This window comes from Kitasatospora sp. NPDC023385 (assembly GCF_055664045.1).
The window spans coordinates 1-230686 of the sequence record NZ_JBVOOL010000007.1 but is presented as its reverse complement, the minus strand read 5'-3'; the positions used below and the strand labels follow the sequence as shown (position 1 = coordinate 230686).

Genomic DNA, 230686 nt, shown 5'->3' with positions numbered 1-230686 from the left:
TCGGCGCCGACGGCCCGGGCCCGATCTGGCGGGACGCCATGAACGACGCCCTGAAGGGCACGCCCAAGCAGTCCCTGCCGATGGCCGACATCCCCGACCCGGCCCCCAAGCCCGACCCGAGCAGCACCGCGACCGGCAGCGGCAGCGGCACGGGCGCACCGGCCACCACCCCGGCCGGCCAGTAACCACGACCGCGCTACTTCGCCCCGCCGAGCCGTTGCTCGACGGGGCGAAGTGCTGCTCAGGTCAGGGCCGTTGCTCAGTGCACGACCTCGTCCACCACCTCGACGCCTCGGATGTTCCGCTCGATCTCCTCCGCCGGCAGGGCGGTCGCCATCGCCCAGTAGTAGACGACCAGCGAGAACACCACCACGACCCCGATGTCCCACCACAGCGGCAGGTTCCCCCGCGCGCCCTTGCCGAAGGTGCCCTGCCAGGAGATCAGGCCGATGCCGACCAGGTAGACCGGCAGCCACTGCCCCGCCCTGAAGTCCATCCTCGGCGCGTTCGGCACCCCCTTCGACGCGGCGTACGCCGAGTACCCGCCGAGCAGCGCGTACCCGATCAGGATCGCCAGGCCGAGCCGCCACAGGGTGTCCCAGCCGGACCAGTAGATGACCAGGCTCGCCACCGCGAAGGCCATCGGCGAGATCACCGAGCCGCCCGGCAGGTGGTACGAGCGCTCCATCCCCGGCAACCGCTTGCGCAGCACCCCGAAGGCCAGCGGCGCGCCCGCGTACATCAGCACCACGGCCGAGGTGATGAACCCGACCAGCCGCTGCCAGCTCGGGAACGGCAGGAAGCAGAGCACCCCGGCGACCCAGGCGATCAGCAGACCGAGCCACGGCACCGCGCGCTTGTCGGTGTACTGGAGAGCCTGCGGGGCGTAGCCGTTGCGGCTCAGGCCGTACGTCACCCGGGAGCTGGAGGTGATGTAGACCAGCCCGGTGCCGGCCGGCGAGATCACCGCGTCGATGAACAGGACGGTGGCCAGCCAGCCCAGCCCGATCAGCGTCGCGAGGCCGGCGAACGGCCCGCTGATCCCGGGGTAGTCGAGCGTGCCCCAGCCCCCGGCGAAGGTGTTCGGCGGCAGGGCTCCGATGAACACCACCTGGAGCATGAGGTAGACGATCGTGCCGATGACGACCGAGCCGAGGACCGCCCGGGGAATGTCCCGCCGGGGGTTGCGGCTCTCGCCCGCCCACTGGATGGCCTGCTCGAAGCCGAGCAGGGCGAAGATCACCCCGCTGGTGCTGATCGCGGCGAGCACGCCCTTGGCGCCGTCCGGCGCGAAGCCGTGCACGTCGAAGTTGGAGCCGTGGAACTCGGTGATGCCGAGGGCGAAGATGGTCAGGATCGGGACGGCGACCTTCCAGACGGTGGCCGCGCTGTTGGTGTGGGCGAGCAGCCGGACGCCGAGGAAGTTGATCGCGACGAAGACGCCGAGCAGGGCGGCCGCGACGACGAACCCGGCGCCGGTGAGCGTCAGGTCCTTGTTCAGCAGGCCGTCCGCCCAGGACCAGTGCTGGGCGTAGTTGATCATCGCCTGCACCTCGATCGGCGCGATCGTCGCCGCCTGCAGCCAGGTGAACCAGCCGAACGACATCCCGGCGAACCCGCCGAACGCGTAGTGCGGGTAGCGCGCCGTCCCGCCCGCCACCGGGAACAGCCCGCCCAACTCGGCGTGGATCAGCGCCAGCAGGATGATCGCCACCGCGCCGATGCCCCACGACAGCAGTGCCGCCGGGCCCGCCGCCACCGCCGCCTTCTGCGCCCCGAACAGCCAGCCGGAACCGATGATCGCCCCGACCGAGGCCCAGAGCAGCCCGGCGACGCCGACCTCCCGTCTGAGCCCGGTGTGCCCGGAGGCGGGCGGGTTGGAGGAGGAGTGGGCCATGGCCGATCGCCTCTCGGTCGGGGGGAAGGGGGGAAGCGCTCCGACACTGCCGCAGCCCCGCCGCCTCCCCGCCCCGAAACGCGCCGCGCCCCACTGCCCCTCACCCCAACGGCTGATCCTGGGACACGCCCGTCGGCTACTCGGCCGAACCGGCCGCCGAGGCCGCCCGCTCGCGGTCGGCCGAAGGCAGGGGCGGCGCGGGCTGCCCGCCGGGCGTGGCGCTACCGCGGGGTAGCCGCAGGGGTTCCCGCCGAGGAGGGACCAGACATGACCGAGCTGCCGCCGTACTGGCTGCGCGACAACTGCCCGTGCGCCGAGTGCCGGGATCCGCGCAACGGGCAGAAGCTGTTCCAGGTCGACGACCTGCCGGAGGACCTCGCGATCGCGGCGAGCACGGAGACCGACGGGCACCTGGAGGTGCTGTGGTCGGACGGGCACCGGTCGCGGTACGAGCCGGAGTGGCTCGGCACGGAGAGCGACGACGACGGGCGCACCGAGCAGGGCAAGCGGCTCTGGACGGCGGGGGACTTCGCCCGCGGCATCCCGGAGGCGCAGTGGGAGGCGTACCTCACCGACCCCGCCGAGCAGGCGGCGGTCCTGGCCGCCGTCCGCCGCAGCGGCTTCGCCGTGCTGCGCGGGGTGCCGGTCGTGGAGCGGCAGGTGCTCCGGGTCGCGGAGAGCTTCGGGTACGTCCGGGTCACCAACTACGGGGAGCTGTTCGACGTCCGGATCGAGCCGGACCCGAACAACCTCGCGTTCACGGACAAGGACATCGCGCCGCACACCGACAACCCGTACCGCGACCCGGTGCCGACGCTCCAGCTGCTGCACTGCCTGGAGAACTCGGCGACGGGCGGGGACTCCGGGCTGGTGGACGGGTTCAAGGCGGCCGCGCAGTTGCGCGAGGAGTCACCGGAGGACTTCGCGACGCTCACCCGCACGCCCGTCCCCTTCGTCTTCCGCGACCGCCGCACCGAGCTGCGCGCCGACCGCCCGATGATCGACGTCGACCCGCTGGGCCGGATCCGCGAGGTCCGCTTCAACAACCGCTCGATCGGCACCCTGCGCGGGAACGGCCTGGAGGCCTTCTACGCCGCCTACCGCCGGTTCGCCGCGATCACCCTGCGCCCGGAGCTCCAGCTCACCTTCCGCCTGGACCCGGGCGACTGCCTGATCTTCGACAACACCCGCCTCCTGCACGCCCGTACGGCGTTCCGGCAGGACGGCCGCCGGCACCTCCAGGGCTGCTACGCCGACCTGGACTCCCTGTCGTCCACCCTGGCCGTGCTGCACCGCCGGGCCGCCGCCCTGGACGCGATCGCCGGGCTGTTCGCGGGTGAGGGCGCCGGCGAGTACCTGGGCGAGGAGGTCACGATGGCCGAGCACATGCTGCAGGCCGCCGCCGCGGCCGAGGCGGCGGGGGCACCGGACCACCTGGTCGCCGCCGCGCTGCTGCACGACGTCGGGCACTTCCAGGGACCGTTCCACGGAAGGGATCTGATGCAGGGTCAGGACAACCGTCACAGCGACTCGGGCGCCGACTGGCTGGCCCGCTGGTTCGGTCCGGCGGTGACCGAGCCGGTCCGGCTGCACGTGGCCGCCAAGCGCTACCTGTGCGCGGTCGAGCCCGGGTACCGGGAGCGGCTCTCCGCCGCCTCCGAGTACGCGCTGGGCGTCCAGGGCGGCCCGATGGACGACGAGCAGGCCGCCGCCTTCGCGCGGCTCCCGGGCGCCGCCGACGCGGTGGCCGTGCGGCGCTGGGACGAGCAGGCGAAGGTGGCCGGCGCGCCGGTGCCCGGCTTCGACCACTACCGCCCGCTGCTCTGCTCGCTCCTGGAGTGAGGGCGGGAGTCAGTCCATCTCCCGCGCGTGTCGTGAAAGTGCCGACGTGGCCAGTGAGTTGTGCACGCTGAACGCCACCGTCCCCGGCAGGTAGCGGTCCTGGGACCACTCCACCGGCGTGCCGGTCGGGTCGGTGGTGCGGCGCCGTTCGCGCAGTAGCGGGCCGCCGCGGCGGCAGCCGAGCAGCCGGGCGTCCTCCGCGTTGGCCGCGACCACGTCGATCGTGTGGTCGGCGTCGGTGAACAGGATGCCGTGCTCGCGCAGCACCTCGGTGTGCGAGACGACGTCCGCGGGCAGTTCGGCGACGATCTCGCCGACCCTCGGCGGGTAGACGGTGCGCTCGACCATCACCGGCGTGCCGGACAGCGTCCGCAGCCGGACCGTCGCGTACACCTCGGAGCCCGGCTCCAGGCGCAGTTGCTCGCACTCGGCGGCGTCGGCCGGGCGGCGGACCAGCGAGTCCAGGATGCCGCCGGGCTCCTCGCCCATCGAGTAGGCCCAGTGCGTGAAGCTCAGCAGTTCGGAGAAGCTCTGCACCCGCGCGCCGCCGAGCACCACCCGGCGGGTGCCGCGGCGGGAGGTGACCAGCCCGTCGGAGCGCAGGACGGCGAGTGCCTGGCGGACGGTGCCGCGGGAGACGCCGTACTGCTCGGCCAGCGCGCCCTCGGCGGGCAGCCGGCCGGCCTCGCCGTACGCGCCGGTGGTGATGGCCTCGCGCAGGTCGGCGGCCACCTTCCGGTAGAGCGCGCCGGCGGCGCGCTCGTCGGTCGCGGCGGGGCGCCGGGGCTCAGTTGCCACGTCGGTCAAGGTCCCTCCTGGGGCGGTGTCCTGCGCGGCGGTGCGGGCGCGGACTGCCCGACCCTATCCCGCCGCGTCCTCGAAGCATCGCACCGAACGGATCACGCTCCGATGGCCGGATTCGACCGTTCCCGCAGCCGACCCCGGTTCTGGGCCGTCCGTTCACCTTCCCGTCACCGGACTCCGGCGTACTTACCCCCGTCAGCGAAGTTGGCTAGTCAACTCGGACGGTCCCGGGCTGTCCCGGTCCCGAACGGTCCCGGACAGTCCCGAACGGTCCCGAACTGTCCCGGACGGCACCGAACTGTCCCGGACGGCACCGAAGCGTGGACGCCTCCGGACCGCCACTCGCCAGATCCCCCGATCGAGACGCCCACTCGCAGTTCCCCCTTCTCAGGAGACTGACCCGTGTCCGTGCACCGCGCCCGTTCCGCCGCCTTCGCGGCCGTTCTGACCGCCGCCGCGCTCTCCCTCACCGCCTGCGGCTCCGCCGGCTCCTCCACGAAGTCCGGCGACGCCGCGGGCGGGAAGAACGCCAGGACCGCCACCTCCGTCGCCGACTTCGGCGGCATGGACGGCCTGGTCGCCGCCGCGAAGAAGGAAGGCAAGCTGCACGTCATCACGCTGCCGCGCGACTGGGCGAACTACGGCAAGCTGATGGACGACTTCAAGGCCAAGTACGGCATCGAGATCGAGGACGAGAACCCGGACGGTTCCAGCCAGGACGAGATCAACGCGGTCACCTCCCGCAAGGGCCAGGACCGCGCCCCCGACGTCGTCGACCTCGGCTCCGCGTTCGCGATCAGCGCGGGCAAGCAGGGCCTGCTGGCCCCGTACAAGGTGACCGACTTCGACAGGATCCCGGCCACCATGAAGGACCCGAACGGCCTGAGCTACAACGACTACGGCGGCTACATGTCGATCGGCTGCGACGCCAAGAAGGTGTCCGCCTGTCCGAAGACCTTCGCCGACCTGCTGAAGCCCGACTACAAGGGCATGGTCGCCCTCAACGGCAACCCGACCAAGGCCGGTGCCGCCTTCGGCGCCGTCTACGCGGCCGCGCTCGCCAACGGCGGTTCGCTGGACAGCATCCAGCCCGGCATCGACTTCTTCGGCAAGGTCAAGCAGGCCGGCAACTTCAACCCGGTCGAGGTCACCCCGGCGACCATCGAGAAGGGCGAGACCCCGATCAGCATCGACTGGTCGTACCTGAACGCCGGCTACGCCGACAAGTTCAGGGACAAGGGCATCGACTGGCAGGTGGCCATCCCCTCGGACGGCTCCTACGCCCAGTACTACAACCAGGCGGTCACCAAGGACGCCCCGCACCCGGCCGCCGCGCGCCTGTGGGAGGAGTACCTCTACAGCGCCCAGGGCCAGAACGGCTTCCTCGGCGGCTACGCCACCCCGGCCCTGTTCGACACCCTGAAGGCCGCGGGCACCCTGGACGCGGCGGCCGCCGCCAAGCTCCCGACCGTCGAGAAGCCCTTCACCACCTTCCCGACCCAGGAGCAGACGGACGCGGCCAAGAAGACCGTGACCGAGAACTGGGCCAAGGCGATCGCGGGCTGACCTGAGATGACCACGGCTCCCACCCCGGTGCCGGCCACCGCCTCCGCCGCCCAGCGCGGCGGGGGCGCCCCCGGCCCCGCAACCCCCGTCACGGCCCCGGCCGCCACCCCCTCCTCCACCGCCACCGCCACCGCGTCGGCCGCCAAGGCCCCCCGCCCCGGCAGGCGCCGGACCGGCGGCGGCCGCGCCTGGCTCGCTGCCCTCCCCCTGCTGCTGTTCTTCGTCCTCGGCTTCGGCCTGCCGGCCGTCGCGATCGCCATCGGCGCGTTCACCACCTCCTCGGACGCGCCCGACGGCGGCGGCACCTTCACCACCGCCAACCTCACCGGCTCCCTCCAGGGCGCCTACTGGACCGCCCTGTGGGGCAGCGTGAAGCTCTCGCTGCTGACCGCGCTGATCGCCACCGTCGTCGGCCTGCCGCTGGCCCAGGCCGTGGCGACCTCCCGGTTCCGGATGTTCCGCGACGCGGTGATGTCGGCCTCCGGCGTGCTCGCCAACTTCGGCGGCGTCCCGCTGGCCTTCATGTTCGTCGCCACCCTCGGCAACTCCGGCGAGGTCACCAAGCAGCTCGGCCTCACCAAGCACGGCTGGAACCTCTACACCTTCTCCGGCCTCTCGGTGGTCTACCTGTACTTCCTGGTCCCGCTGATGGTCATCACCATCACCCCCGCCCTGGAGGGCCTGCGCGTCCAGTGGCGCGAGGCCGCCTACAACAACGGCGCCACCGCGCCGCAGTACTGGCGGCACGTCGCGCTGCCCGTCCTGCTGCCCTCGTTGCTCGGCGGGTTCGTGCTGCTGTTCGGCGCCTCCTTCGCCGCGTACGCCACCGCCGAGGCGATGGTGGGCAGTTCGGTGCCGCTGATCTCGATGCAGATCGGCGACGCGCTGTCCGGCAACGTCCTGGTCGGCCAGGGCAACCTCGCCCTCGCCCTCGGCCTCGACATGATCGTGGTCGCCTGCCTGGTGATGGCCGTGTACCTGCCCCTTCAGCGCCGGAGTGCCAAGTGGCTCGCCTGATCGAACGCATCCGCCTCGGCCGCGGCCTGGTCCTGCTGCTCTGCGGCGTCTACTTCGCCGTGCCGATGGCCGCCTCGCTGTGGTTCAGCATCGACGACAACAAGGGCGGCACCACCTTCCGCGCCTACACCGAGCTGCTGAACGCCCCCGGCTTCACCGACAGCCTGGTGCTCAGCCTCGAACTGGCCGGCGTCACCGTCGCGGTGCTGCTGCTCCTGCTCGTCCCGGCGATGCTCGCCGCCCGGCTCGGCGCTCCGAAGCTGCGCCCGGTGATCGAGGTGATGTGCTCGATGCCGCTGGTCGTCCCGGTCGTCGCGCTCACCACCGGCATCATCGGCGTGCTGCGCTGGGGCCCGGACTACCTCCAGGACACCCCGCTGTTCCAGACCATCGTGGCGATCCAGGACCCGTCCTTCCCGATCGTCCTGGTCATCGCGTACGTGCTGATGGCGCTGCCGTTCGCCTACCGGGCGATCGACGCCGGACTGCGCGGCGTGGACGTCGCCACCCTGGTCGAGGCCGCCCGCAACTGCGGCGCCGGCTGGCTGCGCGCCGTGTTCACCGTCGTCCTGCCGAACCTGCGCAGCGCCCTGCTGAACGCGGCCGTGCTCACCGTCGCCCTGGTGCTCGGCGAGTTCACCACCGCCTCCATCCTCGGCTTCTCCCCCTTCTCGGTGTGGATCAACTCCAACGGCAAGAGCGACGGCCAGATGTCCGTCGCGGTCTCGATGCTCAGCCTGCTGATCGTCTGGCTCGTCCTGCTGCTGATGTCCGCCGTCGGCCGCGGCCGCAAGGCCACGCGCTCCTGAGCGCACCGCCCGAACGGTCCTGAACCACCCCACGCTTTCCAGGAGTCACCTGCCATGACCACGGCCCCCGCCCCCGTCACCGGCGTCGCGCTCGCCCCCGGCAGCGCCACCGTCGAGTTCCGCTCGCTGCGCCGCTCGTTCGGCACCACCACCGCCCTCGACGGCCTGGACCTGACCGTCCACCCGGGCGAACTGCTCGCCCTGCTCGGCCCGTCCGGCTGCGGCAAGACCACCGCGCTGCGCATCCTGGCCGGCTTCGAACAGCACGACTCCGGCGAGGTCCTGGTCGACGGCCGGGACATCACCGCCATCCCCGCGCACAAGCGCGACGCGGGCATGGTGTTCCAGTCGTACAGCCTCTTCCCGCACCTGACCGCACTGGACAACGTCGCCTTCGGCCTGCGGATGCGCCGCGCCGGCAAGACCGAACGCCGCAAGCGCGCCCAGGAACTGCTGGAACTGGTCGGCCTGCCGCACCGCGCCGAGCACTACCCGCACCAGATGTCCGGCGGCCAGCAGCAGCGCATCGCCCTCGCCCGCGCACTCGCCCTGCAGCCGCGCGTCCTCCTGCTCGACGAGCCGCTGTCCGCGCTGGACGCCAAGGTCCGGCTGCAGCTGCGCGAGGAGATCCGGCGCCTGCAGCAGGAGTTGGGCATCACCACCCTGTTCGTCACCCACGACCAGGAGGAGGCGCTGTCCATGGCCGACCGGGTCGCGGTGCTGCGCGCCGGCCGCCTGGAGCAGTGCGCCACCCCGTCCGAGCTGTACGGCCGGCCGACCACCGCCTTCGTCGCCGAGTTCGTCGGCACCATGAGCCGCATCCCGTGCACCCGCACCTCCGACGGCGTCGAGGTGCTCGGCCGCCGCCACACCGTGGACGGCGAGATCCCGGCCGACGGCGAGCTGCACGTGCTGGTCCGCCCCGAGAACGTCACCCTGACCCCGGACCGGAACGGGCCCGCGCTCGTCGTCTCCGCGTCCTTCCTGGGCGCCGTCACCCGGATCACCGCCCGCCTCCAGGACGGCACCGAGGTCAAGGCCGACCTGCCCACCGAGGCCACCGCCGCACTGCCGGTCGGCTCGCACGCCGGGCTCACCCTGCCGGAACGCCCCGTACTGGTGGACCGGCGGCCGGCCTGAGAGCCTTGCACGTCCCTGCCCCGCCCCTGAGAACCACCGAAGGTACCGCCATGCCTGAATCCGCCATGCCCGAATCCGTGCCGGCCACTGCCGTCCTGCCCGCCGACGCCCTGCCCGCCGCCGTCCTCTTCGACATGGACGGCACGCTGGTCGACACCGAGCAGCTGTGGTGGCAGGCCGCCGCCGAACTCGCCGAGGAACTCCGCCACCCGCTCACCGACCAGGACGCCCCCGAGGTGCTGGGCCAGGCCGTCGAGCACACCGCCGCCCACCTGCACCGGGTCAGCGGCACCGCCCTCAGCGAGGCCGAACTCGCCGCCCGGCTGGGCGACTCCTTCGCCGGCAAGGTCGCCGCCGAGACGGTGCCGCGCCCCGGCGCGCTCGCCCTGCTGGCCGCGCTGCGGGACGCCCGGGTGCCCACCGCACTGGTCTCCGCCTCCCCGCGCCGGGTGGTCGACCTCGTCCTGTCCGTCATCGGCCGGGACTGGTTCGCCGTCACCCTGGCCGCCGAGGACACCGAGCGCACCAAGCCCGCGCCCGACCCGTACCTCGCCGCCGCCGAGCGCCTCGGCCTCGACCCGGCCGTCTGCGTCGCCGTCGAGGACACCCCGACCGGGGTCACCTCCGCCGCCGCGGCCGGCTGCGCCGTGCTCGCCGTACCGTCCACCGCGACGCCGATGCCGGACGGCGACCGGATCACGCTGCTCGCCAGCCTGGAACAGGCCGACCTCGCACTGCTCGGGAAGATCACCGCCGCCCCGTCGGTTCGTCCCTGACATGCCCTACGTCCTGCTCGCCCTCGCCATCCTGAGTGAGGTCTGCGCCACCAGCTGCCTCAAGCTCACCGAGGGGTTCACCCGCCTCTGGCCGAGCCTGGGAGTCGGCATCGGCTACGCGCTCTCCTTCCTGCTGCTCGGCCGCGCGCTCAAGCACATCCCGGTCTCGGTCGCGTACGCGGTCTGGTCGGGGGCCGGGACGGCGGCGGTCGCCGGGATCGGCGTGGTCGCCTTCGGGGAGTCGCTCGGGCGGCTGCAGTGGGTGGGCATCGCGCTGGTGATCGTCGGGGTGGTCGTGCTCAACCTCAGGAACAGCCACTGACCGCCGGCGGCCGCCGCCGGCCGCACCGCAGGCCCCTCTCGTACCGCCCGTCCTGCGCGCACCGCCCGTAAATCCCGTACCCCCCGTACCTCCCGAAACCCGGCGAAGCGCGGCGAAGCGCGGCTGCCGAGCGTCAAGACGCCGTCGGCTCCCCGTAAAAGTCCCGTAACAAAGGGCACTTGGACGTTCAGCGGCTGATCACCCGCGCGCCGGCGAAGGTTATGCTCACCCGGTTCGACGGTTCGACAATCGACACATCGGGGGCAAATGTGGCCGACTTCACGGTCAGCACCGAATTCCTCGCCAAGTTGGCCCAGGACCTCAAAGGCTGTGGCGACGAACTCGACCAGGGCCTCAAGGCATTCGAAGCGGCCAGCCACAGCGGGACCGGCTATGACTTCCTGGACGAGGCCTGCGGGCACTTCAAGGAGAAGTGGGGGTACGGCCTGAAGAAGGTCCGCGAGTGCGTCAAGATCCTCGACGACGGACTGGACAAGGTGCAGCAGAGCTACGACGGCACCGAGCAGAGCATCACCAAGGCCCTCACCCCGGCAGGCCAGTCGTGACCGACCCCACGCCCGCACCCGACTGGTCCGGCCTCGGCTTCAACCCCGCCCCCGGCGACTCCGCCGCCGTCACCGCCCTCAGCGGAAGCCTGCGCCGGGTCGGCCAGCACCTGACCGGCGTCCACACCACGCTGTCCCAGCTCTCCGCCAACCAGGGCCAGTGGACCGGCGACGCGGCCAAGGCCTTCTCCGACCAGTTCGGCAAGCTCCCCACCTACCTGCAGGACGCCGCCGACTCCATCACCGCCGCCTACCAGTCACTCGACATCTGGTACAAGGCGCTGACCGAACACCAGCCCAAAGCCGTCGAGTTGGCGCACGCGGCCGTCACCGCCAAGCAGCGCAAGGCGGACGCCGAACAGGCCCACGCCACCGCGGCCGCCGCCCCCGACCTCAAACTGGCCGGCCAGAACTTCCCCGACGACGCCTCCCTCGCCGCCGCCGAACAGCGCTACAACAAGGCGAAGGGCCACCTCGACGCGGCCGCCGCACTGGTCGACAGTGCCGCCGCCGACCTCACCGGGCTCCAGAACCAGGCCCACGAACTCGCCGAGAACCACAAGTCGGACGCCCACAAGACGGCCGACGCCATCCGCAAAGCCGCCGACAGCAAGGCCCCACCGGAGCCGGGCTGGCTCAGCAAGGTCGGAAACTGGCTGAAGAACCACGGCGCCGACATGCTGACGGTCGCGGCCGGCGTCTGCGGCGTCGCGGCGATCTTCTTCCCCGCCTTCGCCCTCCCCGCCATCCTGCTGAGCGCCGCCGCCGCCGGCGCGCACGCCACCCAGTACGCCGCCAAGGGCCAACTGTGGCCGCCGCAGAAGAACCTCGGCAACTGGCTGACCCTGGGCGGCGACGTCCTCGGCGCGATCCCCGGCGTGGGCGTCGCCGCCAAGGGCGTGACCGCCGCCCGGACCGCCCGCACCGCCGGTTCGGGCGTGCGCGGTGTGGTCACCGCCGGGGCGAAGGAGGTCCGGGCGGCCTCCCGCGGGGTCGACCCGGCCAACCCGATCTTCACCACGGCGATCGAGAAGCCGGCCATCAAGCTCGGGCTCTCCAAATCCACCGCGATGGACGTCTCCGACGGCGTCCAAGCCGCCACCACCGTCGGCCTCAACGCCCCCACCGCGTACGCCCTCACCCAGGACAACCCGAGCAACGGCCTGACCAGCGCGGTCAACTACACCACCGGCGCCAACAACATCCTCGGCTCCGGCGGCCTCGCCGCAGGCGGCGGCAAGGCCAACCTCGTCGTCGGCACCGTGTCCACTGTCGGCAACCTGCTCGGCGTGACCGGATGGGCGGCCGGCTATGGCCGTTGAGTCCGCGCCACCGCTGTGGCTGACCCTCCCCGACGGCTTCACCCCCGTCGACCTCGACGAGGACCTCGGCGACCGGATGGCCCGCGCGGCAGAGAGCCTCGACGCCCTCTACCCCGACACCGCCCCCGAACAGAAGCTCAGCGCCGTCATCGCCGCCGAGACCGCCCTGCAGGCCCAGCTGCGCGAGGGCGCCGTCCACGTGTCCAGCTGCCTGGTCCGAGCCGAGGACGGCGAACCCATCCACGGCATGCTCACCGTCTTCCTCCGCCCCCAGGAGCCGGGCACGCCCGGCGACTACCCCGCCCGCGTCGCCGAGCAACTGGCCGAGGCCTGGCCGGACGCCGACGTCGGCGTGGTCGACCTGCCCGTCGGCCGCGCCGCCCTCGCCGCCCGCGACCTCGCCGTCCCGGTACCCGGCGCGGTGTGGGGCGTGCCGGCGTCCACGGTCAGCACGGTGCGCCAGCTCGAACTGCTGCTCCCCCACCCGTGGAGCCCCCACGTGGTCGCCGCCGTCTTCACCACCGAGGACATCGACCACTGGGACGAATGGCTGCCCCTGCTCACCACCGCCTTCCGCGGCATCGCCTTCCACCCGCCCCGCGACGAAAGCCTCGACACCCTGCCGCCCGACCAGTGGGACACCATCCGCAAGGCCTTCGGATGACGACCACCCGCCCCGACCGGCCCACGGCCACCGCCCGCCCGTGGCTCGGCCGCACCAGCGCCCTCATCGCCACCCTGACCTGCCTGTTCGTCGGCATCGTCCTCGCGGGCGCCTACGTCGGCACCCTCCTCGTCGTCGGCCTGGTGGTCCTGTACGTCGTGGTGGCGGGCACGGGACTGGTGAAGCTCCGGGGGCCCTCAAGCGATCCCGGCTACAAGGACACCGGCGGCGCGCTGGCCCTGGTGACCCTGGCCGTCATCATGGCCACCGCCGCTAGCGGGGACGCCTGGCAGAACCTCGTACTGTCCTCCGGCCGCGAGGTGAACGCCGTGGTGACGTCCGAGAAGGCCGACAGGTCGTCCCGCGGTTCGACGAGCTGGACCTACACCCTCACATCGGCGGACGGCGCCACCGTCCCCGGCGGCCCACTGGCCCAGAACTCCGAACGCTTCAAACCCGGCGACACCGTCACCGTCCGGGTCGACCCGTCCGGACGGGTCGCCCCCAAACTCCCCGGCGAGGCCGGCTCCACAGCCTCCCTGTGGTCGGTGATCGGGCTCAACGCCGGCATCGCGGCGCTCCTCCTGTGGTTCGCCCGCTTCGGCAGCCGACCCCGCCGGACTCCGCACCGGCCCACCGGGTGACGACCAAGGGCCCCAACACCTGGTCAAGACTTCCCCCGGCCCCGGCAATGTGACCCTCGTCACACGAACCATCCGAAACCCGCCCACCCCGGTCGGCCCTCTCCGTCTTCGCAGGTCAAACGGGCGGCACAAACGGGCGACGCAAACGGGGGAGACACCATGGCGGATGACGGGGCGAAAGCCGGCGGGCCGACTTTCAAGATCCGGCCGGGGGATCTGAAGGCGGCCGCGCCGACCTTCGAGAACCAGAGCAAGGCGCTCAAGGAAGCCCTCGACACGCTCAAACGGAGCCTCACCGAGGCGGGCAGCCCGTGGGGCGGCGACAAGCAGGGCAACGAATTCGCCCAGGCCTACAACGGCCCGCACGACAAGGTGCTCACCGGGCTCGACGTCCTGGTCAAGGGCCTCGCCAGCATCGCCGAGGGGCTCGACGCCCACGCCGACAACCACACCGGCGCCGACAACCAGGCCCGTAAGGACCTGACGGCATGACCGGCCGCCCCGCCCCGGAGGGGGTGGCGCGTGGGTGAGTCCACGGTCGCCAAGGCCGTCCGGAAGCTCACCGGCATGTGGTGGCCCGACGCCGACCCGGACAAGCTCCGCAAGGTCGCCGACGCCTGGGACGCGATGGCCACCGCCATCGACAACGTCACCGCGCCGACCAACCAGGCCGCCGCCGCCATCGTCGCCAACAACCACGGGCCCGCGATCGACGCCTTCGGCAAGTTCTGGGGCAACTACTACGGCGGCCAGGGCAAGGGCTGGCTGCCCGACACCGCCAGCGCCTGCCGCAGCCTCGCCAAGGCACTGCGGGACTTCGCCACCGAAGTCGACAAGGCGATCAAGAAACTGGAGGAGGAGGCCGCGATCGTCGGCGGCACCCTCGTCGTCGGCACCGCCCTCGCCTTCTTCACCGCCGGCCTCTCCGAAGCCGCCGCCGGCACCGCGGCCGCGAGCATCGTCGCCGCCGCCGCGACCCTCGGCGTCACCGTCTCCGAGACCATCGCCACCATCGCCGCCACCGTCCTGGTCGGTGCGGCCTTCGGCGCCGTCGAGGCGATCACCGTCGACGTCGCCGTCGCCCAGCCGATCCGGATGTCCTTCGACGACGGCGGGTTCAGCCTCAAGGAAGCCGTCGACTCCGCCGAGACCGGCGGCATCATGGGCGGCGCCGGCGGCGGACTCGGCGCTGGTGGGCGCGTCGTCGCCAATGCCGCCGAGCGGGCCGAGAGCGCCTCCGTCGCCCTGGCCGGCCTGGCCAAGGTCGCGAACGCCGCCGACTCCCTCCCCGGCCGCATGGTCACCGGCGCCGGCCTCACCTACGGCTACGACGCCGCCTTCCAGACCGGCCCCGTCATGCCGCTGGACCTCGTCCTCGGCGCCGTCGGCGGCGCGGCCGCACCAGGGAGCAGCACCCCGAAGCGCCGCCCCGGCTTCTCCGGGGCCGAGGCGAACGGATTCCCGGGCAGGGAAGGGGCCGCTCCCGAACCGTGGATATCCGAATCCGGAGCGCCGTACGTGGTCGACCGGGGAGGCTCGGGCATAGACCCCCGCGCCGTGAAGCTCTACGAGGAATACCGCGGAAGAACCGACGACGTCATTGAGGTGGCCAAGGAAACCGGCGTCGATCCCCGAATCGTCGACACCGCGAAGAACAATCTCATGCTGAAACGCCACGACGTCCCCGTCGGTCCCGGCGAAGAAAACATCATGAAAGACGTTCATTTCGAACCGGACTGGGAGATCGCACGACGCTGGAACGCCGCGGTGAAGGGCTTCCACAAGCCCGCCGACGTCGACATCCTGCGTGCTGTCATCGCTCATGAGTACGTGGAGGCCAAGCTCTTCGAGGCGGATCTCCCATATCTGTCCAGCCATCCGGAGGCCTGGCAAAACGGCGCGGAACCGGTGGTCCACCCTGAACACCCCAGCGCCCACGTCCTGGCTCCCCGCAGCTTTGATACGCTCGACTTCACGACCGACGGCGTGCTCAGTTCACTCAAGGCCTGGAAGCAATTCGGAATCGAGGTTCCACCCATTCCGATCGCCGACGACCTCTCGAACCTCGATGTCCTGGTGGACGCGATCAAATCCCGTCTTCGCGCGAAAGGTTACAACCTCAAGTGAGTCCCGACGCCGTGCAGTCGATGATCGACCGCCTCAAAGCCGTCAACTGGAAGTCGCCCGGCGAGGCCCACGAAAAATCCTTCTCACGCGCCGCGCTGATGAAGGAGTACTTCCGGCGGGCCGCGCTCTGGCTCGAATCCTACGGAGAAACCCAGAAGTGGCCCTTCCTCGACCTCGCGGAAATCGTGGACCCCAGCGTCCGTGCCGACCCTGCGGTGATCGCGGATATCGAGGACTTCATCGACGATGCCTGCGGCTCCTCGTACGCCATGGACGGCGGCTCGGCGGCCGTCCAGTGGGCCGCCCTGACCAGCACGCCCGGGGTGCGACTGCGCCCGCTACCGGACCCGTTCGAGCCCCTGCTCCGCCTCTTCGAACGCGGTGGCGCCGGGTTCTCCTTCGCCAACGGCTTCATCGACTTCGGCATGATCATGGTGCCGCGCGGCAACTGGCGCATACACCTGTCTCCGACCCCCGTCATCGAGCTGTCCGACGAAGCCCTCGACTCGCTGGACGCGCGCAAGTGGGCCGAACTCAACGCACTGGCGGATCGCAGCAACCAGTCGACTGACCACGGCTGACCCGGGGCGAAAGGGCCGACACGGCGTGAGCACGGCGATGATCGACCGCCTGGCCGCCATCAGGTGGACCAACCCGGCAGGACGCAACGCGCACGCGGCCTCGCGGTCCCGGCTGATGGTCGAGCACCTCCGCCGGACCTCGCTCCGGGCCGACCTGCCGGATGGTCCGCCGAAGTGACCGTTCTTCGACATCGCCGAGGCCGTCGCGCCCCGGAGGTCCGGGGCCCCGGCCGCTGAAGCGGAGAAGCACGCCCATCTGGCGACGATTCACGCGTACCTCGTCCTCGCCGGCGAGGAACTCCCGATCCCGCCCGACTGAGGCTCCCGGTCGGGGGGAGCTCACGGTCGCGGCGTAGCCTTCCCCTTCGATCGGGTGTACGACGGGGGTGCCATGGGCGGGGTCAGGGAGCACCGACGGACGGTCGGGCTGGTGTCGGCCGTGCCGGTCGGGTCCGTGGGGCTGGTGCTCGTGGGTACGTACCTCGGGGGGTTCGCCGCCTTCGTGCTCGGGGTGGTGCTGGTGGCCGGGTGGACGGTGGGCGTCGTCCGGCAGGCGGGGCGGTTGTTCGGGTGCTTCGTGGCGTTCTTCGCCGTCGTCCTGGGCGGGCTCACGACCGGGGCGGTGTCGCTCGCCCGGGACGACGTGATCCTGGGGCTGTCGGGCGTGGACACCACCGCCCTGGTGACGGCGGCGCGGGACCATCCGGAGGGCAAGCGTCCGAGTTCGACGTACGAGGTGGCGGGCGAGGACGGGGTGCCGCTCGGCGAGTTGATCCTGGATCTGCGCTCGCTCGCCGTCGGTGACCGGGTGGCCGTCCGTTACGACCCGGGAGGCCGGGCGGCGGTGCACCGCCCGGTGGACCTCAGCCTGTCGAGGGATCTGGCGATCGCCGCCGGTCTGAACGCGGTGCTGATGGCCGGGGTCGGTTACATCGGTGTCCAGGCGGCCCGGCAGCGGAGCCGCCCTGTCGCCGGGCCAGCGTCCCCGAGGTAGGAGCAGGAAGTCGGTAGGAGCAGGAAGTCGGTAGGAGCAGGAAGTCGGCCGGCCCGACTTCCTGCTCCGAGGTTCCGCCAGGAGCCCGCCGGCCCGTCAGCCCAGCAGCGCCGGCAGTTCCGCGACGGATCCGAGTACGTGGGTCGCGCCGTCGGCGCGCAGCCGGGCCTCGTCGTGGGCGCCGGTGAGGACGCCGGCGACCACCGACGCGCCCGCCCGCACCCCGGTCAGCATGTCGTAGCCGGTGTCCCCTGCGACGGCGATCTGCCGCACCGAGTCGGTGCCCGTGCGAAGCAGCGCGGTGAGCGCGAGGTCGGGGTAGGGGCGGCCGCGGCCGGCTTCGGCGGGGCAGAGGGTGAGGTCGGCGACGGTCTGCCAGCCGAGGGCGTCGAGGATGCGGTCCTGGGTGGCGCGGGAGAAGCCGGTGGTGAGGACCACCTTGCGGCCCTGGGCGCGGAGTTCGGCGATGGCCTCGGCGGCGCCGGGCAGGGCGGCGCAGTGGCCGGCGTCGACCAGGTCGTGGTACGCGGCTTCGAAGGCGGTGTTGGCCCGCTGGGCCTTCTCCTCCTCGCCGAAGAGGTGCCGGAAGACGGAGATCTTGGACTCGCCCATGGTGGCGCGGACGTGGGCCAGCATCGGGTCGAAGTCCGGGCTGCCGGCGTCGACGCCGAGTACGGCAGCGGCGGCGGTGAAGGCCCGTTCGACCAGGCCGTCGTCGGCGACGGTGGTGCCGGCCATGTCGAGTACGACCAGTCGGATGTCGGTTGTCACGGCAACTTCCCTTACAGGTTGGCGAGTTCGGCGGTGGTCTCGGCGATGGCCGGTGAGCAGGTCATGCCGCGGCCGCCCGGTCCGGTGACCAGCCAGACGCCGTCGCGCACGCGCTCACGGTGGACGACCCGGGTGGTGTCGACGCACTGGGCGTAGACGCCGGCCCAGCGGCGGCGGATCCGCGGCAGCGGGCGGCCGAGGAGTTCCTCGGCGACGCCGGCGAGGTGGTCGTACGGGTCCTCGACCACGTCGAAGCCGAAGGGGTGGTCGTATTCGTGGGTGTCGCCGATGGTGAGGCCGCCGTCGCGTCGCTGGACCATCAGCAGCTGCATCTTGTGCTCGGCCGCGGTGGCGGACTGTGGCTGCGCCTCACGCATCCGGTCGAGGGCGGTGCCGGCGAAGGCGGGGTAGTAGCGGAAGCTGTCGCCGTCGGCGACGGAGCTGGTGAGGGTTTCACCGAGCGGGTCGGTCTGCATCATCTGCAGCCGTACGCGGCGGACGGGCAGGGCGGGGGCGAGTTCGCGGACGAGGCCGCCGAGCCAGGCGCCGGTGCAGAGGACGACGAGGTCGCCGGTGTGGGTGTCGCCGTGGTCGTCGCGGACGGCGTTCTCGCCGATCACGTCGCGGACCTCGCGCCCGGGCAGGTAGGTGTAGCGGCCGCTGGCCGCCAGGGCGGCACGCAGCGCGGGCTGGGCGGTGCGGGGCTCGACGGCGGCGTCGCGTTCGCACCGCAGGGCGCCGAGGAGTGTGCCGCGCAGGGCGGGGTCGGCGGCCCGGGTCTGCTCGGCGTCGAGCAGCCGGTAGCCGCGGGCGGCGGCGTCGGGCAGGGTGAGGGCCTGTTCGGCGACGGCGAGTTCGGCTTCGGTGCGGATCGCGGTGAGTGAGCTGTTGGCCCGGAAGCCGAGGTCCGGGACGCGGGCGCCGATGCCTTCCCACAGTTCGCGGGCGCGCAGCGCGGTGTCCAGTTCCTCGCCCTGTGCCCGGCCGCTGACCCAGACCAGGCCGAAGTTGCGCACCGAGGCGCCACGCGCCTCGGCTTCGCGCTCCAGGTGGACGACCTCGTGGCCGCGCTGGACGGCCTGCCAGGCGTGCATGGTGCCGAGCACGCCTGCTCCTACGACGATGACTCTCATGCGGCCACGCTCGTGCTTCCAGGTGTCCGGGGGGCGTCGGATCGCCGTCCCGTGAATGAACCACTTGGAAAGTTGTATAGCCAACATGACGGGTTCGTCCAGGGCGGCCGGGGCGGCCGAGCCCCGGACCCTAGGACCGCGCCACCCGCGCCCGCAGGTAGTTCCGCCGCCCGAAGTTGGGCTCGTCGACCGCCGTCAGCTCCTCCACCTGGAACCGGTACAGCGCCGCCGCCCCGCCCCCGGTGAGGAACTGGCGCCGGACGTCCTCGTCCTGCGCGAAGCCCGGGTAGCGCCCCTGGTACGCGGCCAGCGCCGCCTGCGCCTGCCGGCCCCAGGCCTCGCTCGCGCTGCCGGTCAGCTGTAGTCCGCGCAGCTGTTCGCCGAAGGCGGGCGGCGGCAGGAAGACGGTGGCCGCGGCCCGGGCCTCCTCGGCCAGGTGGTGGCTGTGCCGGGTGGAGCGCTCGCTGACGAAGTAGAGGACGAGGTCGTCGTCGTACGCGAAGAAGGCCAGGTTGGCGTGCGGCCCGTGTTCGTGGCCGGCCGTGGCGAGGGTGAGCACCATGGCCTCCGCGAGCAGGCCCTCGACGCCCTTGCGCAGCAGGTCGCCGGGCCAGTCCCCCTGCGTGATGTCGAGTCTGTACGGCATTCGGCACTCCCTCCGCTGGCACGCCCCGCGGCGCCCCTCGCGCCCCGGGCACGACTGAGCCGGGCGGGCGCCTCCGGAGGAGGCCCCACGCCCGGCTCACATGCTCTACCCGCCACCCCGGCCGGACAAGGGCCGAGGAATCGACGGGATCAGCGGAATCTGCGGGTTCTGCGCAATCGAAAAGATCCGCGGGATCAGTGCCGCTGCGCCCCGTACGGCGCGTAGCCGTGCGCGGCCACCGGCTGCTCCCCCGGCCCGAGCAGTGGCCGCAGCGCGCCGGAGCGCATCCGGTCGACCAGCGGCCCGCAGCGCCCGGCGAGCGGCGCCAGCACCACCGCGACCAGCAGGCCGACGAGCGCGCCCACCGCCACGTCGTGCGGGTAGTGCACGCCGACCCAGACCCGGGAGGCGGCCATCAGCACCGCGAAGAGTCCGGCGATCCAGCCGAGCCGCCGGTTGACGAACCAGAGCGAGGCCGCGGCGGCGAAGGCGATCACCGAGTGGTTGCTGGGGAAGGACCAGTCGCCGGTGCCCGGGCAGGTCTCCAGGGAGACGCTGCCGGGGATCTGGGCGCAGGGCCGGATCTCCTCGACCATGCTCTTGAGCACCGAGTTGACGCTGTACGCGATGACCACGATCACCGGCGAGGCCAGCACCTTGGCCATCACCGCCGCGTCGGCGCCGCGCGCCCGCCACCATGCCCAGAGCATGAAGAGCGCGAACAGTCCGAGACCGATCGCGGACCAGACCTTGATCAGGTCGTCCAGCCAGTGCGGGGCCGACTGCGCCCACCCGTTGATGCGGGTGTAGAGGCTGCCGTCGATACCGCTGCCGTCGTAGACGGCCAGGGCTCGGGAGGGCGTCACATGTCACCTCCGTGACGGGGCGCCTTACGGGCGCGGAACAGTTCGAGAACAATGGGGAGCACGGAGACAACTACTACCAGACCGATGATCGGCAGCAGATACTGGTCGATCCCCGGTACCGACGCGCCGAGCCCGTACCCGGCGAGGACCACGCCGACCGTCCAGACCGCGCCTCCGGCGACCTGCCAGACGGTGAACGAGCGGACCGGCACGTCGAGCACGCCGCAGAGCGGATTGAGCACCGTTCGGACTACCGGGATGAAGCGGGCGAGCACGATCGCCTTGCCGTGCCCGTACTTGGCCAGCAGTTCCTCGGCCCGTACGACGCCGTCCAGCAGGCTCCGCCGTTTCGTGCGGCGCAGCAGCGCCCGTCCGCCGCGCCGGCCGATCAGGTAGCCGACCTGGGCTCCGACCAGCGCCCCGACCAGGGCGGCGGGCAGCACCTGCCAGAGTTCCAGCTGCGGCCCCTTGGTGGCGCCGGGCACGCACAGCAGGCCGGCGGTGAACAGCAGCGAGTCGCCGGGCAGGAAGAAGCCGACCAGGAGGCCGGTCTCAGCGAACAGCACCACGGCGATGCCGAGCGCGCCGAACGCGGCGAGCAGTGAGGACGCGTCCAGCGGGTTCAGCGCGAGGTGAACGGCCGGATCGACGGGCAACTGGAGCAAGGCTGACGGACCTCCCGTACGTTGGGGGGCGGTTCTGCGCGGAACCGGCCCGGAGTGGCGGTCCGCGGCGGAACACGCCCCGACCGTCTACAGTCACGTAGACGGTCTACGTGACTGTAGACGAAACTTGGAGGAAACGCCGCCATGCCCGACGTACCGTCCGCCCGCCGGCCCGCCGGGGAGCTGGAGGCCGAGGTGCTGGCCGCCCTCTGGTCGGCCCGGCAGCCGATGACGCCGCAGGACGTCCAGGCGGCGCTCGGCGGGGACCTCGCCCGCACCACGATCGCGACGATCCTGGCCCGGCTGCACGACAAGGCGACGGTCGAACGCACCCGGGCCGGCCGCGCCTACGCCTACACCCCGACCGTCCAGGACACCGCCGGGCTGGCCGCCCGCCGGATGCACACCGAACTGGGCCGCGAGGCCGACCGCTCCACCGTGCTGGCCCGCTTCGTCTCCGACCTCTCCGCCGAGGACGAGCAGCTGCTGCGCGACCTGCTCGGCGACGGCGCCACCGAACTCGGCATCGAGGCCCTCAGCGGCACAGGACCGGACGCCCCGCAGCCGAATGCCCCGCAGCTGGGTGCACCACATCCGGACGCCCCGGGGTCGGGCGTACCGGGGGTGGCCGACCGATGATGATCACCGTCTGGGCCCCGCTGCTGCTGCCGTTCCTGGCCGCCCCGCTGGCCCGCCGCCTCGCCGAGGCGCTGTCGCCCCGGGCCGCCTCCTGGATGCTGGCCGCCAGCGCCGCCGTCCTGGCCTGCGGCACGCTCTGCTCGCTCGGCCTGCTCGCCACCGCCGGGCTGCTCCAGCTGCCGCCGGTCGCCGCCCTCGGCCACCTCTCGCTGCCGTGGCTCACCGCGGCCGCGCCGGACGCCCCGTTCGCCGCCGCCGCGGCCGCCCTCACGCTCGCCGTCCTGACCGCGCTGGCGACGCGCACCGCCCGCCGTCGGCGGCTGGAACTGCGCACCGCCCGGGCCTGCCTCCCGCCCGACGACCAGCATCCGGACATGCGCCCCCGGCGCGCCTCCGTGCGCCGCTCGCGCCCCCCGGAGCGATGGACCGCCCGACTGCGGTCCGCGGAGACCCCCATGGAGTCCCCGCTCACCGCCCTCCTGCAGCCCGCCGAGCCCCCGCTCACCGTCCTGGACGACGAGCGCGCCGACGCCTTCGCCCTGCCCGGCCGCCTGCGCCGCCCCGGCCGAGCGGGCGAGCCCGGCCGGATCGTGGTCACCTCCGGCATGCTGCGCGCCCTCGGCGGCCCTGAGCGCTCCGCCCTGCTCGCGCACGAGCGGGCCCACCTGACCGCCCGCCACCATGTCTTCCTCGCCCTCGCCGAGCACGCCGCCGGTGTCCACCCGGCGCTCCGCCCGCTGCGCGCGCCCCTCGGGTACCACCTGGAGCGCTGGGCCGACGAGGTGGCGGCGGCCCAGGTCGGCGACCGCGCCGTGACCGCCCGCGCAGTCGGCCGGGCCGCGCTCGCCGCGCACCGCTCCCCCCGGCCGGCCCGGCCCGGACTGGCCCCGGCGGCCCACTCCGGTCCGGTGCCGCGCCGGGTCGCCGCCCTGCTCCAGCCCCGTCCGGCCGCCGAGCCCGGCACCCGGCTGCGGGCCGTCGCGCTGGCCCTGGCGGTCTGCCTGGCGCTGAGCACCGGCGCCACCCTGGAGGCCACCGCCGACCTGCACCACACCGTCGAGGCAGCCCAGCAGGGCGCGGCCGCGCAGCACTGACCCGCGCCCGCGCCCGTACCCGTCCTCCGTACCGGCCGGTATGCGGCCGGTATGCGGACTTGGCGGACCCCGTCCCCAGGGGCCCACCGCACCCGTACTCTTTCGTCAGCGCGTCGGCCCCGACGCGACCTCGAACGGCGGCGAGGAGCGGACCGAGTGCGGCAGACCGGACGGCAGTCCCGACGACCAGAGCGCCGCACCCCGCCGACCGCGGCGGAGCTGGCGAGGGTCCACGAGCGCACTCTCGCCGACGCCGCCGTCCGGGAGCTGGCCGGGCCCGCCTCCCCCGAGGACGCGGGGCCGCCCGGCCTGCTCGAACCCCGCCCCGAGATCGGCGACTCCTGGGCCCGGCTGCGCCGCCTCGGCCTGGACCCCGACACCGGCGCGGCCGCCGTCCTGCTCGGCCCGGCCGAGCTCGAGCGGCGCCGCCGCGCCAGTGGGCTTGACGCAGTCATGCCAGTGCTGCGCCAGACCCTGCTCGAACCGACCGGCGCGGCCCCGCTGATCCTCGCCGTCGCCGACGCCGAAGGGCACGTGCTCTGGCAGGACGGCGAACGCGGCCTGCGCCGCAGCGCCGACCGGATCGGCTTCATCACCGGCGCCCGCTGGACCGAGGAGAGCGTCGGCACCAACGGCATCGCCGCCGCCCTGCGCACCCAGCGCCCGATGCACGTCCACTCCGCCGAGCACTACCTGCGCAGCCACCACTCCTGGACCTGCGTGGCCGCGCCCGTGCACGACCCCGGCACCGGGCAGCTGGTCGGCGCCGTCAACCTGAGCGGCCCGGCGCACAGCATCCGCCCGTACCTGCTCCAGCTCACCGCCACCGCCGCCCGACTCGCCGAGACCGAGCTGCGCGCCCACCGGCTGGAGGCGCTGCACCAGCTGCGCACCCTGGCCGCCCCGCTGCTCGCCCGGGTCGGCGGCCCGGCCCTGGTGGTGGACGCGGCCGGCTGGACCGCCGCCGCCACCGGGCTGCCGCCGCCCAACCGGCTGCGGGTGCCCAGCGAGGGCTGGGCACCGGCCGCCGTGCACTGGGTGCCCGGCCTCGGCGAGTGCGTGCTGGAACCGCTCGCCGACGGCTGGCTGGTGCGCCCGGTCCGCTCGCCCGAGGACGACGGCTCCGGCACGGTGAGCGCCGAACAGGCCGAGGGCGCCCGGCTCCGGCTCGACCTGCGCCGCCCGGACCGCCCCGAGCTGTCCGTCCGGGGCACGGCCGCGGGCTGGTCCCACCCGCTCAGCCCGCGCCACGCCGAACTGCTGCTCCTGCTCGCCACCGGCCGCGAGGGCAGCACCGCCGCCCAGCTCGCCGAGGCGCTGTTCGGCGACGCGGGCCGGACGGTGACGGTCCGCGCCGAGCTGTCCCGGCTGCGCCGCTACCTGGGCGGACTGCTGGCCCACCGGCCCTACCGGATAGCCGAGTCGGTGCTGGTCACCGTCGACGGACCGGAGGACCCGTACGACCTGCTGCCCGCCTCCTCGGCCCCGGCCGTCCGGCGACTGCGGGCCGCACTGGCCACCGGGGCGGTACGGCTGCCCGGCGCCGCTGCCGTCCCGCCGCCGCGCGCACCCGGGGACACCGCGCTCGGCCGCTGACCGCCAGCCGTCAGCCGCTCCACCGGCCGCCCTGCAGACCGCTCCTGCAGACCGCTCACCGGCCGCCCCGCCGACGTCCGTCCTCAGCCGCTCGCGAGCAGGGCGGCCAACTGGGCGTCGGTGGGGCCGCAGTCGCGCTCCCGCTCCTCGGAGACCAGCACGTAGGTCCGGTCCAACCAGGACTGCACCCGCGGCTTGGAGGCCTCCAACAGGGCGCTGCCGTGCGGGGATTCGAGCGCCAGGTGCAGCGTGGAGCCGTGGCACGGGCAGTACGCGGGCCACAGTTTGACGTCGCCCTGGCCGCTCAGCCCGCGCAGGCCGTCGCGCAGCAACTCGCGCGAGAACACCCAGTCGGCTTCGTCCGGGCGCCCCAGGTGGAACGTCAGCAGCACCTCGCACGGGCTGACGGCGTCGTACCGGAACCGGGTGCGCACCTCGCCGACAATCTCCTCGCCCAGCGAGATCCGCAGGGTCAGCACCTCCTCCACCGCCGCCGGAGCGGCGGTGGAGTCCTCCCCATCGCCGCCCGTGGGGGTGGCGGCGATGGGTGCACTGGAGGCTGCGGACAGCGGGTCGGGCGACATGACGGTCTCTCCGGAACGGCGGGGGATGTCCTCAGCCTGCGCCACCCGTGCCGGACGGGCAAGGGTTGCAAGGGGGTTGCAACAACCCCCGTCCGGGGCCATCGTGCCTTACCCGCTCGCGCCGGACGGAACGTCAACTTCCTTTACTCGGACGGATGTCCACGAAACGGCGGGGAGTGGTCCACGGTTCGGCCGCCCGCTGGTACGCTCTCCCCCTCCCCGGCGCGGGCCCGCGGCGGACCGGCCCTCGGCGGCCGGAGCCGGGCCCGGCGGCAGCGCGTGGGAGAATACGGCGACGCGACGGCGGCTTCGGGGAGGGAGGGGTCCGGTGGCTGTGCGCGAGGACACCGCGCGGGACGTCCGGCACGAGCCCGAACGACACGGCCGGCACGGTCGGCCGCGCCCGTTCGGCGGCCGGTTCCGACTGCCCACCCTGCGCTTCTCCGGCGCCGCGATGGCGATGTCCACCGTCGTCGGCATCAGCATCGCCACCACCCTCCTGCTCAACGAGCAACAGGGGGTCGGCCGTCGGGCCGGCGTGGCCCGGGTCGGCACCACCCCGCCGCCCACCCCTGGCGCCACCGACCAGGCCGAGGCGGTCTCCGCGCAGACCCCGACGGCCACCCGGCCCCCGGCGCGCCCGTCCACGCACCCCGCGGCCCACCCCTCGGGCGCGGCACCGGTCGCGGCCACCCCGCCCGCCCCCCGCCCGGCCGCCCCGTCGGGCCCGATCGGCGGCCAGGCCGCCGCCGAACAGGGCCCCCCGCCGCCCGGGGCGCTGCCGGCCGGCACCGAGGCCGGCGCACCGGCGCCGACCGGACCCTCGCCCGCCGCCCAGCCCCAGGGGCCGGCCGCAGCCGCCGGCCAGCCAGCGCCCGGCGAGTCGCCGAACGCGCCCGGCCTGAAGACGCCCGAGTCCACCCGCCCCGGACCGCCGCCCGCCACGACCGTCCCGGGCGCCGGTCCAGCCCCGACCGACTCGACCCCGACCGGCCCGAGCGGCCCAGCCCCGACCGGACCCGGCGGCGACGCGGCCGCCCCCGGCGCAGCCGGCCCTGGCGCGGCCGACCCCGGCGCGGCGGACCCCGACGCCGACCACGCCCTGTCCGGCGTCTCCCTGGTCGCCCCGCTCGGCCGCGACGGCCTGCGGCACGAACTCGGCCTCACCGTGACCGAGCCGGTCACCGCGCTGCAGGCCGAATTCCGGCTCGCACCAGGCGAGTCGGCCACCGGCACCGGCGCCGCCTGGACCGACCTGCCGGGCGCCGTGGTCACCGCCCAGCAGGAGCGCGGCACCCTGGTCTACCGCTTCACCACACCGCCCGGCACCGACGTCCGGCCCGGCTACTACACCTTCGGCGTGCGCGGCGCCCGCCCGTCCGCCGACTCGTCCGCCGACCCGTCCACGGCCCGCAAGGCGCCCCCGGCGGAGAGCTGGAGCGCCGCCGCCTTCGCCATCGACCACCCGCGCGCGGTCGCCGCGCTCGGCGGCTTCGGCCCCACCCCGCCGCAGCCCACCCCACCGCAGCCCGCGCCGTCGCTGCCCGCGCAGTCACAGCCCACCCCGTCGCTGCCCGCCCCGCGGACCCCCGGTGTCTCCCCGGCCCCCGGCCTCTCGGCCGCCTCGACGGCCCCCGCGTCCCGCTGACGGCCGGGCCGCCCGACGGCCCGCCGTGACAACACCTCAAGCTGCGGACTCTCCAGCTGTCCGACGATCCGACAGCTGACCTGCCCGGACGGGCGCATCTCCGCACCCTCGTTCGTTACTGTGGGCAGCACCCGGCCGGGCCCCACGGCCCCTGCCCGGGGCCGCCGTTCCGCACCCGAGGAGGAGTCCGTGCCCACCGTCCTGACCCAAGGCGGCAACGCACCGCTGACCGCCGCGCGAGTGACCGTCGAGGTCAGCGCGCCCAAGGCGCTGGACGTCTCCGGCCTGCTGCTGACCGACGCCGGGAAGGTCCGCTCGGACGACGACTTCGTCTTCTTCAACGCCCCGAACGGCCCCGGTGTCAACCACCGCCCGGCCACCGCCGGCAGTCCCGACGCGATCACCGTGGACACCCGGGCCGTCCCGGCGGAGATCACCAAGATCGCGGTCACCGCGAGCCCGGCCGACCAGGCCTCCACCTTCGCCGGGATGGAGCCCACCGCCACCGTCCGCGACGCCGACAGCGGCGAGGTCCTGGTCACCTTCACCCCGCCCCGGCTCGGCCTGGAGACCGCGCTGATCGTGGTCGAGGTCTACCTCCGCAACGGCGTCTGGAAGGTGCGGGCGGTCGGACAGGGCTACGCCGACGGGCTGGCGGGCATCGCCACCGACTTCGGCGTCACCGTCGACGACTCCCCGGCCGCCCCGCCCCAGGCCCCGAGCGCCCCGCCGGCCGCCCCGCCCGCACCCCCGGTCCCGGCGCCGACCCCCACCCCGGCCGACGCCACCCTCCAGCTCCCCTTCCCGCCCGCGCCCCCCGCACCCCCCACGGCCCCTCCCGGCGCCACCCCGGTCGACCCGCGGATCGTCCTCGCCACCGGCTCCCACCCGCTACCTCCGACCGCACCGCCGACCGCGCCCCCGGCCCAGGCCGCGCCCACCAAGATCACCCTGGACAAGGGCCGGGTCAACCTGGTCAAGGGCAGCTCCGTCTCCCTGGTCAAGAACGGCCGCCCCTTCCTCTCCTCGGTCCGGATGGCCCTCGGCTGGCAGCCCGCCGCCCGCGGCCGCAGCGTCGACCTGGACGCCTCCTGCCTGGCCTTCGACGCCCGCCACAAGCGGCTGGAGACGGCCTGGTTCATGAAGCTGAACATCTTCAACGGCGCCATCGCCCACTCCGGCGACAACCTCACCGGCGGTGGCGACGGCGACGACGAGCTGATCACCGTCCACCTGGAGGGCCTGCCCGCCGAGGTCCACGGACTGGTCTTCGTCGTCAACTCCTTCTCCGGCCAGAAGTTCACCGACGTGAAGGACGCCTACTGCCGCCTCCTGGACGCCCGGACGAACGAGGAACTGGTCCGCTTCGACCTCACCCACTCCGAGCCGCACACCGGCGTGGTGATGTGCAAGCTGGTCCGCCGCCCGTCCGGCGAGTGGGAGATGACGGCGCTCGGCGAGTACGTCGACGGCAAGACCGCCCGGGCGATGATCGAGCCCGCCGCCGCCCTGCTCTGACCCCCGCCGCCACGACCCTCGACGTCACGACCCGCAGCGCCACGACCCTCGACGTCACCGCCACGACCCCGATTTCACCCGCCTGAGGCATCAAGTCGTCCACGCACCGACTCGATTGACTCTCAGGGGGGTGAAATCGCACTCTCCCCGCACCCGCTGAGGAGAGACCGTGCCACGATTCCTGTCCCGCCTCGCCGTCGCCGGTACCGCCGCCGTACTCGCCGCCGGACTGATCACCCCCACCACCGCCCAGGCCGCCGCCAAGCCGTCCGCCCGCGCCCAGCGGCTCGCCTGGGCCGCCCTGGGCGACTCCTACACCGCCGGAGTCATCGAGGCCGCCGGCGACGAGACGGCGCCCCGCGACGGCTGCGCCCGCACCGCCGGTTCCTACCCCGAGGTCGTCCGGCGCGACCTCGGCTCCCTCGTCGACCTGCGCAACGTCAGCTGCAGCGGCGCCACCACCGAGAACGTGTACGCGACCAAGCTCTCCCCGCTCGGCCGCCCGCTCCCGCCCCTGGGCTCGGACCCGAACGCCCCCTACCCGCCCGTCCCGCCGCAGACCGACGCGGTCGGCCCGGCCACGAATCTGATCACCGTCGGGATCGGCGGCAACGACCTCGGCTTCGCCGACGTCCTCAAGGACTGCATCGAACTGGGCGCCGCGAGCCTCGGCCAGGGCACGCCGTGCAAGGACGCGTACGACGCCGGACTGCCCGGCCGCCTCGCCGGACTGGGCAACGGCTACGACCGGATGCTCACCGCGCTGCACAGCAAGGCCCCGGCCGCCAAGGTCCTCACCGTCGGTTATCCGCACCTCGTCCCCGAGACCGCCGGTCTGTGCCGGTACGGCGACCCGCTGCAGTTCGCCACGTTCACCACCGGCGACCTCGCCTGGGCCCGCACCGCGATCCTGGAGCCGCTCAACGCGACCATCGCGCAGCGCACCGCCGCCCACGGCGACACCTTCGTGGACCTCTACCCCTCCACCGCCGGGCACAGCGTCTGCGACCCCGACCACTGGCTGGACGGCGTGCTGACCAGCGTCATCCCGCTGAAGTACGCGGTGGTGCACCCGAACGCCAAGGGCCAGGCCAACGCCGCGGCCCGGGTCGAGGCCGCCGTCCTCGGCAGCCGAACCGAAAACCAGTAGCCCGACGCGAGGTTACGGACCATCCTGGTCGGGTGATCATCCGTGAAGCCACCCCCGAGGACTGGCCCGGCATCTGGCCCTTCTTCCGGGCCATCGTCGCCGCCGGCGAGACCTTCCCCTACCCCCTCGACATGTCCTCCGAGCTCGGCCGGGAGTGGTGGATGCACACCGCCCCCGACCGCACGGTGGTCGCGGTGGACGACGACGGGCGGATCGTCGGCACCGCCACCATGAACCGGAACCGCCCGGGCAACGGCGGCCACGTCGCCAGTGCCAGTTACATGGTCGATCCGGAGCAGCACGGCCGGGGCATCGGGCGGGCCCTGGTCGAGCACAGCCTCGACTGGGCCCGCCGCGCGGGATTCCGCGCCATGCAGTTCAACGCGGTGGTCGCCACCAACCACCACGCCGTGCGGCTCTACCGGTCGCTCGGCTTCGAGATCGTCGGCACCGTCCCCGAGGCCTTCCACCACCCGGTTGACGGCTACGTCGGCCTGCACGTCATGTACCGCCCGCTGTAAGCCCACCCGCCCGATAAGCGCGACAGGCCGGGTACGGCAGTCGCCCCGCTACTCCTCGATCGCCCCGCCGACCCGTCGCAGGTGCCGCCGGAAGCTGTACGACGGGTCGGCGGCGCGCCGCTCCAGGTACTCGTCGAAGGCGGTCTGCCTGCGCAGCGTGTCACCGGAGGCGATCCGTTCGGCCTGCACGCGCTCGGTCCGGGCGATCGCACCGGCGGTCTCCACCACCTCCTCGACCCGGTCGGCCGGAACGAACAGCACCCCGTCCGCGTCGGCGAACACCACGTCCTCGGCACTCACCGCGTGCGGGCCGAACCGCGCCGACAGCAGCGCCTCCGGCTCCCGGGCGTCCAGCCGCACCGGCCCGAGCGGCAGCGCGCCGTAGCTGAACACCGGCAGTCCGATCTCCAGCAGCTCGGCGGTGTCCCGGTGCAGCCCCCACACCACGATCCCGGCCACCCCGGAGGCCCGCGCCTCCAGCACCGCGAGGTCCCCGATGCAGGCCTCGTCCGTCCGCCCGCCGTTGTCGATCACCAGCACGTCACCGTCCCGGGCGGCCCCGTACGCCTCCAGGAACACGTCCACGCTCCCGTAGTGCCGCACCGGCAGCACCCGGCCCGCCACCCGGGCCCCCGGCGCCACCCCGCCGATCCCCACCGGCGCCGCCCGGAGCCCCACCCCGACCCGTACGCACGCATCCGCCACCAACGGCGTCGACAGCCCTGCGAACTCCTTCAGCATCCCCAACCCCTCTCGTGGAAAGCCCAGTTCACCAGCACCGGATCCTATGCCGGGCCCTCAAGCTCACACCATCGAGTGAAGGTCCGCCGGGCATTGCAGAACCCGGCCCGACGGTGACTAGCGTGACGCCATCCGAAGGAGGGGCATCATGAGTGCTGTGGCGCATGAGAAACCAGTCGCCGTCTCCCCGACGCAGGAGGACATCCTGCTGGAGAGCGAGAAGTCGCAGGTCATCCTCTTCGGCAAGCCCCACCGTGACGAGTACACCGAAGTCCGCCTGGCCGCCTTCGGCGAACCGCTCGCCCTCCCCGCCCCGTTCGACTTCGAGCTGGACACCAAGCCCTTCCTCTGGAAACCAGGGAACGGCCCGCACCCCCCGTCAAGGGTGCGGGCCGTTCCGTTGCCTGGCCGCCGGCGTCAGCCGCGGGTGGCCATGGCGCGCAGGAAGAAGGTGAGGTTGGCCGGGCGCTCGGCGAGGCGGCGCATGAAGTAGCCGTACCATTCCTGGCCGTACGGGAGGTAGACGCGCATCGTGTTGCCCTCGCCGGCGAGGCGCAGCTGCTCCTCGGGGCGGATGCCGAAGAGCATCTGGTACTCGAAGGAGTCCCGCTTGCGGCCGTTCCACTGGGCGAGCTGGCCGGCGATCTTGATCATGTTGGGGTCGTGCGAGGCGATCATCGGGTAGCCCTCGCCGGCCATCAGGACCTTCAGTGCGCGGACGTACGCGAGGTCGACCTCGTGCTTGCCCTGGAAGGCGACCGACTCGGGCTCCTTGTAGGCGCCCTTGCACAGGCGCACGCGCGAGCCGGGGCCGGAGAACTCGCGGCAGTCGGCCTCGGTGCGGCGCAGGTAGGCCTGGAGCACGACACCCAGCCAGGGGAAGTCCGCCCGCAGCTCGCGGGCGATGGCGAGGGTGGAGTCGGTGGTGGTGTGGTCCTCCATGTCGAGGGTCACCGTGGTGCCCGCGTCGGCGGCGGCTTCGCAGATGCGGCGGGCGTTCTCCAGCGCGATCTTCTCGCCGTCCACCGGGAGGAACTGGCCGACGGCCGACAGCTTGACCGACACCTCGGCGCCGGCCGCGAGGCCGGTCTCCTTGAGGGCCTTGAGCAGGTGCTCGTAGGCCTCGGCGGTGCCGGCGGCCTGGGCGGCGTCCTGGGTGTCCTCGCCGAGGTGGTCCAGGGTGACCTTGCGGCCGGTGGCGACCAGGTCGTCGCAGGCGGTGACCGCGTCGTCGAGGGCCTCGCCCGCGACGAAGCGCTCGACTATCGCGTGGGTCGGCGGGAACTTCTCGACGACGGTGCGGACCTGCGGCGACCGGGAGGCCGCGAGAAGGGCGGAACGGAGCATCGTGACTCCTGGAGCTGGTGTTTCCAAGGGTGGCAGAAAGAGGGCCGGGGCGGCGGGCACGGGGGTGGGCGCGCCGCCCCGGCGGGGCCACGCGCCGGCTGCGGGGCCGGGCGTGGCGGGTGACCGGTGGCTACGGGAGGAGCCGCGTGGTCGGGAGGGCGGGTCAGCCCATGTGCGGGTAGCGGTAGTCCGTCGGCGGGACGAAGGTCTCCTTGACCGAGCGGGTCGAGGTCCACCGCGTCAGGTTCTGCTTGGCGCCGGCCTTGTCGTTGGTGCCGGAGGCCCGGCCGCCGCCGAAGGGCTGCTGGCCGACGACGGCGCCGGTCGGCTTGTCGTTGATGTAGAAGTTGCCGGCCGCGAAGCGCAGCTTGTGCATGGCGTCCTGGGCGGCCGCGCGGTCCTGGGCGATGATCGCGCCGGTCAGGCCGTACGGCGAGACGGACTCCATCTGGGCCAGCATCTCGTCGTACTTCTCGTCCTCGTAGACGTACACGGCGAGGATCGGGCCGAAGTACTCGTCCTTGAAGTACTCGCTCGCCGGGTCCTGGCACACGAGGACGGTCGGGCGGACGAAGTAGCCGACCGAGTCGTCGTAGGTGCCGCCGGCGAGGACCTCGACCTGCGGGTCGGCCTGGGCGCGGTCGATGGCGGCCTTGTTCTTGGCGAAGGCGCGGTCGTCGATGACGGCCGACATGAAGTTGCCCAGGTCGGTCACGTCGCCCATGGTCAGGCCGTCGACCTCGGCGGCGAACTCGTCCTTCAGCCCGGTCCACAGCGAGGCCGGGACGTACGCGCGGGAGAGCGCCGAGCACTTCTGGCCCTGGAACTCGAAGGCGCCGCGGGTCATGGCGGTCTTGAGGACCTTCGGGTCCGCCGACGGGTGGGCGACCAGGAAGTCCTTGCCGCCGGTCTCGCCGACGATCCGCGGGTAGGTGCGGTAGCCGGCGATGTTCTCGCCCACCGAACGCCACAGGTGCTGGAAGGTGGCGGTGGAGCCGGTGAAGTGGATGCCGGCCAGCGACGGGTGCTTCAGCGCGACCTCGGAGACGGCCAGGCCGTCGCCGGTCACCATGTTGATGACGCCCTTGGGCAGGCCGGCCTCCTCCAGCAGCTGCATCAGCAGGTGCGCGGAGAACTGCTGGGTCGGGGACGGCTTCCAGAGCACCACGTTGCCCATCAGCGCGGGCGCGGTCGGCAGGTTGCCGGCGATCGCGGTGAAGTTGAACGGGGTGATCGCGTAGACGAAGCCCTCGAGCGGGCGGTGGTCGCTGCGGTTCCACACGCCGTCCGAGGAGATCGGCTGCTCGGCCATGATCTGGCGGGCGAAGTGCACGTTGAAGCGCAGGAAGTCGACCAGCTCGCAGGGGGTGTCGATCTCGGCCTGCTGGGCGGTCTTGGACTGGCCGAGCATGGTGGCGGCGGCCAGGGTCTCGCGCCACGGGCCGGCCAGCAGGTCGGCGGCCTTGAGGAAGATCGCGGCGCGGGAGTCGAAGGAGAGCGCCTGCCAGGCCGGGGCTGCGGCCAGGGCAGTGTCGATGGCGTCCTGCGCGTCGGCCTGGGTGGCGTTGCGCAGGGTGCCGAGCCGAGCCGCGTGGTTGTGCGGCTGGACGACGTGGATCTCGGTGCCGCCGCCCATCCGGCGTTCACCGTTGATCGTCATGGTCAGCTGGACCGGCTCCTGGCCGCCCAGCTCCTTCAGCTTGGCCTCCAGACGGGCCCGTTCGGGGCTCCCGGGGGCGTAGCTGTGGACCGGCTCGTTCACCGGCGCGGGGACCTGGGTCACAGCGTCCATAGAGCGCACGCTCTCCTTCGTTCAATGCGGGGGGATTGCCGGCGCGGGTCGCGCGCCGGCACAGCACGAACGCTATTCCTGGGCGCCGGGGCACTTGATTGGCCGGGCGGCTAAATTCCCCCGTACGGCGTTGTCCGGGCCGACGAAGCCGGTCACGCCGCGGTCACGACCGCCCGTCAGGCGGCCCGCCCCTGACGCCCGGACCCCGCCCCAGCACCCGCCGTCCCCTTTGCCCCCGGCGTCCCCGCCCCAGCACCCGGCGTCCCCGCCACCGGGGCCACCCGCTGCTCCCAGTCGATCCGGTAGCCGTGCACCGGCCGCAGCATCCGCTCCGGGCTCATGAAGGTCCGCATCGCGATCGGCCCGAGCAGCCGGAAGACCATCCGCCCGATCGTCCCCGAGGACTTGTGGCTGTTGGTGCGCGCCGCGTCGGCGGCGATCTTCTCGACCCGGGGCCGGCGCAGCGCCTCGTAGGCGGCGAAGGCGGCGGTGTGGTCGGGCAGGTCGCGCAGGCAGCGGGCGAGTTCGACGGCGCTCTCGACGGCGAGCGAGACGCCCTGGCCCGAGCTGTTGGACGGGGCGTGCACCGAGTCGCCGACCAGCACCATCCGGCCGCGGTACCAGTGCGGGACGGACGGCATGATCTCCAGCCGCGGGAAGGTCTCGATGGTCGCGGCGTCGGCCGTCCGCAGCACGTCCCGGGCGGGCAGGTCGTCGGCGTGCAGCTCGCGGCAGCGCCGCAGCCACTCCTGGGCGCCGAGGGCGCGGACCTGTTCCGGGGCCATCGGCTCGGGCTGCGGGATGTTGCTGAACCAGGCGGTGCCGCTGCCGTCGGCCAGGCCCCAGTAGCCGAAGAAGGCGCGGGCGCCGTTGGCGAAGTGCACGGTCTCACCGCGTCCGGCCCGGCCGGGCAGCCGGTGGGAGCTGTAGCCGCCGACGCCGAGCAGGCCGGTGTACTGGGCGGCGGGCGCGGCCGGGTCGATCAGGGTGCGGACGGTGGATCCGGTGCCGTCGGCGCCGATCAGCAGGTCGCCGGTGGCGCTGCTGCCGTCGTCGAACCGGGCGGTGATCCCGTCGGCGCCCTCCTCGGCTCCGACCAGCCGTTTTCCGTACCGCACCTCGATGCCGCTGTCCCGCAGCCGCCGCTGCAGCACCTCGTACAGTTCGGCGCGGCGCATCAGCCGGCCGCGCGGCAGGTCGGCGAGGCCGGCGAACTCGGCGAGTACGCCGCCCTTGCCGTCCTCGATCACCATCGGCCCGACGGGCTGGCCGATCCGGCCGACCTCCGCCGCCAGGCCGACGACGGCGAGGGCGCCGAGCCCGTTGGGGGCGATCATGAAGGTCCCGCCGATGCCGTCGGCGGAGGTCGGGTACGCCTCGAAGACGACCGACTCGATGCCGGCCTCTCGCAGGGCCAGCGCCATCACCGGACCGGCGATCCCGCCGCCGATGACCAGTGCCTTCTTCGCCCTGTGCGTCGCGCTCATCGCGGACTCGCTCATCGCGGACTTGCTCATCGCGGACTCCCGAAGTACTCGTTCCAGGTCCGGATGAACTCCGGCTCCTGGAGTTGGGTGATGAGGCGCCCGACGAAGGCGGTCTCGGCCTCCAGCCCGCCGACCCGGTACTCCTCCTCGATCAGGAAGAGCCAGCCGACGCCTTCGGCCGTGGCCTTGCGCAGTTCGGCCCGGATGGCCGCCACTTCGGCGGTCAGGGCGGTCTGCCGCTGCTCCAGCAGCTCCACGGCCTCGGCCGGCGGGAGCACCATGAGCAGCGACAGCGAGACCCCGAACGAGGGGTACTCGTGCTGCGGTTCGGCAACGAGTTCGCGCATCCAGTCGTGGAGCTCGGTCTTGCCCTCGGGCGTGAGGGCGTAGACGGTGCGCTCCGGCCGCTGGGTGTCGCGGACGGTCTCCTGCTCGGAGACGAACCCGGCCTTCCGCAGCTGCTCCACGACCATGTAGAGCGAGCTGCGGTTGTACTTGATGTTGCGGTCCTTGCCGTGCTCCTTGAGCCGGCGCCCCATCTCGTAGGGGTGCATCGGCTCGGCCGTGAGTTCGGCCAGGACCGCAAGGGCCAGCGGGTTCGACACCTTGCGTCGCTTCGCCATGAGAGACGTTCCTCATCACTTGGTCAGTACTGACTATCCATTCTCGGCTAGTCAGAGTCAACTATTCAGGACTGACGAACCCCAACTCTGTCCGCCCGGCTAAAATCAACCACACACCGTTGTCCGAGCAGACAGCAACGAACAGCAGACGGAGGGAGGCGGCCCCGAGTGACCACCCCCGGCCTGCCGCTCCGTCAACTGCTGATGTCCCTCGGCGAACCGCTCGTCGAACTGCAGGCCGCCCCGCTGGGCCTGGACGTCCCGGTCCGCGACGTCGCGATCCTCGACCCGGAGGACCCGCCGATCGCCGCCCCCGGCGAACTCGTCCTCGCGATCGGCGCCCGCGGCCGCGCCGCGCTCCCCGCCCTGCGCGCCGCGGGCCGGGCCGGCGCCGCCGCCGTCGCGGTCAAGCTGGACGGTCCCGGCCAGGCCGACGCCCTGCGCGAGGCCGCCACCGAGGCGGGCGTCGCCCTGCTCTCGGTGCGCCGCGAGACCCGCTGGGAGCACCTCGACTCACTGGCCCGGGCGATCATCGCCGGCCCGGACGCCCCGGACGCGCCCGGCGCCCCCGAACCCAACGCGGGCGACCTCTTCTCCCTCGCCCAGACCGTCGCCGTGCTCACCAACGGCATCGTCTCGATCGAGGACACCTCCAGCCGGGTGCTGGCCTACTCCCGCTCCTCGGACTCCGACGAGGTCGACGACCTGCGCCGGCTCTCCATCCTCGGCTGGCAGGGCCCGGAGCCGTACCTGTCCAAGCTCCGCGAGTGGGGCATCTTCCAGCACCTGCGCGGCTCGGACGCCCCGATCGCGGTCGAGCCGCACCCCGAACTCGGCCTGCGCCGCCGCCTGGCCGTCGGCATCCGCGCCGGGGCGCAGCCGCTCGGCACGATCTGGGTGCAGGAGGGCGCGCAGCCGCTGGCCCCGCTGGCCGAGCAGGCCCTGGTCGGCGCGGCCCGCGTCGCGGCCGCCCAGCTCGTGCGCCGCCGCCGGGAGCTGTCCGCCGACGTCCGGCTCACCCGGACCCTGCTCACCGGCCTGCTGGAGGGCTCCACCGGTCCCCAGTCACTCGCCACCCACCTCGGCCTGGACCTGCGCCGCCCGGCCACCGTGCTCGCGTACAGCACGCCCACCACCGAGGCGCTGCACCGCTCCGACGTCACCGGCCTGATCTCGGTGCACACCGCCGCCCGGCACCGCACCGCGCTGCTCGCCCCGCTCGAGTCCCGGGTGTACGTGCTGTTGCCCGAGCTGCCGCCCGGCCTGCCGATGACCACCGTGCGCGACTGGGCGACCGAGGTGGTGACGGCCGCCCGGGAGCACCTCGGCGTCCCGCTGCGGGCCGCGATCGGCTCGACCGTCGACGGCCTGGCCCAGGTGCCCGACTCCCGCGCGCAGGCGGACCGCATCCTGGACGCGATGGGCCGCGGCGGGGTGGACCTCGACGTCGCGGCGCTGATCGACGTCCAGGCGGAGGTGCTGGTCAGCGAGATGCTCGCCCTGCTGCAGGAGCGCGCCGGCCTGCGCGACCCCCGGCTGACCGCGCTCGCGGCGTACGACCGCCGGCACGGCACCCGACTCGCCGAGTCGGTGCTGGCCTGGCTGGACGCGCTCGGCGAGGTCCGGGTGGCCGCGGACGCCCTGCACATCCACCCCAACACCCTGCGCTACCGGGTGCGCCGCGCTGAGCAGTTGACCGGCATCGACCTCGCCCAGCCGCAGCAGCGCCTGCTGGCGATGCTGCAACTGCGGCTGCCCGCGGACGAGTGACCGCGGGCAGCCGTTCACGCGCCGGAGTTCACCGGCCGTAGCTCACCGGCCGTAGCCCTGGCCGCGCTTGTGCTCGTTCAGCCGGTGCCACGGGCCGGTGACGGCCAGCTGGATGCCCGGGGTCTGGATGTTGGCGAACAGCGTCCTGCCGTCGTCCGAGAACGTCACCCCGGTGAACTCGCTGTACTCGGGCTTCTCGGCGGAGCCGATGTTCAGCTCGTTGCGGGCGATCGGGTAGACCAGGCCGTCCTCGGTGGCGCCGAACAGGTGCGAGACACCTTCGCCGTCCTCGGCGATCACGATGCCGCCGTACGGCGAGACGGTGATGTTGTCCGGGCCGTCGTAGTTGTCGTGGTCGCCCCAGGCGTCGGTGTTGACGCCCAGCAGGACCTTGAGGGTGATGGTGCGCCGGGCCGGGCTGTAGAACCAGACCTGGCCGTCGTGCTGCAGCGGGCTCTCCGAGCGGGCGAAGCTGGAGACGAAGTAGAAGCCGCCGTCCCCCCACCACACGCCCTCCAGCTTGCGGGCGCGGGTGACTTCGCCGTCCTTGAACTGCTTGCGGACGGAGACGGTCCTGGCGTCGCGGTCCTGGACCTTGACCCAGTCCACGCCGTAGGTCGTGCCGACCTTGGTCGCGCGGGAGAGGTCGTCGACGAGCTTGCCCTGCGCGTCGAAGACCTTGAAGGCCTCCAGCACGCCGGCGTCCGCGGCGAGCGCCCGCAGCCGGTGGCGGCCGTGCTCGAAGCCGGCCGGCGGGGTCCAGCGATAGAGCAGGCCGTTGGGGTTCGAGGCGTCCTCGGTCAGGTACACGTGGCCGCGCTTCGGGTCCACCACGACGGCCTCGTGCGCGTACCGGCCGAAGGCCTTGACCGGCTGCGGGTCGCGGTTGTAGTCGTCGTCGAAGGGGTCGACCTCGAAGACGTAGCCGTGGTCCTTGGTGAAGCCGTTCTTGCCGGCCTTGTCCTCGGTCTCCTCACCGGACAGCCAGGTGCCCCACGGGGTCACGCCGCCCGCGCAGTTGGTGGCGGTGCCGGCGATGCCGACCCACTGCTCGACCGTGCCGTCCCGCCTGGCGTGCACGATGGTGCAGCCGCCGGCCGCGCCCGGGTCGTAGACGTGGCCCTCGGTCAGCGGCACCGGGTACGGCCAGTTGGCGCGGGCGCCGGACAGTTCGTGGTTGACGACCATCAGGTTGCCGCCGCGCTCGTCCTCGAAGGCGGAGGTGCCGTCGTGGTTGCTCGGGGTGAACTCGCCGGTGCGCAGCCTGGTGACGCCGGCCCGGTTCACGACCTGGTACGAGAACCCCTTCGGCAGGGCCAGCAGGCCGGCCGGGTCCTGGACCAGCGGGCCGTAGCCGACGGCGGTGCCCCCGGCCGAGTTGGTCCCGGCGGCCGCGTCGGTCCCGGCGGGCGAGGCAACCGGGGCGGTCGGGGCTTCACCGCCGGCCGGGGCGGCGATCGCACCCGGGGCGCTGGCCAGGGCCTCGGCACTGCCGGCGATCAGCACACCGGCCCCGACGAGGGTGGAACGGTTGACGAAGTCCCGGCGGGACAGCGACATGGCAGCAACTCCTGACGGATGAGCGGGGCGTCGGGGCGGGATGCCGACGCCCAGCAGGCTCCGCCGGGCGGGTGAACCCGGCATGGCGCCCACCTCACGCGCAGGAGGCCATTTGCCGACCGATGACCGACACATGACCTCCGCTTTACCAAGGCGCTCGCCGCCGAGCCGTCAGCGCCGCGCCGCCAGCCACTGCTCCCAGGCCGCCAGCCACAGCTGCTCGGCCAGCCGCTGCTCCTCCCAGACCCCCGCCCCGCCGCCGCCCGGCCGCTCCCGCCACAACTGTTCCCAGGCCCGCTGCGCGGGCAGGCTCGCCACCTCGCTCGCGAACACCGTGTACCGGACGACCTCCTCGACGGCCGCCTCGCCCTCCGCCGTGCCGATCAGCCAATGCGTCTGCTGGGACAGCCGGTTGAGGTGGTTGACCATCCCGGTCACCGCCGTCGCGGCCTCCTCCCGGGTCTCGGTGGCCAGCCGCATCTGCTGGCGCACCGCCGCCTCCCAGCGCACCGCGCAGGCGTCCCCGCGCAGTCCGCGCGGCAGCCTGGGCGTGCGCCCGGCCCGGACCTGCGCCTCGATCGCGGCGGTCTCCGCGATGCTCTGGGTGATCAGCGCCCGGTGTGCCTCCAGCCCGACGGCGGGCGGCAGTTCGCGCTCCTCGACCGGGACGTACCGGGCCTGCCGGGAGGCGAGGTCGCGCAGCAGGTCGGTGCGCCCGCGCAGGTACCGGTCGAAGTCCCTGATCCCGCCGAGCTCCACCCCGCCCGGGTCCACCCCGCGTCCGCACACCGTCACGGTGAGCCCGCCGACCCGCAGCCGTCCGGCCCAGACCAGCCCGGGCCCGCCCGCCGCCGGGGCGCCGGGGCGCAGCACCGGCCGGTCCTCGTGGACCTCCACCGCGCAGGGTTCGCCGTCCACCGTGATCCACTCGCGCAGGGCCCGGACCCGGCCCGGCCCGTCGCCCTCGTCGACGCCCAACTGCTCGTAGACGCGGTCCCGTTCGTCCTCGACCACGTCCTCCAGCTCGGGCAGCAGCTCGCAGCGCTCGGCCCCCGGCCGGTAGGTGCGCACGGTCACGTACGGGCCGGCCGCCGAGCGCCAGTCGCCGCACTGCACCTCGACCCAGCGCAGTACGCCGCCGGAGGTCTCGAAGGCGGCCAGCGCCTCGCCCGTGCGGGCCGGCCCGCCGGCCACGCCGTACACCGGGAAGTCGGCCGCGGCGAGGGTCCGGCGGGAGAAGTCCTCCTGCTCGGCGAAACGATCCTCCTGGAACGGCCGGTCCGGGGCGGGGCCCGAAGGCCCGGTGTTCCACTCCTGGTGCCTGCCGCCGCTCTCCCGCATCATCCTCTGCCGCACCCCCGACTCCTCGCGCCCGCACCGCTGACGCCACCTTACGTGGCCGCAGCTGCCGGGTCATCAGCTCCACTGCCGGACGCCGGCGGCGGCCGTGTCAGGACGCCCGGATGTCAGCCGCCCTCCCTAACCTGGCGACATGACAACCCAGAACAGCACGACAGACGCCGCCGCGACGCCCGACGGCTTCCCGGCCAGGATCAGCATCGTCACCCTCGGGGTCGCCGACCTCGACCGCAGCGCCCGCTTCTACGAAGCCCTCGGCTGGCGGCGCTCCAGCGCCTCCAGCCCGGAGATCGTCTGGTTCCGCACCGCGGATTCGGTGCTCGGCCTCTTCCCCACCGAGGAGCTGGCCGCCGACGCGGGCGTGCCCGCCCTCGGCGAGCCCGCCTTCCGCGGCGTCACCCTCGCGGTGAACCTGGAGTCCCCCGCGCTGGTGGACGCCGCGCTGGCGACGGCGGTCGAGGCCGGCGCCGTGGTGGTCAAGCCGCCGGTCCCGACCGCCTGGGGCGGCTACTCCGGCTACTTCGAGGACCCGGACGGCCACCTCTGGGAGCTGGCCCACAACCCGTTCTTCCCCTTCACCGAGGACGGCTCGCTGGACCTCCCGCAGTAGCCCCCCGGGCCCCTCGCCCTTCGCCCCCCGCCCCTCGCCTCAGTTCTTGGAGCGCGCCTTGAAGGCCGCCTTGCGCGCCTCCTTGGCCACCGCGCGGTCCACGTGCAGCTCCCCGATCGCCTCCAGGACGTCCGCCGTGTACGGGTGGTCGACCCGCCACAGCTCGCCGAACCAGGTCGCCGGATCGCCCTTCACCGGCAGATCGGTGACCAGTTCGCGCAGCAGCTCCGCGTCCCCGCCGTTGTCCAGCAGCTGGGCCGCGAAGGTGTCGACCACCGTCCACAGCGCCATCGCCCGGTCCGGTACCGGCACGTCCGCCGCGCCCTGCGCGGTCAGCCAGGCCCGCCCCGCGCCGCCCAGCTCCCGGTCGTCCAGCACCTCCCGGACGGCCGGCTCGGCGCCCGGGCCCAGCAGGTTGAGCGCTGACACGCAGAGCATCCGCCGCAGCGGGCCGTACGCGTCGCCGCCGCGCGCCGCCGCGAGCAGCTCGCGCGCCGCCTCGACCGGCTCGCGGTCCGCGGTCCACACCCGCAGCTCCTCCTCCGGGAGCACGTTGGCGGACTCGCACACCGCGCGCAGCAGTTCGGCCGCGTCGCCCTGCGCGAGGTCGCCGACCAGCGGCGCGTCGTAGCCGTCCTCCAGCAGCCACTGCCGGATGCCGTACTGGCCGAGCGGGGTGAGCCGGACGAGGCCGAAGCGGGCCGACTCCTCCTCGTCCAGCGGCTGCTCACCGACGACGGCGGGCTCCTCGCCCTCCTCCTCGTCGAACAGCTCGGGATCGATCGGGCGGTAGTCCAGCAGGCCCAGCTCGGCCAGGTCGCCCAGCATCGGGTCGAGCGCGACCATCACGTCGGTGATGTCGCCCAGCAGCTCCTCGTCGGGCTCCTCGCCCTCCGGCACCACCAGCAGCGCGGCGAGCACGCCGAGCGGCACGGTCTCGTTGCCGGGCTCGGCGAAGGCGGTGGTCTCGTAGAGCACCTGCAGCGCCTCGTCGAGCAGTTCGGCGGCCTCGTCGCGAGCCTCCTCGACCTCGGAGAGCCCGTCCTCGTCCTCCTCGCCGGGCTCCTGCCCGCCGTCGGCCCCGGCCTCGTCCTCCGGCAGCGAGTCGGCCTCCACGGCGAGTTCCCGGACGATGCCGGCGGCGGTCAGCCACAGCTCCAGGACGGTCTCCGGGTCGCCCTGCTCGGCGGGTTCGAGGTCCGGCCCCGGGACGGCGACGTGCTCGCCCTCCGCGGTCGTGCCGAGCTCCACCAGGTCCAGGTCGCACGCCAGCGACCAGGCCCGCAGCGCCTCGACCTCGGCCTCCTCGGGCACCTCGCCCTCGGCCGGCGCCAGGCCCAGCAGCCGGGCCACGGGCGCCCGGTCCGCCTGGACGAGGTCGCCGAACTCGTCGACCGCCCGGTGCGGGGCGGCCCAGCGGGCCAGCGCCAGCGCGTACCCGAACATCGGCACGGCCTTCGCCTGCTCGGCCAGCTCCTGCTCGGAGGGCAGTTTCACCGGCGGCACCAGTACGGCCGCGTCGTCCAGGTCCTCGTCGTCCAGCCCGTGCGAGGCGAATGCCCCGTAGAGGTCCTGGAGTTCCAGGTCGGCGGGCAGGACCGCCTCGGCCGCACTCTCTCCCGGCGAAGCCCCGGCGTTCTTCCGACGTCGTCCGGCCATCGTTGTGCGCTCTCCCTCAGCCAGCTGTCAGCTAGAACAGCTCCCCGTACCGATCTACCACCTCAGCGTATAGGCCGGGCACCCCCGATGCCCGGCCGCATGGGGCGCGCACAGGGGCGCGCGCCACTCACGTGCGCCCACCCTTTATCCTTCGGATCGGTACCTGCGCACACCCCGCGCGGTCCACCGGGCAACGAAGCCCCGATCCTCAGCTCATCCGCTCCACCAGGGAGCCCCGCACCGCGGCCACACCACAGCGCCTCCGGACGGGTGCGCCGGCACACCCAGCCGACCCGGTGGGGCCCTGCCACAGGAGACCCCTCACATGGCGGACCTCTCCCCCGCCGGCTCCGGCCTGCGCACCGCGCAGCTCGACGGACGCCGACTGTCGGAGGCCCTGCTTCCCCTGGAGCTCGCGCCCCGCGCCCAGCTCCAGCTCGCCGCGATCAGCCGCTGGAACGCGCTGCGCGGAGTCCGCGTCGGCCTGGTGTCGACCGCCCTGCTGCTGATGCTGATCGGCGCCAACCTGGCGACGCCGATCTACCCGCTCCTCCAGCAGCGCCTCGGACTCGGCCCGCTCGACACCACGATCCTGTTCACGATCTACGTGTTCGCCCTGGTCCCGGTCCTGGCCATCGTCGGCCACTGGTCCGACCACCTCGGCCGCCGCGCCCTGATCCTGCCCGCCGTCGCCCTGGCCGCGGCCGGCGACGTCGTGTTCGCCACCTCCGGCAGCTTCTGGCAGCTCGCACTCGGCCGGGCCGTCCAGGGCATCGCCGTCGGCCTGTCCACCGGCGCCGCCGGAGCCGCCCTCGGCGACCTGCTGCCCGACCATCCGACACTCGCCGCCAAACTCACCCTGGCCTGCTCGGCGGGCGGCGTCGCCCTCGGCCCGGTCGTCGGCGCCCTGCTGTCCGGCGGCTCCGACCCGCTGCTCACGCCGTTCCTGCTGCACGCCATCGCGCTCCTCGCGCTGTGCGTGCCGCTGGCCCTCGTCCACCCCCGGATGCCCGGCCGCAACCGGCCACCGGCCGCCCCGCCGCGCATCACCACCCCGGCCCACCTGCGCCCGCAGCGCCTGCGACTGCCCCGCACCGGGCGCCGCGAGTTCCTGCTCGCCGCCGGCGCCGGCTTCATCTCGTACGGGGTGTTCGGCGTCTACCTCTCCCTCGCCCCGGCCTTCTCCGCCAAGCTGCTGCACACCCCCTCGCACCTGACCGGCGCGATCGTGGCCGCGCTGCTGCTCGGCTCCTCGGCCGCCGCCCAACTGGTCGTCCCGCCGACCGCCGACCGCCTGGTCATCGCCCTCGGCATGACCGGCCTCGCCGCCGGCCTCGGCCTGGTGGTCACCGCCCAGTACACCGAGACCCCGGCGCTGCTCTTCATCGGCAGCGTCCTCGGCGGCATCTGCCAGGGCGTCGCCTTCCGCTCCCTGTTCACCAGCGCCGTCGCCGCCATGGACCCGGAACGCCGGGGCTCCGAGATGAGCGCCCTCTGGGTGATCGTCTACCTCGGCAGCTCCCTCCCCATCGTCGCCGTCGGCGCCCTGGTCCAGCACTTCGGCCTCCTCCCCGCCGTCAGCGGCTTCGCCACCCTCGCGGCCATCCTCTGCGCGGCCCTGGCCGTCGCCGTCGCCCGCAAGCCCAAGGCGGCCTGACCGCACGCACGCGAACGCCGCTGCCCGGGACTTCTTCGGAAGTCCCGGGCAGCGGCGTTCGGAGGGAGGGCCCGGAGGCCGCCCCGCCTGCCGTGGCGGCCTCCGGGTGTTCCGGGAGGACTGGGGGATGGCCCCGCGCGGCCTGGACGCGGCCACTCTGTGGGGTGCGTCGCTCGCCGTGCCGACGCTGGCCGATCGCGTCCGCACCGAGCGGAGCGCCGACTTCGCGAGCCGGGACGGCAAGCTGATGACGCTGTTCGTCGCGGCGAAGATCCTCGGGCCGTACACGCATTCCGAGGACCCTCGCCTTGAGCGCGCCCGCGTCCTGGCGGAGCAGGTGGCGAAGGAGCTTCGGACGGACTGACGCAGGAGCTGCCGGTAGGCCTGGAGGATATCGGTGTCGATCTCGTGCCTCAAGCCGCCGCACAGTTCCCGCAGGTGCTCGGCGTCATCGCTGCCGACCGCCACCGCCTCCACCCCCGGCAGCGCGAAGGCGACGCGAAACGCCGCTTGCACCGGTGTGGCGTCGGATGATCGCAGGAACATCGTCGGGTCGATCTTCTGCCACACGGGGTCGGTGGCGCTGCCGCCGAAGGGGCTCATCCCCCGTATCTGGGTCGGCTTCCACGCGGTCATTAGTGCTTCGGCGGCGTCGAGGACGCTGCTGCTGACCAGCAGGCCGGAGCGGACCATGAGGACGTCCGGGCGAAGCGTGTCGAGGCCGACCAGCGGGCGCGGGTCGTAGCGTCTCAAGGGCGGCGGCAAAGGGCTACAGCATCACCCCCGGAACAGCACGCCGCCTACACGGCCGCACTCGACGAGACCATTGCATCCTTGATTGGGCGGCGAGTGAGCGAGTACCTGGGCGACTTCCTGCTCGTCAGTACTTCTTCTTCCTCGCCCCATGCGGCCCGCCGACCCCACGCGCCGCGACAAGCACATCAAGTGGCAGTACCGCCGCACCCTCTTCACGATGGGACTTGATCAGCATGAGTCGGCCAACACGATCGACACCAATACCTTCCCCACTCTGAACGGTTCACCGATGAACACCGGTAGGCCGGTTCCCACCGTCCGCGACCGCACTACCTGATGAACCGCATCCACGCGCAAACCACGACAGCCATCGGGCACGGTGCCGCGAGAAAATGGCAGTGTCTGATCACTGGTCAGGCAGGCTTTCCTCAGTCCGACTTGCCCGCCTGGCGGTTGTGGTACGTTCCGTACTCAAACAGAAAAACAGGTGACCCCGGCAGCGCGCCAACGCTCCGGGGTCCGGCAACAGGAGCCAGAACTCCCGATGCGCGTCCATCGTAACGCCCACGTGCGCAACTTCACCGTGCTGCCCAACTCTGTTCTCCAGTACCGGCGGCTGAGCTACACCGCCCGCGGCCTGCTCGCGGACCTCCTCTCCCGCCCCGACGGCTGGCGCGAGGACGGACGGCACATGGCCGACTCCAGTCCGCAGGGGCGCGGAGCCATCCGCAAGGCCCTGAAGGAGCTGACCGACGCGGGCTTCTACCGCGTCGAGAAGATCCGCATGCCGGACGGCACCATCCGCACCGAGACCCACGTGTACGACACACCATGGTTCGCGCCGGATGCCACCCGTCCGGTGCCCGGTGGAGCGGCCACCGGGCGCGCTGACAGCCCTGTTGTAAAGGACCGGAAGCAAGAACCCACCCTCCCCGCGAGTCCGGCCGATGACGTCAAATCGGAAGGCCGGAAGGAGGATTCCGAGACCGAAGCGATCCGCGAGGCGGTCGCCACGCTGTTCCGGGTGATCCGCCCAGAGCCCCGACTGCGCCTGGGCGAGGCCGAAGCGCGAGAACTCGCTCCTCTGGTCGCCCAGTGGCTCGCTCGCGGCAGCACCCCGGCCGACCTCGCCCAGGCCCTGCTGCCGGGCCTGCCCACCCCGCTGCACTCGGCGGCGGCCGTGCTCCGCTACCGCCTGGAGCACAAGATGCCGCCCGCCCGGCCCGCTGAACGGCCAGCGGCCCGGTACACCGAGTGCAGCAAGTGCCACGACCCCGTGCCCCGACCGGGCATCTGCCGCCCGTGCGCCGGCCTGGCCACCCGAACCCTCACGGTCGGCCAAGGCGCTGACGTGGCAGCCGCAGGTGCCGCCCGAGTCCGAACCGCCCTACGCTCCGCATTGGCCGGAAGTCGACCCGCACACACCGCCGCCTGAGACGCGCTCTCCCACCGGTCCGAAGCGGCTCCGACAGGACGGACCTTTCGCTTCCGGCAGGTGCTTCGCCCTGCTCGCCATGCTTCCGGCGAGTGCTTCGTCCTCCCCCACCGGCGCCGCGCGCCGCCCGGTCGGCCGGGTGGCACGCGGCCAGGCCCGGGGCGGGCACCCGCCGACAGGCGGGTGGGGGGTGGACGGTGGGGAACGGCGGTGAACAGGCTCAACGAGGGGATGACGCGCGGGTGTTCACCCGGCTGACGCGCGGAAACGCCGCTGCCCGGGACTTCCGAAGAAGTCCCGGGCAGCGGCGCTTGGCGCGACGGATCTCAGACGTTGAAGCCCAGCGCCCGCAGCTGCTCGCGCCCGTCGTCGGTGATCTTGTCGGGGCCCCACGGCGGCATCCAGACCCAGTTGATGCGCAGGTCCTTCACGAGGCCGTCGGTGGCGGTCTTGGCCTGGTCCTCGATGACGTCGGTCAGCGGGCAGGCCGCCGAGGTGAGCGTCATGTCGATGGTGGCCACGTCGGACTCGTCGATGTGGACGCCGTAGATCAGGCCCAGGTTGACGACGTCGATGCCCAGTTCGGGGTCGACGACGTCCATCAGGGCCTCGGTCAGGTCCTCGACCGAGACGGTACCGGCGGTGGTGCCGACGATCAGGCCCTGGCCGGCGTCCTCCGCGGCGGAGGGGGTTTCATCACTCATAGTCTTGTCCTCCTTCGCGGATTCAGTCGTTCACGGCGGGGTGCTGGGCGAGGGCCTGGGCGGTGGCGTCCTTCCAGGCCATCCAGCTGAGCAGGGCGCACTTGACCCGGGCCGGGTACTTGGAGACGCCGGCGAACGCGATCGCGTCCTCCAGCACCTCCTCGTCGCCCTCGCCCTGGCCCTTGCTCTGCATCAGCTCCAGGAAGGCCTCCTGGACCGCCTGCGCCTCGCCGACGGACTTGCCGACCACCAGGTCGTTGAGCACCGAGGCGCTCGCCTGGCTGATCGAACAGCCCTGGGACTCGTACGAGACGTCGGTGACGGTCGAGCCGTCGAGCTTCACCCGCAGGGTGATCTCGTCGCCGCACGTCGGGTTGACGTGGTGCACTTCGGCGTCGCCGTCCCGCAGGCCCTTGCCGTGGGGGTTGCGGTAGTGGTCCAGGATGATGTCCTGGTACATCGAGTCGAGCTTCATGGTCGTCCTGCCCCGTCCCGTCAGCCGAAGAAGTTCCGGACGTGGTGCAGGCCGTCGATCAGCGCGTCGACCTCGCCCGGCGTCGAGTACAGGTAGAACGACGCCCGCGTGGTCGCCGGAATTCCGTACCGCAGGCAGACCGGCCGCGCGCAGTGGTGGCCGACGCGCACGGCGATGCCCTGCTCGTCCAGCACCTGGCCCACGTCGTGCGGGTGGATGTCGCCGAGGGTGAAGGAGATCGCGGCGCCGCGGTCGACGGCCGTGCGGGGGCCGATGATCCGCAGGTCCGGGACCTCCAGCAGCCGCTCGACGGCGTACTCGGTGATCGCGTGCTCGTGCGCCGCGATCTTGTCCATGCCGATGCCCTGCAGGTAGTCGATGGCGGCGCCGAGCCCGACCGCCTGGGCGATCGGCGGGGTGCCGGCCTCGAACTTGTGCGGCGCCGGGGCATAGGTGGACGAGCCCATGGTGACGGTCTCGATCATCTCGCCGCCGCCGAGGAACGGCGGGAGGTCCTCCAGCAGTTCCTGGCGGCCCCAGAGCACGCCGATGCCGGTCGGGGCGAGCATCTTGTGGCCGGTGAAGGCGACGAAGTCGGCTTCCAGCGCCTGCACGTCGAGCACCATGTGCGGCGCGGCCTGCGAGGCGTCGATGACGACCAGCGCGCCGACCGACTGGGCCTTGCGGACGATCGTCTCGACCGGGTTGACGGTGCCGAGCAGGTTGGAGACCAGGGTGAAGGAGACCACTTTGGTCTTCTCGGTGATCAGCTCGTCGATGTTCGACAGGTCGAGCCGGCCCTCGTCGGTCAGCCCGAACCACTTGAGCTTGGCGCCGGTGCGCTGCGACAGCAGCTGCCACGGGACGATGTTGGAGTGGTGCTCCATCTCCGTGATGACGATCTCGGAGTCGGCGTCCACCCGGTACGGTTCGTCCGCCCAGGTCAGCATGTTGGCGACCAGGTTGAGCGACTCGGAGGCGTTCTTGGTGAACACCACCTCGTTGCGGCTCGGCGCGTTGACGAACTCGGCGACCTTGTCCCGGGCGCCCTCGTACAGCGCCGTGGCCTCCTCGGCGAGCACGTGCACGCCGCGGTGGACGTTGGCGTTGTGCCGCTCGTAGTAGGCGTTCAGGGCTTCGAGGACCTGGCGCGGCTTCTGCGAGGTGGCCGCGTTGTCCAGGTAGACCAGCGGCTTGTCGTCGTGCAGCAGCCGCTGCAGGACCGGGAAGTCCTTGCGGATCGCATCGGTGTCGAGCAGTCCCGTGAACGGATGGGTCACTCGGACGCGCCCCCCTTCACGTACGTCTCGTAGCCCTCGTTCTCCAGCTTGTCGGCCAGCTCGGCGCCGCCGGATTCGACGATGCGGCCGCCCGCGAAGACGTGGACGTAGTCGGGCTTGATGTACCGCAGGATGCGGGTGTAGTGGGTCACCAGCAGGGTGCCGACCTCGCCGGTCGAGCGGACCCGGTTGATGCCCTCGGAGACGATCCGCAGCGCGTCGACGTCCAGGCCGGAGTCGGTCTCGTCGAGGATCGCGATCTTCGGCTTGAGCAGTTCGAGCTGGAGGATCTCGTGGCGCTTCTTCTCGCCGCCGGAGAAGCCCTCGTTGACGTTGCGCTCGGCGAAGGCCGGGTCCATCTGGAGGGCGGCCATCGCCTCCTTGACCTCCTTCACCCACAGCCGCAGCTTGGGGGCCTCGCCGCGGACGGCGGTGGCGGCGGTGCGCAGGAAGTTGCTGACCGAGACGCCGGGGACCTCGACCGGGTACTGCATGGCCAGGAAGACGCCGGCCTTGGCGCGCTCGTCGACGGACATCTCGAGGACGTCCTCGCCGTCCAGCAGCACCGAGCCGCCGGTGACGGTGTACTTGGGGTGGCCGGCCAGCGAGTACGCCAGGGTGGACTTGCCGGAGCCGTTGGGGCCCATGATGGCGTGGGTCTCGCCCTGCTTCACGGTCAGGTCGACGCCCTTCAGGATCTCGCGCGGGCCGTTCTCGGCCTCGACGGAGACGTGCAGGTCGCGGATTTCAAGGGTTGCCATGTGTACTCAGGACTCCTGGTTGACGGAGACGAGCACATCGTCCCCTTCGATCTTTACGGGGTAGACAGCGACCGGCTTGGTGGCGGGCAGGCCGGAGGGCTTGCCGGTGCGCAGGTCGAAGCTGGAGCCGTGCAGCCAGCACTCGATCATGCAGTCCTCGACCTCGCCCTCGGAGAGCGAGACGTTCGCGTGCGAGCAGGTGTCGTTGATCGCGAACACCCCCTCGTCGGTGCGGACGACGGAGACCGGCACACCGTTGAGGTCCACGCGCTTGGGGACGTCCTCCTGGAGGTCGGCCAGCGCGCAGGCACGGAGGAAGGTCATGTCGCTCAGACCGCCGCTTCCAGCTCGGCGTCGATCTTCACCATGAGCTGCTCCTGGACCTCGGCGACGCCGATCTGCTGCAGCAGTTCGGCGAAGAAGCCGCGCACCACCAGGCGGCGGGCCTCGTCCGCCGGGATGCCGCGGGCCTGCAGGTAGAACAGCTGCTCGTCGTCGAAGCGGCCGGTCGCCGAGGCGTGGCCGGCGCCGACGATCTCGCCGGTCTCGATCTCCAGGTTCGGGATCGAGTCGACCCGGGCGCCGTCGGTGAGCACCAGGTTCCGGTTGAGCTCGTAGGTGTCGGTGCCGAGCGCGGCGGCGCGGATCAGCACGTCGCCGACCCAGACGGTGTGCGCGTCCTGGCCCTGCAGCGCGCCCTTGTACGCCACGTTGGACCGGCAGTGCGGCGTGTCGTGGTCGATCACCAGGCGGTGCTCCAGGTGCTGGCCGGCGTCGGCGAAGTAGAGGCCGAACAGCTCGGCCTCGCCGCCGGGGCCCGCGTAGTTGACCCGCGGGTGCAGGCGGACCAGGTCGCCGCCGAAGGTCACGACCACGGACTTGTACGAGGCGTCCCGGCCGACCAGCGTGTTGTGCTGGGCGACGTGGACGGCGTCGCGCTCCCAGTCCTGGACGGAGACGAAGGTGAGCTTGGCGCCGTCGCCGACCAGCAGTTCGACGTTGGCGGCCCGGGTGCCGGTGCCGGTGTGGTTGAGCACCACGACGGCCTCGGCGAACGGCTTGACGTCGATCACCACGTGGGCGAAGCGGACGCCGCCCTCGCCCCGCACGTCGATCCTGACCGGCTCGGCCAGCACCGTCTCCTTGGGGACGGTGACCACCAGGGCCTGCTCGAAGGCGCTGAACGCCTGCGCGGCGACCCGGTCGACCGGCGTGCCGGCCTTGCCCAGGCGGGCGTCGTCGCGGCCGACGGTCTCGGCGGTGACGCCCTCCGGGAGGGTGAACTCGACCTTGTCCGCGCCGCGCTCACCGGCGGCGGCGGTGCCGTCGTGCAGCCCGCCGAGGCGGTGCAGCGGGGTGAACCGCCAGTCCTCCTCGCGGCCGGTCGGCACCGGGAAGTCGTTCACGTCGAAGGACGGCTTGGCCGCGACGCGCGCGTCGATCGGCTGCTGGACCGCGGTCCGACCGGTGCCGGGGCCGGCGAGCTGCGCGCCCGCGCCGGCGGTGCCGACCTCGATCGACCCGGCGGTGGTGGAGCCGGTGGGGGTGTTGACGTCAGCCATGGCTGTTCGTTGTGCTCTCTTCCTCGAAAGTCGGACGGGATCGCGTGCGGCTGCGTCAGCCGACCGAGCCCTCCATCTGCAGCTCGATCAGCCGGTTGAGCTCCAGCGCGTACTCCATCGGCAGCTCGCGCGCGATCGGCTCGACGAAGCCGCGGACGATCATCGCCATCGCCTCGAACTCGGTCAGGCCGCGGCTCATCAGGTAGAAGAGCTGGTCCTCGCTGACCTTGGAGACGGTCGCCTCGTGGCCCATGGACACGTCGTCCTCGCGGACGTCCACGTACGGGTAGGTGTCCGAGCGGGAGATGGTGTCCACCAGCAGCGCGTCGCACAGCACGTTGGACTTGGCGCCCTTGGAGCCCTCGCCGATCTCGATCAGGCCGCGGTAGGAGGTCCGGCCGCCGCCGCGCGCCACCGACTTGGAGACGATGTTGGAGGAGGTGTTCGGCGCCATGTGCACCATCTTGGCGCCGGCGTCCTGGTGCTGGCCCTCGCCCGCGAAGGCGATCGACAGGGTCTCGCCCTTGGCGTGCTCGCCCATCAGGTAGACGGCGGGGTACTTCATGGTGACCTTGGAGCCGATGTTGCCGTCGATCCACTCCATGGTCGCGCCCTCGTACGCCACGGCGCGCTTGGTGACCAGGTTGTAGACGTTGTTCGACCAGTTCTGGATGGTCGTGTAGCGGCAGCGGCCGCCCTTCTTGACGATGATCTCCACGACCGCCGAGTGCAGCGAGTCGGAGGAGTAGATCGGCGCGGTGCAGCCCTCGACGTAGTGGACGTAGGCGTCCTCGTCGACGATGATCAGCGTCCGCTCGAACTGGCCCATGTTCTCGGTGTTGATCCGGAAGTAGGCCTGCAGCGGGATGTCGACGCGCACGCCCTTCGGCACGTAGATGAACGAGCCGCCGGACCACACCGCGGTGTTCAGCGCGGCGAACTTGTTGTCGCCGGCCGGGATGACGGTGCCGAAGTACTCCTTGAACAACTCCGGGTGCTCGCGCAGCGCGGTGTCGGTGTCCAGGAAGATGACGCCCTGCTCCTCCAGGTCCTCGCGGATCTGGTGGTAGACGACCTCGGACTCGTACTGGGCGGCGACACCGGCGACCAGGCGCTGCTTCTCCGCCTCCGGGATGCCCAGCTTGTCGTACGTCGCCTTGATGTCCGCCGGCAGGTCCTCCCAGGACTCGGCCTGCTTCTCGGTGGAGCGGACGAAGTACTTGATGTTGTCGAAGTCGATGCCGGTGAGGTCGGAGCCCCAGGTCGGCATGGGCTTCTTGCCGAACAGCTTCAGGCCCTTGAGCCGCAGGTTCAGCATCCACTCGGACTCGTTCTTCTTCGCGGAGATGTCGCGCACGACCTCCTCGCTGAGCCCGCGCTTGGCCACGGCACCGGCGGCGTCCGGGTCGGCCCAGCCGTACTCGTAGTTGCCCAGGCCGTCGAGCTCAGGGTGCGAAACGGTGTCAGTCATGCGAGCTTCCTAACGCGCGGACGCAGAATCTTCGGACGCGAAATCTTCGGTGGACTTACCGGCAGTCGGCACCGCATCGGAGTCGCTGCCCGCGGGACGCCGGGCGGACGACGATGCGGCACCGGGTGCCGGCACATAGGTGGTGCAGACCCCGTCGCCGTGGGCGATGGTGGCCAGCCGTTGCACATGGGTGCCCAGCAGCTGGGAGAAGACCTCGGTCTCCGCCTCGCACAGCTGCGGGAACTGCTCGGCGATGTGCGCGACCGGGCAGTGGTGCTGGCAGAGCTGGGCGCCTGCCGGGGCCTTGGCCGCGGCCGACGGGACACGCCGCACCGTCGCAGCGTACCCGTCCGCGCTCAACGCCTGGGCGAGTGCCTCGGTGCGTTCTCCCGCATCGACCAGGCTCAGCACCTCCAGGTACTTCTCGCCCTGCTTGCCGAACCGGGCCCGGGCGAAGGCGGCGACCGCCTCCTCGCCCGCCTTGCCGCCGCCCACCGCGTCCGAGATCCAGCGCAGCGCGTCGGCCGCGAGCTGGTCGTACGCCTGGTAGAAGGCGTCCCGGCCGGCGTCGGTGAGGGCGAAGACCTTGGCCGGGCGGCCGCGGCCGCGGCTGCCGTAGATCCGCTGCTCGCGGGACTCGACCAGGCCGGCGGCGGCCAGTCCGTCGAGGTGGCGGCGGACGGCGGCGGCGGTGAGGCCGAGCCGGTTCGCCAGGTCCGCGGCGGAGGAAGGGCCGTGGTCCAGGATCGAGCGGGCGACCCGGTCCCGGGTGGCGCGGTGGCCGTCCAACAGCACCTCGGCCGCCGTCACGGGCACGTCGCAGTGGGAGGCCGGCTCGGCCTCCTGCTGCTGGGCGTGCTCGCGCATGTTTTTCACAACACCAGTGTTGCGTAATTACTTCCGAAGAGACAAGCCGTGACCCAGGCCTCATCGGTGGCATCGATCACGCAGGCAAGCCTTACCTGACCTGGGAAAACGATCATCCGGGCGCCCGTCCGACCGTCGAGGCCGCCGTCCGCCGCGGGCGTGAGCCCCTCTTACACTCGCCGGTATGCACTCCGAACCCGCGGTCCAGATCGCCGGGCTGGTCAAACGCTACGGTGACAAGCTCGCGGTGGACGGCCTCGACCTCACCATCGCGGCCGGCGCGATCACCGCCGTCCTCGGCCCCAACGGCGCCGGCAAGACCACCACCATCGAGACCTGCGAGGGCTACCGCCGCCCCGACGCCGGCACCGTCCGCGTCCTCGGCCTCGACCCGGCCACCCAGAGCGCCGCCCTGCGCCCCCGGATCGGCGTCATGCTGCAGTCCGGCGGCGTCTACGCGGGCGCCCGCGCGGTCGAGATGCTGCGGCACACCGCCAAACTGCACGCCCACCCGCTGGACGTGGACGCCCTGGTCGAGCGTCTCGGCCTCGGCTCCTGCGGCCGCACCGCCTACCGGCGCCTGTCCGGCGGCCAGCAGCAGCGGCTCGCCCTGGCCATGGCCGTGGTCGGCCGCCCCGAGCTGGTCTTCCTGGACGAGCCCACCGCCGGCCTCGACCCGCAGGCCCGCCGCGCCACCTGGGACCTGGTCCGCGACCTGCGCCGGGACGGCGTCACCGTGGTCGTCACCACCCACCACATGGACGAGGCCGAGCAGCTCGCCGACCGCGTCGCCATCGTCGACAACGGCAAGGTGATCGCCGACGGCACCACCGGGGAGCTGTGCCGCGGCGGCGCCGAGAGCTCCCTGCGCTTCGACGGCCCGCCCGGGCTGGACCTCGGCCCGCTGGTCAAGGAACTGCCCGAGGGCGCCACCGCCGTCGAGACCGCCCCCGGCAGCTACCGGATCGAGGCGCCGGTGGACCCGAAGCTGCTGGCCACCGTCACCGGCTGGTGCGCGGCCGCCGGCGTCCTGCCCGAACGGCTGGCCGTGCAGCGCCGCAGCCTCGAAGACGTCTTCCTCGACCTGACCGGACGGGAGCTCCGCTCGTGACCTCCGTGGACTACTCCCCCAGGCCCGGCGCGGCCCCGATCGGCCGGATGCTGCTCGCCCAGACGGCGTTCGAGACCCGGATGCTGCTGCGCAACGGCGAGCAGCTGCTGCTGACCGTGGTCATCCCGACCGTCCTGCTGGTGCTGTTCTCCGCCGTGGACATCGTCGCGGTCGAGGGCCCCGGCAAGCGGGTCGACTTCCTGGCCCCCGGCCTGCTCGCGCTGGCCGTGATGTCCACCGCCTTCACCGGGCAGGCCATCGCCACCGGCTTCGAGCGCCGCTACGGCGTGCTCAAGCGGCTCGGCGCCAGCCCGCTGCCGCGCTGGGCCCTGCTGACCGCCAAGACCGGCTGCGTCCTGGTGACGGAGGCGCTGCAGGTCGCGCTGCTGTCGGTGATCGCGCTGGCGCTCGGCTGGTCCCCGCACGGCAACCCCGCGACCGTCGTCGCGCTGCTGGTCCTCGGCACCGCCGCGTTCTCCGGGCTCGGCCTGCTGATGGCCGGCACCCTCAAGGCCGAGGCCACGCTGGCCGCCGCCAACCTGGTGTTCGTCCTGCTGCTGCTCGCGGGCGGGGTGATCGTGCCGCTGGGCAGGTTCCCCGACGCCGTGCGGTCGGTGCTGGAGCTGCTGCCGGTCTCGGCGCTCTCGGACGGTCTGCGGTCGGTGCTGCAGACCGGTGCCGGGGTGCCCTGGGCGGACCTCGGGATCCTGGCCGGCTGGGCCGTGCTCGGACTGGCGGCGGCCGCCCGCTTCTTCCGCTGGGAATAGCCCGCACCCGGGCGACGCACGACGCCCCCCGACCCTGACGGGCCGGGGAGCGTCGCCGTTCTCGGCGTCGGCGGGTCAGCTCTCGCTGCCGCCCCGGCGCTTGCGGGCGAGCAGGACGAGCGCGCCGCCGACCAGCAGCACGCCGCCGCCGGCCGCCGCGATCAGCGGAGTCGCGTCGTTGCTACCGGTCTCGGCGAGCGCCGGCGCGCTGGTGGCGGGCGCCGAGGTCTCGGGCTTGCTCGGGGTCGGCGGGACCGACGGGCTGGGGCTCGCCGACGGCGGGACCGTCGGGGGCTTGCTCGGCGTCACGGGCGGCGGCGTCACCGGCGGCGTCGGCGTGGACGTAGGCGTCGGCGTGGGAGTCGGGGTCTTGGTGGGGGTGGGCGTGGGGGTCGGGGTGGGAGTCGGCGTGTGGCACGGCTCGATGGTCTTCGTCTCGTTGATGTTCCACCCCTTCTCGTTCGGGTTCTCCGTGGTGGAGACCACCAGGTTCGCCTTGATCGGGGCCGTGTGGTCCTTCACCGGGAAGGAGCCGTGGAACTCGGCGGGGAAGGCCTTGGCGTCCAGGACCTTCTCGCCGTCGATGGTGAGGCTGACGGTGTTCTTCACGTCGGCCTTGGGGTTGTAGTTGATCAGATCGATCACGACCTTGTCGCAGGTCACCGACCAACTCGGCACGTGTGCCGAGGCGTTGGTGGCCAGCGCCAAGGGCAGTAGAAAACCGGCCGCCGCCGTACCGGCCAGTGCCGCCGCGCCGATCCCGATGTGCCGCTGCTGTCGCGCCATTACGCAGTTCCCCTCCGAACGGTCTTGTGCAGCAGGCGTGTTGATTGGATCGCGGTGGCCCGCTACGACTGTCCGGGGGACTCTACCGGCACTTCCGCATCCCGCCACACCCCGCCGTCCGACCGGATTTCGTCTGTCCGTCCGTTCTCCGATGTGCATGACCAGCCCATCACAGCCGCCACCTCGCGGAACGCGAATTCGGTAAACTTGAATGAACTTCGTCACCTCAGGACAGAACGGCGCCCCCGGTGATCAGGTTCAATCGCCGACGACGCCACTTCCGTCAGCGGCGCCGCTTCCCCTCGGGGCCCGGAGGAAGGACCCGGTCCCCCCGCCCGCGCCCCGCCCGCGCCCCGCCCCAAGATCGCCTGTAAGGCCGCCTACGATTGACCCCGTGCGTACCCCCTTCTCCCTGCTCGCCGACCGCTGGCAGCCCTCCGCCGCGATGGTCCGGCGCGCCGCGTTCGCCGCGCTGGTGATGAGCGTGGTGATCGTCGTCACCGGCGGCGCCGTCCGCCTCACCGCCTCCGGCCTCGGCTGCACCACGTGGCCCCGCTGCACCGACGAGAGCCTGACGCCCACCGCCGAGATGGGCTTCCACGGCATCGTCGAGTTCACCAACCGGATGCTCACCTACGTGCTGAGCGCGGCAGTCGGCTGGGCCATCCTGGCCGCCCGCTGCCACCGGCCCTGGCGGCGCGGACTGACCAGGCTCGGCTGGGCGCAGTTCTGGCTGGTGATGAGCAACGCCGTACTCGGCGGCATCACCGTGCTGACCGGCCTCAACCCGTACACCGTGGCGCTGCACATGATCGCCGCGATGGCCCTGGTCTGGGTCGCGCTGCTGATGTGGGAGCGCAGCAAGGAGGGCGACGGCCCGGCCAGGCTCTCGGTGGCCCGCCCGATCCACCAGCTCTCGTACGTCCTGGTCACCGTGATCGGCCTGCTCGTCGCGGCCGGCACCCTGGTCACCGGCGCCGGCCACCACCCCGGCACGCCCCAGGACAACAAGTTCGTCCCGCGCATCCCGATCGACTACGACCGCCTGGCCCAGTTCCACGCCGACTTCGCGTTCGTCTCGGTCGGCCTGACCATTGCGATGATCTTCGTCTTCGCCGCGATCAAGGCCCCCCAGCCCGCCAAGGCCCGCACCGGGGAACTGCTCGCCGTCCTCCTCCTCCAGGGCGTCCTCGGCTTCATCCAGTACTTCACCGACGCCCCCGAGCTGATGGTCGGCCTCCACATGCTCGGCGCGTCCCTGACGTGGATCGCCGCCCTCCGCATCCCTCTCGCCCTACGCGTACGCGAGGCCCAAGAGACCCCCGACCAGCTGCCCGCACAGACCCCGCAACCCGCGTCCGTCTGAGCATCGTCGAAGGCTCCCATCCCCGGGATGGGAGCCTTCGCCATGTCCCAGCAGTGGCCCAATGACCGCGAACGGCCCGGCTCCCGCACGGGGAGCGGGCCTACTGCGACCTCCGGCGGGCGCGAACCAGCGCGGCGGCGATCGCGAGGGGGAAGGACAGCAGGAAGAGCGTCACCGCGGGCCACAGCGGGTCGCCGTCGACTATCGCGCTCACGAGCGTGCGGATACCGGCAACGACGAAGTGCATGCGCGTACCGTAGCGCTACCCGTCGCCGGGCCGTCCGGTGCCCCTGACCAACGCCGACGGCCCGCTTCCCCCACCTAGGGGGAGCCGGGCCGCTGCCGTGTCCAGGGGCTCAGCCGCCGAGCTGGATGCCGGCCATCCGCTTCCACTCGTACGGGCCGGTCTTGACCTTGAGGCCCAGCTCGCCCTCGAAGTCGTCGTGCAGGGTCAGCCCGGCCAGTTCGGCGGCCCGGCGGCCGACGGCGTAGCTGGGGGCCACCTGGTCGCCCCAGGCGCCGTCCGCGCCGACCACGACGATGCGGGTGGCCACGGCGCCGACGTACTCGACGACCGCGTCGGCGCTGCCGCCGTGCTCCCGGGCGAAGCTGGTGAGGTTCTTGGCGATGCGCTTGGCGCGGCGCTCGGTACGGGCGTCCGGCGCGGCGGCGGTGGCGGTCTCTGCGCTGCTCATGACCGCATGCTACCCACCGGTAGAGGCGCTGGCGACGGGAGCGCCCTGTGCACCGGGCCACATACTGAGGAGGTGACCTTCTCCGGCTGGCCGACCGAGGCGCTCGACTTCTACGAGCACCTGGAGGCCGACAACTCGAAGTCCTTCTGGCAGGCCCACCGGGAGCAGTACGAAGACGCCGTACGCGCCCCGATGGAGCTGCTGCTCGCCGAGCTGGAGCCGGAGTTCGGGCCGGGGAAGATCTTCCGCCCGAACCGCGACGTCCGCTTCAGCGCCGACAAGTCCCCGTACAAGACGCACATCGGCGCCCACCTGGAGTCCGGCGGCTACATCCAGCTCTCCGCCGACGGCCTGGCCTGCGGCAACGGGATGTACCAGCTCGCCCCGGACCAGTTGGAGCGCTACCGCGCCGCCGTCGCCGAGGACGTCAGCGGCGCCGAGCTGGAGCGGGTGATCGCCCGGGTGGAGAAGGACGGCCCGCGGGTGTCCGGCCGGGACAGTCTCAAGTCCGCCCCGCGCGGCTACGCCAAGGACCACCCGAGGATCGAGCTACTGCGCCACAAGGGCCTGGTGGCCTGGCAGGAGTGGGAGCCCGCGAAGTGGCTGGGCACCCGCGCCGCCCACACCCGGATCACCGGCTTCCTGCGCGCCTCCCGGCCGCTCCGCGACTGGCTCGACGGCCACGTCGGCCCCTCCGAGCTGCCCTCCCGCTAGCACCCCGGCCGGAACCCCCGAATGCGCGAGAGCCCCGGTCCACCGGACCGGGGCTCTCGCGCACGCACCTCTTACTTCACGAACGGGTCGACCGCGCACACCACCATCAGCAGCGACAGGTAGGTGATCGACCAGTGGAACAGCCGCATCTCCTTGAGCTTGGCGCCCACGACCCCGGCCTTGGCCCGCGCGTACAGCGCGTGCGCCTCGCGCAGCCAGAACCCGCCGAGCAGCACCGCGGCGGCCGGGTACAGCCAGCTCATGTGCCCGAGGGGCCACAGCGCCAGCGAGACCGCCACCATCACCCAGGAGTAGATGACGACCTGCTTGCCGACGGCCACGTTGCCCTTGACGACCGGCAGCATCGGCACTCCGGCCCGCAGGTAGTCGTCGCGCACCTTCATCGACAGCACCCAGGTGTGCGGCGGCGTCCAGAAGAACACCACGAGGAACAGCACTACGGCCGCCGAGGACACCGAGTCGGTCACCGAGGACCAGCCGACCAGCACCGGCATGCAGCCGGCGATGCCGCCCCAGACGATGTTCTGCGAGGTGCGCCGCTTGAGCCCCAGCGTGTAGACGAACACGTAGAACAGCAGCGCGCCCAGGGCCAGCGCGGCGGAGAGCCAGTTGACCCCGAAGCCGAGCAGCAGGGTCGAGACGATCGCGAGCGCGATGCCGAACACGAGGGCCTCGCGCGGCGACACCATCCCGGTGACGATCGGCCGCCGCTCGGTGCGGGACATCATCGCGTCGATGTCGCGGTCGATGTACATGTTGAGGGCGTTGGCGCCGCCGGCCGACAGGTAGCCGCCGATCACGACCTTGAGCACCAGCAGCATGTTCGGCACGCCCTGCTGGGCCAGGAACATCACCGGCACGGTGCTCATCAGCAGCAGTTCGATGATCCGGGGCTTGGTCAGTGCGACGAAGGCGCCGACACGGGCCCCGAGCGGCCGGTGCGCAGGAGTCGCCCCGGTGACCCCGGCGGGACGGGTTTCGACGGCGGTCACTAACACCCCAACTGAAGATGAATCCTCGCAGGCGTCCACAGGAACGAAGGTCCCGAATCGTCCGCTCTGCGCGTACCACGACACCATAGACGCTCCATATATCCCATCCGGCTCCGGGGTCCTCCGGCGAGGCCGAACCGCACACCCCCGGGTGAACCGTCTGGGTGGAGCCACGAAGCGCCTCCGGCGGGCCCCGCTCGCCCGTCCTGTCCACCGGAGGGGCGGGAGGCCGCGAACCAGGAGAGCCTGGGACAAAACCAGTCAGACCGGCCTAGTGGGAATCACCATGCGGAAATCCTGGTTGTCCCAGCACGGAGGGTGAGCCCCGGGCCGGACGGTAGGCTCGCACGCAGAAGCGGGATCTACCCTCCGTGACCGGCACCACCCAGCGTCGGGACCACAGCGCCGTGGCCGACCCGGTCCCCATTCACGGGGTCACTCTTCAATACGGAAGGAGCCCTGAGACAGGGTGAGCACTGCGCCGACGAACGCATTCGAGTGGACCGATCTGGACGAGCGCACGGTTGACACCGCGCGCGTCCTCGCGATGGACGCTGTCCAGAAGGTCGGCAACGGGCACCCCGGGACGGCCATGTCGCTGGCCCCGGCTGCGTACCTGATCTTCCAGCGATTCCTGCGCCACGACCCGACCGACCCGTCCTGGGTCGGCCGCGACCGCTTCGTCCTCTCCCCCGGGCACACCAGCCTGACGCTCTACACCCAGCTGTACTTCTCGGGCTACGGCCTGGAGCTGGACGACCTCAAGGCCTTCCGGGTCTCCGGCAGCCGCACCCCGGGCCACCCGGAGCACGGCCACACCGCCGGCGTGGAGACCACGACCGGCCCGCTCGGCCAGGGCATCGGCAACGCGGTGGGCATGGCGATGGCCGCCCGCTACGAGCGCGGGCTGTTCGACCCGGAGGCCCCGGCCGGCGAGTCCCCGTTCGACCACACCATCTGGGCCATCGTCTCCGACGGCGACCTGGAGGAGGGCATCTCCGCCGAGGCCTCCTCGCTGGCCGGCCACCAGAAGCTGGGCAACCTGGTCGCCCTCTACGACGACAACCACATCTCGATCGAGGGCGACACCGAGACCGCCTTCTCCGAGGACGTCCTCAAGCGCTACGAGGCGTACGGCTGGCACGTCCAGCGCGTCGCCCCGAAGTCCAACGGTGACGTCGACGTGGCCGCCCTGGCCGAGGCGCTGGCCGCGGCCAAGGCCGAGACCTCCCGCCCGTCGATCATCGGGATGCGCACGATCATCGCCTGGCCGGCCCCGGACGCCCAGAACACGGCGAAGGCGCACGGCTCCGCGCTCGGCGCCGCCGAGATCGCCGCCACCAAGAAGGTCCTGGGCTTCGACCCGGAGAAGACCTTCGAGGTCAGCGACCACGTCATCGAGCACGCCCGCCAGGTCATCAAGCGCGGCAAGGCCGCCCGCGACCAGTGGCAGCGGTCCTTCGACGCCTGGCGTGCCGCCGACGCGCACCGCGCCGCCGAGTTCGACCGCATCCAGGCGGGCGAGCTGCCCGAGGGCTGGAAGAAGGCCGTCCCGTCCTTCCCGGCCGGCAAGGACGTCGCCACCCGCAAGGCCTCCGGCGACACCCTCAAGGCGCTCGGCTCGGTGATCCCTGAGCTGTGGGGCGGCTCGGCCGACCTCGCCGAGTCCAACCTCACCACCATCGACGAGGACAGTTCGTTCCTGCCCGACGGCAACCCGCTGAAGTCGGCGAGCCCGTACGGCCGGACGATCCACTTCGGCATCCGCGAGCACGCCATGGGCTCGACCATGAACGGCATCGCCCTGCACGGCAGGACCCGCGTGTACGGCGGCACCTTCCTGGTCTTCGCCGACTACATGCGCCCGGCCGTCCGCCTGGCCGCGCTGATGAAGCTGCCGGTCACCTACGTCTGGACGCACGACTCGATCGGCCTGGGCGAGGACGGCCCGACGCACCAGCCGGTCGAGCAGCTGGCCTCGCTGCGCGCCATCCCGGGCCTGGCCATGGTCCGCCCGGCCGACGCCAACGAGACGGCCGTCGCCTGGCGCACCATCGTGGAGCGCCAGAGCAGCCGCCCCGGCCCGGTCGGCCTGGCCCTCACCCGCCAGGGCGTCCCGACCTACGACCGCGAGGTCTTCGGCTCCGCCGAGGGCACCGCGAAGGGCGGCTACATCCTGGCCGAGGCGTCCACCGGCGACCCGCAGCTGATCCTGCTGGGCACCGGCTCCGAGGTCCAGCTGGCCGTCAAGGCCCGCGAGGTGCTGGAGGCCGAGGGCATCGCGACCCGCGTGGTCTCGCTGCCGTCGTTCGAGTGGTTCCAGGAGCAGGACCAGGCGTACCGCGACAGCGTGCTGCCGCCGTCGGTCAAGGCCCGGGTGTCGGTGGAAGCCGGCATCGCCCAGGGCTGGCGCGAGCTGGTCGGCGACCACGGCCGGATCGTGTCGCTGGAGCACTTCGGTGCCTCCGCCGACTACAAGGTGCTCTTCGAGGAGTTCGGCATCACCGCGGAGCGCGTGGTGGCCGAGGCCCACAACGCCCTGCGCGCCCTCGAAGCCGTCAACCGCTAGCCGGCTTCCGGCCGCGCACCCGCCCGCACGCGGGTGCGCGGCCCCTCTGACTACCCCACGAAGCAGAAGAGCAAGGGACTGAGCACCATGACTGACGCACTGAAGCGCCTCAGCGACGAGGGCGTTGCGATCTGGCTGGACGACCTCAGCCGCAAGCGGCTGAACTCCGGCAACCTGGCCGAACTGGTGCAGAACAAGCACGTGGTGGGTGTCACCACCAACCCGACCATCTTCCAGAAGGCCATCGCCGGCAGCGGGGACGACTCCTACGACGGCCAGCTGCGCGACCTCGCCGTCCGCAAGGTCACCACCGAGGAGGCGATCCGCATGATCACCACCTCGGACGTGCGCGACGCGGCCGACGTGCTGCGCCCGGTCTACGACGCCTCCAACGGCCGGGACGGCCGGGTCTCCATCGAGGTCGACCCGCGCCTGGCGCACGAGACCCCCGCCACCGTGGCCGAGGCCAAGCAGCTGTGGTGGCTGGTGGACCGCCCGAACGTCTTCATCAAGATCCCCGCCACCAAGGCCGGCCTGCCGGCCATCAGCGAGGTCATCGGCAAGGGCATCAGCGTCAACGTCACGCTGATCTTCTCGCTGGAGCGCTACAAGGCCGTCATCGACGCCTACCTGACCGGCCTGGAGGCCGCCAAGGCCAAGGGCCTGGACCTCTCCCAGATCGAGTCGGTCGCCTCCTTCTTCGTCTCCCGCGTGGACACCGAGATCGACAAGCGCCTGGACAAGATCGGCGGCGACGCCAAGGACCTGCGCTCCAAGGCGGCCCTGGCCAACGCCCGCCTCGCCTACCAGGCGTACGAGGAGGTCTTCGGCAGCGTCGACGGCAAGTCCGCCGGCACCGACCGCTGGCGCGCCCTGGAGGCCGCCGGCGCCAAGCCGCAGCGCCCGCTGTGGGCGTCCACCGGCGTCAAGGACCCGGCCCTGTCGGACACCCTGTACGTCACCGAGCTGGCCGCCCCCGGCACCGTCAACACCATGCCCGAGGCCACCCTGGAGGCCACTGCCGACCACGGCGTGGTCACCGGCAACACCATCGTCCCCAACTACGACGACGCCAAGGCCGTGCTGGACGCGATCGCCGCCGCCGGCGTGGACTACGACGACGTGGTGCAGGTGCTGGAGGACGAGGGCGTCGAGAAGTTCGAGCAGTCCTGGAAGGAGCTGCTCGACACCGTCACTGCCTCGCTCGCCTCCTTCGCCGACGAGAAGTGATCCCCGCTCACCGCCAGCGCACGAAAGCGGAGCCCATCAAGTGAGCACTGATTTCCCCGAGTTGACATCGGAATCGGACGCGGACGACCTCCCGCCCGCCCCGGTCAACCCGCTTCGTGACCCCTCCGACCGACGGCTCCCGCGCATCGCGGGGCCGTCCGGTCTGGTCATCTTCGGGGTCACCGGCGACCTGTCCCGCAAAAAGCTGATGCCGGCCATCTACGACCTGGCCAACCGCGGCCTGCTGCCGCCGGGCTTCTCCCTCATCGGCTTCGCCCGCCGTGAGTGGGACGACGAGGACTTCGCCAAGGAGGTCCACGACGCCGTCCGGGACCACGCCCGCACCCAGTTCCGGGAGGAGGTCTGGCAGCAGCTCGCCAAGGGCATGCGCTTCGTCCACGGCACCTTCGACGACGACGACGCCTTCGACAAGCTGCGCGAGACCATCGAGGAGCTGGACAAGGCGCAGGGCACCGGCGGCAACTTCGCCTTCTACCTGTCCGTCCCGCCGAAGTTCTTCCCGACCGTCGTCCAGCAGCTCAAGAAGCACGGCCTGGCCGATCCCCCGCAAGGCTCGTGGCGCCGCGCGGTCATCGAGAAGCCCTTCGGCCACGACCTGGAGAGCGCCCAGGAGCTGAACCGGATCGTCCACGAGGTCTTCCCCCGGGACGAGGTCTTCCGGATCGACCACTACCTGGGCAAGGAGACGGTCCAGAACATCCTGGCGCTGCGCTTCGCCAACCAGATGTTCGAGCCGATCTGGAACCGGTCGTACGTCGACCACGTGCAGATCACCATGGCCGAGGACATCGGCATCGGCGGCCGGGCCGGCTACTACGACGGCATCGGCTCCGCCCGTGACGTGATCCAGAACCACCTGCTCCAGCTGATGGCCCTCACCGCCATCGAGGAGCCGGCGTCCTTCCACCCGAAGGCACTGGTGGCCGAGAAGCTCAAGGTGCTCAGCGCCGTCAAGCTCCCGGCCGACCTCGGCCGGCACACCGTGCGCGGCCAGTACGCGACCGGCTGGCAGGGCGGCGAGGAGGTCGTCGGCTACCTGGACGAGGACGGCATCGACCCGGACTCCAAGACCGACACCTACGCGGCCATCAAGCTGGAGATCAACAACCGCCGCTGGGCGGGCGTCCCGTTCTACCTGCGCACCGGCAAGCGCCTGGGCCGCCGGGTCACCGAGATCGCGGTGGTCTTCCAGCGCGCCCCCTACCTGCCCTTCGACTCCTACGCGACCGAGGAGCTGGGGCAGAACGCCCTGGTCATCCGGGTCCAGCCGGACGAGGGCGTGACGGTGCGGTTCGGCTCCAAGGTGCCGGGCACCTCCTTCGAGGTCCGGGACGTCACGATGGACTTCGCCTACGGCGAGTCCTTCACCGAGTCCAGCCCGGAGGCGTACGAGCGGCTCATCCTCGACGTGCTGCTCGGTGACGCCAACCTGTTCCCGCGTCACCAGGAGGTCGAGCTGTCCTGGCAGATCCTCGACCCGATCGAGAAGTACTGGGACGCCCACGGCAAGCCCGCCCAGTACCCGGCGGGGACCTGGGGCCCCGTCGAGGCGGACGAGATGCTCGCACGAGACGGCAGGAGCTGGCGGCGGCCATGAAGATCGACCTCACCGACACGACGTCGAGCAAGATCAACGCCAAGCTGATGGAGGCGCGCCGGGCCAGTGGCTCCGGCGCCGCCGGCATGGTGCTCACCCTGGTGGTCGTGACCGACGAGGGCAGCGCGTACGACGCCCTCAAGGCCGCCAACGACGCCTCCCGCGAGCACCCGATGCGCACCCTCGCGGTGATCAAGCGCGCCGGGCGCTCGCCGCGGGCCCGCGCCGAGACCCGCCTGGACGCCGAGATCCTGGTCGGCTCGGACGCCGGCTCCGGCGAGACGGTCGTCCTGCGCATGCACGGCGAACTCGCCGCGCACGCCCAGTCGGTCGTCCTGCCGCTGCTGCTGCCGGACGCCCCGGTCGTCGTCTGGTGGCCGGACAACGCGCCGCTGCACCCGGCGCAGGACCCGCTGGGCTCGCTCGCCCAGCGCCGGATCACCGACGCCGTCACCGCCGAGTCCCCGGTCGGCCAGCTCGCCCAGCGGGCCCAGAGCTACACCCCGGGCGACACAGACCTGGCCTGGAGCCGGATCACCGGCTGGCGCTCGATGCTGGCCGCCGCGCTGGACCAGCGACCGTCCCGGATCGTCTCCGCGGCGGTCGAGGGCGAGTCCTACAACCCCAGCGTCGAGCTGCTCGGCCTGTGGCTGACCAACCGGCTGCACGTCCCGGTCGAGCGGGTCGTCAGCGGCGGCCCCGGCATCACCGCGGTGCACCTGCGCACCAAGGACGGGGACATCACCCTGGACCGCCCGGACGGCCTGATGGGCACGCTGTCCATGCCCGGCTCGCCGGACCGCCAGGTGGCGCTCAAGCGGCGCGAGACCTCGGAGCTGATCGCCGAGGAGCTGCGCCGCCTGGACCCGGACGACATCTACGCGACGGCCGTGCGCACGCCCGTCGACCGGCTGCACGAGCCGGCCAACGCCGAGACGGCGGCGGCCGAGCGGGTCGCCGACGCGGTCGCCGAGGCTGCCGCGGCCGAGCGGGAGCGGGTGATCACCGAGGCGGCGGACAAGAAGGCCGCGAAGAAGGCGGTCGGCAAGCGCGCCACCAAGGAAAGCGCATGACCAACGCCACCCCGCAGCTGGTCGTCCACCGGGACAAGGAGCTGATGGCCCAGGCGGCCGCGGCCCGGCTGATCACCCGGATCGTGGACGCCCAGGCCGCCCGCGGCACCGCCTCGGTGGTGCTCACCGGCGGCCGCAACGGCAACGCCCTGCTGGCCGCGATCGCCGCGTCCCCGGCGCGCGACGCGGTCGACTGGGGCCGGCTGGACCTCTGGTGGGGCGACGAGCGGTTCGTCCCCGCCGCCGATCCGGACCGCAACGCCGTCCAGGCCCGCGCCGAACTGCTGGCCGCCGTCCCGCTCGACCCGGCGCGGGTGCACGAGATGCCCGCCTCGGACGGGGCGGACGGCTCGGACGTGGAGGCCGCCGCGGCCCGCTACGCCGAGGAGCTGGCGAAGGCGGCCGGGCCGGGCGACCGGCTCGGCGTCCCGTCCTTCGACGTGCTGCTGCTCGGCGTCGGCCCGGACACCCACATCGCCTCGCTCTTCCCCGAGCACCCGGGCGTGCGGGAGAGCGAGCGGACCGTGGTCGGCGTGCGCGGGGCCCCCAAGCCCCCGCCGACCCGGATCTCGCTCACCCTCCCGGCGATCCGGGCGGCCCGCGAGGTCTGGCTGCTGGCCGCCGGCGAGGACAAGGCGGGCGCGGTCGCGCTGGCCCTGTCCGGCCCCGGCGAGCTCCAGGCGCCCGCCTCCGGCGCGTACGGCCGCAGCCGCACCCTGTGGCTGCTGGACCGCGCCGCCGCGGAGCGGATCCCGCCGCAGCTCTACCCGCCGGCCTCGGCCTAGCGGCCCGGAACGCCGAAGGGCGCCACCGTCTGTCGACGGTGGCGCCCTTCTTCGTTCACGTCCACGCGGATCTCGTCAGATCTCGCCGCGGAGCTTCGCCAGTGCCTCGGCCAGGATCGCCTCGCCGTCGGCGTCGGTGCGCCGCTCCCGGACGTAGGCGAGGTGCGTCTTGTACGGCTCGTTGCGCGAGGGCGCCGGCGGGTTGTGCTGGTCCTGCCCGGCCGGGAAGCCGCAGCGCGGGCAGTCCCAGGTGTCCGGGATCGCCGCCTCGGCGGCGAAGCTGGGCCGGGTCTCGTGCTTGTTGGCGCACCAGAAGGAGATCCGGTTGCGCGGGGCGGACTCGCCGCGCTCCGCCTCGCCCATCGGGCCGGCCCCAACCCTGCTGCCACGGATGGCATTGCCACTTGCCACGGTCTGACTCCCTGCGTACTGGTGCGCCGACCCGCCGCGGTGCGCGTCGGTGGCGAAAGTCGTCCTAGTGTAAGCAGGTGTTAAGCATCCACCACTATCGCCTCCGCACCCGACCGTCCCAGGATAGGCGCTCGGGCGACGGGGCGTCAGGGTTGCGTCAGCCCTTGTACTTGAGCAGCAGGCCGAGCACGATGATGCTGGCGAACCAGCCCAGGCCGACCACGATGGTGATGCGGTCCAGGTTGCGCTCGGCCACCGCGGAGCCGCCGCCGGTGGACATCGCGCCACCGCCGAACATGTCCGACAGGCCGCCGCCCTTCCCCTTGTGCAGCAGCACCAGCAGGATCATCAGCAGACTGAAGATGATCAGGGCAATCGAGAACCCGAGAACCACGACGGGACCAACTCTCTCGTATCTTCGGCGAAGGGGCCGGGCCGCGTCCGGCGGTCCGGCCCCAAAGCCTACGTTGCTGCGGCGGCGTTAGCCTACTGCCTGCTCACGGTAGCGCACGATCTTGACGAACTCGTCGGCGTCCAGCGAGGCACCGCCGATCAGGCCGCCGTCGATGTCGGGCTTGGCCATCAGGCCGGCCGCGCTCGACGACTTGACCGAACCGCCGTACAGCACACGGACCTTGTCGGCGAGCTCGGCGCCGTACAGCTCGGCGATCCGCTTTCGGATGGCCGAGCAGACCTCCTGCGCGTCCTCCGGGGTGGCCACCTCGCCGGTGCCGATCGCCCAGACCGGCTCGTAGGCGACCACGATGGTCTCGGCCTGGTGGGCCGGGACGTCCGCCAGGGCGCCGTCCAGCTGGGCCAGGGTGTGCTCGACGTGCGTGCCGGCCTTGCGGACGTCCAGCGGCTCGCCGATGCACAGGATCGGGGTGATCCCGGCGCGGTAGGCGGCCTTGACCTTGGCGTTGACGATCGCCTCGTCCTCGCCGTGGTACTGGCGGCGCTCGGAGTGGCCGATCACCGCGTAGGTGCACTTGAGCTTGGCCAGCATCGGGCCGGAGACCTCGCCGGTGTAGGCACCGGAGTCGTGCTGCGAGATGTCCTGCGAGCCGTACTTGATCTTCATCTTGTCGCCGTCGACCAGGGTCTGCACCGACCGCAGGTCGGTGAACGGCACCAGGACGGCGACCTCGACGGCCTCGTAGTCCTTGTCGGCCAGCGCGAAGTCCAGCTTCTGGGTGTGCTGGATGGCCTCGAGGTGGTTGAGGTTCATCTTCCAGTTGCCCGCCATCAGCGGGAGACGCTCAGTCATGCTTTCAGCCTTCCAGGGCGGCGAGACCGGGGAGCGTCTTGCCCTCCAGGTACTCGAGGCTCGCGCCACCGCCGGTCGAGATGTGTCCGAAGGCGTTCTCGTCGAAGCCCAGGATGCGGACGGCCGCGGCGGAGTCGCCGCCGCCGACCACGGTGAACGCGTCGCTGTCCAGCAGGCCCTGCGCGACGGCCTTGGTGCCGTTCGCGAAGTCCGGGTGCTCGAAGACTCCCATCGGGCCGTTCCAGAACACCGTGCCGGCGTCGGCCACCTTGGCCGCGTACAGCTCGCGGGTCTTCGGGCCGATGTCCAGACCCTCCTGGTCCGCCGGGATCGCGTCCGCGGCGACGACCTCGTAGGTCGCCGGGGTCTTGCCCTTGAGGTCCGGGAACTCGGCGGAGACCAGGACGTCCGTCGGCAGGACGAACTCGACGCCGCGCTGCTCGGCCTCGGCCAGGTAGTTCAGGACGGTCGGGACCTGGTCCTCCTGCAGCAGCGAGATGCCGACCTCGTGGCCCTTGGCCTTGAGGAAGGTGTACGCCATGCCGCCACCGATCAGGATCCGGTCGGCCTTCTTCAGCAGGTTGTCGATCACGGCGAGCTTGTCGGACACCTTGGCGCCGCCGAGCACCACCACGTACGGGCGCTTGACGTCCTCGGTGAGCTTCTTCAGCACGCCGACCTCGGTGGCGATCAGGCCGCCCGCGGCGTGCGGCAGCAGGCCGGGCAGGTCGTAGACCGAGGCGTGCTTGCGGTGCACGGCGCCGAAGCCGTCGCCGACGTACAGGTCGGCCAGCGCGGCGAGCTGCTCGGCGAAGGCCTTGCGCTCGGCGTCGTCCTTGCTGGTCTCGCCGGCGTTGAAGCGCAGGTTCTCCAGCAGCGCGACCTCGCCGTCGCCCAGGGCGGCGACGGTGGCCGCGGCGCTGTCACCGACGGTGTCGGTGGCGAACGCGACGTCCTTGCCGAGGATCTCGCCGAGCCGCTTGGCCGCCGGGGCGAGCGAGAACTTCGGATCCGGCTCGCCCTTGGGGCGGCCGAGGTGCGAGGCGACGACGACCTTGGCGCCGGCCGCGGCGAGCTTGGCGATGGTCGGGGCGACGGCGCGGATCCGGCCGTCGTCGGTGATCGTCTCGCCGTCCAGCGGCACGTTCAGGTCGGCACGCACGAACACGCGCTTGCCTTCGACGCCGGCTTCGATGAGCTCTTCGATGGTCTTCACGGGGATTCGGTTTCTCCTGGGGAGAGGGTTGATGCGCAGAGGCGGCACGGCGCAGGGGCCGCCTGAGGAAGTCCTGGAGCGCGGAGCGAGGGCCCGGTCGGCATGGTGCGCCGTCCGGGCCCTCGCCCCTACATCACGTCAGCTCCCACCGCGTCAGAGCTGCCCACCGACGAGGGTGACCAGGTCGACGACGCGGTTCGAGTAGCCCCACTCGTTGTCGTACCAGCCGAGCACCTTGACCTGGTTGCCCTGGACCATGGTCAGCTGGCTGTCGAAGATGCAGGAGGCCGGGTCGTTGACGATGTCCGAGGAGACGATCGGGTCCTCGATGTAGGCCAGGATGCCCTTGAGCGGGCCCTCCTGCGCGGCCTTCTGGAAGGCGGCGTTGACCTCGTCCTTGGTGACCTCGCGCTCCAGGGTGACGACCAGGTCCGTGATGGAACCGGTCGGGACCGGGACGCGCAGCGAGGTGCCGTCCAGCTTGCCCTTCAGCTCCGGCAGGACCAGGGCGGTCGCCTTGGCGGCGCCGGTCGACGTCGGGATGATGTTCTGCGACGCGGCGCGGGCGCGGCGCAGGTCCTTGTGCGGGAAGTCCAGGGTCACCTGGTCGTTGGTGAACGCGTGCACGGTCGTCATCAGACCCTTGACGATGCCGAAGCTCTCGTTCAGCACCTTCGCCATCGGCGCCACGCAGTTGGTGGTGCAGGAGGCGTTGGAGATGACGTGGTGGTTGGCGGCGTCGTACTTCTCGTCGTTGACGCCCAGGACGATGGTGACGTCCTCGTCGGTGGCGGGCGCCGAGATGATGACCTTCTTCGCGCCGGCGGCGAGGTGCTTCTTCGCGGCCTCGGCCTTGGTGAAGATGCCGGTGGACTCGACGACGATGTCGGCGCCCAGGGCGGCCCACGGAAGGTTGGCCGGGTCACGCTCGGCGGTCACCTTGAAGGTGTGGCCGTCGACGGTGATGCTGTCCTCGGTGTGCGAGACCTCGCCCGGGAAGGTGCCCAGGGTGGTGTCGTACTTGAGCAGGTGAGCCAGGGTCTTCGTGTCGGTGAGGTCGTTGACACCGACGACCTCGATGTCCGCGCCCTGGGCCTTGACCGCCCGGAAGAAGTTGCGGCCGATGCGGCCGAAGCCGTTGATGCCTACCCGGATCGTCACGAACCGATCTCCTCGTTAGGTACGCCGGGCCGGAGCCCGACGGGGGTGAGATTTGGGAAGTCCCCGACCGCCTATGACCCTACCTCTCCGGGGCCTGGGACGGCACATCGCGCCGCTCCGTGAGACCGTGCGTGGCGTGCCCCAAACCCGATTTCAGGCCGTCCGGCCCTGGCCCGGCGGGCAGTTGGTCCCGGGCCTGTGGTCTGTACCAATTCCGGTGGATCGGGACGGCCCGGGAACGCCGACGGCCGGTGCCCGGGGGTCCGGACACCGGCCGTGTTTCGATCACGGACCGTGAGCGTCAGTTCATCGCCATCTCGTCGGTCAGGCTCGCCTCGGTGCTCGGCAGGCCGAGCTCGGAGGCCCGCTTGTCGGCCATCGCCAGCAGGCGGCGGATCCGGCCGGCCACCGCGTCCTTGGTCAGCGGCGGGTCGGCGAGCGCGCCCAGCTCCTCCAGCGAGGCCTGCTTGTGCTGCATCCGCAGCTGGCCGGCCGCGGCCAGGTGCTCGGGCACCTCCTCGCCGAGGATCTCCAGCGCGCGCTGCACCCGGGCGCCGGCCGCCACCGCGGCGCGGGCGGAGCGGCGCAGGTTGGCGTCGTCGAAGTTGGCGAGCCGGTTGGCGGTGGCCCGCACCTCCCGCCGCATCCGGCGCTCCTCCCAGGCGAGCACCGACTCGTGGGCGCCCAGGCGGGTCAGCAGCGCGCCGATCGCGTCGCCGTCGCGGATGACCACCCGGTCCACGCCGCGCACCTCGCGGGCCTTGGCCGGGATGCCCAGCCGGCGGGCCGCGCCGACCAGGGCCAGCGCCGCCTCGGAGCCGGGGCAGGTGACCTCCAAGGAGGAGGACCGGCCCGGCTCGGTGAGCGAGCCGTGCGCCAGGAAGGCCCCGCGCCAGGCCGCCTCGGCGTCGCAGGTGGCGCCGGAGACGACCGCCGGGGGCAGGCCCCGGATCGGGCGTCCGCGGCCGTCGACCAGTCCGGTCTGGCGCGCGAGCAGTTCGCCGTCCTTGACGACGCGGACCACGAAGCGGCTGCCGCGGCGCAGCCCGCCGGGGGCCATCACCACGAGGTCGGAGGAGTGCCCGAAGATCTCCAGCAGGTCCTTGCGCAGCCGCCGTGCCGCCGCTCCGGTGTCCAGCTCGGCCTCGATCACGATGCGACCGCTCACGATGTGCAGTCCACCCGCGAACCGCAGGATCGCCGACACCTCCGCCTTGCGACAGCAGGCCCGGGTGACCGGGAGCCGGCTGATCTCGTCCTTCACCGCTGGAGTCATCGCCATGGCCCGATCCTTCCATGTGTCCGGAAAATCCGGTCGTACGCTGCCGCCAACAGCTCGGGGTCGTGTCGCGGCGTGCCGTCGGCGCGGGCCACCGAACCGAGCACCAGGGCGGCGCCCATCCGCTCGGCGGCCTTCTCCAGGCCGGCGAGGTCCGCCTGGCCGAAGGCGCCGCCGGTGACGGCGCGCTCGTCCACCAGGATCGCATCCACCACGAGCTCCGGAGCGTGGTCGGCGATGACCTCCAGGTGGCGCTGCGGGGTGAAGCCCTCGGTCTCCCCGGGCTGGGGGGCCAGGTTCAGGGTGAGCAGGCGGCGGGCGCGGGTCTCGGTGAGCGCCTTGGCCAGCTCGGGCACCAGCAGGTGCGGCAGCACGCTGGTGAACCAGGAGCCGGGGCCGAGCACCACCCAGTCCGCCTCGCGGACGGCGGTGACCGCCTCCGGGACGGCCGGCGGCCCGTCCGGCAGCAGCCGGATCGACTGGACGGTGCCGGGGGTCACCGCGACGTGGGCCTGGCCGCGGACCGCCGACACCTCGCCGGGGCGCGCCGGGTCGTGGCCGCGGACGGTCGCCTCGATGTCCAGCGGCACCGCCGACATCGGCAGCACCCGGCCCTGCACGTTGAGCAGCCGGCCGACCCAGTCCAGGGCCGCCACCGGGTCGCCCAGCTTCTCCCACAGCGCGACGATCAGCAGGTTGCCGACGGCGTGGCCGCCGAGCTCGCCGTTGCCGGTGAAGCGCTGCTGGATCACCTCGGACCAGGTGCGGCCCCAGTCGTCGTCCCCGCACAGCGCGGCCAGCGCCTTGCGCAGGTCGCCCGGGGGCAGGACGCCCAGTTCGGTGCGCAGCCGCCCGCTGGAGCCGCCGTCGTCGGCGACGGTGACGACCGCGGTGAGGTCGCTGGTGAGCCGGCGCAGTGCGGACAGCGAGGCGGACAAGCCCTGGCCGCCGCCGAGCGCGGTGATCCTGGGCGCCGGGTTGGAGCGGGCGGGACCGCTGCGCGGACGGCTCGGCGCCGTGGGCCGGGCCGGGCTGCCCGCCCGGTCACCGGTCCTGCTCTGCGGCTGCCGCCCGGGCACGTATCCCGCCACACTCACCTCGCGTTCCTCGGGCCCGCCACTCGCTCCACCGGCGGGCCCGGCAGGGAAGGCGGGGCTACTCCCGTCCCATGTCACGGTGGACGAGCACCGTCTCGACTCCGTCGGCGATGAGACGCTTGGTCAGACGCTCGGACATGGCGACGCTACGGTGCTTGCCACCGGTGCAGCCTACGGCAAGCGTCATGTAGCGCTTCCCCTCGCGCCGGTACCCCTCGGTGACGATGCGCAGCAGCTCCGCGTAACCGTCCAGGAACTCGTTGGCGCCGGGCTGCTGGAACACGTACGCGGCGACGTCGGTGTCGGTGCCGGTGCGGGCCCGCAGCTCGGGCACCCAGTGCGGGTTGGGCAGGAAGCGGCAGTCCACGACGAGGTCGGCGTCGACCGGCAGGCCGTACTTGAAGCCGAAGGACATCACGGTGGCGCGCAGCTCGGGCTCGTCGTGGTCGGCGAACTGGGCGTCCAGCTTGGCGCGCAGCTGGTGCACGTTGAGGTTGGAGGTGTCGATCACCAGGTCGGCCTCGCCGCGCAGGTCGCGCAGCAGGTCGCGCTCCTGGGCGATGCCGTCCACGATCCGGCCGTCGGCCTGCAGGGGGTGCGGGCGGCGCACGCTCTCGAAGCGGCGCACCAGCGCATCGTCGGAGGAGTCGAGGAAGACCACCCGGAGCCGGACGCCGCGCTTCTCCAACTCGTCGAGCGAGGTGAGCAGGTCGTCGAAGAACTGGCGGCCCCGGACGTCCACGACCACGCCGATCCGGGCGACGTTGCCCTGGGAACGGGCGCCCAGGTCGACCATGGTCGGGATCAGGGCCGGCGGCAGGTTGTCCACCACGAACCAGCCGAGGTCCTCCAGGCACTTGGCGGCGGTGGAGCGGCCGGCTCCGGACATGCCGGAGATGATCACCAGCTCCGGCGCGTTCTCGGCCACGTCTGACACGGTCACTTCGGTTCCCCGCTCTCGGTCTTTCTGCTGGGGAGAACGCGCACGGCTCGGCTGCCCTTCCCCGGCCCGGGCAGGCGGGCGGGGCCGGGGCGCACCGGCTGACGGGCGGCGTCGGCCGTCATGGCGTCTCCTGGGATGGTGCGGTCCGGGGTGCTGCTGCCGCCGGCTCGGCGGCGAGGTCGGCCCCGTCCTCGATGATCTCGCCGGTCGCGGTGTTGACCGCGGGTGCGGCGGGTGTACGGGACGACAACGCCGCCGCAACGGTCTCCGCGGTGCGGCGTCCGATGCCGGGTACCGCGCAGAGCTCGTCCACGGTGGCGGCCCTGAGCCTCTTCAGCGAGCCGAAGTGCTTGAGCAGCGCCTGGCGGCGAGTCTCGCCGAGCCCCGGGACGGAGTCCAGCTCCCCGGCGGTGAGTCGCTTGGAACGCTTGTTGCGCTGGTAGCCGATCGCGAAGCGGTGGGCCTCGTCGCGGACCCGCTGGAGCAGGTACAGGCCCTCGCTGGAGCGGGGCAGCACCACCGGGTCGTCCTCGCCGGGCAGCCAGACCTCCTCCAGGCGCTTGGCCAGGCCGCACAGCGCGACGTCGTCGATGCCGAGTTCGTCCAGGGCGCGTTTGGCGGCGGCGACCTGCGGCCGGCCGCCGTCGACCACGAGCAGTTGGGGCGGGTAGGCGAAGCGCTTGGGGCGGCCGTCCTCGTCCCGGGCTCCGCCGGGCTCCGCCGTGCCGGGCTCCACGCTGCCGGGCGCTGCTGTGCCGGGCTCGTTGCTGCCGGGCTCGTTGGTGCCGGGCTCGTCCTCCTCGGGGACGGCCCACTCGCCGGTCTGCTCGCGCTCCTGGAGGTAGCGGCGGAATCGGCGGCTGATCACCTCGTGCATCGAACGGACGTCGTCCTGGCCCTCGAAGCCCCTGATCTGGAAGCGCCGGTACTCGCTCTTGCGGGCCAGGCCGTCCTCGAAGACGACCATGGAGGCGACCACGTCCTCGCCCTGGAGGTGGGAGATGTCGTAGCACTCGATGCGCAGCGGGACGGAGTCCAGCTCCAGCGCGTCGGCGATCTCCTGGAGGGCGCGGCTGCGGGTGGTGAGGTCGGAGGCGCGCTTGGTCTTGTGCAGCACCAGCGCCTGCTGGGCGTTGCGCTGCACGGTGGCCATCAGGTCCTTCTTGTCGCCGCGCTGCGGGATGCGCAGGTCGACCTGGCTGCCGCGCAGGCCGCTCAGCCACTCCCGCACCGGCTCGACCGGCTCCGGCAGGGCGGGGACGAGCACCTCGCGCGGGACGGACTCGCCGCCGCCGTAGAGCTGCTGGAGGGCGTGCTCGACCAGGCCGGCGGTGTCCACGTCCTCGACCTTGTCGGTGATCCAGCCGCGCTGGCCGCGCACCCGGCCGCCGCGGACGTGGAAGATCTGCACGGCGGCTTCGAGTTCGTCCTCGGCGACGGCCAGCAGGTCGGCGTCGGTGGCGTCGGCGAGCACGATGGCGTTCTTCTCCATCGCGCGCTTGAGGGCGCCGATGTCGTCCCGCAGCCGGGCCGCCTTCTCGTACTCCAGCTCGGCCGCGGCCTCCTGCATCTGCTCTTCCAGGCGGCGCAGGTAGTTGCCGGTACGCCCGGCCATGAAGTCGCAGAAGTCCTCGGCCAGCGCCAGGTGTTCGTCCGCCGAGACCTTGCCGACGCAGGGCGCGGCGCACTTGCCGATGTAGCCGAGCAGGCAGGGCCGGCCGACCTGCCGGGCGCGCTTGAAGACGCCGTTGGAGCAGGTGCGGACGGGGAAGACGCGCAGCAGCAGGTCGACCGTCTCGCGGATCGCCCAGGCGTGCCCGTACGGGCCGAAGTAGCGCACGCCCTTCTTGTGCGCCCCGCGCATCACCTGGACCCGCGGGTACTCCTCGTTGAGCGTGACGGCGAGTTCCGGATAGCTCTTGTCGTCGCGGTACTTGACGTTGAACCGCGGGTCGAACTCCTTGATCCAGGAGTACTCCAGCTGGAGCGCCTCGACCTCGGTGCCGACCACGGTCCACTCCACCGAGGCGGCGGTGGTGACCATGGTCGCGGTGCGCGGGTGCAGGCCGGCCAGGTCCTGGAAGTAGGACGACAGGCGCGGCCGCAGGCTCTTGGCCTTGCCGACGTAGATGACCCGGCCGTGGGCGTCGCGGAACTTGTAGACGCCCGGGGAGACCGGGATCGACCCGGGCGCCGGGCGGTAGGTGCTCGGGTCAGCCATGGGTCCACCGTACCGACAGGGGGCGGGGGTGCGGAGGGGAGATCGACTCGGTGGTGCTCAACTGCTTCAGCTCGGGGTCACCTTGAGGTTTCCGCCCTCGACCGTGACGGTGTAGGCGGGCAGCGGGGAGGGGGCCGGGCCGTCCTGCACGGCGCCGTCGGCGACGCCGAACCGGCTGCCGTGGCAGGGGCACTGGATCTGCTGGTTCTTCACCTGGTCCACGATGCAGCCGGCGTGGGTGCACTTGGCGCTGAACGCCTTGTACTGCCCGGCGGTCGGCTGGGTGACGACGATCTTCTGCTCGCGGAAGACCTTGCCGCCGCCCTCCGGCACGGCCGAGGCCGGGCCGAGGTCCACCGGGCCCTTGGAGGCGCTGCTCGCGCCGGAGGAGGACGAGGACGACGACGAGGAGGAGGACGAGGACGACGACGAGGAGGAGGACGACGAGGAGCCGCAGCCGGCGACCGCCACGGTGCCGCCGGCCGCCAGCACGGCCGCGGCCCCGCAGAGCAGGGTGCGGCGGGAGGCGGTGGGGCTCGTCTCGGGGGCCTCGGACATCGGTGCGCTCCTACGGTTGCTGCTGCGAGGGACCACGGAATTCTATGTCGCGCACACCCCGCCGCTCCCGCGGTTCGGCGGGCTCGGGAGCGGCGGGGCGGGGCGGGCGGGCCTACTTCTTCGCCGCGGCGGCGCGCTTGCGCGGTGCCTTCTTCGCCGGGGCGGCGACCGGAGCGGCGACCGGGGCGTCCTCGAACTCACCCGGCAGGATGTCCCGCAGGAACTTGCCGGTGTGGCTCTCCGGCACGGCCGCGATCTGCTCCGGGGTGCCCTCGGCGACCACCATGCCGCCGCCGGAACCACCCTCGGGGCCCATGTCGACGACCCAGTCCGCGGTCTTGATCACATCGAGGTTGTGCTCGATGACGATCACCGTGTTGCCCTTCTCGACCAGCCCGCTGAGCACCTTGATCAGCTTGCTGATGTCTTCGAAGTGCAGACCGGTGGTGGGCTCGTCCAGCACGTAGACCGTCCGCCCGGTGGAGCGCTTCTGCAGCTCCGAGGCGAGCTTGACGCGCTGCGCCTCGCCGCCGGACAGCGTCGGCGCGGACTGGCCGAGCCGGACGTAGCCGAGGCCGACGTCGTTGAGCGTCCTGAGGTGCCGGGCGATCGCCGGGACGGCCTCGAAGAAGGCCAGCGCCTCCTCGATCGGCATGTCCAGCACCTCGGCGATGGACTTGCCCTTGTAGTGCACCTCCAGCGTCTCCCGGTTGTACCGGGCGCCGTGGCAGACCTCGCACGGCACGTAGACGTCCGGCAGGAAGTTCATCTCGATCTTGATCGTGCCGTCGCCCGAGCAGTTCTCGCAGCGGCCGCCCTTGACGTTGAAGGAGAACCGGCCGGGCAGGTAGCCGCGGACCTTGGCCTCCTGCGTCTCCGCGAAGAGCCGGCGGACGTGGTCGAACACCCCGGTGTAGGTGGCCGGGTTGGAGCGCGGGGTGCGGCCGATCGGCGACTGGTCGACGTGCACCACCTTGTCCACCTGGTCGGTGCCGGTGATCCGGGTGTGCCGGCCGGGCACGCTGCGGGCGCCGTTCAGCTCCCGGGCGAGGTGGGTGTAGAGGATGTCGTTGACCAGCGTCGACTTGCCGGAGCCGGAGACGCCGGTGATCGCCGTGAAGGTGCCGAGCGGGAACCCGACCGTGACGTCCTTGAGGTTGTGCTCGCGGGCGCCGTGGACGGTCAGCTGGCGCTTCTTGTCCCGCTCGCGGCGGCCGGCCGGGATCGGGATGGACCGCTTGCCGGAGAGGTACTGGCCGGTCAGCGACTCCTTGTTGGTCAGCAGCTGCTTCAGCGAACCGGAGTGCACCACCTTGCCGCCGTGCTCGCCGGCGCCCGGGCCGATGTCCACCACCCAGTCCGCCGTCTTGATGGTGTCCTCGTCGTGCTCGACCACGATCAGCGTGTTGCCGATGTCGCGCAGCCGCACCAGCGTCTCGATCAGCCGGTGGTTGTCCCGCTGGTGCAGGCCGATGGACGGCTCGTCCAGCACGTACAGCACGCCGACCAGGCCGGAGCCGATCTGGGTGGCCAGCCGGATGCGCTGGGCCTCGCCGCCGGACAGGGTGCCGGCCGCGCGGTCGAGCGAGAGGTAGTCCAGGCCGACGTCGACCAGGAAGCGCAGCCGCTCGTTGACCTCCTTGAGGACCCGCTCGGCGATCTGCTCGTCCCGGGCGTTGAGCTTCATCGCGCCGAGGAACTCGGCGCAGTCGCTGATCGACATCGAGGAGACGTCGGCGATCGACCTGTCCTCGACGGTGACCGCGAGCACCACCGGCTTCAGCCGGGTGCCCTGGCACGTCGGGCAGGGCACCTCGCGCATGTAGCCCTCGAAGCGCTCGCGGCTGCTGTCGCTCTCCGCCTCGGTGTGCCGGCGCTGGATGAACGGCACCGCGCCCTCGAAGCCGGTGCTGTACGAGCGCTCGCGGCCGAAGCGGTTGCGGTAGCGGACCTCCACCTGGTGCTTGTGCCCGTACAGCAGCGCCTTCTTGGCCCGGGCGGGCAGCCCGGCCCACGGGAGGTCGGTGCGGAAGCCGAGCTCCTGGGCGAGCGCGTCGATCAGGCGCTGGAAGTACTCCTTGGCGTGCCCGGCCGACCACGGGTGGATCGCGCCCTCGTCCAGCGAGCGTTCGACGTCCGGCACGACGAGCTCCGGGTCGACCTCCATCCGGTTGCCCAGGCCCGAGCAGTCCGGGCAGGCGCCGAACGGCGAGTTGAAGGAGAACGAGCGCGGCTCCAGCTCCTCGAACGACACGTCGTCGTACGGGCAGTACAGGTGCTCGGAGTACATCCGCTCGCGCTCCGGGTCGTCCTCGGGGAGGTCGACGAAGTCGAGCACGATCATGCCGCCGGACAGCCGCAGGGCCGTCTCGACCGAGTCGGTGAGCCGCCGCTTGGCGCTCTCCTTGACGGTCAGGCGGTCGACGACCACCTCGACGGTGTGCTTCTCCTGCTTCTTGAGCTTCGGCGGCTCGGCGAGCTGGACCGTCTCGCCGTCCACCCGGGCGCGGGAGTAGCCCTTGGACTGGAGGTCGGCGAAGAGGTCGACGAACTCGCCCTTGCGCTCGCGCACCACCGGGCTGAGCACCTGGAACCGGGTGCCCTCGGCGAGCTCCAGCACCTTGTCCACGATCGCCTGCGGCGACTGCTTGGCGATCGGGCGGCCGCAGTGCGGACAGTGCGGCTTGCCGATCCGGGCGAACAGCAGGCGCAGGTAGTCGTAGACCTCGGTGATGGTGCCGACGGTCGAACGGGGGTTGCGGTTGGTGGACTTCTGGTCGATCGAGACGGCCGGGGAGAGGCCCTCGATGAAGTCCACGTCGGGCTTGTCCATCTGCCCGAGGAACTGGCGGGCGTAGGACGACAGCGACTCGACGTAGCGGCGCTGGCCCTCGGCGAAGATCGTGTCGAAGGCGAGCGAGGACTTGCCGGAGCCGGAGAGGCCCGTGAAGACGATGAGGGAGTCGCGGGGCAGGTCGAGCGAGACGTTCTTGAGGTTGTGCTCGCGAGCACCGCGGACGATGAGGCGGTCGGCCACTGCTTCTGGCGCCTTTCTCCGGGGCGAGAGGGCTTGCGGGGAGATTCGGTACTTCTTCCAGGATGCGGCAGCCAGCCTATAGCTCAGACGTTCGAATCTCGACTCTGTCCAGCCGGGACCACCCGAACGAGTGATGGCGACCGCCGGACCGTCCGTACCCGCACCGCCCGCAGCTCCCGAAACCCCCTGCTCAGGGCCGTGATTCGGCGATAGCGTCGCCTGGTCAACGAGCGAAGCCCCCGTGGGCAACGCGTCGTCTCACAGAAGGAAGATTCGATGACCGACCCGCAGTCCGCCGCCGCCTCCGCCGCCTCCTGGCTCAGCCAGGTCGAGGAGAGCACCCAGCGACTGTTGCAGACCGTCTCCGAGCTGAAGCCCGAGGCCGTCACCGAGCCCTCCGCCCTCCCCGGCTGGACCCGCGGCCACGTGCTGGCCCACCTCGCCCGCAACGCCGACTCCCTGGTCAACCTGCTCGACGGCGCCCGCACCGGCACCGACATCCCGCAGTACGCGAGCGGCGAGGTCCGCGACCAGGACATCGAGCGCGACGCGCCCCGCCCGCTCGACGTCCACCTCGCCGACCTGCGCGCCTCGCACGCCCGCTTCGCCGCGGCCGCCGTGCTGATGACCCCCGAGGCCTGGTCCGCACCGGTCAAGCACCGCACCGGCTACGTCTTCCCGGCCTCCGACATCCCGCACAAGCGCCTGCTGGAGCTGGAGTACCACCACGTCGACCTGGCCGCCGGGTACACCCCCGACCAGTGGCCGGAGGACTTCGCCGTCGCCCAGTTCCGCAAGCTCGCCGCGGACCTGGCCGACGAGGCCGGCCTGCCCGCCGCGCTGCTGGTCGCCGACGACTCCGGGGACCGCGCCGTGATCGGCTCCGGCGAGCCCACCCTGACCGTCGAGGGCCCCGTCCGGGCGCTCACCGCGTGGCTCTCCGGCCGCTCCGACGGCGCCGCCCTGCGCCGCACCCCCGACACCGCCCTCCCCCAGCTTCCCCCGATGGGCTGACCGCGCGAGGATGACCCTGAACCCTGTAGCCGGACGAGGAGCAGTGGCATGACGTACCACGGAGCGGTCAAGGTCGGCGGACCGCCGGACGTGCGCGAGCTGGCCCACCTGATCATCACCAAGGTGGCCGTCGGTCCGTACGACAACAACGCCTACCTGCTGCGCTGCCGGGCCACCGACGAGCAGCTGCTGATCGACGCGGCCGCCGACGCCCCGGTGCTGCTGGAGACCGTCGGCGACGAGCTCGCCACCGTCGTCACCACCCACCGGCACCACGACCACTGGGGCGCCCTGGCCGAGGTGGCCGCCACCACCGGCGCCCGCACCGCCGCCGGCGAGCACGACGCCGAGGGCATCGAGGTGCCCACCGAGCTGCTGCTCGCCGACGGCGACAGGCTGCGGGTGGGCCAGGTCGAACTCACCGCCCGGCACCTGGTCGGCCACACCCCGGGCGCGATCGTGCTCGTCTACGACGACCCGCAGGGCCACCCGCACGTCTTCACCGGCGACTGCCTCTTCCCGGGCGGCGTCGGCAACACCTGGGGCGACCCGGAGGCCTTCAAGACCCTCTTCCGGGACGTCAACGAGAAGATCTTCGACGTCCTCCCCGACGAGGCCTGGGTCTACCCCGGCCACGGCAACGACACCACCCTCGGCGCCGAACGCCCGCACCTCGAAGAATGGCGCGAGCGCGGCTGGTGACGAACTCCGGGCCGGTGGCTCCAGTTGGAGCCGACCGGCCCGGATCACGGCTCGCCGCCCGAGAGGTGTCGAGCACACGTACACGTCGGCTCAGCGCAGCGGCACACCAGCACAACGGCCCCGGACAGCTCCCGGATTCCGCCGGGACAGGCCCAGTGCGCATCCAACTGGCATTCGGCACTGACGTAGCGCCCCGCCCTGCCCACGTCGAAGCGGATCACGGTGCCGGTCGGCGAGGCCGACCGGCGTGCGGCGGGGGTCACGACCAGACCCCCAGGTCGATCATGTTGCAGTCCTCCAGTTCGACCCAGACGATGACTTCGCCCGTGGCATCGGTGGAGCCCCACTCGCAGCCCGACCGAAGGATGTCGAGCACCTCGGTCCACTGCGTCGACGAGGTGTCGGCCGGAGCAGTCGTCGAGAGCCGGACGCGGCCGGCTCTTCCCTTGGTGATTCGCACGGGAGCCCCAGCAGCCTGACCGAGAGAGGCCTTGAGCAGGCTCGTGCGCATGCTGATCTGCACCGACATTCCCCTTATCGAGACAGTGGAACCGTATCGATATAGTAGCTGTGCGAGCGTTACGGTGTCAGCCGCAACGCACCATTCGGAGCGAGGAGGCCGAGGCGTGAGCGACACACCCTCTTACCTGCACGTCGCGGACGCCTTGCGCGGCCACATCACCTCCCAGCGGCTTCAGCCAGGTGATCGAATGCCGTCCATCAGTGCGCTTCAGCGCGAGCACAAGGTCTCGACCGGCGTGATCCATCGGGCCTACGCCGTACTGATCGACGAAGGGCTCGTGCTGGCCCGCCCGGGCGCCGGGTACTACGTCAAGTCCCAGGAGCCTCCGGCCGTCCTGGTGCGGCGCCCGCACGCGGCACCCGGCGACGGATCGCCCACGGAGGCCGCCCTCGCCCGCCAAGGCGTGGCCGGTACTTGGCGGCACGAGTCGCAGCCTCGTGCCGCCGACGCCCGGATCGCGGCCCGGTTGGAGATCCAGCCCGGCGAGCCGGTGATGCACACCAGCTACGTCTACCTGGCCAATGGTGATCCGGCTCAACTGGCCGAGAGCTGGGAGCCCATGGCGATCACCGGCGGCAGCCTGATCGTCCTGCCGGAGGCCGGCCCACACTCCGGTATCGGCGTCGCCGACCGGATGGCTCTCATCGGCATCGAGGTCAGCGTCCCGGTCGAACGGGTCACCGCCCGCCAGGCCACCCGCTCCGAGGCCCAGGCCCTCGGCGTCGCGCCCGCCGTACCCGTCATGGCGATCGAGCGCACCTACTACGACCAGGCCACCGGCCGCCCGGTCGAGACCGCCGACATCGTGCTGCTCGGCTCGCGTTGGGTCGCCGAGTACGGTCGGCGACCATAAAGCTGAGCCCCGCCGCCGGATCACGATCCGGCGGCGGGGCTCCAACTCGATCAATCTCGGTCAGGCGTCGAGCTTCGTCTGCTCACGCTCGGCCTCGGCGGCCTTCTTGGAGGCCCGCAGGCTGGTGAAGGTCGTCACCGCCAGCACCACCACGATGAAGCCCAGCGAGAACGGGATGCCGATCTCCGGCACGTTCGCCCCGGCCTCGTGGGCGGCGTGCAGCACCAGCTTCACGCCGATGAAGCCGAGGATCACCGACAGGCCGTACGACAGGTGGACCAGCTTCTTCAGCAGGCCGCCGATCAGGAAGTACAGCTGGCGCAGGCCCATCAGGGCGAAGGCATTGGCGGTGAAGACGACGTACGGGTCCTGCGTGAGGCCGAAGATGGCCGGGATCGAGTCCAGGGCGAACAGCACGTCCGTGGTGCCGATCGCCAGCATGACGATCAGCATCGGGGTCATCAGCCGGCGGCCGTTCTCCCGGATGCTGCTCTTCTCCCTCACGAAGAGCTTCGTGCCGTGGTACTTGTCGGTGGACGGGAAGCGCTGCTCGATGGACTTGAGCAGGCGGTTCTCCTCGAACTCGTCCTCCTCCTCGCCGGCCCGGGCCTCCTTGATCAGCTTCCAGGCGGTCCAGATCAGGAAGGCGCCGAAGATGAAGAACACCCAGGAGAACTGGGCGACCAGCGCCGCGCCGCCGGCGATGAACGCCGCCCGGAGCACCAGCGCGATGATCACGCCGAACATCAGCACACGCTGCTGGTAGATCCTGGGCACCGCGAACTTGCCCATGATCAGGATGAACACGAAGAGGTTGTCGACACTGAGCGACTTCTCGGTGATGTAGCCGGCGAAGAACTCACCCGCCGGCTGCCCGCCGGAGTGCCACCAGAGGAACCCGCCGAAGAGCACCGCCAGTGCGACCCAGACGGCCGTCCAGATCCCGGCCTCCTTGATCGAGACCTCGTGCGGCTTGCGGCCACCGATGAAGAAGTCGGCCACGATCAGTGCGATCAGCACACCGATCGTGGTGACCCACATGGTTACGGAAACGTCCACTACTGCTCCTCCGGCAGGTAGGCGAGACGGTCATCGTCACTGCCGGAGGTCTCTTCCGCCCGTCGGGCCAGCGCCCCGGGGTGCCACGACGGGCACCCGTGATGACGGGGTCGGCTGTCGAGGAATACTCCCCTCCGCTGCCATCCAGAGTAACAGCGAAGGCAAGGAAAGGTAAAGAAGGTAAAGAACCGTCGGCCTCAGAGATACGGGTCGATCGCGGGCAGCAGGTCCTGGAAGGTCCGCCCCTTCGCCGGCGCGCCGATCGCCTGCATCTCCCAGCCGCCGTTGCCGTCCCGGACCACCTTGGCCATGATCTGCCCCGTGTGCGGCCCGCCGCCCGCGAGCTCGTAGCGGGCCAGCTCCTGCCCGGTCGTCTCGTCCACCAGCCGGCAGTGCGCCCGCTGCACCTCGGCGAAGGTCTGGCCGGTGTACGAGCTCACCGTGAACACCACCTGGGTGATGTGCGCCGGCACGTGCATCAGGTCGACCAGGATCGCCTCGTCGTCGCCGTCGACACCGGCACCGGCACCGGAACCGCCCTCCAGATTGTCGCCGGTGTGCCGCACCGAGCCGTCGTCGCTCTCCAGGTGCTGGAAGAACACCACGTCCGACGGGGTCTTCTCGGCGTACAGCAGCGCCGAGGCGTCCAGGTCGATCGTCCTGGTGCGGCTGCCGAACAGGCCCCGCTTGGGGGCCGCCTGCCAGCCGAGGCCCATCCGGACCACGGTCAGGGCACTGCCCGGCCCCTTCTGGAGGCTGACCCGCTGCCCCTTGGCAAGGTTCACCGACACGACGTTGTCCTCTCTGCCGACCAGGCGGTCGCGGCCGCCCGGCCCCCGGTGGAACACCCCGTCGCCGTCCCCCGGCTGAGGCCCCCTCTGCTACGGCCCGCGCCCGTCCCGTGAACACGATGCCGCAGGCCAGCCTAGGCCCTGCGGCACCCCCGTCTCCCCAGGGTTTCCCCGTTTGTGGCAAGGCTGAGACACCGCCGGGCTTGACCGGTGCCATTCCGGCCAAGCCCGGCAGCGCCCCGGTGCAGCGGTCACACCGGTGGTCAGGCCACGCCCGCCTCGCGCATCTGCCGCAGCTCCCGCTTCAGCTCCTTGACCTCGTCGCGCAACCGGGCCGCGACCTCGAACTGGAGGTCCGCCGCGGCCGTGTGCATCCGGTCGGTCATCTCCTGGATCAGCTCCGCCAGCTCGGCGGCCGGCAGGGACTTGGCGGGCTTGCGGTCCGCCCCCAGCGCCGGCACCGGGGCCTTGCCCTTGCCCGAGCCCCGGTAGCCGGTGGAGAGCAGCTCGTCGGTGTCCACGTCCTCGCGGGCGAGGGTGTCCAGGATGTCGCCGATCTTCTTCCGCAGCGGCTGCGGGTCGATCCCGTGCTTCTTGTTGTAGGCCTGCTGCACGGCCCGGCGGCGGTTGGTCTCGTCGATGGCCTTCTCCATCGAGGGCGTGATCCGGTCCGCGTACATGTGGACCTGGCCGGAGACGTTGCGGGCCGCACGGCCGATCGTCTGGATCAGCGAGGTGCCGGAGCGCAGGAAGCCCTCCTTGTCCGCGTCCAGGATCGCCACCAGCGACACCTCGGGCAGGTCCAGGCCCTCGCGCAGCAGGTTGATGCCGACCAGCACGTCGTACCGGCCCGCCCGCAGCTCGCGCAGCAGCTCCACCCGGCGCAGGGTGTCCACGTCGCTGTGCAGGTACCGGACCCGGATGTCCAGGCCGAGCATGTAGTCGGTCAGGTCCTCCGCCATCTTCTTGGTCAGCGTGGTGACCAGGACCCGCTCGTCCCGCTCCACCCGCCGGCGGACCTCGTGCACCAGGTCGTCGATCTGGCCCTCGGTCGGCTTGACGATCACCTCGGGGTCGATCAGGCCGGTCGGGCGGATGATCTGCTCGACCTGGCCGTCGCCGCGCGACAGCTCGTACGGGCCGGGCGTCGCCGACAGGTACACCGTCTGACCGGTCCGCCCCAGGAACTCCTCCCACTTCAGCGGGCGGTTGTCCATCGCCGACGGCAGCCGGAAGCCGTGCTCGACCAGCGTGCGCTTGCGCGAGGCGTCGCCCTCGTACATCGCGCCGATCTGCGGGACGGTGACGTGCGACTCGTCGATGACCAGGAGGAAGTCCTCCGGGAAGTAGTCGAGCAGGGTGTTCGGCGGGGAGCCGGGCTCGCGGTCGTCAAAGTGCATGGAGTAGTTCTCGACGCCCGAGCAGGTGCCGATCTGGCGCAGCATCTCGATGTCGTAGGTGGTGCGCATCCGCAGCCGCTGGGCCTCCAGCAGCTTGCCCTGCTTCTCCAGCCGCGCGAGCGTCCCCTCCAGCTCCTTCTCGATGCCGGCGACCGCCCGCTCCATGCGCTCCGGGCCGGCCACGTAGTGCGAGGCGGGGAAGACGTAGACCGAGTCGTCCCGGCTGATGATCTCGCCGGTGAGCGGGTGCAGGGTGTACAGCGCCTCGATCTCGTCGCCGAACATCTCGATCCGGACGGCGAGTTCCTCGTAGACCGGGAAGATCTCGATGGTGTCGCCGCGCACCCGGAAGGTGCCGCGGGTGAAGGCGACGTCGTTGCGGGCGTACTGGATGTCCACGAAGCGGCGCAGCAGCTCGTCCCGGTCGACCTCCTGGCCGATCTTGAGCTGCACCATCCGGTCCACGTACTCCTGCGGGGTGCCGAGGCCGTAGATGCAGGAGACGGACGCGACCACGATCACGTCCCGGCGGGTGAGCAGCGAGTTGGTCGCCGAGTGCCGCAGCCGCTCGACCTCCTCGTTGATCGAGGAGTCCTTCTCGATGTAGGTGTCCGTCTGCGGGACGTACGCCTCGGGCTGGTAGTAGTCGTAGTACGAGACGAAGTACTCGACCGCGTTGTTCGGCAGGAGCTCGCGGAACTCGTTCGCCAGCTGCGCGGCCAGCGTCTTGTTCGGCGCCATCACCAGGGTGGGCCGCTGCAGCTTCTCGATCATCCAGGCTGTGGTGGCCGACTTGCCGGTGCCGGTGGCACCGAGCAGCACGACGTCCTTCTCCCCTCCCCTGATCCGCCGTTCCAGCTCGGCGATCGCCGCCGGCTGGTCACCGTTGGGCTGGAAGGGGCTGACGACCTCGAAAGGCGCCACGGACCGCTCAATACTCGTGATGGGACGCACTAGTCCACCGTACGACCACCGACTGACAACCGGAGCCGCTTCGATCAGGCCGCGGGGGCCTCGAACCCTTTGCCCGGCAGTCGGAACGACTGCCGGGCAAAGGGGAGGTCACGGCTCAGGCCTTGGCGCTGTCGCGGGCGAGGGCGACCAGGCGGGAGACGGCGCGGAGGTACTTCTTGCGGTAGCCGCCGCGGAGCATGTCCTCGGGGAAGACCTGGTCGAAGGGGATCCCGGAGGCGGTGATGGGGAGCTCGCGGTCGTACATGCGGTCGGCCAGGACGACCAGGCGCAGGGCGGTGGACTGGTCGTCGACCTGGTGCACGCCGCGCAGGCAGACCGCGGTGACGTCGTCCAGCAGGGCGCCGTAGCGGCTGGGGTGGACGGCGGAGAGGTGGCCGAGCAGGGCGTCGAAGCCGTCGAGCGAGGCGCCGGGGGTGCGGGTGGCGACGGCCTCGACGGCCTCGTCGGAGTACGGCGGCGGGGCGTCGGGCAGGCCGCGGTGGCGGTAGTCCTGGCCGTCGATCCGCAGCGGGCGGAAGTGCGCGGACAGGCCCTGGATCTCGCGGAGGAAGTCGGCGGCGGCGAATCGGCCCTCGCCGAGCTTCTCGGGGAGCGTGTTGGAGGTGGCGCACAGCTTGACGCCGGCCTCGACCAGGCGGCCGAGCAGGGTGGAGACCAGCACGGTGTCGCCCGGATCGTCCAGTTCGAACTCGTCGATGCAGAGCAGCGTGTGCCCGGAGAGGGTCCGGACGGCCTGCTGGAAGCCGAGCGCGCCGACCAGGTTGGTCAGCTCGACGAAGGTGCCGAAGGCCTTGGGGCCGGGGGCGGCGTGCCAGAGCGAGGCGAGCAGGTGGGTCTTGCCGACGCCGTAGCCGCCGTCGAGGTAGACCCCGGCCGGGCCGGCGGGCACGGGGGCGGAGCGGCGGAACCAGCTGCGCTTGGGTGCCGAACCGTTTCCTCCCGCGAGGGTGGCCGCGAACTCCTCCAGGACCTGCACGGCCTCGTACTGGCTGGGCTGGCTCGGGTCCGGGATGTACGACCCGAAGCTCACGCCGGCGAACCGGGGCGGCGGGACCATCTCGGCGACCAGCCGCTCGGCGGGGACGACGGGGCGGCGGTCGGTGAGCGCGATCGGGGAGCCGGCCGTACTCGCGGCGGCTATGGACTCGATCGCGGTGTCGGGGCGGGAGGGTGCTGGCACATCAAGAGAGGGTACGCCTGCCCCCGGGCCCGCTCCGAACCGGCCGAGGACCGCCTCAGGACGGCCTCAGGACGGCGCCCGGCCCGCATCCGGCCCGCCTTCGGGCCGCACTCCGAGGGCCCGCGGTGGAACACTGAGGGCATGCATCAGTTGATCAGCCCGCTGGGTGCGCCGGTCGCCGATCCGGCCGCACTGGAGTCGCTCGCCGCCGCGTACGCCTACCCCGAACAGGTGAATCAGGGCCGCCCCTGGTTGCGCGCCAACATGGTGGCCGGCCTGGACGGCGCGGCGCGGCTCGACGGGCTGTCCGAGGGGCTGTCCGGCGACGGCGACAAGCGGATCTTCGGGGTGCTGCGCGCGCTGGCGGACGTGGTGCTGGTGGGCGCGGAGACGGTCCGCGCGGAGGGCTACCGGCCGGCCCGGGCCCGCAAGGACTTCGCCGCGGCCCGGACGGCGGCGGGCCAGGCGCCGGCCCCCGCGATCGCGATCGTGACCCGCTCGCTGCAGCTGGACCTGACCGCGCCGCTGTTCACGGAACCGCTGGTCAGGACGGTGGTGATCACCACCGAGGACGCCTCCGAGGAGCGCCGTCGGGCGGTCGCCGAGGTGGCCGACGTGGTGACGGCCGGCGTCGGCGCGGTGGACCTGCGGGCGGGCGTGGCGGCGCTGGCCGAGCGGGGCTGGACGCGGCTGCTGACCGAGGGCGGCCCGCGCCTGCTGGGGCAGCTCGCGGCCGCGGACCTGGTGGACGAGCTGTGCCTGTCGCTGGCCCCGCTGCTCGTCGGCGGCGACGCGCCGCGCATCCTCCGCGATGCGGAAATGCCTGACGTGCAGCGGATGCGACTGGTCTCATTGATCGAGCAGAAAGGATTCCTCTTCACCCGCTACCTGCGTCACCTGGGTTCGGAATGACCCCGTGACCCCCCGGTCGTGATCCCGTTATGCGATGCCGGGGCCCGGGGGCCGGCCACTGGAAGGGACTCACGTGTTCAAGACGGTACTGATGATCGAAAAGGCTCTCTCCGACGCGGACGTGGAGCTCGTCACCACGCTCCACGGCGACGAGGAGGTCTCCTTCGTCGTCCTGATGCAGCCGCGCGGCAAACAGGACGAGCTGCTGCGGGCGCTGGACGACGTCGCCCTCGGCCACCTCGACAAGGTGGTGCACGAGCACGACGAGTCCGAGAGCGGGCCGACCGTGGCCACCGAGTCGCTGGAGCACACCCTGCGGCACCTGCGCTCGGCCGGGGCCGAGGCGGTGGGCGAGCTGGTCGAGGAGAAGCCGCTGGAACGCCTGCGCGCGGCGGTGGAGGAGCACCGGGCGGACGAAGTGGTGGTGCTCACCTCACCGCACTTCGTCGAGGAGTTCTTCCACCGCGACTGGGCCTCCCAGGCCCGGCACAAGGTCGGAGTCCCGGTGCTGCGCCTGTTCGCCAGCGACTCCTAGGACCGAAGACCGGCCCTGGCTCCGCGCGCCGGTGGTGCAGAATCGTCCTTGCGGTCCGTCCGCGAGGACGGTTCCCCCCGTCGACACGCGACCCCCGTGTCGACACGCCACGGAAACCGTCCGCCCGCCCTGTCTGCCCCCGCCCGTACGGAGCCACGCCTTGAACGACGCCGCGCACGACCTGCACGCCCCGCACTTCATCGGCATCGGCGGCGCCGGGATGTCCGGCCTGGCGAAGATCCTCGCAGTGCGCGGTGCCAGCGTCTCCGGCAGCGACTCCAAGGAGTCCGAGACCGTCCTCGCGCTGCGCGCCCTCGGCGCCACCGTGCACGTCGGCCACGCCGCCGAGCACGTGCCGGACGGCACCAGCAGCGTGGTCGTGTCCAGCGCGATCCGCCCCGACAACCCGGAGCTGGCCGCGGCCCGCGAGCGCGGCATCCCGGTGGTGCACCGCTCCGACGCGCTGGCCGCGCTGATGGGCGGCCGCCGGGCCCTCGCGGTGGCCGGCACCCACGGCAAGACCACCACCACCAGCATGCTCGCAGTCGCCCTCGGCGAGCTGGGCCTGGACCCGTCCTACGCCATCGGCGGGGACCTGGACGCGCCCGGCTCCAACGCCCACCACGGCACCGGCGAGATTTTCGTCGCCGAGGCCGACGAGAGCGACCGCAGCTTCCACAAGTACGCGCCCGAGGTGGCGATCGTGCTCAACGTGGAGCTGGACCACCACGCCAACTACGCCTCGATCGACGAGATCCACGAGTCCTTCGAGACCTTCGTCGGCCGGATCGTGCCCGGCGGCACCCTGGTGGTCTCGGCCGACCACGACGGCGCCCGCGAGCTGACCTCCCGGGTGGCCGGCCGCGAGGACCTGAACGTGGTGACCGTCGGCGCCGCCGAGGACGCCGACGTCCGGGTGCTCTCGGTGGTCGCCCGCGGCATGACCAGCGAGGTCACCGTCGTCCTGGACGGCACCGAACTGACCTTCACCGTCTCGGTGCCCGGCCGGCACTACGCCCACAACGCGGTCTCCGCGCTCGCCGCCGGCGTCGCGCTGGGCGTCCCGGCCGAGGACCTGGCCAAGGCGCTCGGCGCCTACACCGGCGTGCGCCGCCGGCTGCAGCTCAAGGGCGAGGCCGCCGGCGTCCAGGTGATCGACTCCTACGCCCACCACCCCACCGAGATGACCGCCGACCTGGAGGCGATCCGGGAGGGCCTGGAGGGCGAGGGCCGGGTGCTGGTGGTCTTCCAGCCGCACCTGTTCAGCCGCACCCAGCAGCTCGCCGAGGAGATGGGCCAGGCCCTCGCGCTGGCCGACGCCTCGGTGGTGCTGGACATCTACCCGGCCCGCGAGGACCCGATCCCCGGCGTGACCAGCGAGCTGATCATCGACGCCGCCCGCCGGGCCGGCGCCGAGGTGACCGCCGAGCACTCCTTCGCCGCCGCCCCCGCCGTGCTCGCCGGCCTCGCCCGCCCGGGCGACCTGCTGCTCACCATGGGCGCGGGCGACGTCACCAACCTCGGGCCAGAAATTCTGGAGCACCTCGCGAACGTTGCTTCCAACGTCTGACGTACGTCCACCGCGACCGGGAGCCCGTGATGAGCTACGACATCGAGAAGTCCGAGGCCGAGTGGCGCGCCGAGCTCAGCCCCGAGGAGTACCACGTGCTCCGCGAGGCGGGCACCGAGCGCCCCTTCACCGGTGAGTACACCGACACCAAGACGGTCGGCGTCTACGGGTGCCGGGCCTGCGGCGCGGAGCTGTTCAGCTCCGAGACCAAGTTCGACAGCCACTGCGGCTGGCCGTCGTACTACGCTCCGCTGGCGGAGGACCGGGTCCAGTACATCGAGGACACCTCCCTCGGCATGCGCCGGGTCGAGGTGCGGTGCGCGCGCTGCGGCGGGCACCTGGGGCACGTCTTCGACGGCGAGGGCTACGGCACGCCGACCGACCAGCGGTTCTGCATCAACAGCGTCTCGCTGACGCTCAGGCCCGCCGAGTAGGACGCGTGGCACCGGAGGCCCGGACACCGTACGGCGGTGTCCGGGCCTCCGTGCTGTCGGGGCCTCCGTGCTGTCCGGGAGCTAGCCGGCGACCGGCTGGAAGCGGACCGGGAGGTGCACCAGGGCGCGGTGGAACGGGCCCGGGCGCCAGAGCAACTCCTCGGCGGGGGTGGCCAGTTCGAGGTCGCTGAGCCGGCTGCCCAGCTGCTCGATGGCGGTGATCGCGATCAGCAGGGCCGGGTCGCGGGCCGGGCAGGCGTGCGGGCCGGCCGCCCAGGCCAGGTGCGCGCTCTCGCCGCTGCGCAGCCCGCTGTCGTCCGTGGGCGGCGCGGCCTGGGAGTTGGCGGCCGCGTAGGAGACCAGCAGGAGGGTGCCGGCCTGGATCTCGCGGCCGTGGAAGGTGATGTCGTAGCGCGGGTAGTGGGCGGACAGGTTGGCCATCGGCGGCTCGTGCCAGAGCACCTCGTCGATCGCCTGGTGGGCGGTCATCGCGCCGCCGAACAGCGAGCCGGCGTAGCGGGCATCGGTGAGCAGGCGCAGCAGGGCGTTGCCGATCAGGTTGGTGGTCGGCTCGTGCCCGGCGATCATGGTCAGGGTGATCTGCCGGATCACCTCGTCGTCGTCCAGCCCGACCGGGTGGGTGACGAACCAGGAGGCGAGGTCGTGCCGGGGGCGCTCGCGGCGCTCGGCGACCATGGCGGTGACCACCGCGACGAGGTCCCCGTACGCGGCGCCGGCCTTCGCGGTGGACTCGATCAGCCCGGTGATCCCGGCGACCACCCGCTCGCGGTGCTCCTCGGGCACACCGAACCAGGTGGTGAGCACGAAGGCGGGCAGCCGGCGGGCGTACTCGGCGATCAGGTCGGCGTGGCCGACCGCCGCGAAGCGGTCGATCAGCCGGTGGGCGGTCTCGGCGACCTGGCGCTGCAGCCGGTGCGGTTCGAACAGCGCGAGGGCGTCGGTGATCACCGCGCGGTAGCGCGCGTGCGTCTCGCCGTCGCTGAACAGCGCCGTCGGGCGATAGCCGAGCACCGGCAGCAGCGGGGAGTCCGGCGGGACGGTCCGCTGCCAGGCGCGGGAGTCCTTGGAGAAGGTGTCGCTGTCGCGCAGCAGGTCCAGCGCGGCCTGGTAGTCGGTGACCAGCAGCGCCTCCACGCCGGGCGCGATCTCCACCGGGGCGATCGGGCCGTGACGGCGCAGCCGCTCGTACACCAGTCGGGGGTCGGCGGCGAAGACCGGGCCGTGGATCGGGGTCGGGCGGGTCTCGACGGTCACGGGCGCTCCTCGGTGGCGGTGGAAGAGGCGGTGGAGGCGGCGGTGTCCGCCGTGGAGGCCGCGGTAGCAGCGGTGGAGGCGACGGGCAGGGCCTCCAGGACGTGCTCGGCCAGCGCGATCAGCGCGTCCAGGCTGCTGTCGCGCTCGCGGGCGTCGCAGAGCAGCAGCGGGGTGGCGGTGTGCAGGTCCAGGTGGGCCCGCAGCACCCCGGCCGGGTGGACCGGCGCGTCCGGGAAGCGGTTGACGGCGACGGCGTACGGCAGGCCCTGCTCCTCGACCATGTCCATGATCTCGAAGGAGTCGGCCAGCCGGCGGGTGTCGGCGAGCACCAGGGCGCCCAGCGCGCCGCGGGCGATGTCCTGCCAGAGCGGGAAGAAGCGGCGCTGACCGGGGGTGCCGAACAGGTAGAGCACGACGCCGCCGGGCAGGGTGAGCCGGCCGAAGTCCACGGCGACGGTCGTGGTGGCCTTCTCGGGCAGGCCGGCCAGGTCGTCCACGGGGCGTCCGGTCTCCGTCATCGCCTCCTCGGTGTGCAGGGTGGCGATCTCCGAGAGGGTGCGGATGAACGTGGTCTTGCCGACGCCGAACGGGCCGGCGATGACCAGCTTCATCAGCGTCTGGTCCCGGTCGGGCAGGTAGCCCACCCGGCTCGGCTCCCCGCCGGGGTGGCCGTCCGGACGGCTGTCCAGGTGGCTGTCCGGGTGGCCGCCTTGGTCACCGGAGTGCACGGAGTCCAACGAGGAGCCTCTCGACGATGGAGCGGTCGGTCTGCTGGGCGCGCGGGATCGGCGCGCGGGCGTGCAGGCAGCCCGCCTCGACCAGGTCGGCCGCGAGGAAGACGGTGGCGCTGACCGGCAGGCGCAGGTGCGCGGCGGCCTCCACCACGGTCAGCGCGCCGGGGCGCAGCAGGTCCCAGAGCCGGCGGTGTTCGGGTTCGAGCCCGGCCGGCGGTTCGGCGCGGTCGGCGAACAGCACGGTCAGCCGCTCGAAGCCCTGGGCGCCGGGGCGACTGCGGCCGCCGGTGGCCAGGTAGGCGGGCACCATCCGCCTGCGGGGGGCGGCGGTCATGACCGGGCGGCGGTGTCCTGCTGCCGGGACGGGCTCGCGAGGGCGCGGCCCAGGGCGGCGACCTGCACCTGCATCTGGTAGGACACGTTGCCGAGTTGGGCGTCCGGGGCGGTGAACACGGCGAGCGAGGTGTTCTCCCCGGCGGGGACGACGATGGCGTAGCCGAGGTCGGACTCCACCACGGTCTGGGCCAGTCGGGGCCGCTCGGCGTCGGTGAACGCGCCGGTGAAGGCCCGGGCGGCGGCGTGCACGGTGGCGGTCATCGCGGCGACCCGCTCGGCGGAGGCGCGCCCCAGGCCCGCCGAGGCACCCTCGACCAGTCCGTCTCCGGTGGCGACGACCGCGTGCAGCACCCCCGGCAGCTCCAGCAGCGGGGTCAGCACCCACGAGATGTCGTTGGTGGCGGTCGGGCTCGGCGTGCTGCTGCTCACTGCGCGGCTCCTGCTGAGGTCGTCGGGCCGGTGGTGTGGTCACCGGAGGGGCCGGTGGGGCCGGTCCTGCCGGTCGTGCCGGTCGTGCCGGTCGTGTTTCCGCTGGTCTCGTGTGCGGCGTCCTCTCGTACGGCGTCCTCGCGTAGAGCCTCCGCGCGTACGGCGTCCGCGCGGGTCGCCTGCGCCACGGCGGCCCGGCCGGAGTCGGTGCCCTGCTGCAGTGCCTGCCAGTGGGCGGCGGCCTGCTCGGGGGTCCGCCCGGGGGCGACGGCGGGCGCGCCCGCCTCCTCGGCGGCGAGCGGCCGGCGGCGGCGCCGGGTGGGCAGGCCGGTGCCGTCGTCCGCCGGGGAGTCCCCGACACCGGAGTCCCCGACACCGGCGTCCCCCGCCGCGGAGCCCGCCGCGGATCCCGCCTCCGGAGCGTCCGCCGCCGGGCCGTCCGCGCCCCGGGCGGGCACCACGTGGATGGCCGGCGCCGGGTGCGGGCCCGGCTGGTGGTGGCGGTCGGCGAGCTGGGGGCCGTCCTGCTCGTCGGCGTCGCGCATCGGCGGGACGGCGGCGACGGTGGGCGCGGGGGCGGGCCCGGAGCCGGCCCGCAGGGGCAGCGGGGTGAGCACCGACAGCGGCTGTTCGTCGTCCACGACGGTCACCAGCGCGGCCGGGATGCGCAGGATGGTCCGCATGCCGCCGTACGGTGACGGCTCGATGTGGCAGGAGAAGCCGTACTGCCGGGCCAGCTTGCCGATCACGGCGAAGCCGGTCTTGGGCGGGTTGCCGAGTTCGGTGAGCAGGACGTCCGGCGGGCCGGCCAGGAGTCGGCGGGCGCGGCGCAGTTGGTCCTCGTCCATGCCGATGCCGCTGTCGTCGATGATCACCAGCGCGCCGCGGCCGCCCTGTTGCACGGTCACCGGGACGTCGGTCTCCGGGTGGGAGTACGCGGTGGCGTTGGCGAGCAGTTCGGCGATGGTGACGGCGATCGGCTCGGCGGCCCGGGCGACCACGGCGAGCCGGTGCTCCCGCAGGTGGTTGGCGACCTTGATCCGGGCGTAGCCGGGCACCCGGGAGAGCGCGCCGACGACCACCTCGGCGAGCGGCGAGTCGGTGCGGGCCAGGCCCGGCCAGGCCTCGCAGAGCACGGCGACGGTCTGGATCCGGCGCAGCGCGACCTCGTTGCGGAAGTCGACCTCCAGCAGCCGGGGGTCGTCGTTGTCGTGCTGGAGCTGCTGGACGAGGCTCTGGATCTGGTAGAGCAGGGTCTGGATCCGGGAGGTGGCGCCGCGCATGGCGGCGCGGGCGGCGGCGTCCACCCGCTCGCGTTCGTCGGCGAGGGCGGCGGTGGTGGCGTCCAGGACGGACTGCAGGGCCCGGACGGCCTCCGGGCCGACGGCCTGCTGGTCCAGCGGGCCGACCAGCGGCGCGTTGGTGTGGGTGAGCCGGACGGCGGTGGCCGCGACCCGTTCCTGGGCGAGGTGGCCGATCTCGGCGAGCAGCGCGGTGGCGCGCGCCTCGGCGGCGGCGAGGGCGCGGTCGGCCTCCTCGGCGCGGGTGGTCGCGTCGGTGCCGTGCCGGACGGCGTCCCGGGCGGCCTCCTGCGCGTCCCGGGCCGCGTCCTGTGCGTCCCGGACGGCGTCCTCGGCGGCGCGGGTGCGGCCCTCGGCCCGCCGGGCGTCCTCGGCGGCGCGCCGGGCGGCCTCCTGCGCGTCGCGCAGTTGCTGCTCGGCGCGGGCGAGTCGGCTCTCGGCGGCGCGGGTGCGTTCCTCGCCCCGGGCGAGCGCGGTCTCGGCGACCGCCGCCCGGGCGACGGCTCCGGCCCGGCCCCGGGCGAGCACGGCCGCGGCCACGGCGGCGACCAGCACCAGGGCGGTCAGCGCGATCTGCGTCATCGAAGTCCTCGGGGGTGCTCGCGGGTCGGGCAGGTCGGCCGGGCCGACCGGGTCTCGCAGGTCGGGACGGGCGCCTCGGGGCGGGCTCGGGTCAGGGCGGGTCAGCCCTGGGCGGCGCGCGGGCGCGGGATCCGGCCGGCGTCTCCGGCCAGTTCCCGGGCGACCAGGGCGACCTGCCCCATGGCGTCCAGGACGCCCGGCGCCGCCGAGCCGTCCAGGTGCCGGTACTCGGCCGCGACGGTGAGCACCAGCCGCTCCGGCAGGCCGAGTTCGGGGTGGCGCTGTTCGGCGATCACCCGCCGAGCGGCGTCCAGCGCGGGGATCCCGGCAGCGTGCAGGGCGTGGGCGCGCTCGCGGACGTACGCGAGGTAGCCGATGTGGTCGTGGACGCCTTCGCGGTCGAGCACCGGTCCGTGGCCGGGTACGAAGATCTCGGCGCCGGTGGCCAGGGCCTGTTCGCAGGCGCCGATGATGTTCTCCAGCGGGCCGGCCCAGTGCGAGGGGTGGTCGCCGGGCTGCTCGGGGGTGGAGGAGAAGATCACGTCTCCGGTGAACACCGCGCGCTGGTGCGGGAGGTGGACGATCAGGTCGCCGCCGGTGTGGGCGGCGGGGAGGCTGGTGATCTGGACGGGGTGGCGTCCGACCCGCAGTTCCAGCTCGCCGGTGAAGACGGTGTCCGGGCGCACCGGGTCGGTGGTGGACCAGTCGAAGCGCCCGAAGTGCTCCTTGAGGTAGCCGCCGAGCGGGGAGTCCGGGTCGCTGCCGTTGACCAGGGCGTGCTGCTGCTGCGGGGTGGGCTCCCAGTGGATGTGCTCCAGTGCCTCCCGGGTGGCTATCACCTCGGCGTCCGGCAGCACTCCGGCGCCCCACAGGTGGTCGCCGTTGGCGTGGGTGACGACCACCCGGTCGATCTCGACCCCGGTCGGCAGCAGCCGGCGGCTCGCGGCGAGGAACTCCTCGGCCATCGACGAGTCGTAGGGGGTGTCGATCCAGAGTGCGGTCGCCTCGGAGGCCAGCAGTCCGCAGTTGGCCAGGCCCCAGCCCCGGTTCGGGGGGAGCCACACGTACAGGTCCTCGGCAATCGCGCTCACGTTCGCGCGGTTGATCGTCATGGGCGCGATTATGCCCATGATGTGTCGAGAGCGGGGCAAAACCTGTACGAACGCCCGGAGTTCATGGCCCGGTCTCTCCCGGGCTGTCCGGATTCGCACCACGTGGTCGAGACCAATCGTCTCACTGGTCGGGACGACTCACGGACATTTCTCCCCGGAAGCCCGCCGGGACGTCGGATCGCGGTGCGGGCAGGACGCGGCAGACCTCGACCGTGACGTCCACGGTGTCCAGGCCGATCACCCGGCCCTCGACGGCGGCGAATCCTTTCTCCCCCGAGCGGAAGAGCGCCGCCAGCGGCGAGGTGCGGCCCGCCGCCGTCAGCGCCTCCACCGCCATCGCGGAGCCGAAGGCGAACACCCCGCAGAGCACGATGCAGGGCGCCTGCCGCGGCGTGCGGGTCACGAAGACGAAGCCGTGGTCGCGGATCAGCTCCCCGGCGGGGTTGTACAGCGCCTCGAAGGTCATGCCGCCCCACCGGGCGCGGGCCTCGTCCGGGTACTCGATGGTGAAGTCCGGGAACACCGCGTCGAGCACGCCGGCGGAGTAGGAGTTGACGCTCGGGCCGCCGATCGAGAAGGTCGGCATCCGCGGGTCCTGCGCGCCCGCCACCACCAGCTCGATCGTCGCCTTCCGGTTGACCTTCCGCAGCAGGTCGGTGAGTTCCGCTATCGCCCTGGCCTCGGCCATCGGCATGAAGAGCACGTTCTTCGGCCCGCGGCCGGCCAGTCGGCAGCCGTCCGTGGTGAAGGCGAACTCCGCCATCTCGACGCTCGGTGTGATGATCTGCACGCGGCTGTACGGCGCCAGCAGCGCCCGCAGGAAGCCGTAGCGCAGCAGCAGCCTGGTCCGGGCGAGGGAACGGGCCGCGAGGAAGCCGATCACGGCCGGCCCAGATGCGATCAGCACCTGGAGCAGGATGTCCATATCATCCCCCCGGAAGAAGACTCGACCACGAACCGTACGCCCTGGTTAAGTCCCCGCCCGTGACCGGAAATACCCCCCTTGCGGCAATTCTCCGGGGCGGAATTCCTGGCGGCAGCGCTACTTCAGCCGCTTGATTCCCTTGCGCTCCCCGGCGCAGCGCTCGTACCCCAGCCACGCGTTGATCGCCAGCATCGGCGCGTTGGTCTCGTCGTTGGAGGTGTACGCGCTCCGGTAGCCCGCCGCGGCCGCCAGGCGCAGCGACTCCAGCTTGGCCAGCTTGCTCAGGCCGCGGCCGCGGAACTCCCGGCGGCAGGCGGTGAACGCGGACCAGTAGCGGTCCACCCCGTCGGTCTTCGCCAGGGTGAACGCGGCCGGCTCGCCGTCCACCACGGCGACCACGGTCAGCCCGAGGTCCAAGTCCGGCCGGGCCCACTCGGACCGCAGCCAGTGCTCGTACTCCAGGGCGTCCATCGGCACCTCACCGGGCTCGTCCCGGATGGCGTCCGCGTCGATCAGGAACAGCGGACGCGGATCGGCCGCCCAGTCGGTGGCCGGGCGCAGCTCGACGCCGGCCGGCCGTACGGGCGCCGGCGGCAGCGGCCGGGTCAGGTCCCGGCCGCCGAACTGGGCGGCGCGGCCGATCCGGTAGCCCCGGGCGGTGCCGAAGGCCAGCGAGGCGGGCTCGTCGTCCAGCCAGGAGTGCAGCTCCGTCGCACCGTGCTCGGCCAGGTGCCGTTCGGCGGCGGCCAGCAGGGCGGTGGCCGCGCCGCGCCGCCGGAACTCCGGCAGCACGCTGCCGTTGGCGTGGCCGACGCCCGTGGTCGTCGAGCCGACCACCAGTGCGCAGCGCACCGCGCCGACCACCCGGCCGTCCGCCTCGGCGACGAAGGTACGGAAGTGCTCGTCGGGATTCTGCAGTTCGTTCAACCAGAGCAGGGCCGCGGCGGTCGTCACCAGGTGCTCGCGCCCGGCCTGGTGGGCCGCCACCACGGCCTCGGCGTCCTGGGGGCGGAATTCACGAATGGTCAAAGAAGTGAAAAAAGTCATGGATTCCACGCTAGCCGCTCCCGCCCGCGCGGCGCCCCCGAATTTCCCGCCGACAGGGCACCCCGCCTGGGGAGACGGTCCAGGGCGGGGTCTAAAGTTCCTCATCACCAGGACGACAAGCTCAAATAATGCTCTGAGAAGACCGGGTGAGGCTTGGCAGCCACCCCGCCCGGGGACATCCTCAGCAACACGGCCGCGCGGTCCTGGCGACGACGCCCGCACTGTCCGACGGCCCTTCCCATTCCGGCCCTCCGAAGGGGGCGAACCCATGACTTCCCCTGCCCTGGACCTGCCCGTACGGGCCACCGGCGGCCTCACCGCCCCTGCCCGGCTCGGCGTCGGCCTCGGCTGGCGCAGCGAGATCGACACCGTGGTCGAACGCCAGCCCGGCCTGGACTGGGTCGAGGTGGTCGCCGAGAACGTCTGCGCCGGCCACCTGCCCCGCTCCCTGACCGTGCTGCGCGAACGCGGCGTCACCGTCGTCCCGCACGGCGTCGGCCTCGGCCTCGGCGGCGCCGACCTGCCCGACCCCGGGCGCCTCGCCCGGCTCGCCGACACCGCTCTGGCACTCGGCTCGCCGCTGGTCACCGAGCACCTGGCGTTCGTCCGGGCCGGCGGCCTGGAGGCTGGCCACCTGCTGCCCGTCCCCCGCACCCGGGACTCGCTGCGGGTGATCGCCGAGAACATCCGGATCTCCCAGGACCAGCTCCCGGTGCCACTCGCCGTGGAGAACATCGCGGCCCAACTCTCCTGGCCCGACGACGAGTTCACTGAGGGCCAGTTCCTCGCCGAGCTGGTCGCGCGCACCGGCGTCCGCCTCCTGATCGACGTCGCCAACCTGCACACCAACCGGGTCAACCTCGGCATCGACCCGGCCGCCGAACTCGACTGCCTGCCGCTGGAGGCGCTCGCCTACGTCCACGTCGCGGGCGGCACCCTGGTCGACGGGATCTGGCACGACACCCACGCCCACCCCGTCACCGCACCGGTGCTGGAGGTGCTCGCCGAGCTCTGCGCGCGGGTCGCGCCGCCCGGCGTCCTGCTGGAGCGCGACGCCAACTTCCCGCGGCCCAGTGAGCTGGCCGGTGAACTGGACGCCATCCGCCGGGTGCTGGAGGGGAGCACCCGGTGATGAGCGCCCCGACCCCGACCCCGACCACGGCCCGGCCCCCGGGCGGCGACCGGGACCTCCCGGCCGCCCGGGAGCGCCTGGCCCGGCGCCAGGAGGAGCTGCTGGCCGCGCTGGTGGCCGGCGGGCCCGTCCCGCCCGGCTTCGACCCGGCCCAGGTCCGCGCCCAGTCCACCGGCCTCGCCGCCAAGCGGCGCGACACCACCGCGAAGGCGGCCCCGGACCTGCCCCGCCTGCTGGGGACGCGGTACGGGCCGCTCTTCCTCGACTACGCCCGCACCCACCCGCAGACCGGCGGCTACCGCGCCGACGCCCGGTCCTTCGCCGCGTGGGCGCTCACCGACGGCGGCCCGCTCGCCGCCGACCACCGCCGGGCCCTGGAGCAGTGGCTCGACCCGGCACCCGTACGACCGCCCGGCCCGCTCGCGCGTCTGCGCCGGGCCCTGCGCGGCTAGCGAACCATCGTCACCTCGGGGGAACCGTCCATGTGGCACAACAGCTACTTCCTCGTCCCGGCCGTCCTGCTGGCGGCCGCCATCCTGTACGCCTGCCTGACCCGGCAGCGCATCGGCCACGTCCCGTCCGCCAAGGGGCTGCCCGGCCGCGGTCTGCCGCTGCTCGACGCCGCCTTCCTGTCCGGCGGGCCGGGCCGGGTGTTCGACACCGCCCTGGTCCGGATGCACCTGGGCGAGCAGGCCGTGATCAGCCGGTCCGGCCTGGTCACGCTCACCGGCTCCAAGCCGTACGACACGGTCGACCAGGCGGTCCACGACGCCGTCGGCCCCACCGGGAGCCGTGAGATCGCCCCGCTCCGCCGGATGGTGATGCGCTCCGCCGCCGTCCAGGAGATCGGCGACCGGCTCGCCGACCGCGGCCTGCTGCGCCGCCCCGAGCGGCTGCGGAAGGCCCGGACCGCCCGCCGGCTGCTCTGGCTCGCGATGCCCGTCGTGGTGGTCTTCGCCGTGGCCTCCGAACTGCTCGACGACGGCGCCCGCGGCCATGACCGCCCCAACCTCGTGATCCCGTTCTTCCTGCTGGCCCTGGGCTTCGTCGCGCTGCTCGCCACGAGGCCGGTCAAGGGCCGGATCACCCCGGCCGGCAAGCGCCAGCTCTCCCTGATGGGCGGCTCGCCGTGGACGCCCCACTCCGGTGTGTCGCCCCTGCTGGCCGGCGGCACGCTGCTGGGCGCGCTCGCGCTCGGCGGGCTGGCCGCCGCCGGGCTGGACGACCAGGAGCTGGCGGCCGCGATGCTGGCCGCGACGGCCGAGGAGGAGGCGGTGCGGCAGGCCGCCGCCGGCTCGTCCTCGTTCGCCTCCTCGTCCTCGTCCTCGTCGTCGTCCTCCTCGTGCTCGTCCAGCTCCTCCTGCGGCAACTCGGCCTCCTGGTGCGGGTCCACCGACTCCGGGTCCTCCGACTCCGGGTCCTCCGGCTGCGGCGGGAGCAGCGGGTGCGGATCGTCCAGCTGCGGGTCCAGCTCCAGCAGTTGCGGCTCGTCCTCCTCCAGCTGCGGGTCCAGCTCCAGCAGTTGCGGCTCGTCCTCCTCCAGCTGCAGCTCCTCGTCGTCCAGCTGCAGTTCCTCGTCCAGCTGCGGATCGAGCTGCGGCAGCAGCTGCGGATCGTGACCGCCGCCCCGGGGACGGCCGAGGGCCGTCCCCGCCCGGCGGCGGTTCGTCCCGGAACGGCGGTTCGTCCCCCGTCTGACGTCACAGTTCGGTATCGCGGACCGGGAAGACATTCCCCGCGCCCTCCGGCCAGGCATACAACAAGCCCATGTGGTTGCTGTTCCTGATACCGGCCTGTGTCGCGGCAGTGCTCTCCTGCCTCCGGCTGGTCCGGATGACCGCCACCGCCGACGCCCTGGCCGACCAGGACGGGCTGCGCCCCCCGGAGGCCGTCGGCATCGGGCTGTACGAGACCGCCTACCTGGCCGGCGGCCCGGACCGGGTGGTCGAACTGGCCCTCGTCCTGATGGCCGGCCGGGGCCGGCTGCACCTGGCCCACACCGGCTGGACGACCGTGGTCGACCCCAGGGGCCGCAGCCGCCTGGAACGGGCGGTCCTCGCCACCGTCGGCCCCGAGGGCCAGTGCCGCACGGACGAGCTGCGCCGGGCGATGGCCGAGCACCCCACGGTGCGGGAGATCGGCGCCCGGCTCGCGCTGGCCGGCCTGGCCACCCCGGCCCTGGTGCAGCGCAACACCCTCGTGGTGGTCCGGCAGGTCCGGCATGCCCTGCTGCTGTCCCTGCTCCTGCTGGCCGCCTCGCTGGCCGTCAGCGGCTTCACCGGCGGCGACACCCTCGCCCCGCTCGCCTGGTTCTCGCTGCCGCTGGTCCTCACCTCGGGCACCCTGCTGATGGCCCGGGTCGACGTCTACCCCTACACCCGCTGGGCCTCTCCGGTCGGCCAGGAGGTGCTGCGCGAGGTGCGCCCGGCCCGCCAGCGCGGCCTCGCCGACGACGAGGAGCGCGAACTGCTCACCGCCGTCGCCATGAACGGCGCGGCCGTCCTCCCCGACGCCCGCCTGCGCGCCGCCCTGCGCCCGCACCGCACCTGAGAGGCCGGCTCCCCCGATGCGGGGAAGCCGGCCTCCGGAGGGCGTGCGGCGTCGGTCAGACCAGGCCGTTGAGCAGTTCGCCGACCGGCTTGCGGCGGCCGGTGAAGAACGGCACCTCCTCGCGGACGTGCAGCCGGGCCCGGGACGGCCGCAGGTCGCGCATCAGGTCGACGATCCGGTGCAGTTCGTCCGCCTCGAAGGCGAGCAGCCACTCGTAGTCGCCGAGCGCGAACGAGGCCACCGTGTTGGCCCGCACGTCAGGGTAGCCGCGGGCCATCTGGCCGTGCTCGGCGAGCATCGCGCGCCGCTCGGCGTCCGGCAGCAGGTACCACTCGTAGGAGCGCACGAACGGGTACACGCAGACGTAGTCGCGCGCGCGCTCGTCGGCGAGGAAGGCCGGGATGTGCGACTTGTTGAACTCGGCCGGCCGGTGCAGCGCCATGTTCGACCAGACCGGCTCCAGCCGGCGGCCGAGGCCGGTACGGCGGAAGCGGTTGTACGCCTCCTGCAGGTCGTCCGAGTCGGCGGCGTGCCACCAGACCAGGATGTCGGCGTCCGCGCGCAGGCCGGAGACGTCGTACGTGCCGCGCACGGTCACGTCCTTCGCGGCCAGCTGCTCGAACAGCTCGTCCACCTCGGCGGCCAGGGCGGTGCGGTCCTCGGGCAGGGCGTCCTTGAGCTTGAACACCGACCACATGGTGTAGCGGATGACCTGGTTCAGGTCGCGCGCCTTCTTCTTCTCGGGCTGCTGCTCCGGCTCCCGCTCAACGCTCTCAGTCATGCGCCCATTGTCCTCTCCGTGGAACCCGCCCCGGTCTCCGGGGTCAGCAGTCCGTCGATGGCGGCCACCGCGGCGGCGGCCGAGCCGATGCACGCCGGAATGCCCACGCCGTCGTACGCGGCGCCGCACAGCGCCAGCGCGCCCACCCTCCCGACCGCCGCCCGCACCCGGGCCACCCGGTCCAGGTGGCCCACCGGGTACTGCGGCAGGCCGGCGTCGAAGCGCGACACGAAGGTGTCGTACGGCCGGGCGGTCAGCCCGATCGCCTCCTCCAGGTCCGCCAGCGAGCGGGCCACCAGCTCCTCGTCCGGCAGGCCGAGCGCCTCCTCCTCGCGGTGCCGGCCGAGCGAGGTGCGCAGCAGGAACGCGTCCGGCGCGGAGCGCTCCAGCCAGCCCCACTTGTTGGAGGAGAAGGTCGACGCCTTGATCCGCCGCCCGTCCACCGGCGGCACCAGGAACCCGCTGCCGGCCGGGAGTTCGGCCAGGTCGGAGCGCCGGAACGCCAGCGTCACCAGCGCCATGCCGGCGTACTCGACGGTGTCCAGCTCGGTGGCGGCCGCCGGGGCGTCCGCGCGCAGCAGCCGGGCCGCGGCCGGGGCCGGGACGGCCAGCACGACGGCGTCCGCGTGCAGCGCCTCGCCGCCGGTCTCCACCCGCCAGCCGTCGGGGGTGCGGCGCAGCCCGTCGACCGGGGCGTCCGTGCGCAGGTCCACGCCCGCCTTGACGCAGGCCGCGGCGGCCGCCTCCGGCAGCGTGCCGAGGCCGCCGCGCAGGCCGTTGAACACCGGGGTGCCCACCACCTGCGGCCGCGACGCCAGCTCGTGCACCCCCTCGACCAGCGAGCCGCCGCCGCGCGCGATCGACAGCAGTTGGGGGACGGCGGCGCGCAGCGAGATCTCGTCGGCACGCCCGGCGTAGACGCCGCCCAGCAGCGGCTCGACCAGCCGGTCCACCACTTCCCGGCCCAGCCGGTCGGCGACGTAGCGGCCGATCGCGACGTCCTCACCGACCTCGGTGGGCTCCTCGTGCCGGGCCCGCTCCAGCCCCTCGGCGGTGAGCACCCCGGAGGCTTCCAGCGCCGCCAGGTCGCCCGGCACGCCCATCACCTGACCGCCCGGCAGCGGCCGCAGCGCGCCGCGGGTCCAGATCGCCGCCTTCGCGGTGGTCGGCGGCTCCAGTTCCGCCGCCAGGCCGACCGCCCGCGCCAGCTCGACCGCCTCCGGCCGCCGGGCCAGCACCGACTCGGCCCCGAGGTCCACCCGGACCCCGCCGACCTCCCCGCCCCACAGCTTCCCGCCGACCCGCCCCGACGCCTCCAGCACCGTGACCCGGGCCCGCGCCGGCCCCCCGGCCGCCCCGCTCAGGAAGGCGGCCGCAGCCAGCCCCGAGATCCCACCACCGACGACGACGACCCGTGCATCCGACATGCCTCGCAGTCTCGCAGGTCTTTACACCGGACTCTCGATCCGCTGTGCGCGGTCGTGGTGCGTGCCCCGCCGAACACGGCGGTGGCGGGCCCTCCGCAGCCGGAGGGCCCGCCACCGCCGTGCCTCGGGGTGTCAGCGCGCGCTGGCCTCGTGGACGAACGCGACGAGCCGGCTGAGCGCGTCCGGGTCCATGGACGGCAGCACGCCGTGGCCGAGGTTGAAGATGTGGCCGCTGGGGCCGAGCGCCCGGGCGGCGTCCAGGACCTCGCGGGCCTTGGTCTCCACGACCTCGGTGGGCGCGAACAGCACCGCCGGGTCGAGGTTGCCCTGCAGGCCCTTGCCCGGGCCGACCCGCTCGGCGGCGACGTTCAGCGGCACCCGCCAGTCGACGCCGACGACGTCCGCGCCGGCCTGGCTCATCAGGCCGAGCAGTTCGCCGGTGCCGACGCCGAAGTGGATCCGCGGCACGCCGTAGCCGGCGACGGCGTCGAAGACCTTGGTGCTGGCCGGCATCACGGAGCGGCGGTAGTCGTCCGGCGCGAGCGAGCCCACCCAGGAGTCGAACAGCTGGACCGCCGAGGCGCCGGCCTCGATCTGGACCTTCAGGAAGGCCGTGGTGATGTCGGCGAGCCGGTCCACCAGGGCGGCCCACAGCTCGGGCTGCCCGTACATCATGGCCTTGGTGTTCTCGTGGTTCTTGGACGGCCCGCCCTCGACCAGGTAGCTGGCCAGCGTGTACGGCGCGCCGGCGAAGCCGATCAGCGGGGTTGCGCCGAGCTCGTCCACCAGCAGGCCGATGGCCTCGGTGATGTAGGGGACGTCGTCCGGCTCCAGCGGGCGCAGCCGCTGGAGGTCCTCGAAGGTGCGGATCGGGTCGGCGATGACGGGGCCGACGCCGGCCTTGATGTCGACGTCGATGCCGACGGCCTTGAGCGGCACGACGATGTCGCTGAAGAAGACCGCCGCGTCCACCTTGTGCCGGCGCACCGGCTGCAGGGTGATCTCCTTGACCAGCTCGGGCCGCATGCAGGACTCCAGCATGGGGATGCCCTCGCGGACCTTCAGGTACTCGGGCAGCGAGCGGCCCGCCTGGCGCATGAACCACACGGGGGTGTGCGGTACCGGCTCGTTCCGGCAGGCGCGCAGGAACGCGGAGTCGTACGCGGCGCCGCGGCGCGCGGGGGTGGTCCGGCCGTCGTGGGTGGCCGCCGTCGTGTCTGCCGTTGTCTCGCTCACGCGTCAAATCTTCGCACGCGCCCCGGGGCCCCCTTCCCGGCCGGTCTCGTCGGTTCCTCCAAGATCTGCCCGGGTTTGCCGTTCCGGCACGCCGCTGGGAGAGAAGTTGCGGCGATAACCCAAGCTTTCGACCTAGTCTTCGGGGCATGGCAGCGGTCGGAGGGCACCCCTCGCAGGGTGGCGGAGCAGGTGGCGGGACGGGTGGTCACGAGGGGGCGCCGAGCGAGTTCCGGGCTGCGGTGGCGGCCTTGGACGGGGCCCGGCTGCGGCCCGAGGTCCAGCTCTCCCCCGCGCCGGCGCCGCGCCGGCTCGCCCCGTACGCGTTCGCGGTGACCGCCGCGGTGGAGGTGGACGGCGAGGAGCTGGCGGACGGCCGGCTGGTGCTGCTGCACGACCCGGCCGGGCAGGAGGCCTGGAACGGGGAGTTCCGGGTGGTCACGATGACCCGGGCCGAACTGGAGCCGGAGATGGCCGGCGACCCGCTGCTCTGCGAGGTCGGCTGGGCCTGGCTGCTGGACTCGCTGCAGGCGCACGGCGCCGGGTACGCGGAGCCGTCCGGCACGGTAACCAGGTGCGCGTCGCAGTACTTCGGCGGCCTGGCCGAGCGCCAGTCGTCGACCGAGATCGAGATCCGGGCCTCCTGGACGCCGGCCGACGGCCGCTTCGAGCGGCACCTGTCGGCCTGGGCGGACCTGCTCTGCATCGGCGCCGGCCTGCCGCCGGCCGCCCCGGCCGGGCAGGGCCCCGCCGAGGTTCCGTCACTCGGTGGAGTGGTCCCGATGCCGGCCCGGCGACGCCCCCGGTCGCACTGACGAGTGGCGTCCGGGCCCGACGGCACCGGACGGCCGGTCCGCCACCCCCAGGACTGACGGAGTGTGACTTCGGACCCGCTCTCTGTCAATTAGCCGCTCGATACTGACCGATCCAGGCCGATCTTGATCGATTTTGTACGAATACCAGGCATGTCACGTCAATCGTTTGCGCGATTTGTCCGTATTGTTACTCACTAGATCGTGATCTTTCGCTAAAGCCGGGCACGGTTGCTGCCGAAGCAGACTGTGACCCTTTCCGAACGCGGAACACTCCGACCGCCCCCATCGGGGTTCCGTCCGCCACTCCCCGCAGGAGGCCTGGTGTCGGTCCTTCTTGAGCACCCCGCAAACGTGGTCGCCTACCGGCCGACCAAGCCCACCGCCATGGTGGTCATCGCCGATCCCCGCGTCCGAAACACCGTCACCCGTCATCTGTGGGCGCTCGGCGTCCGGGACGTGATCGAGGTGTCCTCGATCGCCGAGGCCCGCCCACGGGTCTCCACCCCGCGCGACATCTGCGTCGCCGACGTCCACCTCCCGGACGGCTCCGGACTCACGATCCTCGCCGAGACCCGCGCCGCGGGCTGGCCCAACGGCCTGGCCCTGTCCGCCGCCGACGACATCGGCGCGGTCCGCAGCGCGCTGGCCGGCGGTGTCAAGGGCTACGTGGTCACCGGCACCCGGACGAACGTCGCGATGCCCGGCCGCCCCGGCCTGCCGCTCGGCGCCGCCGGGCTGGCCGGGCGGATGCGCCGCCCCGGAATGCCGGGCATGCCGGGTGCCACCGGAGCGCCGGGCGCCCCCGGAGCCCCCGGTGCCCCCGGTGCGCCGGGCCCGCAGCAGGCCGCCTACCGCGAACTGTCCGGCCGCGAGGTCGAGGTGCTGCGGCTGGTCGCCGAGGGCCAGTCGAACAAGGCGATCGGCGTGGCCATGGGCCTGTCCGCGCTCACCGTGAAGAGCCACCTCGCCCGGATCGCCCGCAAGCTGGGCACCGGCGACCGCGCCGGGATGGTCGCCGTCGCACTGCGAACCGGCATCATCCACTGAGCCGAGCGCTCCGGACCGCCGCGGCGGCCGAGGAGGAACGTTTCCTCCTCGGCCGCCGCGGCGTCGTTCGGAGCCCTGCGGCATATTCGCGAAGCCAGTCTGACCAGTCCGACAACACTCCCGGCCGCGAGGACCGTCGTACCCTTGGGGGGTGACCGACGCCGTAGCAGCCATCCCAGAAGAAGCAGCCCCGGTCCCGCTCCTCGAACCGAAGGAGGGGATCCCGCCCGTCGTGGCGGACGAGCAGGCGCTGGCCGCCACGATCGCCGCCTTCGCCGCGGGTACCGGGCCGGTCGCCGTCGACGCCGAGCGGGCCTCCGGCTACCGCTACGGGCAGCGCGCCTACCTCATCCAGCTGCGGCGCGCCGGCTCCGGCTCCGCCCTGATCGACCCGATCGCCTGCCCCGACCTCAGCGCGCTCGACGCCGCCCTCGCGGACGCCGAATGGGTGGTGCACGCGGCCACCCAGGACCTGCCCTGCCTGGCCGAGGTCGGCATGAGACCCCGGCGCCTCTTCGACACCGAGCTGGCCGGGCGGATCGCCGGCTTCGCCCGGGTCGGCCTCGGGCCGATGACCGAGAACGTGCTCGGGCTGAGCCTGGCCAAGGAGCACTCGGCGGTCGACTGGTCCACCCGCCCGCTGCCCGAGCCCTGGCTGCGCTACGCCGCCCTGGACGTCGAGGTGCTGCTCGAGCTGCGCGACGCACTCGAACAGGAGCTGGACGCCCAGAGCAAGCTCGGCTGGGCGCTGGAGGAGTTCGCCGCGATCGCGGCCGCGCCCCGCCCGGCCCCGCGCACCGACCCGTGGCGGCGCACCTCGCAGCTGCACAAGGTCCGCCGGCGCCGTCAGCTGGCCGTGGTGCGCGAGCTGTGGCTGGCCCGCGACCGGATGGCACAGGAGCGCGACGTCTCCCCCGGCCGGGTGCTCTCGGACGCCGCGATCGTCAACGCCGCACTGGCCATGCCGCTGAACATCGCCTCGCTGCAGGCCCTCCAGGGCTTCGGGCCCCGGGTGCACCGGCGCCAGCTGGAGCAGTGGCTGGCGGCCGTCCAGCGCGGCCGGGAGGTCCCGGAGGCCCAGCTGCCGCCGGCGGCCGCACCGCACGACGGACCGCCGCCGCCGCGGGCCTGGGCCGAGAAGGACCCGGTGGCCGCCGCCCGGCTCTCCGGCGCGCGCAGCGCGGTCAGCGAGCTGGCCGAGCGGTACCGTCTGCCGGCCGAGAACCTGATCACCCCGGACCTGGTCCGCCGGGTGTCCTGGGAACCGCCGGTCGACCGGGGCCCCGAGGGCGTGGCCGCCGCGCTGCGCCGGCTCGGCGCCCGGCAGTGGCAGGTGGAGCTGGTGGCGCCGGCGATGGCCGCCGCGTTCGCCGCGGTCGCAGCCGCCCCCGCGGCCGAGGACTGAGCCGACCGAGGCTTCCGGAGGGGGTGTCGTCCGTGCGGACGGCACCCCCTCCGGCATGCCCAGGGCAGCTCTCCTGGTCGGACGTGTCGCGGGACACACCGGGAGAACCCTCCGAGGGGCCTGGGCAGGTTGGTTACCGACGGGTAGCATGACGGTGAAGCGGCGCCGCTCGGGACTTCTCCGGCGGCAGCCTGCCCACCTCAAATGTTGGTCCCTGGGAGGAGAGCCCCCGTGCCTCGTACCGCGAGGGACGTCGTCTTCGTCGATGGCGTCCGCACCCCGTTCGGCAAGGCCGGCCCGAAGGGCATCTACCACGAGACGCGCGCCGACGACCTCGTCGTCAAGTGCATCCGGGAGCTCGTGCGCCGTAACCCCAACCTGCCCGTCGAGCGCATCGACGAGGTCGCCGTCGCGGCCACCACCCAGATCGGCGACCAGGGTCTGACCATCGGGCGCACCGCCGCCCTGCTGGCCGGCCTGCCGAAGTCCGTGCCCGGCTACGCGATCGACCGGATGTGCGCCGGCGCGCTGACCGCCGTGACCACCACCGCCGGCGGCATCGCCTTCGGCGCGTACGACGTGGTCGTGGCCGGCGGCGTCGAGCACATGGGCCGCCACCCGATGGGCGAGGGCGTCGACCCGAACCCGCGCTTCGTCTCCGAGAAGCTGGTCGACGAGTCCGCCCTGTTCATGGGCATGACCGCGGAGAACCTGCACGACCGGTTCCCGCACCTGACCAAGGAGCGCTGCGACGCCTACGCCGTGCGCTCGCAGGAGAAGGCCGCCAAGGCGTACGCCAACGGCGACATCCAGCCCGACCTGGTGCCGATCTCGATCCGCAACACCAACCCCGAGGTCGGCGAGACCGGCTGGGGCCTGGCCACCGTGGACGAGCCGCTGCGCCCGGGCACCACGATGGAGAGCCTGGCCGGTCTGAAGACCCCCTTCCGCCCGCACGGCAACATCACCGCGGGCAACTCGGCCGGTCTGAACGACGGCGCCACCGCCTCGCTGCTCGCCGCGGAGGACGTCGCCGAGGAGCTCGGCCTCCCGGTCAAGATGCGCCTGGTCTCCTTCGCCTTCGCCGGCGTGGAGCCCGAGGTCATGGGCATCGGCCCGGTGCCGGCCACCGAGAAGGCGCTGGCCAAGGCCGGCCTGACCATCGACGACATCGGTGCGTTCGAGGTCAACGAGGCCTTCGCCGTCCAGGTGCTGGCCTTCCTGGACCACTACGGCATCGCGGACGACGACGAGCGGGTCAACCCGTACGGCGGCGCGATCGCCTACGGCCACCCGCTGGCCTCCTCGGGCGTGCGCCTGATGAACCAGCTGGCCCGCCGCTTCGAGCAGCGCCCGGACGTCCGCTACGGCCTCACCACGATGTGCATCGGCTTCGGCATGGGCGGCACCATCGTCTGGGAGAACCCGCACTTCGAGGGTGGTAAGTGACCATGAGCAACACCACTGAGCTGCTCCAGCACGGCGCCGAGCTGTTCCCGGGCGAGGTCGTCACGACCGCGCACGTGCGCCACCTGGACCTGCCGCTGCAGGCCGGCAAGCTGGCCCTGATCACCCTGGACAACGGCTTCGACCACACCAAGCCGACCACCTTCGGCCCGGGCTCGCTGCTCAAGCTGTCCGAGGCGCTGGACCAGGTCGAGGCCGAGGCCGCCGAGGGCCGCATCGTCGGCGCCGCCATCACCGGCAAGCCGTTCATCTTCGCGGTCGGCGCCGACCTCAAGGGCGTCGAGCTGCTCAAGGAGCACGCGGACGCGCTGGCCATCGGCAAGGGCGGCCACGAGGTCTTCAAGCGGATCGCCGCGCTGCCCGTCCCCACCTTCGCCTTCTACAACGGCGCGGCGATGGGCGGCGGCGTCGAGGTCGGCCTGCACGCCACCTACCGCACGGTCAGCGCGGGCGTCCCGGCGTTCTCGCTGCCGGAGGTCTTTCTGGGCCTGGTCCCGGGCTGGGGCGGCTGCACCCTCCTGCCGAACCTGATCGGCCCCTCGAAGGCGATCAAGGTCATCATCGAGAACTCGATGAACCAGAACAAGCAGCTCAAGGGCAAGGACGTGTTCGAGCTGGGGATCGCCGACGCGATCTTCGAGCCGGCCGACTTCCTGGAGCAGTCGCTGCTGTGGGCCGCCAAGGTCCTCAAGGGCGAGGTCGTCGTCACCCGCGAGGAGATCGACCGCGGCAAGGCCTGGGACGACGCCGTCGCCTGGGGCCGCCTGGTCGCCGACTCCAAGGTCCACGGCGCCGCGCCGGCCGCCTACAAGGCGCTGGACATCATCGCCCAGGTCAAGGACGCCGGTCTGACGGACGCGGCCGGCCTGCAGGCCGGCTTCGACGCCGAGGACGCGGCCCTGGCCGACCTCATCATGAGCGGCGAGCTGCGCAGCGGCATCTACGCCTTCAACCTGGTGCAGCGCCGGGCCAAGCGCCCGGTCGGTGCGCCGGACAAGTCGCTGGCCCGCCCGGTCTCCAAGGTCGGCGTCGTCGGCGCCGGCCTGATGGCCTCGCAGCTCGCGCTGCTGTTCGCCCGCCGTCTGGAGGTGCCGGTGGTCCTCACCGACATCGACCAGGAGCGCGTCGACAAGGGCGTCGGCTACGTCCACGCCGAGATCGACAAGCTGCTCGCCAAGAGCCGGATCGGCAAGGACAAGGCCAACCGCCTCAAGGGCCTGGTCTCGGGCTCGCTCGACAAGGCCGCCGCCTTCGGCGACGCGGACTTCGTCATCGAGGCCGTGTTCGAGGAGATGGGCGTCAAGCAGACCGTCTTCGCGGACCTGGAGGACGTCGTCTCGCCGACCTGCGTGCTGGCGACCAACACCTCCTCGCTGTCGGTCACCGAGATGGGCTCGAAGCTGAAGCACCCCGAGCGGGTCGTCGGCTTCCACTTCTTCAACCCGGTCGCGATCCTCCCGCTGCTGGAGATCGTCCGCGGCGAGCAGACCGACGACGCGTCGCTGGCCACCGCCTTCGCCGTGTCGAAGAAGCTGAAGAAGACCTCGGTGCTGGTCAAGGACGCCCCGGCGTTCGTGGTGAACCGGATCCTGACCCGCTTCATGGGCGAGATCCAGAGCATCATCGACGAGGGCACCCCGATCGCCGACGTCGAGAAGGCCGTCGAGCCGCTCGGCCTGCCGATGTCCCCGATCGTGCTCCTGGAGCTGGTCGGCCCGGCCATCGCGCTGCACGTCTCGGAGACCCTGCGCGGCGCCTTCCCGGAGCGGTTCACCGTCTCCGAGAACCTCGCCGAGGTCGTCAAGGCCGGCAAGCGCGGCTTCTACACCTGGGTGGACGGCCAGCAGGTCCTCGACCCCGAGGTGCTGGAGCTGCTGACCTTCGGCGACTCGGTGCTCACCGAGGAGCAGGTCCGCGCCCGCGCCCTGGAGGCGGTCGCGCAGGAGATCGGCCTGATGCTGGCGGAGGGTGTCGTCGCCGAGGCGCAGGACATCGACCTCTGCATGATCACCGGCGCCGGCTGGCCCTTCCACCTGGGCGGGATCACCCCGTACCTGGACCGTGAGGGCGTCTCGGAGCGGGTGAACGGCAAGCCGTTCCTCGCCCCGGGTGTCGCCTCGGTGCCCGCGTAAGCGTAGCGGTACGCAGGAGCCCCCGGTGACCGGTCACCGGGGGCTCCTGCGTGTGTGCGGACGGCTCAGTGCTTGAGGCGGTAGACCACGGTGTCGGCGAAGACGCCGACCATCTCGTAGTGGGTGTCCAGCAGGTTCTCGATCCGGGGCACCAGGACCGGCTGGTACGGGGCGATGCCGGAGTCGTCGACGACGACCTCGGGCAGGCCGTTGGCCAGCTCCTTGTCGAAGGTCTGCCAGGCGTTGGAGACGCTGAACTGCTCGCCCACGTTCTGGCCGCCGTCCTTGCCGCCGCTGTAGTTGGTGAGGAAGCCGGCGGTCAGGTAGCGGCTGGCGGGCTTGCGGTCGGCCAGCCAGTACAGCTCGGGGTGCATGCCCCAGACCAGCACGGTGTCCTTGGGGGTGGTCTGCGCGGCGACGGCGGTGGCGACCTCGGTGGTGCGGTCGAGCCGCTCCCCCGGCCAGGCCAGCGCCAGGCCCCAGAACACCGTGGCGGCGGCCGTGGTGTACACCAGGACGGGCTTCCAGCGGATCGCCGAGGTGGCGACCGCCCCGGTGCCCAGCAGCACCAGCGGCGGGATCAGCTGCAGGTAGTAGTGGCCGAAGAAGTGGAAGCCGACGCTGACCGCGACGACCGAGGAGAGCAGCCAGACCCACAGGTCGGTGGTCGAGCCGTGCTCCTCGCCGGCCACCGGTAGCGGGCGGTGGCGGTACTTGAGCCAGAGCCGGCGCCCGACCGGGAACAGGAAGCCGAGGCCGGCGGCGACCAGGATGGCCGAGTTGCCGAACGCGCGGCCGAGCATCTGCAGCCAGGCGCCGCCGAAGGTGGCGTAGTCGCCGCTGCCGGTGACGACCCAGAAGAGGAAGCCCTTGGGCTTGGTGAGGATCACCGCGACCAGCGCTATCGGCAGGATGAAGCCGAAGCCGATCTTGAACAGGGCGGGCGGCCAGCGCACCCCGCGCCGGCGGGCGTCCTGGAACAGCATCCAGAGCACCGGCAGCAGCACCGCGCCGCCGGTCTGCTTGGTCAGCGAGCAGAGCGCCACGGCGATGCCGGCCGCCAGCCAGCGGCGCCGCTCGGCGTACCGGAAGGCGGCCACCATGGCGGGCAGCATGAAGACCTCGAAGGTCGCCGCCTGGGTGTCCTCCGGGGAGAGCCCGATGGAGACCAGGAGGTAGAGCAGTCCGGCGCCGGCCCCGGCCCGGTTGCCCCAGCGGCCGCGGGCGATCGAGGCCAGCAGGATCGCGGTGGCCAGGTGGGCCACCACGGCGAGGGTGCGCAGCGGCCAGAGCGAGGCGGAGCCGAAGACCGCGAAACAGGCCTGGTAGAGCCAGGGCAGCAGGGGGGGCTTGCGGTCCACCACGGTGTCGTACAGCACCCCGCCGTCCGCCAGCATCCGGGCCTGGGTGGCGAGGAAGCCCTCGTCCGGGCTCCAGACGGGCCGGGCGAAGGAGGGGATGTGGGTGAGCAGTGCGACCAGTGCGAGCACCGGCACCAGCCTCGTCCAGTACCCGGCTCGGACGTGGGTACGGACGCGCTCGGACAGGCGCTCGGCCGGTCCGGCGGGGCGGGGGCGGGTGGGGGTCGGCACGGTTGACAACCTACCGGGCGGGATCGGCGCCGGTAGCGCCGGTCCCGCCATTCAGTACGATTATCAGCTTGTTCTGTGACGAACTGTTACAGAGTTACGACGAACAGTCGTCGGCGGAACGGGTGACCCGGCTTTCGTCAGGCCTCGACCCGCGCCCCGGCCAGCCCGGCGACCAGGGCCGTCACCTTCCGGGCGATGTCCGGGGCGTTCAGGCCGATTTCGGCCAGGATCTGGTTCCGGCTCGCGTGGTCCAGGAACTCCTGCGGAATGCCGAAGTCGCGCACCGGCAGGTCCACGTCCGCATCCCGCAGCGCCTGCGCCACGGCCGCGCCGACGCCGCCGGTACGGCCGTTGTCCTCGATCGTGACGACCACCCGGTGCTCGGCGGCCAGGCCCGGCAGGGCCGGGTCCACCGGCTTGACCCAGCGCGGGTCGACCACGGTGGCGGTGATGCCCTGGGCGGCCAGCAGGTCGGCGACCTCCAGGCTGGTCCCGGCCATCGCCCCCACCGAGACGACGAGCACGTCGGCGCGGTGGGCCCCGGAGTGCTCCTCGGCGGCGCGCAGCACGTCCATGCCGCCGACCCGGCCGACCGCGGGGACGGGCGCTCCGACCGTGCCCTTGGAGTAGCGCACCACGGTCGGGGCGTCCTTGACCTCGACGGCCTCGCGCAGCTGGGCCCGGAGCTGGTCGGCGTCGCGCGGGGCGGCCAGCCGCAGGGTCGGCACGATCTGCAGCATCGACATGTCCCACATGCCGTTGTGCGAGGCGCCGTCGTCGCCGGTGACACCGGCCCGGTCCAGCACGAAGGTGACGCCCAGCTTGTGCAGGGCCACGTCCATCAGGACCTGGTCGAAGGCGCGGTTCAGGAAGGTCGCGTAGACCGCGAACACCGGGTGCAGGCCGCCGGTGGCCATGCCCGCGGCGCTGGTGACGGCGTGCTGCTCGGCGATGCCGACGTCGAAGGTGCGGTCCGGGAAGGCCTCGGCGAACGGGGCCAGGCCCACCGGGTGGAGCATCGCCGCGGTGATGCCGACGATGTCCTCGCGCTCGTGGCCGAGCGCGACGATCTCCTCCGCGAAGACCGAGGTCCAGCTCCGGCCGGCGCTCTTGATCGGCAGGCCGGTCTCCGGGTGGATCACGCCGACCGCGTGGAACCGGTCCTCGTCGTTGTTCTCGGCGGCGTGGTAGCCGCGGCCCTTCTCGGTGAGGCAGTGCACGATCACCGGGCCGCCGAAGCCGCGCGCCTTGGTCAGCGCGGACTCCAGGGCGGTCAGGTCGTGGCCGTCGATCGGGCCGATGTACTTGAGGCCGAGGTCCTCGAACATGCCCTGCGGGGCGATGAAGTCCTTGAGGCCCTTCTTGGCACCGTGCAGCGTCTCGAACAGCTGCTGGCCGACGACCGGGGTGCGCTGCAGCGCGTCCTTGCCCCAGGAGAGGAAGCGCTCGTAGCCCTGGGTGGTGCGCAGGGTGGCGAGGTGGTTGGCCAGGCCGCCGATGGTCGGGGAGTACGAGCGCTCGTTGTCGTTGACGACGATGACGACCGGGCGGTCCTTGGCGTCGGCGATGTTGTTGAGCGCCTCCCAGGCCATGCCGCCGGTCAGCGCGCCGTCGCCGATGACGGCGACGACCGGGTCGTTCTTGCCCTGGAGCTGGTTGGCCTTGGCCAGGCCGTCGGCGTACGAGAGCACGGTGGAGGCGTGCGAGTTCTCGATCACGTCGTGCTCGGACTCGGCGCGGGACGGGTAGCCGGACAGGCCGCCCTTGGTGCGCAGCTGCGAGAAGTCCTGGCGGCCGGTGAGCAGCTTGTGGACGTAGCTCTGGTGGCCGGTGTCGAAGAGGATGCGGTCGCGCGGCGAGTCGAAGACCCGGTGCAGGGCGACGGTGAGCTCCACCACGCCGAGGTTGGGGCCGAGGTGGCCGCCCGTCTTGGAGACCTCGGTCACCAGGAAGGTCCGGATCTCCTGGGCCAGTGCGGCCAGCTGTCCGGGCGTGAGCCGGTCGAGATCGCGCGGTCCCCGAATGCGGGTCAGCAGGGCCACCCGTTCCTCCTCGTTCAGTGTTCGCGGACCGCGGGCGGTCCGACGGGCGTCGCTGCCCGGTCCGGCGGCGGGCCGGCGGTCGTGGCCGGTACCGACCGGTCGAGTCTAATGTCCGCCTGCCGGGCACCGAGCGGCGCGCCCGGTGCCGTCGTTCGGTTACCGCCATTCCCGGAGGTCGGCCGGGGGATGCGCGTCACGACGGGTTGACGGGCAGGTGTTCGACCGCCTTTACATCCGTCGTCCCGCCCGCCCCCGCGGCGCCGGGCCGACGCTAGCCGCGGCCGAGCGCGCCCGACTCGCCCATCTCGCTCATCACCAGGGCCAGCGCTCCGAGCACCTCGGCCCGGCCGCCGAGGGTGCCGGGGACGACCGAGAGCTGACGGGCGGCACTGGGGATCGCGTACCGGGCCACCGAGTCCCGGATCGGGGCGAGCACCAGCTCACCGGCCTCGGCGAGGTCCCCGCCGAGGATCACCCGGCGCGGGTTGAGCAGGTTGCACAGGGTGGCGACGCCGGTGCCGATCTGCCGGCCGGCGTCGGCGATCACCCGGCGGCAGCCGAGGTCACCCTGGTGCGCCAGCTCGACCACCCGGGGCAGCGTGAGGCCCGGGCCGAGGGTCGTGGCGAGCAGGGAGAGCAGGTAGCGCGAGCCGACGAAGGTCTCCAGGCAGCCGCGGTTGCCGCAGCGGCAGACCGGCCCGGCCTCGTCCAGCGTGATGTGCCCGATCTCACCCGCCGTGCCGCCCGGGCCGCGGTAGATCTGGCCGTTGACCACCAGTCCGGCACCGACCCCGCTGGCGACCTTGATGTACGCGAGGTCGCTCAGTCCGCGGCCGGCGCCCCACACCAGCTCGCCGAGTGCACCGAGGTTGGCGTCGTTGTCCACGTGCACCGGCATGTCCAGCCGCTCCGCCAGCTCGCGGCCCGGGGCGATGCCCGTCCAGCCGGGCAGGATCGCGGTGGAGCCGAGCGCGCCGGTCTCCACGTCGATCGGGCCCGGCACGCCGAGGCCGACGCCGATCACCTTCTCCGGACGGAAGCCCGCCTGTGCCAGCAGCCGCTCGACCATCGCCTCGGCGCGGTCGAAGCCCTGCTGGGCGGAGACGTCCACGTCGATCGGGGCGCTCTCCTCGGCCAGCACCCGGTGGGCCAGGTTGCCGACCGCGACCCGGAGGTGGGTGTGACCGAAGTCGATGCCGACCACGATGCCGGCGTCCCCGCTGAGCGAGACGCTGCGGGCGCGGCGGCCGCCGGAGGAGGTGTCGGCGACCACGACGGTGCCGCTCTCCTTCAGTTCCCGCACGATGTTGGACACGGTGGCCGCGGAGAGGCCGGTGCCGCGGGCGATCTCGGCCTGGGTCAGCGAGCCGGCCATCCGCACCGCGCGCAGCACCCGCTCCAGGTTCGCCCGGTGCAGGGACGACTGCGAGCCCGGTGTGTCCGTCGACATGATCCACCCTCCCAGGGCGGGGATCCCTCCGCCGGGCGTCCCCTTCAACTCCTGAAGGGTACGGTCCGGGGGCGCGCGCGGAAGTGCCGACGGGGGCGGGCGGAGGCGGGCCGGGGCCGGCGGGGACGGACGGTGGTGCGCCGGGGGTGGACGCGACGGGCGGCCTAGGGGCGGGCGCGGGGCGGCGGCGGGGCGGGACGCGGGGGTCACGCGGAGGTGTCGGCGGTGCGAGCCGGGTGATCGGCGGGTGAAGGTGTTGCACGGCCTGGACCTGCGGGGACGGGGTTCGGCCGTCCCGGCAGCGGCCGAAAACGCCGCACCACTACCATGGTGCCCAATTCTCACTCGTCCCCCCGGAACCGTGGACGGTACCGGCAAGGGGACGCATCCAGATATGACGGGGACTCAGATGGCAGGGGATCACCCTACGCCGGGGGCAGGCGAAACGCCCGGCAACGGTCCGCAGGACAACCGGGGCGTCTCGTTCGGACGCCCGCCAGGCGGCGGTGTCGATCCGGCCGCCGTCGCGGACCAGATGACGCAGCTCGACGGCTCGGCCGTCCCGGGTCAGGCCGCGCCCGCCGGACCGCCGCCGGCACCGCCCGCGCAGCCGCCCGCACAGCCGCCCGCACAGCCGCCCGTCGGCGGTGCCGACTACGCGGCGTACGCGCCGACCGCGACCGGGTTCCCCAGCCAGGCCCCGCCGCCGGCCGGTGCACCGATGGGCCCGTACGACCCGGTGCCCACCGGCGGGTACCCCGCCCCGGACGCCGCGCAGGGCTACAACACCGGTGGCTACGCCTACCCGCCGCAGCAGCAGCCCGGGTACAGCTACCCCGGCGCCCCCGTCCCGCCCAAGCAGCGCAACCCCGTGCTGCTGTGGGGCGGGATCATCGGCGGTGTGCTGGCGATCGCGATCGTGATCGCCCTGGTCGTCCTGCTCAAGGACCCCGACCCCACCCCGGGCCCCGGCCCCGTCTCCAGCGGCAGCACCGATCCGGACAACAACAGCCCCGCTCCCGGCCCCGGCCCCAAGGGCAGCAGCACCTACAACGTCGCCTGGAACGCCCCCAAGGGCCCCAACACGGACGGCTCGAACCAGATGCTCGGCGTCTGGGGCACCGACAAGCTCGCCATCCGCGCCGACAGCGCCGGCATCAAGGCCTACAGCCTGGCCGACGGCAAGGAGGCCTGGACGATCCCCGTCCCGGCCGGCAGCAAGGAGATCTGCACCGCCTCGTACGGCGCCAACTCCAAGAACATCGCCGCCGTCTCCTTCAACACCGGTGACAGCGACTGCTCCACGGTCGGCGCCATCGACCTGGCCCAGGGCAAGCTGCTCTGGAGCGTGAAGGTCTCGGCCGACCGGATGTCCTCGCCGACGCTGAGCGTCACCGAGAACGTCGTCGCCGTCGGCGGCAACGCGGTCGGCGCCCTGAACATCGCCAACGGCCAGCCCGCCTGGCAGTACCAGCCGCGCGACAAGGACTGCAGCGTGCGCGGCCGCACGGCCGGCAACCAGATCGCGGTCAGCGACCGCTGCTACGGCGGCAGCGGTCCCAAGTCGCAGCTGGTCATCGTCAACGCCGACACCGGCAAGGCCGCCAGCACGCCGATCACCCTGACCGGCAGCATCGAGCAGGTCGACCAGATCGTCCAGGACAAGCCGCTGGTCCTGCTGATGTCCAGCGGCCCGCAGGGCGACTACGTCCTGCCGTTCGACAAGGACAACAAGCCGGGCACCCAGATGTCCGTCAAGGAGCCCGGCTCGGACAGCCTGCGCCTCTCCGGCCAGGACGAGGCCTTCACCCGGAACGTGGTCAGCGGCACCACCCTGTACGTCCAGGTCAGCGGCACCAAGCCGGGCATCAACGCCTACGACCTGAACACCGGCAAGCGCCTGTGGGCGGCCACCACCAGCTCCGCCAGCAACGACATGCGCCTGGTGGCCGGCACGGACAAGGACGGCAAGATCCGCGCCATCGTCGAGCAGGGCTACGACAAGCCGGCCCGCCTGGTGACGCTCTCGCCGACCGACGGCTCGATGACCGACATCGGCACCATCGCCATGCCCAACGGCCTGGACATCGGCAGCAGCACCTCCGAGTACCTCGTCTCGGACGACGGCAGCGCGGTGTACGCCTTCCGTCGCTACAGCTCCACCGACGGTCCGCTGACCAAGTGGAAGAAGTGATGCCGGGGGCATGACCCCTCGTCGCGGCTGATGCGGGCGGGGCGGGTACGGGCGTTCGGCCCGGGCCCGCCCCGCCTGCGATTTTCCGGCGGGCCCGTCCGTTGAACGTGCGAGGATTCGCACCATCAGTCTGACAAAGGAGTGCAGCCAGTGCCCGGCACAAACCTGACCCGCGAGGAGGCCCGCGCCAGGGCCGACCTCCTCCACGTGGACGCCTACGACATCGAGCTCGACCTCGGCTCGGCCCGCGCGGGCGGCACCTTCCGGTCCACCACGGTGGTCCGGTTCACCGCCACCACGCCCGGCGCGGACACCTTCATCGACCTCGTCGCCCCGAGCGTCGAGGAGATCACCCTCAACGGCGAGCCGCTCGACCCGGCGAGCTTCGCCGACAGCCGCATCCCGCTGCCGAACCTGGCCGCCGAGAACGAGCTGCGGGTCGTCGCGGACTGCGCGTACACCAACACCGGTGAGGGCCTGCACCGGTTCGTCGACCCGGTCGACGGCGAGACCTACCTGTACACCCAGTTCGAGGTGCCGGACGCCCGCCGCGTCTTCGCCACCTTCGAACAGCCCGACCTGAAGGCCACGTTCGCGTTCACCGTGACCGCCCCCAAGGGCTGGGTCGTGGTCTCCAACTCGCCCACCCCCACCCCGGTCGGCGACGGCGACACCCCGGTCGGCGACGGCGACACCCAGGTCTGGACGTTCGAGCCCACCGGCCGGATCTCCAGCTACATCACCGCGCTGATCGCCGGCCCGTACGTCGGCGTCTTCGACAGCTACGAGAACGGCGAGCAGAAGGTGCCGCTGGGCGTCTACTGCCGGCCCTCGCTGCGCGAGTTCCTGGACCCGGAAGCCATCTTCGAGGTCACCAAGCAGGGCTTCGACTACTTCCAGGAGAAGTTCGACTACCCGTACCCGTTCGCGAAGTACGACCAGCTGTTCGTACCGGAGTTCAACGCCGGCGCGATGGAGAACGCGGGCGCCGTCACCCTGCGCGACCAGTACGTGTTCCGCTCCAAGGTCACCGACGCCGCGTACGAGGCCCGCGCCGCCACGATCCTGCACGAGCTCGCCCACATGTGGTTCGGCGACCTCGTCACCATGGAGTGGTGGAACGACCTCTGGCTGAACGAGTCGTTCGCGACCTTCGCCGAGGCCGTCTGCCAGGCCGAGGCCCCCGGCTCCAAGTGGCCCCACTCCTGGACCACCTTCGCCAACCAGATGAAGACCTGGGCCTACCGGCAGGACCAACTGCCGTCCACCCACCCCATCATGGCCGACATCAACGACCTCGAAGACGTCCAGGTCAACTTCGACGGCATCACCTACGCCAAGGGCGCCTCGGTGCTCAAGCAGCTGGTGGCCTACGTCGGCCAGGACGCCTTCTTCCAGGGCGTGCAGGCCTACTTCAAGCGGCACGCCTGGGGCAACACCCGGCTGAGTGACCTGCTCGGTGCCCTGGAGGAAGCCAGCGGCCGCGACCTCAAGGCCTGGTCCAAGGCCTGGCTGGAGACCGCCGGCATCAACGTGCTGCGGCCCGCCATCACGCTCAACACGGACGGCGAGATCGAGACCTTCGCCGTCCTGCAGGAAGCCCCCGCGCTGCCCGCCGGCGCCAAGGGCCAGGCCGTGCTGCGGCCGCACCGCATCGCGATCGGCCTGTACGAGCTCGACGGCGACACCCTGGTGCGCACCGACCGGATCGAACTGGACGTCGACGGCCCGCGCACCGAGGTGCCGGAGCTGGTCGGACGTCACCGCCCCGCCGTCGTCCTGCTCAACGACGACGACCTCTCGTACGCCAAGATCCGGCTCGACGAGGACTCGCTCGCCGTCGTCACCGAGAACCTCGGCGGCTTCACCGACTCGCTCCCCCGCGCGCTCTGCTGGGCCTCCGCCTGGGACATGACCCGCGACGGCGAACTCGCCGCCCGCGACTACCTGGCGCTCGCGCTGTCCGGCATCGGCCGCGAGAGCGACATCGGCGTCGTGCAGTCCGTCCAGCGCCAGGTCAAGCTCGCCCTCGACGCCTACACCGACCCGGACTGGCGCGAGCAGGGCCTCGCCCGCTGGGCCGCCGCCGCCGAGGAGCACCTGCGCGCCGCCGAACCCGGCAGCGACCACCAGCTGGCGTGGGCCCGCACCCTCGCCTCGGTCGCCCGCACGGACGGTCAGCTCGGGCTGCTCGCCGGACTGCTGGACGGCTCCGTCGAGATCAAGGGCCTCGCGGTCGACACCGAGCTGCGCTGGACGCTGCTGGTGCGGCTCGCCGCCACCGGTCGGGCGGACGAGGCCCTCATCGCCGCCGAGCTCGAGCGGGACAACACCGCGGCCGGCCAGGAGCACGCGGCCACCTGCCGCGCCGCCCGGCCGACCGCCGAGGCCAAGGCGGAAGCCTGGGCGTCGGTCGTGGAATCGGACCAGCTGACGAACTATGTGCAGGAGGCCGTCATCGCCGGCTTCCAGCAGTCCGACCAGCGCGAACTGCTCGCCCCGTACGCGGCCAAGTACTTCGCCGCCGTCAAGGACGTCTGGGAAACCCGCAGCCACGAGATCTCGCAGCAGATCATCGTCGGGCTGTACCCGGCGCTGCAGGTGACCGCCGCGACCCTCGACGCCACGGACGCCTGGCTCGCCGCGGCCGAACCGGCGCCGGCGCTGCGGCGCCAGGTCATCGAGTCGCGGGCCGGCATCGAGCGCGCGCTCAAGGCCCAGGCGGCCGACCGGGCGGCGGGGAGCCGCTGACGGGTCTCCGTAACGGCCGGCTGTACCGGCTGGTAGCGGCTTGGTAGCGGACAGCCGGAAGGGGCGTCGGACGGGATCGTCCGGCGCCCCTTCGGGTCTGTGCGGGTCCTGATCGGACGCCGTACGGCTCCGCGTACGGGTCCACGTACGGGCCCGCGTACGGGTCCGCTTGGACGCGACGGCTACTTCTTCTTGCCCTTGCCGTACGGCAGACCGGCCAGCCCGGCGATGACCGCGAAGGCGACCAGCGGGAGGAACACGTACAGGCCGAGGGTCTGGCCGACACTCAGGCCGGAACCGGGGTCGTCACCGTCGTCCCTGGTGAAGGCCATGGCGGGCGACGACAGCAGCATCATCAGCGTGACCGTTGCGGAGACCGCACCGGCTCGCAAAGCGTTCCTCTTGTCCACGTTTCCAACTTACCCGCCGCTTATGGGAGGGCGCGCGTCGGGGTCGGCCTGGTGGGGTGGGGGCGGTGAGGGCGCCTGCGGCGGGCCGGGGCGGTGACGTGACGGGAAGGGCGGACGGGGAGGGCGCGCGTCGGCGTCGGCCTGGTGGGGTGGGCCTGGTGGGGGCGCGGGTGGGACCTCCGGGGTCACAGGGACGGGTTGTGGGGGCTGGGCGGGGCGAGGAGGTGGGCCAGGAGGCGGGCGGCGGGGGTGGTGGCGAGGCGGTCGAGGGTGACCGGGGCGCCGGTGCCGTCGGCGATCGGGAGGCGCCAGTTCGGGTACTGGTCCCAGGTGCCGGGCAGGTTCTGTGGGCGCGGGTCGCCGACCAGGTCCGGCAGCCAGACGCCGACCAGCTCCGCCGGCGTCGACCGCAGGAAGCGGTACAGCGCCGGCATCGACAGCGGCTCTCCCGGCTGGAGCAGGCCCAGCCCGGTCAGCTCGGCCCGCCAGTCCGCCAGCTCCGCGGCCGCCTCCTCCTGCTCCTCCCCGAGGGGACGGGCCAGCAGGCCGAGCCGGTGCCGCAGCTCGACGTGCTCCCCGGAGAGCCGGGCGGCCGTGCTCGGCAGGTCGTGGGTGGTGAGGGTGGCCAGGCAGCCCGGCCGCCAGTGGTCGGCGGCCAGGATGCCGCCGTCCGCCTGCCAGTCCCGTTCGAACCAGAGGACCGACGTACCGAGCACGCCGCGCGCCGCCAGCTCCTCCCGTACGCCCGGCTCGACCGTGCCGAGGTCCTCGCCGATCACCGCCGTCCCGGCCCGGTGCGCCTCCAGGGCCAGCACGCCGAGCATCGCCTCCGCGTCGTAGCGGACGTACGCGCCCTCGGTGGGCGGGTGGCCGACCGGCACCCACCAGAGGCGGAACAGGCCCATCACGTGGTCGATGCGGAGGGCGCCGGCATGCCGGGTCGCCGCCCGCAGCAGCTCGGCGTACGGGGCGTACCCGGCCTCGGCGAGGGCGTCCGGGCGCCAGGGCGGCAGGCCCCAGTCCTGGCCGTGCGCGTTGAAGGCGTCCGGCGGGGCGCCGACCGAGATGCCGCCCGCCAGGACGTCCTGCAGCGCCCAGGCGTCGGCGCCGTCCGGGTGGGCGCCGACGGCGAGGTCGTGGATCAGGCCGACCGGCATGCCGGACTCCCGGGCCGCCCGCTGGGCGTGGGCGAGCTGCTGGTCGACCTGCCAGGCGAGCCAGCGGTGGAACTCCACCTGCTCCTTGAGCTCCTTCTCCGCCTGCTCGACCTGTGGGCCGTCCGGGTGACGCAGACCCTTCGGCCACTGGTGCCAGTCGGCGCCGTGCACCTCGGCCAGCGCGTTCCACAGGGCGTGCCGGCGCAGCCACTCCCCCTCGCGGCGCCGGAACGCCTCGTACGCGGCCTCGCGACCGGGCCCGCGCGGCACCTCGTGCAGCAGCTCCAGGGCCTCGCGCTTGAGCGCCCAGACGGCGTCGCGGTCGATCAGGCCGTCATGCCCGAGGACCTCCTCGCGCAGCCGGGCGGCGCGGCGGGCCAGGTCGTCGGCCTGCGCTCGCTGTTCCCTGTTCAGGTACGCGAACTCGGGGACGGCCTCGATCCGCAGGTGCACCGGGTCGGCGAAGCGGCGGGACGACGGGCGGTACGGGGACGGGTCGGAGGGGACGGCGGGCGGCGCCTGATGCAGCGGGTTGATCTGCACGAAGCCCGCGCCGAGACCGGCCCCCGCCCACTGCGCCAGCTCGGCGAGGTCGCCGAGGTCGCCCATGCCCCAGGAGCGGTCGGACAGGACCGAGTACAACTGGGCCAGGAACCCCCAACTGCGGCCCGGAAGTTGGGGAAGCCGCTGCGGGGCGACGATGAGCGCCGCCGTCGCCTTCACGCCGTTGGACTCCACCGTGAGCGCGTGCCGGCCGAGGGGCAGGTCGGCGGGCAGCCAGTGCGAGTGCCCGCACGGCAGCTCCCAACTCTCGCCGCCCTCCAGCTCCACGTGCAGTCGCGCGTCCGCCGGCACGTCCAGCGCGGTGCGCCGCCCCTGCCGGACCACCACGCACGGCGGCAGCAACCGGGCGTGCTGCTCCGCCCGGTGACGCCCCAACGCCTCCCGCACCTCCTCCGGCGTCCCCGCCGCCACCCCCAGCGCCCCCAGCACCGCGACCAGCGTCCGCGCCCCCACCGCCTGCCCGCCCGGCCCCGGGTGCCGGGTGTCCACCCCGTACGCCTGCGCCAGCGCCAGCAGTTCGGCGGGCGGCGGCGGAGCATCCTGCGCCGGCACCTGCTCGGCTCCGTCACTGTCGTGGTAAGCGGCCACTCGCGGCTCCTGCGATGTCTCGGCAACGCCCGGTCAGGACTCCCAAGTCCTACCCGGGTAACCGCCCGACGACGCTGCGCGACACGACGGCGCGGGGTGGATCAGCCGGGGTGGATCAGTGCGAAGGGCCGTCACCGACGGACCGCGGACCGACGAAGCCGGTCGGGGGCGGCGGGACGGAAGAGGCCTGCCGGGAGGAGGACATGGCCACGACCCGTTCGAAGGACTCGCACGCTCCCCCGTCGCGGGCGGCATCGGGGCCGGTGAACGGCGCCGCTGATTGGGCAAATCGGGGCAAGGGGGGCATAGCAGGCGGCGGCGTTGACACCGGGTTGGGGAGCTGGTGGGGTTGCGGCGATGCGGTTTTGGCCTGGCGAGGAGGCTCCTGTGCAAGCCCGAGTGTCCGTTGTGGCCGGGCGGCGGCTGCGGTCGCAGTTGGAGCAGAGTGCGGCGTTGCGGGATGTGTTGCAGCACCCGGCGGCGTTGGTGGCGCGGCGGGCCACGGCGCGGACGTGCCGTCAGTTGGCGCCGCGTACGGCGGATCGGCTGATCGCGGACCTCAAGGGGACGGAGCCGCTGCTGGCGTCCGTACGGGAGGAGCGGGACGGGCGGGCTGCGGGGCGGCCGGGGCGGCGGGCGATGCAGATCGCGGCCGGGGTCGCGGCCGCGGCGGTGGTCGGCGGGCTGTTGGCCGGGTCGATGCCGTCGGCGGCGTACGCGGCCGCGCCGGGGCCGGAGGTGGCGAGCACCGCGCCGCAGACGCCGCTGGGCAGCGTGACGGACCCTCAGGTGTTCCCGCGCCCGCAGGAGCGGACGGTGGCGGGCAGGCCGGTGGCGGTGCCGGCGGCGGTGACGCTGGTGACGGCGCCCACGGCGGACCTCGGGGCGGTGCTGGCCGTCCGGGAGGTGCTGAAGGTCGCCGGGACGACCGAGGTGGCGACGCGGACGGACGGCGGGACGCCGGCCGCCGGTGCGCTGGTGGTGTACGTGGGCGGCCCCGCGGAGGGCGCCGGCGGCGAGGTGGACCGGGTGCTGCGGCAGTTGTCCGCCGCGGCGGGCGGCACGGACGGCACCGGGCCCTCGACGTCGGGCATGCCGGCCGGCGGGTACGTGCTGTCGGCGGGTCAGCTGCCGGCCCAGGGCGGCGGGACGTACGGCGCCGTGGTGCTGTCGGGCGTGGACGCGGCGGGCACGTTCTACGCCGCGCAGAGCCTGCGTCAGCTGTTGGCGGCGGTGCCGGCCGGGCAGGGGCAGGCGCCGGGGGCGGCCGGGCTCGGCCTGCCCGGGATCACGCTGCGGGACTGGTCGACGGGCGCGCCGGTGCGCGGCACCGCGGAGGCGTTCTACGGCACCCCGTGGACCGCCCAGCAGCGGCTGGAGCAGCTCGACTTCCTCGGCCGGTCCAAGCAGAACTTCTTCCTGTACGCGCCCGGTGACGACCCGTTCCGGCTGTCCCGCTGGCGCAGCGCCTACCCGGCGGCCCAGGAGGACGAGCTGCGCGCGCTGGGCGACCGGGCGCGGCGCAACCACGTGACGCTCGGCTACGCGATCGATCCGGGGCAGTCCCTCTGCTTCAGTTCGGGCAAGGACGTGGACGCGCTGGTGGCCAAGCTGGACCGGCTGCGGGGGCTCGGCTTCACCGCCTTCCAGCTGCAGTTCCTGGACGTCAGCTACGACGAGTGGCACTGCGGCGACGACCGCGACGAGTACGGCACCGGGCCGGCCGCGGCCGCCAAGGCGCAGGCCGAGCTGGTGAAGAAGGTGCAGGACCGGCTGATCGCACGGAACCCGGGCCTGGCGCCGCTGTCCGTGGTGCCCACCGAGTACCACCAGCAGGGCGCCTCCCCGTACCGCAAGGCGCTGGCCGCGGCGTTGCCGGAGGGCGTGCAGGTGGCGTGGAGCGGTGTCGGGGTGATCCCGGAGAAGATCACCGCCGCGCAGGCCTCGGACACCGCCGACCTGTACGGCCATCCGCTGCTCACGATGGACAACTACCCGGTCAACGACGCCAGTCCGGACCGGCTCTTCCTCGGCGCCTACGGCGGGCGCGATCCGGGCGTGGCGACCCGCTCGGCGGTGATGCTGACCGGCGCCATGCAGCAGCCGGTGGCCTCCCGGATCGCCGTCGCCACGGCCGGCGACTTCGCCTGGAACCCGACCGGGTACAAGGCGGACGACTCCTGGCAGGCCGCCGTGCGCTCGCTCGCCGGGCCGACCGGCGCCGCCGCGACACCCGCCGGGAGCGCGCTGCCCGCGGTCACCGCGCTGGCCGGCAACAGCACCTCCTCGCCGCTGTCCAAGCAGGAGTCCGGCTACCTGACGCCACTGCTCGACCGCTTCTGGGCCGCCGCCGAACCCACCTCGGGCGTGGCCCCCGACCTGGCGAGGCTGATAGCGGCCGCCGCGCCGCTGCGGGACTCCTTCGCCGCGATGGCCACCGCCCAGCAGACCCTGGCCGGCACCCCGGCCACCGCCCAGCTGGCCGGCGAGGCCGCGCCCTGGCTGGGCCCGCTGCGGGACTACGGGCTCGCCGGGCAGGCCGCCCTGGACATGCTGCTGGCCCAGCACGGCGGCGACGGCGCGGCGGCATGGAAGGCCCGGGTCGAGCTCAACCGGCTGCGCGAGCAGCTCGACCGGGCGCCGGCCACCATCGGCGCCGGCGTGCTCGGCCCGTTCCTGGAGCGGGCCGTCCGCGCCGCCGACAACTGGGCGGGCGTGGTCGGCGGCGGCGTCACCCCGACCACCACCATGGGCACCGCGCACGACCACCTGCCCGCGCTGATGGCCGATGGCGTGGCCGACACCTTCTACTGGAGCTCCGCTCCCCCGCAGCCCGGCGACGCCGTCGGACTGGACCTCGGCGCGGGCCGCCCCGTCAGCGGCGTCACCGTGCTGATGGGCGGCTGGGGCGACGGCTCGGACGCCCGGAGCGCCGTCGACGACTACCTCCACGACGGCGTGCTGGAGTACTCCACCGGCGAGGGCGGCTGGAAGCAGCTCGCCGTGGTCAGGAGCCAGAAGTCGGTCAGCGCCCAGCTCCCGCCCGGCACCGTGGTGCGGGCGGTGCGGCTGCGCGCCACGGCCGCGCAGAAGACCGCCGTCGCGGTGCGCGAGTTCACCGTCACCGCGCCCGACGAGTCCCCGGCGAGCGTCACCGGCGGCCCCGACGCGCTGCCCGGCTCCTCGGCCGCGGCGGTCCTGGACGGCAACCCCGACACCGCGTACCGGGCCGCCAAGGCGCCGACCGCGCAGGACGACCCGCTGACGGTCGAACTCGGCGCCGCCCGGCCCCTGGACCGGCTCACCGTGCTGACCGACCCGGCGGTGCACGCCACCGCCACCCTCGCGGTGCGCCGGGCCGACGGCACCTGGGCGGACCTCGGCACCGTGCAGCCCGGCTACAACGAGCTGTCGGCCGGCGGCCAGGTGTCCGACGCGTTCCGGCTGACCTGGAAGCCGGGCGGCGACCCGCCGGTGGTCAACCAGGTGATCCCCTGGTACGCGGACGCCCCGGCGGCCCGGCTCAGCCTGTCCGACCCCGCCCTGGACGTGGTCACCGGCGCGGCCGCGCCCGCCCAGACCCGCGCCACCGTCGAGGCCGGCCGGCCCGAAGGCACCACCGGCGACCTGCGCGCCGAGGTGCCGGCCGCCGCCAAGGGCCTGACCGTGACCCCGGCCGGCCCGGTGGCCGTGCCGCGCGGCGGCCGGGTGGGCGTGCCGCTGCTGGTCGCCGCCGCCCCGGAGACGCCGTCGGGGACGTACCAGGTGCCGGTGCAGTTCGTGGCCGGGACGACCACCGTCCGGCAGGTCCTCCAGGTGCACGTCGTACCGCCGACCGGCGGGCCGGACCTGGCACTCGGCGCGAAGGCCACCTCCTCGGGCGACGAGACGGCGAACTTCCCGGCGTCCGCCGTCACCGACGGCGACCCGAAGACCCGCTGGTCCTCGCCCGCCAAGGACGACGCCTGGGTGCGGCTGGAGCTGCCGCAGGCGGCCCGGCTGGGCGCCGCGGTACTGCACTGGCAGGCCGCGTACGCCTCCTCGTACAAGATCCAGGTCTCGGCGGACGGGACCACCTGGACCGACGCGGCGACCGTCGACAACGGCAGGGGCGGCGACGAGACGGTGCGCTTCGACGCGCCCGGCGTCCGGTACGTCCGGGTCCAGGGCGTGGCGCGGGCGACCAAGTACGGCTACTCGCTGTGGGGGGTCGAGCTGTACGCGGTGACCCCGCCGGCCCCGCCGCAGCCGCCGGCCGGCCAGCCCGCGCAGCCCGCGCAGCCCGCCCAGCAGCCGGGCGGTGCGCCGGGCCCGACTGCGACGCCCGCCAAGCCGTAGCGCCGGGCAGGACGGTGTCGCGCCGGTTGCCGTGGGCCCCCGCGCGGAAACGCGGCGGGCCGCCGTGCTCCCCGATGCGGGGGGCGCGGCGGCCCATGAGGCGCGTACCGACGGTGTGACGGGCGAGCCCTTGTGACGCGGATCAGGCGGAGAGCGGTTCGGGCTGCTCACCGCGGCGGACGGGGGCGGGGTGGGCGACGTGCGCCCGGCCGAGCGGGACCGTGTGGTTGGCCTCGGTATGGTCGTGGTGCTCGTACTCGCCCCACTGCGGGGCGCGCAGCTGGTCGCTGCCGCCGTACGGCTCCAGGTAGGGGCGCCAGCGCGGATCCTTGATGCCGGTGCCGATGATCCGCCAGGCGAGTCCGCTGGGCGGTGCGGGCGGGCGCTTCATCCGCCACCCCAGTTCGGTGAGGTGGCGGTCGGCCTTGGTGTGGTTGCAGCGGCGGCAGGCTGCCACCACGTTGTCCCACCGGTGCTGGCCGCCCCGGCTGCGCGGGATGACGTGGTCGACGCTGGTGGCGGCGGCCCCGCAGTAGACGCAGCGGCCGTGGTCGCGGGCGAACAGCGCCCGGCGGGTGAGCGGGACGGGCCCGCAGAACGGGACTCGCACGAAGCGGGTCAGTCGGACGACGGACGGCGCCGGAAGGGCGCTGGTGGCGCTGTGCAGAGTGACTTCCGAGTCCTCCAGGCTGACCGCCTTGTGGTTGAGGACCAGGATGAGTGCGCGGCGCATCGATACGACGCCGAGTGGCTCGTAGGACGCGTTGAGGACCAGGACGTGCGGCACGGATGCCTCCTTGGACGCCTGCGGCGCGTGGCTCGCGCCGGGACGAGCGGTTGGATCGCACAACGAGTGGGCGATCTCCCCCAGTGTCGCCTTACGCCTTTGTACGGCGCCACCACTCCTGTGTAACGGAGCTGACGGAACTCCGGGTGTGGTCCCTGTCGTAACCGGTATGCCCGGGGAAGGTCGAGTTTCACCCGGGTGCCCCGCGGACCCGACGGGGTGGCCCTCCCGGGGGACGGCTCGGCCGGTCGGAGCAGTGCCCGGCTCCGGGTCGGGGGGAGCGCACCGGGGCGTTGACGGGGCGTCCGGGGGGTTCCGTACGCCCTTCGGCGCCCTCCCGCGAGGTCGCGGGCGCTTCGCGGCGTGTCCGGGCGGCGGCTCGGCGTGTCCCGGCGGCGGCTCGGCGTGTCCGGGCGGCGGCGCGGCGCCCGATAGGCTAAGGAGCACGGTCCGCGGGCCGCTTGCCGGCGGTGCGGGCCCGCCACACCCGCTTGCAAGGAAGGTCCGCCCGTGTTCCGCTCCGGCGCCACCGGTCTCTCCGACGCGTCCCCGACGCCCTCCGCCCCGACGCCGGCCCCCAGCCCCACCGCCCAGCTTCCGCAGCTGGACCTGCGCATCCCGACCAGCGCGCAGGAGGTCTCGGACACCACCAAGCAGGCCGCCAGCTGGTTCGACACGCACTGGCAGGGCTGGTTGGCCTCCGGCCTGCGGATCGTCTTCATCGTGGTGCTGGCGCTGGTGCTGCGGGCCATGGTGCGCAAGCTGATCACCCAGCTGATAGGGCGGATGGCGCGCATCCCGGAGCACCAGGAGGAGAGCCGGCTGGGCGGCCTGCTGGCCAACACCGGGGTGGTGAACCCGGAGCGGCGCCAGCAGCGCTCGGAGGCGATCGGCTCGGTGCTGCGCAGCGTGGCCTCGTTCAGCATCCTGGGCACGGCGGCGCTGATGGTGCTCTCCGCGCTGGGGGTGAACCTGGCGCCGCTGCTGGCGAGCGCCGGTGTGGCCGGTGTGGCGATCGGTTTCGGCGCCCGCAACCTGGTCACCGACTTCCTCTCCGGAGTCTTCATGATCATGGAGGACCAGTACGGCGTCGGCGACGAGATCGACACCGGGGTGGCCACCGGCACGGTGCTGGAGGTCGGCCTGCGGGTGACCAAGCTGCGCGGCGCGAACGGCGAGATCTGGTACATCCGCAACGGCGAGGTGAAGCGGATCGCCAACATGAGCCAGGGCTGGGCGACCGCCTCGGTGGACGTCCAGATCGGGTACAAGGAGGACCTGCTGCGGGTCGAGGACCTGATCCTGCAGACCGCCGAGGAACTCGCCATGGAGGCGCCGTACGACGAGCTGGTCTGGGCGCCGGTGTCGATCCTCGGCGTGGAGTCGGTCGCGGCGGACTCGGTGCTGGTGCGGGTGGAGGCCCGTACCGCCCCCGGCAAGGCGCCGACCGTCTCCCGGGCGCTGCGCCAGCGGCTGAAGGTGGCCTTCGACCGGGCCGGGATCAAGGTCAAGGAGGAGGCCCCGACGGCAGCCGGCGCGGCGGCGGCGAGCGCGGCTGGGGCGGCGACCGGAGTGGTGATCGCGCCGGCGCCGGCGCCGGCGGCCGAGCAGACGGCGCCGTCCGCGCTCAGCGACCCCAACTCGGCTCGCTTCAAGGCCAGCGAGCCGATCCCGGCCCCGAAGCCGGAGCCGTAGGGACACCCTCCCCTCGTAGAACCGACTGCTCCCGCCTTCCCTAACGAGGGACCGGCGGAAGGTTCGTAAGCGTGCGCAGAGCCTGATCACGCGCGCGGAAGCCGAAGCTGACGAGGGTGACGCTCTCTCCGGCACTGAGGGGCGTCCGGCCGTGCGGCGTGAGCGCGCCGTCGAAGACGACACAGTCACCCGGGGCCAGGTCGCATTCGAGGGGGCCGTCGGCGTTGATGAAGACGGTGGTACTGGCCCGGGGCGCCCTGGCAGGGCGCTCGTGCTTGAGGCAGAGGATCAGGTTGGCCTCGCCGAAGCCGGACTCGTCCACGTGGAAGTCGAGGAACTGCCCTTCCTCCAGGTACGCGATGTAGACGGCGGTGTGCGGCTGCTCGACGTCCAGGCCGGTGGACCGCGCTACGACTGCGGCCAGATCGACTTGTGCGGCGAAGCGGTTCGCGGTCTCGCCGACTGCCGCGTTCCACTTGCCGTTGTGGAGGTATCCGTCAGCGGCTACGGCCTTCTCGGCCTCCTCCGCCATGGCGGCGACCAGCTCGGCGGGGAACGGCTGACCAGGCAGGTGGCGCGGGTGAACGCGCTGGTGTGCAGTGAGGCCGCGCACGGCGTCCCGGAGAGCGGGGAAGTCCTCTGCCCACCGGGCCGGCGTCCGGGCCGTGGTGCGGGATTGGAGCCATGAGGTCCACTGACCGCTCCACCGGCGCGGCACCGCGTCGTCGGCCGCCGATGCTTCGGCCTGGCCGATCAGCAGCTCCACCCGGGCGAGCGCGGCCTGGGTGGACTCGATCAGCTCGGCGTCCCCCTTGTCGATCCGTAGCCGCAGCGCTTGTTGCAGATGGTCCCGGGCACCCGCGAGGTCGCCGCGCTCCATGAGGTGCTTGCCGGTGTGCTGGAGCGCGAAGTCGACGAGTTCCGGGTGCCGGCTTCGCGCAGTGTTCAGCGCGCTGCGGTAGAGCGCGTCCGCGGTCTGCACGTCACCGGCATAGCGGTGCGCGTCGGCGAGATTGAGCCCGGTGGCTACGACGGCTCGGGTGTTGCCGATCGCTGCGGCCAAGTCGAGCGACTGCCGGAGGAACACACGGGCCTCCTCGTGGTCGCCCAGGCACATCTGGCCGATGCCGATCCATCTCGTCAGGACCCGAGTACGCGCGGGATCGGTGCCCTCGTACAAGCCCTGCAGTTCCTGGTGGAGTCGGCCGACCGCAGTGGTCAGCTCGTTCCGGTCGGTGGGGACCATCCGCAGGTTGTCGTCGTGGGTGATGAGGTGCTCAAGCACTCGACCCCTCCGTCGTTCGATTCCATTCAGCGTGGCGCACTACAGCTGGTCGGTCTGATGGCGCAGGTCGGCCAACAGCTCCACCCCGTGGGGGGAGAAGTGCTCACGCAGGAGTTCGAGTTCGCGCATGAGGTAGCGGACGGCCGGCAGCCCCTCGTAGTAGGCGCTCTGGAAGCTGGCGCGCTCGTTGGGCGACAGGTCGTCGCGGCGCAGTTCGGTCTGGCGGAAGCGCAGCAGCTCGTTGTACACGCAGGTCGCGTGGAAGGCCCTGTCGATCTCCCAGTACTGGTTGCGGTCCTCTCCCTGCCCGGCCCGCCACCTGACCTCGATCCTGGGGGATGTCCTGGAGGAGTACCCGTCGGCGAAGACCTGGTTCTGGAGGACGTGGAAGCTGATCGACTGATGGGTGCCCTCGTGCAGGATGTTCTCCGCCAGGAAGAGGTGGGACGACTCCTCGCTGACGGTGTTCGGCGGGATGTGGCGCCGGGCCTTCTCGGAGAACACGATGACGTACGGGAGTGCCGGGTCGCTGGAGCTGGTCAGCGAGGACGAGTGGACGCCCGGCTTGAGGCCCACCCACAGCAGCCCCCGAACGAATTCGCGCACGCGGGCGAACCCCTCAGGGTGGATCAGCGACAGGCGGTCCAGGGCCTGCGTCAGCGCCACGCGGCGCTCTTCGGTGTGCTGGACGATCTCGTAGTCCGTCAGGTTGATCTCGTCGGCGATCTCACCGGGAAGCTCGGCGTCGAACCAGCCGAAGGCGGCCCCGGCTACGGTCACGGGTTCACTGCGAAGAGAACGGGCGTGCTCCGCGTAGGGGGTGCCCGACTTCACCAGGCGCTCCATCAGGGCGAACGGGAGAGCCAGCTCGGCTCCTTCCTCGCGGAGCCGGGTCAGCACCGGGTCTTTCCGGTCAAGGTCGAAGAAGGAGCCGACGGGGACGCGGGTGGCGATGGCGGTCTTCAATGCGGACTCTCCTTGGTGGAGGTGTGTGCTACGCCGAGCGGCGGGTCGGCTCGGATGATCACCGGACCGACCCGCTCATGCCGCCAACCAAGCGGCATCAGTTCGGAACTGCGGTCAGGCCTCCGTGCCCGTGGGGGCGAAGTCCCCGTCGGGGACCGAGTGGTCCAGACGACGGGTCAGGGACTCGACGGACGTCTCCGGGGCGAAGTCGCCGTCCGGGACCTTGTGGTCCAGGCGGCGGGTCAGGTTGGTGACCTCCGGGTCCGGCTCAATGGTGACGGTGCTCATGTACCTCTCCAATCGGGTTGACCTCTGCTCGCCCGCACCCGGGCGAGCACTGGTGACGTTTGGAGACGGTAGGGGGCAGCGGGATGCGCAGTCGACGAACTTGCTTAAGCTTGCTCGCATTCACCCGAGCGCGTTGATGGCTCCAGTGATGAGCGATCTTGCCTCAGCACCGTAGACAGCGATGCTGGCCAGCTCGGAGAATGCCTGGCCGTACTCGGAAATCTCGGCCGGCTGAGTGATGGTGAGATGGGCGGAGACGAGCTCGACGTTCACCTGCGCATCGTCGTAGACGGTGAAGGACTCAACCGGCCAGCCAGCGCCTCTGGTCGAACCGAGGGGAATCACCCCAAGACTCACCGACGGGAGGGAGCCGACGGTGATGAGATGGCCGAGCTGGCCGACCAGGATGTCCGGAGTGCCGATGACGGTGTGCAGCACCCACTCCTCGATCAGGATGGCGAACCGGTGATCTCCCGTATGCAGCACCTTCTGCCGCTCCATTCGCACGGCGACAGCGTCGTCAACATCGTCGGGAATGCTGCGCAAGGAAACGATCGTGCGCAGTACTTCGCGTGTGTAGGCCGCTGTCTGGAGCAGGCCGGGGATGACCCACGACTGGTACATCCGGAATCGCCGCGTGCGCTCGAACAGGGGGCGCACGGACTCCTGGGCCCGTTTGAGGCCGGCGCGCTCAAGGCGCCGCCACTCAACGTACATTCCCTCGATGTTCCGGGCCGTCGCGATGAGGTCTGCTGCCTGATCCGGGACCCCGCAGATGGCCGTCCAGGCACGTAGGTCAGCCTCCGAGGGCATCATCCGGCCGCTCTGAATCTTGGAGCACTTCGATTCATGCCACCCAGCAGCCTCGGCCAGCGCCCGCGCGCTGAGTCCGGAGTCTCGCCGGATATCGCGCAGACGCTGGCCGAGGGCCTGCTTGGCTTGCTGAACGCTGGACGACGCGGACACGGTCAGCGCAGCCGGAAGTCCTCGTGCGGGACCGCCCGTTCCCAGACGGCCTCGAAGGCGGAGGTGCAGAGCTTCACGGTCCGCGGATCGGTGATGACCTCGTCATCGACGAAGTCGCCGTCACCGCTGAAGTGATGGACCAGTAGAAGCTGTCCGTCGATCAGCCAGAAGTCGTTGCCCGGGAGCGCCAGGCCAGTTGCCTGCCGACGGGGAAGCCACCTCACCTGCTCACCGGAGGCGACGTTCCGGAACGTGATCTCGTGCTCGAACCGGATGTACTCGCTCACCGGTTCCGAGACGACCCGTGCGCGCCGCACCTCGACGCCGCGGCTCGTGGTCTCCTCGATGAGCTGCAACCAGGGGCTCCACCACGACGGGCGGTCGGCAGGGTCGTCGCGCTGTCCGCTGAGCCAACGGAGGAACAGCGGGTCGTCCCGCATGTATCCGTCGCGCATCTCCAGGTGGAGAGCCGAGCGGGCGCAGGTCCGCAGCAGATCCTCAAGCGATGGGACTGCTGCCACCGTTCACCTCCGGGAAGAACTGCATCATGCGCTTGGGGAATTCGATCACGGTCTCGTGTCCGGGGATGTCCATCTGCGCGAGACGTTCCGGGTCGAGCACCTTCCAGCCCTGGAGGATGTAGTTGCCCGTCGCGTCGTCGAAGTAGACCGTCGGGGACTTGCCTTCGGGGCTGTTGGGGTCTTGTCCGAGCTTGTGCAGTGCCATGGTGGGCCTCCTGAGCGGGTCGGAGTCGATCGCCTTGAACGATCGTGCCGTACAAGTCGCCACTCGCACCATGAACTTGCTCGACTGGCCCAGTGGATCATCGTGTGGGATCGTTGCGGCAGGGCTTCGTAGTCGCGGGCCAGGCGGCGATGCTGCATGAGCCCAGCAAAAGGTCCGCTCGATCACCCGGCGGTTCGGCAGAACCTGGAATCCTCGGGCATCGTCCCTCTCGCACCGACAGCCCTGGTGACCCCGATCATTCGGCTGGTCAATTGACCTGATGATGCTTTTGTTGCGGTGCCCCTTGGCACGCCAAGGGGCACCGCTGTCGACCGGCACTTCTACTCCGGCCTCCTTGTCAAAGGAGGCCTTCGCCACTTCTTTTGTTTCTCTCTCCCGGAAATGTTCACTCGCTCCGGAGCGAGTTTGGCGATCGACAAATTTCATGCTTGCTACTTGCGCGCCTTTGGCTGTCGCTCCCTGGCCCCGAGGAGCGACAGTCAAGCTCCTATTGCCCTGATCGGGGCAGGTGAACTGTTGCTAACCAGCCTATCTGCCGTTTTCTGGCGGCGGCCTCCTTGCTGGAGGAGGCCGCCGCCATTCCTCTCTGTCTTTACTTCTCTCTCGCGATCGCCCCACGCCTCCCTGCATGGACCTCGGGTTATTCAATCGATTTTTATGCGATTCCCTCTCGATCCGCGAGGGGGGAATCGAAAGCATGTCAAGGGAAACCCTCAATGGTCCAGCGGGCACCTATGAGGCGCCTTGCCCTCATTTCGCTTCTCTGGTCGCTTCTATTGATGTCACCCCTCGGCTCACCGAGGGGTGACATCACAAGTCCTGTCTTCTTTAATAACTTCGTCAAATAAGTGTGCCGCCCCTCCTTGGTTAAGGAGGGGCGGCACACTTATTTTGAGCTTATTTTTTGAAGGCTGGGCGAGTGCGAGCGCCGCTCCCGCTGCTGTGGGGGCGGGGCCCCGTGGTGTCCGGTAACGCTTCGGCATCCTCCGCTTCACCGGCCATTGACACTCCGCTGACACGGCGCCTACGGTCCTTCCCAAGCGACTGGAAAGTTTCCTAACAGTTCACGCAGGGCGGGCGGAAGGAGAGGATCCCGGCATGACCAAGAGCACTGCCAAGGCCCCCCTCGCCGGCACGCCGAGCCTCCTGCGGGCCATCAACGACCGTGCCGCCCTCGAGCTGCTGCTGGCGAACGGGCCGCTCTCCCGCACCCAGATCGGCACGCTGACCGGACTGTCCAAGCCGACCGCCTCCCAGTTGCTGGCCCGGCTGGAGGCGGCCGGGCTGGTGCTGCCGGTCGGTACGACGGCGGGCGGGCCGGGGCCCAACGCGCAGCTCTACCAGGTGAATCCGGCTGCCGGGTACGTCGCCGGGCTGGACGTCACCAACAGCGGGATCCGGGTCGCGGTCGCCGACATCACCGGCACCACGCTGGCCGAGCACACCGTGAGCACCAAGGGGGTGCCGGCCGCCGGGACCGTCCCGGCAGTCGCCGCCGCGGTCTCGGCGGCGGTCCGGGCCGCCGGGCTCGCCGAGGGCAGTCTGCGCACGGTCGCGATCGGCGTCGGCGGCGCCCCGGACCCGGTCACCGGCAAGCTGCGCTACGCCTCCCACCTGCCCGGATGGCACTCGCCGCGGCTGGTGGAGGAGTTGTCCGAGGCGATCGGCGCGCCGGTGTCGTTGGAGAACGACGTGAACCTGGCCGCCGTCGCCGAACAGGCTTCCGGCGCGGCGGCGGGCTTCGAGGACTTCGTCCTGCTCTGGGCGGAGGCGGGTGTCGGCGCCGCGATCGTGATCGCCGGCCGGCTGCACCGCGGCTTCACCGGCGGCGCCGGGGAGGTCGGCTACATGCCGGTGCCCGACTCACCCGTCGAGTGGGACTCCCGGCGCCGCAACTTCGGTGGTTTCCAGGCCCTGGTCGGTGCGCCCGCCGTCCGGGCGCTGGCCCGCGAGCACGGGCTCGGCGCGCCCACCGCCCAGGAGTCGATCGCCAGGGCGCTGGCGACGCCGGGCGCCGGGGACGGCTTCCTCGCCGAACTGGCCGGGCGGCTGGCCGTGGGGCTCGCCGTGATCGTCTCCGTCGTCGACCCCGAGCTGGTGGTCCTGTCCGGCGCCGTGCCGAGCGCGGGTGGCGAACGCCTCCGGGCGCTCGTCGAGGACGACTTGGCCCGGATCTCGATCGCCCGGCCGGAGGTCCGCAGCAGTGCCCTGCCGGGCTCGCCGGTCCTGATCGGTGCCCTGCAACGCGCCCTGTCCGACGCCCGCGAGGCGGTTTTCTCCACCCACTGACGCTCCCTGTCACCTCGTCCACCGCACCCACCTCTCCCCGACCCCCGAACGCGGGACCTGAGGCGACGACGCCTGCCCGCGCACCCCCAGGAGGACCTCGAAGTGCACGCCACCACCTCCCGCAGAGGCCGCCGCACGATCGTCGCCGTCGCCGGCAGCGCCGTCCTGGCCCTGCTCGCCTCCGCCTGCACCGGTTCCAGCGACTCGGGCGGCACCGACGACTCGGCCGGCGGCAAGGACGTCACCATCGCCTTCTGGCACGGCTGGAGCCAGGACAACGAGACCAAGGCGATCAACGACCGCATCGCCGCCTTCGAGAAGGCCCACCCCACCATCCACGTCAAGGCCGTGGACAACGTCCAGGACGACAAGGTCAACCAGGCCCTGCGGGCCGGTGGTGCCGACGCGCCCGACGTGGTGTCCTCCTTCACCACCAACAACGTCGGCATGTTCTGTTCCACCAAGGCCTTCCTCGACCTCAAGCCGTTGCTGCAGAAGAGCGGCATCGACCCGGTCAAGACCTTCCCGGCCGCGATGCTCAACTACACGCAGTTCCAGGGCAACCAGTGCTCGCTGCCGCTGCTGGGCGACGCGTACGGCCTCTACTACAACAAGAAGGCGTTCGCCGCCGCCGGCATCGCGAACCCGCCCAGGACGTTCAGCGAGTTCGCCGCGGACGCCGCCGCGCTGACCGTCGCCGACGGCGACTCGTACAAGCAGCTCGGCTTCATGCCGCTCTACCACGGCTACGAGTCCACCACCGAGCACTTCCTCGGCCAGTACGGCCCCGGCTACTTCGGCTCCGACGGCAAGTCGAGCATCGCCACCGACCCGAAGGTCGCCGCGATGCTCAAGTGGCAGAAGGGCATGGTCGACCAGCTCGGCGGCTACGCCAAGCTGGACCGGTTCCGCTCGACCTTCGGCGAGGAGTTCAGCGCCAAGAACCCCTTCAACACCGGCCAGGTCGCGATGGCCATCGACGGGGAGTGGCGCACCGCCCTGCTGACCGCCGACAAGCCCGACTTCGACTGGGCCACCGCCGCGTTCCCCGTCCCGGACGACCAGGCCGACACCTACGGCCGCGGCTACCAGACCGGCACCATCATCGGCATCGCCGGCACCAGCAAGAAGCAGGCCGCAGCCTGGGAGTTCGTCAAGTACCTGACCACGGACACAGATTCGGTCGTCAGCTTCGCCAACGCGATCCACAACGTGCCGAGCACCTTCGAAGCGCTCGACTCGCCGAAGCTGGTGAGCGACGACAACTTCAGGACCTTCCTGGACGTCGCCAAGAACGCCCACTCCGGCACCACCCCGGCGGCCGTCAACGGCAGCGGCTACATCGTCTCCCTGCAGAACCTGGGCTACGACTACGAGTCCGGCAAGCAGGCCGACCTGCAGGCCGGGCTGGCCGGCACGGCCAAGCAGATCGACACCGACATCGCCCAGGCCAAGTAAGCGCCGGGATCGGCCCACGGAGCTCCCATGTCACTCGCGTTCGGCACCCGCAGGGGGAACGACGGGCCGGCGGACGCCGGACCGACCGGCCCGGCGGCGCCCGGCACGCAGCACCTGCTGCGCCGCAAGCACCGCCGGGAGGCGGCCCGCACCCTCGCCTTCCTGTCGCCCTGGCTGGTCGGGTTCGGCGTCTTCTTCGTCTACCCGCTGGTCTCCACCGCCTACTTCTCCTTCACCCAGTACAACGGCTTCGGCGCGCCGGCCTTCAACGGCCTGAAGAACTGGGACTACGTCTTCAACCAGCTGCCGACGTTCTGGCAGGGCCTGCGCAACACCCTGTGGCTGGTCGTCGTCATGGTCACCCTGCGGGTCGCGTTCGGCCTCGGCATCGGGATGCTCATCACGAAGGTGAAGACCGGCGCCGGCTTCTTCCGCACCGTCTTCTACCTGCCGTACCTGGCCCCGCCGGTGGCCGCGACCGTCGCCTTCGCCTTCCTGTTCAACCCGGGCACCGGCCCGGTCAACCACCTGCTCGGCGATCTCGGCCTGCCGCAGCCCGGCTGGTTCGCCTCCCCCGACTGGTCCAAGCCGGCGCTCACCCTGCTCGCCATGTGGGGCATCGGCGACCTGATGGTCATCTTCATGGCCTCGCTGCTGGACGTCCCCAGGGAGCAGTACGAGGCGGCCGAACTGGACGGCGCCGGCCCGTTCCAGCGGTTCCGGTACGTCACGCTGCCGAACATCTCGCCGATCATCATGTTCGCGGTGGTCACCGGGGTCATCCAGACCATGCAGTACTACACGCAGGCGCTGGTCGCCGGGAAGGTCGCCAGCGGCATCGCGGGCAACTCCGGCCAGCAGTTCGAGCCGGGCTACCCGAGCGGCTCCACCTGGACCCTGCCGCAGATGGTCTACAACCTCGGCTTCCAGCGCTTCAACTACGGCGCGGCCTGCGTCGTCGCCCTCGTGCTGTTCGCCATCTCGATGGCCGTCACCTCGATCCTGCTCCGCCGCCGGTCCGGCTTCATGGCGAGCGACGACTAGCGGGCCAGTGAGGACCTGATCATGACTCTCAGCAACACGCTCAGCGAGGCGCCGGCGCCGTCCGGCCCCGCCCGTCCCACCCGCACCGGCGGGCCCGCCGCCCGGGCCGCCCGGCGCCGGGAACTGCTCCACTGGGTGGCCGTGCACTCCCTGGCCATCGCCGCCGCGCTGTTCTTCCTGCTGCCGTTCGTCTTCGTCTTCCTCACCTCGGTGATGTCGGACCGGCAGGCGCTCACCACCGACTACTGGCCCACCGACTGGCACTGGGGCAACTACGGCAAGGTCTGGAACACGCCCGGCTTCCTCACCTGGTGGCGCAACACGCTGCTCTACGCCGGCCTCGGCACCCTGCTGACCGTCGTCTCCAGCCTGCCCGTCGCCTACGCGCTCGCCAAGTTCCGCTTCCGCGGCCGCAACCTGGCACTGATGGCCGTCATCGCGATGATGATGCTGCCGCCGCAGGTCACCGTCATCCCGATGTACCTGTTCTGGGCCAAGCAGATGGGCCTGGGCGGCTCGCTCTGGCCGCTGATCATCCCGATGGCCTTCGGCGACGCGTTCACCATCTTCCTGCTGCGCCAGTTCCTGCTGACCATCCCCAACGAGTACCTCGAGGCCGCCCGGATCGACGGCTGCGGCGACCTGCGGACCCTGCTGCGGGTGGTCCTGCCGATGGCCAAACCGGCCATCGCGGCGGTCGCCCTGTTCCAGTTCTTCTACTGCTGGAACGACTACTTCGGCCCGCAGATCTACGCCAGCAACAACCACGACGCCTGGACGCTCTCGTACGGGCTGGAGTCGTTCAAGGCCGCCCACCACACCAACTGGAACCTCACCATGGCCGCCACCCTGCTGGTGATGGCGCCGGTGATCGTCCTCTTCTTCTTCGCTCAGAAGGCCTTCATCGAAGGCGTGACACTGACAGGGGTCAAGGGCTGATGTCCGCACCGAAGACGTCCGGAGCTTCCTCCCTCAAGCTGGCCATCGTCGGCGGCGGTTCGACGTACACGCCGGAGCTGGTCGACGGCTTCGCCCGGCTGCGCGACAGCCTGCCGATCGGCGAGCTGGTGCTGATCGACCCGGCCGCCGACCGGCTGGAGCTGATCGGCGGGCTCGCCCGGCGGATCTTCGCCAAGCAGGGGCACGGCGCGGCGGTCACCGTCACGACGGACCTGGCGGCGGGCGTCGCGGACGCCGACGCCGTCCTGCTGCAGCTGCGCGTCGGCGGGCAGGCGGCGCGCGACCAGGACGAGACCTGGCCGCTGGAGTGCGGCTGCGTCGGGCAGGAGACCACCGGCGCCGGCGGTCTCGCCAAGGCGCTGCGCACCGTCCCGGTGGTCCTCGACATCGCCGAGCAGGTGCGCCGGACCAACCCGGACGCCTGGATCGTGGACTTCACCAACCCGGTCGGCATCGTCACCCGGGCCCTGCAGACGGCCGGCCACAAGGCCGTCGGGCTGTGCAACGTCGCCATCGGCTTCCAGCGCAAGTTCGCCGGGCACCTCGGGGTGGACCCGGAGCTGGTCCGGCTCGACCACGTCGGGCTGAACCACCTGACCTGGGAGCGCGGGGTGACGCTGCTGGACGCCCCGGGCGCCGCGGCCGGACGGGAGGTGCTGCCCGAGCTGCTGGCCTCGTACGGCAAGGAGATCGCGGCGGACCTGCACCTGCCGCAGCCCGTCATCGAGCGGCTCGGCGTCGTGCCGTCCTACTACCTGCGGTACTTCTACCAGCACGACGCGGTGGTCGCCGAGCTGAAGGAGCAGGGCTCGCGCGCCGCGCAGGTCGCCGAGATCGAGCGGCAGCTGCTGGAGCTGTACGCCGACCCGGCCCTGGACACCAAGCCGGAACTCCTCGGCAAGCGCGGCGGCGCCTTCTACTCCGAAGCCGCCGTCCAGCTGATCGCCGCCCTGCTCGGGACCGGCGGCGGCACCTCCGTGCAGGTGGTCAACACCCGCAACGACGGGGTCCTGCCGTTCCTCCCGGACGACGCCGTCATCGAGGTGCCGGCCGAGGTCGACGCGGCAGGCGTCCGCCCGCTGCCGCAGCGCCCGCTGGAGCCGCTGTACGCCGGACTCGTCGCCGCCGTCACCGCGTACGAGCACCTCGCCCTCGACGCCGCCCTGCACGGCGGCCGCGACCGGGTCTTCGACGCCCTGCTCGCCCACCCGCTGGTCGGCCAGATCGAGCTCGCCGACCAGCTCACCGACCGGCTGCTCGCCCACAACCGCGGGCACCTCGCCTGGGCCTGACCCGGCCCGCGAGGAGACCGCCCACCCCCGGCCGCCGCAGCGCGGCCGGGCACCCCGGCCGAGACCGACGGCCGGGCCACGTACGAGCCGCGGGGACCTGATGACCCACCAGCCCGACCCACTCCTGCCCGGCGTCCTCGCCATCGACGCGGGAAACTCCAAGACCGACGTCGCCCTGATCGGCGCCGACGGCACCGTCCTCGGCACCGCCCGCGGCGGCGGCTTCGAACCCCAGAAGATCGGCGGCGCCGCAGCCGTCGCCGGCCTCGCCCCGCTGGTCGCCCACGCCGCCGCCGAGGCCGGCCACCCGGCCTGGCACGGCGTGCTCACCAGCCACGTCAGCGCCTGCCTCGCCAACGCCGACCTGCCGGTCGAGGAGGAGGGGCTGCGCGCCGCCCTCGAAGCCCATCCGTGGGGCGTCAGCAACACCGTCGTCAACGACACCTTCGGCCTGCTCCGGGCCGGCACCGACGGCCCGCGCGGCGTGGCCGTCGTCTGCGGCGCCGGCATCAACTGCGTCGGCCTCCTCCCGGACGGCCGCACCGCCCGCTTCCCCGCCCTCGGCGAGCTCACCGGCGACTGGGGCGGCGGTTCGGGCCTGGCCATCACCAGCATGTGGCACGCCGTCCGGTCCGAGGACGGCCGCGGCGGGCCCACCGCCCTCGCCCGGGCCATCGCCGAGCACTACGGCCTGCCCAGCGCCGGCGCCGTCGCCGAGGCCGTCCACCTCGGGCACCTGCCGGGCACCCGGCTGCACGAGATCGTCCGGGTGCTGTTCGCGGTCGCCCGGGACGGGGACCGCGTCGCGCTGGAGCTGATCGACCGCCAGGCCGACGAGATCGTCCGGCTGGCCGTCGTCGCCCTGGGCCGCCTCGAACTGCTGGACTCCCCGGCCCCGGTGGTCCTCGGCGGCGGTGTCCTCGCCGCCGGACAGCCCCTGCTCCTCGACAACCTGAAGGCCCGCCTCGCGAAGGCCGCCCCGCTGGCCGAACCCCGCGTCGTCGTCGCACCGCCCGTCCTCGGCGCGGCCCTGCTCGGGCTCGACCACCTGGACGTCGGCGAGGAGGCCCAGACGCGGCTGCGCGAAGCGTACGAGGGGCCGCGGCCGGTGGCGGCCTGACGCCGCCGCACCGTCTTCCCTCCCCCGCCGGACCCGCACGTCCTGGCGGGGGAGGGAACCGCTTCCCGGGCGTCCGTCGTGATCACGAGTACCGACTTCCACCGCCGCCCGGGGAGACTGTGCGTCATGGCCGTGTCCCGCACCCTCCTCGCCGCCGCCCTGCTGGCCGGCGCCACCGCAGTCGCCCTCTCCGGCTGCACCCCCGCCGACTCCCGCCCCACCGTGGCGGCCGCCTCCGCCGCCGCGGTCGCCGCCGAGAACGCCGACGACGTCCTCGACGACCAGGACGAGGAGGACGGCCAGGACGACCAGGGCTACCAGGGCTACCAGGACGACCAGGGCTACCTCCCGGAGGACGGCACCGAGAGCGAGGCGGCCTACGCCCCCGCCACCGGTCAGGCTCCCGCCACGCCGACGACCGGCCCGGGCTCGGCCTCGGCCCCCGGCTGTACGGCCCCCGCCGGCACCCCCGGCCACGAGATCCTCGTCGTCGTCTCCGCCGGCCCCGCCGAAATCACCGCCCAGCCCGCCCGTTACACCTGCGACCCCGCCCGCTACGCCCCCACCGGCACCCCCGTCCACTACGGCTTCGCCGCGGCGGGCGTCACGGCGACCCTGGTCGACCGTCCGCACGACGACCCGGCCAAGCCCGTCGCGCTGGCGGAGCTGATCACCCACCTCAACGACTGCCTGGCGGAGCGCGACGCGGCCGACCCCTTCGGCTGCCACGGGAACGCGTACGACGTGGTGCTGGACTCGCACGGGCGGATCGTGCGGATCGGTGAGGTCGCGGGACCGTGACCGCACCGGTCGCGGCGAACGGTGAACGGCGAACCGTAAAGCGGCTGACGGCTGACGGCGCCTGGAAGGGCACCGGCGGTGTCGGCGGCGCGCAGAACGTGGCCTTCGCGACCGGCTCGTTCGCCATGCAGGGCACCTGGGCGAACGACTACGACGGCGGTGCGGGCGGCTGCGGGATCGCGCACGCGACCGTGCACTGACGCCCGGTCGGGGACGAGGCGCCGGGGTGGCCGTGCGGGCCCGCCCCGGCGCCTTCCGTCATGGGCCGACCAGCCCGAACTCGTAGGCCTGGATGACCAGGTGGACCCGGTCGCGGGCGTCGAGCTTGGTGAACAGCCGGGCGACGTGGGCCTTGACGGTGGCCACGCTGATGGTGAGCTCCACGGCGATCTCGGCGTTGGACAGGCCCCGGCCGACCAGGGTCAGCACCTCTCGCTCGCGCTCGGTGACGGCCTCGGCGACGGGCCTGCGCGGCTGCCGGGCCGCCTCCTGCGGGCGGGCCGCGAACTCGCCGATCAGCCGGCGGGTGATGCCGGGGGCCAGCAGGGCGTCCCCGGCGGCGACGACTCGGATGCCGTCCAGGATGGTCTCCAGCGCGAGGTCCTTGACGAGGAAGCCGCTCGCGCCGGCCCGCAGCGCGCCGTACACGTAGTCGTCGTCGTCGAAGGTGGTGAGGACGAGGACGTGGGTGGGCAGGTCCGGGTCGGCGGTGATCCGGCGGGTGGCCTCGATGCCGTCCATGCCGGGCATCCGGATGTCCATCACCGCGACGTCGGGGCGCAGCCGGCCGGCCAGCTCGACGGCCTCGGCGCCGTGGCCGGCCTCGCCGACCACCTCCAGGTCGGGCGCGTCGGCGATGAGCACGCGCAGGCCGGTGCGGATGAGCGGCTGGTCGTCGACCAGGACGACGCGGATCACGACGCCACCTCCAGGGGGATCGGCAGTCGGGCGGCGACCCGGAAGCCGCCTTGGGGGCGCGGGCCGGCGCTGAACTCGCCGTGCAGCAGGGCGACGCGTTCGCGCATGCCGGCGATGCCGTAGCCGGTGCCGGGGGTGGCCGTCGCCGGGCCGGCGCCCAGGTCCACGACGGTGACGGCCACGTCGTCCGGCCGGTAGTCGACGGTGACGTGGCAGTCGCGGGTGCCGGAGTGCTTGACGACGTTGGTCACCGCCTCCTGGACGATCCGGAAGGCGGCGAGGTCGAGGTCGGCGGGCAGCGCGCGGGGCTCGCCGGCCCGGGTCACCGCGACCCGGACGCCGGCGCCCGCGTTCTTCTCCACGAGCCGGTCCAACGCGGCGAGGCCCGGGGCGACGTCGAGCGGCGCGGCCTCGTGCGCGCCGGCCCGCAGCGCGCCGAGCATCCGGCGCAGTCCGGCCAGGGTCTCCCGGCTGGTGGCCTCGATCGCCTCCAGGGCGCCCCGGGTCTCGGCGGGCTGGGTGTCCATGACCCGGCTGCCCATGCCGGCCTGGATCGCGATGATGCCGATGCTGTGGGCGACCATGTCGTGCAACTCGCGGGCGATGCGCAGCCGTTCGGCGGTGATGGCCTGCTCGGAGGCCCGGTCGCGCAGTGCCTCGGCGTGGGCGCGGCTCTGGTGCACGGTGTTGCCGACCAGCCAGGCCATCAGGACGGTGGCGGCGTAACCGATGTAGGCGAGCGGGTTGACGGGATAGTCGCGGACGGCGCCCCAGGCGAAGAGCGCGCCGAGCGTGGCGAGCGGCAGCCCGAGGGCGCTCAGCGAGACGGGGCGCGGGCGGGTGGCGGCGCAGTAGCCGACCACGCCGTCGGCGATCAGGAACTGCAGCCCCGACGCCTCCGGGACCTCCCGCATCCCGAGCGTGAAGATGCTGCCGGCGAGGGCCACCGCGATGGCGGCCAGCGGCAGGCGGACCAGCAGCAGCGCGACCAGGGTGGTGACCAGGGCCGTGACGAGGAGCGCCATGTCCTCGGGGTTGCCGTGGTAGCGGAACAGGTTCCGCAGCTCGTTGTCCCGGGTGAACACCCGGAACACGATCAGTGCCGTCCAGACCGCTCCCACCCACAGGCCCGCGGGCAGGCGCCTGAGCAGCGGCGGGCGGGATTCGGTGATCATGACGCGATGGTAGCGGCGGCCCGCGCGGCGGCGCATCGGCCCGCGGGCGTAAGCCCCGGGGCCAGTGCCGCGCCGCCCGGTTGTGGCCCGCGGCCCGATGCCCGACGGGGCCCGGGACCGGCAGCGTTGTCCCCGTGATCGAGATCGAGCGACTGACCAAGCGGTACGGCGCCACCACGGCCGTCGACCAGTTGACCTTCACCGTCCGGCCCGGAGCCGTCACCGGCTTCCTCGGCCCCAACGGCGCCGGGAAGTCCACCACGCTGCGGATGATCCTGGGCCTCAACACCCCGACCGGGGGCACCGTCACCGTCGACGGGGCGCCCTTCGCCCACCGGCCGCGCGGCCTGCGGCACGTCGGCGCCCTGCTCGACGCGGGCGACGTCCACGGCGGGCGCAGCGCCCGGGCCCACCTGTCGGCGCTGGCCCGCAGCAACCGCATCCCGCTGGGGCGGGTGGACGAGGTGCTGGCGGAGGTCGGGCTCGGCAAGGCCGCCGGGCGCCGCATCGGCGGCTACTCGCTGGGCATGAAGCAGCGCCTGGGCATCGCGGGCGCGCTGCTCGGCGACCCGCCGGTGCTGCTCTTCGACGAGCCGCTGAACGGCCTGGACCCGGAGGGCGTGCTGTGGGTGCGCGGGCTGTTCCGCCGCCTCGCCGACGAGGGCCGGACGGTGTTCGTCTCCAGCCACATGATGGCCGAGATGGAGCACACCGCGGACCGGCTGGTGGTGATCGGGCGCGGACGGCTGATCGCCGACGAGAGCCTCGCCGAGTTCTCGGCCCGCAACGCGGTGTCGTCGGTGGCCGTACGGACCCCGGAACTCGCCTCGCTGGCCGGGGTGTTGCGGGCCGAAGGCGCCGACGTGCAGCAGGTGGAGCCGCAGCTGGGGATCGTCACCGGGCTGACCGTCGAACGGATCGGCGAACTCGCCCTGCGGCACGGCGTGGTGCTGCACGAGCTCGCCGCCCGGACGTCCTCCCTGGAGTCCGCGTTCATGTCCCTGACCGCTGACAGCGTCGAGTACCTGGCTGGAGAGGCCCGATGAGCACCGTGACCGTTCACCGCGCGGACCGCCCCGCGGCAGCCGCCCGCCCCGCCGACCCGGCGCCCCGCTTCACCGACCTGCTCGCCGCCGAGTGGATCAAACTGCGCTCGCTGCGGTCGACGTACTGGGTGCTGGTGCTCGCCTCGCTGGTGGCGATCGCGGTCAACCTGAACGCCGTCCACACCGACCTGACGTACATCGACCACCCGCCCGCGCCGATGCCCGGCCTGCCGCCGTACCGGTACGACCCGCTGTTCCACGGCCTCGGCAGCATCGCCGCCGACCTGATGGCGATCGCGGCCGGCAGTCTCGGCGCGATCACCGTGTTCGGCGAGTACACCACCGGCATGATCCGCACCACCTTCGCCGCCGTGCCGGACCGGCGCGGCGTGATCGCGGCCAAGGTGCTGCTGATCGGCGGGATCACCGCGCTCGCCGGGATCGCGGTGTCGGCGGCGTCCTTCTTCGCCACCAACGCGATGCTGGCCTCCCGGCACGTCGGGCTCTCCATCACCGACGAGGGCTGCCTGCGGGCCGTCCTCGGCTACGCGGCGATCGTGCCCGCCTGCGCGCTGATCGGCATGGCGCTCGGCGCGCTGCTGCGGCACGCCACCGCCTCGATCGTGTCCCTGGTGATGCTGATGTTCATCATGCCGATGATGTTCGGCGGGGACCGCTACCGGTGGCTGAAGGAGATCGGTACCCATCTCCCGCTGGCCACCGTCCAGCGGCTCACCCTCAACCCCCACTCCGCGAGCACGATGGGGAAGTACGCGCCGAGCGTGCTGGACTCCTGGATCACGATGGGGGTGTGGGCGGGCGCCGCGGTCGCCGTGACGGCGGTCGTGGTGCGGCGGCGGGACGTCTGAGGGCCCGCGCGGCCGACGGCCACCGGATGGCGGCCGTCGGCCGTCGGCCGGGTCAGGCCGCGGCCGCCGCCCCCGCCTTCGCGCGGAAGGCGCCCAGGGTGGCCGCCGGGATGCCGCAGGCGGGGAGGAACGCGGCGGCGCCGCCGTGGTGGGTGCGGACGCGGTCGAGGAAGACGGACATCGCCTCGGCCGGGGCCTCCAGGAGCGGGGCGGGGATGGTGAGGTGGCGGCCCTGGCCGTCGCTGACGCGGGCGGCGGTGGTGGGGTCGTTGAGGGCGGTGCGGTGGCGCTCCGACAGGCCCGCGAAGATCTGCGGGAGGGCGTCGGTGGTGCGGGCGTAGTCGGCGACGATGCGGTCCGCGGGGACGTCGAGCAGGTCCAGGAGGAGAGCGGTCAGCAGGCCGGTGCGGTCCTTGCCCGCCGCGCAGTGCAACAGGACGGCGCCCGGGCGGACGGTGGCCTCGACGGCGGCGGCGAGCGCCTCGGGGGCGGACTCGGCGAGCAGGACGTAGAAGTCGCCGAGGTCGGCGGCCGTGGTCATGGTGCTCATCCGCGCGGTGAGGGCGTCGGTGGCCGGGTTCACGGGGGCGGCGACGACGGCTATCCCGGCGGCCTCGGCGGCGGCCCAGTCGGCGGGGTGGGTCTCGCGCGGGTCGCGCAGGTCCACGATGGTGCGGATGTCGCAGGCGCGCAGCTGGGCGACGGTGGCCTCGTCGGCGGCCGGGAAGGGCTGGGCGGAGCGGTACAGCACGCCGGAGCGGACCCGCAGGCCTTCGGGGTCGCCGAGGACGGCGGGGTCGCGGAAGTTGACCAGGGACATGCGGGAGGCCTTTCGGTGGAGCCGCGCGGGAGCGAGCACATCTAGACGTCTAGATGTCTAATGCCTCCCGGGGTCGCCGGGCAAGCCGCCGCCGGCCGGCGCTCCCTCCATCCCACTCCCGTCGGTCCGCGGCGGCGAGCGGGAAGGGGACGGCGACGGAAGCGGAAGGCGGGCTTCGTAGGATCGAGCCCGTGGCGACCAACCCCGCGAACACGCCGAACACCGCGAACACCCCGGGCACCCCGAACCCGCCGAGCACCCCGCTGTACCGCCGGCTGGCCCGTCGGCTCCAGGAGCGCATCGACACCGGCGCGTACCCGGCCGGCGCCCGGCTGCCGAGCGAACCGGAGCTGAGCACCGAGTTCGGCGTGAACCGGCTGACCGTACGGCAGGCGGTGGCGGAGCTGGAACGGGCGGCCGTGGTGGAGATCCGCCGGGGCGTCGGCACCTTCGTCCGCCCGCCCGCCGTCCGGGTGTCCATCGCCGTGGACCCGCGCAGTCAGCGCTTCGACCTGGGCAGCGTGCACGCCGCACTGCCCGACGGCGGTCTGGAGGGCGGCCTGGCGGGCGAGCCGGGGGACGGCGAGTTCGTGGTGGCCGCGCCGCCCGTGACCGGCTCGGCGCAGGACGTGGAGGCGGCCCACCGGCTGGGCCGCACGCCGCAGGAGCTGTCCCGGGTGGACTCGGTGATCCGCCTGGGCGGGCGGGCCCGGGCGGTCAGCAGCTACTGGGTGCCGTTCGGCCCGCTGCCCGCCGACCTGGTGCGGCCGGGCCGCCCCGGGAACCTGGTGCTGGACCTGGCGCGGGCCGCCGGGGTGCAGCTGGAGTACGACTGGCGGGCTTTCGGGGCGGTCGGCGCGGACCTCGCGGACGCCGAGCTGCTGGGCGTCCCGCCTGGCACCGCCCTGCTGGTCCGCGAGGGAGTGAGCTGCACCCCGGACGGCACGGCGGCCCTGTACGTGCGGCGGCGGATCGACGGCAGCAGCGCGCGTTTCGTGCTGAACTTCCGCGAACGGTAGGCCCCCGGGCTCCCGCGAGCTGCGGTACCGAGGCGCCCCCGTCGCACTCTCGGGGCGTATCGATCCTGCTAGTCTTCAGCGCCGAATCGGCAGGTCGTACGGGGGATGGCAGGACACGGTGACCGAGGGAAGCGAGGGGACCGACTACGACATACCCGCCGAGCTGGCCGAGGCCTACCTCGTCCTGCTCGCCGAGGTCTCGCGCACCGGCAGGCTGCTGCGGCGCGACGAGCTGGAGGGTCTGCGCAAGCTCGGCGAGCACTGCGCGGAGGCCGGGTTCGGGCTGCGCGAGGTGGTGTCGCACTGCTTGGCGGCGGCCCGGCGGGCCTGGCAGACGCTGCCCGGGACGACCGCCGCGACCAGCGTCGGCGAGCTGCGCCGGACGGGCGACGCGGTACTGGCCGCCGCCGATGCCGCGCTGGCCGCGCTGGGCGAGGGCCACGAGCGGGCGCAGCGCCTGGCGGTCCGTCAGGAGGAGGCAGCCAGGCGGGAGTTCATCGACGACCTGCTGTTCGGCCGCAGTGACCTCGGGCTGCTCGCCGAGCGCGCGGAGCGGTTCGGGCTGCGGCTGGCGGGCGCGTACACGGTGGCGGTCGCGGTGGGTGACGAGCCGTTCGCGGACGTCCATCCGCTGGTGCACCGGCTGGAGCGGGAGCTGGCCGGGCGCTTCGGCGAGCGGGACGTGCTGCTGGCGAGCAAGGACGGCCGGCTGGTCTGCATCGCCCCGGACTCCGAGCGGGCCGTCCTGGAGGCGTTCGCCGATCTGACGCTGCGCCCGGGCCCCGGCTACCGCCCGGTGCTACGGGTGGCCACCGGCCGCCGGCATTCGGGGCCGAGCGGGGTGCCGCGCAGTTACGAGGAGGCGTTGGACGCGCTGGACTACGCGCGGCGCCTGGGCCTGCCGGCGCGACAGCTGAAGGCCGAGGAGCTGCTGGTCTTCCCGGTGCTGATGCGCGACCGGGCGGCCATGGCGGACCTGGTGCGCAGCGTGCTCGGCCCGCTGACCGAGGCCCGCGGCGGCGCCCGCCCGCTGCTGGACACCATCGCGGTGCAGGCGGAGGCCGCGTACGTGAACGCGGAGGCGGCGCGCCGGCTGGGGTTGAGCGTGCGCACGCTGGGCTACCGGCTGGAGCGGATCAAGGCGCTCACGGGGTACGACCCGTCGGACGCGCTGCAGCGCTTCACCCTGGAGACGGCGGCGATGGGCGCCCGGCTGCTGGGCTGGCCGGAGCAGCCCCTGTAACCCGTCACCTCGAACCTGCGCGCGGCCGCTGCGACAGCCCGGCGACCGTCCTGTTGCCGGGCTGTCGCAGTGTCACGCGGGCCGCGTGTACCAGGGTGTCAAAAGGCCGTAAAGATTGCCGGATCCTGGCAATGTGCGACGGGCTCCCCCGCTGCCATGATCTCCCCGGCGCCGAATCGCGGGGCCGGGGGAAAGGCGGGGGAGCGTGGCCGGGACAGGGGGGTTCTTCACGGCCGCGCTGGCCTTTCCGACGGCGCTGTTCAGCTTCGCGCTGGTGGTGGTCGTCGGGTACTGGCTGCTGATGCTGCTCGGCGGACTGGGGCTCGACGCCGTGCACGGGGGACACGGCGTCGGGCACCACGGGGGTGCCGGTCACGTCGGGCACGGTGCCGGGGGGCACGTCGGGCACAGTGCCGGGGGGCACGGTGCCGGCGGGCATGGCACCAACGGGGGGAGCGCGGAGCACGGGGGGACCGGCTCCCGCCCGGGGGCCGGCCACCACGGGGGCGTGCTGGACGCGCTGGGGCTGGGCGGGGTGCCCGTGACGGTGGCGGTGTCGCTGCTGGTCGCGCTCGCCTGGTTCGTCAGCCTGGCCGGCACCGCGCTCACCTCGGGGGCACCGGCGCGCGGCGGCGTGCTCGCCGTCGCGCTGGTGGCCTCCTGGGCGGGCACCCGGCTGCTCGTCAGGCCGCTGTCCCGGCTGTTCCCGGAGGACCGGCCGGCGACCCGGGCGGATTTCGTCGGCCGGGTCTGCGTGATCCGCACCGGCCGGGTGACGGCCGACTTCGGGCAGGCCGAGGTGACCGCCGAGGACGGCTCCACCGCGACCGTCCAGGTCCGTACGCCCACCCCCGAGCCGGGGCTGACCGCCGGGCGGACCGCCCTGATCTTCGACTACGACGCGGAGGGCGAGCACTTCCTGGTGGCGCCGTTCGACCCGTCGCCGCCAGGCCTCACCTGACGGGCCCTACCTGACGGACCGTCACTTCACTCCATCCACTTTCCACTCCGCACCAACTCGCCATCGTCAAAGGACTCCGTGATGGACACCATCGCCGTGGGTTTCGGCGTGCTCGTCGCCGTCGTGCTGCTCATCGTGCTCGCCATGCTGCTGTTCGTGGGCCGCCTGTTCCAGAAGGTCGAGCAGGGCAAGGCACTGATCGTCTCCCGGACGAAGAAGGTGGACGTCACCTTCACCGGCGCGATCGTCCTGCCGGTCCTGCACAAGGCCGAGCTGATGGACATCACCGCCAAGACGGTGGAGATCCACCGGGCCGGCCGGGACGGCCTGATCTGCCGGGACAACATCCGCGCGGACATCCGGATCTCCTTCTTCGTCCGGGTGAACAAGACCGTCGAGGACGTCATCAAGGTGGCGCAGTCGATCGGCACCGCCCGGGCCAGCGACTCGCAGGCGATCCAGGACTTCTTCGCCGCGAAGTTCGCCGAGGCGTTGAAGACCGTCGGCAAGCAGCTGGACTTCACCGACCTGTACACGCACCGGCACGAGTTCCGGGACCAGATCATCGCGGTCATCGGCACCGACCTCAACGGCTACACCCTCGAGGACGCGGCCATCGACCACCTGGAACAGACGCCGATGAGCCAGCTGGACTCCGACAACATCCTGGACGCGCAGGGCATCCGCAAGATCACCGAGCTGACCGCGATCGAGCACGTGCGCACCAACGAGTACCAGCGCACCGAGGAGAAGGAGATCACCCGGCAGAACGTGGACGCCCGGGAGACCGTCCTGGAGCTCGAACGCCGCCAGGCCGACGCCGAGATCCGCCAGCGCCGCGAGATCGAGACCCTGCGGGCCAAGGAGGACGCGGTGATCGCCCGGGTGCAGGAGGAGGAGCGGCTCACCGCGCAGACGGCCTTCCTGCGGACCGAGGAACTGCTCGGGGTGCAGCGGGAGAACCAGGCCCGCGAGGTCGCGGTGGCGCAGAAGAACCGCGAGCGGGTGATCGCCGTGGAGAGCGAGCGGATCGAGAAGGACCGCCTGCTGGAGGTGGTCGGCCGCGAGCGGGAGACCGAGCTCGCCACCATCGCCAAGGTGAAGGAGGTCGAGTCCGCCAAGCGGGAGGTCGCCGACGTGGTCCGCGAGCGGGTCGCGGTGGACCGCACCGTCGCCGAGCAGGAGGAGGCCGTCAAGACGCTGCGGGCGGTCGAGGAGGCCGAGCGCGTCCGCAAGGCCGTCATCATCCAGGCCGAGGCGGAGGCCCAGGAGAAGCTCGTCAAGGACATCAAGGCCGCCGAGGCCGCCGAGCAGGCCGCCTCGCACAAGGCCCGCGAGGCGCTGGTGCTGGCCGAGGCCCGGCAGCAGGCCGCCGAGCTGGACGCGACCGCCAAGATCCGGCTGGCGCAGGGCATCCGGGCGGAGGCCGCCGCCGAGGGCCTGGCCCGGGCCGAGGTGCGGGAGCAGGAGGCCGCGGCGGTGGAGAAGGTGGGCCTCGCCGAGGCCGTCGTCCAGGCCGAGAAGGCCAAGGCCTCCGCGCTGGAGGTCGGTGCCCGGCTGAAGGCCGAGGCGGAGGGTCTGACCGAGAAGGCCGCGGCGATGGCCAAGCTGGACGAGGCCTCGCGCGGGCACGAGGAGTACCGGCTGCGGCTGGCCGCCGAGAAGGACGTCCGGCTGGCCGGGCTGGACACCCAGCGGCAGATCGCCGAGGCGCAGGCGGCGCTGGTCGCGGCCGGGCTGGAGAAGGCGAAGATCGACATCGTCGGCGGGGACTCGGTGTTCTTCGACCGGCTGGTGCAGTCGGTGACGGCCGGCAGGAGCATCGACGCCTTCGTCGGCCACTCGCAGACCGCGCAGGCCCTGGCCGGCCCGTGGCTGGACGGACGGTCCAGCTTCACCGACGACCTCACCCGGGTGCTGTCCTCGGTCTCCACGGCGGACGTGCAGAACCTGACGGTGTCCGCGCTGCTGATGAGGCTGATCGGCTCGGGGACGGGCGAACAGGCCGGGCAGCTGAGCCGGCTGCTGGAGTCGGCACAGAAGCTGGGCGTCGCCGAGACGCCGATCGGGGCGCTGGCCGGCGCCTCCGTCAACGGTTCCAAGTAGTCACCCACCGAGGCAGTCACCCGCCGAGGTGGTCACCCACCGAGGTAGTCACCCACCGAACACCCGAGGAACTGACCGTGGACGCCCTCGACGCCCGACTCGACACCGGAACCTACGAGGTCCTGCGCGGCCGGCTCGCCCGGTCCGCCGCCGAACTTGCCGACCGCGCACAGGCGTTGAACGCCCGCCGGATCGAGGAGTTCGGCGGCGGGGAGCTGCGGCTCACCGGCACCGGGCGGCTCACCACCGCCCGGGCCTGCCTCCCGCAGGACCTCACCGCCGCCGGCGGACTGCTGCTGCTCGGCACCCGTCCCGCCGAAGTCCCGGGCGCCGCCGCGGACTTCACCGGGCCCGCAGACCCCACCGACGCCACGGACACCACCAACCCCACCGGCTTCACCGACGTCCTCGGCGTCCACCACCCCGACCTCTCCCCCGCTCCCGCCGAGGGCACCCTGCTGGACGACCCCCGGCTGCGCCAGGACCTCGCCGACCTGCGGCGCTACTTCCGCGACGCCCGTCTGGAACGGCTGCGCCCCACGGCGGGCCGGCTGCTCGCCGTCTTCCGCACCGGCCCGGCCGCCGCCGACGTCCGGGTACTGCGCTGGCGCCTGGACGACGGCGCCGACGACGCCCGGCCCGCCTACCTCGACGGGCGCGGCGAACGCGACCACACCCCCGCCGACGGCCAGCAGCTCACCTGGACGGCACTGACCCGCGACGACCAGCTGCCCGCCGGCCCCGGTCGCCCGCCCCGCGCCGCCCTGGCCGGCGAACTGCACCTCGGCGTCGACGGCGGCCGGCTGACCCTGGCCGCCCCCGACGGCCGGGAACTGCACCGCGAACCACTCGCCGAGGCCCTGCAGACCCTCGCCGACGCGCAGATCGCCCACGCCCGGCTGGGCACCCTGCTGCTGGTGCGCGTACGCCCCTACCAGGAGGACACCGTCCGGCACCTGGTGGTGCACCTGCCCACCGGCACGGTCACCCGGATCGACGCGCTCGGCCAGGCCTGCCTGCGCCTGCCCGCCGACCAGGGCGTGGCCTTCCCCGGCGGCTGCCACCTCGCGGACGGCACCGTGCGCACCTTCGACCAGCCCGTCGACGGCCTGGCGTACGAGCGCACCGTCCTCTCGCCCAACGGCGAGGACGTGCTGTACGAGTTCCGCTCCCCCGCCGACGGCCGCGCCCTGCTGCAGCCGTACAACAGCGTCCGCCAGGAAGCCGCCGCCCCGCTGCCCTGCCAGGGCTACGCGCTGCTCGCCGACGGCACCCTGATCGCCCTGCGCCCCGCCGAGGACGGCCCCACCCGGCTGCACCCCGTCCAGCTGTGGCAGACCCCGTTCACCAGCGAGCGCTTCGCCGCCGAACAGCCGCCCGGCACCGGCCCGTTGGCCCGCATCGGCAACGCCGACCTGGTCCGCGGACTGGCCGACTGCCTCGCCCTCGCCCGTCTGGCCGCGGCCGGCGCCGACACCCCGGCCGGCCACCAGGCCGTCCTCGCCGCCTGCACCCGCACCGCCGACCGCCACCACTGGCTCGGCCACCACGGCCTCGGCGACCTCGCCGCGCCGCTCGCCGAGATCCGCGACACCGCCCGCCAGGTCATCGCCGAGTACGACGCGATCGCCCAGCTCACCGCACACGCCGCCGCCCGGACCGACGAGACCGCCGAACACGTCGAAGGCCTGCTGCGCACCGCCCGCGGCGAAACCCTCGCCGACGCCGCCGTATGGGTCGACCGGCTCGCCGCACTGCGCCGCGCCCAGGGCCGGGTCGAAGCCCTGCGCGACTTGCCGCGCGCCGACGCCCAGCGGATCGACGCCCTCGCCGCCCACCTCGCCGACGGCCTGGCCGAGGCCGCCGACCGGGCCGTCGGCCAACTCGCCGAACCCGACGCCTTCCAGCCGCACCGGCGCCGCGCCGCCGAACTCGCCGAGACCTGCGCCGCCATCGCCACCGCCGCCGAGGCCGGACCGCTCGGCGGCGAACTCACCGCCCAGAGCGAGGCCCTGCAGACCGTCTCCGAACTCGTCGGCACCCTCGACCTGGCCGACGCCACCACCCGCACCGCCATCCTGGACCGGCTCGCCGATGTCCTCGGACTCCTCAACCGGGCCCGCACCGCGCTCACCGTCCGCCGCCGGGAGCTGCGCACCCGCGAGGCCGCCGCCGAGTTCGCCGCCGAAACGGCCCTCCTCGGCCAGGCCACCACCGCCGCGCTCGCCGCCGCCGACACCCCCGAAGCCTGCGACGACCAGCTCGGCCGGCTCCTCCTGCGCATCGAACAACTGGAAACCCGCTTCGCCGACGCCGACCCGGCCCTCGGCGAACAGCTCACCGACCGGCGCACCGAGATCCACGACGCGCTCACCGCCCGTCGCCAGCACCTCCTGGAGGAACGGGCCCGCCGCGCCGACCGGCTCGCCGCCTCCGCCGACCGCATCCTCGACACCCTGCACCGCCGGCTGGCCGCCCTCGACACCGCCGCCGAGATCGACGCCGCCCTGGCCGCCGACCCGACCGCCGTCAAACTCCGCGATCTGGCAGGCCAGTTGACCGCGCTCGGCGATCAGGTCCGGGCCGCGGAACTGACCGGACGGCTGCGCGCCGCCCGCGGCCGCGCCCACCGCGCCCTGCGCGACCGCGCCGAACTCGCCGGGGACGGCCCCGGCACCCTGCGGCTCGGCCGGCACCTGTTCGGCGTCACCACCCAGCGGCCCGAACTCGCCCTCGTCCCCTGGCACGGGCGCCCCGCCTTCACCCTCACCGGCACCGGCTACCGCTCCCCCGTCACCGACCCGGCCTTCGCCGCCACCGAACGCTACTGGGACCGCCCGCTGCCGTCGGAGACCCCGCAGCTCTACCGCGCCGAATACCTCGCCGCGAGCCTGCTCCTGGCGGCCGAGCCGGGCACGCTCACCGCGGACGCGGACCTGCTGGACCACGTCCGCCGGGCGGCCGAGCAACGGCCGGACGAGGGCTACCAGCGCGGCGTGCACGACCACGACGCGGCACTGCTGCTCCGCGCACTGCTCGAACTCGCCGCCGACGCCGGCCTGTTGCGCCACCCGGCGAGGGCCCGGGCGGCCGCGCAGCTGTACTGGGCGCACGGCGCCGACGAGCGCCAGCGGCTGCTCTGGCACACCCGGGCCCGCTCCCTCGGACTCGCCCGGGAGGCCTTCGGCGGCGCCGCGCCGCTGGCCGCACTGGACGGGCTCGCCCGCGAACTCTCCTCGGCCGTCGCCGGATTCGTCGCCGGGTCCGCCGCCGGGTCCGTCGCCGAAGCCGCCCCCGGGCTCGCCCTCGGTGCTGACCCCGGCGCCGACCCCGCCGGCCCCTACCTGGTCGCCGAACTCGCCGCCGCAACACCCGAGTTCGCCTACTCGGCGGGCGCCGCCGCACTGCTCGACAAGTTCCGCGCCGCCCCCGAGTCGGCCGGCCTCACCGAGGCCCTGGCCGCCCTGCCCGACGAGCCCGGGCTGCTGCCCGCGCGACGCCAGCTCGCCGAGGCCTGGCTGGCGGCGGGCGCCACCGACGCCGACCCGGCCGACCTCGCCGAGGCCGCCGCCGTCCTGCTCTGCCCGACGCTGCCGCGCCGGCCCGCCGAGGGCGCCGTCGGCACCCGCATCACCGGGCTGCTCGGCGACCACCCGCGACTCACCGGCGGCGCACTCGACCTGCGACTGGACGAACTGCTCGCCCGGGTCAGTGAGTTCGAGACCGTCGAGGTGCCCGGCTACCGGGCCTACCAGCGGCTGCGCGGCGAACTGCTGGCCGCCGAACACGCCCGGCTGCGGCTCGACCAGTACCGGCCCGCCCCGCTCAACGGCTTCGTCCGCAACCGGCTCATCGACCAGGTGTACCTGCCGCTGATCGGCGACAACCTCGCCAAGCAGCTCGGCACGGCCGACTCCGGCGGCCCGGTCGACCGCAGCGGCCTGCTGCTGCTGGTCTCCCCGCCCGGCTACGGCAAGACCACCCTCGTCGAATACCTCGCCGAGCGGCTCGGCCTGCTGCTGGTCACCGTCAGCGGCCCGGCGCTCGGCCACCGGGTCACCTCGCTGGACCCGGCCGAAGCACCCGACGCCACCTCCCGCCGCGAGGTCGAGAAGCTCAACTTCGCGCTGCACGCGGGCGACAACGTGCTGCTCTACGTGGACGACGTCCAGCACACCTCGCCCGAGTTCCTGCAGCGCTTCATCCCGCTGTGCGACGCGCAGCGCCGGATCGACGGCGTCTGGGACGGCGAGGCCCGCGCATGGGACCTGCGCGGCAAGCGCTTCGCCGTCGTCATGGCCGCCAACCCGTACACCGAGTCCGGCCGGCTGTTCCGGCTGCCCGACATGCTCGCCAACCGGGCCGACGTGTGGAACCTCGGCGACGCCGTCGCCGGACGGGAGGACCTCTTCGCGCTCAGCTTCGTCGAGAACGCCCTGCCCGCCAACACCCACCTGGCCCCGCTCGCCACCGCCGAACGCGCCGACCTGGACACCCTGCTCGCCCGCGCGGCCGGCACCCCGGGCGGCACCCTGGCCGGCGCCTGGCCGGCCGCCGAGGTCGAGCGGATGACCGCCGTCCTGGCCGGGCTGCTGCACCTGCGCGGCACCGTCCTGGCCGTCAACCGCGCCTACCTCGACTCCGCCGCCCAGGACGACCGCGCCCGCACCGAACCCCCGTTCCTGCTCCAGGGCTCCTACCGCAACATGGCCAAGCTCGCCCAGCGCCTCGACCCCGCCCTCACCCGCCCCGAACTCGACGCCCTCCTCAGCGACCACTACCGCGCCGAAGCCCAACCGCTGGGCGCCGACGCGGAGGCGCAGCTCCTGAAGCTCGCGGAACTACGCGGCACCCTGACGGAGACGCAGACGGCCCGCTGGGAGCAGCTGAAGCGCGCGTGGCGGGGCCAGGCCGCTTCCCATGGTTGATCTTGTGGTGGGTCGAGGGGAGACCACACGCCCCACCCCGGTCGACGGCGAGGTGCGTCAGCCCTCCGTGCGCCACTGGTGGCCGGGCAGGAAGCGCACGTCGTACCGCTGCGGGACCGTCTCGAGCTTGTGCGGCTCCGGCACGTAGGGCCGCTGCGGGAGGCCGAGTTCCTCCGTGGGGGTGCCGAGGTTCTCGAAGAACCGCTCGAAGGTGCCGCCGGGGCCGGCGGCGACGCCGACGACGCGGCTGTGGTGGCGCTCGATCCGGTAGGCGTGCGGGCAGTTCTTCGGCACGAAGCCGAAGTCGCCCGCGGTGAGCAGCTTCTCGTGCTGCTCGCCCGCCAGGTCCTCGACGAACATCCGTACCGCACCGTCGGTCACGTAGAAGACCTCGTACGTGTCGGCGTGCAGGTGGGCCGGGATGACATCGCCCTTGGGTCCTTCGACGGTGAAGAAGTTGAAGGCGCCCTCGGTCTGCTCGCCGCCGGCGTAGACGGTGATCAGGTCGGTGAACAGGTGGGCGCGGTCGCCCATGCCCTTCTCGATGAAGTACGGCCGGCCCGGCTCGGCCGGTATCCGGGAGGCGGCTCGGTAGCGGGTGGCGAACTCCATGGTCATGGCGGACCTCCGGAAGGGGCGATCGGGATTTATGTCAGGCTACCTGACATAAGAGATGGGTCAACCCGTTCGCCGACCGGCTGTCGATATCCTCGGAGGACGACCCCACGAGGAGCCATGGCCGACCCCACCCGCAACCTGCCCCAACTGCTCGCCGACGCCAAACGCTGGTTCGACGAGGCGCTCACGGCCAGCATGGAGGCGGCGGGCGAGCAACCGGTCACCATCGCCCAGACCTTCGTCTTCGCCACCCTCGACGCCGAGGGCACCACCGTCTCCGAACTCGCCCGCCGGATGAGCGTCACCCGCCAGAGCGCCCACCAGGCGGTGCACGGGCTGATCGCCATGGGCCTCCTGGAACAGGTCCCCGACCCCGGCTCGGCCCGCCGCCGCCTCATCCGCACCACCGCCGAGGGCGAACGCGTCCACCGGCGCGCCCGGGCCGCCCTCACCGTCATCGAGGGCATCCTCGCCGACCGCATCGGCCCACCGGCGGCAGCCCTCCGCGCCGCCCTGATCCTCTCCTGGGGCGAACCGCCCCTAGTGCCCGCCTGAGCTTGTCGCCTATCCGTTTCGTGAAACCGGCCGGGCGGCCCGGAGCAGCAGGAGGGCTGCGCTGCCTGGGTGGGGGCGGGTGGGGGGTTTTCAGGCGGATCGGCCCCGGTCGGGCTCTTGCGGTGCCGGGCGGGGCGGTGCTATCCGACCGGGCGGGGCGGCCCGTTCGGCCCAGGGCCGTGCCCTGGGGCGCCGGGTCCTGGGGCGCCGTGCCCTGGGGCGCCGGGTCCTGGGGGCTGGTGCCCGTCCGGAGCGGCCAGTTCCGCCCAGGCCGGGTCGGGGAACCCCGGGACGGCCCGCCCCTCCGCCTGCCAGCGCCGGGCCAGTTCGGCGTAGATGGGCGCCTCCGGATCGGGCGTTCCAGGTGGCTCCACCCCGTGCAGGATCGTTTCTCCGACCGGCCGTCGTGGGACCGGCATCACCCCAAATCCGCTCACACCCGCCCAACGCACCCCGCCCGCACCGGGACACGGCCGCGTCAACCCGGCGGCCCGCACACACCCCCTCACGGGGCGCCATCCGCCGACGCGTAGGAAGTCGGCCCCTCCGACTTCCTACGCATCCGCACGGTCCCCCACGACCTACCGCCGGCGGCCCGCTGCCAGCAGCTCGGAGACGGTGGCGAGCTTCACCCGGGGCCGTCCCTCGGCCTCGCCGCGCTCGCGTTCCGCCCGGTCCAGCGCCCGCAGTTCCTTCAGCCCGACAGCGTCCGGCCGCCGCTGCCGCACCAGGCGTTCGAAGTCCTTGCGGCCAGCCTCCGGTACGGGCAGCGCGCGGGCGGTCGCGTCGTCCAGCAGCGCGTCGACGGTCTCGCGCGCGCAGGCCCGGTTGGCGCCGATCCCGCCGGACGGCCCGCGTTTGGCCCACCCCACCACGTAGGTGCCCGGCAGGGGCTGCCCGGTCGCCGGGTCGACGACCCGCCCGCCCCGGTGTGCGACCGTGCCCGCCTGCTCGTCGAACGGCAGGCCGGGCACCGGCACGCCCCGGTGGCCGATGGAGCGCACCACCAGCCCGGCCCGCAGCACCTCCCGCTCGCCGGTGGCCTCGACCCGTTCCCCGTTCACGAGCGTGGTCCGCTCGCCTGTGGCCTCGACCCGTTCCCCGTTCACGAGCGTGGTCCGCTCGCCTGTGGCCTCGACCCGTTCCCCGTTCACGAGCGTGGTCCGCTCGACGGTCACGGCCTCGACCCGCCCGTCCCCGGAGACCTCGACCGGCGCCGACAGGAAGCGCAGCACGATCCGTCGCCCGGGCGCCGGTTCGGCGCCCCCGTCGTGCGGGACCAGCGGCAGCCCGGTGAGCAGCGCGGCCCGTGACTCCGGCCCCGCCGACTCGATCGCCGCCCGCACCTCCGGGTGGTCCTCGACCACCACGTCGACGCCCGGCAGCTGCCGCAGCGCCAGGAACTCCGCCCTGGTCCACGCCGCCTGCTCCGGGCCGCGCCGGGCGAGCAGCACGACCTCCCGCACCCGGCCGCCGCGCAGCGCGGCGAGCGCGTGGTCGGCGATGTCGGTGGTGGCGAGCCGGTCGGGGTCGGTGAGCAGGATGCGGGCGATGTCGACGGCGACGTTGCCGTTGCCGACGACGACCACCCGCTCCGCCGAGAGTTCCACGGCGTCGGCCGGCACCGTCGGGTCGGCGTTGTACCAGCCGACGAAGGCGGTGGCGGGCAGGCTGCCGGGCAGGTCCTCGCCGGGGATGCCGAGCCGGCGGTCGGCGGCCGCGCCGACGGCGTAGACCACGGCGTGGTGGTGGGCGGCGAGTTCGCGGTGGGTCAGGTGGGTGCCGATTTCCACGTTGAGGTGCATCCGCAGCCGTGGGTCGTGGAAGACGCCGGCGAAGCTGTCCGCGATCTGTTTGGTGGACTGGTGGTCGGGGGCGACGCCGTGGCGCAGCAGGCCGCCGGTGACCGGCAGCCGGTCGATCATGGTGATCTCGGCGCTGGTGCTGCGCAGCAGTTCCTGCGCGGTGTACCCGGCGGAGGGCCCGGTGCCGACGACGGCGATCCGCAGGACGCCGTGTTCGGCCGGCAGGCTACGCGGGAAGCTGGGCCGGCCCCAGGCGTGGTCGTTGGGGTGGTCGCGGAACCAGTCGCGGTTGAGGTCGCCGAAGGCGGTGTCGGGTCCGCGCAGCCGGTCGACGGGGTACACCGCGTCCACCGGGCAGGCGTCGGCGCAGGCGCCGCAGTCGATGCACGCCTGCGGGTCGATGTACAGCATGTCGGTGGTGCCGAACTCCGGTTCGTCGGGGGTCGGGTGGATGCAGTTGACCGGGCAGACGGATACGCACGAGGCGTCGTTGCAGCAGGTCTGGGTGATCGCGTAGGCCATGGCCGGAGTGAGGTCCTCGCTGTGTCCGGTGTCCGATGGGTCGCCAGCGTGTGCGCGCACACTCGCCGGAGCAGGTGCAGACACGCGCCGGAGCAGGTGCGCGCGCTGGCCAGAGCAGAGTGCGCGCGCCGGTCAGAGCATGTGCACGCGGCGGTAGATGGCGGCGGAGCGGCTGGTGAGCAGTCCGGTCTCGGCGAGGAAGGCCATCAGGTGCCGGGAGCTGGTGCGCATCATCGCCTTGCGGTGTTCGTTGGTCCGTGCCTCGGCGAGCGCCCGGGAAACGTCGAGTCCGGCGGCCTTGTACACACCGGGGTGGACCATGCTGCTGACGATGACGTACGCGCCCACGGCGATGCCGGTGGCGGAGGTGCGTCGGCGGGCGGGGCCGGCGTGGCGCATCCGTTCGCGGATCTCCTGCCGGGCGAACTTCATGTGCCGTGATTCCTCGACGACGTGGATCCGGGAGGTGCCGCGGACGATCTCGAGCACGTTGTCGCCGCGCATCCAGTCGCGCTGCATGACGTCGAGGACCTCTTCGGCCACCAGGATGCCGCCGTAGGCGAGTTCGCCCTTGGCGAGGGCTTTGAAGGCGCGTCCGGCCTGGGCGATCACCTTGTTGGGGCGGTAGGCGGGGACGCCCATCTTCTCGCAGGCGCGGGCGAACATGATCGAGTGGCGGCACTCGTCGGCGATCTCGGTGAGGGCGAACCGGAATTCGGCGCTGGCGGGGTCCTTGAGGTACTGGTCGCGCAGCACCATCTGCTGGAGGATCATCTCGAACCAGATCCCGGTGTTCATGATCGAGCAGACTTCGTGCCGGGTCAGGGTGATGCGCTGGTGTTCGGTCATCTCGTCCCACAGCCGGGTGCCGTAGAGCGTGCTCCACTCGGGGTTGAGGCCGTAGTGCTCCTCGGGGAGGGGGGCGTCCCAGTCGATCTCGGTCGAGGGGTCGTAGGACAAGGTGGCGGCCGACTCCAGCAGCCGCTTCGAGACGTCGTCGTCGGCGGTGGTGTGGCCGTGCTCCGTCTGCCGGGTGAGAGCCATCGCTGCCTCCAGGTGCCTGCGCCGCGGGTTCCCGCTCACCCGCTTATTAGACGGACAGTACAATAAGAGCCTGCCGCCGAGAACCCCCTGCGCAGCGGTCAACCGGTGCACGGGCGGAGGGCGAAGGAAAGGGCGGGGCCCGTCAAGGCCCCGCCCTCCCCCTCACCGCTCCCGTCGCTACGCCGCGTCCAGCGCCTGCCGCAGCGCCTCGGCCGCCTCGGCCGTCGCCTCCCGGAAGCGGTGGCCGATGCCGAGGTAGTTGGCGTACCCGTGGATGAGGTCCGGCTGCCGACTCAGCCACACCGCGACCCCGGCCTCCCGCAGCGCCTGCGCGTACGCCTCGCCCTCGTCGCGCAGCGGGTCGAAGCCGGCGGTGCCGATGTACGCCGGCGGCAGGCCGGTCAGGTCTTCGGCGAGCAGCGGCGACAGGCGCGGGTCGGTGCGGTCGGCGGGTGCGGGCGCGTACTGGTCGGCGAACCAGTCCATGTCGGCGCTGGTCAGGAAGAAGCCGTCGACGAACAGTTCGCGCGAGGGGCGCCGGGTCGAGGCGTCGGCCGCCGGGTACAGCAGCAGCTGGAACACCGGCGCGGGGCCGCCCCGCCGGACGGCTGCCTGGGTCGCGACGGCGGCCAGGTTGCCGCCCGCGCTGTCCCCGCCGATCGCGATCCGCCCCGGGTCGGCGCCCAGGTCCGCCGCCTTGGCGTGCGCGTAGTCGAACGCGGCCAGCGCGTCCTCGGCGGCCGCCGGGAACACGTGCTCGGGCGCCAGCCGGTACTCCACCGACAGCACCCGGACGTGCGCCCGCTGCGCCAGGAACCGGGCGACGTGGTCGTGGCTGGCCCGGCTGCCGACCACCCAGCCTCCGCCGTGCAGGTACACCAGCAGGCCGGAGCCCGCCGCCAGGCCGTCCGGCGTGTACAACGTCGCCGCCAACTCGCCCTGCTCCTGCGGGATCCCGACGGCCCGCGCGGTCACCGTCCGGAGCGTCGGCCCGCCCACCAGGTGCCGCGCGTACTCCATCGCGACCCGGGAGGGAACGGCCCCGCCCGGCAACACCAGGGCCGCCTTCGACAGTTGCTGCAGCCTGAGTATCAACTGGGCGTCCAGTGCGAGCGTCTGCCCGTCCAGCACCACCGGCTTGCCCGCGATCGCCCGCCGCAGGCCCTCCGGCAGGGCGAACGCGCCCCGGACGACGGCGGCCTGGATCCGGACGGGGAGGGGGATGCTCATCTGTTCTGCCTCCTGGGGGCGGTGCTACGGGAAACCGGGAGCCCATGATGGGGCCGTCCCAGCGGACGTGGAAGCCCCCTCGACGCCCCCTGAACCCGCCCTCGACCCGGCGCCCCCGCGCCCGCTGTCCCCGCGCCCGCCGCCTCGGGGGTCAGCCGCCCTGGAGGCCCGGCACGACCAGGCCGGACTCGTACGCGATCACGACGGCGTGCGTCCGGTTCTGCGCGCCGAGCTTGGTCAGCACGTTCCCGACGTGCGTCTTCACCGTCTCCAGGCTCACCGCGAGCGACTGTGCGATCTCCGGGTTGGACAGCCCGGTGGCCATCAGCCGCAGGACGCCCTCCTCCCGCCCGGTCAGTGCCGCGCGGGGCAGCGCCTCGGCGCAGTTCAGCGGGCGGGCGGCCACCATCCGGCGCAGGGCGGCGGGGAAGAGGACCGCCTCCCCGGCGGCCGCCACCCGCACGGCTTCGGCGATCTGCGGGACGGGCCGGCGCTTGAGCACGAAGCCGCTGGCACCGGCACTGAGGGCGGCGGTGACGTAGTCGTCGTTCTCGAAGGTGGTGATGACGACGACCTTCGGCGGGTCGGCGTACTCGGCGAGCAGGTGGCGGGTCGCCTCGATCCCGTTGCGGCGCGGCATCCGCACGTCCATCAGCACCACGTCCGGTCGCAGCAGCCGGACTTGTTCGACCACCGCGACGCCGTCGGCGGCCTGCCCGGTCACCGTGATGCCCGGCTGGGCGCCGAGCAGGGTGCCGAGGCCGCTGCGGGTCACGGGGTCGTCGTCCGCGATCAGGACGGTGACGGGGGTTTCTGCGCTGGTCACGCGGCCCACCGTAGCGGCAGCCGGACGGCCAGCCGCCAGTGCTGCGGGCCGTCGCCGTCACCGTACGGTCCGGCCTCGAACTCGCCGTGCAGCAGGCGGACGCGCTCGGCGAGGCCGGGCAGGCCGTGGCCGGAGGTGGGGAAGCCGCTCGGCCCGCCCTTGACCCCGTTCACGACGCCCAGCTCCAACCCGTCCGCCGTGACCGCGACTCGGAGCCGGATCGGCCCGCCCGCGCCATGCCGCAGCGCGTTGGTCAGCCCTTCCTGCACGATCCGGTACGCGGCGCGGGAGAGCGTGCCCTGCACGGTGGCCGGGTCGCCGACGGTCTCGGTCTCCACGGTGGCGCCCGCGTGCCGCAGCCGGTCCAGGAGTTCGGGCAGGTCGGCGAGGGTGCGGGTCGGCGCGGCGCCCGCCTCCTCCTCGCGCAGCACGCCGAGCACGTAGTCCAGGTCTTCGAGCGCCGCGCGGGTCGATTCCTCGATGCTGCGCATGGCGGCCCGCGCCGCTCCCGGGTCGGCGGAGAGCATTTCGCCCGCGACGGCGGCCTGGATGGTGGCGGCGGTCAGAGTGTGCCCGATCGAGTCGTGCAACTCGTGGGCCAGCCGGTTGCGTTCGGCCAGTGCCCGCTCCCGCTCGGCGGCCACCGCCAGCCGCTCCGCCGGGGACGGCCCGAGCAGACGCGGCGCGAGTGACCGCAGCAGGCCCGACACCGTCACGAACAGGGCCGCCGCCAGAACGAGGCAGAGGATGGCCACCGGCCAACCCAGGCCGCCGGTGAGGTCCTTGGACCAGCCGAACCAGCTCAGCCGCGCTCGGCCCTCCGCCAACCCGGTGGGCAGGACCACCGCCATGACCAGCAGCACACTGCCGAAGAACACCACGACCCAGCCCAGCGCCACGTGCAGCACCAGGAACACCGACGTCCGCCACCGTTCACCGGCGGGTGCCTTCACCGGGTCCGGCAGCGCCACGCCGAGCAGCCGCCGAGCCGACCCGACCAACACCCGCCGCGTGGCGCCCGCCAGTCCGACGATCCCGATCAGCACCGCCCACAGCGCCAGCGACAACGCCGCCTGCACCACGTACGGCGCCGACCTCATCACCGCCGACGGCACGAGGGCCAACACCGCCAACGGCAGCCCGGCCAACGCCCCCAGAACGGCGAACAGCACACCCGTGTACGTGGAGCCGCGCAGCAGCGGCCGAATCCCCTTGATCATGATCGCCAGTATTGCCCGGCGTTCCGGAACCGACCTCCCCCGATCGAGGGAGGCACAACTGTGGGGGTGGCTGAAAAAAGAAGCGGCCGGTCGATCCGAAGATCAACCGGCCGCTCTCTGTGCGCGAGGGGGGAGTTGAACCCCCACGCCCTTTCGGGCACTGGAACCTGAATCCAGCGCGTCTGCCTATTCCGCCACCCGCGCATCTGGGTGATGGGTTAAGCATAGACCATCTGGAGGGGTGCCTTTGACCACCTCCGGACGACGCCCGGGTGCACCGCCCGGGCGGTCCGCTGGAATGCCGCGAGCGACTACCAGCCGGGCTGCCGAGACAGCCGGCGGAAACAGCGCCGGCGTCAGGCCTCGGCCGGGAAGTCGCCGGCACGGACGGCTTCGATGAAGGCACCCCAGGAGGAGTCGGGGAAGGCGAGGGCCGGGCCGTGCGGGTCCTTCGAGTCACGTACGGGGACGAGGCCGGGGAATCCGGGGGCTACCTCGATGCAGTGGCCGCCGTCGTTGCCGCTGTAGCTGCTCTTACGCCAAGCAGCCTTCTGGAGATCAGCGTTCTGCAAAACGGTATTCCTCCATCGCATCGGCGATCAGGGCGCGAGAATCCCCTGGCGAGAGCACACTGGTGCGCGCCACGTCGAACCGTCGCCTGGACGCCGCGACAACTGACGGGGCATCGCTGAAGTGCCCACGCTGCAGACTCTCCGAGTACACCCATTCCCTCCCGTCCGGCATCAGCATCAGCATCAGCACCATTGAGGCTGCCGGCATTGCCGGCGCTGGCCAGCCGAGCGGCGCCACCTCGATCATGATGTTCGACTGCTCAGTCACCGCAAGCAGGTGCTCCATCTGCCGCCTCATCACGCCCGGACCGCCGATGACCTTACGGATGGCACCCTCATCGAGCACCGCCATTAGTGTCGGCCCGTCGGTGACCATGAAGCGGCGGTGCCGGTTCAGCCGAGTTTCAATCCATTCGGCAAGCAACTTCGGTTTGTGATGTGCGTTTCCAGTAGCGAACATCGCACGGACGTACTCCTCACACTGCAACAAGCCGTTGATCCGAGCGTACTGAAGCACTCGGATCGCCAGTGCTTCCTCTTCCAGTTCCATGAACTTCTCGAACCAGTCCGAACGTTCGATGTCCGCCTGCCAGTCCACCCGTTCCCAGAGCCGCACCAGCAAGCCGCCCATGGCCAAGATGCCGTCAGCTCTCTCGACGGTCTCCCGATCCATCGCCCTTCTTCCACCTTCGAACCGGGTGATCACCGTGCGGTGGAAGTTCAGGAGCCTGCCCAGCTCCTCCTGCGTGTAGTCGGCCTGCTCCTCGACACCCCCCTCGCCCCCGCCCAGGCCTACGCCTCCCTCGCCCGCCGCACCGGCGACCCCCTGCGCTCCGCCCGCGCCGTCTGCACGGCCCTCGGCATCCCCGCCGCCGACACCACCCGCCGCCTCGACGACTGCCACGACGCCCTCCTCACCAACCCCCGACCCAAAACCGCACACGACACCGAGAACGACACCGGCGAACTCCTCGAAGCCCTCGGCGTCTTCGACGTCCCCGTCCCCCTCACCACCCGCGACCACGCCGTCATCGCCCACTTCCTCACCGCCATCGACGCCATGGGCGGCATCCGCCCCGGCCACCAGCACGGCCTCACCCGCTGGTTCACCACCGGCAACCTCACCACCGCCTACCTCTCCCTCACCGCCGCCCACCCCATGCCCCGCACCGGCAACCCCACCCGCTACTGGACCGCCCTCATCTCCGCCGGCGAACTCCTCGCCACCACCCCGAACCGCGACACCCGCATCACCTACGCCCTCGCCACCCGCCGCACCAACGCCCGCAAGGCCGCCGACACCTGATGCGCTGGCACCACGAACCCCGTTGGCCGCCGACGTGGTGGTGGGTGGGAAAGCGCACGGCGTCCTCACGCGCCCGGAACTCCCCCTACGGGCACGAAGGGTGAGGTTACGCTGTGAGTATGGTTGCGAACTACGCCGAAGAAGCCGAAGAAGTCGCCCTGGAGGAACCAGAGTTCATCAGCGCCCCGGCCCTGATCCTCCGGTCCCTCGCCTCCGACCCCACCCGTCGGGCCATCACCACCGCCGACGGCACCGTGATCACCGCCGGCGACTTCGCCGCCGCCACGTACCGCCTCGCCCACGAACTCGCCGCCCGGGGCGCGGCACGCGGCACCACGGTGACCCTGCTGACGGGCAACACCGCCGAGGCGCTGAGCGCCCGGTACGCCGCCGGGCTCGCGGGTGCCCGGGTGGTCAACCTGTACGACGGCATGAGCGCCCCGACCCTCGCTGAGATCACCACGAGCGTCGACACCGCCGTCCTGCTCGTGGACGCCGAACGGTACGCGGTCGCAGCCGAGTTGCTGCCCCTCGTCGACGTGCCCGCCGTCCTCACCCTGGGCCCGGGCCCGGAGGCGGCCGGCGGGCCCGCGATCGGCGAGGACGCGCTCGCCGCCGCCGCCCGCCACCTCGCCGAGCCGCCCGCCGTCCGCGTCGGGCCCGGCGACGACCTGGGCATCCGCCACACCGGCGGCACCACCGGCATCCCGAAGGGCATCCGCAGCCTGCACGGCCCGTACCGGAGCATCTTCGACATTCCGTACGGAGGGGCGAGCGGCTGGTCGGGCGGGCGCCCGAACGGCGGGGGCCCGAACGGCAGGGCACCCGGCGCTGGCGCCGACAGCAGCCCGCCGCGCTTCCTCGCCGCCACCTCCCTCGCCCACCTCGCCGGGCTGTTCTGCGACCTGACGTTCCACGGCGGCGGCACGGTGATCCTCCAGCGCTCCTTCGAGCCCGGTGACGTCCTCGCCGCCATCGAACGCGAACGCATCACCGACCTGTGGGTCCTGCCGCCGCTGCTCTACCAACTGCTGGACCACCCGGCGGTCGGCCGCACCGACCTGTCCAGCCTGCGCCGGATCTCCTACGGCGGGTGCGCCGCCTCCCCGGCCCGCGTCCGCGAGGCGATCAAGGTGTTCGGGCCGATCCTGGTCAGCGGCTACGGGCAGTCGGAGGCGCAGAACATCGCCATGCTCGCCCCGCACGAACACGACCGGACCGGGCCCGACGGCCGGCTCCCCGTCGGCCGCCCGCTCCCGGGCGTCGAGGTGGTGATCCGCGCCGGCGACGGCACCGTGCTGCCGACCGGCGAACAGGGCGAGATCCACGTCCGCTCGGCCGGGGTGATGGCCGGGTACTGGAAGCGCCCCGACCTCACCGCCGAAGTGCTGCGCGACGGCTGGCTGAACACCGGCGACCTCGGCTACTTCGACGCCGACGGCTACCTCTACCTCGCCGACCGGCTCAAGGACAAGATCATCGTGGTCGGCGGGCACGTCTACCCCTCCGACGTGGAGGAACTGCTCCTCACCCACCCGGCGGTCGCCCAGTGCGCCGTCTACGGGGTGCGCGACGCCCAGGAGGCCGAACACGTCCACGCCGCCGTCGTCCCCGCGCCCGGGCAGCGGCCCGACCTGGACGACCTCCGCGCGTTCGTCACCGCCCACAAGGGGCGGATCTACGCACCGGAGGCCCTGCACCTGGTCACCGAGATCCCGCTGACCGCCGTCGGCAAGCCCGACAAGAAGCTCCTACGCGAGACCACCTCGCGCTGACCGCCCCGGGAATCCCGCCCGACTTCACCCCAAGGTGGGGTTTGGCTCAACGAAACCCGGGCGGCGTGCCGAGAAGCCAACGGGGTGGCGGCGCTGAGGGCCGCCACCCCGCACCCACCGGAACCGCGCGAACTCCACTTCCGCACAAGGTCGTTCGAAGACCTACCGGTGATCACCCGGGCCCGGCACAATCACCCGTATGCCGATCAGCGCGAGCGCGTCGCCGACACACCACACCCCGGTCGCCCTCGCACGCGGCTTCCTCACCGGTGCCGTCACCGGAGGGGCGCCGGCCGCGTTCGTCGTCGGCCTCATCCTCGACCGCACCCCACTGATCGTCACCGGCGTCGCCCTGCCCGTGGTCTACGGCCTGCTCCTCCGCCTGGCCGGTGCGCCCCGGCGCGCCCGGGAGGCCGCCGTCGAACCCCGCACGGCCCTCGCGATGATCGAGGGCCTGCACGCCGGCGGCAGCGAGACGGGCGACGTACCGGTCCGGTTCGACCTCACCGTCGTACCTGACGACGAACCGGCGTTCCGCGTCGAGATCCGGCACGACATCAACCTCGTCGACCTCCCCGACTACCGGCCGCGCGACATCCTGGTCGTCCAGTACCCGCCGGACCGGCCCCAGCGCGGAAAGCTCGTGAAGGACCCGACCCCGGACTGGCAGGCCCGGGCGGCATCCGCCCGCCTCGACTCCGCACCCGAGTCGACCAGGGTGAGCGAGCCCCCCGAAGGCTGCGGCTTCGGCGCCCTCGTACTGCTCGGCATCCTGCTCGGCGCGGCGGCGGTGCTCCTCCTGTTCCGCGCGGACCTGTTCGACCGGCAGCCCACCGCCGACCAGCCCACACCCGGAAGAACCTCCATCTCCTCGACCTGGTCCACCAGCCTGACGTCGATGTCCGGCACGGTTTCCCTCGGCCCCGGCCAGTCACTCCTCGACCAGGGCGCGCTGCGCCAGGCCGTCGACTCGCTCACCAAGGACCGGGAAGCACACCAGGCGATCACCCTCGCCGTGCAGGACCGCACGCTGTCGGTCGTGTTCGCCCCGCCCGGCACCGAAGCCATCCGGTTCGACGTGGATCCACTGCCCTACGAACGCTTCCCCGCCCTCGTCCGGGAAGCCGGCACCACACTCGGCATCCACTCCCCGCAGACCTGGCAGATCACCGTCTCCGGCATCGCCGGCCCCGTCACCATCAAGGTCAGCATCACCGGCCCCGAGGGCACAGCCTCCCTGGAGGCCGACGAGACAGGCACCATCACCCGCCGCACCCCGGCCCACTGACCCCGGGGCACGAACCGGCACCGCCTAACCGTCCTCCCGGCCGCGGAAGGTTCGGCGGTACTCCCTCGGGGCGACGCCGACGCGGGCGGTGAAGACCGGGCGGAGGGAGACCGCCGAGGTGAAGCCGCAGTGGGTGGCGACGGTGTCGACGGGCAGGTCCGTCTCCTCCAGGAGGCGTTGGGCGGTGAGGACGCGCTGGTCGAGGAGCCAGCGCACGGGGGTGACGCCGGTGGTGGCGGTGAAGTGACGGGCGAAGCTGCGTTCGGACATCACGGCGGCGGCGGCCATCCGCGGGACGGTCCAGGGGGTGTCGAGGGAGGCGAGGATCTCGGCGCGGACGCGGGCGAGGGGGTCGTCGGCGGTGCGGTCCGGGACCGGGGAGGGGATGAACTGGGCCTGGCCGCCGGCCCGGAACGGCGCGGTGACCATGGCGCGGGCGATGGTGGCGGCGGCCTGCTGGCCGTGGGCGGTGCGGACGAGGTGGAGGCAGAGGTCGATGCCCGCCGCGACGCCGGCCGACGTCCACAGGCCGTCGCCGCCCGTGAACAGCACCTCGGGGCGCACCGTCACCGCCGGGAAGCGGCGGGCGAGTTCGGCGGCGAGGGCCCAGTGGGTGGTGGCCTCACGGCCGTCGAGCAGGCCGGCCTCGGCGAGGACGAAGGCGCCCGCGCAGAGGGAGGCGATGGGGACGCCCCGGGAGCGGACGGCCCGCAGGGCGGCGAGGACGGCGGGGTCGCGGACGGCGGCCGGGTCCTCGACGCCGGGGACCACGACCAGGTCGCAGTCGGCCAGCGCCGCCGTCCCGTGGTCGGGGACGCGTTCCAGCCCGCCGCCCAGCCGGACCCGGGCGCCGTCCGGCCCGCAGACCCGCAGGTCGAAGGCGGGCAGGCCGGGCCGGGCGGCGCGGTTGGCCCACACCTCGCCGATCACCGCGTAGTCGAAGGCCCGGACACCGTCGAAGATCAGGCAACCCACGGTTCGCATGGCACGAATCTAGTGGCAGGAATCTATCGATGGGCGGCGGCTCTGCCCATCACGGCCCCGGCGCGCGGACGAGCACGATGGACGCATGACGAACACCGACGCCTTCGACGCCCCGCTCGCCCTCGACTCCGACGCCGTCCTCATCGTGATCGACGTCCAGAAGGGCTTCGAGGACCACACCTTCTGGGGCCCGCGCGACAACCCGCAGGCCGAACAGCGGATCGCCGGACTGATCGCCGCCTGGCAGGCCACCGGCCGGCCGATCGTCACCGTGCAGCACGCCTCGAAGGCCGGGCCGCTGGTCGAGGGCACGCCGGGGTACGCGCTGAAGGACTTCGTCGCCGAGGTCACCCCGGCGCTGCACATCACCAAGACCGTCAACAGCGCCTTCTACGGCACTCCCGACCTGCACGCCTGGCTCCAGGAGCGCGGCGCCCGCCAGCTGGTGGTCACCGGGATCATCACCAACGTGTGCAACGAGACCACCGCCCGGATGGCCGGCAACCTCGGCTACGACGCGATCTTCCCCACCGACGCCATGCACACCTTCGACATGACCGGCCCCGACGGCACCACCGTCCCCGCCGCCGAACTCGCCCGCGCCACGGCCACGGTGCTGCACGCGATGCGGTTCGCGAAGGTCGTGACGACGGAGAAGGTCATCGAAGCCGCGAAGGCCTGAACGGCCGGGCGCTGGACGGCTGGGGCGCCCTGAACAGCCGGGCGCTGAACGGCCGGCGCTGGACGGCTACGGCGTGAACAGCGGCTCGTACGCGTTGCCCTCCTCGGCGTTGAGCAGCACGTACGACGCCCCGAGGCCGGACACGACCTCCCGCAGCCGCCCCAACGCCTCGGCCTCGGACGGCACTTCGAGGCCGAGTGCGACGGCAGCGGCGTCCCGCTCGGCGTACAGGTCGGGCTCCTCCTCCAGGTAGGACGCGGCCGCCTCCGCGCTCTCCGCCACCGTCAGCCGCCGGCAGTCCCGCCACCACGGCACGGCCAGCAGCAGCCGCACCAGCTCCGGCACGCCGACGGCCAGCAGGGCCGCCCCGCCCTCGGAGTCGGCGTACAGGACGGGCCGCTCCTCGCCGCCCTCACCGCACAGGAAGAAGGTGCCGCCCCCGCCGTCCTTGGCCACCCGCTCCAGTGCGGCACCGGAGGCGAGCACGACCTCCTCCACGTGCTCGTAGGTGTGCGTGGGGTCGAAGTCGCCCGACAGGAGCAGGTAGTCGAGGGCGGCGGGGTTGGCGCGGATCGCGTCGAGGAGGGACATGGCGGCCACCCTACGGCGCGCCTCGGACAGCGCTCACGACGCCGGCCGCTCCGCCGACCGCTCCGCCAGGCGTTCGGTCAGGAACTCCTCCCAGGTGCGCCGCCCGAGCTCCGCCCCGGCGAGGGCCAGGTTCTCCCCGGCCCGGTACGCGCGTCCGACCTTGCCCGGCACCCGGACGGGCAGCTGCCGGCGGCCACGGCCGCGCGCCTCCAGGTACCGGCGGGTCAGCTCACGCATCTCGTACACGGCGGGTCCGGCCAGGTCGGGCACCATCCCGGCGGGCTCGTCCAGCGTCAACTGCACGAGCCGGGCGGCGACTTCCCGTACGTCCACGGGCTGCCAGCGGATCCCGCCGGGGGCCGGGACGACCGGCAGCTTCGCCATCTTCTCCACCACCGTGAACGCCAGGTCGTGGAACTGCGCGGCCCGCAGGATCGTGTACGGCAGGCCCGAGCCCGCCACCGCCTCCTCGGCGGCGTGCTTGGCGCGGAAGTAGCCGAGCGGGATCCGGTCGGCGCCGATCACCGAGATGTACACCAGGTGCCGCACCCCGGCCCGCCGCGCGGCGGCGACCAGCAGCCGGGTGGCGGCGTCGTCGCCCTTCGGGCCGCCCGCGAGGTGCAGCACGGTTTTCACGCCGGCCAGCGCCGCGTCCAGTCGGGCGGCCTCGTCGGCCGGGTCGCCGAGCAGGTCGCCGCGCACGTACGTCACGCCGTCGTCGGCGGCGTCTGCTGCTGCTGCGTGGTCCTGCCGGCTGAGCACGCGCACCGGCCGCCCGGCAGCGCGCAGCAGCGGCACGACCTGCCGGCCCAGGGTGCCGGTGCCGCCGGTCACCAGCACGAGGCCCATGCCGTCCACCTCATTCATGCCGTCCACGGTCGTCTCCGATTCGTCCCGGGCGGGGAGTTGATCTCCCGCCGCAGCCGTTGTTGGGTGGCTCCTGCTGCTCTGACCCACGGCGACGAAGGAATGTGACACGGTGGACGAGAAATCCGCTCCGGCTGCCCGGGATGCCCGGGCCGCGCTCTTCGAGCAGCACCGCCCGCACCTGAAGGCCGTCGCGTACCGGATGCTCGGCTCGGTCACCGAGGCCGACGACGCCGTCCAGGAGACCTGGCTGCGGTACGACCGCACCGACGCCGCCGGGGTGGAGAACCTCGGCGGCTGGCTGACCACGGTGGTCTCCCGGGTCTGCCTCAACCTGCTGCGCACCCGCGCCCTGCGCCGTGAGGAGCCGCTGGAGCCGGCCGGGCCGGACGGCGAGCCGGGTCCGCCGCGCATCCCGGATCCGCTGCTGCGGCGCGAGGGCGTGGCGGATCCGGAGCAGGAGGTGATGCTCGCGGATTCGGTGGGGCTGGCGCTGATGGTGGTGCTGGAGTCGCTGTCGCCGGCCGAGCGAGTCGCCTTCGTGCTGCACGACCTGTTCGCCGTGCCCTTCGACGAGGTCGCCCCGCTGATCGAGAAGACCGCGGCCGCCGCCCGGCAGCTCGCCAGCCGGGCCCGCCGCAAGGTGCAGGGGCAGGCGCCCGCGCCGGATCCGGATCTGGCCCGGCAGCGCGTGGCGGTGGACGCCTTCTTCGCCGCCGCCCGCCACGGTGACCTGGAGGCGCTGCTCGCCGTCCTCGACCCGGGCGTGGTGCTGCGCTCCGACGGCGGGGCGGTCATGGCCCGGCACACGGTGGTGCTGTCGGGTGCCGAGACGGTGGCCGGTCAGGCCGTGCTGTGGGGCACGCTGTCGCCGTTCGCCCGCCCGGCGCTGGTCAACGGCGCCGCCGGCGCCGTGGTGGTCGGCGACAACGGCCGGGCGTTGTCCGTCATGGCGTTCACCGTCGTGGACGGCGGGATCGTCGCGATCGACGTGCTGACCGATCCCGAGCGGCTGGCCGCGCTGGACCTCTCGGACTTCCACCGGCCGTAGGACGGGCGGCGGGCCAGGCGGGCCGGGAGGGCCACCGCCCTGCCGGCTCGCCGTACGGCGGTCAGGCGCCGCCCGTCAGGGCGCCGCCCGTCAGCGGCCTACCGTGCCGTCCAGCTGTTCGCGGATGATGTCCGCGTGTCCGGCGTGCCGGCCGGTCTCCTCGATCAGGTGGACCAGCACCCACCGCAGTGACGGCCCTTCGGCGGCGTCCGGGCGCAGCGAGCGGGCGCCGGGCCGGTCGAGGTCCGGGGCGTCCGCCGTCACCGCGTTGGACCGGGCGATCGCCTCCCGGTACGCGGCGACCTCCCCGGCCACGGTCGCGTCGGCCAGCGGGATCTCGTCCGATGAGCGCGGCTTCTCGCCCACGCCCTGGTAGGCCCACACGAACCAGTTGTGCTCGACCACTGCCAGGTGGCGCACCAGCCACAGCAGGCTGGTGCCGGAGGCGACGCCGGGGCGCCGGGCGTCGTCGTCGGAGATCCCGTCGACCTTGGCGATGACGGCCTCGCGCAGGTAGTCGAGGAAGGCGACGAGGGTGGTCGGCTCGTCCGCGTTCATGTTCGGCGGACGGCTGTCGGAGAGCTTGCTCGGCTCGGTGTTCTGGGTCACCGCGTCACCCTAACCATCGGCGGCGCGCCGGGGAACCGAATTCGAGACGCCCCGACGGGCCGTCACCGGTCATCCGTCACCAGCCCTGCGCGGCCACCCAGTCGGCGAGGTGCCGGGCGCAGTCGTCGACCGACTCCCGCCAGCTGTGCGCGGCGCCGTCCCCGGCCTCGTCGCTGACGTGCTTGACCAGCCGCACCGGCACGCCGGCCCGGTGGGCGACGGTGGCGACGGCGTAGCCCTCCATGTCGACCAGGTCGGCGTGCTCGGCTAGCCGGTCGCGGGCCGCGCCGTCGGAGACGAACAGGTCGCCCGTTGCCAGCACCGGTCCGTCGCCCTTGCCGATCACCAGCGGCGCGCCGTACTGCCGCCCGGTCAGCGCCTGCAGGGCGGCGGTGTCGAGGTCGTGCTGGATCACCTGGACCACGTGGTGGGTGCCCTCCCAGCCGGGGCGCAGCGCACCGGCCGTGCCGAGGTTGATCACCTCGGAGGGCTTCTCCCCCTGGGCGAGGACGGCGGCCAGCGCGGCGGCGGCGTTGACCTTCCCCATCCCGGTGAGCAGCACGGGAAGTCGGCCGTCCAGGTGGGCGGCCTCCTCGCGGGCGGCGATGACGAGCAGCGGGCGGTCGGGCGAGATCGTTCCAAGCAGGCGCATGCGCCCATGGTACGGAGGGAGGGGGTGCCGCACCCGGGAGCGCGCGCCCGCAAACGGACCCCCGCGCTCCGCCCGGTTCGGGGAACCGCGTAGGGTGCGGGCCGCGTCGGACGGTTCGCCGGCTCCGTGGACGGCCGGGGCCGGGACCGTGCGCGGGCGTGCGGAAACCGTGCACGACATGCTCAAGATCGGCGCAAGTCGGGTGTGGCCGGGGGGAGTCGCGGCCATACTGCTGCCATCGGCCGGGCCCCGGGGAACGGGCCAGGCCCCAGGGGAGGATGAGGCGGGTGGCGACACCAGTAGGCAACGGCGCACCGGGCGCCGCGATCCCGGCACGGCCGAACCAGCCGCCGGGCGCAGCGGCCACCACGGCACCGGCACCGCAGGCGAGGACCGGCACCGCTCCGGCGCCCAGACCCGGCGGGGCGCCCGCCCGGCGCCCCCGCACGGCCACCGGAGTCCGCACCACCGGCGCCCGCACCGGCGCCCTCGCCACCGGCGTCCGCGCCCGGCTCGCGGAGGCCACCCGCACCGCGCCCGGCCGGCTGCGGCTGGCCGGGGTGCTGCTCGCCGTCCTCACGGTGGCCTTCGGCGGCCTCACCGCCTGGCAGTTGGAGACCAGGGCGCAGGCCGCCGACCGGGTCGTCTCGTACAGCCAGCCGCTCAGCCGGGACGCCGCCGAGATCCACCGGAGCCTGGCCGACGCCGCCACCACCGCGGCGTCCGGCTTCCTGCTCGCGGGAGCCGAGCCGAAGGACGTCCGCGACCGCTACGAGCAGGACCTCGCCACCGCCGCCAAGCTGATCGCCCAGGCCGCCGCCCGGACCACCGCGACCTCCCCCGCGCAGGACTCGCTCGCCCGGCTGAACCAGCAACTCCCGGTGTACGCCGGGCTGGTGGAGAGCGCCCGGGCCGACAACCGGCAGGGCATCCCGCTCGGCGGCGCCTACCTGCGGTACGCCTCCGAGCAGATGCAGACCGTCCTGCTGCCGGCCGCCGCCGAGCTGGGCGCCGTCGAGAACGGGGAACTGGCGGGCGACTACGCCGCCGCCAAGTCGGTGCCGTGGGCGGCGTACGGCCTGGCGGCGGTCACCCTGGCCGCGCTGGCCTGGGTACAGCTGACGCTGTTCCGCCGCACCAACCGGGTGTTCAACATCGGGCTGCTGGGCGCGACCGCCGCCGTGCTGGCCGGCGCGCTCTGGCTGACCGTCACCGGGCTGACCATCAGTGCGGCGCTCAAGCAGAGCGACCGCGAGGGCGCGACCCCGCTGCTGGCCCTCAACTCCGCCCGGGTGGACGTGCTGACCGCCCGGCTGTCGGAGAACCTGCACTTCGTGGCCCGCGGCTCGACCACCAAGTACGCCGACCAGTGGGCGAAGGCCACCGCGCACCTGGCCGGCACCAAGGACCTCCCGCCGGGCCGCAACGACGGTTCCCTCCCGGAGGCCGTCCGGCTCGCGCCGCCGGCCGCCCAGCCGAGCGTCCAGGACGCGGCGAAGCAGTTCGACGAGTGGCGCAGGCGGCACGACGCGGCCCGCGCCCTGGAGACGGGCAACGCCGACTACCAGGGCGCCCTGGACGCGACCGTGACCGCCACGGCCGACCCGGCCACCGCCGACGCCGCCTTCATCGCCACCGACAAGGCGCTCGCCCGGGCCGCCGACACCGAACAGGACCGCTTCTCGCAGGCCGCCGACGGCACCGCCGGGGACCTGCGCACCACCGCCGTCGCGGCCGCGCTGCTCGGCCTGCTGGCCGCCGCCGCCGCGCTGCGGGGCCTGGGCCGGCGACTCGCCGAGTACCGGTAAAGGGGAGGACCGACAGATGCGCACCAGAACCGTCACAAGGACCGTCACGAGAACCGCCACGAGGACCTTCACGAGAACCGTACGGACCAGGCCCGCCGCGGCCCTCGCCCTGCTGGCGGCCGGCGCCGTCGTACTCACCGGGGGCGGCCCGGTCGGCGCCGCTCCGACCGCCGGGGCCGCCGCGCCCCAGGCGGCGCAGCAGGAGCAGGGGCCGGCCGACGACACCTGCGACGTCTACCGGAGCGTCCCGCCGAGCAGCGAGGACGGCCCGGCGGTGAAGGCCATCAAGGCCAAGCGCAGCCTGGTGATCGGCGTGGACCAGAACAGCTACCGCTGGGGCGCCCGCAACCCGAACACCGGCCAGATCGAGGGCTTCGACATCGACCTCGCCCGGGCGATCGGCACCGCCATCATCGGTGACCCGGACAAGGTGGTGCTCAAGCCGGTGGCGACCGCCGACCGGGTCGACGCCGTCAAGAAGGGCCGGGTCGACCTGGTCGTCCGCACCATGACGATCAACTGCAAGCGGATGGAGGACGTCGCGTTCTCCAAGCCGTACTTCAACACCACCCAGCGCGTCCTGGTCCCCAAGTCCTCCCCGGCGAAGACCATCGACGACGCGATCAAGGACCGGACGGTGTGCGCCGCCGACAGCTCCACCGCCCAGGCCGTGGTCACGGGCAGGAAGACCGCCCGGCAGGTCGTCACCGTGGAGAACCAGCTGGACTGCCTCGTCCTGATGCAACTCGGCAAGGTCGACGCCACCATGACCGACACCGGCCTCGCCGCCGGCCAGGCCGCCCAGGACCAGACCGTGCGGATGGTGGACGGCGAGGCGCAGCCGGAGGTGATGGGCATCGCCATGCTGAAGGACACCCCCGACCTGACCGCCCGGGTCAACCAGGTGCTGGCCGACTACTACGCGCGCGGCGACTGGGCCCGCTCGTACGACCGCTGGCTCAAGCCGTACATGCCCGGCGACGCCGACCACTACTGGCCGGGCACCCGCTGAACCGGCGGTGCGGCGGGCGGGCCCGGGGCGTCGGCACGGCCATCACGCCCCGCGCCCGACCCGCCCGAACGGCCACCGGCTAGGGTTCGGGACGATCACCACGGGGAGACCGGTGGTGGACACGGGGGGATGTCGTGGGATCGCACGTCGGGCACAACGGGCACGTCGGGCACGTGACGCGCGGCGGGATCGCACGCGAGGAAGGAAGGACACCGCGGTGGCGGCATCGGCTGGCCCGGTACTGAGCCGGGAGGAAGTGGACCGCGCGCTCGCGCGCCTCGGCGCGGACCGGGACGCGGTCGAGTCGGCGCTGCTCGCCCTGCAGGACCACCCGGGCCTGCGGCTGCTGGACGGCGCCGAGCTGGCCGGGCGCACCCTGGAGCAGTGGTCCGTCGCCGGGAGGGGCCTGCCGCTGCTCTGGGCGCTGTTCGACCGCTACTCGGAGGCGCTGGCCTCGGCGCGCGCCGTACGGGCCCGCAAGGCCAAGCCCGGCGCGCCCGAACTCGCCGAGCTGAGCGAACTGTTGACCGGCGACGCGGTGACCGTCCCGGGCGGCGCCGTACCGGACGGGCCGCAGCTGCTCGGCGCGCCCGCCAAGCTGGTCGAACGGATCAGCCTGGACGCCCTGATGGCCCGGATGAACTCCTGGTACGCCACCGTGCTGGAGGTGGTCAGCGCCGCCGACGCCGTCTGGTCGGCGCTGCCCGCCCGGATCGACCTGCTGCTGGCCGAACTCCACCGGGTGCGCACCCTGGCCGCCTCGCTCGGCGTGCGCACCGGCAACCACCCCATCGGCGACGACCTGGCCGGCCTGGAGAAGGACCTCACCGAGCTGCGCACCGAGGTCCGCGGCGACCCGCTGGCGCTGTGGCGCCCGGCCCGGGTGCCCGCCCAGCGCGGCACCGTCCCGGAGGGGTCGGCCTACGCCGGGCCGGCCGGGGTGGTGGACACCGAGCGCTTCGACCGGGCCGGACGGGCACTGGACGGCGTCCGGGTGGAGCTGGAGGACCTGCTGCGGCTGCGCGACGAGGCCGAGGAACGGCTGCAGGGCGTCGGCGAGCTGCTCCAGCGGGCCGACGCCACGCTGGCCGAGGCCCGCCGGGCGCGCGGCGAGGTGCTGGCGAAGATAGCGTCCAGCGACGTCCCGGCGGTGCCCGGCCCGGCGTCGGCGCTGCGCGAACGGATCGTCACGGCGCTGGACCTGCGCCAGAGCGGGCAGTGGGGCCGGCTGGCGCCGCTGCTGGACGCGCTGGAGGACGCCGCCGCCAAGGAGCTGGGCCGGGCCCGGCAGTCGCTCACCGAGGTGACCCAGCCGCTGGCCGTCCGCGCCGAGCTGCGCGGCCGGCTCGACGCGTACAAGGCGATGGCGGCCCGGCTGCGGGTCTCCGAGGACCCGGAAGTGATCGAACGGTACGAGAAGGCGCGCTGGCTGCTCTGGAGCGCGCCGTGCGACCTGCGGGCGGCGGCCGCCGCGGTGGCCCGGTTCCAGCAGTCGCTGCGGCCGGCCCAGGTCGAGACCGAGGCCGCGCAGACTCAGGAGGCGGCCGGCCAGTCGCCGGTCGACGGACAGGTTCAGGGGGGCTGAGGTTGATGGGCGAGACGTGCGGACGGCCGGACTGCTCCGGCAGCGGCAGGATCGACGCCGACGGCTACTGCGACGAGTGCGGGCTGGCCCCGGCGGCCGGAACCACCGGAACCACCGGGACCGCCGGGCCGTCCACGGGGGGAGCACCGTCGGGAACACCGACCGGAGCACCGTCGGGAACACCGACCGGAGCACCGTCGGGAACACCCGCCGCCGCCGGCCCCGGGTCGCCCTGCCCGCGCGACTGCTCCGGCAGCATCGACGCGGACGGCTACTGCGACGAGTGCGGCCTGACCCCGCCCGGCCACGACACCGGCGCCACCCAGCCCTACGTGCCCGCCGCCCGGCTCTCCCCCGACTCCGGCCGCAGCGGCTCGGTCCGCTCGATGTCGGCCCGCACCGGCTCCGCCCGCTCGATGTCCGGCCGTTCCCGCTCGCACCGCTCGACCCGCACCGGCAGCAGCCGCTCGGTCTCGGTGCGCTCCGCCCGGGGCAGCACCAGCGCGGGCACCCGCAACCGGCTCGGCGCCGGCCTGGTCACCGTGCCGACCGTCGAGACGGCCGACCCGGCCCGGGCGGTGCTCACCAACCCGGAGGTGCCCGAGCGCAAGCGCTTCTGTTCCAAGTGCGAGGCCGCGGTGGGCCGGGAGAAGAACGGCCGCCCGGGCCGCCCGGACGGCTTCTGCACCAAGTGCGGCACGCCGTACTCGTTCACGCCCAAGCTGCGCCGCGGCGACCTGGTCGGCGGGCAGTACGAGGTGGTGGGCTGCCTCGCGCACGGCGGGCTCGGCTGGATCTACCTGGCGGTGGACCGGCGGGTCAACGACAAGTGGGTGGTGCTGAAGGGCCTGCTGGACACCGGGGACGAGGACGCGCTGGCCGTGGCCGTCGCCGAACGGCGCTTCCTGGCCGAGGTCGACCACCCCAACATCGTCCGCATCATCAACTTCGCCGAGCACCCGGACCTGCGCACCGGCGCCACCGACGGCTACATCGTCATGGAGTACGTCGGCGGCAAGTCGCTCAAGGACATCGCCAACGACCGCCGCACCCCGGACGGCCGGCGCGAGCCGCTGCCCGTCGAGCAGGCCATCGCGTACGCGCTGGAGGCGCTGCCGGCCCTGGGCTACCTGCACGGCCGGGGCCTGGTGTACTGCGACTTCAAGATCGACAACGCCATCCAGAGCGGCGACGCGCTGAAGATCATCGACATGGGCGCCGTCCGCCGCCTCGACGACGACGGCCCGATCTACGGCACCATCGGCTATCAGGCCCCGGAGATCGCCACCGACGGCCCCTCCCCCGCCTCCGACCTGTACACCGTGGCCCGCACCCTCGCCGTCCTCACCTTCGACTTCCAGGGCTACAGCGGCACCTACCGGGACTCGCTGCCCGGCCCCGAGGAAGTCGAGGTCTTCGCCCGGTACGAGTCGTACTACCGCCTGCTGGTCCGCGCCACCGACCCGGACCCGGCCCGCCGCTTCGCCTCCGCCGAGGAGATGGCCGACCAGCTCACCGGCGTCCTGCGGGAGATCCTGGCCCTCCAGAACGACCGGCCCTACCCCGCCATGTCCACCCTCTTCGGTCCCGAACTGCGCGTCGTGGACACCGAGTTGGTGCTGCCTGCCGAGCAGCCCGGACAGCTGCGGGTGACCGCCCTGGACCCGGCCGCCGCCGCCCTCGCCCTGCCCATCCCCCGGGTCGACCCGACCGACCCCAACGCCGGCTTCCTCGCCACCCTGCTCTCCCCCGACCCCGAGGAGGCGCTCGCCGCCCTGGCCGGCGCACCCGCCGTCTCGGTGGAGAGCCGGCTGCGGGAACTGCGCGCCCTGCTCGAACTCGGCCGCCACCGCGACGCCCTGACCCGCCTCGACGAGCTGGAGCACGACCACCCGGACGACTGGCGCGTCGTCTGGTACCGCGGCCTCACCGCCCTGGTCAGCGCCTCCGCGGACCCTGCCGAAGAGCACCCGGAAGGCCACGGCGGAGGCCACACCGAAGGCCGTACAGAAGGCCGCACCGAAGGCCGCGCCGAAGGCCGCACCGAACGCTACGGCGAAGCCGAACTGCGGGCGGGCGCCGAGGCGTTCGACGCCGTCTACGACGCCTTCCCCGGCGAGGCCGCGCCCAAGCTGGCCCTCGCCATCTGCGCCGAACTGCTCGGCGACGGCGGCGACGCGGCCGAGTTCTACCGGCTGGTGTGGGCCACCGACCACGCCTACCTGAGCGCCGCCTTCGGGCTGGCCCGGGTCCGGCTCGCCGGCGACGACCGGGCCGGCGCCGTCCACGCCCTGGAATCCGTCCCGGCCACCTCCAGCCACTACACCGCCGCCCGGATCGCCGCCGTCCGCGCCCGGCTGCGCGAGCGCGCCGCCACCGACGAACTCGCCGCCGACCTCGGCGCGAGCTCCGCCCAGCTGACCGCGCTGCGACTGGACGACCGCCGCCGCGAGGAGCTCGCCGTCGAGGTGCTCGGCGCGGCCCTCGGCTGGGTCGGCGCCGGTTCGGCCGGCGCCCGCCAGGCCGGCGAGCCGGTGGTGCTGGGACGTCCCGCACAGGAGCGGGAACTGCGCTTCGCCCTGGAACAGTCCTACCGGGTACTCGCCCGGTTGGCCGACCGGGCGGAGACCAGGATCGAGATGGTGGAACGGGCCAACCGAGCCCGTCCCAGGACGTGGGTGTAGCCGATGCCGCAGCAGACCGAGTGCCCGAGCTGTTCCGAGCCGATGGACCCGGAGGACGCCTACTGCGGCTCCTGCGGGACCAGCCGGGACGGCCGGGCGGCCCCGGGCGCGATGCCCACCGGCTGGGCCGCCGCCCGGGGCGAGGCCGTACCGCAGCAGCGCGGGCCCGTCTGCGTGCACTGCGGGCAGCCGCAGGTCACCGCGGACGGCTACTGCGAGGGCTGCGGCGGCGCCCAGCCGCGCCCGCGCGACCACATGGAGAAGGCGCTCGGCGGCGTCGCCGGCGTCAGCGACCGCGGCGTGCGCCACCACCGCAACGAGGACAGCTTCACCGTCGCCGCGACCTCGCTACCCGGCGGCGAGCCGGTCGTCGTCGCCGTGGTGTGCGACGGCGTCTCCTCCTCCGACCGCCCGGACGAGGCCTCGGCGACCGCCGTGGACTGCGCCTCCGAGTCCCTGCTGACCTCGCTGGAGGGCGGCCGGGACGCCACCGAGGCGATGCGCGCGGCCATCGCCGACGCCGCCAAGGCCGTCGCCGACCTCGCGACCGACGGCGCCGGCCCCACCCGGCCCGACCTCAACGCGCCCGCCTGCACCTACGTCAGCGCGATAGCGGCGGGCGGCCGGGTCACCATCGGCTGGGTCGGCGACACCCGGGCGTACTGGATCCCGGACGACCGCGCCGCCGCCGAGCCCTTCCGGCTCACCCAGGACGACTCCTGGGCGGCCCGGATGGTCGAAGCCGGCCTGATGAGCGAGGCCGAGGCGTACGCCGACCCGCGCGCCCACGCGATCACCGGCTGGCTCGGCGCCGACGCCGAGGAGGTCGTGCCGCACACCCTCGACTTCACTCCGCACGTCCCCGGGGTCGTGCTGATCTGCACCGACGGCCTGTGGAACTACGCCGAGGCGGCCACCGACCTGGCGTACTACGTCCGGCCGGACGCCCGCACCGAGCCGCTCGCCACGGCGCAGACCCTGGTGAAGTTCGCGGTCGCCGCCGGCGGCCACGACAACATCACGGTCGCCGTGCTGCCGATCGACCCGCCCGCCGTCGAGGAGGCCGAGCAGACGCCGACCGCGCTGGACCTGCCGGTGATCACCGCACGCCCGGCCGGTCAGGCCGCTCCGGGCGGTCAGGCTGCTCCGGGCGTTCCGAAGGGCTACGAGGACGACGAGGACTACGAGCCGACCCTGCCGGACATCCCGGTGATCGGCTCCCCCGCCGCCCCGCTGCCGCCCGTCGCCCCGCCGACGCCGCCCGCACCGCCCGCACCGCCCGCCGTCCCGCCGGTGCCCGCCGCCGCACCGCCCGTCCCGCCGCAGCCGTCGCACCCGCCGACGGCCTGACCGTCCGGCGACCCGACCGCCCGCCGGACGTCACGGCGCCACGGCGCCACGGCCCGCCGGCCCGAGCATCCGACCGCCCGGGCCGGCGGACCGCCCCACCGTCCTGATCACGTCCACCCCCTCACCCGACGGGAGCCGACCGCCCCATGGCAACACTGGCGAAGCCGAACCTGCCCAGGTTCGACGTGGAGATCTTCCAGAACGAGTACCTGGCCGACGGCGCCCGCGAGGTCAACGCCATCGTCACCGTCACCGCGACCGGCGGCGGCACCTCCGGCGGGCGCCCGCTCGGGATCGCCGACGCCGGCCCGACCGGCTCCGAGGCGGCCGTGGTGATCCTGGTGGACTGCTCCGGCTCGATGGACTACCCCAAGTCCAAGATCCACGGCGCCCGGGAGGCCACCGCCGCCGCCATCGACGCGCTGCGCGACGGCACCGCCTTCGCCGTGGTCGCCGGCACCCACGAGGCCCGCGACATCTACCCCGGCGACGGCACGCTCGCCACCGCCTCCGCGACCACCCGCGAGGAGGCCAAGGAGTCGCTGCGCCGCCTCAACGCCGCCGGCGGCACCGCGATGGGCAGCTGGCTCGCCAAGGCCGACAAGCTGTTCCTCACCCGCCGCGACATCGCCATCCGGCACGCGATCCTGCTCACCGACGGCAACAACGAGCACGAGTCGGCGGCGGACCTGGCCCGCAACATCGAGCGGGTCACCGGCCACTTCACCGCCGACTGCCGGGGCGTCGGCACCGACTGGCGCATCGACGAGCTGCGCACGATCTCCTCCGCGCTGCTCGGCACCGTCGACATCGTCGCCGAACCCTCCGGTCTCGCCGAGGACTTCCGCTCGATGATGGCCGGCGCCATGGGCAAGCAGGTCGCCGACGTCGCGCTGCGGATCTGGACCCCGGCCAACGCCACCGTCAAGTTCGTCAAGCAGGTCGCCCCCGCGGTGGAGGACCTGACCGCCCGCCGCGCCGAGGCCGGGCCCCGGGCCGGCGACTACCCCACCGGCTCCTGGGGCGACGAGAGCCGCGACTACCACGTCTGCGTCGAGGTCCCGGCCGCCTCCGTCGGCAACGAGATGCTCGCCGCCCGGATCAGCCTGGTGCTGCCCCCGCAGGTCGGCGGCGGCACCCCCGAGGTGCTCGGCCAGGGCCTGGTCAAGGCGGTCTGGACCGACGACCTGGCCTCCTCCACCCGGATCAGCCCGCAGGTCGCCCACTACACCGGGCAGGCCGAGCTCGCCTCCTCCATCCAGGAGGGCCTGGAGGCCCACCGCGCCGGGGACGTCGACACCGCCACCGCCAAGCTGGGCGCCGCCGTCCGGATCGCGCACGCGGCGGGGAACGAGGGCACCTACAAGCTGCTGCAGAAGGTGGTGGACGTGGTGGACCCGAAGGAGGGTACGGTTCGGTTCCGTAAGAACGTGAGCGAGGCCGACTCGATGACCCTTGAGACCCGGTCGACCAAGACGGTACGTGTGAAGAAGTGACCGCTGAAGACGTGGCCGGGCCGGCGCCCCGGCACGACGCCGCACCGTGCCGGCCCGAAACGAGGGGGACCTGATGCCGATCTGCCCGAGGGGCCACGAGTCGCAGGCCGAGGACTGGTGCGACTTCTGCGGCTTCCCGATGACCCCGCCGGCCCCGGCCCACGGCGCCGCCGCGGGCTACCCGGGAGCCCCCGGCACCGACCCCGCCGCCGGCGCGCCCGCCGGGTACGGGCAGCACGGCGGTGCGCCCTACGGCGCGCCGCCGATGCCGCCGATGCCCGCGGGCGCCTACCCGCCACCCGGAGCCTTCCCGCCGCCCGCGCCGCAGGGCCTCACCGAGGGCCTGCCGGTCTGCCCGATCTGCCGCAGCCCGCAGACCGGACGGTTCTGCGAGGAGTGCGGCTACGACTACGAGCTGTCCGCGCCCTCGCGCCGCCAGGCCCCGGCCGCCGGCGCGCCCGCACCCGGCCCCGCCCAGCCGCCGCCGCTGAACATCCCGGCGGCGTACGGCGGCACCCCTCAACAGCCCCAGCAACCCCAGCAGTCGCAGCAGCCCCAGCAGCAGCCACAACCCCCGTACGGCCAGCCGCCGTACGGGCAGCAGGCGGCCGGGCAGCCCCCGGCCGCCCAGCAGGCCGCCGTCGCCCCGCCCGTCCCGCAGCAGCCGCACGCCCCGGACCAGCCGCACACCTACGGCTATCCGCCCCCCGCGCCCGGCGCCGGCCAGGAGCGGCCCGCGCCCGAGGGCGCCTTCCCCGAGGCCCAGCCGCGCGAGGACTCCGGCCCGGTGTACGCCCAGCCCGCCGGCCCCGGCCCGAACAACCGCGGCGGCGACTTCGGCACCTCCTTCCACCTGGCCCCGCCGCAGTCCCAGCCGCCCCACCAGGGGGCGGGCCCGGCCGAGCCGGTGCGGACCAACTGGATCGCCGTGATCGCGGCCGACCGGGACTACTTCACCGACATGATGGCCCGCAGCGGCCCCGAGGCGGCCGGCCTGTTCTTCCCGCCGTACTGCCCCGAGCGCCGGATCCCGCTGACCGGCCGCGGCCAGCTGCGGATCGGCCGGCGCAGCCAGCACCGCGGCACCGTCCCGGAGATCGACCTGTCCGTCCCGCCGGAGGACCCGGGCGCCTCGCACCAGCACGCCCTGCTCGCCGAACAGGCCGACGGCAGCTGGGTGCTGGTGGACCAGGACTCCACCAACGGCACCACCGTGAACGGCGGCGCGGAGCCGATCGCGCCGCACACCGCCGTACCGCTGAACGACGGCGACCGGATCCACATCGGCGCCTGGACGACCATCACGGTGCACCGCGCCTGACCCGACCCGCCTGAGGGTACGTCAGGCAACGAACCGAGGCACCGTCAGGCGGAAGCCCCGAGGCGCCGTCGGCGACAAATCCGGCCGGGCCGGGCGGAATTCGACATCCGCCCGGCCCGGTTTTCTGCGAATCCTCAAAGAACCTCCAAATTCACCGTCGGCGATGTGCACAGGAGCCCTCGAAAGCCCTATTCTCAGGGCACATGACTGCAGCTATATCCGCCGACGGCATCCGTCAGCGGTACGGGGATGTGCAGGCCGTCGACGGGGTGTCCTTCACCGTCGAGGCCGGCGAGTTCTACGGGATCCTGGGCCCCAACGGCGCCGGGAAGACCACCACGATGGAGATCCTGGAAGGCGTCCGCAAACCGGACGAGGGCCGGATCGAGCTGCTGGGGATGGCTCCCTGGCCGCGCAATCCGAAACTGCTGCCGAGAATCGGCGTGCAGTTCCAGGCCTCCGCTTTCTTCCGGAAACTGACGGCCCGGGAGACCATCCGCACCTTCGCGTCGTTCTACGGGGTCGGCCCCAAGCGGGCCGACGCGATGCTGGAGCGGGTCGGCCTCGCGGACAAGGCCGCGACGCTCACCGACCAGATGTCCGGCGGCCAGGCCCAGCGCCTGTCGATCGCCTGCGCACTGGCCCACGACCCGGAACTCGTCTTCCTGGACGAGCCCACCACCGGCCTGGACCCCCAGGCCCGGCGCAACCTCTGGGACCTCCTGCGCGACATCAACGCCGAGGGCCGCACGGTCGTGCTCACCACGCACTACCTGGACGAGGCCGAGGTGCTCTGCGACCGGGTCTCGATCATGGACCACGGCAAGATCCTGCACACCGGCGCCCCGGCGGCGCTGATCCGCGAGATCGACGACACCGTCCGGATCAGCGTGGCCTCCGGCCAACTGCCGCTCGACCGGGCCCGCGCGCTGCTCACCGAGGCCGGCGCCGACCTCGCCAGCCTGGAGGACGACACCGTCTCGCTCTCCGTCTCGACCCGCCTTCCGGCCCCGGTGCTCAGCGTCCTGGCCGAGCAGAACGCGCTGCGCGGCCTCGAAGTGCGCGGCGCCACCCTGGAGGACGTCTTCCTCCAGCTGACCGGACGGGAGTTCCGCGCATGACCGCCACCACCCCCACCGAGCCGAAGGACCCCGCCGTGCGGGGCGGTTCGGCCGGCGCCGCCGGCGAACGGGACCGGGAACGGGTCAGCGCGTTCTGGAGCCTGTCCCGCGCGATGCTGCTCGGCATGAAGCGCGACCGCACCGCGACCTTCTTCATCCTGCTCTTCCCGCTGGTGTTCCTGGTCTTCTTCGGCAGCGTGACCAAGGGCTCCGGCAGCCCGCACGCCAAGGTGGCGCAGGTCGGCGCGGTGCAGCTGTTCGACTCGATCCAGGGCGGCGAACGGGCCGGGCTGGACAAGGTCCTCACCATCACCAGGACCGACGACGCGTCGGCCACACTGGAGAAGGTCCGCAAGGGCGACTACGACGCGATGATCACGCAGGGCCCGGACGGCAAGGTCGAACTGCGCTACAGCGCCGCCGACACCGTCCGCGCCGGCGCGCTCCAGGGCATCCTCGACTCCGTCGTCCAGAGCGCCAACCAGGCCGCCACCGGCCGGCCGCCGGCCTACGTGCTGGACGCCCAGCAGGTCGAGGACAAGTCGCTCAAGCCGATCCAGTTCCTCACCCCCGGCCTGCTCGGCTGGGCCGTCGCCACCGGCGCGGTCTTCGGCGCCGCACTGACCCTGGTCAACTGGCGCAAGACCAAGGTGCTGCGCCGGCTGCGGCTGGCCCCGATCAGCGCGGGCACGGTCGTCAGCTCCCGGATCGTGGTCTCCCTGGTGACCGCACTCCTGCAGAGCACCGTCTTCCTGGTCGTCGCCACCAGCTTCTTCGGGCTCAAACTCACCGGCGACTGGTGGCTGGTCATCCCGCTGGTGGCCTGCGCGACGCTCGCCTTCATGTCGATCGGCCTGCTGGCCGGCTCGGTTGCCAAGACCGAGGAGGCCGCCAGCGGCATCTCGCAGGTCATCGTGCTGCCGATGTCCTTCCTGTCCGGCTCGTTCTTCCCGCTGGACGGCGCTCCGGGCTGGCTGCAGACCGTCTCCAAGGTCATGCCGCTGCACTACCTGGTCAACTCCGCCCAGTCGGTGCTGACCCGCGGCGGCGGCGTCATGGACGCCCTGCCGACCATGGGCGGCCTGCTGCTCTTCGCGGCGGTGCTGACCGCGATCGCCTGGAAGCTGTTCAAGTGGGAAGACGCCTGACCGCGCTCCGCTGACCGCCCGCACTGACCGCCCGCACTGACCGCTCTGCACTGATCGCCCTCGACTAACGGCGCTCCACTGACCGCCGTCCACTCGACCGCCCGTCCCGACGGGGTCGTACGCCCTTGGTCCCGGTGTACGGCCCCGTCGGCGTCTGCGACCATGGTCGGGTGAGAGAGATCCGGCAGGGCACGTTGAGCGAGGAGACCTTCTACGACCAGGTCGGCGGTGAGCCGACCTTCCGGCGCCTGGCCCACCGGTTCTACGAGGGCATCGCCGAGGACGAGTTGCTGCGCCCGATGTACCCCGAGGGCGACCTCGGCCCGGCCGAGGAGCGGATGGCGCTGTTCCTGATGCAGTACTGGGGCGGCCCGCGCACCTACAGCGACCGCCGCGGCCACCCCCGGCTGCGGATGCGGCACGCGCCGTTCAAGGTCGACCGCGCGGCCCACGACGCCTGGTTGACGCACATGCGGGCGGCCCTCGCGAGCCTGGAGCTGCCCGAGGAGCACGAGCGGCAGCTGCTGGACTACCTGACCTACGCCGCCGCCTCGATGATCAACACCGAGGGCTGACCTACCGAAGCGGGCTGAGCCCGAGCCCCGCCCCCGGCCCGCCCGCGGTGCGCACCGCCACCGAGCCCGCCGGGGCGCTCAGCCGCAGCCAGCCGCCCACGCGGTGCACGGTCAGCGGGGCGCCGGGCTTCAGGAAGCCGATCACGTACGCGGCGTGCACCGCCCGCAGCGGCAGCTCCGGCAGCACCGCCACCGGGCGGGACCAGATCTCGTCGGCCAGCGCGTCCAGCACCGCACGGGTCCGGTGGTGCGCCGGGACGGCCTCGCTGCGCTCACGGAACTCCCGCACCCCGGCCATCAGTTCCGGGTACACCTCGGCCGCCGGCGGCTCGCCGACCGGCCGCCAGCCGGTGCGCGGCGGCAGCAGCCCGGCCCAGGCCGGGCCGGTCACCGGCGCGGGCAGCGCGACGGTGCCCGCCTCCGCGTCCACGCCGTCCAGCAGTTGGCCCGCCGAGGCGGTCAGGTCCACCGGCTCGGCGAGGCCGCCCAGCCGCGCGGTGCGGATCGCCAGCGCGCCCGAACCGCCCAGCGGCAGCCGGCCGAAGACCGCCAGCACGCCGTCGTCCGCCCCCGGGCCGACCGCCTGCAGGCGCACGGCCGCCGCCTTGTCGAAGCGCAGCAGGCGCAGCAGGAACGCGGCGAGGTCGGCGGCCTCCCCGGCATCGGCCAGGGCGAGGCGGGCGGTGATGGTCAACGCGGCTCAGCTCGAATCGTCGGGTAGCGGTCAGACGGCGACGGCGACGGGCGCCTCGTCCACGAAGCGGCTGAGGAACTCCCGCTCCACGGGCGAGATCCGGCGCGGCCGGCCCTCGGCCAGGTCGTAGGGGACGACCACGGTGGACGCCCGGACGTACACGATGTCGGTGCCGTCCTCGTCCACGTCCTTGATCTCGTACGAGACGGTCAGCGAGGCGCCGCCGATCTTCGTCACCCAGGTCTCGACGGTGACCGGCTCCGGCCGGTGCACCAGCGGACGCTTGTAATCGATCTCGTGGCGCGCCACCACCGAACCGCCCGCGAACTCCCCGGCGCCGGCCGCGGCGGCCTGGGTGAACATGAAGTCGATCCGGGCCTCCTCCAGGTAGCGCAGGAAGACGACGTTGTTGACGTGCCCGAAGGCGTCCATGTCGGACCAGCGCAGCGGGCAGGCGTAGATGTGGCGGGCCACGGGTTCTCCTCGGTGTCCGGTCGCCCGCCGCCGCGTGGACGGCGGTGGCGGACGGTGACGGCGGGCCGCGGCCCGGCAGGCCGCCCCGGAGGGCAGTCTGCCGGGCCGCGGTGACAGCTGGATGTCAGCCTCGGGTCAGCTTCTTGTACGTGGCCCGGTGCGGACGGGCGGCGTCGGCGCCGAGCCGCTCGATCTTGTTCTTCTCGTAGGACTCGAAGTTGCCCTCGAACCAGAACCACTTGCTCTCGCCCTCGTAGGCGAGGATGTGGGTGGCCACCCGGTCCAGGAACCAGCGGTCGTGGGAGATGACCACGGCGCAGCCGGGGAACTCCAGCAGGGCGTTCTCCAGCGAGGAGAGCGTCTCGACGTCCAGGTCGTTGGTGGGCTCGTCGAGGAGCAGCAGGTTGCCGCCCTGCTTGAGGGTCAGCGCCAGGTTCAGCCGGTTGCGCTCACCGCCGGACAGCACGCCGGCCGGCTTCTGCTGGTCCGGGCCCTTGAAGCCGAAGGCCGACACGTAGGCGCGGGACGGCATCTCGACCTGGCCGACGTTGATCCAGTCCAGGCCGTCGGAGACGACCTCCCAGAGGGTCTTCTTCGGGTCGATGTTGGCGCGCGACTGGTCGACGTAGCTGATCTTGACCGTCTCGCCGACCTTGACCAGGCCGGAGTCCGGGGTCTCCAGGTCCTGGAGCATCTTGAACAGCGTGGTCTTGCCGGCGCCGTTGGGGCCGATGATGCCGACGATGCCGTTGCGCGGCAGGGTGAAGCTCAGGTCGTCGATCAGGACCTTCTCGCCGAAGGCCTTGTTGAGGTTCTCCACCTCGATGACGACGCTGCCCAGACGCGGGCCCGGCGGGATCTGGATCTCCTCGAAGTCCAGCTTCCGCATCTTGTCCGCCTCGGCCGCCATCTCCTCGTAGCGGGCCAGACGGGCCTTGGACTTCGCCTGGCGGCCCTTGGCGTTGGAGCGGACCCACTCCAACTCCTCCCTGAGCCGCTTGGCGCGCTTGGCGTCCTTCTGGCCCTCGACCTTGAGCCGGGACTGCTTGGACTCCAGGTAGGTGGAGTAGTTGCCCTCGTAGCCGATCGCGCGGCCGCGGTCGAGCTCCAGGATCCAGCCGGCCACGTTGTCCAGGAAGTACCGGTCGTGGGTGACGGCGACGACGGTGCCGGCGTACTTGGCCAGGTGCTGCTCCAGCCAGTTCACCGACTCGGCGTCCAGGTGGTTGGTGGGCTCGTCGAGGAGCAGCAGGTCGGGCGCCTCCAGCAGCAGCTTGCAGAGCGCCACGCGGCGCTTCTCGCCACCGGAGAGCTTGGTGACGGCCCAGTCGCCGGGCGGGCAGCCCAGCGCGTCCATGGCCTGCTCCAGCTGGGCCTCCAGGTCCCACGCGTTGGCGTGGTCCAGGTCCTCCTGGAGCTTGCCCATCTCGTCCAGCAGCGCGTCCGAGTAGTCGGTCGCCATCAGCTCGGCGATCTCGTTGAAGCGGTTGAGCTTCCCCTTGATCTCCTTGACGCCGTCCTCGACGTTCTCCAGAACGGTCTTGGACTCGTCCAGCGGCGGCTCCTGGAGCAGCATGCCGACGGTGTAACCGGGCGAGATGAAGGCGTCGCCGTTGGAGGGGTGCTCCAGGCCGGCCATCATCTTCAGCACGGTGGACTTGCCCGCGCCGTTGGGGCCCACGACGCCGATCTTCGCCCCGGGGAGGAAGCTGAGCGTCACGTCGTCAAGGATGACCTTGTCTCCGTGCGCCTTGCGCACCTTGCGCATCGTGTAGATGTATTCCGCCACGTGAGATCGCTCCGGCGTCGTCGGGAGTATTCGGCTTGCAGCGTTCCATTGTGCCGCACCCGGCCGCGGGCCCCGAACCGCCGGGGTGCCCCACCGGGGTATCCGCGCCCCGCCGCTGACACTGCCCGGGGCGGGGCCCCCGCGTGCGGCCCCCCGTCCGGCCCCCGGTTCCGGCCCCCGCGTCCGGCTCCCGCGTCCGGCTGTCCCCGGCAACGCGAAGGCCCGGCCTCCCGCAGCGGGTGCGGGGGCCGGGCCGGGCTCTGCGCCGGGGCCTCAGGAGGTCAGCGCCTCTTGAGGTCGGCGCCCCGGGAGCTCAGTGCCCCGGGGCTCGCGGAGCGGGTCAGGCGGTGGTGCGGCCGTGGCGGCCGCGGCGGCGCAGGACGAAGACGGCGGCGCCACCGGCCACGACCAGGCCACCGGCGACGGCGGCGAGGATCGGGGTCGAGTCATTGGCACCGGTCTGGGCCAGGCCACCGGTGCCGGGGGCGGCGCTGGTGGTCGCCGGGGTCGGCTGGCCGGCGCCGGTGCTCGGGGAGCCGGACGGCGCGGCCGACGGGCTGCCGCTCGCGGCCGGGGTGGACGGGCCGGAGCTCGGGGTGCCGGTGCCGCTGCCGGTGCCGGTCTTGCAGTCCAGCACGCCCTCGAAGTCACGGCTGTAGCCGTTCGGGCCGGTCACGGCGATCTTGTAACCGGTCTTCTCGGCGACCGGGACGAGCACGCTCTCGGTCTTGCCGGGCTGGACGGTCACCTGCTGCTTGCCGACCGTGACGGTGCCGGCCTCGTCGCCACCGTTGGTGACGGAGACCCGCACGCCGTTGTTGGCGCACTCGACCTTGGCGGTGCTGTCGACCAGCGCGCCCTTGCCCTGCTTCCAGGTGGCCTTGGCCGCGGCGGCGACGTTGAGCTTGCTGGAGCCGGCCAGGATCATGGTCTGGCTGTGCTCGTCGCGGGTGTAGCCCTTGCTGAGGAAGACGCGGCCGCTGGGCACGACGGTGGAGGCGCTGGCGTTCAGCGCGACCGAGCCGTCCGGGGTGCCGGCCGGCACGTCCAGGAACAGCTGGGTGTCCTTGGCGATCGGGCCGGACAGGGCGGCGCCGACCTGCTTGCCGGTGCTGTCGAGCAGCTTGACCTTGTCGGCGGCGTCACCGCTGACGGCCAGCTTCACCTCGGCGGCGCTGGAGTTCAGGGTGAACGGGCCGAGCTTGGCGCCGGACTTGCCGGAGACCGAGTCCGGGGTCAGGGTCAGCGAGGGCTTGGGCTCGGCGGCGATGCCCTTGTTGGCGCCACCGGTCAGGTAGTCGCGCAGCTTGGCGGCGCCGGCGCTGCGCGGGGTGGCGTTCTTGCCGTCCGAGTACTTCCAGATCGCGGCCTGGGTGCCCGCGGCGGCGTCCTCCGCGGTCAGGCTGCCCGCGCCGGCGGCCTTGGCGAGCGCCGTGAGGTCCTTGACCTGCGGGTAGGAGTTCTCCAGGATCCAGCGGATCTTGGCGGCCGCCTCGACCTTGTTCTTGTCGCCGAGGGAGCTGGAGGCCCAGTCGGACTCCTGGTACTGGATCTTCTTCCGGATGTCGACCGGGAAGCCGAAGTCGATGCAGTAGGTCTGCAGCTCGCCGTCGGCGGTCTTGAGGGTGAAGAGGCCGCCGTCGACGGTGCCCTCGCCCTCGACGTCGATCTTCTCGCCGAGCATCGTGTTCTGCACCACCGCGGTCACGCCCGAACCCGGGGTGTCCGCCGCGACCGCCGCACCGGCCGCGAACAGGCCTCCGCCCACCGCCAAGCCGGTCGTGAGCATGACAGCGGTTATCCGGGACAGACTCCGCCCCTGCCTCTGGAACATCTGGGATCCCTCCGGGCCAGTCCGCTCCGATGGGGCGACCGGCCGACTTGCCGTGCCGCGCGTGCCCACTGTGGCACTGCTGCGGGTATGAACCAGACGCATCCTATTGACCCCCAGGGGCCCCGAAACCCCCATGCGAAATCAAGACGATTCCGTATCTGGATCGTTATCAATCCCCGCAGGTCCCACACAAGCTGACGGCGAGCCAGAATCTCGGCGGATTTTCCGTTATCGGCCGGGTATTGCGCGTGGGGGCGCAACCACCGTCTCGATCAACATATTTGTCGACAGGAAAGGTCACCGACCGGTCAGCTCACCGCATCCGCCCCTTCACCTCCCCGCCCACCCCCGGCCACCTCACCCGGGCCTCCGACCGCCGACAGCCCCGGCGGCAGCGCCCGCGGACCGGGGCCGGCGGCCACCGCGGCGGGCGCCGCCGCAGCCGCGGCGGAAGCCCTGCGCGCCTCCAGCGCGCTCACGATCCACCCCGGCACCACCTCGGCTCCGGCCCCACCCCCGGCCTCCGCCCCGACCTCCGCCCCGAGCGGCCCCGCACCACCCGTCGGCTGCCCGCGCACCCCCGCCGCCCAACGGAACGCCGTGGTACCACGGGTGAGGTCGTGTCCGACCGATCGGGCGTCGATCTCGGTCCGACTGCGCCGCACCTCCCCCTCCACCCACTCCCGCACCCGCAGCCGACCGCTCACCAGCACCGGATCACCCTTCGCCAACGAGCCGATCAGGTTGACCGCCAGCGCCCGCCAGGCCGTCACCGTCACCCACTGCGTCTCCCCGTCGACCCAGCACTCGCGCTGCCGGTCGTACCGCCGCTCGGTGCAGCCGAGCCGGAAGTTGGCCATCGGCACCCCGCCGGCGGTTTCCCCGTAGCTGACCTCCGTCGCGACATTGCCGAGCACCGTCACATGCGTCTCGTTCACAGCACACTCTCCGTTCTCACCGATGCACCGTACGGAATCGACCGGTGTGCCTTGAGCGTGCACTTCGGGAGAAATCCGGGCCACTGACTTCCGAAATCCTGTGGATAACTCGGGCCTGCGGAACAGTTGTCACTCGCAGGGGTGAATTTCGGCCTCCGGGAGCCGCTTCCCGCCCGCTTCTTCGCGGTCATGACAACAAACCCGCTGCTCGCCACCCCTGCCAACGGCCGCCGGAACACCCCCTCGGGGACCGTCCGCGCACGTCATCCGACCGGCACAACCGGGATTAACGCCCCCACCCGCGCCCCGGGCGGCACATTCTCCGTGTCGAATCCATAACGGGTGAGGAGGCAGCCCCGTAACGACTGCACAACGTCCGGCGCGGAACTCTCCCAGACCGCTGCACTCACGGTCTTCACCTGCGATTATCGGACCGCTCCACCGAACCGACACACCAACGACGGTGTCGTCGCACCCGGCCGAGGAACTGGACACCCTTATCCTGTCCCCGACAGGGCGAGGGCCCACCAACCCCCACCCCCACCCTCAGGTACGGGCCCGGACAACGCGCGCCCCGGCGCTCGTCGCCCGATCCCGGCCACGGTCACGCCCACTCGGGCGCCGTCCGTCCCGCCCCCATAGCTCAGCGGATAGAGCACCCGCCTTCTAAGCGGTAGGTCGCAGGTTCGAATCCTGCTGGGGGCGCCACCCACGCAATTCCCCGGGCCGGCCCGGCGATCGCGACAACGCGTAGCCGCTCGGGTCCGCGCCGCAAGGACACGCACCCACCGCTTATGGCCCGTGACAATGCGTGCCGTCCCGCCCGGGAATCCACCCTCGGCCATTGCGCCCGGTATCGCAGGGTCCGGTCAATCCACACGGGCACCGCAAAGGGCGGAAATCCCGGGCGAATCCCCCACCCGGGAGCACTCGGGGAACTCCCAGGAAACACTCAGGAACGGCCCCGCCGGGAAACGCCTACCGGAACGCATCGCGGAACATCCCTGATTGCGGCCGGGAGGACAGCCGGACACCTGCCGGACCACCTTCCGGGACCACCTTCCGGGACCGCACGCCCGGACCGCGCGCCCGGGCGGCCGGCCTTCCGTCAATCCGTCAGCCCGTCAGGCCCGCGAGGTAGGCGTCCAGCAGGGCCGTCTGCCGCTCGGCCGGGAACTCCTCCGGGGCGAACAGCGCCTGCACCACCAGCCCGAGCACGAAGGCCTGCGCCCCCGCCGCGAGTTCGGTCGGATCGGCCTGCGCCGGGAGCTCCCCGAGCCGCTGGGCGTCCGCGACGAGCGCCGTGAGCGCCACCCGCGAGCGGGCGTAGCGGCCCGCGTGTGCGGCGGCCAGCTCCGGATCGGCCAGGGCGTGGTCCCAGGAGCCGACCCAGATCCGGTTGCCGGCCGCGGAGTCCCCGTCCAGCGGGAGGACGTCGAGCAGGGCCGCCCGCAGCCGGGGCAGTCCGGCGGGCGGCGGCGGGCTGCCGTCGGCGGGTGCGGCGCGCCGGGGCCGGGCGCCCGAGCGCCGGTCCAGTTCCTCCAGCGCATGGCTCAGCAGCGCCCGCTTGTTGGGGAAGTAGTGCGTCAACAGCCCGGTGGAGGCCCCCAGTTCGGCGGCCACTGCGCGCAGTGTCAGCCCCTCGAAGCCCCGGCTGGACAGCACTCGCCACACTCCTTCGGACACGTCCGAGCGGCGGGCTTCATGATCTCCACGGGCCGGTGTCATGGGGGCTATCGTACATACCAAACGTTTGTTATGAATGGTTCCGACCAACCGGCGCACCACCCGTGAAAGGCCCGCCCGTGTTTGCTGTCCCGCTCACCGACCACGCCGAACTGCGCCCGCTGGAGCCGTGGCAGGCCCCCGAGTTCCTGGCCCACATCGACCGGGCCCGCGCCCACACCGACCCGTGGATCCCCTGGGCCACCTTCTCCACCGACCTGGACTCGGCCCGCGCCACCCTGCAGCGCTACGCCGACGGCCAGGCCGCCGACCAGAAGCGGATCTACGGCATCTGGCTGGACGGCACCCTGGTCGGCGGCGTGATGTTCGTGAGCTTCGACACCAAGTCCGGCATCTGCGAGATCGGCGCCTGGACCGAGCCCGCCGGGGAGGGCGGCGGACTGGTCACCTCCGCCGTCCGGATGCTGCTCGACTACGCCTTCGTCACCCGCGGCCTGCACCGCGCCGAGTGGTGGTGCTCAGCCGCCAACGCCCGCAGCCGGGCGGTCGCCGAGCGGGTCGGCATGCAGCGGGACGGCGTGCTGCGCGAGTGGTTCCTGTACGACGGGGTCCGCCACGACAAGGAGATCTGGGCGATCCTGGCCTCCGAGTGGGCCGCCCGGGCCTGAGGCCCGTCGGACGCCGGAAAGCCCGGGGTCCGGTGGACTCCCCCACGGTCCACCGGGCCCCGCCTGCCGACGGCCCTCCCGCCGACGGTCCCTGCTGCCGACCACCGCTCAGGCCGCGAGCACCGGCCGCTCCCCTTCGACCCCGGCCTCCCGGCCGCCGTCCACGCCGGCCCCGCCGTCCCCGTCCGTCCGCAGTCGCAGCGCGAGCAGCAGGGCCAGTGCCAGCACCCCGCCCGCCGACAGGAAGACCACGTCCACGGCGTCCGTGAAGGCGGCCAGCGCGTGCCCGCGGGCCGCGCCGGAGATGGTGCGGACCGAGCCGAGCGTGCGCCCCGGCTCGTCCGCCGCGTAGGCCCGGGCCAGCACGGTGCCGAACAGGGCCGCGCCGAGCGCGCTGCCGAGGGTCTGGAAGAAGCGCACCCCGGAGGTCGCGACGCCGAGCTGGTGCCGGGGCGCGGCCTCCTGCACCACCGTGACCAGGTTGCCGATCAGCTGGCCCATCCCGCAGCCCAGCAGGGCCAGTTCGGCCAGCACCGCCCAGAGCCCGGTGTCCGGCCCGCTGAGCCCGAGCAGGGTGAGGGCGAGCGCCGCGCAGCCCGCGCCGGCCACCAGGAAGGTGCGGGTCGAGTGGCCGCGGTCGGTCAGCCGGCCGGTCAGCAGACCGGCGGCGGTCATCCCGGCCGCCATCGGGATCAGGTAGAGGCTGGCCGAGGTCGGGGCGACGCCGCGGGCGATCTGCAGGTAGAGCATCACGTAGACGATCGAGCCGGTCATGGCCATCCCGACCAGGCCCTGGATCGCGAACCCGAGCCGCACCGCGCGGATCCGGAACAGCGCGAGCGGCAGGATCGGCTCGGCGGCGGTCGCCTGGCGCCACAGGAACAGGCCGAGCGCGGCCAGGGTGGCGGCGCCGAGCCCGAGGATCTCCGGGGAGGCCCAGCCGTAGTCCTTGCCGCCCCACTCGGTGACCAGCAGCAGGCCGGTGGCGAAGGCGGCAGCCAGGGCCGCGCCGGGGAAGTCCACGCTCCGGCGGCCGGCCGCCCGCGGCAGCCTGACCACCAGGGCGACGCCGACCAGGATGAACAGGCCGAGCGGCAGGTTGACGTAGAAGATCCAGCGCCAGCTCAGGTGGTCGGTGAGCAGCGCCCCGACCAGCGGGCCGACCGCCATGCCGAAGCCCGCGACGATCCCGCCCATCGCGCCGCCCTTGCCGCCGCGCTCCTGCGGGTCCTTGAGGTGGGCGATGACCACCATGGTGACGCTCATCAGCCCGCCGCCGCCGATGCCCTGGACGGCCCGGAACGCGATCAGCTGCCCCATCGACTGCGCGGCCCCGCACAGCCCGGAGCCGAGCAGGAAGGTGGCGAGGGCGCCGATCAGCACCTGCTTGGCGCCGTACAGGTCGCAGAGCTTGCCGTACAGGGGCAGCAGCGCGGTGGCGGCGAGCGAGAACGCGCTGACCAGCCAGGGCAGCCGGTCGACGCCGTGGACGGGGTCGAGGTCACGGACGATCGGCACGGTGGCGGCCGACACGATGTTCATGTCGAGCACGGCCAGCACGATCGTGACCAGGCAGAGCAGCATGGCGAGCTGACGGCGGACCGGTGTCATCGGTGCGGGTGTGGTCAAGGCGGCGGATGGCATAGGGAAGTCCCCCCTGGGTCAGTGGAGTTCGGCCCGGCAGGTGCGCTCAGGCGGGCTCGCCCTCACCATGGCAGCATTTTTGTACCCGGTCAATACTTCGTATCAGCTCATCTTTCAGCCTGGTCAACATTTGGCCCTGGTACAGTTTGCCCATGGAGACGCGCACCGGCCTGTACACCGGCCTCGACCTCGACCTCGACGCCCTCCCCCTGCGCGAGCGCAAGAAGGTCCAGACCGCCCGCCGGATCTGGCGCACCGCGGTCACGCTGTTCGCCGAACGGGGCTTCGACCAGGTCTCGGTGGCCGAGATCGCGGCCGCCTCCGAGGTGTCCAAGATGACCGTCTTCAACTACTTCCCGTCCAAGGAGGAACTGGTCCTGGGTCCGATGGAGCGTCATCTCGGCGAACCGGCCCGGGTGGTGCGCGACCGCGCCCCGGGCACCTCGGCGGTGGCAGCGTTGCGCGAACAGTTCCTGACGGCGCTGGCGGCTTTCGACCCGGCGACCGGCCTGAGCGACCAGCAGGTCGTGCTCGACGTGGTCCGGCTGATCCACCGCACCCCGACCCTGCTGATGCGCACCACCGCCGGCTTCGACCACCAGGCCCAGGCCCTGCTGGCCGCCGAACTGCTCGCCCAGGACCCGACCGGCGACGAGCTGACCGCCCAGCTCGCCGCCGCCCAGCTGATGGCCGCCCGGCTCACCCTCACCGGCCGGAACCAGCGCCGGATGCTGACCGGCGAACGCGCCGCCGACGCCCTGCCCGCCGCGCTCGCCGCGGCCCGCCAGGCCTTCGCCCTGGTCGAACGGGGCCTCGGGGACTACGGCGCCGGCGCCACCTGAGAGGGTGGGCGCACCACGACCGACCGGAGGTGCGCATGGACCAGCCGCTGCTCACGCGGGACCGCTCCGCCCTGCCCGCCAAGGCCGAGGGCCTCGGCGCCTACGTCGGCGCGGACGGTGTCGCGGTGCTGGAACTCGCCCGCCCGCACCGCCGCAACGCGGTGACCCTGGCGATCTGGCAGGCCCTGCCCGAGGTGCTGGCGCAGCTCGCCGGGCAGGAGGGTGTGCGCGCCCTGCTGGTCACCGGCGCCGGCAACACCTTCAGCGCGGGCGCGGACATCGGCGAACTCGCCGAGGTGTACGGCGATCCGGAGCGGGCGGACGCCTACCACGCCGTCAACGTCGCCGCCGAGGAGGCGCTGGCGGCCTTCCCGCACCCGACGATCGCGGTGGTGCACGGTGCCTGCGTGGGCGGCGGCTGCCAACTGGCCGTCGCCTGCGACCTGCGCTTCGTCGCCGAGGACGCCCGGCTGGGGATCACCCCGGCCAAGCTCGGTGTGGTCTACCCGGCGGTGCCGACCCTGCGGCTGGCCCGGCTGGTCGGCCCGGCCCGCGCCAAGTACCTGCTGTTCTCGGGCGAGTTGGTGCCGGGCCGGGAGGCGGTGCCGCTGGGCCTCGCCGAACGCGTCCTGCCGGACGCCGAACTGGACGCCGCCGCCCTGGAGTTCGCCCGGCTGCTGACGCTCCGCTCGCCACAGACCATCGGCGCGGTGAAGGCCGCGCTGGCCGTCCCGCCCGAGCGCGCCGCCGAGGCGCTGGCCCCCTGGGAGCGCCGCTCCCGGGAGGCTCCGGACGTCCACGAGGGCCTGGCCGCCTTCCTCCAGGGCCGCCCGGCCCGGTTCTGAGCCCGGCCCCGGCGGCCGGGGGCGCAGGCGGCACTGAACAGGGGCGGAGGCGGGGCCAGGGGCGGCACCCGTACGATCATCCGGCCGGCGCCGCCGCCGTCCCGTCCCTCACCGTCCGTTACTGCCCCTTACCGGCCCTTCCGACCCCGGAGCGACCACCCGATGACCACCGAGGCCACGACCGCGCCGACGACCGAGGCTGCGCCTGCGAGCACACCCACCTCGCGGACGGTCTGGGCGCGCCGCATCACCGACGGCGTCGAGCCGAAGAACGTGATCATCGCCCTGCTCCCCCTGCTGGGCGGCCTGCGCTACGGCTGGCCGGGCATCGGCTGGGCGGCCTTCGCGGCCCTGTTCGCCGCCGTCGTCCCGACCCTGTTCATCCGGCGCGGCATCCGCAAGGGCACCGTGGAGGACCGTCATGTCGGCCACCGGCAGCGCCGGCTGACCGTCATCCCGTTCATCATGGGCTCGGTGCTGCTCTGCTTCGCGGTGATGATCGGGCTGGACGCCCCGGCCGACCTGACCGCGCTTGTGCTGGCGATGTTCGCCTCGCTGGTCCCGATCCTGGTGATCACCGCCTGGTGGAAGGTCTCCGTGCACACCGCCGTGGCCGCCGGAGCGGTGGCCTGCCTGGCGATCTCGCTCGGCCCGCTCTGGCTGCTGCTCGCCCCGCTGGTCCCGCTGGTCGGGTGGTCCCGGGTGGTCCTGCGGGACCACACCGTCGCCCAGACCGTCGTCGGCACGCTGGTGGGCGCGCTCACCGCCGGCCTCACCTTCTGGGCCGCCCGCTAGCCGCAGCCGGCCGCCGCGCCGGCCCCACCGGACCGACGTCCACCGGACCGGCGGGTCCTGGACCGCCTCCCCGACCGCGTGTTCGCGTTCGACGAGTTCGGGCCGCTCGGCATCCGCCCCACCGCCGGCTCCGGTTGGGCCCCGCTCGGCCGTCACTGCTGGAAGGGGCTGGGCTCCCAGGCCTTCCCGCCGACCGGGTAGCTGTAGAGCGGCCGACCCTTGACCGCGCTGGTGCGGAAGGGCGTGCCCGCGCTGGGGCCGATGGTCAGCGTGCCCTTGCGGTTGCCGCTGGTCCACTCCAGTTCCAGGTACCAGCTGACGTCGTGGGAGGTGGTCTTGGCGGTCACCTCGATGACCTCCGGGTCCCGCTCGCTCACCTTGACCGGCAGGCCGGTGCTGCCCTCGAACACGACCGGACGGGGGCGGGCCGCGTCCAGGTCGAGGTCGAAGGAGTTGACGCCGACGCCGCCCCCGCAGCCGTCGCCCATGGAGTAGGCGTTCCAGGGCAGCGGGGCCGCGATCCGGGCGATGCGGACGTTGAGGGCGGTCAGCACCACGGTGTCGCTGCCGGTGCCCTGCACGGTGAGCTCGATCGACTGGTAGGTGCCGGGGACCGCGCCGACCCGGGAGACCCAGGCCGGGACATCCACCAGCGCGGGCGGGCGGGGGACTTGCGACGGCGGACGGTCGACCACGTACCTGTCGCACTCGGTGCCCCCGCGCGAGGGGTGGACCGCGACGGCGATCGGGGCGCTCGCGCCCTGGTCCGCGGCGCCGGTCGGTCCCGACGGGGTCGCACCCGCACTGGTGGAAGTGGCGGCGCCGACGGGCTTGTCGACAGGGGCCGGCGTCGGGGATTCGGCGGACGGACCGGCGTCAACGGCCCGGGCGGGCACGGAGACGGACGAACCGTCCGCGTGGGTCTCGAGGCCGGTGGCGACGACCCCGATGGTGGCGAGCACCGCTGCGGCCGTCACGGCGGCGAGTGCGCCCCGGCGCACTCGCCGCTGCGGCGGTACGGCGGGGGTACGCTCCGGGGCGGCCGCGCCGGCCCCGGTGGCGCCTCCCGTGGCCGGTTCCTCCGCCGGTCCCGGCGCGTCAGGGGTGTCCGGCACCGTCCGCGCCACTGGGGCCGCCGACGAAGCCTCCGCCGCAGGTGCGGGCTCGGGTTCAGCCGCGAGTTCGGGTGCGCGTGAGGGCGCGGGCGCGGAAGCCTGCCGGTTCGCCCGCGCCGCGTGGGCGATGCCCCACAGCCGGTAGAGCTCGGTGCGCTCCTCCGGAGTCGCGCGACACAGCCGCGCGAGGCGCTCCAGCGGGGCGAACTCCACCGGCATCACATCACCGTTGCAGTAACGGTGCAGCGCCGACGTGCTCACCTGCAGCCGCTTCGCCAGCGCGCCGTAGCTGAGCCCCGACCGGCTCTTCAGCTCCTGGAGCAGCCGCGCGACCTCGTCCGCCTCCCGCGAATCCCCGATCCCCTCTGGCACTGTTCCTCCACCCCTCCTGAACCCCCTCGGCGGCGCCCCCGGGCTCCGGCCGTCGCCGGCCGGCGGACCACGGGGGCTCCGGGACGCCGGACCGCCGGACCGCCCGGACGCGAAGCGACACGAGCTCCAGCAGACAAGCACGCCGCGGACCGTCCCACGGTTGCGCCGAGGGCCCCTCCGGAACCGGCCGCGCCGTCCCGGAGCCCCGCGAGCGCGTCCCAGGAAGATTACGTCTTCCCAGCTCAAACCGGATAACGGCATCCCCGCGTCCCTGATCGCCGGCCCACCGTTGCGGCCGGGACGAACCGGCGCACAAGCTGACGGCGAAAGACCGAGAGGGAGTAACTGTGAGCACTGTTCGGGCGGCCCGGGCCGCGATACGCACCAGCGACCGTCTCCACCGCGGCGTGGTGGCACTGGCGATGGGCGGGATCCTGCTGATGACCGCGGCCTGCGGCGACGGCAAGGGCGACGGCGGCGGTGACGCCGCGCCGGCCGGCACCGCCGCCTCCGGAGCCGCCTCCGGAGCCGCCTCCGGAGCCGCTTCCGCAGGGGCGTCCGCCGTGGCGACGCCGAGGACGTCGACCGCGGTGCTGGACGTGGAGCCGAAGGACGGGGCCCAGGGCGTCGCGCCGACCGCGCTCCGAGTGTCCGTCTCCCAGGGCAAGCTCACCGCCGTCGACGTGGCGGACAAGGACGGCAAGCCCGTCCAGGGCTCGATCGCCCCGGACGGCACCGGCTGGAAGCCCGCCGCCGCACTCGCCCCCGGCACGGCGTACACGGTGAACGCCCAGGCGAAGGACGCCGACGGTCTGGTCGCCGCGGCCACCAGCGCCTTCACCACCGCCCTGCCCGGCAAGCAGGCGTCGACCAACGACAACATCGCCGACGGCCAGACCTACGGCGTGGGCATGATCGTCAAGGTGGACTTCAGCACCAAGGTCGTGAACAAGGACGCCGTCGCCAAGGCCATCACCTTCGAGACCGACAACGGCACCGAGGTGAAGGGCCACTGGTTCGGCGACAACCGGATCGACTTCCGTCCGGCCGACTACTGGAAGCCGAACACCAAGGTCACCATCCACTACCGGCTGAAGAACGTCGAAGTCGCCCCCGGCGTGTGGGGCGACGTCGACAAGGACGAACCGTTCACCATCGGCCGCTCCCAGGTCTCCACCGCGGACGCCGCCACGCACCAGATGACGATCGTGCGGGACGGCAAGTCCACCACCGTGCCCGCCACCCTCGGTGACGACCAGCACCCCTCCTGGGGCGGCACCATGGTCATCATGTCGAAGGAGAAGGTCACCCACATGAACTCCCAGACCGTCGGCATGGGCAACGAGTACGACATCCCCGCCGCCCCGCACGCGATGCGCCTGACCCGGTCCGGCACCTACCTCCACGGCAACTACTGGTACAAGGGCGACCCGTTCGGCAAGGCCAACACCAGCCACGGCTGCGTCTCGCTCAAGGATGTGGAGGGCGGCAGCGACACCTCCGTCGCCGGATCGTTCTACAACAGCTCACTGATCGGCGACGTCGTCACGATCGTGAACACCAAGGAGAAGACCGTCGCCCCCGACAACGGCCTCGGCGGCTGGAACCTCCCCTGGACCACCTGGTAGCCCGGCTGTGACCGCAGAGCCCTGCTGAGCTGAACGTCTCGCGGCATCCCAACGGTCAGAGCAGCAGCGGACCGGCGACTACCGGATCGGCACTCCCGAGATCGCCCGGGCGATCACCAGCCGCTGGATCTCGCTGGTCCCCTCGAAGATCGAGTAGATCGCGCTGTCCCGGTGCATCCGCTCCACCGGGTACTCGCGGGTGAAGCCGTTGCCGCCGAGGATCTGCATCGCCTGCGCGGTGACGTACTTGGCCGTCTCGCCCGCGTACAGCTTGGACATCGAGCCCTCGGCCGAGGTGAACGGCTGGTGGTTGGCCGCCATCCAGGACGCCCGCCAGACCAGCAGCCGGGACGCGTCGATCCGGGTCTTCATGTCGGCGAGCTGGAAGGCCACGCCCTGGTTGTCGATGATCGGGCGGCCGAACTGCTCGCGGGTCTTCGCGTAGTCCAGCGCCACCTCGTACGCGGCCCGGGCGATGCCGATCGCCTGCGCGCCGACGGCCGGCCGGGACGCCTCGAACGTGGCCATCGCCGCGTTGCCCCTGCCGCCCGGGCGCTTGACGCCCTCGCGGGCCCGGGCCAGCCGCTCGTCCAGCTTCTCCTTGCCGCCGAGCAGGCAGCTGCCGGGCACCCGGACGCCGTCGAGGACGACCTCGGCGGTGTGCGAGGCCCGGATGCCGTGCTTCTTGAACTTCTGGCCCTGGCTCAGCCCCGGCGTGCCGGGCGGGACGACGAAGGAGGCCTGGCCCTTCGCCCCGAGTTCCGGGTCGACGGTGGCGACGACGACGTGGACGGCGGCGATCCCGCCGTTGGTGGCCCAGGTCTTGGTGCCGTTCAGCACCCACTCGTCCTTGGCCTCGTCGTAGCCGGCCCGGGTGCGCAGCGCGGAGACGTCGGAGCCGGCGTCCGGCTCGGAGGAGCAGAAGGCGGCCACCTTGAGGTCGTCGGGGGTGCCGAACATCTGCGGGGTCCAGGTGCCGATCTGCTCGTCGGTGCCGTTGGCCAGCACCGCGACGGCGGCGAGCGTGGTGCCGACGATGGCCAGCCCGATGCCCGCGTCGCCCCAGAACAGCTCCTCCATGGCGATCGGGATGCCGACGCCGGAGGGGTCGAAGTACTGCTGGGCGTAGAAGTCCAGCGAGTAGATGCCCAGTTTGGCGGCCTCCTGGATGATCGGCCAGGGGGTCTCCTCGCGCTCGTCCCACTCGGCGGCGGCGGGGCGCATCACGTCGGCGGCGAAGCCGTGCAGCCAGTCGCGTACGGCGAGCTGGTCCGCGCCCGGGTCCAGCGAGAACGTGCTGCTGCTCATGGGGCTTGCCTCCGAAGACGTGTGCGGCCGACCGGGGTGTTACCTCGGGTAACATCGACGGAGTCTGCTACTGATTGGTAACCGGTGTCAACGCCCGAACCCGGTGCCGACGCCCAGGCCACCCCCAGGATCCGAGGAGCAGCGCATGTCCCGAGAGCCCCGCCGCGAGCAGCTGCTCAACGCCGCCGACCGGGTCATCCAGCGCGAGGGACCGGGCGCCAGCATGAACGCCATCGCCGCCGAGGCCGGCATCACCAAGCCCATCCTCTACCGGCACTTCGGCGACCGGAACGGCCTGATCGGAGCCCTGACCGAGCGCCACACCGGCGGCCTGCTGGCCGCCGTCCGGGCCGCCCTCGCCGAACCGCTGGAGCGCCGCGACCGGGTCGAGCACGTACTGGACACCTACCTCGCCGGGATCGAGGCCCGCCCCCAGGTCTACCGGCTGCTCACCCACCCCGAACCGGGCGACCCGAGCGGCGCCGGCACCGCGCTCGCCCCCGCACTGCGGCAGATCGCCGAGGAGATCACCCGCGCCGTCCAGAGCCAGGTCGACCTCGGCGCCGACCGCGACCTGCTCGCCGAAGCCTGGGGCCGGGGCATCACCGGCATGGTGCTGGCCGCCGGGGACTGGTGGCTGGAGACCAAGCCCTGCACGCGCACCCGGATGGTGCAGGCGCTGGCCGACCTCCTCTGGGGCCGCCTGGCCGCCGCCGCGGACCTGCCCACCGCCGTCCTGCCGCCCGCCCCCGCCGAGCCGACGGCGCCGGAAGCCGGCTGAACCCCCCGGGTCGGCCGAACTCCTCTCTCCCGCACGGCCCTTGCGCGCACAGCCCTTGCACGCACGACCCTTGTGCGGCGCGCGGCGCTCCAGGCATCATCGGGCCCCCAGCCCCCGCCGTGCGAGGTCCCCGATGCGCCTGCGCCGCACCGCCGTTGCCCTGCTGCTCGCCGCCACCGCCGTCCTGACCGCCACCCCGGCCGCGGCCTCGACCTCAGACCCGGCCTCAGCCCCGGCCTCAGCCCCGGCCTCGACCTCGACCCACGACGGCCACCGGGACCGCTTCCCCACCGGCACGGCCACCTCCCCGGACGGCCGCACCGCTTTCGTCGACGACCAGGGCCGCCGACTCGGCCTGCGCGGCTTCAACCTCGACAAGTACGCCGAGGCCACCGAGGCCGACCTCGACGCGATCGCCGCCCAGGGCTTCACCCTCGTCCGGCTGCCGGTCTCCTGGACCAGGCTGGAGCCCCGGCGCGGCCGCCTCGACCCCGCCGAGCTGCACCGGCTGCAGCGGCTCCTCGACCGGGCCGACCGGCTGGGCCTGCTCGTCCTGGTCGACTTCCACCAGGACGTCTACGGGCCGAAATTCGGCGGCGGCACCAACGGCATCCCGGTCTGGGCCACCCGGGACGACGGACTGCCCTTCACCCCGGACCCGGCCGACTGGTTCGCCGGTTACTTCCAGCCCGCCGTCCAGGCCGCCTTCCGCCACCTCTACGACGACCCCGACCTGCGCGCCTGGCAGGCCGACTTCTACACCCGGCTCGCCCGCGAGCTGCGCGGCCACCGCTCCCTGTTGGGCTACGACCTGTTCAACGAGCCGTTCGGCCCGGTGGACGGCGACCCGAGCGACCCGGCCGTCCTGGCCGCCGCCTCCGCGGCCCTGGAGCAGGGCCGGCTCGCCGACCTCTACCGCCGGCTGATCGCCGCCGTGCGCCGGGCCGACACCCGCGCCTGGCTGTTCGTGGAGCCGACGGTCCTGGTCGGCCAGGGCGTCCCCACCCAGCTGCCCGGCTTCGCCGACCCGCGCCCCGGCGCACCCCGGCTCGGCTACGCGCCGCACTTCTACGACACCGCGGTGGAGAACGGCGCCGACTGGGACCAGGCGGACGGCTTCGTCGAGCAGTACACCGCCGCGATCACCGCCTACCCGGCCGCTCACCGCCTGCCGGTCCTGGTCGGCGAGTGGGGCCCGCCGAACTCCCGGACGCCGGGCAACCGCGATCTGGTCCGCCGGCAGGTCGCCGCGATGGACGGCTTCGCCGAGGGCTGGACGATGTGGTACTGGTGCCGGGGCACCGGCGGCTACTGCGCGCTCGACCCGGCCGGGCGGCCGGCCCCGGGCGACGAGCCCGCCTTCGGCCCGTACCCGGCCGCCGTCGCCGGCACCGGCGTCCGCACCGACGGCGGCACCGTCCGCTGGAGCGCCGACGGCACCGGGCGGAGCAGCGAACTCCTCCTGCCCCCGGCCGCGTTCCCGCGCGGCGCCCGGGTCGCCGTCTCACCCGCCGACGCCCGGGTCGCGGTCGAGCAGCCCGCGGGCGGGCGTGCCGGAACCGTACGGATCCGGCTCCCGCACGCCCGCCCGGGCACCCCGGTGACGGTCACGCTCAGCCCGCAGTGACCGCAGTGACCGCAGCACTTTCAGGGACCACGGCGCCCGACCAGGTCGGACCAGCTCAGACCAGCCCCCGGCGGGCCAGCAGCGGCCCGGTCTCCGGTGCCCGGCCGACCACCGCGCGGAAGGACTCCAGCGGATCCCGGCTGAACCCGCGCGCCAGCAGCTCGCGCCGGAACACCTCGCCGCTCTCCCGCACCGTGCGCCCGTTGCCCTCGAACCACTGCACGGTGTCGGCGTCCAGCACCTCCGACCAGATGTAGGCGTAGTAGCCCGCGCTGTAGCCGCTGGAGAAGATGTGCTGGAAGTACGCCGTCCGGTAGCGCGGCGGGATGGCGTCCACCGCGATCCCGGCCGCGGCGAGCGCCCGCGCCTCGAACTCCTCGGCGTCCGCGATCGGTTCGCCCTGCGGCACGGTGTGCCAGGCCCAGTCCAGCAGGGTGGCCGCCAGGTACTCGACCGTCCGGAAGCCCTGGCCGAAGCCTTCCGCCGCCGTCATCCGCTCGACCAGTTCGGCCGGCAGCGGCTGCCCGGTCTCGTGGTGGCGGGCGTAGTTGGCCAGCACCTCGGGCCGGACCATCCACATCTCGTTGACCTGGGAGGGGAACTCGACGAAGTCCCGCGGCACCGAGGTGCCCGAGAACAGCGGGTAGCGCACGTCCGAGAGCAGCCCGTGCAGCGCGTGCCCGAACTCGTGGAAGAGCGTGCGCACCTCGTCCCAGGACATCAGCACCGGCTCGCCGGGCGCCGGGCGCGGGATGTTGAGGTTGTTGAGGACCACCGGCCGCCGCCCGGTCAGCCCGGACTGGAGGACCAGCGAGTCCATCCAGGCGCCGCCGCGCTTGGACGCCCGGGCGTGGAAGTCGCCGATGAACAGGCCCAGCGCGGTGCCGTCCTCCTCGAACACCTCGAAGACCCGCGCGTCCGGGTGGTGGGCCGTCAGGTCGGGCCGCTCGGTGAAGGTCAGCCCGTACGCCAGCCGCGCCGCGAAGAACACGCCGTCGCGCAGCACCCGTTCCAGCTCGAAGTACGGGCGCAGCACCGCCGCGTCCAGCTGGAACGAGCTCTGCCGGACCTTCTCCGCGTAGTACGCCCAGTCGTGCGCGGCGATCTCCTCGAGGCCGTCCTCGGCCGCCGCCTTGGCCAGCTCGGCGGCCTCCCGGCGGGCGTTGGCCACGGCCGGCCCGACGAGCCGGGCCAGCAGCGCGGAGACCGCCTCGACGGTGCCGGCCGTCTCGTCGGCCACCACGTACGCGGCGTGGCTCGGGTGCCCCAGCAGCGCGGCCCGCTCGGCGCGCAGCGCGGCCATCCGGATCGCCAGCGGGCCGTTGGCCTCGATGCCGCGGTCGAGCGAGGCGGCCAGCAGCCGTTCGCGCACCGACCGGTCGGTGAGCTGGGCCAGTTCGGGCTGGCCGGAGGTGTTCTTCAGGCTCAGCACGTACTTGCCCTCGTGGCCGAGCACCCGGGCGTTCTCGGCGGCGCCGGCGACCGCGCCCTCGGACAGTCCGGCCAGCTCGTCCGCGGAGTCGAGGACGAGCGCGGCGGCCCGGGTGGCGGCGTTCACGTTCTGCTGGAAGGTGGTGCCGAGCGCGGCGAGTTCGGCGTTCAGCTCGCGCAGCCGGGCCTGCTCGGTGTCGCCGAGGCGGGCGCCGGAGCGCTCGAAGGCCGTGTACCAGCGCTCCAGCAGCCGCTGCGACTCCGGGTCCAGGCCGAGCGCGTCGCGGCGGCCGTACAGTTCCTCGATCCGGGCGAACAGCGCGCGGTCCAGGTGGATCGCGTCGTGGTGGACGGCGAGCAGCGGGCTCACTTCGGCGTCCACCGCGTCCAGCACGTCGGTGGTGTCGGAGGAGGACTGGTTGCGGAACACCGCGTCCACCCGGCGCAGCAGTTCCCCGGAGCGTTCCAGGGCCACCAGGGTGTTCTCGAAGGTCGGCGCGGCTTCGGCGCCGGTGATCGCCGCGATCTCGGCCAACTGCCCGGCCATTCCCCGCCGGTACGCGGGCAGGTAGTGCTCCTCGCGGATCTCGGCGAAGGGGGGCAGTTCGTAGTCCAGCGTGCTGGGCTGGAAGAACGGGTTCTCGGTCATTTCGCCGACCCTACGCCGTGTCACCCGCGCTGCCCATGCGCCCCTGCTCCCGTTGTCGTACCCACCCGTTACCGTCGACGCCGGAGCCCCGTGAGTGGTGGCTGTCGACCCGCACATCCGTGCCGTACCCGCACGCCCGACCGCGCCGGAGAGGAGCAGCCCCCGTGGCACCCAGGATCGCCCTCGCGCCCGACCCGCACGGCCCCGGCGGCCGCCTCCAGCCGCTGGACGACGCGGGCGCCCCGCTCGGCCCGCCGGAGGCCGTCCGCGACCTCGGCACCGCCGTCGCCGCCCGGGAGGCCGCCGGGAGCGGTGGTCCGCCGGCGCCGCGCTGGGTCTGGGCCGCCGCCGACTCCGCGTACGCCCCGCTGCTGCCGCGGCTGCCCGAGCGGCTCGCCCGCTGCCACGACCTGCGGCTGGTCGAGGCCCTGCTGCTGGCGCACGAGGGCCGGTTCGGCGCGCCCCGTTCGCTCGGGGCGGCCTGGTCCCGGCTGCGCGGCCTGCCCGTCCCCGAGGACCTGCCCGAGCGCGGGCTCGCCGAGGCGGACGGCGGCCAGGACACCCTCTTCGCCCCCGACCGGCTGCAACTTCCGCCCGGGGTGGACGCGTTGGCCGCCGTGGTCGCCGTCCACGCCGAGCAGCAGCGCCGGATCGCCGCGATCGCCGACCCGGCCGCCCGGCAGCGGTTCCGGCTGCTGGTCGCCGCCGAGTCGGCCGGCGCCCTGGTGGCCGCCGAGATCGCGGACGACGGCCTGCCCTGGCGCGCCGACGTCCACGACCGGTTGCTCACCGGGCTGCTCGGCCCCCGCCCGGCCGTCCCCGGCACCCAGCCCCGGCTGCTCGCCGACCTCGCCGTCGAGTTCCAGCGGGCGCTCGGCGCCAAGCCGTTCAACCCCGACTCGCACACCCAGGTGCTGCGCGCCTTCGCCGAGGCGGGCATCCAGCTCGGCTCCACCCGCACCTGGGAGCTCCAGGGCGTCGACCACCCCGCCGCCCGGCTGCTGGTCCGCTACAAGGAGCTCTCCCGGATCCACGTCGCGCACGGCTGGGCCTGGCAGGACGCCTGGGTCCGCGGCGGCCGCTTCCGGCCCGAGTACGTGGTCGGCGGCGTGGTCTCCGGCCGCTGGGCCAGCCGCGGCGGCGGCGCCCTGCAGATCCCGCGCATCCTGCGCCGGGCCGTGGTCGCCGACCCGGGCTGGCTGCTGGTGGTCGCCGACGCCGCCCAGCTGGAGCCGCGGGTCCTCGCCGCGCTCTCCCAGGACGCCGGGCTGGCCCGCACGGCGGCCGGTGGCGACCTGTACGAGGCGCTCGCCGCGACGGCCTTCCAGGGCGACCGCGACAAGGCCAAACTCGGCCTGCTCGGCGCCATGTACGGGCAGACCAGCGGCGACATCGGCCCGCTGCTGAACACCCTGCACCGCCGCTACCCGGCCGCGATGGGCTACGTCGAGGCCGCCGCCCGCACCGGCGAGGACGGCGGCACGGTCGCCTCCCGGCTCGGCCGGGTCTGCCCGCCGGCCTCCGCCGACTTCCTCGACCTCACCGAGGCCGGCACGGCGGGCGAGGCGGGCGGCCGCACGGCCCGCGCCCGCGGCCGCTTCACCCGCAACTTCGTCATCCAGGCCAGCGCCGCCGACTGGGCCCTCGCCCTCCTCGCGGCACTGCGCCGGCGGCTGAACGACCTGACGCCGGCCGGCTCGGCGGACCGCCCGCACCTGGTGTTCTTCCAGCACGACGAGGTGATCGTGCACACCCCGGCCAACCTCGCCGACGAGGTGGCCGCCGCCGTCGCCGAGGCCGGCGACGAGGCCCGCCGGCTGGTGTTCGGCGACACCCCGGTGCGCTTCCCGCTCAGCACGGCGGTGGTGGAGTGCTACGCGGACGCCAAGTGATCAGAGCTTCCTGAACCCGCGCGCGTCCTCGGCCGCCGCCACGACCTCGGCCAGTCCGGCGCCGGTCGAGGCGGTGACGGCGGCGGCCACCGCGCCCTCCACGAACGGCGCGTCCACCAGCCGTACGCCCGGGCGCGGCTCGTCCTCCAGGACGGTGACGGCGGTGAGCACCGAGCTGCCGAGGTCCGGCAGCACGACCACGCCCGCGCCGCCGTCCGCCCGCGCGACGGCCGCGGCGATCAGGTCGTAGCTGGTGCCGAGCCCGCCGTCCTCCGTCCCGCCCGCGACCACCACCCGCACGCCGTCGGAGGCGAGTTCGGCGAGCAGTTCGCGCAGCCCCTCCGCGAGCCGGGCGCTGTGCGAGACCAGGACGATGCCCACGTTTCCACTCATGCCTGCGACCCTACGGTCCGCTGCCACTACTCCGGGAGAGTGATCGGAGTCCCGCGTGTCGCACCCCGTGCCCCGGCCGCCCGTCTGGCGTAGCGTCGGGTCGACGGCGTCGACGGCCGTGGCGTCCTCACCAAGGGAGCGAAGAACGTTGAAGAAGCTGATCAACACCCCGGAGAGCGTCCTGGAGGACGCCCTGGCCGGAGTCGCCGCCGCCCACCCGGAGCTCGCGGTGGACGTCCCCAACCGGGTGATCACCCGGGCCTCCCGCCCGGCCGGGCCCAAGGTCGCGCTGATCTCCGGCGGCGGCTCCGGCCACGAGCCGCTGCACGGCGGCTTCGTCGGCCCCGGCATGCTCGACGCCGCCTGCCCCGGCGAGGTGTTCACCTCCCCCGTCCCGGACCAGATGCTGGCCGCCGCCAAGGCCGTCGAGAACGGCGCCGGGGTCGTCTTCATCGTGAAGAACTACACCGGCGACGTGATGAACTTCGAGCTCGCCGCCGAACTCGCCGCCGAGGAGGGCCTGGAGGTCCGCACCGTCCTGGTCAACGACGACGTCGCGGTCGAGGACTCCACCTGGACGGCCGGCCGGCGCGGCACCGGCGCGACCGTGCTGGTGGAGAAGACCGCCGGCGCGCTGGCCGAGCGCGGCGCCCCGCTGGACGAGGTCGCCGCCCTGGGCGAGCGGGTCAACGCCGCCTCCCGGTCCTTCGCGATCGCGCTCACCGCCGCCACCGTCCCGGCCGCCGGCAAGCCCGGCTTCGACCTCCCCGAGGACGAGATCGAGGTCGGCGTCGGCATCCACGGCGAGCCCGGCCGCCGCCGGGAGAAGCTCCGCCCGGCCCGCGACCTGGCCGCCGAGGTCGTCGAGACCATCCTCACGGACCACCACCTGACCCCGGGCGACGAGGTGATCGCCCTGCTCAACGGCCTGGGAGCCACGCCGCTGCTGGAGCTGTACGTGGTCTACGGCGAGGTCGCCGCCCGGCTCGCCGAGCGCGGCATCACGGTGGCCCGCAGCCTGGTCGGCAACTACGTCACCAGCCTCGACATGGCGGGCTTCTCGCTCACCCTCACCAAGGCCGACACCCAGCTGCTCGAACTCTGGGACGCCCCCGTCGACACCCCCGCCCTCAAGCGGGCCTGAGGAGGATCCGTGATGGACCGCGACCGCGACACCCCGACGTCCGGCACCCCGACGTCCGACAGCCCGATGTTCGACACCGTCCTGGCCGAGGCCTGGGTCCGCGCGATCGCCGCGGCCGTCGAGAAGGAGGAGTCCCGGCTCACCGAGTTGGACTCCGCGATCGGCGACGGAGACCACGGCAGCAACCTCCGGCGCGGCTTCACGGCCGCCTTCACCGCCCTCGACGGCCTCCGGCCGGCCGGCCCCGGCGCCGTCCTCACCAAGACCGGCACCACGCTCATCTCCAAGGTCGGCGGCGCCTCCGGCCCGCTCTACGGCAAGGCCTTCCGGGCCATCGGCGCCGCGCTGCCCGAACCCGCCGGCCCGGCCGACGTCGCCGAAGCCCTCTCCGCCGGGCTGGACGCCGTCCGCCTCCTCGGCAAGGCCGGTCCCGGGGACAAGACCATCGTGGACGCCTGGACGCCGGCCGTCGCCGCCTTCCGCGCCTCGGCCGCGGCGGGCGCGACCCTCCCCGAGGCCGCCGCCGCGGCCGCCGACGCCGCCGAGGAAGGCGCCCGCGACACCGTCCCCCTCCAGGCCCGCAAGGGCCGCGCCTCCTACCTCGGCGAACGCAGCATCGGCCACCAGGACCCGGGCGCCACCTCCACCGCCCTGCTCTTCCGCACCCTCGCCGACGCGACCGCCGACACCACCGCCGGCTGACCGCCGCGCGGCGCGCTTCGTCTCCCTACGTGGCAGTCCCCGGACCCCCGGCAGGCCCCGGGACTGCCACGAGGCGCAGGGCCCCCGCCGCCGCCCCAGTGGACGCCCTTCACCCATCCGTCCGCGCGATCAGCAGCAGCAACGCGTCGTCCCCGAGGTCCCCGCCCGTGTGCGCCAGCAGGTCCGCGTACACCCGCCCCACCGCCGCCTCCAGCTCCCCCGCCGAGTGCGTGGCCCCCCGCACCAGCGGCCCCACCCGCTCGGCCAGCGGATAGAACTCCCCGCTCTTGCGGTGCCGCGCCTCGATCACCCCGTCCGTGCAGAGCACCAGCACCTCTCCCGCGCCGAAGGGCTGCCCCCAGGTGGTCGGCTCCCCGGCCGCCATCTTGCCGAGGCCGAGCGGCACCCAGGGGTCCGGCGCGTCCAGCACGTGCGCCCGCCCGTCGCCGTCCACCCGGATCGGCGGCACGTGCCCGTACTGCAGCAGTTCCATCGCCTCCGGCGTGCGGAACTCCGCGAACAGTGCCGTGGTGAACTCGCCGTCCGGCACGTGCCGTTCGACACTGGCCTCGATCCGCGCCGCGACGCCCCGCAGCTCGGCCTCGTCGTACGCGGCCTCGCGGAACGCGCCCAGCACGACGGCCGCCGTCTGCACCGCCGCGAGCCCCTTGCCCCGGACGTCCCCGACCGCGATCCGGGTGCCGTGCGGCGTCTCCAGGACGGAGTACAGGTCGCCGCCGATCCGTGAGGCGTCCGCCGCCGACACGTACCGGACGGCCAGCCGCAGCGGCCCGACGGTCGGCCCCGGCAGCTGCAGCAGGGCCCGCTGGGCGGCCTCCGCGACGGAGCTGACGGCCGCGAAGACCGCCGCGCGCCGCATCCGGAGCTTGGCGACCCAGGCGGAGAACAGCGACACGACCAGGTAGCTGACCATCGCGCCGTACAGGAAGCGCGCGTCGTGGAGGTTGTCGACCTGGTCGTAGTGGCTGAGCCCGAACACCGCGAGCAGCCCGAGCGAGCAGACCGCGAGCAGTTCGCCGGGTCTCAGGGTGAGCGCCGCGATGGTCGGCACGACGGTCATCAGCGGGGCCAGGTAGCGGTCCTTGCCGGAGAGGAAGTCGGCGAGCGCGACCAGCAGGACGGCGAGCAGCGCCGGGCTGGCGCGCCGCCAGCGCGGCACGTCCTGGAGGTCGGCGGCGAGCAGGGCACCGCGCCGGCGGTCCGGCGGCAGTGCGGCTGCCGTGGGAGCCGCGGGTGACTGGGCGCGGCGGAGCGGAGGCACACATCGAACATAAGGGACGATCACGACACCCACCCGCCCGCCGAGGTCGCCTACGATGCGACGCACCTCCCCGTTCGCTCGACAAATACCCCTTGGGGGTATGCTGTCGGCATCGTAGGAACCCGCCCAGACCTCCCGGAGGCCCCGATGTCCAGCACCATCACCTACACCGTGTCCGGCATGAGCTGCGGCCACTGCGAGAAGGCGATCAGCGAGGAGCTCGCCGCCCTCACCGGCGTCACCGAGGTCGCCGCCGACGCCACGGCCGGGACCGTGACGGTCTCCTCCGCCGCGCCGTTGGAGGACGAGCAGGTCCGCGCCGCCGTCGACGAGGCCGGCTACGAGCTGGTCGGCCGCAGCGCCTGAACCACCGAGCGGCGGGGCCGCACCGGCGGCCCCGCCCTGTGCCGCCACCAAAGGAGCTGATCCGCATGAGCACGTCCGCCCCCGACGTCGAGGCCCGGGACCGGGTCGAGCTGTCGATCGGCGGGATGACCTGCGCCTCCTGCGCGGCCCGGATCGAGAAGAAGCTCAACCGGATGGACGACGTCGAGGCGACCGTCAACTTCGCCACCGAGAAGGCCCGGGTCGACTACGGCCCCGCGGTCACGGTCGAGGACCTGATCGCCACGGTCGAGCGCACCGGCTACACCGCCGAGGCCCCCCCGCCGCCGGTTCCCGCCGCCCCCGAGCCCTCCGGCTCCGTCACCGCCCCGGACGGGGCCGCCCAGGGAGAGGCCGCACCGGGCGGGGCCGCCGCCGCGCCCCCGGCCTCCGAGCGGCTGCTGATCAGCGCCGCCCTCAGCGTCCCCGTGGTCCTGCTGTCGATGGTCCCGGCCCTGCAGTTCACCGACTGGCAGTGGCTGGCCTTCGCCCTCACCGGCCCGGTCGTGGTCTACGGCGGCCTCCCGTTCCACCGCGCCGCCTGGACCAACCTCAGGCACGGCGCCGCCACCATGGACACCCTGGTCTCGCTCGGCACCCTGGCCGCCTTCGGCTGGTCCTGCTGGGCACTGTTCGGCGGTCACGCCGGCGTGGCCGGGATGCGCCACGACTTCTCGCTCGCCGTCGGCGGCACCGACGCCTCCTCGGCGCTCTACCTGGAGACGGCCGCCGCCGTCACCGTGCTGATCCTGCTCGGCCGCTTCCTGGAGGGCCGCGCCAAGCGCCGGGCCGGCGCCGCGCTGCGCGCCCTGCTCGACCTCGGTGCCAGGGACGTGGCGGTGCTGGGCGGCGGGTCCGAGGTGCGCATCCCGATCGCCGAACTCGCCGTGGGCGACCGCTTCGTGGTCCGCCCGGGCGAGAAGATCGCCACCGACGGCCTGGTGGTCGAGGGCGCGTCCGCGGTGGACGCCTCGATGCTGACCGGCGAGTCCGTCCCGGTCGAGGTGGCCGTCGGCGACGCCGTCACCGGCGCCACCGTCAACGCGGGCGGCCGGCTGGTGGTCGAGGCCACCCGGGTCGGCGCGGACACCCAACTGTCCCGGATGGCCAAGCTGGTGGAGGACGCGCAGAACGGCAAGGCCGCCGCCCAGCGCCTCGCGGACCGGATCTCCGCGGTCTTCGTACCGATCGTGATCACCCTCGCCGTGGCCACCCTCGGCTACTGGCTGGGCACCGGCGAGGGCTGGACCGCCGCCTTCACCGCCGCCGTGGCCGTGCTGATCATCGCCTGCCCGTGCGCCCTGGGCCTGGCCACCCCGACCGCCCTGCTGGTCGGCACCGGCCGCGGCGCCCAACTGGGCATCCTGATCAAGGGCCCCGAGGTCCTGGAGTCCACCCGCAGGGTCGACACCATCGTCCTGGACAAGACCGGCACCGTCACCACCGGCCGGATGACCCTGCTCGCCGTCCACACCACCGACACCACCACCGAAGCCGAGGCACTGCGCCTGGCCGGCGCCCTGGAGCACGCCTCCGAACACCCGATCGCCCGGGCCATCGCCGCCGCCGCTGCCGAACGCACCGGCCACCTGCCGCCCGTCGATGGCTTCGAGAACGTGCCGGGCCTGGGCGTCCAAGGCGTCGTGGACGGCCACGCCGTGGTCGCCGGACGGGAGGCCCTGCTCAACGAGTGGTCGCAGTACCTGCCGCCCGCCCTGGCCCGCGCCAAGGCCGCGGCCGAGGCGGCCGGGCGCACCGCGGTCGCGGTCGGCTGGGACGGCCAGGCCCGGGCCGTCCTGGAGGTGGCCGACGCGGTGAAGCCGACCAGCGCCGAGGCGATCGCCGAGCTCCGCGCGCTGGGCCTCACCCCGGTGCTGCTGACCGGCGACAACCGGCTCGTCGCCGAGGCCGTGGCCGCCGAGGTCGGCATCGAGCCCGAACACGTGATCGCCGACGTCATGCCGCAGGACAAGGTCGACACCATCAAGCGGCTGCAGGCCGAAGGCCGGGTCGTGGCGATGGTCGGCGACGGCGTCAACGACGCCGCCGCACTCGCCCAGGCCGACCTGGGCCTCGCGATGGGCACCGGCACCGACGCCGCGATCGAAGCCGGCGACCTCACCCTGGTCCGCGGCGACCTGCGCTCGGCCGCCGACGCCATCCGCCTCTCCCGCCGCACCCTCGGCACCATCAAGAGCAACCTGTTCTGGGCCTTCGGCTACAACGTCGCAGCGATCCCCCTCGCCGCCGCCGGACTCCTCAACCCCATGATCGCCGGAGCCGCCATGGCCTTCTCCTCGGTCTTCGTCGTCACCAACAGCCTCCGGCTGCGCCGCTTCCGACCGGCCTGACCCAGTCCCCGGCCTTGCCGCCCCGGACGGCGCGAGGGCCCGGACCGACGTGCGGTCCGGGCCCTCGCGATGTCCGTCAACGCCCCAGCAGCTCGCCGCCGTTGCAGTGCAGGATCTCCCCGGTGATGAACCCGGCCTCGGGCGAGGCCAGGAACTGCACCGCCGCCGCGACCTCACTGGTCTCGCCGATCCGGCCGAGCAGGGTGCGGGCCGCCCGCCGGGCGACCTCGGCCTCGTCCAGCCGGGGCCCGAAGAACTCGGTGCCGCTGACCGTGCCCGGCGCGACGATGTTGGCGGTGATGCCCGAGGTGCCCAACTGGGCGGCCAGGAAGTGGTTCCAGGCGTGCAGAGAGGCCTTCGCCGCGCCGAACGAGCCGGCCCCGCGCAGGGCGGCGATGGAGCTGATGGTGACCACCCGGCCGGCGCCCGGGGTGAGCCGGTCGCGGACCGACTCGGTGAGCAGCACCACGGTCAGCACGTTGCGCTCGAAGTCGCCGCGCCAGCGGGCCAGCAGGGCGTGCGGCCCGCCGCCGGCCACGGTCTCCCGGCTGCCGGCGTTGTTGACCAGCACGTCGATGCGCTCGGGCAGTTCGCGCAGCACGGCCTCGACGGCGTCCGGGTCGGCGAGGTCGCACACCAGCGGGGTGACGTTCGGCCCCAGGTCGGCCGCGGCCTTCTCCAGGACCGCGCGCCGACGGCCCACGATCACCACCTGGTCGCCCGCCTCGGCGAACCGCCGCGCGACTTCGTACCCGATTCCCGTGCCACCGCCGGTGACGACGACGCTCCTGGCCATCTGCGCACTCCCTCCCCAGTCCCGCCGTCGCGCTGCGAGGGTGCGCGACGGTCCGTACCGGAATGCCACGATTCCTATCACGCTCGGTTGCCGTGACTGCGGGGAGGGTGACGTCCCGCGCGGGAGAAGGTGTGATATGGGCGGGGCACGACGCGCACACGGAGCGTGGCGAGAGGCAGCTCACACCCCCCGGGCGTAACTTCTCGCACCCTGATACGTCTTAGGTTGGTAGTGCGGCAGTTTCGGCGGGCGGGGACGCGATGAACGGCAACGCGTCTCCCGCGCTTCCACCGACTGCCGCCGACGGGGCTCCGGCGGGCCCCGGGAACGGCCGTCGCCTTCGACGGCCTTCGCGCACGACGCCGGGGTTCTGGCGGGCCGGGGACGCTTTGAGCGGCCGTCCCCCGGCTGCGGCCGGCCCCGGAGTCGTGCGCCGTACGGTTCAGTCCCCGCGCGGCCCCTCCGGGGGCTCGCTCCGGGGACGCGAAGGGGCCCGGCCGCTCGGCGGCCGGGCCCCTTTCGACGTCCGCTCGGTCAGCGCGCGTCGAGCGGCACGTAGTCGCGGATCGCGGTGCCGGTGTAGATCTGGCGCGGGCGGCCGATCCGGCTGGTCGGGTCGTTGATCATCTCGTGCCAGTGGGCGATCCAGCCCGGCAGCCGGCCGAGGGCGAACAGCACGGTGAACATGCTGGTCGGGAAGCCCATGGCGCGGTAGATCAGGCCGGTGTAGAAGTCCACGTTCGGGTACAGCTTGCGCGAGATGAAGAAGTCGTCCTTGAGGGCGTGCTCCTCCAGCTTGAGCGCGATCTCGAGGAGTTCGTCGTTCTTGCCGAGCTGGGCGAGCACCTCGTGCGCGAGGATCTTGACCTGGGCGGCACGCGGGTCGAACGCCTTGTAGACCCGGTGGCCGAAGCCCATCAGCTTGACGCCGGCTTCCTTGTTCTTCACCTTCGTGATGAACGCGTCGACGTCGCCGCCGTCCTTCTGGATGCTCTCCAGCATCTCCAGCACGGCCTGGTTGGCGCCGCCGTGCAGCGGGCCCCACAGGGCCGAGATGCCCGCCGAGATCGAGGCGAACAGGTTGGCGTGGCTGGAGCCGACCAGGCGCACGGTGGAGGTCGAGCAGTTCTGCTCGTGGTCCGCGTGCAGGATGAGCAGCTTGTCCAGGGCGTTGACGATGACCGGGTTGAGCTCGTAGTCCTCGGCGGGGACGGCGAAGGTCATCCGCAGGAGGTTCTCGACGTAGCTCAGGTCGTTGCGCGGGTAGACGAAGGGCTGGCCCATCGCCTTCTTGTACGCGTACGCGGCGATCGTCGGCAGCTTGGCGAGCAGGCGGACCGTCGACAGGTGGCGCTGGGCCGCGTCGAACGGGTTGTGGCTCTCCGGGTAGAAGGTGGACAGCGCGCCGACCACCGAGGACAGCATGGCCATCGGGTGGGCATCCCGCGGGAAGCCCTGGAAGAAGCGCTTGACGTCCTCGTGCAGCAGGGTGTGCTGGGTGATCTCGCGGCTGAACTCGGCCAGCTGGTCCGCGTCGGGCAGCTCACCGTTGATCAGGAGGTACGCGGTCTCGATGAACCCGCCCTGGGAGGCGAGCTGTTCGATCGGGTAGCCGCGGTACCGCAGGATGCCGTTGTCGCCGTCCACGAAGGTGATCGCGGACTTGTACGCGGCGGTGTTACCGAAGCCGTTGTCCAGGGTGACCAGGCCGGTCTGCGGGAGCAGCTTCGAGATGTCGAAGCCGGCGTTGCCCGCAGTGCTCTCGACGACGGGGTACTCGTACTCGCCGTCCTGGTACCTCAGTACTACCGAGTTGTCGCTCACGTCTTCCTCACCGACGAAATGAATCCTCTTCCAAGGTGCCCTGACTGACTCCACGATCCCCCATCCGGAGGACAGCCGCGCACCCGGGGTGGCCCGAAAGGGCCCGCCCCTACAAAACCTGCCGCCGCAGCCGGTACGAACCGGACAAGATCGGCACCACCCTAGGCTCTGCCGTAAATCTCTTCACGTCAAGAGAACATTAGAGGCAACCATCCCGTTGGATAATCATCCAGTAGCCAGCCGATGATCGAGCGCGGTATGCCTCCGACCAGCGCTGACGGCCCGTACGGCCTGGGCGATCGCCTTCCGTGACCCCACCAGCACGACGAGTTTCCGTGCCCTGGTCACAGCGGTGTAGAGCAGGTTCCGCTGGAGCATCGTCCAAGCGGACATGGTGACCGGAATCACCACCACCGGGTACTCGCTGCCCTGCGAGCGGTGGATCGTGACCGCGTACGCGTGGGCCAGCTCGTCCAGTTCGTCGAAGTCGTACGCCACCTCCTCGTCCTCGTCGGTGAGCACCGTCAACCGCTGGTCGTCCGCGCTGAGGGCGGTCACCACTCCCACTGTGCCGTTGAAGACGCCGTTCCGCCCCTTGTCGTAGTTGTTGCGGATCTGGGTGACCTTGTCCCCCACCCTGAACGTGCGGCCGCCGAACCGGCGTTCAGCCAGACCCTCCCGGGCCGGCGTCACCGCCCCCTGCAGCAGCGTGTTCAGGTTCCCCGCGCCCGCCGGACCGCGGTGCATCGGCGCCAGCACCTGGACGTCCCGGCGCGGATCGAAACCGAACTTCTGCGGGATCCGGCGCGCCACCACGTCCACCGTCAGCCCGGCCGCCCGCTCCGCGTCGTCCTCCGCGAACAGGAAGAAGTCCGCCAGACCGTCCGTCAGGGGCGGCCTGCCCTCGTTGATCCGGTGCGCGTTGGTCACCACGCCCGACTGCTGCGCCTGCCGGAAGATCCTGGTCAGCCGCACCGACGGGATCGGCCCGCCCTCCGCCAGCAGATCCCGCAACACCTCGCCCGCGCCCACCGAGGGCAGCTGGTCCACGTCCCCCACGAACAGCAGGTGTGCCCCCGGCGGCACCGCCTTGACCAGCTTGTTCGCCAGGATCAGGTCCAGCATCGAGGCCTCGTCGACCACCACCAGGTCCGCGTCCAGCGGCCGGTCCCGGTCGTAGGCGGCGTCCCCGCCCGGCCGTAGCTCCAACAGCCGGTGCACCGTCGAGGCCTCCACCCCGGTCAGCTCCGCGAGCCGCTTCGCCGCCCGGCCGGTCGGCGCCGCCAGCACCACCTTGGCCCGCTTCGCCAGCGCCAGCGCCACGATCGACCGCACCGTGAACGACTTGCCGCAACCCGGACCGCCCGTCAGCACCGCCACCTTCTCGGTCAACGCCAGCCGCACCGACTGCTGCTGCTCCGGCGCCAGTTCGGCCCCGGTCCGCTTCGCCAGCCAGTCCAGCGCCACCGGCCAGTCCACGTCGGCGAACCACGGCATCCGGTCCGTGTCCGAACGCAGCAGCCGCAGCAGCTGGTTGGCCAGCGAGATCTCCGCCCGGTGGAACGGCACCAGGTACACCGCGGTGATCGACTCGCCACCCTCCCCCGGCACCGTCTCGCGCACCACCCCCTCGGCCGCAACCAGCTCCGCCAGGCAGTCGATCACCAGCCCGACGTCGACCTGCAGCAGCTTCACGCCGTCCGCGATCAGCCGCTCCTCCGGCAGGAAGCAGTGCCCCTGGTCGCTGCTCTGCGACAGCGCGTACTGCAGCCCGGCCTTCACCCGCTCCGGGCTGTCGTGCGGGATCCCCACCGCCTGGGCGATCCGGTCCGCCGTCAGGAAGCCGATGCCCCACACGTCCGAGGCCAGCCGGTACGGCTCGTTCTTCACCACCCCGATCGAGCCGTCGTCGTACTGCTTGTAGATTCGCACAGCCAACGAGGTCGAAACCCCGACCCCCTGCAGGAAGACCATCACCTCCTTGATGGCCTTCTGCTCCTCCCAGGCCGTCGCGATCTTCTTCGTCCGCTTCGGCCCCAGCCCCGGCACCTCGATCAGCCGAGCCGGCTCGTTCTCGATCACCTCCAGGGTGTCCACCCCGAAGCGCTCCACGATCCGCTCGGCGAACCGCGGCCCGATCCCCTTGATCAGCCCCGAGCCCAGGTACCGCCGGATGCCCTGCACCGTGGCCGGCAGCACCGTCGTGTAGTTCTCCACCGTGAACTGCCGCCCGTACTGCGGGTGCGAGCCCCACCGCCCGTGCAGCCGCAGCGACTCCCCGACCTGAGCGCCCAACAGCGCGCCCACCACGGTCAGCAGCTCGTTCGCGCCCCGGCCGGTGTCCACCCGGGCCACCGTGTAGCCGGTCTCCTCGTTGGCATAGGTGATCCGCTCCAGCACGCCCTCGACCTGCGCGAGCTGGCGCGGCGGCTGCTGCCCCGACTGCGCCTGCATGCTCACCGGGCCCCCTTCGACCGGTACGGGTGGATCATTCCGCTACGCACCGTACCGCCCGGCCCCGACAAGCCCCGAACCGCCGAGGCCGGAGCATCGCGACCGGCACCACCCGGGGCCCGCCCGAGCGGGGGTCTGCACGACCGGGGCCGGAAGCCTGCCGTGCAGCGCCCCCGCCCAGGTGCCACGCTGGGGGGAGGTGAGGGGGATCGCCGACCGCGCCCGCCCGGGCCCCGCACGAGGAGCAATGCCGCCATGCTCAACACCGCGTTCCGCCCAGGCTCCCCGGACTGGCTCGACCTGAGCAGCCCCGACACCCGGGCTTCCGCCGACTTCTACACCACACTGTTCGGCTGGACCTTCGAGTCGGCCGGCCCCGAGGCCGGCGGCTACGGCTTCTTCCGGCTCGACGGCCGGACGGTCGCCGCCCTCGGCCCACTCCCCGAGGAGGGCGCCCCGCCCGCCTGGACGCTGTACTTCGCCACCCTCGACGCCGACCGCACCACCGAACTGGTCGAACAAGCCGGTGGCCGCGTCCGGTTCACCCCCTTCGACGTCTTCACCTCGGGCCGGATGGCCGGCTACACCGACCCGACCGGCGCCGACTTCGCCGTCTGGCAGCCCCACGACACCCGGGGCCTGGACCTCGTCGACGCGGAGGGCAGCCTCTGCTGGGCCGAGTGCTACAGCGTCGATGCCGACCGCGCCAAGTCCTTCTACCGCACCGTCTTCGGCTGGCAGGAACAGGACGTCCCGCTCGAAGGCTCGACCTACACCGTCCTCACCCCGGCCGGCGGCGGCACCGACGACGCCCACGGCGGCATCATGCAGCTCGGCCCCGAGCAGACCGCCGCCGGCACCACCTCGCACTGGCTCCCGTACTTCGAGGTCCCGAACGTGGACGCCGCCCTCGCCATCGCGGGCACGCTCGGCGCCACGGTACGGATCCCGGCCATGGACGTGCACGGCGTCGGCCGCCTCGCCCAGCTGATCGACCCGCACGGCGCCGTCTTCGCCGTCATCACCAGCTCCAAGCCCGGGGAGTGACACCGGATCACCCGAGAACGCCCCCAGAACGGGCGTGAAGGGCGCTACGGGCGTAGACGGCGGTGCGGCGGGCCCGAGGACCCCTTCTATGCTCCGATCATGAGCCACACGACCGATCTGACGATCCGACCGGCCACCGAGGCCGACCTGCCCGCGATCGTGGCGCTGCTCGCGGACGACCCCCTGGGCGCGACCCGCGAGAGCCCCGACGACCTCACCCCCTACCGTGCCGCCTTCGCCCGCATCGACGCCGACCCGCACCAGCACCTGGTCGTCGCCGAACGCGCCGGCCGCACCGTCGGCACGCTCCAGCTGACCGTCACCCCCGGCCTCTCCCGGCGCGGCTCCACCCGCACCTTCATCGAGGCCGTCCGCGTCCACGCCGACGAGCGCGGCCACGGCCTCGGCACCGTACTGATCGAGTGGGCCGTCGAACGCTCCCGCGAACTCGGCGCCGAGCTCGTCCAGCTCACCTCCGACGCCACCCGCACCGACGCCCACCGCTTCTACGAGCGGCTCGGCTTCGTCCCGTCGCACATCGGTTTCAAGCTCGCCGTCCGAACCGAGGCCTGAAAACGCGAAGAACCCCCATCCGGATCCCGGATGGGGGTTCTTCTAAAAGGTTGTTCGGCGGCGTCCTACTCTCCCACAGGGTCCCCCCTGCAGTACCATCGGCGCTTTGAGGCTTAGCTTCCGGGTTCGGAATGTAACCGGGCGT

199 protein-coding genes, 2 tRNA genes, 1 rRNA gene and 4 pseudogenes (1 of these 206 cut by a window edge) are annotated in these 230686 nt (G+C 72.9%); 105 read left to right on the top strand and 101 right to left on the bottom strand.

Features of this window, described 5'->3' with window-relative positions:
• Positions 1-185, top strand: the 3' end of a protein-coding gene (locus AC0B61_RS14310) for a transglycosylase domain-containing protein (RefSeq protein ID WP_471740948.1). The gene continues 1909 nt to the left of window position 1, outside the view; 185 of the gene's 2094 nt are visible here — the last part of the coding sequence; its start codon lies off the left edge, out of view; its stop codon occupies positions 183-185.
• 74 nt (positions 186-259) lie between these two features.
• Here AC0B61_RS14310 and AC0B61_RS14305 read toward each other — a convergent pair whose 3' ends face one another.
• A complete protein-coding gene (locus tag AC0B61_RS14305; protein WP_471740947.1) occupies positions 260-1897 on the bottom strand; it encodes an APC family permease in 1638 nt (545 codons plus the stop codon).
• Positions 1898-2164: 267 nt separating this feature from the next.
• Here AC0B61_RS14305 and tmpA point away from each other — a divergent pair, with 267 nt between their 5' ends.
• Positions 2165-3739 carry a 2-trimethylaminoethylphosphonate dioxygenase gene (gene tmpA / locus AC0B61_RS14300; protein ID WP_471740946.1) on the top strand — a complete coding sequence of 525 codons (1575 nt, stop codon included), beginning with the start codon at positions 2165-2167 and terminating at the stop codon, positions 3737-3739.
• Between the two features lie 9 nt (positions 3740-3748).
• Here tmpA and AC0B61_RS14295 read toward each other — a convergent pair whose 3' ends face one another.
• Positions 3749-4537: a GntR family transcriptional regulator gene (locus AC0B61_RS14295; protein WP_471740945.1), complete on the bottom strand. Its 789-nt coding sequence runs from the start codon at positions 4535-4537 to the stop codon at positions 3749-3751.
• A gap of 408 nt (positions 4538-4945) precedes the next feature.
• Here AC0B61_RS14295 and AC0B61_RS14290 point away from each other — a divergent pair, with 408 nt between their 5' ends.
• From AC0B61_RS14290 to AC0B61_RS14220, 15 genes are all read left to right on the top strand, one after another.
• The gene (locus AC0B61_RS14290) at positions 4946-6109 is read left to right on the top strand and encodes an ABC transporter substrate-binding protein (RefSeq protein ID WP_471740944.1); all 1164 of its coding nucleotides are present in this window, start codon (positions 4946-4948) and stop codon (positions 6107-6109) included.
• Positions 6110-6115: 6 nt separating this feature from the next.
• Complete coding sequence (locus AC0B61_RS14285; protein ID WP_471740943.1) at positions 6116-7126, top strand: ABC transporter permease; 1011 nt, start codon at positions 6116-6118, stop codon at positions 7124-7126.
• On the top strand, positions 7126-7935 hold the full coding sequence (locus AC0B61_RS14280) for an ABC transporter permease (RefSeq protein ID WP_471741049.1): 810 nt from the start codon (positions 7126-7128) through the stop codon (positions 7933-7935). Before AC0B61_RS14285 ends, AC0B61_RS14280 begins: the two co-directional genes overlap by 1 nt.
• A 54-nt stretch (positions 7936-7989) precedes the next feature.
• A complete protein-coding gene (locus AC0B61_RS14275; RefSeq protein ID WP_471740942.1) occupies positions 7990-9075 on the top strand; it encodes an ABC transporter ATP-binding protein in 1086 nt (361 codons plus the stop codon).
• A 50-nt stretch (positions 9076-9125) separates the two neighbouring features.
• Positions 9126-9851, top strand: a complete 726-nt coding sequence (locus AC0B61_RS14270) for an HAD family hydrolase (protein WP_471740941.1) — start codon at positions 9126-9128, stop codon at positions 9849-9851.
• Position 9852: 1 nt separating this feature from the next.
• The gene (locus AC0B61_RS14265; protein ID WP_471740940.1) at positions 9853-10173 is read left to right on the top strand and encodes a DMT family transporter; all 321 of its coding nucleotides are present in this window, start codon (positions 9853-9855) and stop codon (positions 10171-10173) included.
• Positions 10174-10352: 179 nt separating this feature from the next.
• Complete coding sequence (locus tag AC0B61_RS14260) at positions 10353-10739, top strand: hypothetical protein (protein WP_471740939.1); 387 nt, start codon at positions 10353-10355, stop codon at positions 10737-10739.
• Positions 10736-12061, top strand: coding sequence for a WXG100 family type VII secretion target (locus AC0B61_RS14255; RefSeq protein WP_471740938.1), 1326 nt, complete (start codon positions 10736-10738; stop codon positions 12059-12061). The genes AC0B61_RS14260 and AC0B61_RS14255 overlap by 4 nt, the downstream gene beginning before the upstream one ends.
• The gene (locus tag AC0B61_RS14250; protein ID WP_471740937.1) at positions 12051-12725 is read left to right on the top strand and encodes a hypothetical protein; all 675 of its coding nucleotides are present in this window, start codon (positions 12051-12053) and stop codon (positions 12723-12725) included. The genes AC0B61_RS14255 and AC0B61_RS14250 overlap by 11 nt, the downstream gene beginning before the upstream one ends.
• Entirely contained in the window at positions 12722-13369 is a 648-nt protein-coding gene (locus AC0B61_RS14245; RefSeq protein WP_471740936.1) for a DUF3592 domain-containing protein, read from the top strand. The genes AC0B61_RS14250 and AC0B61_RS14245 overlap by 4 nt, the downstream gene beginning before the upstream one ends.
• A 159-nt stretch (positions 13370-13528) precedes the next feature.
• Positions 13529-13861, top strand: coding sequence for a WXG100 family type VII secretion target (locus AC0B61_RS14240; RefSeq protein WP_471740935.1), 333 nt, complete (start codon positions 13529-13531; stop codon positions 13859-13861).
• A 30-nt stretch (positions 13862-13891) separates the two neighbouring features.
• Complete coding sequence (locus AC0B61_RS14235) at positions 13892-15496, top strand: WXG100-like domain-containing protein (protein WP_471740934.1); 1605 nt, start codon at positions 13892-13894, stop codon at positions 15494-15496.
• Positions 15493-16077: a hypothetical protein gene (locus AC0B61_RS14230; RefSeq protein ID WP_471740933.1), complete on the top strand. Its 585-nt coding sequence runs from the start codon at positions 15493-15495 to the stop codon at positions 16075-16077. The genes AC0B61_RS14235 and AC0B61_RS14230 overlap by 4 nt, the downstream gene beginning before the upstream one ends.
• Before the next feature lie 25 nt (positions 16078-16102).
• Complete coding sequence (locus tag AC0B61_RS14225) at positions 16103-16255, top strand: hypothetical protein (protein ID WP_471740932.1); 153 nt, start codon at positions 16103-16105, stop codon at positions 16253-16255.
• Between the two features lie 285 nt (positions 16256-16540).
• Complete coding sequence (locus tag AC0B61_RS14220; protein WP_471740931.1) at positions 16541-17071, top strand: hypothetical protein; 531 nt, start codon at positions 16541-16543, stop codon at positions 17069-17071.
• Positions 17072-17167: 96 nt separating this feature from the next.
• Here the strand turns inward: AC0B61_RS14220 and AC0B61_RS14215 are convergent, their stop codons facing one another.
• From AC0B61_RS14215 to AC0B61_RS14195, 5 genes are all read right to left on the bottom strand, one after another.
• On the bottom strand, positions 17168-17842 hold the full coding sequence (locus AC0B61_RS14215) for a phosphonatase-like hydrolase (RefSeq protein ID WP_471740930.1): 675 nt from the start codon (positions 17840-17842) through the stop codon (positions 17168-17170).
• Positions 17843-17853: 11 nt separating this feature from the next.
• Positions 17854-18975 carry a TIGR03364 family FAD-dependent oxidoreductase gene (locus tag AC0B61_RS14210; protein ID WP_471740929.1) on the bottom strand — a complete coding sequence of 374 codons (1122 nt, stop codon included), beginning with the start codon at positions 18973-18975 and terminating at the stop codon, positions 17854-17856.
• A gap of 130 nt (positions 18976-19105) precedes the next feature.
• The gene (locus tag AC0B61_RS14205) at positions 19106-19621 is read right to left on the bottom strand and encodes a pyridoxamine 5'-phosphate oxidase family protein (RefSeq protein WP_471740928.1); all 516 of its coding nucleotides are present in this window, start codon (positions 19619-19621) and stop codon (positions 19106-19108) included.
• Positions 19622-19815: 194 nt separating this feature from the next.
• The gene (locus tag AC0B61_RS14200) at positions 19816-20487 is read right to left on the bottom strand and encodes a phosphatase PAP2 family protein (protein WP_471740927.1); all 672 of its coding nucleotides are present in this window, start codon (positions 20485-20487) and stop codon (positions 19816-19818) included.
• Positions 20484-21152: a DedA family protein gene (locus tag AC0B61_RS14195; protein WP_471740926.1), complete on the bottom strand. Its 669-nt coding sequence runs from the start codon at positions 21150-21152 to the stop codon at positions 20484-20486. The genes AC0B61_RS14200 and AC0B61_RS14195 overlap by 4 nt, the downstream gene beginning before the upstream one ends.
• Positions 21153-21296: 144 nt before the next feature.
• Between AC0B61_RS14195 and AC0B61_RS14190 the strand changes: the two are divergent.
• The 3 genes and pseudogenes from AC0B61_RS14190 to AC0B61_RS14180 form a co-directional block, all read left to right on the top strand.
• Positions 21297-21653, top strand: a pseudogene (locus AC0B61_RS14190) (BlaI/MecI/CopY family transcriptional regulator); the annotation flags it as partial.
• Between the two features lie 134 nt (positions 21654-21787).
• Entirely contained in the window at positions 21788-22885 is a 1098-nt protein-coding gene (locus AC0B61_RS14185; RefSeq protein ID WP_471740925.1) for a M56 family metallopeptidase, read from the top strand.
• 156 nt (positions 22886-23041) lie between these two features.
• On the top strand, positions 23042-24481 hold the full coding sequence (locus tag AC0B61_RS14180) for a GAF domain-containing protein (RefSeq protein WP_471740924.1): 1440 nt from the start codon (positions 23042-23044) through the stop codon (positions 24479-24481).
• 83 nt (positions 24482-24564) lie between these two features.
• On the opposite strand, the gene AC0B61_RS14175 is transcribed toward AC0B61_RS14180, so the two are convergent.
• On the bottom strand, positions 24565-25065 hold the full coding sequence (locus AC0B61_RS14175) for an SsgA family sporulation/cell division regulator (protein WP_471740923.1): 501 nt from the start codon (positions 25063-25065) through the stop codon (positions 24565-24567).
• A gap of 328 nt (positions 25066-25393) precedes the next feature.
• Between AC0B61_RS14175 and AC0B61_RS14170 the strand changes: the two genes are divergently transcribed.
• The 4 genes from AC0B61_RS14170 (at position 25394) to AC0B61_RS14155 (ending at position 29902) form a co-directional block, all read left to right on the top strand.
• On the top strand, positions 25394-26713 hold the full coding sequence (locus AC0B61_RS14170; RefSeq protein WP_471740922.1) for a hypothetical protein: 1320 nt from the start codon (positions 25394-25396) through the stop codon (positions 26711-26713).
• A gap of 201 nt (positions 26714-26914) precedes the next feature.
• On the top strand, positions 26915-28231 hold the full coding sequence (locus AC0B61_RS14165; RefSeq protein WP_471741048.1) for a TerD family protein: 1317 nt from the start codon (positions 26915-26917) through the stop codon (positions 28229-28231).
• A gap of 169 nt (positions 28232-28400) precedes the next feature.
• Positions 28401-29381, top strand: coding sequence for an SGNH/GDSL hydrolase family protein (locus AC0B61_RS14160; protein ID WP_471740921.1), 981 nt, complete (start codon positions 28401-28403; stop codon positions 29379-29381).
• Positions 29382-29413: 32 nt separating this feature from the next.
• The gene (locus AC0B61_RS14155; protein ID WP_471740920.1) at positions 29414-29902 is read left to right on the top strand and encodes a GNAT family N-acetyltransferase; all 489 of its coding nucleotides are present in this window, start codon (positions 29414-29416) and stop codon (positions 29900-29902) included.
• A 48-nt stretch (positions 29903-29950) separates the two neighbouring features.
• Here AC0B61_RS14155 and AC0B61_RS14150 read toward each other — a convergent pair whose 3' ends face one another.
• The gene (locus tag AC0B61_RS14150; protein WP_471740919.1) at positions 29951-30643 is read right to left on the bottom strand and encodes an RraA family protein; all 693 of its coding nucleotides are present in this window, start codon (positions 30641-30643) and stop codon (positions 29951-29953) included.
• 148 nt (positions 30644-30791) lie between these two features.
• On the opposite strand from AC0B61_RS14150, the gene AC0B61_RS14145 reads away from it, so the two are divergent.
• Positions 30792-31136 (top strand): hypothetical protein, encoded by a 345-nt coding sequence (locus AC0B61_RS14145; protein WP_471740918.1) that lies wholly within the window; start codon positions 30792-30794, stop codon positions 31134-31136.
• Here AC0B61_RS14145 and AC0B61_RS14140 read toward each other — a convergent pair.
• The 4 genes from AC0B61_RS14140 to AC0B61_RS14125 form a co-directional block, all read right to left on the bottom strand.
• Positions 31061-31990, bottom strand: a complete 930-nt coding sequence (locus AC0B61_RS14140) for a proline dehydrogenase family protein (protein ID WP_471740917.1) — start codon at positions 31988-31990, stop codon at positions 31061-31063. The genes AC0B61_RS14145 and AC0B61_RS14140 overlap by 76 nt on opposite strands.
• A gap of 163 nt (positions 31991-32153) precedes the next feature.
• A complete protein-coding gene (gene pruA, locus AC0B61_RS14135; protein WP_471740916.1) occupies positions 32154-33782 on the bottom strand; it encodes an L-glutamate gamma-semialdehyde dehydrogenase in 1629 nt (542 codons plus the stop codon).
• A gap of 176 nt (positions 33783-33958) precedes the next feature.
• Positions 33959-35299, bottom strand: a complete 1341-nt coding sequence (locus AC0B61_RS14130) for an FAD-dependent oxidoreductase (protein ID WP_471740915.1) — start codon at positions 35297-35299, stop codon at positions 33959-33961.
• A complete protein-coding gene (locus tag AC0B61_RS14125) occupies positions 35296-35892 on the bottom strand; it encodes a PadR family transcriptional regulator (RefSeq protein WP_471740914.1) in 597 nt (198 codons plus the stop codon). The genes AC0B61_RS14130 and AC0B61_RS14125 overlap by 4 nt, the downstream gene beginning before the upstream one ends.
• A 168-nt stretch (positions 35893-36060) precedes the next feature.
• Here AC0B61_RS14125 and AC0B61_RS14120 point away from each other — a divergent pair, with 168 nt between their 5' ends.
• On the top strand, positions 36061-37662 hold the full coding sequence (locus tag AC0B61_RS14120) for a PucR family transcriptional regulator (RefSeq protein WP_471740913.1): 1602 nt from the start codon (positions 36061-36063) through the stop codon (positions 37660-37662).
• Between the two features lie 42 nt (positions 37663-37704).
• Here the strand turns inward: AC0B61_RS14120 and AC0B61_RS14115 are convergent, their stop codons facing one another.
• Both AC0B61_RS14115 and AC0B61_RS14110 read right to left on the bottom strand, forming a co-directional pair.
• Positions 37705-39222, bottom strand: coding sequence for an alkaline phosphatase PhoX (locus AC0B61_RS14115; RefSeq protein WP_471740912.1), 1518 nt, complete (start codon positions 39220-39222; stop codon positions 37705-37707).
• Positions 39223-39393: 171 nt separating this feature from the next.
• On the bottom strand, positions 39394-40578 hold the full coding sequence (locus AC0B61_RS14110; RefSeq protein ID WP_471740911.1) for a hypothetical protein: 1185 nt from the start codon (positions 40576-40578) through the stop codon (positions 39394-39396).
• Between the two features lie 136 nt (positions 40579-40714).
• Here AC0B61_RS14110 and AC0B61_RS14105 point away from each other — a divergent pair, with 136 nt between their 5' ends.
• Entirely contained in the window at positions 40715-41191 is a 477-nt protein-coding gene (locus tag AC0B61_RS14105) for a VOC family protein (protein WP_471740910.1), read from the top strand.
• A 39-nt stretch (positions 41192-41230) separates the two neighbouring features.
• Here AC0B61_RS14105 and AC0B61_RS14100 read toward each other — a convergent pair whose 3' ends face one another.
• Complete coding sequence (locus AC0B61_RS14100; protein ID WP_471740909.1) at positions 41231-42850, bottom strand: hypothetical protein; 1620 nt, start codon at positions 42848-42850, stop codon at positions 41231-41233.
• Between the two features lie 325 nt (positions 42851-43175).
• Between AC0B61_RS14100 and AC0B61_RS14095 the strand changes: the two genes are divergently transcribed.
• The 4 genes and pseudogenes from AC0B61_RS14095 to AC0B61_RS14080 all read left to right on the top strand — a co-directional run bounded on the left by AC0B61_RS14095 (position 43176) and on the right by AC0B61_RS14080 (position 46698).
• A complete protein-coding gene (locus tag AC0B61_RS14095) occupies positions 43176-44507 on the top strand; it encodes an MFS transporter (protein ID WP_471740908.1) in 1332 nt (443 codons plus the stop codon).
• A 115-nt stretch (positions 44508-44622) separates the two neighbouring features.
• Positions 44623-44871, top strand: a pseudogene (locus AC0B61_RS14090) (hypothetical protein); the annotation flags it as partial.
• Positions 44872-45411: 540 nt separating this feature from the next.
• The gene (locus AC0B61_RS14085; protein WP_471740907.1) at positions 45412-45600 is read left to right on the top strand and encodes a hypothetical protein; all 189 of its coding nucleotides are present in this window, start codon (positions 45412-45414) and stop codon (positions 45598-45600) included.
• A gap of 207 nt (positions 45601-45807) precedes the next feature.
• Complete coding sequence (locus AC0B61_RS14080; RefSeq protein WP_471740906.1) at positions 45808-46698, top strand: hypothetical protein; 891 nt, start codon at positions 45808-45810, stop codon at positions 46696-46698.
• Between the two features lie 326 nt (positions 46699-47024).
• Here the strand turns inward: AC0B61_RS14080 and AC0B61_RS14075 are convergent, their stop codons facing one another.
• Genes AC0B61_RS14075 through AC0B61_RS14040 form a run of 8 tightly spaced genes read right to left on the bottom strand, consistent with a single transcriptional unit; the run spans position 47025 to position 53827 of the window.
• Complete coding sequence (locus AC0B61_RS14075) at positions 47025-47402, bottom strand: metal-sulfur cluster assembly factor (RefSeq protein ID WP_471740905.1); 378 nt, start codon at positions 47400-47402, stop codon at positions 47025-47027.
• A gap of 22 nt (positions 47403-47424) precedes the next feature.
• Positions 47425-47877, bottom strand: a complete 453-nt coding sequence (sufU, locus tag AC0B61_RS14070) for a Fe-S cluster assembly sulfur transfer protein SufU (protein WP_030247713.1) — start codon at positions 47875-47877, stop codon at positions 47425-47427.
• A gap of 20 nt (positions 47878-47897) precedes the next feature.
• Positions 47898-49157: a cysteine desulfurase gene (locus tag AC0B61_RS14065; protein ID WP_471740904.1), complete on the bottom strand. Its 1260-nt coding sequence runs from the start codon at positions 49155-49157 to the stop codon at positions 47898-47900.
• On the bottom strand, positions 49154-49918 hold the full coding sequence (gene sufC / locus AC0B61_RS14060) for a Fe-S cluster assembly ATPase SufC (protein ID WP_030247717.1): 765 nt from the start codon (positions 49916-49918) through the stop codon (positions 49154-49156). The genes AC0B61_RS14065 and sufC overlap by 4 nt, the downstream gene beginning before the upstream one ends.
• A gap of 6 nt (positions 49919-49924) precedes the next feature.
• A complete protein-coding gene (locus AC0B61_RS14055; RefSeq protein WP_030247719.1) occupies positions 49925-50242 on the bottom strand; it encodes a bifunctional 3-phenylpropionate/cinnamic acid dioxygenase ferredoxin subunit in 318 nt (105 codons plus the stop codon).
• Between the two features lie 5 nt (positions 50243-50247).
• The gene (sufD, locus tag AC0B61_RS14050) at positions 50248-51480 is read right to left on the bottom strand and encodes a Fe-S cluster assembly protein SufD (RefSeq protein ID WP_471740903.1); all 1233 of its coding nucleotides are present in this window, start codon (positions 51478-51480) and stop codon (positions 50248-50250) included.
• Positions 51481-51535: 55 nt separating this feature from the next.
• Positions 51536-52951 carry a Fe-S cluster assembly protein SufB gene (gene sufB / locus AC0B61_RS14045; protein WP_471740902.1) on the bottom strand — a complete coding sequence of 472 codons (1416 nt, stop codon included), beginning with the start codon at positions 52949-52951 and terminating at the stop codon, positions 51536-51538.
• A 9-nt stretch (positions 52952-52960) separates the two neighbouring features.
• Complete coding sequence (locus AC0B61_RS14040; RefSeq protein ID WP_471740901.1) at positions 52961-53827, bottom strand: helix-turn-helix transcriptional regulator; 867 nt, start codon at positions 53825-53827, stop codon at positions 52961-52963.
• Positions 53828-54002: 175 nt separating this feature from the next.
• Here AC0B61_RS14040 and AC0B61_RS14035 point away from each other — a divergent pair, with 175 nt between their 5' ends.
• Entirely contained in the window at positions 54003-54929 is a 927-nt protein-coding gene (locus tag AC0B61_RS14035) for an ABC transporter ATP-binding protein (RefSeq protein WP_471740900.1), read from the top strand.
• 47 nt (positions 54930-54976) lie between these two features.
• Positions 54977-55696, top strand: coding sequence for an ABC transporter permease (locus tag AC0B61_RS14030; RefSeq protein WP_471741047.1), 720 nt, complete (start codon positions 54977-54979; stop codon positions 55694-55696).
• A 75-nt stretch (positions 55697-55771) separates the two neighbouring features.
• Here the strand turns inward: AC0B61_RS14030 and AC0B61_RS14025 are convergent, their stop codons facing one another.
• The gene (locus AC0B61_RS14025) at positions 55772-56482 is read right to left on the bottom strand and encodes an LAETG motif-containing sortase-dependent surface protein (RefSeq protein ID WP_471740899.1); all 711 of its coding nucleotides are present in this window, start codon (positions 56480-56482) and stop codon (positions 55772-55774) included.
• Positions 56483-56867: 385 nt separating this feature from the next.
• Here AC0B61_RS14025 and AC0B61_RS14020 point away from each other — a divergent pair, with 385 nt between their 5' ends.
• Positions 56868-57848 carry a COX15/CtaA family protein gene (locus AC0B61_RS14020; RefSeq protein WP_471741046.1) on the top strand — a complete coding sequence of 327 codons (981 nt, stop codon included), beginning with the start codon at positions 56868-56870 and terminating at the stop codon, positions 57846-57848.
• Positions 57849-57948: 100 nt separating this feature from the next.
• Here the strand turns inward: AC0B61_RS14020 and AC0B61_RS14015 are convergent, their stop codons facing one another.
• Both AC0B61_RS14015 and AC0B61_RS14010 read right to left on the bottom strand, forming a co-directional pair.
• The gene (locus tag AC0B61_RS14015; RefSeq protein WP_471740898.1) at positions 57949-58095 is read right to left on the bottom strand and encodes a hypothetical protein; all 147 of its coding nucleotides are present in this window, start codon (positions 58093-58095) and stop codon (positions 57949-57951) included.
• Positions 58096-58204: 109 nt separating this feature from the next.
• The gene (locus AC0B61_RS14010) at positions 58205-58543 is read right to left on the bottom strand and encodes a hypothetical protein (protein WP_471740897.1); all 339 of its coding nucleotides are present in this window, start codon (positions 58541-58543) and stop codon (positions 58205-58207) included.
• 72 nt (positions 58544-58615) lie between these two features.
• Between AC0B61_RS14010 and AC0B61_RS14005 the strand changes: the two genes are divergently transcribed.
• The gene (locus AC0B61_RS14005) at positions 58616-59257 is read left to right on the top strand and encodes a DUF2461 domain-containing protein (RefSeq protein WP_471740896.1); all 642 of its coding nucleotides are present in this window, start codon (positions 58616-58618) and stop codon (positions 59255-59257) included.
• A gap of 71 nt (positions 59258-59328) precedes the next feature.
• Here AC0B61_RS14005 and AC0B61_RS14000 read toward each other — a convergent pair whose 3' ends face one another.
• Entirely contained in the window at positions 59329-60276 is a 948-nt protein-coding gene (locus AC0B61_RS14000; RefSeq protein WP_471740895.1) for a heme o synthase, read from the bottom strand.
• A 463-nt stretch (positions 60277-60739) separates the two neighbouring features.
• Between AC0B61_RS14000 and tkt the strand changes: the two genes are divergently transcribed.
• The 5 genes from tkt (at position 60740) to pgl (ending at position 67545) form a co-directional block, all read left to right on the top strand.
• The gene (gene tkt, locus AC0B61_RS13995; RefSeq protein WP_471740894.1) at positions 60740-62839 is read left to right on the top strand and encodes a transketolase; all 2100 of its coding nucleotides are present in this window, start codon (positions 60740-60742) and stop codon (positions 62837-62839) included.
• Between the two features lie 87 nt (positions 62840-62926).
• The gene (gene tal / locus AC0B61_RS13990) at positions 62927-64069 is read left to right on the top strand and encodes a transaldolase (RefSeq protein WP_471740893.1); all 1143 of its coding nucleotides are present in this window, start codon (positions 62927-62929) and stop codon (positions 64067-64069) included.
• A 61-nt stretch (positions 64070-64130) separates the two neighbouring features.
• The gene (gene zwf, locus AC0B61_RS13985; protein WP_471741045.1) at positions 64131-65687 is read left to right on the top strand and encodes a glucose-6-phosphate dehydrogenase; all 1557 of its coding nucleotides are present in this window, start codon (positions 64131-64133) and stop codon (positions 65685-65687) included.
• Positions 65684-66760: a glucose-6-phosphate dehydrogenase assembly protein OpcA gene (gene opcA, locus AC0B61_RS13980; protein ID WP_471740892.1), complete on the top strand. Its 1077-nt coding sequence runs from the start codon at positions 65684-65686 to the stop codon at positions 66758-66760. Before zwf ends, opcA begins: the two co-directional genes overlap by 4 nt.
• Positions 66757-67545 (top strand): 6-phosphogluconolactonase, encoded by a 789-nt coding sequence (gene pgl / locus AC0B61_RS13975; protein ID WP_471740891.1) that lies wholly within the window; start codon positions 66757-66759, stop codon positions 67543-67545. Before opcA ends, pgl begins: the two co-directional genes overlap by 4 nt.
• 75 nt (positions 67546-67620) lie before the next feature.
• On the opposite strand, the gene AC0B61_RS13970 is transcribed toward pgl, so the two are convergent.
• The 11 genes from AC0B61_RS13970 to uvrA form a co-directional block, all read right to left on the bottom strand.
• Complete coding sequence (locus AC0B61_RS13970; protein WP_030238413.1) at positions 67621-67908, bottom strand: RNA polymerase-binding protein RbpA; 288 nt, start codon at positions 67906-67908, stop codon at positions 67621-67623.
• A gap of 205 nt (positions 67909-68113) precedes the next feature.
• Complete coding sequence (gene secG, locus AC0B61_RS13965) at positions 68114-68350, bottom strand: preprotein translocase subunit SecG (protein WP_471740890.1); 237 nt, start codon at positions 68348-68350, stop codon at positions 68114-68116.
• Positions 68351-68437: 87 nt separating this feature from the next.
• A complete protein-coding gene (tpiA, locus tag AC0B61_RS13960) occupies positions 68438-69223 on the bottom strand; it encodes a triose-phosphate isomerase (protein WP_471740889.1) in 786 nt (261 codons plus the stop codon).
• 4 nt (positions 69224-69227) lie between these two features.
• A complete protein-coding gene (locus AC0B61_RS13955; RefSeq protein ID WP_471740888.1) occupies positions 69228-70439 on the bottom strand; it encodes a phosphoglycerate kinase in 1212 nt (403 codons plus the stop codon).
• A gap of 153 nt (positions 70440-70592) precedes the next feature.
• Positions 70593-71600: a type I glyceraldehyde-3-phosphate dehydrogenase gene (gap, locus tag AC0B61_RS13950; protein WP_471740887.1), complete on the bottom strand. Its 1008-nt coding sequence runs from the start codon at positions 71598-71600 to the stop codon at positions 70593-70595.
• 301 nt (positions 71601-71901) lie between these two features.
• On the bottom strand, positions 71902-72882 hold the full coding sequence (whiA, locus tag AC0B61_RS13945) for a DNA-binding protein WhiA (protein WP_471740886.1): 981 nt from the start codon (positions 72880-72882) through the stop codon (positions 71902-71904).
• Positions 72873-73970, bottom strand: coding sequence for a gluconeogenesis factor YvcK family protein (locus AC0B61_RS13940; protein WP_471741044.1), 1098 nt, complete (start codon positions 73968-73970; stop codon positions 72873-72875). Before AC0B61_RS13940 ends, whiA begins: the two co-directional genes overlap by 10 nt.
• 64 nt (positions 73971-74034) lie before the next feature.
• Complete coding sequence (gene rapZ / locus AC0B61_RS13935; protein ID WP_471740885.1) at positions 74035-74919, bottom strand: RNase adapter RapZ; 885 nt, start codon at positions 74917-74919, stop codon at positions 74035-74037.
• 118 nt (positions 74920-75037) lie between these two features.
• A complete protein-coding gene (uvrC, locus tag AC0B61_RS13930; RefSeq protein ID WP_471740884.1) occupies positions 75038-77140 on the bottom strand; it encodes an excinuclease ABC subunit UvrC in 2103 nt (700 codons plus the stop codon).
• A gap of 66 nt (positions 77141-77206) precedes the next feature.
• Positions 77207-77698 carry a Rieske (2Fe-2S) protein gene (locus tag AC0B61_RS13925; protein WP_471740883.1) on the bottom strand — a complete coding sequence of 164 codons (492 nt, stop codon included), beginning with the start codon at positions 77696-77698 and terminating at the stop codon, positions 77207-77209.
• Between the two features lie 112 nt (positions 77699-77810).
• Positions 77811-80735: an excinuclease ABC subunit UvrA gene (gene uvrA, locus AC0B61_RS13920; protein WP_471740882.1), complete on the bottom strand. Its 2925-nt coding sequence runs from the start codon at positions 80733-80735 to the stop codon at positions 77811-77813.
• Between the two features lie 276 nt (positions 80736-81011).
• Between uvrA and AC0B61_RS13915 the strand changes: the two genes are divergently transcribed.
• Together AC0B61_RS13915 and AC0B61_RS13910 are read left to right on the top strand one after the other, a co-directional pair.
• Positions 81012-81749: a maleylpyruvate isomerase family mycothiol-dependent enzyme gene (locus tag AC0B61_RS13915; RefSeq protein ID WP_471740881.1), complete on the top strand. Its 738-nt coding sequence runs from the start codon at positions 81012-81014 to the stop codon at positions 81747-81749.
• Positions 81750-81797: 48 nt separating this feature from the next.
• Positions 81798-82451: an MBL fold metallo-hydrolase gene (locus tag AC0B61_RS13910; protein WP_471740880.1), complete on the top strand. Its 654-nt coding sequence runs from the start codon at positions 81798-81800 to the stop codon at positions 82449-82451.
• A gap of 259 nt (positions 82452-82710) precedes the next feature.
• Here the strand turns inward: AC0B61_RS13910 and AC0B61_RS13905 are convergent, their stop codons facing one another.
• Positions 82711-82974 (bottom strand): hypothetical protein, encoded by a 264-nt coding sequence (locus AC0B61_RS13905; RefSeq protein WP_471740879.1) that lies wholly within the window; start codon positions 82972-82974, stop codon positions 82711-82713.
• Between the two features lie 61 nt (positions 82975-83035).
• On the opposite strand from AC0B61_RS13905, the gene AC0B61_RS13900 reads away from it, so the two are divergent.
• Positions 83036-83827 (top strand): GntR family transcriptional regulator, encoded by a 792-nt coding sequence (locus AC0B61_RS13900; protein WP_471740878.1) that lies wholly within the window; start codon positions 83036-83038, stop codon positions 83825-83827.
• Positions 83828-83887: 60 nt separating this feature from the next.
• Here the strand turns inward: AC0B61_RS13900 and AC0B61_RS13895 are convergent, their stop codons facing one another.
• The 4 genes from AC0B61_RS13895 to zapE all read right to left on the bottom strand — a co-directional run bounded on the left by AC0B61_RS13895 (position 83888) and on the right by zapE (position 89202).
• On the bottom strand, positions 83888-84886 hold the full coding sequence (locus AC0B61_RS13895; RefSeq protein WP_471740877.1) for a TerC family protein: 999 nt from the start codon (positions 84884-84886) through the stop codon (positions 83888-83890).
• A gap of 197 nt (positions 84887-85083) precedes the next feature.
• On the bottom strand, positions 85084-85677 hold the full coding sequence (locus AC0B61_RS13890) for a TerD family protein (RefSeq protein ID WP_471740876.1): 594 nt from the start codon (positions 85675-85677) through the stop codon (positions 85084-85086).
• Positions 85678-85940: 263 nt separating this feature from the next.
• Positions 85941-88031 (bottom strand): excinuclease ABC subunit UvrB, encoded by a 2091-nt coding sequence (gene uvrB, locus AC0B61_RS13885; RefSeq protein WP_471740875.1) that lies wholly within the window; start codon positions 88029-88031, stop codon positions 85941-85943.
• A gap of 115 nt (positions 88032-88146) precedes the next feature.
• Positions 88147-89202, bottom strand: coding sequence for a cell division protein ZapE (gene zapE / locus AC0B61_RS13880; RefSeq protein WP_471741043.1), 1056 nt, complete (start codon positions 89200-89202; stop codon positions 88147-88149).
• Positions 89203-89373: 171 nt separating this feature from the next.
• Here zapE and AC0B61_RS13875 point away from each other — a divergent pair, with 171 nt between their 5' ends.
• The 4 genes from AC0B61_RS13875 (at position 89374) to msrB (ending at position 92683) form a co-directional block, all read left to right on the top strand.
• Positions 89374-90144: a pyrimidine reductase family protein gene (locus AC0B61_RS13875; protein ID WP_471740874.1), complete on the top strand. Its 771-nt coding sequence runs from the start codon at positions 89374-89376 to the stop codon at positions 90142-90144.
• Between the two features lie 73 nt (positions 90145-90217).
• Positions 90218-90679 (top strand): indole-3-glycerol phosphate synthase, encoded by a 462-nt coding sequence (locus AC0B61_RS13870; protein ID WP_471740873.1) that lies wholly within the window; start codon positions 90218-90220, stop codon positions 90677-90679.
• Between the two features lie 181 nt (positions 90680-90860).
• Complete coding sequence (murC, locus tag AC0B61_RS13865; protein ID WP_471741042.1) at positions 90861-92249, top strand: UDP-N-acetylmuramate--L-alanine ligase; 1389 nt, start codon at positions 90861-90863, stop codon at positions 92247-92249.
• A 29-nt stretch (positions 92250-92278) separates the two neighbouring features.
• The gene (msrB, locus tag AC0B61_RS13860; protein WP_471740872.1) at positions 92279-92683 is read left to right on the top strand and encodes a peptide-methionine (R)-S-oxide reductase MsrB; all 405 of its coding nucleotides are present in this window, start codon (positions 92279-92281) and stop codon (positions 92681-92683) included.
• A gap of 81 nt (positions 92684-92764) precedes the next feature.
• Here msrB and AC0B61_RS13855 read toward each other — a convergent pair whose 3' ends face one another.
• The 8 genes from AC0B61_RS13855 to AC0B61_RS13820 form a co-directional block, all read right to left on the bottom strand.
• Positions 92765-93958 (bottom strand): cytochrome P450, encoded by a 1194-nt coding sequence (locus AC0B61_RS13855; RefSeq protein ID WP_471740871.1) that lies wholly within the window; start codon positions 93956-93958, stop codon positions 92765-92767.
• Positions 93955-94569 carry a GTP-binding protein gene (locus AC0B61_RS13850; RefSeq protein ID WP_471741041.1) on the bottom strand — a complete coding sequence of 205 codons (615 nt, stop codon included), beginning with the start codon at positions 94567-94569 and terminating at the stop codon, positions 93955-93957. The genes AC0B61_RS13855 and AC0B61_RS13850 overlap by 4 nt, the downstream gene beginning before the upstream one ends.
• Positions 94570-94672: 103 nt before the next feature.
• Positions 94673-95026, bottom strand: coding sequence for a DUF742 domain-containing protein (locus tag AC0B61_RS13845; RefSeq protein WP_471740870.1), 354 nt, complete (start codon positions 95024-95026; stop codon positions 94673-94675).
• The gene (locus tag AC0B61_RS13840; RefSeq protein ID WP_471740869.1) at positions 95023-95457 is read right to left on the bottom strand and encodes a roadblock/LC7 domain-containing protein; all 435 of its coding nucleotides are present in this window, start codon (positions 95455-95457) and stop codon (positions 95023-95025) included. Before AC0B61_RS13840 ends, AC0B61_RS13845 begins: the two co-directional genes overlap by 4 nt.
• Complete coding sequence (locus tag AC0B61_RS13835; protein ID WP_471740868.1) at positions 95454-97340, bottom strand: ATP-binding protein; 1887 nt, start codon at positions 97338-97340, stop codon at positions 95454-95456. The genes AC0B61_RS13840 and AC0B61_RS13835 overlap by 4 nt, the downstream gene beginning before the upstream one ends.
• A 101-nt stretch (positions 97341-97441) precedes the next feature.
• Complete coding sequence (locus tag AC0B61_RS13830) at positions 97442-98452, bottom strand: MBL fold metallo-hydrolase (RefSeq protein ID WP_471740867.1); 1011 nt, start codon at positions 98450-98452, stop codon at positions 97442-97444.
• 121 nt (positions 98453-98573) lie between these two features.
• Complete coding sequence (locus tag AC0B61_RS13825; protein ID WP_471740866.1) at positions 98574-99377, bottom strand: hypothetical protein; 804 nt, start codon at positions 99375-99377, stop codon at positions 98574-98576.
• A gap of 117 nt (positions 99378-99494) precedes the next feature.
• On the bottom strand, positions 99495-100424 hold the full coding sequence (locus AC0B61_RS13820; RefSeq protein WP_471740865.1) for a GNAT family N-acetyltransferase: 930 nt from the start codon (positions 100422-100424) through the stop codon (positions 99495-99497).
• A gap of 268 nt (positions 100425-100692) precedes the next feature.
• Here AC0B61_RS13820 and AC0B61_RS13815 point away from each other — a divergent pair.
• The 3 genes and pseudogenes from AC0B61_RS13815 to AC0B61_RS13805 all read left to right on the top strand — a co-directional run bounded on the left by AC0B61_RS13815 (position 100693) and on the right by AC0B61_RS13805 (position 104106).
• Positions 100693-102008: pseudogene (locus AC0B61_RS13815) on the top strand (MbnB/TglH/ChrH family RiPP precursor modification enzyme).
• A gap of 30 nt (positions 102009-102038) precedes the next feature.
• Positions 102039-103175 carry a TIGR04222 domain-containing membrane protein gene (locus AC0B61_RS13810; protein WP_471740864.1) on the top strand — a complete coding sequence of 379 codons (1137 nt, stop codon included), beginning with the start codon at positions 102039-102041 and terminating at the stop codon, positions 103173-103175.
• Between the two features lie 148 nt (positions 103176-103323).
• On the top strand, positions 103324-104106 hold the full coding sequence (locus AC0B61_RS13805; protein ID WP_471740863.1) for a TIGR04222 domain-containing membrane protein: 783 nt from the start codon (positions 103324-103326) through the stop codon (positions 104104-104106).
• 55 nt (positions 104107-104161) lie between these two features.
• On the opposite strand, the gene hemQ is transcribed toward AC0B61_RS13805, so the two are convergent.
• From hemQ to hemE, 3 genes are all read right to left on the bottom strand, one after another.
• On the bottom strand, positions 104162-104887 hold the full coding sequence (gene hemQ / locus AC0B61_RS13800; RefSeq protein WP_471740862.1) for a hydrogen peroxide-dependent heme synthase: 726 nt from the start codon (positions 104885-104887) through the stop codon (positions 104162-104164).
• On the bottom strand, positions 104884-106314 hold the full coding sequence (gene hemG / locus AC0B61_RS13795) for a protoporphyrinogen oxidase (protein ID WP_471740861.1): 1431 nt from the start codon (positions 106312-106314) through the stop codon (positions 104884-104886). The genes hemQ and hemG overlap by 4 nt, the downstream gene beginning before the upstream one ends.
• A gap of 132 nt (positions 106315-106446) precedes the next feature.
• A complete protein-coding gene (gene hemE, locus AC0B61_RS13790) occupies positions 106447-107550 on the bottom strand; it encodes a uroporphyrinogen decarboxylase (protein WP_471740860.1) in 1104 nt (367 codons plus the stop codon).
• A gap of 146 nt (positions 107551-107696) precedes the next feature.
• On the opposite strand from hemE, the gene AC0B61_RS13785 reads away from it, so the two are divergent.
• The 5 genes from AC0B61_RS13785 (at position 107697) to AC0B61_RS13765 (ending at position 114413) form a co-directional block, all read left to right on the top strand.
• Entirely contained in the window at positions 107697-108362 is a 666-nt protein-coding gene (locus AC0B61_RS13785; protein ID WP_471740859.1) for a DUF3000 domain-containing protein, read from the top strand.
• Between the two features lie 321 nt (positions 108363-108683).
• Positions 108684-109409 (top strand): LuxR C-terminal-related transcriptional regulator, encoded by a 726-nt coding sequence (locus AC0B61_RS13780; RefSeq protein WP_471740858.1) that lies wholly within the window; start codon positions 108684-108686, stop codon positions 109407-109409.
• A 151-nt stretch (positions 109410-109560) separates the two neighbouring features.
• Positions 109561-110814, top strand: a complete 1254-nt coding sequence (locus AC0B61_RS13775) for an HRDC domain-containing protein (protein WP_471740857.1) — start codon at positions 109561-109563, stop codon at positions 110812-110814.
• A gap of 231 nt (positions 110815-111045) precedes the next feature.
• Complete coding sequence (locus AC0B61_RS13770) at positions 111046-112263, top strand: thiolase family protein (protein WP_471740856.1); 1218 nt, start codon at positions 111046-111048, stop codon at positions 112261-112263.
• A 2-nt stretch (positions 112264-112265) separates the two neighbouring features.
• Complete coding sequence (locus tag AC0B61_RS13765; protein WP_471740855.1) at positions 112266-114413, top strand: 3-hydroxyacyl-CoA dehydrogenase NAD-binding domain-containing protein; 2148 nt, start codon at positions 112266-112268, stop codon at positions 114411-114413.
• A 65-nt stretch (positions 114414-114478) separates the two neighbouring features.
• Here the strand turns inward: AC0B61_RS13765 and AC0B61_RS13760 are convergent, their stop codons facing one another.
• The 3 genes from AC0B61_RS13760 to AC0B61_RS13750 all read right to left on the bottom strand — a co-directional run bounded on the left by AC0B61_RS13760 (position 114479) and on the right by AC0B61_RS13750 (position 119497).
• The gene (locus tag AC0B61_RS13760) at positions 114479-116005 is read right to left on the bottom strand and encodes an ArnT family glycosyltransferase (RefSeq protein WP_471740854.1); all 1527 of its coding nucleotides are present in this window, start codon (positions 116003-116005) and stop codon (positions 114479-114481) included.
• A 137-nt stretch (positions 116006-116142) separates the two neighbouring features.
• Complete coding sequence (gene dxs / locus AC0B61_RS13755; RefSeq protein WP_471740853.1) at positions 116143-118047, bottom strand: 1-deoxy-D-xylulose-5-phosphate synthase; 1905 nt, start codon at positions 118045-118047, stop codon at positions 116143-116145.
• A 271-nt stretch (positions 118048-118318) separates the two neighbouring features.
• Complete coding sequence (locus tag AC0B61_RS13750) at positions 118319-119497, bottom strand: ROK family transcriptional regulator (protein ID WP_471740852.1); 1179 nt, start codon at positions 119495-119497, stop codon at positions 118319-118321.
• Positions 119498-120032: 535 nt separating this feature from the next.
• Here AC0B61_RS13750 and AC0B61_RS13745 point away from each other — a divergent pair.
• A complete protein-coding gene (locus AC0B61_RS13745; protein WP_471740851.1) occupies positions 120033-121691 on the top strand; it encodes an outer membrane protein assembly factor BamB family protein in 1659 nt (552 codons plus the stop codon).
• Between the two features lie 150 nt (positions 121692-121841).
• A complete protein-coding gene (gene pepN / locus AC0B61_RS13740) occupies positions 121842-124442 on the top strand; it encodes an aminopeptidase N (RefSeq protein WP_471740850.1) in 2601 nt (866 codons plus the stop codon).
• 182 nt (positions 124443-124624) lie between these two features.
• On the opposite strand, the gene AC0B61_RS13735 is transcribed toward pepN, so the two are convergent.
• Both AC0B61_RS13735 and malQ read right to left on the bottom strand, forming a co-directional pair.
• Positions 124625-124852: a hypothetical protein gene (locus AC0B61_RS13735; RefSeq protein ID WP_030238515.1), complete on the bottom strand. Its 228-nt coding sequence runs from the start codon at positions 124850-124852 to the stop codon at positions 124625-124627.
• Positions 124853-125037: 185 nt separating this feature from the next.
• On the bottom strand, positions 125038-127161 hold the full coding sequence (gene malQ, locus AC0B61_RS13730) for a 4-alpha-glucanotransferase (RefSeq protein WP_471740849.1): 2124 nt from the start codon (positions 127159-127161) through the stop codon (positions 125038-125040).
• Between the two features lie 522 nt (positions 127162-127683).
• On the opposite strand from malQ, the gene AC0B61_RS13725 reads away from it, so the two are divergent.
• Positions 127684-131499 carry a beta-N-acetylglucosaminidase domain-containing protein gene (locus tag AC0B61_RS13725; RefSeq protein ID WP_471740848.1) on the top strand — a complete coding sequence of 1272 codons (3816 nt, stop codon included), beginning with the start codon at positions 127684-127686 and terminating at the stop codon, positions 131497-131499.
• A gap of 142 nt (positions 131500-131641) precedes the next feature.
• On the opposite strand, the gene AC0B61_RS13720 is transcribed toward AC0B61_RS13725, so the two are convergent.
• Complete coding sequence (locus tag AC0B61_RS13720; RefSeq protein WP_471740847.1) at positions 131642-132286, bottom strand: HNH endonuclease; 645 nt, start codon at positions 132284-132286, stop codon at positions 131642-131644.
• Between the two features lie 510 nt (positions 132287-132796).
• On the opposite strand from AC0B61_RS13720, the gene AC0B61_RS13715 reads away from it, so the two are divergent.
• The gene (locus AC0B61_RS13715; RefSeq protein WP_471740846.1) at positions 132797-133981 is read left to right on the top strand and encodes a mechanosensitive ion channel family protein; all 1185 of its coding nucleotides are present in this window, start codon (positions 132797-132799) and stop codon (positions 133979-133981) included.
• A gap of 40 nt (positions 133982-134021) precedes the next feature.
• Here AC0B61_RS13715 and AC0B61_RS13710 read toward each other — a convergent pair whose 3' ends face one another.
• The 7 genes and pseudogenes from AC0B61_RS13710 to AC0B61_RS13680 all read right to left on the bottom strand — a co-directional run.
• Positions 134022-135266, bottom strand: coding sequence for a tetratricopeptide repeat protein (locus AC0B61_RS13710; RefSeq protein ID WP_471740845.1), 1245 nt, complete (start codon positions 135264-135266; stop codon positions 134022-134024).
• A 39-nt stretch (positions 135267-135305) separates the two neighbouring features.
• The gene (locus AC0B61_RS13705; RefSeq protein ID WP_471740844.1) at positions 135306-136232 is read right to left on the bottom strand and encodes a hypothetical protein; all 927 of its coding nucleotides are present in this window, start codon (positions 136230-136232) and stop codon (positions 135306-135308) included.
• 114 nt (positions 136233-136346) lie between these two features.
• Positions 136347-136520, bottom strand: a complete 174-nt coding sequence (locus AC0B61_RS13700; RefSeq protein ID WP_471740843.1) for a hypothetical protein — start codon at positions 136518-136520, stop codon at positions 136347-136349.
• Between the two features lie 120 nt (positions 136521-136640).
• A complete protein-coding gene (locus AC0B61_RS13695; RefSeq protein WP_471741040.1) occupies positions 136641-137492 on the bottom strand; it encodes a helix-turn-helix domain-containing protein in 852 nt (283 codons plus the stop codon).
• Complete coding sequence (locus tag AC0B61_RS13690) at positions 137489-138007, bottom strand: DUF6879 family protein (protein WP_471740842.1); 519 nt, start codon at positions 138005-138007, stop codon at positions 137489-137491. Before AC0B61_RS13690 ends, AC0B61_RS13695 begins: the two co-directional genes overlap by 4 nt.
• Positions 137985-138212: a hypothetical protein gene (locus AC0B61_RS13685; RefSeq protein WP_471740841.1), complete on the bottom strand. Its 228-nt coding sequence runs from the start codon at positions 138210-138212 to the stop codon at positions 137985-137987. Before AC0B61_RS13685 ends, AC0B61_RS13690 begins: the two co-directional genes overlap by 23 nt.
• Positions 138213-138298: 86 nt before the next feature.
• Positions 138299-138440, bottom strand: a pseudogene (locus AC0B61_RS13680) (transposase); the annotation flags it as partial.
• A gap of 891 nt (positions 138441-139331) precedes the next feature.
• On the opposite strand from AC0B61_RS13680, the gene AC0B61_RS13675 reads away from it, so the two are divergent.
• From AC0B61_RS13675 to AC0B61_RS13640, 8 genes are all read left to right on the top strand, one after another.
• Complete coding sequence (locus AC0B61_RS13675; protein WP_471740840.1) at positions 139332-140522, top strand: ROK family transcriptional regulator; 1191 nt, start codon at positions 139332-139334, stop codon at positions 140520-140522.
• Between the two features lie 102 nt (positions 140523-140624).
• The gene (locus AC0B61_RS13670) at positions 140625-141980 is read left to right on the top strand and encodes an ABC transporter substrate-binding protein (RefSeq protein ID WP_471740839.1); all 1356 of its coding nucleotides are present in this window, start codon (positions 140625-140627) and stop codon (positions 141978-141980) included.
• 27 nt (positions 141981-142007) lie between these two features.
• Positions 142008-143024, top strand: a complete 1017-nt coding sequence (locus AC0B61_RS13665) for a carbohydrate ABC transporter permease (protein ID WP_471740838.1) — start codon at positions 142008-142010, stop codon at positions 143022-143024.
• A gap of 21 nt (positions 143025-143045) precedes the next feature.
• Entirely contained in the window at positions 143046-143963 is a 918-nt protein-coding gene (locus AC0B61_RS13660) for a carbohydrate ABC transporter permease (RefSeq protein WP_471740837.1), read from the top strand.
• Entirely contained in the window at positions 143963-145276 is a 1314-nt protein-coding gene (locus AC0B61_RS13655; RefSeq protein ID WP_471740836.1) for a 6-phospho-beta-glucosidase, read from the top strand. Before AC0B61_RS13660 ends, AC0B61_RS13655 begins: the two co-directional genes overlap by 1 nt.
• 100 nt (positions 145277-145376) lie before the next feature.
• Entirely contained in the window at positions 145377-146396 is a 1020-nt protein-coding gene (locus AC0B61_RS13650; RefSeq protein WP_471740835.1) for an N-acetylglucosamine kinase, read from the top strand.
• A 126-nt stretch (positions 146397-146522) separates the two neighbouring features.
• Positions 146523-147197: a hypothetical protein gene (locus AC0B61_RS13645; RefSeq protein ID WP_471740834.1), complete on the top strand. Its 675-nt coding sequence runs from the start codon at positions 146523-146525 to the stop codon at positions 147195-147197.
• Positions 147194-147397, top strand: a complete 204-nt coding sequence (locus AC0B61_RS13640; RefSeq protein WP_471740833.1) for a hypothetical protein — start codon at positions 147194-147196, stop codon at positions 147395-147397. Before AC0B61_RS13645 ends, AC0B61_RS13640 begins: the two co-directional genes overlap by 4 nt.
• 58 nt (positions 147398-147455) lie before the next feature.
• Here AC0B61_RS13640 and AC0B61_RS13635 read toward each other — a convergent pair whose 3' ends face one another.
• A complete protein-coding gene (locus AC0B61_RS13635; RefSeq protein ID WP_471740832.1) occupies positions 147456-148115 on the bottom strand; it encodes a response regulator in 660 nt (219 codons plus the stop codon).
• Complete coding sequence (locus AC0B61_RS13630; RefSeq protein ID WP_471740831.1) at positions 148112-149290, bottom strand: sensor histidine kinase; 1179 nt, start codon at positions 149288-149290, stop codon at positions 148112-148114. The genes AC0B61_RS13635 and AC0B61_RS13630 overlap by 4 nt, the downstream gene beginning before the upstream one ends.
• Positions 149291-149424: 134 nt before the next feature.
• Between AC0B61_RS13630 and AC0B61_RS13625 the strand changes: the two genes are divergently transcribed.
• Entirely contained in the window at positions 149425-150336 is a 912-nt protein-coding gene (locus tag AC0B61_RS13625) for an ABC transporter ATP-binding protein (protein ID WP_471740830.1), read from the top strand.
• The gene (locus tag AC0B61_RS13620) at positions 150333-151205 is read left to right on the top strand and encodes an ABC transporter permease (protein WP_471740829.1); all 873 of its coding nucleotides are present in this window, start codon (positions 150333-150335) and stop codon (positions 151203-151205) included. Before AC0B61_RS13625 ends, AC0B61_RS13620 begins: the two co-directional genes overlap by 4 nt.
• A 52-nt stretch (positions 151206-151257) precedes the next feature.
• On the opposite strand, the gene AC0B61_RS13615 is transcribed toward AC0B61_RS13620, so the two are convergent.
• Positions 151258-152025: a tyrosine-protein phosphatase gene (locus tag AC0B61_RS13615; RefSeq protein WP_471740828.1), complete on the bottom strand. Its 768-nt coding sequence runs from the start codon at positions 152023-152025 to the stop codon at positions 151258-151260.
• Positions 152026-152216: 191 nt separating this feature from the next.
• On the opposite strand from AC0B61_RS13615, the gene AC0B61_RS13610 reads away from it, so the two are divergent.
• The 5 genes from AC0B61_RS13610 (at position 152217) to AC0B61_RS13590 (ending at position 162282) form a co-directional block, all read left to right on the top strand.
• A complete protein-coding gene (locus AC0B61_RS13610) occupies positions 152217-153044 on the top strand; it encodes a GntR family transcriptional regulator (RefSeq protein WP_471740827.1) in 828 nt (275 codons plus the stop codon).
• A 118-nt stretch (positions 153045-153162) separates the two neighbouring features.
• Entirely contained in the window at positions 153163-154287 is a 1125-nt protein-coding gene (locus tag AC0B61_RS13605) for a PucR family transcriptional regulator (RefSeq protein ID WP_471740826.1), read from the top strand.
• A gap of 205 nt (positions 154288-154492) precedes the next feature.
• Positions 154493-155248: a hypothetical protein gene (locus tag AC0B61_RS13600; protein WP_471740825.1), complete on the top strand. Its 756-nt coding sequence runs from the start codon at positions 154493-154495 to the stop codon at positions 155246-155248.
• 81 nt (positions 155249-155329) lie between these two features.
• Positions 155330-157354, top strand: coding sequence for a flotillin family protein (locus AC0B61_RS13595; protein WP_471740824.1), 2025 nt, complete (start codon positions 155330-155332; stop codon positions 157352-157354).
• Positions 157355-157431: 77 nt separating this feature from the next.
• Positions 157432-162282, top strand: a complete 4851-nt coding sequence (locus AC0B61_RS13590) for a DNA repair ATPase (RefSeq protein ID WP_471740823.1) — start codon at positions 157432-157434, stop codon at positions 162280-162282.
• Positions 162283-162339: 57 nt separating this feature from the next.
• Here the strand turns inward: AC0B61_RS13590 and AC0B61_RS13585 are convergent, their stop codons facing one another.
• Positions 162340-162900, bottom strand: a complete 561-nt coding sequence (locus AC0B61_RS13585) for a quercetin 2,3-dioxygenase (RefSeq protein WP_471740822.1) — start codon at positions 162898-162900, stop codon at positions 162340-162342.
• A gap of 117 nt (positions 162901-163017) precedes the next feature.
• Between AC0B61_RS13585 and AC0B61_RS13580 the strand changes: the two genes are divergently transcribed.
• Positions 163018-163455, top strand: coding sequence for a MarR family winged helix-turn-helix transcriptional regulator (locus AC0B61_RS13580; protein ID WP_471740821.1), 438 nt, complete (start codon positions 163018-163020; stop codon positions 163453-163455).
• Between the two features lie 581 nt (positions 163456-164036).
• Here the strand turns inward: AC0B61_RS13580 and AC0B61_RS13575 are convergent.
• From AC0B61_RS13575 to AC0B61_RS13540, 8 genes are all read right to left on the bottom strand, one after another.
• The gene (locus AC0B61_RS13575) at positions 164037-165782 is read right to left on the bottom strand and encodes an FAD-dependent oxidoreductase (RefSeq protein WP_471740820.1); all 1746 of its coding nucleotides are present in this window, start codon (positions 165780-165782) and stop codon (positions 164037-164039) included.
• Between the two features lie 132 nt (positions 165783-165914).
• Positions 165915-166826 (bottom strand): AurF N-oxygenase family protein, encoded by a 912-nt coding sequence (locus AC0B61_RS13570; RefSeq protein ID WP_471740819.1) that lies wholly within the window; start codon positions 166824-166826, stop codon positions 165915-165917.
• A gap of 177 nt (positions 166827-167003) precedes the next feature.
• Complete coding sequence (locus AC0B61_RS13565) at positions 167004-168056, bottom strand: alpha/beta hydrolase (protein ID WP_471740818.1); 1053 nt, start codon at positions 168054-168056, stop codon at positions 167004-167006.
• A 151-nt stretch (positions 168057-168207) separates the two neighbouring features.
• Entirely contained in the window at positions 168208-168882 is a 675-nt protein-coding gene (locus AC0B61_RS13560; RefSeq protein ID WP_471740817.1) for a response regulator transcription factor, read from the bottom strand.
• Entirely contained in the window at positions 168879-170102 is a 1224-nt protein-coding gene (locus AC0B61_RS13555) for a sensor histidine kinase (RefSeq protein ID WP_471740816.1), read from the bottom strand. The genes AC0B61_RS13560 and AC0B61_RS13555 overlap by 4 nt, the downstream gene beginning before the upstream one ends.
• 120 nt (positions 170103-170222) lie before the next feature.
• Positions 170223-170306: transfer RNA gene (locus AC0B61_RS13550), tRNA-Leu, on the bottom strand.
• A gap of 152 nt (positions 170307-170458) precedes the next feature.
• Positions 170459-170674 carry a DUF397 domain-containing protein gene (locus AC0B61_RS13545; RefSeq protein WP_471740815.1) on the bottom strand — a complete coding sequence of 72 codons (216 nt, stop codon included), beginning with the start codon at positions 170672-170674 and terminating at the stop codon, positions 170459-170461.
• Positions 170661-171347 (bottom strand): DUF5753 domain-containing protein, encoded by a 687-nt coding sequence (locus tag AC0B61_RS13540; protein WP_471740814.1) that lies wholly within the window; start codon positions 171345-171347, stop codon positions 170661-170663. The genes AC0B61_RS13545 and AC0B61_RS13540 overlap by 14 nt, the downstream gene beginning before the upstream one ends.
• A 39-nt stretch (positions 171348-171386) precedes the next feature.
• Here AC0B61_RS13540 and AC0B61_RS13535 point away from each other — a divergent pair, with 39 nt between their 5' ends.
• The 3 genes from AC0B61_RS13535 to AC0B61_RS13525 all read left to right on the top strand — a co-directional run bounded on the left by AC0B61_RS13535 (position 171387) and on the right by AC0B61_RS13525 (position 175043).
• Entirely contained in the window at positions 171387-171980 is a 594-nt protein-coding gene (locus AC0B61_RS13535; RefSeq protein WP_471740813.1) for a hypothetical protein, read from the top strand.
• A gap of 119 nt (positions 171981-172099) precedes the next feature.
• On the top strand, positions 172100-173755 hold the full coding sequence (locus tag AC0B61_RS13530; protein WP_471740812.1) for an AMP-binding protein: 1656 nt from the start codon (positions 172100-172102) through the stop codon (positions 173753-173755).
• Positions 173756-173954: 199 nt separating this feature from the next.
• Positions 173955-175043, top strand: coding sequence for a hypothetical protein (locus AC0B61_RS13525; protein ID WP_471740811.1), 1089 nt, complete (start codon positions 173955-173957; stop codon positions 175041-175043).
• A gap of 24 nt (positions 175044-175067) precedes the next feature.
• Here AC0B61_RS13525 and AC0B61_RS13520 read toward each other — a convergent pair whose 3' ends face one another.
• A complete protein-coding gene (locus AC0B61_RS13520) occupies positions 175068-176027 on the bottom strand; it encodes a GlxA family transcriptional regulator (protein ID WP_471740810.1) in 960 nt (319 codons plus the stop codon).
• A gap of 85 nt (positions 176028-176112) precedes the next feature.
• Here AC0B61_RS13520 and AC0B61_RS13515 point away from each other — a divergent pair, with 85 nt between their 5' ends.
• A complete protein-coding gene (locus AC0B61_RS13515) occupies positions 176113-176709 on the top strand; it encodes a cysteine hydrolase family protein (protein ID WP_471740809.1) in 597 nt (198 codons plus the stop codon).
• A 66-nt stretch (positions 176710-176775) separates the two neighbouring features.
• Here the strand turns inward: AC0B61_RS13515 and AC0B61_RS13510 are convergent, their stop codons facing one another.
• Both AC0B61_RS13510 and AC0B61_RS13505 read right to left on the bottom strand, forming a co-directional pair.
• Positions 176776-177300, bottom strand: a complete 525-nt coding sequence (locus AC0B61_RS13510; protein ID WP_471740808.1) for a hypothetical protein — start codon at positions 177298-177300, stop codon at positions 176776-176778.
• A 33-nt stretch (positions 177301-177333) separates the two neighbouring features.
• Positions 177334-178167, bottom strand: a complete 834-nt coding sequence (locus tag AC0B61_RS13505) for an SDR family oxidoreductase (protein ID WP_471740807.1) — start codon at positions 178165-178167, stop codon at positions 177334-177336.
• A 112-nt stretch (positions 178168-178279) separates the two neighbouring features.
• Here AC0B61_RS13505 and AC0B61_RS13500 point away from each other — a divergent pair, with 112 nt between their 5' ends.
• Positions 178280-179218, top strand: a complete 939-nt coding sequence (locus AC0B61_RS13500) for a sigma-70 family RNA polymerase sigma factor (protein ID WP_471740806.1) — start codon at positions 178280-178282, stop codon at positions 179216-179218.
• 90 nt (positions 179219-179308) lie between these two features.
• Here the strand turns inward: AC0B61_RS13500 and AC0B61_RS13495 are convergent, their stop codons facing one another.
• Complete coding sequence (locus AC0B61_RS13495) at positions 179309-179827, bottom strand: DinB family protein (RefSeq protein WP_471740805.1); 519 nt, start codon at positions 179825-179827, stop codon at positions 179309-179311.
• A gap of 76 nt (positions 179828-179903) precedes the next feature.
• A complete protein-coding gene (locus AC0B61_RS13490) occupies positions 179904-180479 on the bottom strand; it encodes a nucleosidase (RefSeq protein WP_471740804.1) in 576 nt (191 codons plus the stop codon).
• A 287-nt stretch (positions 180480-180766) separates the two neighbouring features.
• On the opposite strand from AC0B61_RS13490, the gene AC0B61_RS13485 reads away from it, so the two are divergent.
• The 10 genes from AC0B61_RS13485 (at position 180767) to AC0B61_RS13440 (ending at position 194579) form a co-directional block, all read left to right on the top strand.
• The gene (locus AC0B61_RS13485; protein WP_471740803.1) at positions 180767-182287 is read left to right on the top strand and encodes a hypothetical protein; all 1521 of its coding nucleotides are present in this window, start codon (positions 180767-180769) and stop codon (positions 182285-182287) included.
• Positions 182288-182303: 16 nt separating this feature from the next.
• A complete protein-coding gene (locus AC0B61_RS13480) occupies positions 182304-183299 on the top strand; it encodes a glutamate ABC transporter substrate-binding protein (protein ID WP_471740802.1) in 996 nt (331 codons plus the stop codon).
• Between the two features lie 217 nt (positions 183300-183516).
• The gene (locus tag AC0B61_RS13475) at positions 183517-184884 is read left to right on the top strand and encodes a hypothetical protein (protein ID WP_471740801.1); all 1368 of its coding nucleotides are present in this window, start codon (positions 183517-183519) and stop codon (positions 184882-184884) included.
• A 5-nt stretch (positions 184885-184889) separates the two neighbouring features.
• A complete protein-coding gene (locus AC0B61_RS13470) occupies positions 184890-187568 on the top strand; it encodes a tetratricopeptide repeat protein (protein ID WP_471740800.1) in 2679 nt (892 codons plus the stop codon).
• A gap of 3 nt (positions 187569-187571) precedes the next feature.
• Positions 187572-188918, top strand: coding sequence for a protein phosphatase 2C domain-containing protein (locus tag AC0B61_RS13465; RefSeq protein WP_471740799.1), 1347 nt, complete (start codon positions 187572-187574; stop codon positions 188916-188918).
• A gap of 146 nt (positions 188919-189064) precedes the next feature.
• Positions 189065-190414 carry a vWA domain-containing protein gene (locus AC0B61_RS13460; RefSeq protein WP_471740798.1) on the top strand — a complete coding sequence of 450 codons (1350 nt, stop codon included), beginning with the start codon at positions 189065-189067 and terminating at the stop codon, positions 190412-190414.
• 73 nt (positions 190415-190487) lie between these two features.
• Complete coding sequence (locus tag AC0B61_RS13455) at positions 190488-191735, top strand: FHA domain-containing protein (protein WP_471740797.1); 1248 nt, start codon at positions 190488-190490, stop codon at positions 191733-191735.
• A gap of 203 nt (positions 191736-191938) precedes the next feature.
• Positions 191939-192856, top strand: a complete 918-nt coding sequence (locus AC0B61_RS13450; RefSeq protein ID WP_471740796.1) for an ABC transporter ATP-binding protein — start codon at positions 191939-191941, stop codon at positions 192854-192856.
• Positions 192853-194004 (top strand): ABC transporter permease, encoded by a 1152-nt coding sequence (locus AC0B61_RS13445; protein ID WP_471740795.1) that lies wholly within the window; start codon positions 192853-192855, stop codon positions 194002-194004. Before AC0B61_RS13450 ends, AC0B61_RS13445 begins: the two co-directional genes overlap by 4 nt.
• A 170-nt stretch (positions 194005-194174) precedes the next feature.
• Positions 194175-194579 (top strand): globin, encoded by a 405-nt coding sequence (locus AC0B61_RS13440; protein WP_471740794.1) that lies wholly within the window; start codon positions 194175-194177, stop codon positions 194577-194579.
• A 1-nt stretch (position 194580) separates the two neighbouring features.
• Here AC0B61_RS13440 and AC0B61_RS13435 read toward each other — a convergent pair whose 3' ends face one another.
• The 5 genes from AC0B61_RS13435 to AC0B61_RS13415 form a co-directional block, all read right to left on the bottom strand.
• On the bottom strand, positions 194581-195267 hold the full coding sequence (locus tag AC0B61_RS13435) for a DUF8185 domain-containing protein (RefSeq protein ID WP_471741039.1): 687 nt from the start codon (positions 195265-195267) through the stop codon (positions 194581-194583).
• A gap of 36 nt (positions 195268-195303) precedes the next feature.
• A complete protein-coding gene (locus tag AC0B61_RS13430; RefSeq protein ID WP_471740793.1) occupies positions 195304-195747 on the bottom strand; it encodes an acyl-CoA thioesterase in 444 nt (147 codons plus the stop codon).
• A 124-nt stretch (positions 195748-195871) separates the two neighbouring features.
• Positions 195872-197536, bottom strand: a complete 1665-nt coding sequence (gene ettA / locus AC0B61_RS13425) for an energy-dependent translational throttle protein EttA (protein WP_471740792.1) — start codon at positions 197534-197536, stop codon at positions 195872-195874.
• Between the two features lie 340 nt (positions 197537-197876).
• The gene (locus tag AC0B61_RS13420; RefSeq protein ID WP_471740791.1) at positions 197877-199325 is read right to left on the bottom strand and encodes a Cys-Gln thioester bond-forming surface protein; all 1449 of its coding nucleotides are present in this window, start codon (positions 199323-199325) and stop codon (positions 197877-197879) included.
• A gap of 353 nt (positions 199326-199678) precedes the next feature.
• Positions 199679-200308 (bottom strand): single-stranded DNA-binding protein, encoded by a 630-nt coding sequence (locus tag AC0B61_RS13415; protein ID WP_471740790.1) that lies wholly within the window; start codon positions 200306-200308, stop codon positions 199679-199681.
• Positions 200309-200940: 632 nt separating this feature from the next.
• On the opposite strand from AC0B61_RS13415, the gene AC0B61_RS13410 reads away from it, so the two are divergent.
• Positions 200941-201016, top strand: a tRNA-Arg gene (locus AC0B61_RS13410).
• 408 nt (positions 201017-201424) lie between these two features.
• Here the strand turns inward: AC0B61_RS13410 and AC0B61_RS13405 are convergent.
• The gene (locus AC0B61_RS13405; protein ID WP_471740789.1) at positions 201425-202036 is read right to left on the bottom strand and encodes a TetR/AcrR family transcriptional regulator; all 612 of its coding nucleotides are present in this window, start codon (positions 202034-202036) and stop codon (positions 201425-201427) included.
• A 77-nt stretch (positions 202037-202113) separates the two neighbouring features.
• Here AC0B61_RS13405 and AC0B61_RS13400 point away from each other — a divergent pair, with 77 nt between their 5' ends.
• Positions 202114-202662, top strand: a complete 549-nt coding sequence (locus AC0B61_RS13400; RefSeq protein ID WP_471740788.1) for a GNAT family N-acetyltransferase — start codon at positions 202114-202116, stop codon at positions 202660-202662.
• Positions 202663-202770: 108 nt separating this feature from the next.
• Here the strand turns inward: AC0B61_RS13400 and AC0B61_RS13395 are convergent, their stop codons facing one another.
• On the bottom strand, positions 202771-204273 hold the full coding sequence (locus tag AC0B61_RS13395) for an MFS transporter (RefSeq protein WP_471740787.1): 1503 nt from the start codon (positions 204271-204273) through the stop codon (positions 202771-202773).
• 185 nt (positions 204274-204458) lie between these two features.
• Here AC0B61_RS13395 and AC0B61_RS13390 point away from each other — a divergent pair, with 185 nt between their 5' ends.
• The 3 genes from AC0B61_RS13390 to AC0B61_RS13380 all read left to right on the top strand — a co-directional run bounded on the left by AC0B61_RS13390 (position 204459) and on the right by AC0B61_RS13380 (position 206788).
• Complete coding sequence (locus AC0B61_RS13390; RefSeq protein WP_471740786.1) at positions 204459-205148, top strand: TetR family transcriptional regulator; 690 nt, start codon at positions 204459-204461, stop codon at positions 205146-205148.
• 35 nt (positions 205149-205183) lie between these two features.
• Positions 205184-205993 carry an enoyl-CoA hydratase/isomerase family protein gene (locus AC0B61_RS13385; protein WP_471740785.1) on the top strand — a complete coding sequence of 270 codons (810 nt, stop codon included), beginning with the start codon at positions 205184-205186 and terminating at the stop codon, positions 205991-205993.
• Between the two features lie 162 nt (positions 205994-206155).
• Positions 206156-206788 carry a hypothetical protein gene (locus AC0B61_RS13380; RefSeq protein ID WP_471740784.1) on the top strand — a complete coding sequence of 211 codons (633 nt, stop codon included), beginning with the start codon at positions 206156-206158 and terminating at the stop codon, positions 206786-206788.
• A gap of 152 nt (positions 206789-206940) precedes the next feature.
• Here AC0B61_RS13380 and AC0B61_RS13375 read toward each other — a convergent pair whose 3' ends face one another.
• Entirely contained in the window at positions 206941-208275 is a 1335-nt protein-coding gene (locus AC0B61_RS13375) for a helix-turn-helix domain-containing protein (protein ID WP_471740783.1), read from the bottom strand.
• 347 nt (positions 208276-208622) lie between these two features.
• On the opposite strand from AC0B61_RS13375, the gene AC0B61_RS13370 reads away from it, so the two are divergent.
• On the top strand, positions 208623-209903 hold the full coding sequence (locus tag AC0B61_RS13370; RefSeq protein WP_471740782.1) for a L,D-transpeptidase: 1281 nt from the start codon (positions 208623-208625) through the stop codon (positions 209901-209903).
• A 78-nt stretch (positions 209904-209981) separates the two neighbouring features.
• Here the strand turns inward: AC0B61_RS13370 and AC0B61_RS13365 are convergent, their stop codons facing one another.
• On the bottom strand, positions 209982-211211 hold the full coding sequence (locus tag AC0B61_RS13365) for an acyl-CoA dehydrogenase family protein (RefSeq protein WP_471740781.1): 1230 nt from the start codon (positions 211209-211211) through the stop codon (positions 209982-209984).
• Positions 211212-211356: 145 nt separating this feature from the next.
• On the opposite strand from AC0B61_RS13365, the gene AC0B61_RS13360 reads away from it, so the two are divergent.
• Together AC0B61_RS13360 and AC0B61_RS13355 are read left to right on the top strand one after the other, a co-directional pair.
• On the top strand, positions 211357-211992 hold the full coding sequence (locus AC0B61_RS13360) for a TetR/AcrR family transcriptional regulator (protein ID WP_471740780.1): 636 nt from the start codon (positions 211357-211359) through the stop codon (positions 211990-211992).
• Positions 211993-212125: 133 nt separating this feature from the next.
• Complete coding sequence (locus AC0B61_RS13355) at positions 212126-213619, top strand: cellulase family glycosylhydrolase (protein WP_471740779.1); 1494 nt, start codon at positions 212126-212128, stop codon at positions 213617-213619.
• A gap of 55 nt (positions 213620-213674) precedes the next feature.
• On the opposite strand, the gene AC0B61_RS13350 is transcribed toward AC0B61_RS13355, so the two are convergent.
• Positions 213675-215699: a M3 family metallopeptidase gene (locus tag AC0B61_RS13350; RefSeq protein WP_471740778.1), complete on the bottom strand. Its 2025-nt coding sequence runs from the start codon at positions 215697-215699 to the stop codon at positions 213675-213677.
• 164 nt (positions 215700-215863) lie between these two features.
• On the opposite strand from AC0B61_RS13350, the gene AC0B61_RS13345 reads away from it, so the two are divergent.
• Entirely contained in the window at positions 215864-217591 is a 1728-nt protein-coding gene (locus AC0B61_RS13345) for a bifunctional 3'-5' exonuclease/DNA polymerase (RefSeq protein ID WP_471740777.1), read from the top strand.
• On the opposite strand, the gene dhaM is transcribed toward AC0B61_RS13345, so the two are convergent.
• A complete protein-coding gene (gene dhaM, locus AC0B61_RS13340) occupies positions 217592-217984 on the bottom strand; it encodes a dihydroxyacetone kinase phosphoryl donor subunit DhaM (RefSeq protein WP_471740776.1) in 393 nt (130 codons plus the stop codon).
• A 148-nt stretch (positions 217985-218132) separates the two neighbouring features.
• Here dhaM and dhaK point away from each other — a divergent pair, with 148 nt between their 5' ends.
• Both dhaK and dhaL read left to right on the top strand, forming a co-directional pair.
• A complete protein-coding gene (gene dhaK, locus AC0B61_RS13335; RefSeq protein WP_471740775.1) occupies positions 218133-219128 on the top strand; it encodes a dihydroxyacetone kinase subunit DhaK in 996 nt (331 codons plus the stop codon).
• Positions 219129-219194: 66 nt separating this feature from the next.
• Entirely contained in the window at positions 219195-219830 is a 636-nt protein-coding gene (gene dhaL, locus AC0B61_RS13330; protein ID WP_471741038.1) for a dihydroxyacetone kinase subunit DhaL, read from the top strand.
• Between the two features lie 109 nt (positions 219831-219939).
• On the opposite strand, the gene AC0B61_RS13325 is transcribed toward dhaL, so the two are convergent.
• Positions 219940-221112, bottom strand: a complete 1173-nt coding sequence (locus AC0B61_RS13325) for a PP2C family protein-serine/threonine phosphatase (protein WP_471740774.1) — start codon at positions 221110-221112, stop codon at positions 219940-219942.
• 147 nt (positions 221113-221259) lie between these two features.
• Here AC0B61_RS13325 and AC0B61_RS13320 point away from each other — a divergent pair, with 147 nt between their 5' ends.
• Both AC0B61_RS13320 and AC0B61_RS13315 read left to right on the top strand, forming a co-directional pair.
• Positions 221260-221478, top strand: coding sequence for a heavy-metal-associated domain-containing protein (locus AC0B61_RS13320; protein ID WP_471740773.1), 219 nt, complete (start codon positions 221260-221262; stop codon positions 221476-221478).
• Between the two features lie 65 nt (positions 221479-221543).
• Positions 221544-223847, top strand: a complete 2304-nt coding sequence (locus AC0B61_RS13315; protein WP_471740772.1) for a heavy metal translocating P-type ATPase — start codon at positions 221544-221546, stop codon at positions 223845-223847.
• Between the two features lie 76 nt (positions 223848-223923).
• On the opposite strand, the gene AC0B61_RS13310 is transcribed toward AC0B61_RS13315, so the two are convergent.
• The 3 genes from AC0B61_RS13310 to recD2 all read right to left on the bottom strand — a co-directional run bounded on the left by AC0B61_RS13310 (position 223924) and on the right by recD2 (position 228921).
• On the bottom strand, positions 223924-224643 hold the full coding sequence (locus tag AC0B61_RS13310) for an SDR family NAD(P)-dependent oxidoreductase (protein WP_471740771.1): 720 nt from the start codon (positions 224641-224643) through the stop codon (positions 223924-223926).
• A gap of 534 nt (positions 224644-225177) precedes the next feature.
• Entirely contained in the window at positions 225178-226467 is a 1290-nt protein-coding gene (locus AC0B61_RS13305) for a citrate synthase (RefSeq protein WP_471740770.1), read from the bottom strand.
• A gap of 225 nt (positions 226468-226692) precedes the next feature.
• Positions 226693-228921, bottom strand: coding sequence for an SF1B family DNA helicase RecD2 (gene recD2 / locus AC0B61_RS13300; RefSeq protein WP_471741037.1), 2229 nt, complete (start codon positions 228919-228921; stop codon positions 226693-226695).
• A gap of 255 nt (positions 228922-229176) precedes the next feature.
• Here recD2 and AC0B61_RS13295 point away from each other — a divergent pair, with 255 nt between their 5' ends.
• Together AC0B61_RS13295 and AC0B61_RS13290 are read left to right on the top strand one after the other, a co-directional pair.
• Positions 229177-229968: a VOC family protein gene (locus AC0B61_RS13295; protein WP_471740769.1), complete on the top strand. Its 792-nt coding sequence runs from the start codon at positions 229177-229179 to the stop codon at positions 229966-229968.
• Between the two features lie 99 nt (positions 229969-230067).
• On the top strand, positions 230068-230541 hold the full coding sequence (locus tag AC0B61_RS13290) for a GNAT family N-acetyltransferase (RefSeq protein ID WP_471740768.1): 474 nt from the start codon (positions 230068-230070) through the stop codon (positions 230539-230541).
• A 52-nt stretch (positions 230542-230593) separates the two neighbouring features.
• Here AC0B61_RS13290 and rrf read toward each other — a convergent pair.
• Positions 230594-230686, bottom strand: a 5S ribosomal RNA gene (gene rrf, locus AC0B61_RS13285); the annotation flags it as partial.

Bases quoted from the DNA above. Each gene is read 5' to 3' on its own strand.
- AC0B61_RS14305 (WP_471740947.1), bottom strand. From the start codon at position 1,897: ATGGCCCACTCCTCCTCCAACCCGCCCGCCTCCGGGCACACCGGGCTC.
- tmpA (WP_471740946.1), top strand. From the start codon at position 2,165: ATGACCGAGCTGCCGCCGTACTGGCTGCGCGACAACTGCCCGTGCGCC.
- AC0B61_RS14285 (WP_471740943.1), top strand. From the start codon at position 6,116: ATGACCACGGCTCCCACCCCGGTGCCGGCCACCGCCTCCGCCGCCCAG.
- AC0B61_RS14275 (WP_471740942.1), top strand. From the start codon at position 7,990: ATGACCACGGCCCCCGCCCCCGTCACCGGCGTCGCGCTCGCCCCCGGC.
- AC0B61_RS14270 (WP_471740941.1), top strand. From the start codon at position 9,126: ATGCCTGAATCCGCCATGCCCGAATCCGTGCCGGCCACTGCCGTCCTG.
- AC0B61_RS14265 (WP_471740940.1), top strand. From the start codon at position 9,853: ATGCCCTACGTCCTGCTCGCCCTCGCCATCCTGAGTGAGGTCTGCGCC.
- AC0B61_RS14250 (WP_471740937.1), top strand. From the start codon at position 12,051: ATGGCCGTTGAGTCCGCGCCACCGCTGTGGCTGACCCTCCCCGACGGC.
- AC0B61_RS14245 (WP_471740936.1), top strand. From the start codon at position 12,722: ATGACGACCACCCGCCCCGACCGGCCCACGGCCACCGCCCGCCCGTGG.
- AC0B61_RS14240 (WP_471740935.1), top strand. From the start codon at position 13,529: ATGGCGGATGACGGGGCGAAAGCCGGCGGGCCGACTTTCAAGATCCGG.
- AC0B61_RS14210 (WP_471740929.1), bottom strand. From the start codon at position 18,975: ATGAGAGTCATCGTCGTAGGAGCAGGCGTGCTCGGCACCATGCACGCC.
- AC0B61_RS14205 (WP_471740928.1), bottom strand. From the start codon at position 19,621: ATGCCGTACAGACTCGACATCACGCAGGGGGACTGGCCCGGCGACCTG.
- AC0B61_RS14185 (WP_471740925.1), top strand. From the start codon at position 21,788: ATGATGATCACCGTCTGGGCCCCGCTGCTGCTGCCGTTCCTGGCCGCC.
- AC0B61_RS14175 (WP_471740923.1), bottom strand. From the start codon at position 25,065: ATGTCGCCCGACCCGCTGTCCGCAGCCTCCAGTGCACCCATCGCCGCC.
- AC0B61_RS14150 (WP_471740919.1), bottom strand. From the start codon at position 30,643: ATGCTGAAGGAGTTCGCAGGGCTGTCGACGCCGTTGGTGGCGGATGCG.
- AC0B61_RS14145 (WP_471740918.1), top strand. From the start codon at position 30,792: ATGAGTGCTGTGGCGCATGAGAAACCAGTCGCCGTCTCCCCGACGCAG.
- AC0B61_RS14140 (WP_471740917.1), bottom strand. From the start codon at position 31,990: ATGCTCCGTTCCGCCCTTCTCGCGGCCTCCCGGTCGCCGCAGGTCCGC.
- pruA (WP_471740916.1), bottom strand. From the start codon at position 33,782: ATGGACGCTGTGACCCAGGTCCCCGCGCCGGTGAACGAGCCGGTCCAC.
- AC0B61_RS14130 (WP_471740915.1), bottom strand. From the start codon at position 35,299: ATGAGCAAGTCCGCGATGAGCGAGTCCGCGATGAGCGCGACGCACAGG.
- AC0B61_RS14125 (WP_471740914.1), bottom strand. From the start codon at position 35,892: ATGGCGAAGCGACGCAAGGTGTCGAACCCGCTGGCCCTTGCGGTCCTG.
- AC0B61_RS14115 (WP_471740912.1), bottom strand. From the start codon at position 39,222: ATGTCGCTGTCCCGCCGGGACTTCGTCAACCGTTCCACCCTCGTCGGG.
- AC0B61_RS14105 (WP_471740910.1), top strand. From the start codon at position 40,715: ATGACAACCCAGAACAGCACGACAGACGCCGCCGCGACGCCCGACGGC.
- AC0B61_RS14100 (WP_471740909.1), bottom strand. From the start codon at position 42,850: ATGGCCGGACGACGTCGGAAGAACGCCGGGGCTTCGCCGGGAGAGAGT.
- AC0B61_RS14095 (WP_471740908.1), top strand. From the start codon at position 43,176: ATGGCGGACCTCTCCCCCGCCGGCTCCGGCCTGCGCACCGCGCAGCTC.
- AC0B61_RS14085 (WP_471740907.1), top strand. From the start codon at position 45,412: ATGCGGCCCGCCGACCCCACGCGCCGCGACAAGCACATCAAGTGGCAG.
- AC0B61_RS14080 (WP_471740906.1), top strand. From the start codon at position 45,808: ATGCGCGTCCATCGTAACGCCCACGTGCGCAACTTCACCGTGCTGCCC.
- AC0B61_RS14075 (WP_471740905.1), bottom strand. From the start codon at position 47,402: ATGAGTGATGAAACCCCCTCCGCCGCGGAGGACGCCGGCCAGGGCCTG.
- sufU (WP_030247713.1), bottom strand. From the start codon at position 47,877: ATGAAGCTCGACTCGATGTACCAGGACATCATCCTGGACCACTACCGC.
- sufC (WP_030247717.1), bottom strand. From the start codon at position 49,918: ATGGCAACCCTTGAAATCCGCGACCTGCACGTCTCCGTCGAGGCCGAG.
- AC0B61_RS14055 (WP_030247719.1), bottom strand. From the start codon at position 50,242: ATGACCTTCCTCCGTGCCTGCGCGCTGGCCGACCTCCAGGAGGACGTC.
- sufD (WP_471740903.1), bottom strand. From the start codon at position 51,480: ATGGCTGACGTCAACACCCCCACCGGCTCCACCACCGCCGGGTCGATC.
- sufB (WP_471740902.1), bottom strand. From the start codon at position 52,951: ATGACTGACACCGTTTCGCACCCTGAGCTCGACGGCCTGGGCAACTAC.
- AC0B61_RS14035 (WP_471740900.1), top strand. From the start codon at position 54,003: ATGCACTCCGAACCCGCGGTCCAGATCGCCGGGCTGGTCAAACGCTAC.
- AC0B61_RS14030 (WP_471741047.1), top strand. From the start codon at position 54,977: ATGCTGCTCGCCCAGACGGCGTTCGAGACCCGGATGCTGCTGCGCAAC.
- AC0B61_RS14025 (WP_471740899.1), bottom strand. From the start codon at position 56,482: ATGGCGCGACAGCAGCGGCACATCGGGATCGGCGCGGCGGCACTGGCC.
- AC0B61_RS14015 (WP_471740898.1), bottom strand. From the start codon at position 58,095: ATGCACTTCGTCGTTGCCGGTATCCGCACGCTCGTGAGCGCGATAGTC.
- AC0B61_RS14010 (WP_471740897.1), bottom strand. From the start codon at position 58,543: ATGAGCAGCGCAGAGACCGCCACCGCCGCCGCGCCGGACGCCCGTACC.
- tal (WP_471740893.1), top strand. From the start codon at position 62,927: ATGACTGACGCACTGAAGCGCCTCAGCGACGAGGGCGTTGCGATCTGG.
- opcA (WP_471740892.1), top strand. From the start codon at position 65,684: ATGAAGATCGACCTCACCGACACGACGTCGAGCAAGATCAACGCCAAG.
- pgl (WP_471740891.1), top strand. From the start codon at position 66,757: ATGACCAACGCCACCCCGCAGCTGGTCGTCCACCGGGACAAGGAGCTG.
- AC0B61_RS13970 (WP_030238413.1), bottom strand. From the start codon at position 67,908: ATGGGCGAGGCGGAGCGCGGCGAGTCCGCCCCGCGCAACCGGATCTCC.
- tpiA (WP_471740889.1), bottom strand. From the start codon at position 69,223: ATGACTGAGCGTCTCCCGCTGATGGCGGGCAACTGGAAGATGAACCTC.
- whiA (WP_471740886.1), bottom strand. From the start codon at position 72,882: ATGGCGATGACTCCAGCGGTGAAGGACGAGATCAGCCGGCTCCCGGTC.
- uvrC (WP_471740884.1), bottom strand. From the start codon at position 77,140: ATGGCTGACCCGAGCACCTACCGCCCGGCGCCCGGGTCGATCCCGGTC.
- AC0B61_RS13925 (WP_471740883.1), bottom strand. From the start codon at position 77,698: ATGTCCGAGGCCCCCGAGACGAGCCCCACCGCCTCCCGCCGCACCCTG.
- AC0B61_RS13915 (WP_471740881.1), top strand. From the start codon at position 81,012: ATGACCGACCCGCAGTCCGCCGCCGCCTCCGCCGCCTCCTGGCTCAGC.
- AC0B61_RS13910 (WP_471740880.1), top strand. From the start codon at position 81,798: ATGACGTACCACGGAGCGGTCAAGGTCGGCGGACCGCCGGACGTGCGC.
- AC0B61_RS13875 (WP_471740874.1), top strand. From the start codon at position 89,374: ATGCATCAGTTGATCAGCCCGCTGGGTGCGCCGGTCGCCGATCCGGCC.
- msrB (WP_471740872.1), top strand. From the start codon at position 92,279: ATGAGCTACGACATCGAGAAGTCCGAGGCCGAGTGGCGCGCCGAGCTC.
- AC0B61_RS13850 (WP_471741041.1), bottom strand. From the start codon at position 94,569: ATGAAGCTGGTCATCGCCGGCCCGTTCGGCGTCGGCAAGACCACGTTC.
- AC0B61_RS13845 (WP_471740870.1), bottom strand. From the start codon at position 95,026: ATGACCGCCGCCCCCCGCAGGCGGATGGTGCCCGCCTACCTGGCCACC.
- AC0B61_RS13835 (WP_471740868.1), bottom strand. From the start codon at position 97,340: ATGACGCAGATCGCGCTGACCGCCCTGGTGCTGGTCGCCGCCGTGGCC.
- AC0B61_RS13830 (WP_471740867.1), bottom strand. From the start codon at position 98,452: ATGACGATCAACCGCGCGAACGTGAGCGCGATTGCCGAGGACCTGTAC.
- AC0B61_RS13825 (WP_471740866.1), bottom strand. From the start codon at position 99,377: ATGGACATCCTGCTCCAGGTGCTGATCGCATCTGGGCCGGCCGTGATC.
- AC0B61_RS13820 (WP_471740865.1), bottom strand. From the start codon at position 100,424: ATGACTTTTTTCACTTCTTTGACCATTCGTGAATTCCGCCCCCAGGAC.
- AC0B61_RS13810 (WP_471740864.1), top strand. From the start codon at position 102,039: ATGTGGCACAACAGCTACTTCCTCGTCCCGGCCGTCCTGCTGGCGGCC.
- AC0B61_RS13805 (WP_471740863.1), top strand. From the start codon at position 103,324: ATGTGGTTGCTGTTCCTGATACCGGCCTGTGTCGCGGCAGTGCTCTCC.
- hemQ (WP_471740862.1), bottom strand. From the start codon at position 104,887: ATGACTGAGAGCGTTGAGCGGGAGCCGGAGCAGCAGCCCGAGAAGAAG.
- hemG (WP_471740861.1), bottom strand. From the start codon at position 106,314: ATGTCGGATGCACGGGTCGTCGTCGTCGGTGGTGGGATCTCGGGGCTG.
- AC0B61_RS13785 (WP_471740859.1), top strand. From the start codon at position 107,697: ATGGCAGCGGTCGGAGGGCACCCCTCGCAGGGTGGCGGAGCAGGTGGC.
- AC0B61_RS13765 (WP_471740855.1), top strand. From the start codon at position 112,266: ATGAGCAACACCACTGAGCTGCTCCAGCACGGCGCCGAGCTGTTCCCG.
- AC0B61_RS13750 (WP_471740852.1), bottom strand. From the start codon at position 119,497: ATGTCGACGGACACACCGGGCTCGCAGTCGTCCCTGCACCGGGCGAAC.
- AC0B61_RS13745 (WP_471740851.1), top strand. From the start codon at position 120,033: ATGACGCAGCTCGACGGCTCGGCCGTCCCGGGTCAGGCCGCGCCCGCC.
- AC0B61_RS13700 (WP_471740843.1), bottom strand. From the start codon at position 136,520: ATGAGCACCGTCACCATTGAGCCGGACCCGGAGGTCACCAACCTGACC.
- AC0B61_RS13685 (WP_471740841.1), bottom strand. From the start codon at position 138,212: ATGGCACTGCACAAGCTCGGACAAGACCCCAACAGCCCCGAAGGCAAG.
- AC0B61_RS13675 (WP_471740840.1), top strand. From the start codon at position 139,332: ATGACCAAGAGCACTGCCAAGGCCCCCCTCGCCGGCACGCCGAGCCTC.
- AC0B61_RS13665 (WP_471740838.1), top strand. From the start codon at position 142,008: ATGTCACTCGCGTTCGGCACCCGCAGGGGGAACGACGGGCCGGCGGAC.
- AC0B61_RS13660 (WP_471740837.1), top strand. From the start codon at position 143,046: ATGACTCTCAGCAACACGCTCAGCGAGGCGCCGGCGCCGTCCGGCCCC.
- AC0B61_RS13655 (WP_471740836.1), top strand. From the start codon at position 143,963: ATGTCCGCACCGAAGACGTCCGGAGCTTCCTCCCTCAAGCTGGCCATC.
- AC0B61_RS13650 (WP_471740835.1), top strand. From the start codon at position 145,377: ATGACCCACCAGCCCGACCCACTCCTGCCCGGCGTCCTCGCCATCGAC.
- AC0B61_RS13645 (WP_471740834.1), top strand. From the start codon at position 146,523: ATGGCCGTGTCCCGCACCCTCCTCGCCGCCGCCCTGCTGGCCGGCGCC.
- AC0B61_RS13630 (WP_471740831.1), bottom strand. From the start codon at position 149,290: ATGATCACCGAATCCCGCCCGCCGCTGCTCAGGCGCCTGCCCGCGGGC.
- AC0B61_RS13620 (WP_471740829.1), top strand. From the start codon at position 150,333: ATGAGCACCGTGACCGTTCACCGCGCGGACCGCCCCGCGGCAGCCGCC.
- AC0B61_RS13615 (WP_471740828.1), bottom strand. From the start codon at position 152,025: ATGTCCCTGGTCAACTTCCGCGACCCCGCCGTCCTCGGCGACCCCGAA.
- AC0B61_RS13595 (WP_471740824.1), top strand. From the start codon at position 155,330: ATGGACACCATCGCCGTGGGTTTCGGCGTGCTCGTCGCCGTCGTGCTG.
- AC0B61_RS13585 (WP_471740822.1), bottom strand. From the start codon at position 162,900: ATGACCATGGAGTTCGCCACCCGCTACCGAGCCGCCTCCCGGATACCG.
- AC0B61_RS13580 (WP_471740821.1), top strand. From the start codon at position 163,018: ATGGCCGACCCCACCCGCAACCTGCCCCAACTGCTCGCCGACGCCAAA.
- AC0B61_RS13575 (WP_471740820.1), bottom strand. From the start codon at position 165,782: ATGGCCTACGCGATCACCCAGACCTGCTGCAACGACGCCTCGTGCGTA.
- AC0B61_RS13570 (WP_471740819.1), bottom strand. From the start codon at position 166,826: ATGGCTCTCACCCGGCAGACGGAGCACGGCCACACCACCGCCGACGAC.
- AC0B61_RS13565 (WP_471740818.1), bottom strand. From the start codon at position 168,056: ATGAGCATCCCCCTCCCCGTCCGGATCCAGGCCGCCGTCGTCCGGGGC.
- AC0B61_RS13555 (WP_471740816.1), bottom strand. From the start codon at position 170,102: ATGATCAAGGGGATTCGGCCGCTGCTGCGCGGCTCCACGTACACGGGT.
- AC0B61_RS13540 (WP_471740814.1), bottom strand. From the start codon at position 171,347: ATGGATCGGGAGACCGTCGAGAGAGCTGACGGCATCTTGGCCATGGGC.
- AC0B61_RS13530 (WP_471740812.1), top strand. From the start codon at position 172,100: ATGGTTGCGAACTACGCCGAAGAAGCCGAAGAAGTCGCCCTGGAGGAA.
- AC0B61_RS13525 (WP_471740811.1), top strand. From the start codon at position 173,955: ATGCCGATCAGCGCGAGCGCGTCGCCGACACACCACACCCCGGTCGCC.
- AC0B61_RS13520 (WP_471740810.1), bottom strand. From the start codon at position 176,027: ATGCGAACCGTGGGTTGCCTGATCTTCGACGGTGTCCGGGCCTTCGAC.
- AC0B61_RS13515 (WP_471740809.1), top strand. From the start codon at position 176,113: ATGACGAACACCGACGCCTTCGACGCCCCGCTCGCCCTCGACTCCGAC.
- AC0B61_RS13510 (WP_471740808.1), bottom strand. From the start codon at position 177,300: ATGTCCCTCCTCGACGCGATCCGCGCCAACCCCGCCGCCCTCGACTAC.
- AC0B61_RS13505 (WP_471740807.1), bottom strand. From the start codon at position 178,167: ATGAATGAGGTGGACGGCATGGGCCTCGTGCTGGTGACCGGCGGCACC.
- AC0B61_RS13490 (WP_471740804.1), bottom strand. From the start codon at position 180,479: ATGCGCCTGCTTGGAACGATCTCGCCCGACCGCCCGCTGCTCGTCATC.
- AC0B61_RS13480 (WP_471740802.1), top strand. From the start codon at position 182,304: ATGCGCACCAGAACCGTCACAAGGACCGTCACGAGAACCGCCACGAGG.
- AC0B61_RS13470 (WP_471740800.1), top strand. From the start codon at position 184,890: ATGGGCGAGACGTGCGGACGGCCGGACTGCTCCGGCAGCGGCAGGATC.
- AC0B61_RS13465 (WP_471740799.1), top strand. From the start codon at position 187,572: ATGCCGCAGCAGACCGAGTGCCCGAGCTGTTCCGAGCCGATGGACCCG.
- AC0B61_RS13460 (WP_471740798.1), top strand. From the start codon at position 189,065: ATGGCAACACTGGCGAAGCCGAACCTGCCCAGGTTCGACGTGGAGATC.
- AC0B61_RS13455 (WP_471740797.1), top strand. From the start codon at position 190,488: ATGCCGATCTGCCCGAGGGGCCACGAGTCGCAGGCCGAGGACTGGTGC.
- AC0B61_RS13450 (WP_471740796.1), top strand. From the start codon at position 191,939: ATGACTGCAGCTATATCCGCCGACGGCATCCGTCAGCGGTACGGGGAT.
- AC0B61_RS13445 (WP_471740795.1), top strand. From the start codon at position 192,853: ATGACCGCCACCACCCCCACCGAGCCGAAGGACCCCGCCGTGCGGGGC.
- AC0B61_RS13420 (WP_471740791.1), bottom strand. From the start codon at position 199,325: ATGCTCACGACCGGCTTGGCGGTGGGCGGAGGCCTGTTCGCGGCCGGT.
- AC0B61_RS13405 (WP_471740789.1), bottom strand. From the start codon at position 202,036: ATGACACCGGCCCGTGGAGATCATGAAGCCCGCCGCTCGGACGTGTCC.
- AC0B61_RS13395 (WP_471740787.1), bottom strand. From the start codon at position 204,273: ATGACACCGGTCCGCCGTCAGCTCGCCATGCTGCTCTGCCTGGTCACG.
- AC0B61_RS13390 (WP_471740786.1), top strand. From the start codon at position 204,459: ATGGAGACGCGCACCGGCCTGTACACCGGCCTCGACCTCGACCTCGAC.
- AC0B61_RS13385 (WP_471740785.1), top strand. From the start codon at position 205,184: ATGGACCAGCCGCTGCTCACGCGGGACCGCTCCGCCCTGCCCGCCAAG.
- AC0B61_RS13380 (WP_471740784.1), top strand. From the start codon at position 206,156: ATGACCACCGAGGCCACGACCGCGCCGACGACCGAGGCTGCGCCTGCG.
- AC0B61_RS13365 (WP_471740781.1), bottom strand. From the start codon at position 211,211: ATGAGCAGCAGCACGTTCTCGCTGGACCCGGGCGCGGACCAGCTCGCC.
- AC0B61_RS13360 (WP_471740780.1), top strand. From the start codon at position 211,357: ATGTCCCGAGAGCCCCGCCGCGAGCAGCTGCTCAACGCCGCCGACCGG.
- AC0B61_RS13355 (WP_471740779.1), top strand. From the start codon at position 212,126: ATGCGCCTGCGCCGCACCGCCGTTGCCCTGCTGCTCGCCGCCACCGCC.
- AC0B61_RS13350 (WP_471740778.1), bottom strand. From the start codon at position 215,699: ATGACCGAGAACCCGTTCTTCCAGCCCAGCACGCTGGACTACGAACTG.
- dhaM (WP_471740776.1), bottom strand. From the start codon at position 217,984: ATGAGTGGAAACGTGGGCATCGTCCTGGTCTCGCACAGCGCCCGGCTC.
- dhaL (WP_471741038.1), top strand. From the start codon at position 219,195: ATGTTCGACACCGTCCTGGCCGAGGCCTGGGTCCGCGCGATCGCCGCG.
- AC0B61_RS13320 (WP_471740773.1), top strand. From the start codon at position 221,260: ATGTCCAGCACCATCACCTACACCGTGTCCGGCATGAGCTGCGGCCAC.
- AC0B61_RS13315 (WP_471740772.1), top strand. From the start codon at position 221,544: ATGAGCACGTCCGCCCCCGACGTCGAGGCCCGGGACCGGGTCGAGCTG.
- AC0B61_RS13310 (WP_471740771.1), bottom strand. From the start codon at position 224,643: ATGGCCAGGAGCGTCGTCGTCACCGGCGGTGGCACGGGAATCGGGTAC.
- recD2 (WP_471741037.1), bottom strand. From the start codon at position 228,921: ATGCAGGCGCAGTCGGGGCAGCAGCCGCCGCGCCAGCTCGCGCAGGTC.
- AC0B61_RS13295 (WP_471740769.1), top strand. From the start codon at position 229,177: ATGCTCAACACCGCGTTCCGCCCAGGCTCCCCGGACTGGCTCGACCTG.
- AC0B61_RS13290 (WP_471740768.1), top strand. From the start codon at position 230,068: ATGAGCCACACGACCGATCTGACGATCCGACCGGCCACCGAGGCCGAC.